This is a genomic window from Pseudomonas sp. ANT_J12, from assembly GCF_008370045.1.
GTDB lineage: Bacteria > Pseudomonadota > Gammaproteobacteria > Pseudomonadales > Pseudomonadaceae > Aquipseudomonas.
In genome coordinates, this window is record NZ_VOBN01000009.1 from 1 (window position 1) to 230686 (window position 230686).

A 230686-nucleotide genomic window follows, 5' to 3' on the forward strand; every position below is an offset into this window, starting at 1 on the left:
CATTCAACAACGATGTCGACTGACACGACGCCTTCGCGGGCAAGCCTCGCTCCTGCAGGTCCGTGTGAAATAGTTGACCAAGCACTTGCTCGGTTGACTACGCTTGCTCCAGACCAAAAACAAAGGAGCAAGTCGCATGCCTGCTGCTTTTCGTTTGCCGCTGGACGTGTTCTACGAACGTGAAGCCCGCCATCCCCGCCAGCGCTTTCTGGTCCAGCCACTGGGCGGCGGCCAGGTCGAGACACTGAGCTGGGCCGATGTCGGCCATCAAGCCCGCTGCGCCGCTCATTGGTTGCGCGCCCGGGAACTGCCCCAAGGCAGCCACATCGCCTTGATCTCGAAAAACTGCGCCCACTGGATCATCGCCGATCTGGCGATCTGGATGGCCGGGCATGTGTCAGTGCCGCTTTACCCCAACCTCACTGCTGAATCCGTGGCCCAAGTGCTGGAACACTCCGAGGCGGCGCTGGCGTTTGTCGGCAAACTGGATGATTGGCCCGGCATGTCTCGCGGCGTCAGCCCGGACCTGCCGACCATCAGCCTGCCGCTGCATCCGCCGGGCGCCTTCAATTTCAGCTGGGACGACCTGCAGAAAAGCTCGCCGATCCAGGACGACCCGAAACCCGCCGCCGAGCAATTGGCGACCATCATCTATACCTCCGGCACCACCGGCCTGCCCAAAGGCGTGATGCACAGCTTCGGCAACCTCGGCTTCGCCACCACCCGTGGCACGCAGTTGTTCGGCCTCAGCGAGTCGGACCGGTTGCTGTCCTATCTGCCGCTGTGCCATGTCGCCGAGCGGATGTTCGTCGAGCTGGCGTCGATCTACACCGGACAAACCGTGTTTTTTGCCGAGAGCCTCGACACCTTCCTCACCGATCTGCAGCGCGCGCGCCCGACCGCGATGTTCGGCGTGCCGCGCATCTGGACCAAATTCCAGATGGGCGTGTACAGCAAGATCCCGGCAAAACGCCTGGATTTCCTGCTCGGCCTGCCCTTTATCGGCAAGCGGGTCGGGCACAAAGTCCTCGCCGGGCTGGGGCTTGATGCGCTGCGCGTGGCCCTGTCCGGCGCCGCGCCAGTGCCGCAGACCTTGCTGCTGTGGTACCGCAAACTCGGGCTGGACGTGCTGGAGGTATACGGCATGACCGAAAGTTGCGGGTACTCGCACATCGGCCGGCCAGGAGACGACAAGCCGGGCTGGATCGGCAAGCCGTGTCCGGAGGTTGAAGTGCGGATCGCCGAGACCGGGGAGGTCTTGGTGCGCAGCGGCGCGACCATGCTCGGCTATTTCAAGGAGCCGGAAAAAACCGCCGATACGATCACCGAGGACGGCTTCCTGCGCACCGGTGACAAGGGCGAGCAGGACGCCGAAGGCCACTTGCGCCTGACCGGGCGCCTGAAGGAAATCTTCAAGACCAGCAAAGGCAAATACGTGGCCCCGGCACCGATCGAAAATCGCCTGGCGGTGCATTCGCGGATCGAGCAGGTGTGCGTGGTGGGCGATGGCTTGAGTGCGCCGATGGGATTGTGCGTGCTGTCGGCGGTGGGTTTGCAGGATGCCGCCAGTTCAGCGCGCAACGCTTTGCATTCGAGCCTGGAAAAACTCCTGGAAGAGGTCAACGGCGCCCTCGATAAACATGAACGCTTGCGCCGCCTGGTGGTGGTCAAGGACAGCTGGGCGGTGGAAAACGGCTTCCTGACCCCGACCCTGAAGATCAAGCGCAACGTGATCGAAGCCGCGTACGGGGCGCGCTTCGAAGAATGGAGCGAGCGCAATGAAGCGGTGCTGTGGCAGGATTGAGCGACGAACACCCTCAATAAAGGAAGTCAGCGATGAGTCTGTGGCGTACCGCTCCCAACATTGAACAATTGAACGCGATCCAGAAAAACACCATCGGCGAAGTGCTGGATATTCGCTTCGAAGCCTTCGACGACGAGTCCCTGAGCGCCAGCATGGTCATCGACCATCGCACTCATCAGCCTTACGGGTTGCTGCACGGCGGCGCCTCGGTGGTGCTGGCCGAAACCGTAGGCTCGATGGCCAGTTACCTGTGCATCGATGCCAGCAAGTTCTATTGCGTGGGCCTGGAAATCAACGCCAACCACTTGCGCGGCTTGCGCAGCGGGCGGGTGACGGCGGTGGCCAAGGCGATCCATATCGGCCGCACCACCCATGTGTGGGATATCCGTTTGACCAGTGATGAGGGCAAGGCCAGTTGTGTGTCGCGGTTGACCATGGCGGTGGTGCCGTTGGGGGAGAATCCTCCTTCCCGTTAAACGACGTTCTATCGGCCGAGCAATACCTGTGGCGAGGGAGCAAGCTCCCTCGCCACAGGGGGGTAATGCCGGATTGCCCATAGCCATGGCCAGACTGTCATCATTCCTGTCAGTTACGGTCATTGCTGTAGTCCACTGTCTTACGGACAATCAACCCCACGTTTCTCGCCCATGGATTGACCGGTATGTCGCAGCAGATCTTTTTCGCCCACGCCAATGGCTTTCCTTCGGGGACCTACGGCAAGTTGTTCGCGGCGTTGGCACCTGAATATCAGGTGACGCATCTGGAGCAGCACGCCCATGACCCGCGTTTCCCGGCCGATGACAACTGGCGCAACCTGGTGGACGAGTTGATCCATCACCTGAAGCGACAGCCGGAACCGGTCTGGGGCGTCGGCCATTCCTTCGGCGGTGTGCTGCACTTGCACGCGGCGCTGCGTTGCCCCGAGTTGTATCGCGGGGTGGTGATGCTCGATTCGCCGGTGCTGACCCGCGCCGATCAATGGGTGATCCTCGCCGCCAAGCGTTTCGGTTTCATTGATCGCCTGACGCCCGCCGGGCGCACCCTGGGCCGGCGTGAAGAGTTCGCCGACCTGGACAGCGCCCGCCGCTATTTCGCCGGCAAAACCCTGTTTCGCGGTTTCGACCCGGAATGCTTCGACGCCTACCTGCAACACGGTTTGCACAAAGTCGGCGACAAGCTGCGCCTGCGCTTCGACCCCGCCACGGAAATCAGCATCTACCGCGGCGTACCCCACACCAGCCCCGGCCGCGCCCGGCAGTTGAAAGTGCCGCTGGCGGTGGTGCGCGGCAATAACAGCCGCGTGGTCATGCGCCATCACGCCAGCTCCGTCGGGCGTATGCCGTTCGGCGAGTCCTTGACCATGCCTGGCGGCCACATGTTTCCCCTCGAACGTCCCCAGGACACCGCCACGTTGCTGAAGAACCTGTTCAGCCGCTGGGAAGGTCGCCGCCAGCAGGATTGCGCATGAGCAGCGTCGTCGAAGAAGTGCGTCTGAGCCTGCCGCACATCGAGTTGGCGGCGCACTTGTCGGGGCCCGAGGATGGCTTGCCGGTGATCGCCTTGCACGGCTGGCTGGACAACGCCAACAGCTTTGCCCGGTTGGCACCCAGGCTCAAAGGCTTGCGGATTATTGCCCTGGACATGGCCGGCCACGGTCACTCCGGGCATCGGCCGATAGGCGCTGGCTACGCGATGTGGGATTACGCCCACGATGTACTGCAAGTCGCCGAACAGCTTGGACTCAAGAAATTTGCGCTGCTGGGCCACTCCATGGGCGCGATCGCTTCGTTGATCGTCGCCGGGTCGATGCCGGAGCGTGTCACCCATCTGGCCCTGATCGATGGCGTCATTCCTCCTACAGACAAAGGCGAAAACGCTGCCGAACGCATGGGCATGGCCCTGCAAGCGCAACTGGATCTGCGGGAGAAGCGCAAACCGGTCTACACCACCCTTGATCGCGCTGTCGAAGCCCGGATGAAAGGCCTGGTGGCGGTCAGTCGCGAAGCCGCCGAACTGCTGGCGCAACGGGGCCTGATGCCGGTGCCGGGCGGCTACACCTGGCGTACCGACAGCCGCCTGACGCTACCGTCGCCGCTGCGCCTGACCCAGGAACAGGCGATGGCCTTCGTGCAGCGCATCACTTGTCCTACGCGGCTGGTGGTGGCGGCCGACGGCATGCTCGCCAAACATCCGGAGTTGCTGGAGCGACTACCCTTTAGCCGAGAACAGCTGCCAGGTGGCCATCATTTGCACCTGAATGACGAGCCTGGCGCCGATCTTGTCGCAGACTGTTTCAATCGGTTCTTCGCCGTTCCTTGACTTGCGACGGGCAACTGCCGAGGCTGGGCGGGTTGAAAAGGGAGACAACCATGATCGATCTCTACACCGCAGCGACCCCGAATGGCCTCGCGGTCGCCCAGGCCATGCTTATCCAATGAGCCTGCCTAAGCGTTCACTCAGCCTGTTGGCATTGTGTTGTTTCAGTCCGATGTTATTTGCAGCCGATGTTCCGGGCAGCCAGGACCTGCCGATCGTGCCGCGCCTGGCCGATGCGCAGATCGTCGACTATCGCCCGCCGATGGAGCTTGAGCGGATCTATCCGCTGGGCTCGATTCGCAAGATCAGCGGTCAGTTGCGCTTCGATGGTCAGGTCAGCGCCCGAGGGCAAACCACTTCGGTAACTTACGAATTGCCGCCGGAGCATGCCTCCACCGAAGCCTTTACCGTCGCCCGCGAAGCCTTGCAGAAGCAGGGCGCGGAACTGCTGTTCTGGTGCCAGGCCCGGGATTGCGGCGAAAGCAGCCTGTGGGCCAATGAAGTCTTTGGCAACTCCAAGCTCTATGGCGCGGACGAGCAACAGGCGTATCTGCTGTTGCGGCTGGCGGCCCCCAAGGACAATTCGCTGGTGGCGCTCTACAGCATCACCCGGGGCAATCGCAAAGCGTACCTGCACGTCGAACAGTTTGAATCGGCGGCGCCGCTGGGGGATTTGTTGCCCACCTCTGCAACGTTGCTGCGCCAGCTCAAAAGCACCGGCGAGCTCGACTTCCCGAAACTGAATGCCGATCCCGATGACACCTGGCTGCGCTTGATTTCCCGTGGCCTGAACCTCGACACCACGTTGCGGGTCAGTGTTTCCGGGGCCAAGGCCGAAGCCTGGCGCCAGGCGCTGATCGCCCAGGGCGTGCGGGCGGCGCGCATGGAAACCGGCAGTGTCGATGGCTCTGGCCTGCACGTCGAACTGTTGCGATAAGCTGCATCAGGCGAACGTGATCCTCACGTTCGCCTACTCTTTGGCTGTCTGACTTTTTTCGAGATTTCGATGATCAATAACGATCGGCTATTGGTGCAGATTCTGCTCCTGGTGCTGTTTGGCGCGAGCTTCTGGGTGATGGCGCCGTTCTGGTCGGCGCTGTTCTGGGGCGCAGTGCTGGCGTTTGCCAGTTGGCCGCTGATGCGCTTGCTGACCCGTTGGCTCAACGGGCGTGAATCCCTGGCGGCGGCCTTGCTGACCCTGGGCTGGATGTTGCTGGTGGCGGTGCCATTGGTGTGGCTGGGTTTCAACCTGGCGGATCACGTGCGCGATGCCACGGTGTTCATCAAGGATGTGCAGGTCGATGGCCTGCCGGAAGCACCGGTCTGGCTGGGCAGCATTCCCTTGGTCGGTGAGCGGCTGGTGGGAATCTGGAACAGCATTGACGAGCAGGGCGCAGCGATGATGCTGGCGATCAAGCCTTATCTCGGGCAGGTCGGCAACTGGTTGCTGGCGCGCAGTGCGCAGATCGGCGGCGGCATTCTCGAACTGACGTTGAGCATTGTCTTTGTGTTCTTTTTCTACCGGGACGGGCCGCGATTGGCGGCGTTTGTCCATAGCTTGCTGTCACGCCTGATCGGTGACCGCGCCGGGTATTACATCGAACTTGTCGCCGGCACTGTGCAACGGGTGGTCAATGGCGTGATCGGCACAGCGGCAGCCCAGGCAGTCCTGGCGTTGATCGGCTTCCTGATTGCCGGGGTGCCCGGGGCGCTGGTGCTGGGGATCGTGACGTTCATGTTGAGCCTGATTCCGATGGGCCCACCACTGATCTGGATCCCGGCCACGGCGTGGCTGGCGTGGAAGGGTGAATACGGGATGGCGGTGTTCCTCGGCATCTGGGGCACGTTCATCATCAGCGGCGTGGACAACGTACTGAAACCGTACCTGATCAGCCGCGGCGGGAACCTGCCGTTGGTGATCGTGCTGCTGGGGGTGTTTGGCGGGTTGATTGCGTTCGGGTTTATCGGGTTGTTCATCGGGCCGACATTGTTGGCGGTGGCGTACAGCCTGTTGACTGACTGGAGCAAAAGCCAGGCGCGCGTCGAAGACCGACGCTGATTTTGTGTCTGTGATGGCCTCTTCGCGGGCAAGTCGGATCGCCGCACCGCTCGCTCCTACAGGTCCGCGTCGTTCGAACATCGCGACCTGACGCAAACCCTGGAGCTGCCGAAGGCTGCGATCTTTTGATCTTCAAAGCCCACTGAACCTGTGAAGTTCAGTGGGTTTTTTTGTGGCTGTGATGGCCTCTTCGCGGGCAAGCCTTGCTCCTACAGGTCCGCGTCGTTCGAACATCGCGACCTGACGCAAACCCTGTGGGAGAGAGCGGTGCTGCGATCCGACTTGCCCGCGAAGCTTTTGGGTCAGGTCGAGAGGTTCAGGTACTGACCGGTGCTCGCCACGTTATCGAGCGAATATTGCTTGGTCAGGTTGGCGATCATTTTGTTGATGGCTTCGCTGACGTTCGAATGGACGGTGGCGCTGTCGCTGTTTTGCTCGCGACTCGCCTGCAGGGCCGCTTTGAGTTCGTCGCTGCTGACGGTGCCGTCCTCGTTTTTGTCCAGGGCCGTGAAGATTTCCTTGCTGTCGGCCGTGCTGCCGGCGGCGCTCAGGCCGTTGCTCAGTTCATCGCTGCTGAGGTTGCCGTCGCCGTCGGCGTCCAGAGCGCCCAGCAACGCGTCGGCCAGGTCGGTATTCGGTGCCTGGCCCTGAGGCGGTGCGGGTGGGGCCATCGCGGCCATTTCCTCGCTGCTCAGGCTGCCGTTGTCATCGCTGTCGAGGTCGGTGAAGTGCTTGCTCAGGTCCGCCAACAGGCTATTGTCGGGTTTATCCGCCTGGGCGGTTTTCAGCTCGTCCTGGCTCACAGAGCCATCGCCATTGCTGTCGAGCTTGGTGAACAGCTCTTTCTGGAATTGCGCACGGCGGGCGGCGTTGGCCGTCGTGCTGCTGGTGCTCGTGCTGGTATAGCTCGTGTAGTTGCTGCTGACGCTACCGATCATTGGGCTCACTCCTTTGGACGGAAAACCGGTGAGTGCACCGGCTTATGCAGCCTCAAGGGGCAAGTTGTCGTGGGTATGTGGCGTTTGTACCGATTGGTACACAGGGGGGGCAGCGACCGACCGATCTTTTCAAACGCGCGGCAGGTTAATGACCGCCGTGAGACCACCACCAGGCGTCTCTTCCAGGCTCAACCGCCCACCCAGGCGCTCCGCAGCCTCCCGGGCAATGGTCATGCCCAGGCCAACCCCGCCGGAGTTACGGTTGCGCGAACCCTCCAGCCGGAAGAACGGTTCGAACACCGCTTCACGCTTGTCCGCCGCAATCCCCGGCCCGTGATCGATCACCCGGATCACCAGATGTCCGCGGCTGTCTTCCAGGGTAATCAGGGCTTCCCCGGCATAACGCAGGGCATTGTCGATCAGGTTGTTGATGCACGAGCGCAAGGCCATCGGCTGCACTTGCAGCGGCGCGCAATGCCCGCTGGCCTGGACGTTGGCGCCCTGGTCCTGGGCGTTTTCACTCAGGGATTCCACCAGCGCCTGCACGTCCATCCATTGCGGGGCTTCACTGGTGCGATGTTCGTGCAGGTAGGTGAGCGTGGCGTCGAGCATGTGAATCATGTCGTCCAGATCCTGACGCATCTGGCCTTGCAGCTTGTGGTCGTCGATCTGCTCCAGGCGCAGCTTGAGCCGCGACAACGGCGTGCGCAGGTCGTGGGACACCGCGCCGAGCATCCGCGAGCGTTGCTGCACTTGTTCGATAATCCGGCGCTGCATCTTATTGAACGTATGGGCCGCTTGCCGCGCTTCCCGTGGCCCGGACTCGTCCAGCGGCGGGCTGTCGAGGTTTTCGCTCAAGCGCTCGGCAGCATCGCTCAGGCGCTGGATCGGCCGGCTCAGCAGTTTGGCGCCGTACCAGGCGGCGATGATCAGCGAGACAAACTGAAAGGTCAGCGGCACCAACGGCCCGCCGAACCATGGTCGCGGCGGGCGATTGGCGAAGCGCGGGTCCATCGGCGGACGCCGCCCGTCAAAGTCCTCGGAGAACCCGGGCGGCGGTGGCGGGGGAGGCGGACCGTAATGGTGAAACCAGAAAAACGCCAACAGGTGCGCCAGGATGATCGCGATCAGCAGCACGCCAAACAGGCGGCCGAACAGCGTATCGAAGCGCGCCCGCATCAGCCGATGTCCCGGGCGTCGAACAGGTAACCCTCACCGCGCACGGTTTTGATCAACTGCGGGTTTTTCGGATCGTCCCCGAGTTTCTGGCGCAGGCGCGATACCAGCAGGTCGATGCTGCGATCAAAGGCTTCGATCGAGCGACCCCGGGCGGCATCCAGCAACTGTTCACGGCTGAGCACCCGGCGCGGACGTTCGATAAACACCCAAAGCAGGCGGAATTCCGCATTGGACAGCGGCACCACCAGCCCATCGGCGGCGATCAACTGGCGCAACACACTGTTCAGGCGCCAGTTGTCGAAGCGAATGTTCGCCCGCTGTTCGGTGCGATCGTCGCGCACCCGCCGCAGAATTGTCTGAATCCGCGCCACCAGTTCCCGTGGCTCGAACGGCTTGGCCATGTAGTCGTCGGCGCCCAATTCCAGGCCGATGATCCGGTCGGTGGGTTCGCAGCGCGCGGTGAGCATCAGGATTGGGATGTCCGACTCGGCGCGCAGCCAGCGGCACAGGGACAAACCGTCTTCGCCGGGCAGCATCAGGTCGAGCACCACCACGTCGAAATGTTCCGCCTGCAGCGCCAGGCGCATCGCGGCGCCATCGGTGACGCCGCTGGCGTGGATATTGAACCGGGCCAGGTAGTCGATCATCAGTTCGCGGATCGGGACGTCATCGTCGACGATCAGGGCGCGAATGCTCCAGCGTTTGTCATCGCCGGGCGCTTTTTGATCGTCGTTCACAGGGGCTTGAGTGCTGTGCATGCGTGGGTTCATCTGCCAGGTAGGCTGCCAACCACAAAGATGGGCTGCGAGGTTGTGGCTTCAGCATAGGCGTCCGGCCCGAAGGCGGGAAGTGCTGTAAGGGCGTGTTGCGGCTGCCGAGGGTAGCGTCGACCTTTGTTGGGGGCGTGTCTTGTGTGTATCGGGCTCGACACAATTGCCGGGCTGGCTAGGCTTGCTGGAGGTTGCGGGACGATTTACCGATCATCGGGTCCCGCAGCGGCGCTGGTTCCGCTACAATGCGCGCCGATTTCGTCCTGCCTGAGAGCCCGCACATGTCCGTCTGCCAGACTCCTATCATCGTCGCCCTGGATTTCCCCACCCGTGACGCCGCACTGAAGCTGGCCGACCAGTTGGACCCGAAACTGTGCCGGGTCAAAGTCGGCAAGGAACTGTTCACCAGTTGCGCCGCGGAAATCGTCGGCACCCTGCGTGACAAGGGTTTCGAAGTGTTCCTGGACCTCAAGTTCCACGACATTCCGAACACCACCGCCATGGCCGTCAAGGCTGCGGCGGAAATGGGCGTGTGGATGGTCAACGTGCACTGTTCCGGCGGCCTGCGCATGATGGCGGCGTGCCGTGAAGTGCTCGACCAGCGCACCGGCCCCAAGCCGTTGTTGATTGGCGTGACCGTGCTGACCAGCATGGAACGTGAAGATCTGGCGGGCATTGGTCTGGACATCGAGCCCCAGGAGCAAGTGCTGCGCCTGGCCGCATTGGCGGAAAAAGCCGGGATGGACGGCCTGGTGTGTTCGGCCCTTGAAGCCCAGGCCTTGAAAACGGCGCACCCGTCGCTGCAACTGGTAACCCCGGGCATTCGTCCGGCGGGCAGCGCCCAGGACGATCAACGCCGCATCCTGACCCCGCGTCAGGCGCTGGACGCCGGTTCCGACTATCTGGTGATCGGCCGTCCGATCAGCCAGGCGGCGGATCCGGCCAAGGCGTTGGCGGCTGTGGTAGCCGAAATCGCCTAATACGAACGCAGGCGCCTACAGGGAAATGCGATCCCCCTGTAGGCGCTGCCGAAGGCTGCGATCTGTTGATCTACCGCGTTAAACCTTCAACACCAACTTCCCGAAATTCTCGCCGCTGAACAATTTCATCAGCGTCTCCGGGAACGTCTCCAGTCCTTCGACGATATCTTCGCGACTCTGCAACTGCCCCTTGGCCATCCAGCCGGCCATTTCCTGCCCGGCAGCGGCGAATTGCGCGGCGTAGTCCATCACCACAAAGCCTTCCATCCGCGCGCGATTGACCAGCAGCGACAGGTAGTTGGCCGGGCCTTTGACCGCTTCCTTGTTGTTGTACTGGCTGATCGCGCCGCAGATCACCACCCGCGCCTTCAGGGCCAGGCGACTCAACACCGCGTCGAGGATATCGCCGCCGACGTTATCGAAATACACGTCCACACCTTTCGGGCATTCGCGCTTGAGCCCGGCCAGCACGTCTTCGTTTTTGTAGTCGATGACGCCATCGAAACCCAGTTCATCGATCAGGAATTTGCACTTGTCCACGCCGCCGGCGATGCCGATCACGCGGCAGCCTTTGATCTTGGCAATCTGCCCGGCAATGCTGCCCACCGCGCCAGCCGCGCCCGACAACACCACGGTGTCACCGGCCTTCGGTGCGCCCACGTCGAGCAGGGCGAAGTAAGCGGTCATCCCGGTCATGCCCAGTGCGGACAAGTAGCGCGGCAGTGGCGCCAGTTTTGGATCGACCTTGTAGAAACCTCGTGGCTCGCCGACGAAATAATCCTGCACCCCCAGGGCACCGTTGACGTAGTCCCCGACCGCGAAGCCCGGATTGTTCGATGCCACGACTTTGCCTACGCCCAAGGCGCGCATGACTTCACCGAGGCCGACCGGCGGGATGTAGGACTTGCCTTCGTTCATCCAGCCACGCATGGCCGGATCCAGGGACAGAAATTCGTTCTTGACCAGGATCTGACCCGCCGCCGGTTCGCCGACCGGTACTTCTTGATAGGTGAACGTTTCGCGGGTCGCCGGACCCACCGGGCGTTTGGCGAGCAGAAATTGGCGATTGGTCTGGGTAGTCATGACAGGCACTCAAGCTGAATGGAAGCTTTGTTGATAGACCCTCAGGGCAGATGCCGCAAGGTTGGCTGATGCGGCGAATGCACGCCGATCCAGTGCAGTGATAGTGAGTCGGGCGCCTCTATCACTGTGACGCATGGGCACTTAACCGGCCTTCTGATAGTGCTGCCGTGCGCATGGTGCCGTGGCTAGACTGCAAACACGCGATCCCCCGCATCCTTCTCTTCGAGGACATAACAATGAGCATGACGTTTTCCGGCCAGGTGGCTGTTGTGACCGGTGCAGCCAATGGCATTGGCCGCGCCACCGCCCAGGCCTTTGCGGCCGAAGGCTTGAAGGTGGTGGTCGCCGATCTGGACACGGCGGGGGGCGAGGGCACCGTGGCGCTGATTCGTACAGCGGGGGGCGAAGCGACTTTCGTGCGTTGCAACGTCACCGTCGAGAGCGAGGTAAAACATCTGATGGACGAGGTGATCAATACCTACGGCCGTCTCGACTATGCCTTCAACAACGCCGGCATCGAAATCGAAAAAGGCAAACTGCCCGACGGCACGATGGATGAGTTCGACGCGATCATGGGCGTCAACGTCAAAGGCGTCTGGCTGTGCATGAAGTATCAATTGCCGTTGCTGCTGGCCCAGGGCGGCGGTGCGATCGTCAACACGGCATCGGTGGCCGGTCTTGGCGCGGCACCGAAGATGAGCATCTACGCCGCCTCCAAGCACGCGGTGATCGGCCTGACCAAATCCGCCGCCATCGAATACGCGAAGAAAAAGATCCGCGTAAATGCGGTGTGCCCGGCAGTGATCGACACCGACATGTTCCGTCGTGCCTATGAGGCCGACCCGAAGAAGGCTGAGTTCGCCAATGCGATGCACCCGGTCGGTCGCATCGGCAAGGTCGAGGAAATCGCCAGCGCGGTGTTGTACCTGTGCAGTGACGGTGCCGCGTTCACTACCGGGCATTCCCTGGCGGTGGATGGCGGGGTCACCGCCTTTTGAAATCCGGAACGTCCTTGTAGGAAAAGACCCGCACGTTTGCGGGTTTTTTTAGGGTTCCGTGACCGCGCCGGGGAATGTGTTTCAAATGGTTAGAACCGCCGGTTTTGTCGGCGTTGTCGCACAGCCTGGCGTGCGCTCCTGTGATTAACTGCGCGCAGCAAAATGGACAGGAGTTTGCTTGCTCATGGAATTGAGAATTGACCGACAGGCAATGGTGCCGGTCGTACAGCAAATCGTCGACGCAATGGTGAGCTGGATCCGTCAAGGCGAAGTGCCGCCCGAGACGCGCTTGCCTTCCGTGCGGCACATCGCGAGGCTCAATCTACTCAGTCAGTCCAGTGTCGTTGAAGCCTGTGAACGCCTGGTGGCCCAGGGGGTTCTGGCATCACGTCCCGGTTCAGGGTTCTTTGTCGCCGCGTCGGCACCGGTGGTGTCCGATGCGCGTGATCTACCCCGGTTCGAAGGCGCGGAGTCGATGCACATGGGGCTCGCCGAGAACCCGTCGGGTGAATTGATGCTGGGGTGTGGCGGTTTGCCCGAAAGCTGGCGCGAGACGGACGACCTCAGCTACGCGATCCGCCAGGTGGCCCGCACCGACATGGCCGGCCTGTTCAACTACAGCACGCCGCTGGGCTTGCTCGCCTTGCGCCAGCAGATCCTCAAACGCCTCAAAGCACTCAATATCGAGGCGCACGAAAGTCGCATCCTGACCACGACCGGCGCCAGTCAGGGGCTGGACCTGATCGTGCGCACGCTGCTAAAGCCAGGCGATTGCGTGGTGGTGGAAAGCCCCGGGTTTTCTCAGCTGTTCGATCTGCTCAGGTTGCACGGGCTGCGCATGCTTGAGGTGCCACGTACCGCGCAAGGTCCCGACACGCAGGTGCTGGAGCATTTGTTGATCCAGCACCGCCCGCGTGCGCTGTTTATCAACAGCTACCACCACAACCCCACGGGAAGCTGCGTGACACCGGAGGTGGCGCAGCAGGTCCTGCACCTGAGCAAGGTTTATGATGTGCTGGTGATCGAAGACGACGTGTATGCCGATATGCACAAGGGGCCCGGCACGCGCCTCGCCGCGCTGGATGACGAGGGCCGGGTGATTTACGTCGGCAGTTTCTCGAAAACCCTCAGCAGCTCATTGCGTGTGGGGTTTGTGGTGGCCAGCGCCGGGCTCATTGCACGGCTGGCCGAGGTCAAGATGATCAGCAGCATGGGCGGATCACGGTTCTGCGAGTCGGTGCTGGCCAGTCTGTTGGCCACCGGCGCCTATCGCAAGCTGGTACAGCGCCAGCGTCAGCGCCTGAGCGTGGACAGGACGGCAGCATTGCAGCTGCTTGAAGACGCCGAATGGGAGGTGTTCGGCAAGCCTTGCGGTGGCTTGTTCATCTGGGCGCGATCGCCAATGTGCGACTACGCTCAGCTGCGGGCACAGGCACGACGTTTTGGCGTGCTGCTGTCTTCCCCGACGGCCTTCAGCCCGACCGGTGCGGCCCATGACTGGCAGCGGATCAATGTGGCATATGCCTGCGATCCACGAGCCCGGCGGTTTTTCCAGGCCACCGCTTCGGATCGACCTAAAGCGTTCTGAAAACGACGTGGGCGTAGCTTTTTGCCATTATTCCGACGCCAGAGACTTGTGCTGGCACAGGCCCGTTGCGAATCTCCATCTACAGACTATGGCAGGGGACTACGAGCAATGATTTCGGCCGTGCAAGGACGTTTTGCCAACCTCGGTATGGCAAAGAAACTGGGCATCGGGTTTGTCCTGGTGCTGTTGTTGACTGCCTTGGTGGCAGCCATTGGCGTATGGTCCCTGCAAACCATCAGTCATCGCTTCGACGGGCTCAAGCAAATGTCGTCGCTCAACAGCGGCTTGCTCAAAGTGCGTTTGCTGGAGCAGGAATACGCCTTGCATGGCAACCCGAAAACCGCCGATGCCCTGCGCCAGGGGGTTGATGGGCTGATTGCCCTGTCAACTCAGTTGAAGGCGCAATCGGCGGCCAACGTGCCGGTCATGAACGATGTCGAGCAGTCGCTTGGCGCCTACCGCAAGGCCTTTGACGAATTTGTCTCGCTGACCCAGGCCAAGGACCTGGCCCTGGAAATGGCCAGTTGGTCGGTGTCCAGCGTGGCCAATAACCTCGACGTGCTGCAAGCCGGCCTCGCCGACGACGGCGCCTATGGCTTGAAAGAGTCCGAGGGCAAGGACGGCGCACAATTCATCGAACAGGCCAATCAGGTCAGCCAGGTCTCGCGGTTGATGTTGCAGGCCATGAACGAGGCCCGCGTGCGCCTCGACCAGAGTCGCAAGGGTGACGACGACAGCGCCGGCAAGGGCAAGATCGAGCAGGCCGATCAGGCACTGACCCAGGCCGAACAGCTGAAAACCACGGTCAAGGATGAGGGCTACCAGACCGTCCTCAATGAAGTGACCGGCCATATCGCCAGTTTCAGCGAGAAGCTCGCCGAATACACCGGGCTGCTGGCCCAGGAAAAAACCGTCTACGAACAACTGCACCAGCGGGCCGGCCAAGTGGTGGAGCGTGTGGACCAGGCCTATGGGGCCGAAGACGGGGCGATGCAGGCCGAACTGAAAAAGAATTCGCTGTTGATCATTGGCTCTTCGGCGCTGGCGTTGTTGGTCGGGTTGATCGCGGCGTGGGTGATTACTCGGTTGATTGTGGCGCCGTTGCGCAGTGTGATCCGTGTGGCCCAGCAGATTGCGGCGGGTGATTTGAGTGCGACGGTGGAAGTGACCCGTCGTGATGAAATCGGCCAGTTGATGCTGGCGATGCAGCAGATGGGTGCAGGTCTGAGCAGTATTGTCAGTGGTTTGCAGGCGGGCATCGAGCAGTTGGCCAGTTCCGCGCAGTCGCTGTCGGCGGTGACTGAGCAGACCAACCTGGAAGTCAGCAGCCAGAAGGAAGAAACCGAGCAAGTCGCCACGGCGATGAATCAGATGACCGCCACGGTGCATGACGTGGCGCGCAATGCCGAAGAGGCCGCTACGGCGGCGCAGACGGCGGACGACAAGGTCGAGAGCGGGCAACAGGTGGTGCGCCAGAGCATGGCGCGGATCGAGCAGTTGGCGGATTCGGCGACTTCGGCCAGTTCCAGCATCGAGAGCTTGAGTGCGGAGATCCAGAACATTGGCACGGTGCTTAGCGTGATCAAAAGCGTGGCTGAGCAGACTAATTTGTTGGCGCTCAACGCAGCTATCGAAGCGGCGCGGGCGGGTGAGCAGGGCAGGGGGTTTGCGGTGGTGGCTGATGAGGTGCGGGCGTTGGCCAAGCGGACTCAGCAATCGACTGAGGAGATTGAGCGGCTGGTCAGTGCCTTGCGCTCGGCGGCGCAGTCGTCGGTGCAGCAGATTCAGAACAGTGGTGAGTTGGTGAAGTTGGCGGTGAGTGATGCGTTGCAGACTGAGAGTGCGCTGGGGAGTATTGCGGCGGCGGTGTCGTTGATTCAGCAGATGAATCAGCAGATTGCGGCGGCGGCTGAGGAGCAGAGTTCGGTGGCTGAGGAGATTAATCGCAGTGTGACGAGTATTCGGGCCAGTGCGGATCAGTCTTCGTTGGCGATGCAGGGGAATGCGGCTTCCAGTATTGAGTTGGCGCAGTTGGGGATCGAGCTCAAGGGGATGGTTGGGCACTTTCGGCTTTGACTTGGCGACCTTTGGGTCGACCAGGTTCTTGGTGGTTGTTGTGTACATATCCATTTCTGCGGTAACGGCCACTTATGGTTTCGCCCTTACGGCGAGTCCCTTTTGGCAAACGCCCGGAATGCCGGCCCAGCCAAAAGGAACCAAAAGGTCTCGCCCCAGCGTCCGGCCCCTCGCTGAGGCTCGGCGTTCCCTCGCTCCGGTCCTGCTCCGTGGGCCCGCCGCCATCGGCCATCCATGGCCGGGGGCGGCTAGCCCGGCATCCATGCCGGGCTGCCCACTACGCAGAACCTCCACTCGGCCTCCCGAAGGGGCGGGTAGAGCAAGATCAAAAGCAGGCGAGCTAACGCTCGGCCTAATGAGTGGTGAAAAGCGGGCGGTGTACGCCGCTCTGCTTCTGCTTTTTGTAGGAGCAAGGCTTGCCCGCGAATGCGGTCTGACAGCCGACCCATTACCATCGGATGCACCAAGCCCTGTAGGAGCAAGGCTTGCCCGCGAAGGCGGCCTGACAGCCACCCCATTACCATCGGATGTACCAAGCCCTGTAGGAGCGAGGCTTGCCCGCGAAGACGGCCTGACAGCCGACCCATTACCATCGGATGTACCAAGCCCTGTAGGAGTAAGGCTTGCCCGCGAAGGCGGCCTGACAGCCGACCCATTACCGTCGGATGTACCAAGCCCTGTAGGAGCGAGGCTTGCCCGCGAAGGCGGCCTGACAGCCACCCCATTACCATCGGATGTACCAAGCCTTGTAGGAGCAAGGCTTGCCCGCGAAGGCGGCCTGACAGCCGACCCATTACCATCGGATGCACCAAGCCCTGTAGGAGCGAGGCTTGCCCGCGAAGGCGGCCTGACAGCCGACCCATTACCGTCGGATGTACCAATCCCTGTAGGAGCAAGGCTTGCCCGCGAAGGCGGCCTGACAGCCGACCCATTACCATCGGATGTACCAAGCCCTGTAGGAGCAAGGCTTGCCCGCGAAGGCGGCCTGACAGCCACCCCATTACCATCGGATGTACCAAGCCTTGTAGGAGCGAGGCTTGCCCGCGAAGGCGGCCTGACAGCCGACCCATTACCATCGGATGCACCAAGCCCTGTAGACGCCGCCGAAGGCTGCGATCTTTTGATCTTCCCCCCACCAAATCCAAAGCAAAAAAAAGCCACCTCTCGGTGGCTTTCTTCCCTGACTGGTTCAATCAGTCGTAAATCGCTTTCTTTTTCCAGTCGGCATCAGCCTCGACGTCTTTCAACCCTTCGGTCAATTGGTTGACTTCGCCTTCAGCCGGGGCGGTCTGGTCCATGACTTGGGCGTTGGCGCGGGCCAGGAGTTTTTCCAGGTATTCGAGTTGTTCGGCGTAGAGCTGCGGTTCCTGTTGCTTGCGCAGGTATTGCACGCCGCGTTCGAATGCCAGGCGAGCCTGGCCAGGCTGGTTTTGTTGCAGGGAGTGCTGGCCGAGGTTGTTGAAGAACTCGATGTGCAGCAGGACCAGGATGTGGCGGACTTCGCGGATCCAGCGCTTGGCTTCGTTGGTCGGCAGGAAGCCGTCCTGTGCGGCGCGGGTGATCTGGCCGTGCAAGGCTTCGAGCAAGAAGCGCACATCCTTGGCCTTGGCTTCGGTCTGGATCGGTGCCAGCGGGTTGTTGACCGGGATCGATTCGCCCTGGGCGACCAGGGTGTTCAGTTCGGCGATGCGGGCCTTGACCGTGGCATTGGTTTTTTCAAGGTGCAGCAGGCGCTGGCAGACGTTCAGCTCCAGGCGAGTCAACAACAGCTTGAGCGCGGGTGTCATCAACTGGCCGGGGAAGGTCTCGGTGATTTCGCCGCAGCGACGCAGGCGGTCGTTGAGTTCGACCTTGGTACGGGCCTTTTCCAGCTTATTGTTTTCCACCACATGGTTCATGTAGCCAATGGCGATCAATAGTGCGATCCCGGCTACGACTAGCAGGGTGATCATGAGTGGTGTCACCGGTAAGACCTCTTTATAGGGTTCGCGTGCGAGTGTAGTGGCTTGGCGTGGGAGCGCATAGGGCCGCTCGACGAGTTGAATCGGCCACGACTCTACTTATATCGGCAGTCATCCTGCTTATATAAGTAATAGCGTGCGCAGTGCACATTGCCATCATTCGTTGAGTGGGTGGACTATAGCGCCTTGGCGGGTGCCAGAATATAGGCGTCAAACGGCGGGCGACGGAAAACCCCGATTCGCCTCCAAAAGCACGGCGAAGTCATTGATTTAAATAAATTTATATCAGGGGGTTGACGACCCATCAATCCATCCATAGAATGCGCGCCACTTACAGCGTAAAGCACACAGCGAAACGCGGTAGGGAGTGAATGTTGTACGTGTGTCCCCTTCGTCTAGTGGCCTAGGACACCGCCCTTTCACGGCGGTAACAGGGGTTCGAGTCCCCTAGGGGACGCCATATGCGGGAATAGCTCAGTTGGTAGAGCACGACCTTGCCAAGGTCGGGGTCGCGAGTTCGAGTCTCGTTTCCCGCTCCAATTTTAAACAGCGTTGCTTTCGGGCAGGGCTGAGTGAAACCAGAACCGACATCTTCGGATGCGGATTTGGGCACTGGGACACACACCATGTGTTTCAGTTAGCGTGTCCCCTTCGTCTAGTGGCCTAGGACACCGCCCTTTCACGGCGGTAACAGGGGTTCGAGTCCCCTAGGGGACGCCATTTGCGGGAATAGCTCAGTTGGTAGAGCACGACCTTGCCAAGGTCGGGGTCGCGAGTTCGAGTCTCGTTTCCCGCTCCATATTCAACAAAAACGCCGCTCAGCAATGAGCGGCGTTTTTGTTTGTGCGTTTTTTGCTGAAAGCTCCAGAAGTCGGACCCGCCACAGCAGCGGGTCCAAAAGTGCATCAGAGCTTCGGCAACTGCCCGACGCGGCCCATCATCTCGGTCACGATCTGCAGGTCCAGCAGGAACTGGTCGACAGTCTTGAACTCGTTGTCGGTGTGGCCGGTGTACTTGACCTCAGGTCGGGCCAGGCCGAATTGCACGCCATTGGGCAGTTCATGGACCGAAGTGGCGCCGGCAGAGGAGCCGAACTTGTGTTCCATGCCCAGGTTTTCCGTGGACACCGCCAACAACGCCTTGACCCATTCACCCTCAGGATTGCGGTACATCGGCTCGGCGATCGAGTAGTCGAATGTCGCCGCTACGTGGGTTTTCTTGCTCCAGGCACCAATCTTTTCAGCAATTTTTGCCTTGAGCGCTTCCGGGGACTCGCCCTTCGGCACGCGCAGGTTGACGGCGAGCTTGAAGGTTTTGTCATCCAGCCCGACAAAGGTCAGGGACGTGGTCAGCGGACCCATGAAGGCATCGGAGAAGCCAACGCCCAATTTGCCACCCAGGTAATCCAGGCCCCAGTTGTCGGCGGCATAGCGGGCGGCGTCGGTGATGTGGTTGTGCTTGAGCGCGACTTTGCCATCCAGGCTATGGATGAAGTCGAGCATCCTGGCCACCGGGTTCACACCGGACTCGGGCTCGGAGGAGTGAGCGGAAACGCCGGTGACCGTCAGCTTGACGTTCTTGCCGTCGACCTTGGCGTTCACTTCGAAGTTGCCGCCGTTGCCGCTGTTGCGCTTGGCATAATCAGCCCCGGCCTTCTGCAGGCTGGCGGCCAGTTCGGCGGGTTTGTCAGTGACCAGGGTCGCAACGGAAGCCGATGGAATCTGGTTAGTGGCCATGCCGCCGGTCATCGAGATGATTTCGGCGCCTTTACCTTCGCCCTTGCGTACGGCGAACTTGGCCATGACGGTGCCGTAGCCTTTCTCGGCAATCACCACCGGGTAGCCGCCATCCAGCGCCAGGTTGTAGTTGGGCGTCGGGTTGTATTCGAAGTAATAAGGAATGGCGTCGCCGGTGGTTTCTTCGGTGGTGTCCACCAGCAGCTTGAAATTCCTGGCCAGCGGCAGCTTCTCTTCCTTGATGACCTTCATCGCGTACATCGCCACCACGATGCCGTTCTTGTCATCCTCGGTACCCCGGCCATACATGCGGTCGCCGATCAGGGTGACTTTGAACGGATCGAGTTTGGTGCCGTCCTTCAGGACCCAGTTCTCCGGCGTCACGGGCACCACGTCGGCATGGGCGTGAATGCCCACGACTTCATCGCCGCTGCCTTCGAGGGAGATTTCATAGACGCGATTGTCGATGTTGCGGAAGTTCAGGTTGAAGGCTTGGGCCAGGCTTTTGATCTTGTCGGCGATCTTGATGAATTCAGGATTGTCGTGCTGGGCGACGCCTTCAACCTGGAAGGTCGGAATTGCCACCAGTTCACGCAGGGTCTCGGTGGCCGCGCTGCCGTATTTCACCCGCGCATAAATCCCCAGCAGGCGAGTGATCTCGTTTTGCTGTTCGGCAGAAAGGGTTTTGTTGTCGAGGAAGGCGCTGATGGCCGGGCCGAGGTTGGCGGTCTTCGCCAGGTCGCTCTTGGCCACGCCACCCAGGAACTGCCTGAAATCCGTGACCGAAGTTTCACTGAAAGACTTGAGAAGGGTCGCGCTCTGTTGCGGAGTGATGTTGGCCTGGGCCAGTGTGGTGAACGACGAAAGGCTCGCCAGAATCAGGGTGGTCGCGGCCAGTTGCTTGAGAGAAAAATCCATTGCTGGGGGCATTCCTTCGCAGGTAGTGAGTGGGAAATATCTGATCGAATAATCAGAAAGGTTTCCAAACTAACACCGCGAGGGAGTGACAGGGGAGCCCCTGAAGTGGGAACTGTCGCACAGAACGGCAAAAGCGACGCAGAAATGCAAAAGGCCCGCCAGTCTGACTGAGCGGGCCTTTTGCAGGGGCGCGGGGTTACATCGACAGGATCAGGCGCCCGGCGAACAGGATCAGAATCACCCCCATGGTGCGTTCGAACCAGTGCCCCATGCGCATGAACAGCAGCCGAATCCGGGCACTGGAAAAGAACAACGCGACGATCACAAACCACAGCGCGTTGATGAAGCACATCCACACGCCATACAGCGCCTGGATCTGTAGCGGTGTCGTGGCGCTGATGATGGTGGTGAAGATCGCCAGGAAAAACAGCGTGGCTTTCGGGTTGGTCGCGTTAGTCAGGAAACCGGTGGTAAACGCCTTCAACAAGGTCTGTTCCACCATCGGCTCGTCCGCGACTTTGTCGCCTTCCAGGGCAGTCTTGGGCTTGCTGCGCAGCAGGCTGACGCCGAGGTACAGAATGTAGGCACCGCCCACGACCTTGGCCACCGTCAGCAGCCATGGCGTGGTGTGCATCAACGCGCCGACGCCGAGCAAGGTGTAAAGCACGTGCACGGAAATGCCCGCGCCGATGCCCAGCGCGGTACAGATGCCCACCAGTCGACCGAAGCGTACGCTCTGGCGGATGGTCACGGCGAAGTCCGGTCCGGGTGCGACAACGGCAAGAAAATGAATGGTCGCCAGCGCCAGAAACTCGCCCAGGTAATTGGAAAGCATTTCAACTCCAGAAAGTCAGGGGTGAAGCATTGCCGCGATAACCGACAAAGAACGAAAGGCTCAAGCGCGGATCGGCCACGCCCGGGGTCACCGAGTGCATGCAGCGCGAATTGAACATGATGAAATCCCCCGGATCAGGGCGAATTTCCAGGGTCGGAGGGCCAAGCAGGGCCGGGTCGATGCCGTAGCTGTCGCCACGCATTTCGTCGAACCGGTCGGGGGAAATGTCGTGGTCCCACATCTGCAACGCGCCGCCCTCGGCGGGCATGTTCAGGTAGACATTGCAGGCGAACTGCGCCTCCAGGCTGCGGGCCTGAAAACTGTCCGGGGCGTCCTTGGCAAAAATGTCGTGATGGGCGAGGAAGCACACGCCGGGTTTCACCACCCGGGACAGGCCCACATACATCTTGCGTCCGTAAAGATTCTCCAGATGTGCACCCGCCGGCCAGGACTCGTCGAGCATGCAGCGCAGGGTGTCGACCGGGGACGAGTAGGGCGCACAGCGATTGCGCAGTTCCTCGATGTTGCTGGTGGCGCGTTCGAAATAGTCTTCGATCAGCAGCGGCTGGTTTTCCGCTTCGTAAAACGCCATGCCGATGCGACCGATGCTCGGCGCGTTGATGTAACCCTCAAAGCCCGGCGCAAGGATCTTGTCGCCAATCTGCACCGCCAGCGGTTGAGGCAAGAAGCCTTTGACGCGAATGGCGAGGACTTCTTCGTTGGCCAGTTTTTTTATGCACGTCTCATCGAGACGCTCGACGTCAAGCATCATGGTTTAGGTCCATCTATCGATTAGTCAACGGAGCCTGCGAATGCACGCTCCCCCGGCGTCAGGCGATGAAGGTGCCGACATCGCCAACAAGCTCAATCCACGTGGTAGTGGACCGAAAGCGTGCCCTTTTTCAGTGAAAGGGAGTCGATCGTGACCGTGCCTAAATCCTTCAGGCTACGTACATGGGTGCCGCCACAGCCGTAGGCCGGCAGTTCGCCGAAGCCGATTTCCCGGGCGCCTTCGCGCAGCGAGGTCAGGCGCGGCAGGTCATCGGCGATCCACTGCGCGATACCGTCCTGAAGGGGCTGGGCCTCGATCTCTTCAGCCGAATCCGCCGGTTTGAACTGCACACGGCCTTCGCCCGGCCAATGGTGGGCCTTGATCGGCATCCAGCCCAGGACCTGAACAAAGTGGCCGATCAGGTGACCGGCCGAATGCATGCGGGTATTGAATTGGCGGCGTTGTTCATCGACCCGGATCTGGGTCATGCCGGGTTGTACCGGGTGGTCGACGTAATGGACGATCCGGTCTGGATCCTGGACGACCCGCAGTACCTGGCTTTCACCGATCCAGCCGGTATCACAAGGCTGTCCACCGCCCTGGGGGTGGAACAGTGTGGCGCGCAAAACGACCGCGAATTCATGCTCGTGGGGCGTGCAATCCAGGACTTCCACATTGGCCTTGAGGTCATCACTATGGAAAAAGAGGCGAAGCGTCATATTCCATGCCCTTATTAAAGTTTCTATTTTTATTATATGAAGCGTGGAATTGCGTGATAATCCGTTCAATCATCAAAGGACTGTTGCGCTGTGAGCATAAATCTACCGCTGCCGCTGTTGGGTGAGATGGCGATTTTCGTCAAGGTTGTCGAGACCGGCAGCTTTTCCGAAGCGGCACGTCAGTTGGGTTCATCGCCCTCGGCGGTCAGCCGCAGCATCTCGCGCCTGGAAAAAGCCCTGGCCACCCGCTTGCTGCAACGCACCACGCGCAAGCTGCGCCTGAGCGATGGTGGCGAAGAGGTGTTCAAGCGTTGCCAGGAGATGGTCAGCGCGGCCAAGTCGGTGATGGAAATCAGCGGCCAGTTCACCCACGAGGCCGAAGGACTGGTGCGGGTCAGCGTGCCCAAGGCCGTGGGCCGATTTGTGATTCACCCGCATATGCCGGAATTTCTGCGGCGTTATCCCAAAGTGGATGTGGAGTTGCTGCTCGAAGACCGGCAGGTGGATTTGATCGATGACAACGTCGACCTGGCGATCCGCATTACCAATTGCCCGCCCGCAGGACTGGTCGGGCGACAGTTGCTGACCATCGACCACTTGCTCTGCGCAACCCCGCAATACCTGGCCGAACACGGTACGCCGGCCCATCCCCACGACTTGCTCAATCACAGTTGCATCTACCTGGGCGAAACCCCGAGCGATGCACGCTGGAAATTCAAGAAAGGCAGCAAAGCCGTGACTGTCGGCGTGCGCGGGCGTTACGCGGCCAATCACACTGGCGTGCGACTGGGCGCGGTGTTGCAGCACATCGGGATTGGCAGCTTGCCGTACTTCACCGCCCGGTATGCGCTGGAGCAGGGGTTGATCGTGCAGGTGTTGCCGGACTGGACGTTTCTGGCGTCCTACCATGGTGGTGCGTGGTTGTTGCACTCGCCGACGCGCTACCTGCCGCCCAAGCTGCGGGTGTTTATCGATTATCTGGTGGAGTGTCTGGAGAAGGAGCCGACCTTGAGCAAGCCGGGTAAACCGAGTGCCTTGAACACGGTCGCGGCGGAGTATGAGTTGCCGGAGAGTGATGGGTTGCTTTGACGGGCCTCTTCGCGGGCAAGCCTCGCTTCTACAGGAGAACGCGGTCCCGTGCAGGAGCGAGGCTTGCCCGCGAAGGCGTCCTCACAAATGCCACAAAAAAAGGCCCGCATGAATCACCATGCGGGCCTTTTGCGTTCCTGATCCGGGATCAGTGCTTGCTGTCGTCCTGCGACATCGCCAGCAGCTGCTTTTCCTGGTTCCAGTCGAACGGTTCGTCGTTCTGTTCCGCTTCGAAACGACGTTCTTCCAGCGCCTGATACAACTCGATTTCATCATCAGGCATGTAGTGCAGGCAGTCGCCGGCGAAGTACCACAGCAGGTCGCGCGGCACCAAGTGGGCGATTTGCGGGTAGCGGGTGATGACCTGGCAAAGAATGTCCTGGCCCAGGTACTGGCTTTCGATCGGATCGACCGGCAGCAACGCACGCAATTCGTCGAAGCGCTCCAGGAACAAGGCATGGCTTTCTTCGGGAACCTGTTCGGCCTCACCTACGGCGACCAGGATGCTGCGCAAGTGGTCCAGCAAGACGAGATGATCGGCAACGACATTGGACACGAGATAAGTCCTCAAGAGCAAAACGGGCGCGGGAGTATAAAGCTCCCACGCCTGTTTTTACAGGATCAGCGGACCTTTCCGTCGGCCAGCGCCAGTTCATCCTTGTCGAAATCATCGACATCGATCACCTTGCGTCGCGCCACTTCGGCGTCACGCAGGGACTGCGCCTCACCCGGTTGCAAAACCCCGGCTTCCAGTGCCGCATCGATGGCGTGCTCCCCGGCAGCCGGTTTGACCTGACCACTCTTGAGCGCCACGTGCAGTTTTTTCTGCAACGGTTGCGCCGCGCTCAACAGGTTGCAGGCGTGTTGCAGGGCACCGACGGCGTCATCGGCGGATTGCGGACGGTAGCAACCGCCGAGCAACTCTTCGAGGGTCGGATCACCCTTGGCCCGGCCGATAACCGCTGCCACTTCGGCGCCAAGTTTGTCCGATGGTCCTTTGTGCCGACGACCGAACGGGAACACGATCACCCGCAGCAGGCAACCCAACACCTTGTTCGGGAAGTTGCTCAGCAGTTCATCCAATGCGCGCTCGGACTGGCCCAGGCTTTCTTCCATGGCCCAGATAAACAGCGGCGCCATATGGTCTGGCGAATCGAGGTCGTGATAACGCTTGAGTGCAGCGGAGGCGAGATACATGTTGCTGAGCACATCCCCCAGGCGTGCCGACAGGCGTTCGCGACGTTTCAGTTCGCCACCGAGCAGCATCATGCTCAAGTCAGCGAGCATGGCGAAGGCGGCGGCCTGACGGTTGAGGGCGCGGAAGTAACCTTGGCTAAGGGAGTTGCCCGGCGCCCGTTCGAAATGACCGAAACCGAGGTTCAGCACCAGGGTGCTGGCGGCGTTGCTCACCGCAAAACTGATGTGTTTGAGCAGCAGGCCATCGAACTCGGTAAGCGCTTGATCCTTGTCTTCACGGCCGGCGAGGGCCATTTCCTTGAGCACGAACGGATGGCAGCGAATCGCGCCCTGGCCGAAGATCATCAGGTTGCGCGAAAGAATGTTCGCGCCTTCCACGGTGATGAAGATCGGCGCGCCATTCCAGCTGCGACCCAGGTAGTTGTTCGGCCCCATGATGATCGCCTTGCCGCCATGCACATCCATGGCGTGGCTGATGCACTCGCGGCCGCGTTCGGTCAGGTGATACTTGAGAATCGCCGACAGCACCGACGGCTTCTCGCCCAGGTCCACCGCGTTGGCGGTGAGCATGCGCGCGGCGTCCATCATCCAGGCGTTACCGCCGATACGGGCCATGGCTTCCTGAATGCCTTCGAAGGCAGACAGCGGCACATTGAATTGCTCACGCACCTGGGCATATTGGCCGGTCACCAGGCTGGTGAACTTCGCCGCGCCCGTGCCCACCGCCGGCAGGGAAATCGAACGCCCCACCGACAGGCAGTTCATCAGCATCATCCAGCCCTTGCCGAGCATTTCCTGGCCACCGATGAGGAAGTCCAGGGGAATAAACACATCCTTGCCCGAGTTCGGGCCGTTCATGAACGCGGCGCCGAGGGGCAGGTGGCGGCGGCCGATTTCAACGCCGGCGGTGTCAGTCGGAATCAGCGCCAGGCTGATGCCCAGGTCTTCCTTGTCACCCAGCAAATGGTCCGGGTCGTAGGCCTTGAACGCGAGGCCGAGCAGGGTGGCCACCGGGCCGAGCGTGATGTAGCGCTTTTCCCAGTTCAGGCGCAGGCCCAGGGTTTCCTGGCCTTCCCATTCGCCTTTGCAGATTATCCCGGTGTCGGGCATCGCTCCGGCGTCGGAGCCGGCCAGCGGACCGGTCAAGGCGAAACACGGAATGTCATCGCCGCGAGCCAGTCGCGGCAGGTAATGGTTGCGCTGTTCGTCGGTGCCGTAATGCAGCAGCAGTTCGGCAGGGCCGAGGGAGTTGGGCACCATCACGGTGGAGGCGAGGTCGCCGCTGCGGGTCGCCAGTTTCATCGCCACCTGGGAGTGGGCGTAGGCGGAGAAGCCTTTGCCACCGAATTCCTTGGGAATGATCAGCGCAAAGAAGCCGTTTTCCTTGATATGGGCCCAGGCTTCCGGCGGCAGGTCCATGTCCTGGCCGATCTGCCAGTCGCTGACCATGGCGCAGAGTTCTTCGGTCGGGCCATCGATAAAGGCCTGTTCCTCTTCGCTCAGTTGCGCTTTGGGATAGGACAGCAATTTGTCCCAGTCCGGACGGCCGCTGAACAGCTCACCGTCCCACCAGACCGTGCCGGCATCGATGGCGTCGCGCTCGGTTTGCGACATCGGCGGCAGGGTTTTCTGGAACCAGCTGAACAGCGGCGCGCTGAAGTATTTGCGGCGCAGGTCAGGCAGCAATAGCGGTGCCGCAACGGCGGCGATCAGCACCCAGAGCACCAGCAGCAGCCAGCCCGGTGCATGGCTGAAGGCGCCCATCGCAACGACATAGACCGCAACGATGCACAAGGCCGGCAGCGGGGAGATGCGGCGGTGGGCCAAATAGGCGATGCCGACGATCAGAACCAGTATCCACAACAACAGCATATTTAATCCTCCGTGAAACCAGGGCAAAACCAACGTTCAGAGCTTAGACGGCATCCGCCATTTCGGGTGGTCAGAGCAATGTGATTGAAATCGTGGGAAACCTTGGATGGGTTTTGTAAGACCTGTTGGCAACCGGCCTCGGAAATCGTTCGCAAGGTGAGCGGCAAAGCGCCCATGTTTGGCCGAATCGTCGTTATCTCTGTGCTGAAGGTGTCGTTAGACTCGAGGCTCCCCCAGGAGATCGACCTCATGCACGAGTATCTGCGTCCCGGCCGCTTCATCGATAGTGACCACCCTGCGGTGGTGGAGTTCGCTGAAAAACATCGCGGTGCCAGTCGCGATCCGCGCGAGCAGGCGATCAATCTCTATTACGCGGTGCGCGAGGCCGTGCGCTACAACCCCTACACCTTCAGCCGCGACCCAGACACCTTGCGCGGCAGTTACGCCTTGGCGACCGGCGAAAGTTATTGCGTGCCCAAGGCCACCTTGCTGGCCGGGTGCGCCCGGCATTGCGGGATCCCGGCGCGCATTGGCCTGGCGGACGTGCGTAATCACCTGTCGACCCCGCGCCTGCTCGAACTGCTCAGGAGCGACGTGTTCGCCATGCACGGTTATACCGAGCTGTACCTGAACGGACGCTGGGTCAAAGCCACGCCAGCGTTCAATCAAGGATTGTGCGAGTTGTTCAATGTGGCGCCGCTGGAATTCGATGGCATCAACGACAGCGTTTTCCATCCCTTCAACCGCGACGGCGCGCCGTTGATGGAATACCTGGTGGACCATGGCCAGTTCCCTGATGTGCCCGAAGCGTTCTTTTTCGCGCACCTGGAAAAGTGCTACCCGCACCTCTTCGGCGAACAACTGCCGGTGCTGTTGGGGGACATGCAGAGTGATTTGAGTCGCGCCTGATCCGGCGTATGCTGCCAGCGCATTCATCCATAAAGAGGCGGTCATGCTGAAGATCTGGGGTCGGAAAAACTCGTCGAATGTCAGGAAGCCACTGTGGGCCGCCGAGGAACTTGGCCTGGCCTATGAAGCCATCGATGCCGGTGGTGCGTTCGGTGTGGTGGACACGCCGCAGTACCGGGCGATGAACCCCAATGGCCGGGTGCCGGTGATCCAGGACGACGGTTTCGTGCTGTGGGAATCCAATGCCATCGTGCGTTACCTGATGGCGCGGCATGCCAACGAAACGCACTGGTATCCGCAAGATCTCCAGGCCCGGGCATCCGCCGATAAATGGATGGACTGGACCACGTCGAGCTTCGCCGGCCCGTTCCGCACTGTGTTCTGGGGCGTGTTGCGCACGCCGAAAGAGCAGCAGGACTGGTCCGCCATCAACGCGGCGATCAAGGAATGCAACGATCTGCTAGCGATGGCCGATCAGGCGCTGGCTGCCAAGCCCTACCTGTCCGGCGATGAAATCGGCATCGGCGACATTCCCCTCGGCAGCTTCATTTATGCCTGGTTCGAGATGCCGATCGAGCGGGCGCCACAGCCGAATCTGGAAGCCTGGTATGCACGATTGAAACAGCGCCCGGCGTATCAGAAAGCCGTCATGACCGCGTTGACTTAATACTCACTATCGACACACTTGACTGTACTTGTGTGGCGGCGACAAGCACCATTGCGCTCGTGCGCCGTGGTTGTATTGATCGCCGCCCGCCCTTATTTATTCCTTTCCTCCCTTCTTGGTGCGTATCCCGATATGAGTTCCGCTCTGTCCATCCGGCAGCTAACCAAAACCTACGGCAACGGTTTCCAGGCCTTGAGTGGTATCGATCTGGACGTCGCCGAAGGTGACTTTTTCGCCTTGCTCGGCCCTAACGGCGCCGGCAAATCCACGACCATCGGCATTCTCTCGACCCTGGTGAACAAGACCACGGGCACGGTGAATATCTTCGGTCACGACCTGGACAAAAATCCTGCGCAACTCAAGCGCTCCATCGGCGTGGTGCCCCAGGAATTCAACTTCAACCAGTTCGAAAAGACTTTCGACATCGTCGTGACCCAGGCCGGTTACTACGGCATCCCGCCGAAAATCGCCAAGGAACGCGCTGAGCAATACCTGACGCAACTGGGCCTGTGGGATAAACGCGATGTGCCGTCGCGTTCGCTGTCTGGCGGCATGAAACGTCGCTTGATGATCGCCCGCGCCCTGGTTCACGAGCCGCGCCTGCTGATCCTCGACGAACCGACGGCGGGGGTGGACATCGAATTGCGTCGCTCGATGTGGACCTTCCTCACCGAGCTTAACCAGAAAGGCATCACCATCATCCTCACCACCCATTACCTGGAAGAGGCTGAGCAGTTGTGTCGCAACATCGGGATCATCGACCACGGCACCATCGTCGAGAACACCAGCATGAAGCAGTTGCTTGGCCAGCTGCATGTGGAAACCTTCCTGCTCGACATCAAGAACACCCTGAATGTGGTCCCGCAGTTGCTCGGCTACCCGACCAAACTGCTCGACGGTCATACCCTGGAAGTCCAGGTCGACAAAGCTATGGGCATCACCGCGCTGTTCACCCAGTTGGCGCAGCAGAACATCGAAGTGCTGAGCCTGCGTAACAAAACCAATCGCCTCGAGGAGTTGTTCGTGTCCCTGGTGGAGAAAAATCTGTCGAAGGTGGCGGTATGAGTTCCGAGCTGCAACCCAACCTCGTTGCCCTCAATACCATCGTTTACCGCGAGGTAAAGCGCTTCACTCGGATCTGGCCGCAGACCTTGCTGCCGCCAGCGATCACTATGGTTCTGTACTTCGTGATCTTCGGTAACCTGATCGGCAAGCAGATTGGCGGCATGGGTGGCTTCACCTACATGGAGTACATCGTGCCGGGGCTGATCATGATGTCGGTGATCACCAACTCCTACGGCAACGTGGTGTCGAGTTTCTTCGGCAGCAAGTTCCAGCGCTCCATCGAGGAATTGATGGTGTCGCCGGTGTCGCCGCACACGATCCTGATCGGCTACACCCTGGGCGGCGTACTGCGCGGGTTGATGGTCGGGATTATCGTGACCATCCTGTCGCTGTTCTTCACCGATTTGCAGGTGCATCACCTGGGCGTGACCATCCTGGTGGTGGTGCTGACCGCAACGATCTTCTCGCTGCTGGGCTTTATCAACGCGGTGTTTGCGCGCAACTTCGATGACATCTCGATCATCCCGACTTTCGTGCTCACGCCACTGACGTACCTGGGCGGGGTGTTCTACTCGATCTCCTTGCTGCCGCCGTTCTGGCAGACCGTGTCCCTGGCCAACCCGGTGCTGCACATGGTCAACGCCTTCCGTTACGGCATCCTCGGTGTTTCGGACATCAAGATCAGCGTGGCGATCACCTTCATGCTGGTCGCGACCGTGGCCTTGTACATCGGTTGTGCGCGGTTGCTGGTGAGTGGGCGCGGGATGCGGACCTGATCCAGGACTGCGTCGCGGCTTTCGCGGGCAAGCCTCGCTCCTACAGGTTTTGTGTCGTTTGCCGATACGCGAACGACGCAACCCTGTAGGAGCGCGGCTTGCCCGCGAAGGCGCCCGTCCAGACACCACAAAAAGAACGGCCTCCCAAGCGGAGGCCGTTTTGCATTCTCACATCCGGTTTTTCCTGCGCCGCGCCCACTGCCGTCCCACCCACCACCGCCAATACATCATCGTCAGGCAATAGGCGAGGGCGCCCAGCACCAACCCCGTCACCACCGACCCGAGCAAAAACGGTTGCCACAATGTCGAGAGCTGGCTGCTGATCCACTCCCAGGTCAACTCATCGGGCAGATGCCGGGCGGGCACATCCATCAGCCACGCACCGGTCTGGTACGTGCAGAAAAACACCGCAGGCATGGTGATCGGGTTGGTCAGCCAGACCAGGCTGACCGCAATCGGCATATTGCCGCGAACCATGATCGCGAGGATCGCGGCCAATAGCATTTGCAGGGGAATCGGCAGGAACGCCGCGAACAGACCGACCGCCATCGCCCGGGCCACCGAATGACGATTGAGGTGCCAGAGGTTGGGGTCATGCAGCAGCGTGCCGAGAAAGCGTAAGGATTTGTGTTCCCTGATGCTGGTCGGGTCTGGCATGTAGCGTTTGAATAAGCGCCGGGGCATAAGGCTTCTCGGTCGGTTAAGGCGGCAAGTATGTCTGGATTCTATGGGTGGCCCATTCAGACTTTGTGACAATTGATAACGACGGCCGTGCGATCAACCGGCTATGCCTTGAAAAGGGACTCTCAAGGACGGGCTTATGCGCACAGGGATGGTGGCGCTGGCGCTCGGGTTGCTGGCGCTGCGTTTTTTACCGGTTTTACCGCCGGTCTGGTTTTGGCTGTTGCTGCCGGTGGTGGCGTTGATGCTGCTGCCGTTTCGCACGTATCCGTTGGCGTTTTTCCTGTTCGGTTTCAGTTGGGCCTGTGGTCAGGCGCAGTTGGCACTGAATGATCGATTGTCGGTGAGACTGGACGGCGAAACCCGCTGGGTTGAAGGTCGGATAACCGGATTGCCGCAAAACAATGAAGCGGTCGTGCGTTTCGAGCTCGCGGACGCGCGCTCGCGACACGGCAAGGTGCCGTCACTGATGCGCCTGGCCTGGTACGACGGGCCGCCGGTCAACAGCGGCGAGCGCTGGCGCCTGGCGGTGAAGTTGAAGCGCCCGACCGGGCTGCTCAATCCCCATGCCTTCGATTACGACGCCTGGCTGCTGGCTCAGGGCATCGGCGCCACTGGCACGGTCAAGGATGGCCAACGCCTTTCACCTGCCCGCTGGGCCTGGCGCGACGGTATCCGCCAGCGTTTGCTCAGTGTCGATGCCCAAGGGCGAGCGGGGGCATTGGCGGCGTTGGTGCTGGGCGATGGCGCCGGGTTGAGCCGCGAGGACTGGCAGGTGTTGCAAGACACCGGCACCGTGCACCTGTTGGTGATTTCCGGGCAACACATCGGTTTGCTCGCTGGCTCCGTATATTTGCTGATCGCCGGGCTGGCCCGTTATGGCCTGTGGCCCGGACGCTGGCCCTGGATGCCGTGGGCCTGTGGGCTGGCGTTTGGGGCAGCCCTCGGTTACGGACTGCTGGCCGGGTTCGAAGTGCCGGTGCGACGGGCCTGCGTGATGATCGGTCTGGTGCTGTTGTGGCGCCTGCGTTTTCGCCATCTAGGTGCCTGGTGGCCGCTGTTGCTGGCGCTCGATGGCGTTCTGTTGCTGGATCCGCTGGCGAGTCTACAGCCGGGTTTCTGGTTGTCCTTTGCCGCCGTGGCGGTGCTGATTTTTACCTTTGGCGGCCGGCTCGGCCCCTGGCGCTGGTGGCAAACCTGGACCCGCGCCCAATGGTTGATCGCGATCGGCCTCTGTCCGGTGCTGCTGGTGCTGGGATTACCGATAAGTGTCAGCGGGCCGCTGGTCAATCTGCTGGCGGTGCCGTGGATCAGTCTGCTGGTGTTGCCGCCAGCGTTGCTCGGGACCTTGCTGTTGCCGGTGCCCTACGTGGGGGAAGGGTTGCTGTGGCTGGCGGGTGGTCTGATCGACTTGCTGTTCAAGGGGCTGGCGTTGATGGCGAATCAGATGCCCGCGTGGGTGCCGGTGGCGGTGCCGTTATGGGTCGGAGCCATCGGCGTATTGGGCGCCTTTCTATTATTGATGCCCCGAGGCGTGCCATTGCGTCCGTTGGGTTGGCCGATGCTGTTGCTGCTGGTCTTCCCGCCGCGCGAGGAAGTGCCCGAAGGCCTGGCCGAGATCTGGCAGCTGGATGTCGGCCAGGGCCTGGCAATCCTTGTGCGCACTCGCCAGCACACGCTGCTGTATGACGCCGGCCCGCGTTTCGGTGATTTCGACCTTGGCGAGCGCGTGGTACTGCCGTCATTACGCAAACTGGGCATACGCGGCCTCGACGTGATGTTGATCAGTCATGCCGACGCCGACCATGCTGGCGGGGCTCGTGCAATCAACGAAGGGCTGCCAGTCACGCGGGTGATCAGTGGCGATCCACTGGCGCTGCCCGTCGAATTACAAGCCGAAGGCTGCGAGAGCGGCCGGCAATGGACCTGGGATGGCGTGACGTTCCAGCTCTGGCAATGGTCCTCGGCCAGCGAAAGCAATCAGAAGTCCTGTGTCCTGCAGATCGAAGCCCATGGCGAACGCTTGCTGCTGACCGGTGATATCGACACCCACGCCGAACGGGCATTGCTCGACAGCCCTTTGGCGCAGCCCACCGATTGGTTGGCGGCGCCGCACCACGGCAGCCGCAGTTCCTCCTCCATGGTGCTGCTCAGCGCACTGCAACCCAACGCCGTGCTGATTTCCCGAGGTCACGGCAATTCCTTCGGCCACCCCCATCCCACGGTGATGGCGCGCTATCGCAAGCGTGGCCTGCGCATCTACGACAGCGTCGAGCATGGAGCCGTCCGTCTGCTGCTGGGAAACTTCGAGCCCCCGCGAACGATGCGTCAACAACGGCGCTTCTGGCGCGATGCGCCGGCGATGAACAAATGACCCGCCAGACGGGATGCGACATCCCGGTCTTCGGTGCGCCGACCCCCTATGTTAGAGTGGCGCACTTTTTCGAGGGGACTGTCACTGTGTGGGAATTGGTTAAATCCGGCGGATGGATGATGATTCCGATCATCCTGAGTTCCATCGTGGCCATGGCGATCGTTGCCGAACGCCTGTGGACCCTGCGCGCCAGCCGTGTGACCCCGGAGCATTTGCTCGGGCAGGTCTGGGTCTGGATCAAAGACAAACAACTCAATAAAGAAAAGCTCAAGGAACTGCGCGCCAACTCGCCGCTGGGCGAAATCCTCGCCGCCGGCCTGGCCAACTCCAAGCATGGTCGCGAGATCATGAAAGAGTGCATTGAAGAAGCTGCCGCCCGGGTCATCCACGAGCTGGAACGCTACATCAATGCGCTGGGCACCATCGCCGCCATGGCACCGCTGCTCGGGTTGCTGGGGACGGTGCTGGGCATGATCGATATCTTCAGTTCGTTCATGGGCACGGGCATGACCACCAACGCCGCCGTGCTGGCCGGCGGTATTTCCAAGGCCTTGATCACCACGGCTTCGGGCCTGATCGTCGGTATCCCGTCGGTCTTTTTCCACCGGTTCCTGCAACGGCGCATCGATGAGCTGGTGGTGGAGATGGAGCAGGAAGCGATCAAGCTGGTTGAAGTGGTGCAGGGCGACCGTGACGTGGACCTGTCCGAGGGCAAAAAAGCGTGAAATTCCGCCGCAAGCAACGGGAAAACATAGACATCAATCTCGTGTCGCTGATCGACGTGGTGTTTGTCCTGCTGCTGTTTTTCGTGGTGACCACCACCTTTACCCGGGAAACCCAGTTGCGTGTCGAATTGCCGGAAGCGGTCAGCGGTTCGCCGGCTGAAGACCAGCAGGTCAAGCAACTGGATGTCGCCATCAGCGCCGAGGGCGTGTTTTCGGTCAACAATCAGTTGTTGCCGAAGAATGACCTGGCCAGCCTGATGGACGCGATGCAGAAAGAATCCAACGGCGACACCAACCTGCCGCTGTCCATCAGTGCCGACGGCAAGACCCAGCATCAATCCGTTATCACTGCCATGGACGCCGCCGGCAAGCTCGGTTTCAGCCACTTGCGCATGACCACGGTCGAGGCGGCGCCCGCGCCCTGATGGCCATGTCCGATCGTTTGCTCGCCGCGTGGTATGCCGGTCATCCGGCCCTGAAGCTGTTGCAGCCGCTGGAATGGCTGTATCGGCGCGTGGTCACGGGCAAGCGCAAGCGTTTTCTGGCGGGCGAGGGTGAGATTTACCAGCCGCCGGTGCCGCTGATCGTCGTGGGTAATATCACCGTCGGCGGTACGGGCAAGACGCCGCTGATTCTGTGGATGATCGAACATTGCCAGCGCCACGGATTGAGGGTCGGCGTGGTCAGCCGTGGGTACGGGGCCAAACCGCCGCAACTGCCATGGCGGGTCGAGGCCGATCAAGGTGCCGACATCGCCGGTGATGAGCCTTTGCTGATCGTCCAGCGCACCGGTGTGCCGTTGATGATCGACCCGGATCGCAGCAGCGCCGTCAAAGCCTTGCTCGCCAGTGAACCGCTGGATCTGATCCTGTCCGACGACGGCATGCAGCATTATCGATTGGCCCGCGACCTCGAGCTGGTGCTGATCGACGCCGCCCGTGGCCTGGGCAATCAGCGCTGCCTGCCCGCCGGGCCGTTGCGTGAGCCGATCGAACGCCTGCAAAGCGTCGACGCGGTGTTGTACAACGGCGCCGCCACTGATCGCGACGACGGTTTTGCCTTCCAGCTAAAACCCACCGCGCTGCTCAATCTGAAAAGCGGCGAACGCAAGCCACTGGATCACTTTGCCCAAGGCCAGGCCCTGCACGCCGTGGCCGGAATCGGCAATCCCCAGCGTTTCTTCACCACCCTCGAAACGCTACACTGGCGGCCAATACCCCATGCATTTGCCGACCACGCCGAGTACAGCGTGCAGGCCTTGAATTTCACACCGTCATTGCCGTTGGTGATGACCGAAAAGGATGCGGTGAAGTGCCGTGCCTTTGCCGCCGCCGATTGGTGGTACCTGGCGGTCGATGCTGTGCCATCGCCGGCCTTCGTGGCCTGGTTCGATACGCAGCTGATGCGCCTGTTGCCGGCTCGTCTTTTGCCTTAAAACCGTTTTATCCAGGGAATGCTCATGGACACCAAATTGCTCGACATCCTCGCTTGCCCGGTCTGCAAAGGCCCGCTCAAGCTCAGCGCCGACAAGACCGAACTGATCAGCAAGGGCGCTGGCCTGGCCTACCCGATTCGCGACGGCATCCCGGTGATGCTCGAAACCGAAGCCCGCACCCTGACCACCGACGAGCGCCTGGATAAATGACCACAGCCTTTACCGTTGTCATTCCATCGCGATACGCCTCCACCCGTTTGCCGGGCAAACCGCTGCTGTTGATCGCTGGCAAGCCGATGATCCAGCACGTCTGGGAACAGGCGAGCAAAAGCAGCGCCCAACGGGTGGTGGTGGCGACGGACGATGCGCGCATCGTCGAGGCCTGCAAGGGGTTTGGCGCCGAAGTGGTGCTGACCCGCGAAGACCACAATTCCGGCACCGACCGTCTGGCCGAAGTCGCGACGAAACTGGGCCTGGCCCCCGATGCGATTGTGGTCAACGTGCAGGGCGACGAACCGCTGATCCCGCCGAGCGTGATCGATCAGGTTGCCGCCAACCTCGCTGCCCACACCGAAGCGCGCATGGCCACGTTGGCCGAGCCGATCGAAGAAGTGGAAAGCCTGTTCAATCCCAACGTGGTCAAAGTGGTCAGCGACCTCAATGGCCTGGCGCTGACCTTCAGTCGCGCCACCTTGCCGTGGGCCCGGGACGCACTGGCCAAAAGCCGCGAGCACCTGCCCGAAGGCGTGCCGTATCGCCGCCACATCGGCATCTATGCCTACCGCGCCGGTTTCCTGCATGACTTTGTCAGCTGGGGCCCGTGCTGGCTGGAAAACACCGAATCCCTGGAACAACTGCGCGCCCTGTGGCACGGCGTGCGGATTCACGTCGCCGACGCGCTGATCGCACCGCCCCACGGCGTTGATACCGTCGAAGACCTTGAGCGCGTTCGTCGCCTGCTGGAGGCCTGATGCGGGTTCTGTTCGTCTGCCTGGGCAACATCTGCCGTTCGCCCACGGCTGAAGGGGTGCTGCGGCACAAGCTGCGCGAGGCCGGGCTGGCCGATCAAGTCGAAGTGGCCTCCGCCGGCACCGGTGACTGGCACGTCGGCAAGGCCCCGGACAAGCGCAGCCAGGCCGCGGCCAAACTGCGCGGCTATGACCTGTCGGCCCAGCGCGCCCAGCAAGTCAGCCGTGCAGATTTCGCCACGTACGACCTGATCCTGGCGATGGACAACAGCAACCTGCGCAACCTCAAGGCCCTGCAGCCGGCCAAGGGCAAGGCCGAACTGGACCTGTTCCTGCGGCGTTATGCCTCTGAGATCGACGAAGTGCCGGACCCGTACTACGACGGCGACCAGGGCTTCGAGCAAGTATTGGATTTGATCGAGCGCGCCAGTGATTTGCTGGTGGTCGAGCTGAAGGGGCGGTTATGAGTTTGCTGGTCCAATCCGGGGTTTCGCTCAAGCTGTTCAACAGTTTTGGCGTGGATGTGCGGGCACAGCGGTTTGCCGAAGCCCACAGCGACGCCGACGTGCGTGAAGCCCTGGACTATGCCGCTTCGAACGCCCTGCCGCTGTTGGTGATCGGCGGTGGCAGCAACTTGCTGCTGACCGCCGATATCCAGGCCTTGGTGTTGCGCATGGCCAGCCGTGGTATTCGCGTACTCAGCGATGACGGTAGCCAGGTGGTAATCGAAGCCGAGGCCGGCGAGCCTTGGCATCCGTTTGTGCAACACACTCTGGCCCAAGGGTTGTCGGGGCTGGAGAACCTCAGCCTGATCCCCGGCACCGTGGGCGCGGCACCGATGCAGAACATCGGCGCCTACGGCGTCGAGATCAAGGACGTGTTCGCCGGCCTCACTGCGCTGGATCGCCAGACCGGCGAGCTGCGGGATTTCACCCTGGAAGAATGCAACTTCGCCTACCGCGACAGCCTGTTCAAACAGCAGCCGGGGCGTTGGTTGATTCTGCGGGTCCGGTTCACCCTGAACCGCACCGCACACCTGCATCTGGAATACGGCCCGGTGCGTCAGCGCCTGACCGAGCAAGGCATCGACCACCCGACACCAACCGATGTCAGCCAGGCGATTTGCAGCATCCGCAGCGAAAAGCTCCCGGACCCGGCGGTGCTCGGCAATGCCGGCAGCTTCTTCAAAAACCCGTTGGTGCCGGCGGCGCTGGTGACCCGGCTCAAGGTGGAATACCCGGATCTGGTGGCCTACGCACAACCGGACGGGCAGATGAAACTGGCGGCGGGCTGGCTGATCGAGAAGGCCGGCTGGAAAGGTTTCCGCGAGGCTGATGCCGGCGTGCATAAATTGCAGGCGCTGGTGCTGGTCAACTACGGCGGCGCGACCGGCCTGCAACTGCTGGCGCTGGCGCAACGGATCCAGGCCGACATTTCGCAACGATTCAGCGTCGAGCTGGAAATGGAGCCGAATCGCTATTAGCGGCAAGCTTCAAGCTTCAAGCCGCAAGCTACAATCCTAATAGCGTGTGCTGCTCTGCTTCGACTTGAAGCTTGCAGCTTAAAACCTGCAGCTAAAAAAGCCCTGTCTCAGCAGGGCTTTTTTGTTAATGCTGGGTTAACTTAGCCCCCTAACGATGCAAGCATTTGCTCCACCAAAGGCCCGATGCAGACACTACCGTCTGCATAAGAGAGCCCATTAGCCTGAGCCGATCTGCGTGAACCCACCGCCAACCCCCGGCGGCAGATTGCTCGACCCCATAACCCTGACACTATGCGGGCGTGCCCATGATTACCCTGAAACTCAATGGCCAAGACCATCCACTCGATGTGACCGAGGATATGCCGCTGCTCTGGGCAATCCGCGACGTGGCCGGTTACAACGGCACCAAATTCGGCTGCGGCATGGGCCTGTGCGGTGCCTGCACCATCCATATCGACGGCTTGCCGGCGCGCAGTTGCATCACACCGATTGGCTCGGTCGTGGGCCAGGACGTGCGCACCATCGACAACCTGCACGCCGACCCGGTCGGGCAAATCGTCCAGCAAGCCTGGCTCGACACCGCCGTGGCCCAGTGCGGTTTCTGCCAGGGCGGGCAGATCATGTCGGCCACGGCATTGCTCAAGACCAACCCCAACCCCAGCGATGAGCAGATCGAAGAAGCGATGGTCGGCAATATTTGCCGCTGCGGCACCTACAACCGCATCAAGACCGCCATTCGTCAGGCCTCCACTCATCTGAAGGAGGCCAAGGCATGAGCCAGCTCCCGAATGATTTCGCCCTGAGCAACCTCAGCCGTCGCGGCTTTCTCAAAGGCGTCGGCGCCACCAGTGCGCTGGTACTCGCCGCCAGTTGGGGCTGGCAGGATGCTTTCGCTGAAGACAAGCCGAAGAAATTCGGCGCCGACGGCATGCCCAACGGCTGGATCGATGATCCGAAGGTCTACGTCAGCATCGTCGCTGATGGCACGGTGACCGTGGTGTGCAACCGGTCGGAAATGGGCCAGGGCGTGCGCACCAGTCTGAGCATGGTGGTGGCCGATGAACTGGACGCCGATTGGGCGCTGGTCAAGGTGCAACAGGCGCCGGGTGATGAAGTGCGCTTCGGCAACCAGGACACCGACGGCTCGCGCAGCATGCGTCACTGGTACGAGCCGATGCGCCGCTGCGGTGCTGCCGCACGGACCATGCTGGAGCAGGCCGCCGCTGAACAGTGGAAAGTCCCGGTTGGCGAATGCCATGCGCAGTTGCACAAGGTCATTCACCAACCCACTAAACGCGAACTTGGTTATGGCGAATTGGCCGCCGCGGCCGGTGCGCTGGCGGTGCCGGCCCGTGACAGCCTGCGACTCAAGCAACCGTCGGAATTTCGCTACATCGGCAAGGAAGGCGTACGCGCCATCGACGGTGCCGACATCGTCAACGGTCGTGCGATCTACGGCGCCGATGTGCATTTCGACGGCATGCTCTACGCCACGATTGCCCGTCCGGCGGTATATGGCGGCAAGGTCAAGTCCGTGGATGACAGCGCGGCGCTGAAGGTCCCTGGTGTGATCAAGGTCTTGCAGATTGAAAGCCGCCCGCTGCCCTCGGAGTTCCAGCCATTGGGCGGTGTGGCCGTGGTCGCCAGCAACACCTGGGCCGCGATCAAGGGCCGCGAAGCCTTGAAAATCGAGTGGGACGATGGCCCCAACGCCAGTTACGACTCGGTCGCCTATCGCAAGGAGCTGGAAGCCGCCTCGCTCAAACCGGGCAAAGTGGTGCGCAATACCGGAGACATCGACAAGGCCCTGGCCGGCGCTGGCAGCACCCTCGAAGCGTCCTACTATCTGCCGCACCTGGCGCAGGCGCCGATGGAGCCGATGGTCGCCATCGCCCGCTTCAAAGACGGCGTGTGCGAAGCCTGGGCGCCAAGCCAGGCACCGCAAGTCACCCGCGAGCGGATTGGCGAACGCCTCGGCCTGCCGTTCGATAACGTCACCTTCAATGTCACCTTGTTGGGCGGTGGTTTCGGGCGTAAATCGAAGCCGGATTTCGTCGTCGAAGCAGCGATCCTCGCCAAGGAATTCCCCGGCAAGGCCGTGCGCGTGCAATGGACCCGTGAAGACGACATCCATTGCTCGTACTTCCACACCGTGTCCGCCGAGTACCTGAAGGCCAGCCTCGACAAGGACGGCATGCCCTCCGGCTGGTTGCACCGCACCGTGGCGCCAAGCATCACCGCGTTGTTCGCCCCGGGCATGAACCACGAGGCCGCGTTCGAGTTGGGCATGGGCTTCACCAACATGGCTTACGCGATTCCCAACGTGCGCCTGGAAAACCCCGAAGCGACGGTGCACACCCGGGTCGGCTGGTATCGCTCGGTGTCGAACATTCCCCACGGCTTCGCGATTCAGACCTTCGTTGATGAATTGGCCCACAAGGCCAAGCAGGATCCGCTGAAGTACCAGATCAAATTGCTCGGCCCGGACCGTCAGATCGATCCGCGCACTTTGAGTGAAGAGTGGAACTACGGCGAATCCCCCGAGCGTTATCCGATCGACACCGCACGGCTGCGCACGGTGCTCGAAACCGCCGCCAAGGCTGCCGGTTGGGGGCGTACGCTGCCCAAGGGTCGAGGCCTGGGATTGGCGGTGCATTACAGCTTCGTCACCTATGTGGCGGCGGTGATTGAGGTCGAAGTCAAAGACGACGGCACCCTGATCGTGCACAAGGCGGACATCGCCGTGGATTGCGGTCCGCAGATCAACCCCGAGCGGATTCGTTCGCAGTTCGAAGGCGCCTGCGTCATGGGCCTGGGCAACGCGGTACTTGGCGAAATCAGCTTCAAGGACGGCAAGGTCCAGCAGGACAACTTCCACATGTACGAAGTGGCGCGCATGTCCCTGGCGCCGAAGGAAGTTGCGGTGCATCTGGTCACGCCACCGGGCGACGTGCCGTTGGGCGGGGTCGGTGAGCCGGGCGTGCCGCCGATTGCGCCGGCGCTGTGCAACGCGATCTTTGCCGCCACCGGTAAACGCATCCGCAGCCTGCCGGTTCGCTATCAACTGCAGGGTTGGCAGAAGGCTGACGCCTGATGGACAGCGTCGATCTGAACGTCTTGCGCAGCGTGCTCGAATGGCGCCGCGCCGGTCAGCGGGTGGTGTTGTACAGCGTGGTCCAGACCTGGGGCACCGCGCCCCGGGCGCCTGGCGCCATGCTCGCGTTGCGTGAAGACGGCGTGGTGATCGGCTCGGTGTCGGGCGGTTGTGTCGAGGATGACCTGATTGCCCGGTTGCACGACGGCCGTATCCCGGCCGACGGGCCGCCCGTGCAGTTGATCACGTACGGCGTCACCCGTGAGGAGGCGGCGCGGTTTGGTTTGCCGTGTGGCGGAACACTGCGCCTGACCGAAGAGCGCGTCGGCGATCCGGCATGGGTCGCCGAGTTACTGGCCCGCTGCGAAGCCCATGAAATCGTCGCTCGTTCGCTGGATCTGGCGAGCGGTGAAGTGGTGTTGCAGCCGGCGAACAAGACCGACGTGCTGAGTTTTGACGGCAGCACCTTGCGCGCGATTTACGGCCCTCGGTGGCGCTTGTTGCTGATCGGCGCCGGGCAACTGTCGCGCTATGTCGCGGAAATGGCGCGGCTGCTGGATTTCGAAGTGCTGATCTGCGATCCGCGCACCGAGTTCGTCTACGGCTGGGAGGAACAGCACGGTCGTTTCGTGCCGGGCATGCCCGACGACGCCGTGTTGGCCATTCAGACCGACGAACGCACCGCCATCGTCGCCCTGACCCACGATCCACGGCTGGACGACATGGCGCTGCTCACCGCCCTGGATTCAAGGGCGTTCTATGTCGGCGCACTGGGTTCGCGGGTCAACAGCCTGAAGCGCCGGGACAACCTGGCTCAGCTAGGCTTGTCAGAACAGGCCATCGAGCGGCTGCACGGCCCGATTGGCCTGCACATCGGCAGCCACACCCCGGCGGAAATCGCCTTGTCGCTGCTGGCCGAAATCGTGGCGATCAAGAACGGCGTCGAACTCAAGCAGAAGAAGCCGTTGCGGGAGGGTGTATGAGCGAGCCCATCGGTGTCATCGTGCTGGCAGCGGGGCAGGGCAGTCGGTTTCGCCAGGTCGCCGGGGCTGAAAAGGACAAGTTGCTGGCTGACTGTGCCGGTCGCGATGGCGCTGTGCGTTCGGTGATCGAGCAGGTGTTGGTGAATCTGCCTGTCAGCCTTGAGAGGCGTGTACTGGTGACCACCGCAGATCGCCCGCAGGTGATTCGCATGGCTCAGGCTTACGGCTTCGAGATTGTGTTGATCGAGTCCACGGGTATGGGCGACAGCATTGCCGCTGGAGTGGCAGCCTGTGCGCAACTGGGTGGCTGGTTGATTGTGCTGGGGGACATGCCGTTTATCCTGCCGTCGAGCATCGAGCAAGTGCTGGCGGGGATTGCCGAGGATTGCATCAGCGTGCCGGTGCATGAGGGCGAGTTTGGGCATCCGGTGGGGTTTGGCCGGCGCTTTGGGCCGGGATTGATGGAGTTGGCCGGTGATCGCGGGGCCAAGCCGTTGTTTGCGCAGGCCAGGGTGGTTGAAGTCGCGGTGGATGATCCCGGTGTGCTGTGGGATGTGGATGTGCCTGAGAAGTTAGTGTTTGGATGATCGTTCCCACGCTCTGCGTGGGAATGCAGCCCGGGACGCTCCGCGTCCCATCCAAAGCCGAACGCGGAGCGTCCGTAGAGGCATTCCCACGCGGAGCGTGGGAATGATCGGCAATCTGGTAAGCAATCAGCATAAAAAAAGCCCCGCCTGGATCACCAGGCGGGGCTTTTTAGTGGCCGATGGAATCAGACGAGGGGTTTAGGCTCGTGCTCTTTTTCCAGGGCTTGTTCGTGTTGCTGTACCGCGTCCTGAACGGAGCGTGGTGCTTCGTCGATCACCGATTCAACCGGCTCGGCAGCGACTTCAGCGACCGGGGCAGGGGCTGCCTCGACCACTTCGGCAACAACCGGTGCTGGCTCGGCAACAGCCGGAGCAGCAGCGGCAGCCAGTTCGGCTTCTTTCTGCAGACGCTCGGCTTCACGCTTGCGGCGACGCACTTCACGCGGGTCGTTCGGCGCGCGGCCATTTTCGGTCAGGGCGCTGACAGGGGCGGCTTCGACCACCGGTGCAACCACTTCGGCGACAACCGGGGCTTCGACGACCGGGGCAGGCTCGGCGGCGACAACCACAGGCTCGGAGACCTTCGCTTCAGCGACCGGAGCTTCAACGACTGGCGCTGGCGCTTCGACGACTGGCTCGGCGGCTACCGGCTCGGCAACCCAGTTGAACGCGGTTTGCTCTTCACGCACTTCGCGGACAGCTTCGGTCACGGTTTCGCTCGACGTGTCGGCAACCGATTCAGCGACAACCACAGGCTCGGCAACGTAAGCAGGCTCGGCGGCAGCTTGAACTTCAGGCTGTGCTTCGCGAACCGGCGCTACTTCAACTTCCGGAGCGGCGGTGGCTTCTACCGGGGTAGTCGCTTCAACAACCGGCGCTTCTACCGGTGCAGTTTCCTGCACGGCAGCGGTAGCGCGTTCGGCTTGCTCATGAGCCTGGGCTTCGGCAGGAGCACTGATCACGGTGCTGGCAACGGCTGCGGTAACAGCCAGGCCGGCGGCCAGATCGGCAGCGCTTGGTGCTTCGCTGGTTTCGCTGGTTTCGCTGGCTTCGCCTTCGGCGGACTCGGATTCTTCCGAACCTTCGATCACGTTGCCGTTGGCATCGCGTTGACGCTCGCGACGGTTGCTGCGACGACGCTGGCCACGGGAGCGGCGGCGTGGGCGATCGCCTTCGGCGCCTTCCTGACCGTCTTCCTGCAGTTGCTCTTCGCCAGTCAGCACTTCTTCTTCGGAGGCAGCGGCTGCAGCCTGCTCGGCACGTGGTTGACGCTCTTCACGCGGTGGGCGTGGCGCGCGTTCTTCGCGTGGCTGACGGGCTGGACGCTCTTCAGCGGTCGCAGCGACGGCAGCGGCAGCGGCTGGCGCAGCAGGCGCGGCATCCAGTGGCTCACGCAGTTCACGTACCGGACGCTCTTCGCGGTCGCCACGTGGCTTGCGGTCTTCACGTGGAGCGCGCGGTGCACGTTCTTCACGTGGAGCGCGTGGTGCGCGTTCTTCGCGAGCGACGACCGGAGCGGTGGTCTCTTCACGGGCTTCGCGTGGCTGACGCTCTTCGCGTGGCTCACGTGGTGCGCGTTCTTCACGCGGTGCACGTTCCTCACGAGGCTTGCGTTCTTCATCGCGGCGACCGTTACGGTTGCGGCTCTGCTGACGACCGTTGCGACGCTCTTCGTTACGGGCCGGACGCTCGGTGGCTGCTGGTTTTTCAACCACAACCGGAGCGGCAGGCTCTTCCTTGGTCGCGAACAGGCTGACCAGCGACTTCACCAGGCCTTTGAACAGGCTTGGCTCTGGCACGGCAACCGGTGCAGCAACAGGCGCGGCAGCGACGACTTCGGTCGGGACCGGAGCGTTGGCGCGGGCCGGTGCAGTCTTGACCGCGGCTTCCTGGCGAACCAGGGTGCGGGTCGCAGCGGCGGGCTGGACTTCTTCCACTTCGGCAGCGGCAGCAGCGATTTCGTAGCTGGACTGGTTGATGTGGGCTTCCGGGCTGTCATCACGCAGACGCTGAACTTCGAAGTGCGGCGTTTCGAGGTGGTCGTTCGGCAGAATGACGATGCGGGCACGGGTGCGCAGTTCGATCTTGGTGATCGAGTTGCGTTTTTCGTTGAGCAGGAACGCAGCCACCGGGATCGGCACTTGGGCGCGAACTTCGGCAGTGCGGTCTTTCAGGGCTTCTTCTTCGATCAGGCGCAGAATCGCCAGGGACAGCGATTCAACGTCACGGATGATGCCGGTGCCGTTGCAACGCGGGCAAACGATGCCGCTGCTTTCGCCCAGGGATGGACGCAGGCGCTGACGGGACATTTCCAGCAGGCCGAAGCGCGAGATGCGACCGACTTGCACGCGAGCGCGGTCGGCTTCCAGGCATTCGCGGACTTTCTCTTCCACGGCGCGCTGGTTCTTGGCAGGGGTCATGTCGATGAAGTCGATGACGATCAGGCCGCCGATGTCGCGCAAGCGCAACTGACGGGCGATTTCTTCGGCGGCTTCAAGGTTGGTCTGCAGGGCGGTTTCTTCGATGTCGCTGCCTTTGGTGGCGCGCGCCGAGTTGATGTCGATGGACACCAGGGCTTCGGTCGGATCGATGACGATGGAGCCGCCGGAAGGCAGTTCGACGACGCGCTGGAAAGCGGTCTCGATCTGGCTTTCGATCTGGAAACGGTTGAACAGCGGAACGCTGTCTTCGTACAGCTTGATCTTGCTGGCGTACTGCGGCATCACCTGGCGGATGAAGGTCAGGGCTTCGTCCTGGGCTTCAACGCTGTCGATCAGCACTTCGCCGATGTCCTGGCGCAGGTAATCGCGGATGGCGCGGATGATCACGTTGCTTTCCTGGTAGATCAGGAATGGCGCGGAGCGATCCAGCGAGGCTTCTTTGATAGCGGTCCACAGTTGCAGCAGGTAATCGAGGTCCCACTGCATTTCTTCGCTGCTGCGGCCCAGGCCGGCAGTGCGCACGATCAGACCCATGTCGGCCGGGGCAACCAGGCCGTTCAGGGCTTCACGCAGTTCGTTGCGCTCTTCACCTTCGATGCGACGGGAGATACCGCCGGCACGCGGGTTGTTCGGCATCAGAACGAGATAGCGACCGGCCAGGCTGATGAAGGTGGTCAGGGCTGCGCCCTTGTTGCCACGTTCTTCTTTTTCGACCTGAACGATGACTTCCTGGCCTTCGGTCAGGACGTCCTTGATGTTGACGCGGCCTTCGGGGGCTTTCTTGAAGTATTCGCGGGAGATTTCTTTGAGGGGCAGGAAGCCGTGGCGCTCGGAGCCGAAATCGACAAAGGCAGCCTCTAGGCTTGGTTCGATGCGAGTAATCCGGCCTTTATAGATGTTGGCCTTCTTCTGCTCGCGTGCACCGGATTCGATGTCCAGGTCGTAGAGGCGTTGGCCATCTACCAGTGCAACACGCAACTCTTCGGGTTGAGTTGCGTTAATCAGCATTCTTTTCATGTAGTACCGTCGGTTTCCGGGCTGCCGGAAACGGCGTTCGGCACACACGACTTCTCACGGTCGGTGTCAGGTGCGTCAGGAGTGGTTGGACACTCCAGTGTCTAGCGATGGCGACCAATGTGGGCCGGCGTCGCGACGTACGCGTCCTGCTTGCTGTGGCTACTAAGCACTCAGTCAGGAGGAGGAATCAACCAGCGGCTGTGGACGAGATGAAGCGTCTTGATAAAGCCTATTGCTACACAGTCCAGCGGTTGTGCATCTCCACCCTACACGTATCCCTGATAATTCGGGTGCTGCCGCGCGCAGAATCCGCAGCGGGTTGGCATTTACCGTGAGCTCCGAAAGGGGAGGTCACGCATCATGGCTAATTTAGGCGTTGTTTCCGAAGCGTTCGCTCGGGGTCATTCGCAGCTGACTGCACTTTGTGAACTGGCCATGAATATTGGCGAGCAAGGCGAGTGAAAACTCTGCTTTGCGGCTTGATTCAGGCCTCATGTCACCTGCGCTCGTAACACCTGCAAACTCCACCGTTACGTAGCGAAAGCCCCGTAGGACGGCCTCGCGTCCTGGTGAATTGCGTTGGTCAGGGCCGGTTTTTGACCGTTAGTCCGCTGTCCAGGCCGCTTTTGGCGGCGTTCGCGACTATAGCAGCAATGATTAAGTGCTTCAATTCCATAAAAAATTGTTATCATCCGCGCCATGACGACTACAGCCCCTTCGACCCCAGCCGTACAACTGCTGGAGGTCTCGCCGGAATATGCCGGCCAACGTATTGATAACTTCCTTCTCGCTCGGCTCAAAGGCGTGCCCAAGACCTTGATTTACCGCATTTTGCGCAAAGGCGAAGTGCGAGTGAACAAAGGCCGGATCAAGCCCGAATACAAGCTGCAGGCGGGCGATATCGTGCGCGTGCCGCCGGTTCGCGTGCCTGAGCGCGACGAGCCGGTACCGCTGGCACAAGGCCTGCTCCAGCGCCTCGAAGCCTCGATTATCTTCGAGGACAAGGCGTTGATCGTGATCAACAAGCCTTGCGGCATCGCGGTTCACGGCGGCAGCGGCTTGACCTACGGGGTTATCGAAGCCTTTCGTCAGTTGCGTCCCGATTGCAAGGAGCTCGAACTGGTTCACCGGCTCGACCGTGACACCTCCGGCCTGCTGATGATCGCCAAGAAGCGCAGCATGTTGCGTCACTTGCACACGGCATTGCGCGGCGATGGCGTTGACAAGCGCTACATGGCGCTGGTCCGCGGCAACTGGGCGGCCTCGATCAAGCAGGTTCGTGCATCGCTGGGCAAGAGCAACCTGCGCTCCGGCGAGCGCATGGTCGAGGTCGACGAGGAGGAGGGCAAGGAGTCTGTGACCGTGTTCAAGGTCCTGCGCCGTTTCGGCGACTTTGCCACCCTGATCGAAGCCAAGCCGATCACCGGCCGGACACACCAGATCCGTGTCCATACGTTGCACGCCGGGCACTGCATCGCTGGCGACACCAAGTACGGCGATGACGATTTCAGCAAGGAAATTCGTGACCTGGGCGGCAAACGCCTGTTCCTCCACGCCTACATGCTGGCCGTGCCGTTGCCAGATGGCGGCGAGCTGAAGTTGCAGGCGCCAGTGGACGAGATGTGGGCCAAGACCGTGGAGCGCCTGAGTGCACCCCTCTGATTACAAGCTGCTGATTTTTGATTGGGATGGCACGCTGGCCGATTCCATTGGTCGGATTGTCGAGGCGATGCATGTCGCGTCCGAGCGCTCCGGTTTTCAATTGTGCGACGACTTTGCCGTCAAAGGCATTATCGGCCTGGGCTTGCCCGAGGCGATTCGCACGTTGTACCCGCAGATCGGCGATGACGAGCTGATAGCGTTCCGTCAGCACTATGCCGATCACTACATCGCGGCCGAAGCCGTGCCTTCGCCGTTGTTCGAAGGTGTTGTCGAGTCGATGGCCGCCTTTCGTGACGAGGGTTATCACCTGGCGGTCGCGACCGGCAAGGCCCGTCGTGGGCTGGATCGAGTGCTCAAGGCGCACGGCTGGGAAGACTATTTCGATATCACCCGTGCCGCCGATGAAACTGCCAGCAAGCCTCATCCTCTGATGCTGGAAGAGATCCTCGCGCATTGCGGCGTTTCGGCGCAGCAGGCGTTGATGGTCGGGGATTCGTCCTTTGACCTGCAAATGGCGCGCAACGCCGGTATGGATTCGGTTGCCGTGAGTTACGGCGCCCAATCCATCGAGGCGCTGAAGCTGTTCGGGCCGCGGCTGTCCATTGATCGTTTTTCCGAATTGCATGCCTGGCTTCGTCAGGCTTAATACGATTTTGCTGGGGTAGATGGCATGACCGACGAATGGAAAGCGCCTGCCAAGGCAAGCGCGGATGGCGGTGACGAGAAGAGCTGGAAGCTGCTGGAAAAGACCTTGCTGGCAAGCGTGCAGGAACAGCGCCGCTCGCGCCGCTGGGGGATTTTCTTCAAGCTGCTGACCTTCGTGTACCTGTTTGCGGCGCTGCTGCTGTTCACGCCGTTAATGGACATGGAAAAAAGCGCGACCCGCGGTTCCAACTACACCGCGTTGATCGACGTCAATGGCGTGATCGCCGACAAGGAGTCTGCCAGCGCCGACAACATCGTCGGCAGTCTGCGTGCAGCCTTTGAAGACACCAAGGTCAAGGGCGTGATCCTGCGCATCAACAGCCCGGGCGGCAGTCCGGTGCAGTCGGGTTACGTGTACGACGAAATCAAGCGTCTGCGCGGTTTGCATCCGGATACCAGGGTGTACGCCGTGATTTCGGACCTGGGCGCTTCCGGCGCTTATTACATCGCCAGCGCGGCCGATCAGATCTACGCCGACAAGGCGAGCCTGGTGGGTTCCATCGGTGTGACGGCGGCCGGCTACGGCTTTGTCGGGACGATGGAGAAGCTCGGCGTCGAACGTCGCACCTACACCTCGGGTGAACACAAGTCGTTCCTCGATCCGTTCCAGCCACAGAAGCCTGAGGAAACTCAGTTCTGGCAGGGCGTGCTCGATACTACGCACCAGCAGTTCATCAACAGCGTGAAGAAAGGGCGTGGCGATCGGCTCAAGGATAAAGAGCATCCGGAGTTGTTCTCCGGGCTGGTCTGGTCCGGTGAGCAAGCGCTGCCGCTGGGCTTGATCGATGGCCTGGGCAATGCCAGCTCGGTCGCCCGGGATGTGATTGGCGAGAAAGAGTTGGTGGACTTCACCATTCAGGAATCGACGTTTGATCGCTTCTCGAAGAAGCTCGGCGCCAGCGTGGCCGAGCAATTGGCGATGTGGATGGGGTTTCATGGTCCGTCGTTGCGCTGAATCTGCTGCGGCATAAAAAAACCGGCCTTCGTGGCCGGTTTTTTGTGCTCAGGGGATTTGCACGCCCTCGGCCAGCAACATATCAATCAAGCGAATCAGCGGCAGGCCGATCAGGCTGGTGGCGTCAGGGCCTTCGGTGCGTTGAAACAGGCTCACCCCCAAACCTTCGGCCTTGAAGCTGCCAGCGCAGTCGTAGGGCTGCTCTGCGTGCAGGTAGCGTTCAATGCGCGCCGGGTCGAGTGTGCGCATGTGCACGGTGAAGGGCACGCAATCGACCTGACAGTGACCGGTCTGGCTATTAAGCACGGCCAGGCCGGTCAGAAAGGTCACGCTGGCGCCGCTGGAAGCGAGCAATTGTTCCCGGGCCTTTTCGAATGTGTGGGGTTTGCCGATAATGCGCTCGCCGAGCACCGCGACCTGATCGGAACCGATGATCAGATGCGCGGGGTGGCTGTCGGCCAGTGCCCGGGCTTTCTCTTCGGCTAGGCGCTTGACCAGATTAATCGCGGACTCGTCCGGGCGATGGCTTTCATCGATATCCGGCGAGCGGCAGGTAAACTCAAGCTGCAATCGGGCCAGCAATTCCCGGCGATAGACCGAGCTTGAAGCGAGTAATAAAGGCAGCATGGGCATCTCCAAAAGGCAGGGGCGAATTCTAGCGAGGCTTCCAAGTGACGGACAGGGCTGAATTTCCTTTGACATGGCTGGGTGCATCCCTATAATGCTGCGCCTATGTTGAATGACCCGATTCCACCTCACGTTGACCCGCGCAAATTGGCTGATCGTGGCACCACCCTTCAAGGTGAACTGCTGCTGGCCGATTTGGAGAGACTCTGCGACCCGCTTTCCGACACTGTCGGTACGGTGCAGGCTAAATTCGTTTTTGAACGAGATGAACGTAAGTCTGTGGTAATCCACAGTTTTATCGACACCGAAGTCAAAATGGTTTGCCAGCGTTGTCTTGAGCTGGTCACCCTGCCGATCCACAGCGAATGCAGTTATGCTGTGGTGAAAGAGGGTGCGAATACCCAGTCGTTGCCGAAAGGTTATGACGTGCTGGAACTGGGCGAAGATCCATTGGATCTGCAGTCACTGATCGAGGAGGAGCTTTTGCTCGCCTTGCCCATTGTGCCTGCTCATCATCCGGAAGAATGCCAGCAGCCGGCGGGTCTCGATGAGCCCGAACCGAGCGAGGACGAGGTAACGCGGTCCAACCCGTTCAGTGTATTGGCGCAGTTAAAGCGTGACCCAAACGTTTAGGAGTTAATCAATTATGGCTGTTCAGCAGAACAAAAAATCCCGCTCTGCCCGTGACATGCGTCGTTCGCACGACGCCCTGACGGCGAGCACTCTGTCTGTAGAAAAAACCACCGGTGAAATTCACCTGCGTCACCACGTATCGCCAGAAGGCGTATACCGTGGCCGTAAAGTGATCGACAAGGGCGCTGACGAGTAATCACTTGTCTGCTCAAGTCATCGCGATTGACGCAATGGGCGGGGACTTCGGTCCCCGCAGCATTGTTCAGGCCAGCCTTGCTTGCCTGTCTGCTACACCCTCGCTGCACCTAACCCTCGTCGGTCAACCTACCCTTTTGGAAGAGCTGCTCTCCGGCCATTCGGCTGTGGATCGCGCGCGCCTGTCGATTACGCCGGCGTCCGAAGTCATCAGCATGGACGAAAAGCCTGCCCAGGCCCTGCGCGGCAAGCCTGATTCGTCAATGCGCGTGGCCCTTGAGTTGTTGCGCGATGGCAAGGTCCAGGCCTGTGTCAGCGCCGGCAACACCGGGGCGCTGATGGCGTTGTCGCGGTTTGTACTCAAGACGTTGCCGGGCATTGATCGTCCGGCGATGATCGCGGCCATTCCGACCCAGAAGGGCTATTGCCAGTTGCTCGACCTCGGAGCCAACGTCGATTGCAGTGCCGAGCACTTGTTGCAGTTCGCGATCATGGGCTCGGTGGCGGCGGAAACCCTCGGCGTGGTTCGCCCGCGAGTAGCGCTGCTGAACATCGGTACCGAAGACATCAAGGGCAACCAGCAGGTCAAGCTGGCGGCGACCTTGTTGCAGAACGCCCGGGGCATCAACTACATCGGTTTTGTCGAAGGTGACGGTTTGTACCGGGGCGAGGCGGATGTGGTGGTGTGTGACGGTTTTGTCGGCAATATCCTGCTCAAGTCCAGTGAAGGCCTGGCGACCATGATCGCCGGGCGCATCGAAGCCTTGTTCAAGAAAAGCGTCGCCTCACGCATGGTGGGGGCCTTGGCGCTGCCGCTGATGAAGCGCTTGCAAGCGGACCTGGCCCCGGCGCGGCACAACGGCGCGAGCTTTCTCGGCTTGCAGGGGATTGTGGTGAAAAGCCACGGTTCGGCCGGTGTGCAGGGTTTCCAGAGTGCGATCCAGCGTGCCCTGATCGAGATCCAGGAAAATCTTCCTGAGCGGCTTCACGGTCGTCTGGAGGATTTGTTGCCTTAGGCGTTTTCGTCGGACAATGCTTAAATGTGACCGCTCAGTTCAATTGGCCATCCAACTGTCAGTTTCTTGTGTCCCTCTAGCGGGACGTCAATTCTCCGACGACAAGATCATTAGGGGCTTGTTACATGTCTGCTTCCCTCGCATTCGTCTTTCCAGGACAGGGTTCGCAGTCCCTCGGCATGCTGGCCGAGTTGGGCGCGCAACATCCAGTGGTCCTCGAAACATTCAAAGAAGCTTCCGATGCTCTGGGTTACGACCTGTGGGCACTGACCCAGCAAGGGCCGGAAGAGCAACTCAATCAAACCGATAAAACCCAGCCGGCCATTCTGACCGCCTCGATCGCCTTGTGGCGTCTGTGGCTGGCGCAAGGCGGCGCGCGTCCGGCTTATGTGGCCGGTCACAGCCTGGGCGAGTACAGCGCCCTGGTGGCGGCGGGCAGCCTGAGCCTGGCCGACGCGGTGAAACTGGTCGAAACCCGTGGCAAGCTGATGCAGGAAGCCGTTCCGGCCGGGCAGGGCGGCATGGCCGCTATCCTCGGTCTGGAAGATGCCGATGTGCTGGCGGCTTGTGCCGAAGCGGCGCAAGGCGAAGTGGTCAGTGCGGTCAACTTCAACTCCCCTGGCCAAGTGGTGATCGCCGGTGCCAAGGCGGCGGTCGAACGTGCCATCGAAGGCTGCAAGGCCCGCGGTGCCAAGCGCGCCATGCCGTTGCCGGTCAGCGTGCCGTCCCACTGCGAACTGATGCGTCCGGCGGCCGAGCGCTTTGCCGAGTCCATCGCTGCCATTGACTGGCAGGCTCCGCAGATCCCAGTGGTGCAGAACGTCAGCGCCAATGTGCCGGCTGATCTGGAGACCCTCAAGCGCGATCTGCTTGAGCAGCTCTACAAGCCTGTGCGCTGGGTCGAATCGGTCCAGGCACTGGCGGCCAAGGGCGCGACCCAACTGGTCGAGTGCGGCCCGGGCAAGGTGCTTGCCGGTCTGAACAAACGCTGCGCCGAAGGCGTGGCGACATCCAACCTCAATACCCCAGACGCTTTCGCTGCCGCTCGCGCGGCGCTGGCCTGAATCAGGAGAAACTTGCATGAGTCTGCAAGGTAAAGTTGCACTGGTCACCGGTGCGAGCCGCGGTATCGGCCAGGCCATCGCCCTGGAACTGGGTCGTCAGGGCGCCATCGTCATTGGCACCGCGACCTCCGCCTCGGGTGCCGAGCGCATCGCGGCAACCCTGAAAGAAAACGCTATTGAAGGCACTGGCCTGGAACTGAACGTCACCAGTGATGAATCGGTTGCTGCGGTGCTGGCAAGCATCACTGCGCAGTTTGGCGCCCCGGCAATTTTGGTCAACAATGCCGGCATCACCCGCGATAATCTGATGATGCGCATGAAAGACGACGAATGGAGCGACGTCATCGATACCAACTTGAACAGTCTGTTCCGCCTGTCCAAGGGTGTTTTGCGCGGCATGACCAAGGCCCGTTGGGGACGAATTATCAGTATTGGCTCTGTTGTGGGTGCCATGGGCAACGCAGGCCAAGTAAACTACGCAGCCGCCAAGGCCGGTCTGGAAGGTTTCAGCCGTGCACTGGCGCGTGAAGTCGGTTCGCGTTCGATTACGGTAAACTCGGTGGCCCCTGGGTTCATCGACACCGATATGACCCGCGAACTGCCCGAGGCGCAGCGTGAAGCCTTGCAGACGCAGATTCCGCTGGGCCGTCTGGGGCAAGCTCAAGAGATCGCGTCTGTGGTCGCTTTTCTTGCATCCGACGGTGCGGCTTACGTTACTGGGGCTACAATCCCGGTGAACGGCGGGATGTACATGAGTTAAATGTGACGGATTGCTTCAAAAAAATGTCATACGAGCTGTCTAAAATCCGTTATAAAGCTGCAATCTATTTATAGGCAGAGGGTCGTCGGGTTTGAGGAGTGAAGCTTTCAGTTGAAAAACTGAAAAGTCTTTCTATACACTTACCCACTGGCCAGCTGCCTGAATTTGTCCATTAGGAGTGAAAACAAGGTATGAGCACCATCGAAGAGCGCGTCAAGAAAATCGTTGCTGAGCAACTGGGCGTTAAAGAAGAAGAAGTGGTCAACACTGCTTCCTTCGTTGAAGACCTGGGTGCCGACTCCCTTGACACCGTTGAGCTGGTGATGGCTCTGGAAGAGGAATTCGAGACCGAAATCCCTGACGAAGAAGCTGAGAAGATCACTACTGTACAAGCTGCAATCGATTACGTTACTAACCATCAGGCTTAATAGCTTGTAATCGCTGCTTGCTGTCATGGAAAAACCGCACTGCCATCACGGCGTGCGGTTTTTTCTTTAGGCCTGATGCAAAGTCGCCATTTGAAAAAGGAGAGTGCTGTGTCGCGTAGACGCGTCGTAGTCACCGGTATGGGTATGTTGTCGCCACTGGGCACGGATGTGCCGAGCAGTTGGCAGGGCATTCTGGCTGGCCGCAGTGGCATTGGTCTGATCGAACACACCGACCTTTCTGCCTATTCCACCCGCTTTGGCGGCTCGGTCAAGGGCTTCAATGTCGAGGAATACCTGTCGGTCAAGGAAGCTCGCAAGCTCGATCTGTTCATCCAGTATGGTCTGGCCGCAGGGTTTCAGGCTGTGCGTAACTCGGGTCTGGAAGTCACCGACGCCAACCGTGAACGCATCGGCGTGGCCATGGGTTCGGGTATTGGCGGACTGACCAATATCGAAGAAACCAGCCGCACGCTGCATGATTCCGGCCCTCGTCGAATTTCACCGTTCTTCGTGCCTGGCTCGATCATCAATATGATTTCCGGTTTCCTGTCCATCCACCTCGGTGCACAGGGACCCAACTACGCCATCGCCACCGCGTGTACCACCGGTACGCACTGCATCGGCATGGCGGCACGCAACATCATGTACGACGAAGCCGACGTGATGATTGCCGGCGGCGCCGAGATGGCCGCTTGTGGTCTGGGCATGGGTGGCTTCGGTGCCTCCCGCGCACTGTCGACCCGCAACGATGAGCCAGCCCGCGCCAGCCGTCCATGGGACAAGGGCCGTGATGGCTTCGTCCTGTCCGACGGCGCCGGTGCACTGGTGCTGGAGGAGCTGGAACACGCCAAGGCCCGTGGCGCGACCATCTACGCCGAGCTGATCGGCTTCGGCACCAGTGGCGATGCCTACCACATGACGTCGCCTCCCGCCGACGGCGCCGGTGCTGCACGTTGCATCACCAATGCCCTGCGCGACGCCAAGATCAATGGCGACCAGGTCCAGTACATCAACGCCCATGGCACCTCGACTTCGGCCGGCGACCTCGCTGAAGCCTGTGCGATCAAGTCGGTGTTCGGCGATCACGCCTACAAACTGGCGGTCAGTTCGACCAAGTCCATGACCGGTCACCTGTTGGGTGCGGCGGGCGCGGTCGAGGCGATCTTCAGTGTACTGGCGATCAACAGCCAGGTGGCACCGCCGACCATCAACCTCGATGAGCCGGATGAAGGCTGCGATCTCGACTTCGTGCCGCACACCGCGCGCAACATGGATATCGATGTGGTGCTGTCCAACTCCTTCGGGTTTGGCGGGACCAACGGCTCGCTGGTGTTCCGCCGGTTCGCTGACTGATGGACAGCTGGGTCGACGGTCAGCCGGCTGACACGTTGTCGCTGAAGGATCGCGGCCTGGCTTACGGTGATGGTCTGTTCGAGACCATCGCTGTGCGAGGCGGGCAACCGTTGTTGCTGGAGCGGCATCTGTCGCGGCTGGCGCAGGGTTGTTCACGCCTGGCGATTACTGCCGATCATGCCTTGATCCGCAGCGAGCTGCTGGCCTACGCCGCCGCAATGGGCGAGGGCGTGCTCAAGCTCATCCTCACCCGTGGCGACGGTTTGCGCGGTTACGCGCCCGATCCTTCGGCCCAGGCCCGACGCATTCTGCAAGGCAATCCTCCCGCAGCTTATCCTGTCGTCCATGGCGAGCAGGGTGTCCGCTTGTTCCCTTGCGCCACGCGCCTGTCCAACCAGCCGTTGCTCGCCGGGCTCAAGCATCTGAATCGCCTGGAGCAGGTGATCGCCCGTTCCGAATGGCAAGACACCGACCACGCTGAAGGCCTGATGCTTGATCGGGTCGGTCGAGTGATTGAAGGCGTCTTCAGCAATCTGTTCCTGGTGCGCGACGGTGTGCTGATCACCGCCGATCTCAAACGCTGCGGCGTAGCCGGTGTGATGCGCGCCGAATTATTGTTTCAGGCTGAGTCATTGGGGATCCCCACGCAAATCACCGACATCAGCCTCGATCAGTTGCAATGGGCCGATGAAGTCTTCGTCTGCAACAGCGTGTATGGCGTTTGGCCGGTGCGCGCCTATGCAGCACTGAGCTGGTCGGTTGGCCCGCTCACCCGTAAACTCCAAACCATTGCCCGCGCGCTACTGGATGCTTGATACGTGAGACGTAAATTTTTGCTGCTGCTGGAAACCGGACTGGTTCTGGCGGGGCTGCTAATGGCCGCTTCGGCCTGGAAAATCCATTCGGCGCTGGAACAGCCGCTGAACATCACCCAGGAAGAACTGCTGGAAGTGCCCAAGGGCACGACTCCCACCCGCACTTTCTATCGACTCGAAGCCGATGGCGTCATCAAGGACGCCTTCTGGTTGCGCGTCTATTGGCGCTTTAACCTCGCCGCCACGCCGATCCACAGTGGCGAATACCGTATGCTGCCCGGGATGACCGTCGACGGTCTGATCGATTTGTGGAAACGCGGCGAAGTGGTGCAGTACAGCGTGACCCTGGTCGAAGGCTGGAATTTCCATCAGGTCCGTGCGGCTCTGGCCAAGGATGACAAACTCAAGCAAACCCTGAACGGCCTGAGCGACACGCAAGTGATGGACAAGATCGGCCATAGCGGGATTTTCCCTGAGGGTCGCTTCTTTCCCGACACTTACAGTTTCGTGCGTGGCATGACCGACGCCGAGCTGCTGAAAAAAGCCTACGAGCGCCTCGACGAAGTGCTCGCCAAGGAATGGGACAAGCGCGCCGCTGATGTGCCGTACACCGAACCCTATCAGGCGCTGATCATGGCCTCGCTGGTGGAGAAGGAAACCGGCGTGCCTCAGGAGCGCGGGCAGATTGCTGGCGTGTTCGTGCGGCGGATGGCGATCGGCATGTTGTTGCAGACTGATCCGACCGTGATCTACGGTCTCGGCGATCGCTACACCGGCAAGCTGACCCGCGCCCACCTCAAGGAAGCGACGCCGTACAACACCTACATGATCTCCGGCCTGCCACCGACCCCGATTGCCATGGTCGGCCGCGAAGCGATTCATGCGGCGCTGAACCCGGTGGCCGGCAACAGTTTGTATTTTGTCGCTCGCGGCGATGGCAGCCATGTGTTCTCCGATGACCTGGATGCCCACAACTCGGCAGTGCGTGAATTTCAGCTCAAGCGTCGTGCCGATTACCGCTCCAGCCCGGCCCCGGCGAATGCGCCCGTGACGCCGGAGGCCGAGACGCCGATTCCCGCCGCTTCCCCGGATACCGCGCCGGAAGCGGTGCCACAGGTCCCGGCCCAAGAGCCGGCCCCGGCACCGGAATCCACGCTCGCGCCAGAATCTGTACCACCGACGCCCGCGCAAGAACCTGCACCCGCGCCCGCACCGGATGCAGCCGCGCCGCAAAGCCCGCAATGACTCTGATTAAGGACTGCCTGTGACTGGCTTGTTTATTACTCTGGAAGGCCCGGAAGGCGCCGGCAAGAGCACCAACCGCGAATATCTGGCCGAGCGCCTGCGCGCCGCCGGTATCGAAGTGCTGCTGACCCGCGAACCGGGCGGCACGCCACTGGCCGAGCGCATTCGCGAAGTGCTGCTGGCCCCGGTGGATGAAGTCATGAACCCCGACACCGAGCTGTTGCTGGTGTTCGCCGCCCGTGCCCAGCACCTGGCCGAGGTGATTCGCCCGGCACTGGCCCGGGGCGCGGTGGTCTTGTGCGACCGCTTTACCGATTCGACCTACGCCTATCAGGGCGGCGGTCGCGGTTTGTCGCTGGAACGCATCGCCACGCTGGAAGCCTTCGTCCAGGGCGACTTGCGTCCGGACCTGACGCTGATTTTCGATCTGCCGGTGGAAGTCGGCCTGGCCCGCGCCAGTGCGCGCGGTCGGCTGGATCGCTTCGAACTCGAAGGCCGTGCCTTTTTCGATGCCGTGCGCAGCGCCTTTCTCAAGCGCGCTGAAGCCGATCCTGCCCGTTACGTGTTGGTGGACGCCGCCCAGCCGCTGCCGCAAGTCCAGCAGTCGCTGGATGGGTTGCTCCCGCGTTTGCTGGAGCTGACCCGTGGCTGAGGCCTATCCGTGGCAGGACGAGCTCTGGCAGCAACTGGCGGGGCGTAAACAGCACGCCCACGCCTATTTGCTGCATGGCCCGGCCGGGATCGGCAAGCGTGCGTTGGCCGAACGGTTGATGGCGCATTTGTTGTGTCAGCGTCCGACTGCCCAGGATGCCTGCGGCGAGTGCAAATCCTGTCTGCTGCTCAAGGCCGGTAGCCACCCCGACAACTACATCCTCGAGCCCGAAGAAGCGGACAAGGCGATCAAGGTCGATCAGGTGCGTGACCTCGTCAGTTTCGTGGTCCAGACCGCGCAGATGGGCGGGCGCAAAGTGGTGCTGATCGAGCCGGTCGAGTCGATGAACGTCAACGCCGCCAACGCCTTGCTCAAAAGCCTCGAAGAACCGTCCGGCGATACCGTATTGCTGCTGGTCAGTCACCAGACCAGCCGTCTGCTGCCGACGATCAAGAGCCGCTGCCAGCAGCAGGCCTGCCCGCTGCCCAGCGAGGCCATGAGCCTGGCGTGGCTGGCGACGGCGTTGCCGGATTGCACGCAGGATGAACGCATCGAATTGCTGACCCTGGCCGCCGGTTCGCCATTGGCCGCGGTCAAGTTGCAGACTCAAGGCGTTCGCGAACAGCGCTTGCTGGTGGTCGAAGGCGTGAAGCAGTTGCTCAAGCAACAGAAATCACCGACCCAGTTGGCCGAAGAATGGAAAAGCATTCCCCAGTTACTGCTGTTTGACTGGTTCTGCGATTGGTCGAGCCTGATCCTGCGCTATCAACTGACCCAGGATGAACAAGGCTTGGGCCTGATGGACATGCGCAAGGTCATTCAATACCTGGCGCAGAAGTCCGGGCAGGGCAAGGTCCTCGCTATTCAGGACTGGATCCTCGCCCAGCGTCAGAAGGTGATGAGCAAGGCCAACCTCAATCCAGCGCTGTTGCTTGAGGCGCTGCTGGTGCAATGGGTGTCTTTGCCGGGCCAGAAGTGACTAGACTCTGAGCATCAGCCGTGGAGGTCAGCATGAATGAACCCGTCAATACCGGACCGCGTAACGGCATTTTGTCCCTGACCATCAAGGACAAGTCCGTGCTGTACGCGGCCTACATGCCGTTTATCAAGAACGGTGGCCTGTTCATCCCGACCAACAAAAGCTACAAGTTGGGCGATGAGGTGTTCATGTTACTGAACCTGATGGACGAAGCGGAGAAGATTCCGGTCGCCGGCAAAGTCAGCTGGATCACCCCCAAAGGCGCTCAGGGCAACCGGGCCGCCGGGGTGGGCGTGCAGTTCAACGACGGTGACAACACCGCCCGCAGTCGAATCGAAACCCATCTGGCCGGAGCCCTGAAATCCGACCGTCCCACTCATACGATGTAAGTTGCAGCCCTTTTTATGCTCGTAGATTCCCATTGTCACCTTGATCGCCTCGACCTCGCCGCCCATGACGGCTCCCTGGATGCCGCACTCGATGCGGCCCGGCAGCGCGGGGTAGGGCACTTTCTGTGCATCGGCGTCAGCGTCGATAACGCCGCCGATGTCAAAGCCCTGGCCGAGCGTTATGACGACGTCGATTGTTCGGTCGGCGTGCATCCGCTGGATGTTCAACCCGGTGCCGCGCCCGCGCTGGATTGGCTGTTGCAGGAGCTGAATCACCCAAGAGTGGTGGCGATTGGTGAAACCGGCCTGGATTACCACTACGAGCCGGAAGCCGCCGAGTTGCAGCAGGCATCCTTTCGCCTGCACCTGCAAGCCGCCCAACAAACCGGCAAACCGGTGATCATCCATACCCGTGGTGCCCGCGCTGATACGCTGGCGCTGTTGCGCGAAGCCGCGTTGCCCCAGGCCGGCGTGCTGCATTGCTTCACCGAAGACTGGGACATGGCGAAGGCTGCGCTGGACATGGGTTATTACATTTCCCTGTCCGGGATTGTCACGTTCCGCAATGCCGATGCGTTACGCGATGTCGCGAGCAAAGTGCCGGCCGACCGTTTGCTGGTGGAAACCGACTCGCCGTACCTGGCACCGATCCCTTATCGCGGCAAACCGAACCTGCCGCAATATGTGCGGGAAGTGGCAGAGTTTCTGGCGATGTTGCGCGGGGAATCCTACGAGCGGTTTGCCGAGCAGACGACCGAGAATTTCAAGCGGTTGTTTCCGTTGGCGCACGTCAGGGCATCGGCGTAACGCCGGTAACGATCGCAGCCTTCGGCAGCTCCTGCGCGGCGATGCCCACTGAATCGCAGGCAAAAAAAACCCGGGTTCTGGGGGGTGAATCCGGGTTAAGACCATTAGGAGTAAAACAAAGGCACGCGGTCCGTTGGTACCTATATCGACGCGGCACTTGGGGGAGATGCCCCGCCGACAGTTCAAGTATTGATCAGTATTGCGCCGAGTCCAGTTTAGCGGCCCCGGTTTTTAAACAATTTTGGAATACGGGCGCTTCGGAAGAGTTCTCATCAACCGGGGACCGTGCATGAAATGATCAAGAAACGCAGATATGGTCGGATGATCCGTGCATTTTGGCGCAAGTTAGGCATAATACGCGGCTTCGAATTTTGACCCCTACAGACCTTTTCTTATGCATAAAGAACCTCGTAAGGTCCGTGAGTTTCGTCGCCGCGAGCAAGAAATTCTCGATACCGCGCTCAAGCTGTTCCTCGAACTGGGTGAAGACAGTGTCACCGTCGAGATGATTGCTGATGCCGTCGGTATCGGCAAAGGCACGATCTACAAGCACTTCAAATCCAAGGCCGAGATCTATCTGCGCCTGATGCTCGATTACGAGCGCGATTTGAATGAGCTGTTGCATTCGGCCGATGTCGACAAGGACAAGGAAGCCCTGTCCCGGGCCTACTTCGAATTCCGCATGCGCGACCCGCAGCGCTATCGCTTGTTCGATCGCCTGGAAGAAAAGGTGGTCAAGGGCAACCAGGTGCCGGAGATGGTCGAGGAGCTGCACAAGATCCGTGCCTCGAACTTCGAACGCCTGACCCTGCTGATCAAGGGTCGGATCAGCGAAGGCAAGCTCGAAGACGTGCCGCCGTACTTCCACTACTGCGCGTCCTGGGCGCTGGTGCATGGCGCTGTGGCGCTGTATCACTCGCCGTTCTGGAGCAATGTGCTGGAAGATCAGGAAGGCTTCTTCCAGTTCCTGATGGACATCGGCGTGCGCATGGGCAACAAACGCAAGCGCGACACCGACACCCCAAGCAGCTGAGCCATTCAGCTGCCTGATGGCGCCATTATTTCGCTACATGGCGCCGTACCGCAGGAATATACTCAGGCTTGGGACTTGCTAAAACTTGATTTGTGAGTCAAGTTTTAGCGGTCCCGAAACTTCTTCCGCCGGAGTGATCCATGATCGTTGACCGTCAAGGCAGGCGTTTTCGCAATTTGCGGATCAGCCTGACCTCCGCCTGCAATTACGCGTGTACCTACTGCGTGCCTAACGGCAAGCGGCTGGTGGCTGCGCAGGATGAATTGTCGGCCGAGGCCATGGCGCGCGGTGTGGCGTATCTGATCGAGGCCGCCGGCATCGAGCGGTTGCGTATTACCGGTGGCGAGCCGCTGGTCAGTCCCAAACTCGAAGCCTTCATGAGCGCCGTCGGCCAGATGGGGCTTGAAGACATCAGCCTGACCACCAATGGTCAGCTGCTGGCGAAAAAACTGCCGCTGCTGGTGGATGCCGGCATCCGGCGCATCAACGTTTCCCTCGATACCCTCGACGCCAGTGCGTTTCGCAGCATTGCCCGTGGTGGCGACCTGGCGACTGTGCTCGATGGTATGGACCAGGCCTCGGCGGCCGGGATGAAGATCAAGGTCAACATGGTGCCGTTACGCGGGCAGAACCTCGACCAGGTGATGCCGCTGCTCGATTACTGTCTGGAGCGTGGCTATGAGCTGCGTTTTATCGAGCTGATGCGCATGGGCCACCTGGCCAGCGACAACAATGCCTTTTTGCAGCAGTTCGTCAGCCTTCAGCAGTTGCTGAGCCTGATCGGCGAGCGTCATGAATACCTGCAAGCCGACGCGCCGGTGGATGCCACGGCGGTGCGCTACGAAATTCCGGGGCAGGGCTACTTTGGCGTGATCGCCAACGAAAGCGTGCCGTTCTGCCGGACGTGTTCGCGGCTGCGGCTGTCGTCGACCGGTTGGCTGCATGGTTGCCTGTCGTCGAGCAATCGCCACTATGTCGGCGACTTGCTGGATAAGCCGCGTCATCAGGCGTTGCCGGCGTTGCAGCGGCTGTTGGTGAAAGCCCTGGGGGACAAGCAGGAAGTGGCGTTCTCCGGTGGTGCGACCATCATGAAGATTATCGGCGGCTGACAGGGCCTTTGTGGCGAGGGGCCTTGCCCCCGTTGGGTCGCGAAGCGGCCCCAAAACATTCCCCTGCGTTGTGCCAGTAAAAACGGCATTCTCCGATTTCACGACGGCTGCGCAGCCGAATGGGGGCAAGCCCCCTCGCCACAGTCTGTGTTTCCAAACTCGAATTATCGATAGACCCAAGGACTGGCGCGGAAGCTGCATCCAACGCCCATTCGCCGGTTTTCCGTCACCGGCTTCTGGAGGGTAGGATGCGTAGCCTGGTTTTGCTGCTGGCCGTTATGGCGCTTGGTGGCTGCATGAATGTCAGCGACATGGGCGAAGGTGTTCGCTACCACATGAGCGACGCGGGGCTGCTGGATCACAGCAATAGTCAGCGCGTGAACAACTTCCGCATTCAGCCGGACTCCTTCATCTACATCGCCCAAGGTGCTTTCGCGCCGCCGGGCAGCGCTTATCCGCGCCCGAACGTGGTGGCTGAAACCGCCTTCGACGGCTTTATCGAATACTTCCCGATGGTCCGCCGCGCCCGTGCGCCGGAAGGGCTCGATGCCGCCATGGGCGAAGCCCGGGCCGCCGGTGCGCATTACCTGCTGTACACGCGGTTTGCCAAGGCTGATGACCGCATCGGCAACTCGGACGAATGGCTCGACCAGGAAGCCGTGGATCGCCTCGGCATCGACAGCGGCGTGATTCAGATCATGTTGATCGAGACCAGCACCCAGTATTTGATCGATACTGCACGGATCAAGAGTCGTGGCGGTTTACTGACGTTCCACGACACCAAGCCAGAAGACCTGCTGGGCCCGCCGCTGGAGCAATACGCGCGTAGCCTGCTGGGGCTCGGCGAACAGTAATTCCAAGGAGAACGCCATGAGTGGCCCGCAAAAAGCCAACGACCTGCTGGGGCAAATCCCGAAGACCAAAGGCTTGCCACCGGTCCACCTGTGGAACCCCGACTTCTGCGGCGACATCGACATGCGCATCGCCCGGGACGGCACCTGGTATTACCTGGGCACGCCGATCGGGCGCAAGCCGATGGTCAAGCTGTTCTCGACCATCATCCGCCGCGACGGCGATGACTACTTCCTGATTACCCCGGTCGAGAAAGTCGGCATCAAAGTCGACGACGCTCCGTTCGTGGCGATTGCCGTGGACGTCGAAGACGAGGGCGAAGCTCAGGTGTTGCGCTTCACCACCAATGTCGATGAGACGGCCGAGGCAGGCGCCGAACACCCGATGCGCGTGGTGATTGATCCCGTGACCCAGGAACCGGCGCCCTACGTGCACGTGCGGACCAACCTTGAAGCGCTGATCCATCGCAACGTGTTCTACCAATTGGTCGAGCTGGCGGTGAGCCGCGAAATCGACGGCCAGCGCTGGTTGGGCGTGTGGAGTGGTGGTGAGTTCTTCCCGATCGGGCTTGAGCCCTAAGCAAATCCAAATGTGGGAGCGGGCTTGCTCGCGAAGGCGTCGTGTCAGTCAGCCTATAAATAACCTGACACACCGCTTTCGCGAGCAAGCCCGCTCCCACATTGTTTTTGTGTGTTTCTCACAAAATTCAAATTGACACCCAATCGTATGATGATTAGCGTGGGCCTCCATCGCGAACGGTTTTTTGCCGTCCCTGCTTCGAGGTTTTCATGTCCAGCAGTTTTCATGCGTCGACGGTCGATTGGCTAGGTGGCTGGATTGCCGCCGGCCAGGTCAAGCCCGGCGAAACCATCAAGGTGGAAGCCGACCTCGGCCAGCAGCTCGGGGTCAGTCGCACGGTGATTCGCGAAGCCATCAAGACCCTGGTCGCCAAGGGCTTGCTCGAAGTCGGGCCGAAGGTCGGGACGCGGGTGTTGCCGATCAAGCGCTGGAACCTGTTTGATCCGCAAGTCGTCGGCTGGTTGTCCCGCAGCGGCCTGCCGGAAAACTTCGTCGACGACTTGCTCGACCTGCGCCGCACCATCGAACCCATGGCCGTGCGCTGGGCCTGTGAGCGCGCCACCGTCGAACAGGTGCAAGCGATCCTCCAGGCCTACAACGCGCTGGAGCGCGCAGTGGACAGCGGCATCGATTACAACCGCGCCGACCAGTTCTTCCACGAGTGCATCCTCGCCGCCAGCCACAATCAATTCATCGAACAAATGGTCCCGGCCCTCGGCGCGTTGCTGGCGGTGTCGTTCGAAGTGTCCGCCGCCGATCCGGATGAACTGCGCCGCACATTGCCGATCCACAAAGACATGGCCGACGCCATCGCCGCCCGGGATGCCGCGCGGGGTGTGTGGGCCTGCATGACCCTGATCGACAACGCGGACCTGGCCATCAAACGTTTCTACCCACAAGTCATGGCCGACAAAAAAGCCAGCTGACAACACCAATCCCCTGTAGGAGCGAGGCTTGCCCGCGAAGGCGTCATCACTTTCAACACTGATGTCACAGACCCATCGCCTTCGCGGGCAAGCCTCGCTCCTACCTAGAAGAACAGAAGAAAGGAGGTTTCATGACGTGGACTGCCGTTACCCAACACCGCGCCCGACTCGGTGAAGGCCCCTTCTGGGACGCCCCCACCCAGGCGCTGTACTGGGTCGACATCGCCGGCAAGCAAGCGCTACGGCTGATCGGCGCCAACGTGCAGATCTGGGAGATGCCCGAGCATGTCTCTGCATTCATCCCCTGCGAGAGCGGTGATGCGCTGGTGACCCTGAGCAGCGGTGTCTATCGCCTGGACCTGGACTCGCCGGGCCTGGAACCGCGCCTGACCCTGCTCTGCGTCGCCGACCCGCAACCGGGCAATCGCCCCAACGAAGCCCGCTGCGATGCCCAAGGCCAGCTCTGGCTCGGCACCATGCAAAACAACATCGGCGAGAACGGCGAAGACCTGCCCATCGAGCGTCGCTCCGGCGGCCTGTTCCGTATCGACCGCGATGCCCGGGTCACGCCGCTGCTCCGGGGCCTGGGCATTCCCAACACCTTGCTGTGGAGCGATGACTCGACTCGGCTGTACTTCGCCGACAGCCTCGACGGCACGCTCTATCAACATTTCATCCGCACCGATGGCGGCCTCGATCCGGCCCGGGTCTGGTTCGGTCCCCATGAGCGGGGTGGCCCGGATGGTTCGGCGATGGATGCACAAGGCTATCTGTGGAACGCCCGATGGGACGGCAACTGCCTGCTCCGCTTGAGTCCCGAAGGCCAGGTTGACCGGGTGATCGAGCTGCCCGTCAGCCGTCCCACCAGTTGCGTATTCGGCGGCGAAGACCTGCAAACCTTGTACATCACCAGCGCTGCGAGCCCGCTCAATCATCCATTAGACGGTGCGGTGCTATCGATTCGGGTCGATGTGCCCGGAAAAATCTGTACGAGGTTTGCTGGCTAAATCCCAAAATATGGGATGTAAAATTATATATTGAGATTATTTGGCGGTCGGGTTTATAGTCAGCTCCATCAGTTACACGCACTCACACTTAAAAAAACAAAACAGGTGAAGTGATGCAGCGATTTTCCAAACAGTTTTTCGACCGGACATCGACGGATGCCCGGTTTTTGTCGTGCCTGGAAAAGGGAGTCCGGCTTCATGGCTGAACCTCTCACCTTGCCGCCGGTGCCCGAGCCGCCGAAGGGCGAACGACTGAAAAACAAGGTCGTGTTGCTGACCGGCGCGGCCCAGGGCATTGGCGAGGCGATTGTCGCGACCTTCGCGTCCCAGCAAGCGAAGCTGATCATCAGTGACATCCAGGGCGAGAAAGTCGAGAACGTCGCGGCGCACTGGCGGGACCAAGGCTTCGACGTCCAGGCGATCAAGGCTGACGTTTCCGCTCAGCAAGACCTGCATGCCATGGCTAAATTGGCCGTCGAACACCACGGCCGCATCGACGTGCTGGTCAACTGCGCCGGGGTCAATGTGTTCCGCGACCCACTGGAAATGACCGAAGAAGACTGGCGCCGCTGCTTCGCCATCGACCTCGACGGCGCGTGGTTTGGCTGCAAAGCGGTGTTGCCGCAGATGATCGAGCAGGGCATCGGCAGCATCATCAACATTGCCTCGACCCATTCCAGCCACATCATTCCCGGCTGCTTCCCGTACCCGGTGGCCAAGCACGGTTTGCTCGGCCTGACTCGCGCCCTCGGCATCGAATACGCGGCGAAGGGCATCCGGGTCAACGCCATCGCGCCGGGCTACATCGAAACCCAGCTGAACGTCGATTACTGGAACGGCTTTGCCGACCCCCAGGCCGAACGTCAGCGCGCCTTTGACTTGCATCCGCCACGGCGCATCGGGCAGCCGATGGAAGTGGCGATGACGGCCGTTTTCCTGGCCAGCGATGAAGCACCGTTCATTAACGCCTCGTGCATCACCATCGATGGTGGTCGCTCGGTCATGTACCACGACTGAGCGCAGAGGGTTTCAGGCGCGGAACTCCGTGCGAAATCCAATCATCATACGATATGACTATTCGCTACACGTTTTGACCGCTGTACCGGCTTTCAAATAACGCTCAAAAAAAATAACAAGGAGTCAGCTTATGAATCGTCGTCCCGGGATCCGTTCCCTGTGCTGTGCCGCTTTGGCGGTCACGGCGGTCAGCCTGAGCAGTTCGCTGCTGGCGGCCGAGCAAGTGAAAATCGGCTTTCTGGTCAAGCAGGCCGAAGAGCCCTGGTTCCAGACCGAATGGGCCTTCGCGGAAAAAGCCGCCAAGGACAAAGGCTTCACCCTGATCAAGATTGCCGTGCCTGACGGCGAGAAAACCCTCTCGGCCATCGACAGCCTGGCGGCCAACGGCGCCAAGGGTTTTGTGATCTGCCCGCCAGACGTCGGTCTCGGCCCGGCCATCGTGGCCAAAGCCAAGCTCAACGACTTGAAAGTGATGGCAGTCGACGACCGTTTCGTCGATGCCAACGGCAAGTTCATGGAAGACGTGCCGTACCTCGGCATGGCCGCGTTTGAAGTCGGCCAGAAACAGGGCAGCGCCATGGCCACCGAAGCGAAGAAGCGCGGTTGGGACTGGAAAGAAACCTACGCCGTGATCAACACCTTCAACGAACTCGACACCGGCAAGAAACGCACCGACGGTTCGGTCAAATCCCTGGAAGATGCTGGCCTGCCGAAGGACCATATCCTCTTCACCGCGCAGAAGACCCTCGACGTCCCGGGCAGCATGGACGCCACCAACTCGGCGCTGGTGAAACTGCCCGGCGGCGCGAAAAACCTGATCATCGGCGGCATGAACGACAACACGGTGCTGGGCGGCGTGCGCGCCACCGAAAGCGCCGGGTTTGCCGCCGCCAACGTGATCGGGATCGGCATCAACGGCACCGACGCCATCGGCGAACTGAAAAAGCCCAACAGCGGTTTCTTCGGCTCGATGCTGCCAAGCCCGCACATCGAGGGCTACAACACGGCGGCGATGATGTACGAGTGGGTCACCACCGGCAAAGAGCCGCCGAAATACACCGCCATGGACGACGTGACGCTGATCACTCGCGAGAACTTCAAGCAGGAACTGGAAAAGATCGGCCTGTGGAACTGAAGGCCGGTTGATTTCATCGGCGGCCCTGGCGACGGGGCGGCCTGATCTGTGTGATGAGGTGGTTATGCAAGCGCAAACACAAACACAAGAACACAGCGGCGGCAGCTTGCGCTTCAACGGGATCGGCAAGACCTTTCCCGGGGTGAAGGCGCTGGACGGCATCAGCTTCGTCGCGCATCCGGGGCAGGTGCATGCCTTGATGGGTGAGAACGGCGCCGGCAAATCGACGCTGCTGAAAATCCTCGGCGGCGCGTATATCCCGAGCAGCGGCGACCTGCAGATCGGCGAGCAGACGATGGCCTTCAAGTCCACCGCCGACAGCATCGCCAGCCGCGTCGCGGTGATTCACCAGGAACTGCACCTGGTCCCGGAAATGACCGTCGCGGAAAACCTGTTCCTCGGCCATCTGCCGGCCAGTTTCGGACTGATCAATCGCGGTGCGTTGCGCCAGCAAGCCTTGGCTTGCCTCAAGGGCCTGGCCGATGAAATCGACCCGCAAGAGAAAGTCGGGCGCCTGTCCCTCGGCCAACGGCAATTGGTGGAAATCGCCAAGGCCTTGTCCCGTGGCGCGCATGTGATCGCTTTTGATGAACCCACCAGCAGCCTTTCCGCGCGGGAGATCGACCGCTTGATGGCGATCATCGGTCGCCTGCGGGATGAAGGCAAAGTGGTGCTCTACGTCTCCCATCGCATGGAAGAAGTGTTCCGCATCTGCAACGCGGTGACGGTGTTCAAGGACGGCCGCTTCGTGCGCACCTTCGAGAACATGAGCGAATTGACCCACGACCAGTTGGTGACGTGCATGGTCGGCCGCGACATCCAGGACATCTACGATTACCGTCCGCGCCAGCGCGGTGCGGTGGCGCTGAAAGTCGACGGTTTGCTCGGGCCGGGCCTGCGCGAGCCGGTGAGTTTCGAGGTGCACAAGGGCGAGATTCTCGGGCTGTTCGGTCTGGTCGGGGCAGGGCGCACGGAACTGTTTCGCATGCTCAGCGGCTTGACGCGCAACACGGCGGGTCGCCTGGAATTGCGTGGCCATGAGCTGAAACTGCGTTCCCCTCGCGATGCCATCGCCGCCGGCGTTTTGCTCTGCCCCGAAGACCGCAAGAAGGAGGGCATCATGCCGCTCTCCAGCGTCGCCGAGAACATCAACATCAGTGCGCGCGGCGCCCATTCCACCTTTGGTTGCCTGTTGCGCGGCCTGTGGGAAAAGGGCAACGCCGAGAAGCAGATCGCGGCGCTGAAAGTGAAGACGCCGAGCGCCTCGCAGAAAATCATGTACCTGTCCGGCGGCAATCAGCAGAAGGCAATTCTTGGTCGCTGGCTGTCGATGCCGATGAAAGTCCTGCTGCTCGACGAACCGACCCGTGGCATCGACATCGGCGCCAAGGCCGAGATCTACCAGATCATCCATAACCTCGCCGCCAGCGGTATCGCGGTAATTGTGGTGTCCAGCGACCTGATGGAAGTCATGGGCATTTCCGACCGCATCCTGGTGCTGTGCGAAGGCGCGATGCGCGGCGAACTGTCCCGCGACGAAGCGAATGAATCCAACCTGCTGCAACTGGCTTTGCCGCGCCAACGCGCTGACGACGTGGCGAACTGAGAGGTAACTATGATGACCATCCAAAACAACGCTCTGCCCACCCCGCGCAAACCTCTGGATCTGCGGCGTTTCCTCGATGACTGGGTGATGCTGCTGGCGGCCATCGCCATCTTCGTCGCCTGCACCTTGCTGATCGACAACTTCCTCTCGCCGCTGAACATGCGCGGGCTGGGCTTGGCGATTTCCACCACCGGGATTGCCGCGTGCACCATGTTGTATTGCCTGGCGTCCGGGCATTTCGACTTGTCGGTGGGTTCGGTGATTGCTTGCGCCGGCGTGGTCGCGGCGGTGGTGATGCGGGACACCGACAGCGTGTTTCTCGGCGTGGCGGCGGCGCTGTTCATGGGGCTGATCGTCGGGTTGATCAACGGGATTGTGATCGCCAAGCTGCGGGTCAATGCTTTGATCACGACGCTGGCGACCATGCAAATCGTGCGGGGCCTGGCCTACATTTTTGCCAATGGCAAAGCGGTGGGCGTGTCCCAGGAACAGTTCTTCGTCTTCGGCAACGGCCAGTTGTTCGGCGTGCCGGTGCCGATCCTGATCACCATCGTCTGCTTCCTGTTTTTCGGCTGGTTGCTGAACTACACCACCTATGGGCGCAACACCATGGCCATCGGCGGCAACCAGGAAGCGGCGCTGCTGGCTGGCGTAAACGTTGATCGGACCAAGATCATCATCTTCGCCGTGCACGGTTTGATCGGCGCGTTGGCCGGGGTGATCCTCGCGTCGCGCATGACCTCGGGCCAGCCGATGATTGGCCAGGGGTTTGAGCTGACGGTGATCTCCGCGTGTGTGTTGGGCGGGGTGTCGCTGAGCGGCGGGATTGGCATGATCCGGCATGTGATTGCCGGGGTGTTGATTCTGGCGATCATCGAGAATGCGATGAACCTGAAGAACATCGATACGTTTTATCAGTATGTGATTCGGGGTTCGATTCTGTTGTTGGCCGTCGTGATTGACCGTCTGAAACAACGCTGAGATTTTTGTTGATCTGACTGACGCCTTCGCGGGCAAGCCTCGCTCCTACGGGTTGTGTGTCGTGCGCAAATTTTGCGACTGACATTTAACCTGTAGGAGCGAGGCTTGCCCGCGAAGGCTTTGTACCTGACACCGCCCATTCCGCGCATCGCCTTAGCCACCTCCCGTCACCTCCCGAAAAATATCCCTTGCCCGCCCGACCCTGTTTCGGTTATCTCTTTGTACATGATTAGACAGGTTCGATTTGACAAGAAACAACGGGTGGTCGACGAACTCATCCGGCGCATTGAAAGCGGCCTCATGGAGGACGGCTTTCTGTTGCCGGGCGAGCATCAGTTGGCTGAAGAATTCAAGGTCAGCCGCGGCACGCTGCGTGAAGCCCTGGCCGAACTGAAGAGGCGCAACTACATCGCGACGCAAAGTGGCGTCGGCTCCATCGTCACCTTCGACGGCGTGGTGCTCGACCAGCGCAGCGGCTGGGCCCAGGCTCTGGCGGACAGCGGGGCGCTGATCAACACCGAAGTGCTGCGCTTGGAGCCGATCAGTCGTCCTGACCTGATGCCGCGTTTCGGCACCGACAAATTCATCACCCTCGACCGTCGCCGCCGCGCCAATGACGGCACGTTGGTGTCCCTTGAACGTTCATTGATTCCCGCCACTGGCACTTTGGAAAGTCTGCCGCGAGTGGGCCTGATCGATGACTCGCTGACCATCACCCTGGCCGCCTACGGCTACATCGGCGAACGCGGCGATCAATGGATCGGCGCCGAACCGCTGAACGCCGAAGACGCCGAACTGCTCGGTCGTCCGACCGGCACCGTATTCCTCAAGGCCCTACGCACCACGTACGACCGTCAGGGCCGCTTCATGGAGCAGGTCGAAAGCTTGCTCGACCCGGTGCATTTCCGTCTGCACCTGCAATTTGGAGAGTCAAAGTGACCGCGCTCAATCGTGCCTTGGGCGCGTTCTATGGTTTGGCCCTGGGCGATGCCCTGGGCATGCCGACCCAATCCCTGAGCCGTACCCAGATCAAGGCGCGCTTCGGCGACATCACCGACCTGCAAGACGCCGGCCCTGACCAACCGATCGCCGCCAACATGCCCAAAGGCTCGATCACCGATGACACCGAACAGGCGATCCTGGTCGGCCAATTGCTGATCGAAGGCGAAGGCCGGATCGAGCCGTCGGTATTGGCCCAACGGTTGATCGAATGGGAAGCCGAGATGCAGGCCAAGGGCTCGCAGGACTTGCTCGGCCCTTCGACCAAACGTGCCATCGAGATGATCCTCGCCGGCCATTCGCCGGAAGAGTCGGGGCGCTACGGCACCACCAACGGCGCGGCGATGCGCATCACCCCGGTCGGGATCGCGGCGGATGTTGCTGATCCAGAGCGTTTCATCCGTGCCGTGGTGCAGGCCTGCCAGGTTACCCACAACACCACGTTGGGCATCTCCAGCGCGGCGGCGGTGGCGGCGGTGGTCTCGGCCGGCATCAATGGCATGGACCTGGGCGAAGCGCTGAACCTGGGCATGCACATCGCCCAGCAAGCGGAAAGTCATGGTCACTGGGTCGCGGGCGGACGCATCGCCTCGCGGATCAGTTGGGCGCGGACCATCAGCATCGACAGCGACAAGGTCTTGCTGGCGGACTTGCTGTACGACGTGATCGGAACTTCGGTGGCGTCGCAGGAATCGGTGGTGGTCTCGTTCGCCCTGGCCCAGCAAGTGGCGATTGGTGAATTGAATGCCTTCGAAGCCGTGTGCATGGCCGCGAGCCTCGGTGGCGACACCGACACCATCGCGGCGATTCTCGGCGCCATGCTTGGCGCTTGCCTGGGCATGGAGAGCTGGCCGGCGGCGATGATCGATAAGATCAAAGCCGTGAATGGCCTGGAGCTGGGACCGTTGGTGCAGGGGCTTTTAGCCTTGCGTTGATCCTCAGGTGAGTCGAGGCTTTTGTGGCGAGGGGGCTTGCCCCCGTAGAGCTGCGAAGCAGCCCCCCACCCTCTGTCAGCCTACCGAGTTGTCTGGATTCACGACTGCTTCGCAGCCGAACGGGGGCAAGCCCCCTCGCCACAGTGACCGAGTCGCTGGGGCACTTGCTTCAATCAGATTTTCACCCGCAACGGAACGCACAAATCTGGCCAGGACTGCCGGGATGTTATGTCGACTTCCGAAACTGCCCACAACCAAAACAATGGCAACAGGAGCATCCATCATGAGTTCATCGAACGCCGGGCCAAGCGCCGGGCAACTGGAAACCCGTGGCATCGAGCCGGTCCCGGAAAGCGAATGCAACGGTCATCCGCTGCAACTGTTCTGGGTCTGGTTCGCCGCCAACATCTCCATCCTCGGCTTGCCGTTGGGCGCCACACTGGTGGCGTTTCGTGGCCTGGCGATCTGGCAGGCGATCATCGTCGCGATCCTCGGCGCCGCCGGCTCCTTCGCCGTGGTCGGGATCATCTCCATCGCCGGCCGTCGCGGGCGCGCACCGAGTCTGACCCTGTCCCGCGCGATCTTCGGCGTGCGCGGCAATATCGGCCCGACCGTGGTGTCGCTGATGTCGCGCCTGGGCTGGGAAACGGTCAATACCACCACCGCCGCCTTCGTGCTGCTGTCGCTGTGCTCGATCCTGTTCGGTTCGCCGGTGGAAGCCAAAAGCGCACCGGTCCTCACGCTGATTTTCATCGCGATTTTCGTCCTGCTGACCTTGTCCGTGTCGGGCCTCGGTCACGCCACGCTGCTGGTGATCCAGAAGTGGGCGACCTACGTGTTTGGCGCGCTGAACATTCTGGTGGGCGGTTTCCTCTGCGCGACCATCGACTGGAGTGCGGTGTTCAACGCCACGCCAGCACCGCTCAGCGCGATGATCATCGGCGTCGGCACCATGGCCGCCGGCACCGGCATCGGCTGGGCCAATGCGGGCGCGGACATGTCGCGTTACCAGCATAAAAGCGTCAAGGCCGTGCGCTTGGTGGCCTCGGCCGCATTCGGTGCGGGGATCCCGCTGGTGCTGCTGATCACCCTCGGCGGCTTGCTGTCGGTGGGCAACAACGACCTGGCCCAAGCCACCGACCCGATCATCGCGATCCGCGACATGCTGCCGACCTGGATGGCCGTGCCGTACCTGATCACCGCGTTCGGCGGCTTGCTGCTGTCGAACAACCTGTCGGTGTACTCCGCCGGTTTGACCACGTTGACCCTCGGCCTCAAGGTCCCGCGCGTCTACGCGGTGGTGGTCGACATCGTGGCGATCTTCGCCGGTTCGATCTACTTCATGCTGATCGCCGACAGCTTCTACGGCCCGTTCATCACCTTCATTTCCCTGCTGGCGGTGCCGATCACTGCGTGGGTCGGGATCTTCGTCGTTGACCTGATCCACCGTCATTACTACAGCCCCAAAGACCTGCTGGACGTCAGCCCAAGCAGCGCCTATTGGTATCGCGGCGGCATCGAGTGGCGTGCCTTCGGGGCGTGGGCGATTGCCATCGTGCTGGGTTTCAGCTTCACCACCATTGGCACCACAGCGGAAAACATCTGGTTCCGTGGCTTCCTTTCCGACTCGTACCTGGGCCATAACGGCCTCGGCTGGATCGTGACCTTCCTGGTGGCTGGCGGGATTTATTTCGTACTCGGCGGGGCCAAGGATCGTCGCGCTGCACTGACTGAGAACGCTCATGCCTAAGTTGTTACACACCGGTCAGGTCATCATCGACCTGGTCATGGCCGTGGATAAACTGCCCCAGGCCGGCGGCGACGTGCTGGCGCAATCCGCCAGTTTCGAAGCCGGTGGCGGCTTCAACGTGATGGCCGCCGCCCAGCGTAATGGTCTGCCGGTGGTTTACCTCGGCCGCCATGGCACCGGGCGTTTCGGCGACCTGGCGCGGGAGGCGATGAAGGTTGAAGGCATTCGGATCGGCATCGCCGACAAAGCCGAACGCGACACCGGGTTGTGCGTGGCGGTAACCGATGCCTCGGCTGAGCGCAGTTTCATTTCCTACATTGGCGCTGAAGGTGAAGTGTCCACCGAAGACCTGGCGAGCGTGCCGGCCGAGGCGGGGGACTATGTCTACGTCAGCGGTTATAGCTTGCTGCACGTGGGCAAAGCGCAGGCGCTGGTGGATTGGGTGTTGGGATTGCCGAAAGGCATCAACGTGATTTTCGATCCGGGTCCGTTGGTCGAATCGCCGGATGAGCCGCTGATGAATGCGTTGCTGCCACGCATCGATGTGTGGACCAGCAACAGTGTCGAGGCGTTGCGGTTTACCGGGGCGTCGGACATTGGCGAGGCGTTGGATCGGTTGGTCGAGCATCTGCCGGCGGATGTGTTGATGGTGGTGCGCGATGGCCCGCAAGGCTGCTGGATTCGCCAGCGCGGTGACTGCCAGCATGTGCCGGGGTTCAAGGTTGACGCGGTCGACAGCAACGGCGCCGGGGATGCTCACGCCGGGGTGTTTGTGGCCGGGTTGGCGCAGGGGTTGTCGGCGGTGGAGGCGGCACGAAGGGCGAATGCGGCGGCAGCATTGGCCGTGACGCGGTGGGGGCCGGCGACTTCGCCGGGGACTGCGCAGGTGGATGCGTTTATCTGTGAGACGTTCGGCGGCTGATCCTGTGGCGAGGGAGCTTGCTCCCGCTGGACTGCGCAGCAGGCCCCTTTTTTAGGTGAAGAGAGGGCCGCTTCGCGCCCCAGCGGGAGCAAGCTCCCTCGCCACAGGTCTTCCAGCACCCATTTGCTATCCCGTCTGAAAATTCGCACAATGCGCGCCCCCAGGAAGGGGAAGCGTCTGACAGCCTGTCAGGCCAGTTTCGTACACTCAAGGACAGAGTCTCTCGTATGCCCTACCTCCTACTGCACACCCCCCGGCAAGCCATGCATGGCCCGCCGCGTTTCTTTATGGAAGAGAACACATGAATTTCCGGATGATGATTGCCGCGACAGCGGTCGCGACCTCGGCACTGCTGGCCGGTTGTGGCGACAAGCCTGACGCGACGGCCGCCGCGCAGCCAAAGCAAAGCGCCGCTGAACAGCAGCAAATCGAAAAGTACAACCTGTATGTCGATGTGGCCAACAGCCTGACCACGTCTTTCCAGGAAGCCCAGGACAACTACCTGAACCAACAGATGCCGCTGTTGAAGGGCAAAGAAGCGCCCACTTCGATGCGCATCGAAAACGACATTCTGGTTGATCGCTCGGCCAAGCAACTGGACACCGCCGCCGCCATCGACGCCCCGATCGTGGAAATCGATGCCGCCGCCAAGGACTTTTCCGCCGCGTTGAAGACCTTGTCACCGTTGAGCCACGAGCTGAACAACTACGCCAACTCCAAAGGTTACCTGGCCGACAATGGCGCCAAGGCGCGCCAATTGAGCAAGGATTACCTGGCGGCACTGACCCTGGTCGCGCAGAAAGAACAGGCGTTCTACAAAGGCCTGAGTGATCGTGATCAGGCGTTGACCAAGGAAGCGTTCGACCAGGCGCCCAAGGACACCGCCGCTTACTACCGCGCCGGGCTGATTTACTACGGCAAGCTGAACAATGCCGACGCCAACGTGTTGTTTGCCGCGCCGAATGACGCAGCCGCACTCGACGCTTTCGAGAAGTCCCTGGCACAAGTGGCAGATGCCGCGGCGGGTTGGGACAAGAAAGTCACCGAGCAATCGACCAAGTCCGGCAAGAGCTGCAATGGCGGCATGCTGGAGATCAACGATTTCCTGGGTCAGTCCCGCTCGCTGGTCAAAGACATCAAGGACGGCGTGTTCAAGCGTGAAGAAACCGGTGTGATGGCGCGGATGAGCAGTTCGAACATCACTAATTCGGCGAATCGCTATAACAGCAAATATTCGAATGTGATTAATCGGTTTAATCATCCGATGTGCTGAGTCTGACCTGACGTCTTCGCGGGCAAGCCTCGCTCCTACAAGGGACCACACAGTCCCCTGTAGGAGCGAGGCTTGCCCGCGAAGAGGCCCTAAAAACCAACACAAATCCCGACGGTCAACCGGCCTTGCGCAACGCCTCAATCAACGCCTGCTTGCGCATCCCCGACCGCCCCGGAATCTTCTTCTCCCGGGCTTCTTTCATCAAACTGTCGACGGTCTGGGTATCGCGCGAAGCCTTGCTGTTGCGCGAATGGCCTTCACGGCTGGCGACCGCTCGGCGCGAGGATTCCTTGCGGTCCTCGGACTTGGCGCTGGCCGGTTTCTTGCGCCCGGCGCCGCCGGCCCGTTCGCCGCCACCCGACTGCTTGTTCACCGTCGCCCAGGCCCGGGCTTCAGCTTCGTCCTTCGAAACACCCTTGTGTTCGTAACTGTCTTCGATGTGTTCGGCCTTGCGCTTTTGCTCGGCGGTGTATTTGTCTTTGCTTCCACGAGGCATGGGATTTCTCCTGGCTTCAAGGGTTGTAAAGATCGCAGCGGTTCACAGTCCCGCAGGAACTGCCGAAGGCTGCGATCCTTTGATCTTGCTGCGCTTAAACGTCCAGCTTGCGCGCCGCCTCAACCCCGGCGGCACTGAGCTTGATCGGCAGGTTCAGCGAGTGCTCGCCCGCCTCGTTGCAACTCACATGGCCATGCTGGATCAATCCGCGATCCTGCAAAGTGGCGAGGGTGCTGGCCACGACTTTCTCCCCCCGGTAATTGTCCAGGACCTCCTTGCCCAACCCCGTTGGGTGGGCGTGCAACAGGCGGGTCAGGACTTCTTTTTCCAGGTTTTTATCGACGTTCATGGTTACCTCTTTCATGGATGTGGATAGGGTGTTGCGTCGCTCGCGTCGGCGAACTATTGACCGGCGCCTTCGGAGCCTGAGCCACCGGTGGTGGTTTTCGAGCCCATGCCGGAGCCGGCGTTATCGGGTGTCTGGGCGTCCGGTATGCCCGTTCCGCCCTGGCGACCGGTGTCGTTGCCCTTGAGGCGCGGATCGGTTCCGGTGGACGGCGGCAGACTGCTGTCGATTCCCGAGCCATCGGTGTTCATGCCAGGGGCACTCTGGATGGCGGGGGCTTTGGGTTTTTCCACCGGGTCGGTCGGGCCGGTGCCGGTGCCGGTGGTGGCGGCGAAGGCCGTAGAGGACAGCAGGGCAGCGAGAGCGAGAGCGGTCAGCCGGGACATGATCATGGTGTCGTCTCCAGATTATTAGAGTCCTTACCTGATGTTGGTCCGCCCTCGGTTGGGTTGGTGCCTGAGGCACGACGAACGGTTCAGGCTGGCTGTGGCGCCCAGGGTATTTGGACACTTCGCAGCCGAACGCAGGCTTCGCCAGCGGCTACAGGGGCGAGGTGGGTGACAGGGGACTTTTTGCTTTCCCATGTGACGAGCGTCGCGCGCCGCCTTAGTATGGCGTTTTCAACTTCTGACAAGGTACGTCCATGACGATCGAGATCCGCCCGGCGACCCCCAGCGATGCACCGCAAATCCTCGCGTTCATCACTGAACTGGCCGACTACGAGCGTGCCCGTCATGAAGTCATCGCCAGTGTCGCCGACATCGAGCGCAGCCTGTTCAGCGAAGGCGCCACCGCCCACGGCCTGATCTGCCTGCGCGACGGTCTGGCGATTGGCTTCGCGGTGTTCTTCTTCAGCTATTCCACTTGGCTGGGCAGCAACTGCCTGTACCTCGAAGACCTCTACATCACCCCCGAACAACGCGGCGGCGGCGCCGGCAAAACCTTGCTGCGTCACTTGGCAAAAATCGCCTGCGCCAATGATTGCGGACGTTTTGAATGGAGCGTGCTGGACTGGAACAAACCCGCCATCGAGTTCTACAAATCCCTCGGCGCGCAGCCCCAGGAAGAGTGGGTGCGTTATCGGATGGATGGGGCGGTGTTGCGGGAGTTTGCCGAGGGGCGTTAAACGCTGATGGCAATCTGCTGCTGAACCGCTTGTCGACATCTTGCCAGTCCGGCACTCTGTGCGCCTTTTTGCGCGCTCACGGACGACATCTGCCATGCAATCAGCCTTGCGCTTAGTTCCCCCTGAAGTTCATGTACATCCCCCACCCGCCGTGTGTGGGTGGTGATGGGGGATAAGTAAGTGTTTTTGTTTGTTTGGTTTAAAGGGATTTATATGGCAAGGCTTTTAGCCGTTTTGATGTTCTGCGTATTGTGTTCATCGTGCATGCACCTGGACGTGCCGGCCGCGCGAATCGAATTTACCTCACTCGAATATGATTCAGGTTCCTATTATTTGCGATTCAGGTCCGACCGGGATCTGGTCAACTTGTACGACGCCCACGGCATCAGCGCGCAAGTCGGTACCTGGGTGAACTGCTCCCTGGATGGAGACACTGATTTTTCCATCCTGCATCACATTCAATTGTCGGCGAATGGCCCGGTGGACGAGGTGCGGATCGTTGAGGGTGACCGTCGTTATGAGTTCAAGGCCTGGTTCAGATTTGAAGAGGATGAAAACGAAGGAAGTAGTTATCGTCCCATTCGCAAAGAAGTGCTGTTGTCGTTATTGAAAAAGCAGGAATACATCCCCTGCATGGCGCGCATCACGGCCTTTTTGTATAAGGCGTATTACTCCAAGGTTATGTACATTCCAACTTCGCGGATTATTGCCGAAGTCGAGAAAGAAATTACAGCGCCAGAATATGTCATCTTGCCGCCAGAGGATCGACAGCTGTCCTGGTTGTTGTTCGAACAGATCTGCATTAATGAAACGCGCTACTACGCGGGCACCATCATTGTTCATGGAGGGGTGTGCAGCGGTCTTCCCTACAGCGGACTGTTGAGTTCATTTGCGCCGCTTACAGGTCAGTTCCAGATTGTCGACAGCAAAACCAAACAGCCGAGAGCCAATGTCAGCTACTTCATAAGACGTGCTGATGGTCGGGAGGAGGAAGGGTTTAGCGACGAGCAAGGCAAGACGCACATCTTCGGGGCCAACCAGCACGAATCCTTCAAGCTTTTTGTGTCCGGTGACGACGTCGAAGGTATTGGAATATAGGATTTGCGTATTCCCATAATATGGGACGATAAATTACATATTGAGATTTTCCCTCTAGGAGGTCTATAGTCCAGCTCACTCACTGCCAAAAACAAAACAGGTGAAGCGATGCTGGCGCAATTGATCGCGCTCGATTGGGGGACAACCTCATTACGTGCTTACAAACTCGCCGCGGGTGGCCAGGTGCTGGAACAGCGTTCGCTGTCGTCCGGGATCATGCAGCTGCCGCGCACGCCGCGAATCATTAACGGTCAGGAATGCACCGACGGTTTTGAACTGGCCTTCGACGACGCTTGCGGTGACTGGCTCGACGCGCAACCCGATTTACCGGTGATTGCCTGCGGCATGGTCGGCAGCGCCCAGGGCTGGCGCGAAGCGTCCTACCAGGACACGCCGGCCAACGTCGCCAATCTCGGAAATTCCCTACAAACCGTACGCAGTCTTCGCGGTGTCGATATGCACATCGTGCCGGGCGTGATTCAGCGTTCGCGCCTACCGAATGTGATGCGCGGCGAGGAAACCCAGGTCCTTGGTGTGTTGCAGAACCTGCCGGGCGGGGCGGGCAACGACCTGTTGATCGGCTTGCCCGGCAGTCATTCGAAATGGGTGGAAGTGGCCGACGGCTGCATCGTGCATTTCGACACCTTCATGACCGGCGAAGTCTTCGCCGTGCTCAGCGAACACAGCATTCTCGGGCGCACCCAGCAGCAGGGCGCCTCGTTCGATGGCCAGGCGTTTGATCGCGGCGTGCAAGTGGCGTTGTCGGCGGACGGCGAGATCGGGCCGTTGTCGACCTTGTTCAGTGCGCGCAGCCTCGGGCTGACCGGCGAACTCAGCGCCACCGCGCAACCGGATTACCTGTCCGGCCTATTGATTGGCCATGAGCTGTCGGCCCTGGCCAACGTTCAGCGCCGACGCCGCAACAGCGTGCATCTGCCCTCGATCATCCTCATTGGTAATACCCAACTCTGCGCCCGCTACAGCCGGGCCCTCGACGCCTGCGGCTTTGCCAATGTGACCTTGGCCGAGCAGGCCACCGAGCGCGGGCTGTGGCAACTGGCGGTTGCCGCCGGCCTGATCAAACACCAACCATCACGTTAAACCTGACTGGAGGTCTGACATGCTCAAGCAAGCCCTGGCGCAAAACGGCCTGATCGCGATCCTGCGCGGCCTGCGTCCTACAGAGGCTGCGGCCATCGGCGAAGTGCTGTACAGCGCCGGATTTCGCGTCATCGAAGTGCCGCTTAATTCCCCGGAGCCGTACGACAGTATCCGCATCCTGCGCAGTACTTTGCCCGCCGATTGCCTGATCGGCGCGGGCACGGTGCTGACGCCGGAACAGGTCGAACAGGTGAAAGCAGCGGGCGGGCAGGTGATCGTCATGCCGCACAGCGATCCGAAGGTCTTGCGTGCGGCGAAGGCCGCGGGGTTGTACCTGTCGCCGGGCGTGGCGACGCCGACCGAAGCGTTCGCCGCGTTGGCCGAAGGCGCCGATGTGCTGAAGATGTTTCCCGCCGAGCAGATGGGGCCCGCGGTGGTGAAAGCCTGGCTCGCGGTGTTGCCCGCCGGAACCATTCTGGCGCCGGTTGGTGGCATCACACCGGACAACATGCAGGTGTTTATCGACGCGGGCGTCAAAGGTTTCGGCCTCGGTTCCGGGTTGTTCAAACCGGGCATGACCCCCGAGCAAGTGGCGGCCAATGCCAAGGCTTACGTCACTGCCTGGAAAGCCCTGAGCTAAGAATTTTTGGCGCTGTGAGCGCTGCATCTAACAAGAGAGACAATGAGATGAAAATCACCAAACTCACCACCTTCATCGTCCCGCCGCGCTGGTGCTTCCTCAAGATTGAAACCGACGAAGGCGTAACCGGCTGGGGCGAACCCGTGGTCGAAGGCCGCGCCCATACGGTCGCCGCTGCCGTTGAAGAATTGTCCGACTACCTGATCGGCAAAGACCCACGCAATATCGAAGACATCTGGACCGTGCTCTATCGCGGCGGCTTCTACCGCGGCGGCGCGATCCACATGAGCGCCCTGGCCGGCATCGACCAGGCGTTGTGGGACATCAAGGGCAAGGCTCTGGGCGTGTCGGTCAGCGATTTGCTCGGTGGCCAGGTGCGGGACAAGATTCGTGTGTATTCGTGGATCGGCGGCGACCGCCCGGCGGACACCGCTCGCGCGGCGAAAGAAGCGGTCGAGCGTGGCTTCACCGCGGTGAAAATGAACGGCACCGAAGAGCTGCAATTCCTCGATTCCTTCGAGAAAGTCGACCTGGCCCTGGCCAACGTCGCGGCCGTGCGTGACGCGGTCGGGCCGAACGTCGGCATCGGCGTCGACTTCCATGGCCGGGTGCACAAGCCCATGGCCAAGGTACTGATGAAGGAACTCGACCCGTACAAACTGATGTTTATCGAAGAGCCGGTGCTCAGCGAAAACTACGAAGCGCTGAAGGAACTGGCACCGTTGACCAGCACGCCGATTGCCCTCGGTGAGCGCCTGTTCTCCCGTTGGGATTTCAAACGGGTGCTCAGCGAAGGTTACGTCGACATCATCCAGCCTGATGCGTCCCACGCTGGCGGCATCACCGAAACCCGCAAGATCGCGAACATGGCCGAAGCCTACGACGTGGCGCTGGCGCTGCATTGCCCGCTGGGCCCGATTGCGCTGGCGGCGTGCCTGCAACTGGACGCGGTTTGCTACAACGCGTTCATCCAGGAACAGAGCCTGGGCATCCACTACAACGAGAGCAACGACCTGCTGGATTACGTCAAGGATCCGCGGGTGTTCGATTACGACAAAGGCTTCGTGAAGATTCCGAATGGTCCGGGGCTGGGGATCGAGATCAACGAGGAATATGTGATTGAACGCGCGGCGGTCGGGCATCGCTGGCGCAACCCGATCTGGCGCCATGCCGATGGCAGTTTTGCGGAGTGGTGATACCCACTCGGTGATCGTTCCCACGCTCGGCGTGGGAATGCCGCCATGGACGCTCCGCGTCCGCTGTTCACGCTGTGACGCAGAGCGTCAGGGGCTGCATTCCCACGCAGAGCGTGGGAACGATCACAACTTACGCCCTCAATAAACATAAGAAGAGGCATCCCTCATGCAACCGCAAACCCTCACCGGGCAGGCGTCGTTGGTGACGCCCAGCCGCAAGCGTTTTTTCATCATGGTGCTGCTGTTTATCACCGTGGTGATCAACTACCTCGACCGCAGCAACCTGTCGATCGCCGCCCCGGCGCTGACCAGTGAACTGGGGATCGACCCGATCCACGTCGGCCTGATTTTCTCCGCGTTCGGCTGGACCTACGCCGCGATGCAGATCCCCGGCGGCTGGCTGGTGGATCGCGTGCCACCACGCATTCTCTACAGCGTGGCATTGCTGTTGTGGTCGATTGCCACGGTGATGCTCGGTTTTGCCGCCAGCTTCATCGCGCTGTTCGTGCTGCGCATGGCCGTCGGCGCATTGGAAGCCCCGGCCTATCCGATCAACAGCCGCGTAGTCACCACCTGGTTCCCCGAGCGCGAACGCGCCACCGCCATCGGCTTCTACACCTCCGGGCAGTTTGTCGGGTTGGCGTTCCTGACGCCGGTTCTGGCCTGGCTGCAGCATGAGTTTGGCTGGCACATGGTGTTCGTCAGCACCGGTGTCGTCGGCATTATTTGGGCGGTGATTTGGTACGCGGTGTATCGCGAGCCACGGGATTTCAAGGGCGCCAACGAAGCGGAAATCGACTTGATCCGCGAGGGCGGCGGGTTGGTGGATATCCAGGCGGACACCGCCAAGGCCAAGGCCAAATTCAGTTGGACCGACCTCGGAATCGTCCTGAGCAAACGCAAGCTCTGGGGCATTTACCTCGGCCAGTTCTGCCTCAACTCGACGCTGTGGTTTTTCCTGACCTGGTTCCCGACCTACCTGGTGAAATATCGCGGCATGGACTTCATCAAGTCTGGTTTGCTCGCATCGTTGCCGTTTCTCGCGGCCTTCGTCGGTGTGCTGTGTTCCGGGTTCTTTTCCGATTTCCTGATCCGTCGTGGCTACACCGTCGGTTTCGCGCGCAAGCTGCCGATCATTGGTGGTCTGCTGATTTCCACCTCGATCATCGGCGCCAACTTCGTCGAATCGACGCCGCTGGTGATCGCCTTCCTCGCGTTGGCGTTCTTCGGTAACGGGCTCGCCTCGATCACCTGGTCGCTGGTGTCAACGTTGGCCCCGGCACGGTTGCTCGGGTTGACCGGCGGGGTGTTCAATTTCATCGGCAACCTGTCGGCGATTACCACACCGATCGTCATCGGTTTCCTCGCTACCGGCGATTCGTTTGCCCCGGCCATTACTTACATCGCGGTGCTGGCGCTGATCGGTGCATTGTCCTACGTGCTGCTGGTGGGCAAGGTCGAGCGTATCGAGTTGTAGTGGCAGCCGTCGGGCGACCATAATGCCGCCCGTTCCCTCGCTCAACGGTAAAGGCTGGATATGCAGGAAGACGCCCCAAAAATCGCCAAGGACGCCGCGCCGACCGGCACCCAGACACTGCTTCGCGGCCTGGGTGTGGTTCAGGCCGTGGCCAGTGGCGCCCGGGATCTCAAGGAAATCGCCCGGCTGATCGGCACCACGCGCAGCACCACCCATCGACTGGCCAGTTGCCTGGTGGACGAGCGTTACCTGCGGGTGGTGCCGCAAGTCGGCTATTTGCTGGGGCCGAAGTTGATCGAGTTGGGGTTCCAGGCGCGGGAAGAGTTGCCACTGGTGACCCTGGCCGGGCCGTATCTGGATGAGTTGTCGGCGCTGACCGGCGACACCATTCACCTGGCGATTCGTGAGGGCGACGAGGTGCTGTACCTGCACAAGAATCCGGGGCGCAATGGCCCGGAAATGCGTTCGCGGGTCGGCCATCGCATGCCGTTGGCGCGCACCGGGATCGGCAAGGCGCTGATGCTCGATGACACCCAGGAAGACTGGAAGCGGCTGTACGAAGTGAGCCTGCCGGCCGGTGGGAAAAGTCAGTTCTGGCCGCAGCACCCGGAGCAGTCCTGGGAGCAGTTTCAGCAGCGCATGCTCGAGTATGTGGCGGGGGGGTACGCGTTTGATCTGGAAGATAACGAACCGTCGATCCGTTGTGTCGCGGCGCCGATTCGAGATGCCAGCAAGCGCATCGTCGCCGGTATCAGCATCGCCAGCACCGTGCCGTACATGCCGCTGGAAAAAATGGCCGAGCTGATCCCCCTGATCAAAGGGGTCACGGCCCGGCTCTCTGCCGAACTCGGCGCTAAGGTCTGATCAGACCTTCAGCGTCGCCATGTCGATCACGAAGCGGTACTTCACGTCACCGGCAATCATGCGGGTGAACGCTTCGTTGATCTGATGGATGTTGAGCATTTCGATGTCGCAGGTGATGTTGTGCTCGGCGCAGAAATCCAGCACTTCCTGGGTTTCGGCAACGCCACCGATCAGCGAACCGGCCAGCACGCGGCGGCTCATCACCAGTTTGCCGGCGTGGACCGGTGGATCAACCGGCTCGATCAAACCCACCAGGATATGCACGCCGTCGAAGCGCAGGGTGTCGAGGTAGGGGTTGAGGTCGTGCTGCACCGGAATGGTGTCCAGCAGGAAGTCGAAATGCCCGGCGGCGGCCTTCATCTGTTCGGCATCGGTGGACACGATCACGTGGTCCGCGCCCTGGCGCCGCGCTTCTTCAGCCTTGCTCGCCGAGCGGGTGAACAACGTCACTTCCGCGCCCATGGCCTTGGCGAATTTGATGCCCATGTGGCCGAGGCCGCCCATGCCGAGGATCCCGACCTTGTCGCCAGCCTTAACACCGTAGTGCTTGAGCGGCGAGTAGGTGGTGATGCCGGCGCAGAGGATCGGCGCGGCGCTGGCCAGGTCGAGTTTTTCCGGGATGCGCACCACGAAGTGCTCGCTGACCACGATGCTGTCGGAGTAACCGCCCATGGTGTTGCTGCCATCGACCCGGTCCGGGGTGGCGTAGGTCATGGTCGGACCTTCGAGGCAGTATTGCTCAAGGTTCGATTGGCAGGCTTCGCAGCTGCGGCAGGAATCGACCATGCAGCCGACGCCGACCAGATCGCCGACTTTGTGCTTGGTCACGTTCGCACCGATGGCAGTAACTTTGCCGACGATCTCATGGCCGGGCATCAGCGGGTAAACGGCAATGCCCCATTCGTTGCGGGCCTGGTGGATGTCGGAATGGCAGACGCCGCAGTACAGAATGTCGATCGCAACGTCGTCGGCGCGCGGGCTGCGGCGTTCGAATTTCACGGGGGCGAGGGGAGTGGTGGCCGACTGGGCGGCGTATCCGATAGCGGTGTACATGAGAAACCTCGCAAAAGCAGTGACAGGTGAGGTGGGCCATTCTGGGGACCGAACCGGGTGTCGGCCATGGCGATTCCTCCGGGTGTCATGCCTAATCCTCCGGCATGTGCCTCGGATCGGTCGCATTGGCCATCAGACCTGCGATGATGCTTTCATCCCGATTTCCATGAAGTTTTCCCCATGTTGTTGACTCGTCATTTAGATGCCAATGCCACGCTGGTTTCACTGCTCCAGCCGCTGACCACCCGCGACGGTTTCGCCCCCACGGCGTTGCCGGGTGTGCAGGTGTTGCGCGCCAGTTGCGACGTGGCCCGTGGGCCGCAGATCTATGAGCCGAGCCTGGTGATCATTGTCCAGGGCAGCAAATTGGCGTACCTGGGGCCGCGAACCCTGGAATATGGCGCCGGGCATTATCTGATCCAGGCGTTGCCGGTGCCGTTCGAGTGCGAAACCTTTGCCGCGCCGGAGGGGCCGATGCTGGGGATTTCCATCGCCATCGATCGGATCCTGCTTGGTGAATTGGTGCTGGCCATGGGGCTGGTGTCGGGGCGCAGTATTGCGGCGCAGACGCTGGAATCCATGACCTCGACGGTGCTCGATGACGGCATGCGCGGTTGTGTGGAGCGGCTGCTGCGCTGCCTGCACGATCCGCTGGAATGCCAGATCATGGGCCAGGCGCGGGTGCGTGAATTATTGTTCGTGGCCTTGCGCGGTCCCCAGGCCGATGTGTTGCGGGCGTTGGTAGAGCAGCAAGGGCAGTTCGCGCGGATTGCCGCGTCGCTCAACCATTTACACGGGCATTTCACCGAGCCGTTGAATGTCGAGACGCTGGCCAGTTGCGCGAACATGAGCGCGTCGACCTTTCATGAGCATTTCAAGCGCAGCACGTTGTTGTCGCCGGTGCAGTATCTGAAGCGTTTGCGCTTGCTCAAGGCGCAGCAGTTGTTGCTGGCTGAAGGGTTGGGCGTGGCGCAGGTGGCGCATCGGGTGGGGTATCAGAGCACGTCGCAGTTCAGTCGTGAGTACAAGCGCTACTTTGAGCGTAATCCGGGGGATGAGCGCGCTGCCTGAAACACCGACAATCTTCTGTAGGAGCAAAGCTTGCTCGCGATAGCGGTCTGTCATTCGGCATTGTCGTTGCCTGGCATACCGCTATCGCGAGCAAGCTTTGCTCCTACATTTGGGTTGTGGTGATTCCTGAATCGTAGGCAACAAAAAGGCCCCCATTCGGGAGCCTCGATGTTCAGGCGTGCGGCTTACATGTTCGGGTAAGTCGGGCCGCCGGAGCCTTCCGGCGCCACCCAGGTGATGTTCTGTGCAGGGTCCTTGATGTCGCAGGTCTTGCAGTGAACGCAGTTCTGGGCGTTGATCTGGAAGCGCTTCTCGCCGTCTTCCTTGGTCACCACTTCGTACACGCCGGCCGGGCAGTAGCGCTGGGCAGGCTCATCGTACAGCGGCAGGTTCTTGCTGATCGGGATGCTCGGGTCGGTCAGCTTCAGGTGGCACGGCTGTTCTTCTTCGTGGTTGGTACCGGAGATGAACACCGAGCTGAGTTTGTCGAAGCTGAGCTTGCCGTCGGGTTTCGGGTAGTCGATCTTCTTGCAGTCCGCCGCGAGCTTCAGGCACGCGTAATCCGGCTTGGTGTCGTGCAGGGTGAACGGCAGTTTGCCGCCGAAGATGTTCTGGTCCAGCCAGTTGAAACCGCCGCCGACGATGGCACCGAATTTGTGGATCGCCGGGCCGAAGTTGCGGCTGGCGAACAGTTCGTCGTAGAGCCAGCTCTTCTTGAACGCATCGACGTAAGTGGTCAGCTCTTCGGTGCCGTCCTTCTCGGCAAACAACGCCTCGGCTACGGATTCAGCGGCGAGCATGCCGGACTTCATCGCGGTGTGGCTGCCTTTGATCTTGGCGAAGTTCAGGGTGCCGAGGTCGCAACCGATCAGCGCGCCGCCCTTGAACACCATTTTCGGCAGCGAGTTCAGGCCACCCTTGCAGATCGCGCGAGCGCCGTAGCTGATGCGCTTGCCGCCTTCCAGGTACTGCTTGAGCACCGGGTGATGCTTGAGGCGCTGGAACTCGTCGAACGGCGACAGGTAAGTGTTGCTGTAGGACAGATCGACGATCAGACCGACTACGACCTGGTTGTTTTCCAGGTGATAGAGGAACGAGCCACCGGTGTTCTCGGTGCCCATGATGTCCAGCGGCCAACCGGCGGTGTGGACCACCAGGCCTGGCTGATGCTTGGCCGGGTCGATTTCCCAGATTTCTTTCAGGCCGATGCCGTAGTGCTGGGCGTCGGCATCGCTGTCGAGGTTGAAGCGCTTGATCAGTTGCTTGCCGATGTGGCCACGGCAACCTTCGGCGAACAGCGTGTACTTGCCACGCAGCTCCATGCCTGGGGTGTACAGGCCTTCTTTCGGATGGCCTTCGCGGTCAACGCCCAGATCGCCGGTGATGATCCCGCGTACCACGCCGTTCTCGTCGAACAGCGCTTCCTGGGCGGCGAAGCCCGGGTAGATTTCCACGCCCAGGTTCTCGGCCTGCTGGGCGAGCCAGCGGCACAGGTTGCCCAGGGAGATGATGTAGTTGCCTTCGTTGTGCATGGTCTTGGGCACAAAGAGGTCGGGGATTTTCTGCGCGCTTTCAGCGTTCTTGAGAACGAAGATGTCATCGCGGGTGACCGGCGTGTTCAGCGGGGCGCCGAGTTCTTTCCAGTCCGGGAACAGTTCGTTCAGGGCGCGTGGTTCAAACACGGCACCAGACAGGATGTGAGCACCGACTTCGGAGCCTTTTTCGACCACGCAGACGCTGATTTCCTTACCGGCTTCGGCGGCCTTCTGCTTCAAGCGGCAGGCGGCGGAAAGACCAGCGGGGCCGGCACCGACGATGACCACGTCGAATTCCATGTATTCGCGTTCCACAGGTTATCTCCTACTCAAGGCTCAACAGTTTTTTTTTCTAATATTGGAGGTTTGGTGTCGCATCCATGAATCCCGGCGCAAGGCCGGAAGAGGACAATCGATGAACCACCTTTCTCTCTGGGTGGCGCATTATATCTACACCACTCCTAGCGTCCAATACAAACGTTTGTTTGAATTGGCTCAAAGCCAGAGAAATCCAAGTCACGCGGCTTATGACTGGCCATTTTGCCGTATTGACCGGAATAGGTGTTCCGGTCAAGATACGGGCGGTTTTGCGCTCGCCGTAGGCTGACTGTTGGTTTCAAGAGCACCTCTAAAGACAGGGCGATGGCAGTACAAGGTGATGCGTGGCGAGGATTCGGCGCGCAGTTTACACGCCGCGGTAATGAATGACTCATCGGTCACCACTGACGAACGGTCATCAGCAACGCGAGCCGTGTCACCCCGTTCAGATGCCAGCGTTTTTAGAGGTGCCCTTGCGCCCACGAGCATCAACCGCCAGGTTCGCCTAGGCGACTTTCTTTTCACCGGAGAGTAACGAGGAATCCATGAAGGTTCTTGTAGCTGTCAAACGCGTTGTGGATTACAACGTCAAGGTTCGCGTCAAGGCGGACAATTCCGGCGTCGACCTCGCTAACGTGAAGATGTCGATGAACCCATTCTGCGAGATCGCAGTGGAAGAAGCCGTACGCCTGAAAGAGAAAGGTGTTGCGACTGAAATCGTCGTCGTCTCGATCGGCCCGTCCACCGCACAAGAGCAACTGCGCACCGCGCTGGCTCTGGGTGCCGACCGCGCCATCCTCGTCGAATCCGCTGAAGATCTGACTTCCCTGGCCGTTGCCAAACTGTTGAAGGCTGTCGTCGACAAGGAACAGCCTCAGCTGGTGATCCTTGGCAAACAAGCCATCGACAGCGACAACAACCAGACTGGCCAGATGCTCGCTGCATTGAGCGGCTACGGTCAGGGCACCTTCGCTTCGAAAGTCGAAGTCACTGGCGACACCGTTGCCGTGACCCGCGAAATCGACGGCGGCGCGCAGACGGTTTCCCTGAAACTGCCGGCCATCGTCACCACCGACCTGCGTTTGAACGAGCCGCGTTACGCGTCCCTGCCAAACATCATGAAAGCCAAGAAGAAGCCTCTCGAAGTGCTGACTCCGGACGCTTTGGGCGTTTCCACCGCCTCCACCAACAAGACCGTGAAAGTCGAAGCGCCGGCTGCACGCAGCGCGGGCATCAAGGTCAAGTCGGTGGCTGAACTGGTCGAGAAACTGAAAAACGAAGCGAAGGTAATCTAAATGACTATCTTGGTTATTGCTGAACACGACAACAAAGTGCTGGCCCCGGCCACGCTGAACACCGTGGCTGCTGCTGTCAAAATCGGCGGCGACATCCACGTGCTGGTTGCAGGTCAGGGCGCTGGCGCCGTGGCTGAAGCCGCTGCGAAAATCGCCGGCGTGGCGAAAGTGCTGGTGGCCGACAACGCCGCCTACGCTCACCAACTGCCGGAAAACGTTGCTCCTCTGGTTGCAGAGTTGGGTAAAAGCTACAGCCACATCCTGGCTGCCGCGACGTCCAACGGCAAAAACATCCTGCCGCGCGTTGCTGCGCAGCTGGACGTTGACCAGATCTCCGAGATCATCTCGGTTGAAAGCGCTGACACCTTCAAGCGTCCGATCTACGCCGGTAACGCCATCGCTACCGTTCAATCGAATGCTGCGGTCAAAGTGATCACCGTGCGCGCCACCGGTTTCGACCCGGTTGCCGCTGAAGGTGGTTCGGCTGCTGTGGAAGCGGTTGCGGCTGCCCACGACGCTGGCACTTCGAGCTTCGTTGGCGAAGAACTGGCCAAGTCCGATCGTCCGGAACTGACCGCTGCCAAGATCGTCGTTTCCGGCGGTCGCGGCATGCAGAACGGCGACAACTTCAAACACCTGTACGCCCTGGCCGACAAGCTGGGCGCTGCCGTCGGTGCTTCCCGTGCCGCGGTCGACGCAGGTTTTGTACCCAACGACATGCAGGTCGGTCAGACCGGCAAGATCGTTGCTCCACAGCTGTACATCGCGGTCGGTATCTCCGGCGCGATCCAGCACCTGGCCGGCATGAAAGACTCCAAAGTGATCGTTGCGATCAACAAGGACGAAGAAGCGCCGATCTTCCAGGTGGCCGATTACGGCCTGGTGGCAGACCTGTTCGAAGCAATCCCTGAGTTCGAGAAGCTGGTCTAATCCAGCGGCCTGACTTATAAAGAGCCCGACCTTTTGGTCGGGCTTTTTTTTGTTCCGGATTTGAATGGGAGAGTGTTGCCATGGATTTGCGCCGCGTAGGTGGCTGGTCATTGCTGCTGGGGCTGACGCTGTTGCCAGGGCTCGCGAGCGCCGCTGGCAAATGCGAGCGCCTGGTGGTCACCGGCAGCCCGGATGCACCGCCGTACCTGTGGCAAGACCCGCAGAACCCCAAGCACCTGATCGGCGCCAGTGCCGATTTGTTGCAGCACGTGGCGGGGGAGCTGGGTATCAAGATCGAGATGCTTTACGCCGGCAAACGTGCCCAGGCCCTGGATGAAGTGCGCAGCGGGCGCATGGACATGCTGGCGGACGCGCCGTTGACGCTCAGCGAGCTGGAAACCCTGGATTACATCCATCCGCCGTTGCTGGAAAACGACTATCTGGTCTGGACCCGTAAAGACTCGACGCTGCCCTACAGCGAAGCCAAAGACCTGCACGGGCACACCGGCGCTGTGTCGGAAAAGTCTCGAATGACCCGGGAATTTGGCACTTTCGCCGAGCAGCAATTGACCCTCAGCCGTACACCAAACCTGACCCAGGCCTTTCAGAAATTGCTGCTGGGCGAGGTGGAATATGTACTCGCCGGGCGCTACTCGGGCATGGCGGCCGCGCAGGCATTGGGCATGGGCAACGACCTGCAAGCCTATCCGCAACCGGTCGACAGACCCGGCCTGTTCCTCGCGGTTTCCCATAACTCCGCCTGCAACGATCCGTGGTTGCGCGGACAGCTGGCCAAAAAGATGACAGAATTGCCCGCGTCCGGACTGACGGAAGCCGTGCTGCAACGCAACATCGAGCGCTGGAAAGCCCAGCAGCAACTGCAGCAACACCCCGCCAGTACCCCAAAACAGTAGGGATTTTTAGTGAGTATTCGACCTCTTTTCGCTGCCCTGGCCGTTCTGGCTCTGGCGGGTTGTGCAGCCGATCCTGCGCCGAATGAACAAATACGCCTGACCGAGCAGGCCCTCGTCCAAGCCAAGGCCGTTGGCGCCACCGCTGACGAAGTGCCTGAGTTGAAGCTGGCAGAAGACAAATTCTCCCGCGCCCAAGGTGACATGACCGACCAGTCCTACAAGCATGCCCGCATGCGCGCCGAACAGGCTGAACTGGATGCGCGTCTGGCCGAAGCCCGGGTCCTGACCCTCAAGAGCCAGGAGCAGTTGAACGTACTCAATACCCGCATCACTCGCCTGCGCAAGCAACTGGGAGATGCCCAATGAGCCTCAAGACCAAAGCACTCGGCGGTTTGCTCCTCGCAGGCTGCGTCAGCCTGTATGGCTGCGCCGGCCAGCACAGTGAGTCGGCGCTGCAAGAAGCCAGCGCCGACTTCCAGAAGGTCAAGGAAGATTCCAACGTGCTGCGCATTGCGCCGAAGGATGTGATCCGCGCCGGTGAGTCCCTGGCCCGCGCCGATCGTTTGTCCAGCTACTGGGGCAGCGGCTCGGATGTGGTGCATTACGCGTACCTGAGCCAGCGCTACAGCGAAATTGCCCGGGAACACACCAATCAGGTGCTCAACGAGGAGCAGGCGGCCAAGCTCGAACTGGAGCGCCAGCGCCTGCAACTGGCCCTGCGCGAGTCCAAGTTGCTCAGCGTGCAACAACAGGGCAAGTGGCTTGAAGAGCAGATCGTTGCACTGGCCACCACCCAGACCGATCGCGGACTGGTGATGACCCTGGGCGACGTACTGTTCGATACCGGTGAGGCGGAGTTGAAGAACTCGGCGAACCGTGTGGTGCTGAAAATTGTGCAGTTCCTGCAACTCAACCCGAAACGCGTGGTGCGGATCGAGGGCTACACCGACAGCACCGGCGGCAAGCAGGACAACCTCAAACTGTCCCGCGACCGCGCGCAATCGGTGGCCGACGTGTTGATGGACCTGGGTATCGAAGACAAACGCATCCAGGTCGAAGGCTATGGCGATGAATACCCGGTGGACGTCAACGCCACTGAGCGTGGTCGCGCACAGAACCGTCGAGTGGAAATTGTGTTCTCCGACGAAAAAGGCCAGCTCGGCGCCGCCCGATAGGGCAGCGTCTCTGGAAAACCCGGCCTGCCCGTCAGCGCCGGGTTTAATGAGATGGTCAGCCTGACCGAGAAGCCCTGCAGGTTTACGCTTGCAGGGCTTTTCTCGTTTTCGGCGGAGGATCTCTCATGAATACGATGACGCTTCTCGGTATCGACATTGGCAAACACAGTTTCCACCTGCATGGCCAGGATGCCAAAGGTCATCAGGTATTGCGCAAGAAAACCAACCGCGGCCAATTGCTCAGCACATTGGCGCAGGTACCGTCCTGTACGGTGGTAATGGAGTCCTGCGGCGGCGCCCATTGGCTGGCTCGACAGATTGGTGCATTGGGCCACGAGGTGAAGCTGATCGCCCCGCAGTACGTCAAACCATTCGTCAAAGGCAACAAAAACGACTTCATTGATGCCGAAGCGATTTGCGAGGCGGCGAGCCGCCCCGCGATGCGCTTCTGCTCGATCAAAACCGCAGAGCAACAAACGCTTTCAGCCCTGCATCGTGTCCGTAAATCTTTGATTGGCCAGCGAACCGTCGCGACCAACCAGATTCATGGCTTTCTGCTGGAGTTCGGGATCAGCCTGCCTATAGGTGCCGCTGCGTTGCACCGCGTGCCGGCGCTGTTGGACGACCCGCAGCACCCGGTTCCGTTGCGCCTAAAGAGCGTAGTGATGCGTCTCCATCATCAAATTCAACAGCTGAATGATGAAATCAAGGACATCGAGTCCGATCTGAAGCAGCAGCTGAAAGAAGACGATGCCGGGAGTCGTTTGCAGAGTATTCCTGGCATCGGCCCGATCACCGCCAGCGCGGTATTGGCGGATGTGGGCGATGCGTCGAACTATCGAAGTGGACGCGATTTTGACGCTTCGCTAGGGCTGGTGCCGAGGCAGTATTCGACGGGCGGAAAAACAGTACTACTGGGGATCAGCAAGCGCGGCGACAAGCACATCCGCCAACTGCTGGTGCAGGGCGCGCGATCCATCATGCAGCATATCGATAAGCGGGAAGACGCCTTGGGGCCCTGGGTTCGAGAGCTGCTGACGCGTCGCCACTCCAATGTTGTCGCGTGCGCGCTGGCGAACAAACTGGCGCGCATCGTGTGGGCGGTACTGGCCAAAGGCGGCCAGTACGACCCACATCCGAACGCTTGAACAGCTTTACCACCGGCTTTTGCGACGTCACTGACTGATGACAGTAAACGGCAAACGGCCCGACTGAGAACCTGGCATAAAAATCAGCTTTAGAGGCTGAGGGTTTTTTCAGGACAGTCGGGAGCGGCTACTCATCGAGGGCCGAGCGTTGTTACAGCAACGCTCACAACGAGCCCGGATACATTAGCGCAAGCCAGCTTTACCGAAAACAGCCCATGAGGTTGCAGGAGATGGGCTGACCATACATTTTTACGCCTGCCAATCGCTTCACAAAGCAGTACAGATTTTGCTGACACTGCACTGTACGGTCGACTATTGTGGCAACTGTCCCCGTACACTTCTAAACTGTTCCGGTATTGTTTCACACAAGAATAAAATGCCCGTGAAATCGAGTGCTGCGTCATGACCAATCTCTTGCTCTACCAACGTATTGCTCAGCAACTGGCCGAGGACATCCGTCGTGGTGTCTATCAACCGGGGGAGCGCGTGCCTTCGGTGCGCAAGATGAGCTCGCAGCTCAACGTCAGCCATGCGACGGTGTTGCAGGCGTACGCCAACCTTGAGGACCAGGGCCTGATTCGCGCCCGGCCGCAGTCCGGTTACTACGTGCACCAGACTCCCGCCCTGACCGCGCCGACCCCGGACATTGCCCGGGTCGAACGGCCCGGCCTGGTCACCCGCAGCAGCATCATCCAGCAAGTGCTGGTCGAATCCCGCCGCGAAGGCGTGTTCCCGCTGGGTGCGGCGGTGCCGAGCGTCGACTATTTGCCGGTGCGGGCGCTGCATCAGCAATTGGCCAAGGTCACTCGCTTCCATAGCCCACGGGCCTTCAGCTACATGTTCAGCCCGGGTTTTGAACCTTTGCGCCGTCAGGTGGCGATTCGCATGCGCGATGCCGGCGTGGTGGTCGATCCGTCCGAAGTGGTGATCACCCACGGTTGCGTCGATGCCTTGCAGATGTCGCTTCGCGTATTGACCCGGCCGGGCGACCTGATCGCCGCCGAGTCGCCGACCTATTATGGGCTGCTGCAACTGGCCGACCTGCTCGGCCTCAAAGTTATCGAGATCCCCAGCGATCCCGCCACCGGCATGAGCCTCGAAGCGCTGCAACTGGCCGCCAACCAATGGTCGATCAAGGCGCTGGTGCTGACCACCCGCCTGAGCAATCCATTGGGCGGCACCATGCCCGAAGAGCGCCAGAAACAACTACTGCGCCTGGCCTCGGATTTCGACATCCAGATCGTCGAAGACGATATCTACGGCGAGCTGATGTTCGAGCAGGGTCGGACCAAAGCGCTCAAGGCCTACGACCGGCTCGACCGGGTGATCTATTGCTCGAGTTTCTCCAAGACCCTGTCGCCGGGCGTGCGGATCGGCTGGATGATCGCCGGTAAATATCAGCAGGAAATCCAGCGTCTGCAAACGTTCAGCACCCATTCGGCGTGTAGCGTCACGCAGATGGGCATCGCGGCGTACCTGGAAAACGGCGGCTACGACCGGCATTTACGTTTCATCCGTCAGGAGTACCGCAAAAACCTCAGCGCCTTCCAGTTGGCGGTGCAACAGTATTTCCCCGAAGGCACGCAGATGAGCCGGCCAACCGGTGGCTTTATTCTGTGGGTCAGTCTGCCGGGGCGGGTCAACACTCAGGAATTGCATGTGCGAGCCTTGCAGCAAGGCATCAGCATCGCCCCGGGCCTGATCTTCAGTAACACCGAGCAGTTCAATCACTGCATTCGACTGAACTGTGGCACGCCCTGGAACCGTGAAGCCGAGCGGGCATTGATGACGCTGGGCATGCTGGCGACCCAGCTCTGCCAGGAGACGGCCAACGGTTTTTGACCCCACGGGCAGGTCATCTGCTGCCCGTGCTTGTCATGTCGCTCCCAACAGGCGAGCATATGGCCCTCTGCCGTTAGTGCCGTTGGGTCCATGAAAACGATTTTTTCTGCTGCCTGGCTGTCGATCTGCCTGTTGGTGACTGCGTTTCCGGTCGGTGTCATGGCCGCTGCCGCCCAGGATAAACCGGCTGCCAGTAGTACCCAGGTAACTCCGAAGAAACCGGTTGTGACCAAAAAAGCGACGCCTGCTAAAAAGAAGGCCGCACCGATCAAAAAACGTCCCCCCATTGCCTCCAAATCCAAATCGGCCAGTGAAGTGGTCAAGACCACTCAACTGCCACCGGCCACGCTCGACTTGAGCTTGCCCAAGCAAATGGTCGAAGAGCTCAAGCCCAAAGGGACTGTGCCATTGCCCAAACACGATGGGGTATTGCCACAAATGTTCGGTGACAAGACCAGTGACTTCCAACTCAACGGCCGTCTGCTGAGCAACGAAATGCAGCTGCAACTGCGCAACGAAGAGCGTCGTGATGTTGAAGGCGCGGCGCTGGAATTCGAGTTCAAGCGTTAAATTATTCCCATCGGTGAGCCGCGGGCCAGACACTTCGTCGGAGACTGGTCGGTCACGTTCGCTTGAGCACAAAAACTGCGGGCCAGGTAATTTTAAACAGTCGTTTTAGCGGGTACTCTGTGCCACGTCCCTTTTACACATTGCCCGTCGCGAGGTGTTTGTCGTCATGAAATGCCGTGAAGGCTGTGGCGCCTGCTGTATTGCCCCTTCCATCAGTTCACCGATTCCCGGCATGCCGCAAGGCAAACCTGCCGGAGAACGTTGCGTGCAACTGTCTGTCGAAAACCTGTGCAATATTTTCGGCCAGGCCGAACGTCCGGCTGTCTGCTCGGCTTTCGAAGCCGATGCCGAGGTCTGCGGAAACAGCAGTGAAGAAGCCATCCGGCTGCTTGGCTGGTGGGAGCAAATGACGGCGGCGTGATGTGTTCAAGAATGGAACTTCAACAATAAGGAATAAGACTATGGGTTCGCTGCATCGTATGGCTGTGCTGTGTGGTTTGACGGTTGTGCTGGCCACCACGGCCGCTCACGCTGAAGACTGGAAAGTCGCCAAAAACGAAGACGGCATCAAGGTGTCCCTGAGTGAAGTGGCGGGTTCCGATTACAAGGCCTACCAGGGCGTCACCCTGATGAAGACGACCATCGCCAAGTTGCGCGCGTTGCAGGAAGACGTGGCGGGCGCCTGCTCGTGGATTCATGAGTGCAAAGCCCAGAAGCTGCTCAAACACGAAGGCGATCAGAGCTGGACCTACACTCAGTTCAACACCCCTTGGCCCGTCACTCCGCGTGATTCGGTACTGCACGTCACCACGGTCGAAGGCTCCGACGGCAGCCTGACCCGCAAACTCGAAGGCGTACCCAAATACATTCCTGAGGAAAAAGGCTTCGTCCGGGTCGCCAAAGTCGACGGCTTCTGGAAGTTCGTACCCAAGGGTGACCAGGTCGAAGTGACCTACCAGGTGCACACTGAGCCGGGTGGCAGCGTGCCGTCGATGGTGGCCAACAAGTTCGTGGTCGACGCACCGTTCAACACCCTGAAAGCCCTGAAAGAACGCGCCGAGAAGTAACCGCGCCGCTCTTTCGATAACGCCCCGACTGGTTCGGGGCGTTTTTCGTTGGGGGGAATGCAGCGGCTTTATTGTGTTTCCGGATATGCGTTGTACGAAATTTTCACAAAGTGTCCAAGACAATTCGCCCGCGCCAACATTGCGGACAGTAATCAATGGCAATGCCGCGAGTGATCGTGCAACATTTGCGCTCCGCGCAAGCCCCGGGGCCAAGTAGTGGCCAACAGAGGGCAGGGCGCAGCTGTATTTTTGCAACTTCAACTTCCAATGGGTCCTAAAACGACATGGCAAACCCGGACGCCCTGAATCAGCAGCGAGCTTCTAGTCGCCTGCTGCAACCGACCGTCAAATCGCATCTGGCCTACACGCTACTGTGTGCCCTGGTCATGATGGTCATGTTCAGCCTGCTGCGCGTTGCGCTGCTGGTTTACAACCGCGCGATGATCCTCGACACACCGGCTTCGACTTTCCTCGAAGCGTTCGCCAACGGCCTGCGTTTCGACCTGCGCCTGGTGGTCTACCTCATTATTCCGTTGCTGCTGGCCTTGTTCAGCGCCCGGGCCATGGCGGCCCGCGGGTTCTTCCGCCTCTGGCTGACCATTGCTTCAAGCATCGCGCTGTTCCTCGGCCTGATGGAGATGGACTTCTACCGTGAATTCCACCAGCGCCTCAACGGCCTGGTCTTCCAGTATGTGAAGGAAGACCCGAAAACCGTGATGAGCATGCTCTGGTACGGTTTCCCGGTGGTTCGCTATCTGCTGGCCTGGGCCGTGGGCACCTTGATCCTGACCCTGGCATTCAAGGGCGCCGACCGCGCCACCCGTCCTCGCGGCCCGTTCAGCGGTGGCAGCATCGGCACGCGCCAGATCGCCCCGTGGTATGCGCGCATCGCGGTGTTCGTGGTGTGCCTGCTGGTGTGCGTGGTCGCCGCCCGTGGCACCCTGCGTCAAGGCCCGCCGCTGCGTTGGGGTGACGTCTACACCACCGACTCCAACTTCGCCAACCAGTTGGGCCTCAACGGCACGCTGTCGCTGATTGCCGCCGGCAAGGCGCGGATGTCCGAAGAGCGCGACAACATCTGGAAAGCCACGCTGCCACAGCCTCTGGCCCAGCAGACCGTGCGCGACATGTTGCTGACGCCGAGTGACAAACTGGTCGATGCCGACATCGCAGCAGTGCGCCGCAACTACACGCCGGACGCCAATAAGACCCTGCCGATCAAGAACGTCGTGGTCATCCTGATGGAAAGCTTCGCCGGTCACTCGGTGGGCGCCCTGGGTCGTCCGGGCAACATCACGCCCGCCTTCGACAAGTTGTCGAAAGAAGGCCTGTTGTTCGATCGCTTTTTCTCCAATGGCACCCATACCCACCAGGGCATGTTCGCCACCATGGCCTGCTTCCCGAACCTGCCGGGTTTCGAATACCTGATGCAGACCCCGGAAGGCAGCCACAAACTGTCCGGCCTGCCGCAACTGCTCAGTACCCGTAACTATGACGATGTGTACGTCTACAACGGCGACTTCGCCTGGGACAACCAGTCGGGCTTCTTCAGCAACCAGGGCATGACCAACTTCATCGGGCGTAATGACTTCGTCAACCCGGTGTTCTCCGACCCGACCTGGGGTGTGTCCGACCAGGACATGTTCAACCGTGGCCTGGAAGAACTGAAGGCACGCGATGGCAAGGACAAAAAACCGTTCTATGCCTTGCTGCAAACCCTGTCCAACCACACGCCGTACGCCTTGCCGACACCCTTGCCGGTCGAACGCGTGACCGATCGCGGCAGCCTGAACGAACACTTGACCGCCATGCGCTACTCCGACTGGGCGCTGGGTCAGTTCTTCGAGAAGGCGCGTAAAGAGCCTTACTTCAATGAAACCCTGTTCGTGGTGGTGGGCGACCATGGTTTCGGCGACGAGCAGCAAATCACTGAAATGGACCTGGGCCGCTTCAACGTGCCGATGCTGATGATTGCGCCGGGCATCCAGGAGAAATTCGGTCAGCGTGACCACACCGTGGGCACTCAGATCGACATCGTGCCGACCATCATGGGCCGCGTCGGTGGCGACGTGATTCACCAATGCTGGGGTCGCGACCTGCTGAACCTGCCGGAAGGCGATAAAGGTTTCGGCGTGATCAAGCCTTCGGGCAGCGATCAGACCGTCGCATTGCTGACCGCCGACCGTGTGCTGGTGCTGCCAAAAGAGATGCCGCCGAAGCTGTATCAGTACGAACTGGGCGCTAACCCGAAAGGGGTGGTGATTCCAGAGTCGGCTGACGAAGCGGCACTCAAGCAGAAACTTGAGTCGTTCCTGCAAACCGCGACCAAGAGCCTGCTGGATAACACCGCCGGCGTGGTGAACGGCAAGCCGGACTAACGTTTGACGCAATAAAAAAGAGGCCCTTTTTCAAGGGCCTCTTTTTTTTGGTCGGGTTAAATCTTTATATCTTGCCGAGCAAGAGCAGAATCAACAGCACTACCAACACGACGCCGAGGATACCCGATGGCCCATAACCCCAACTTCTTGAGTGCGGGAAGACTGGCAAACCACCGACCAGCAGCAGGATCAGGATAACGATAAGAATTGTGCCCATGTCTATTTCCTTGTTGGAAGTGTTCTGAATGACCTAACGTTTTAACTATCAGCCGGAATGCGATAAATCCGAACTGCTTAACAACTCCGACTTGTGCAACTGAAAGAAAATTCAAAGTTTTTTAATGTTTTTTGGAAAGAAGGTTTATTTCTTTTTTGCGTTTTGTTGTTAGTTGGTCAGTTAAACCGTGTCATCGTTTTTCGCGGGCAAGCCTTGCTCCTACGGGGAACGCGGCGCTCTTCTTGTAGGAGCAAGGCTTGCCCGCGAAGGCCGCGACTCGGTTTCACGCCATGCCCCGGTTTGCGCAGACCATTCAGCAATCTGATGGAGCGTGGGTCGGGCAATATCCTTCGCTACACTCGGCGCATCTTCCCCAGAACAACAAGGCTGTTTGCTATGCAAAATCGCATGATGATCACTGGCGCAGGCTCAGGCCTGGGTCGCGAAATCGCGCTGCGTTGGGCCCGCGAAGGCTGGCAACTGGCCTTGTCGGATGTCAGCGAGCCCGGCTTGCAAGAAACGTTGAAACGGGTTCGCGAAGCCGGCGGCGACGGTTTTATCCAGCGTTGCGATGTGCGTGATTACAGCCAGCTGACGGCGTTTGCCCAGGCTTGCGAAGAGCGGCTCGGTGGCATCGATGTCATCGTCAACAATGCCGGGGTCGCCTCAGGTGGATTCTTCAGTGAGCTGTCCCTGGAAGACTGGGACTGGCAGATCGCGATCAACCTGATGGGCGTAGTCAAAGGCTGCAAGGCCTTCCTGCCGTTGTTGGAAAAGAGCAAAGGCAAGATCATCAACATCGCGTCGATGGCCGCGCTGATGCAGGGGCCGGCCATGAGCAACTACAACGTGGCCAAGGCCGGTGTGGTGGCGCTCTCTGAAAGCTTGCTGATCGAATTGGCCCAGCAGGAAGTCGGGGTCCACGTGGTCTGCCCGTCGTTCTTCCAGACCAACTTGCTGGATTCCTTCCGTGGCCCGACCCCGGCCATGAAAGCCCAGGTCGGCAAGTTGCTGGAAAGCTCACCGATCACCGCCACCGACATTGCCGACTACATCTACACGCAAGTGGCCGCCGGCGAATTCATGATCCTGCCCCACGAACAGGGACGCATGGCGTGGGCGCTCAAGCAGAAAAACCCGCAACTGCTCTACAACGAAATGACCGTCATGGCCGACAAAATGCGCGCCAAGGCCAAACAAACCGCCGGCTGATCTTGCCCGCTGGCACCCGCGTCGTTAGGGTGGCCGCCATCGGTCATCCAAACGAGACGCCTGCATGCTCAATTACCTGTGGTTTTTTCTCGCCGCACTGTTCGAAATCGCCGGTTGCTTCGCCTTCTGGATGTGGTTGCGCCAGGGCAAAAGTGCCCTGTGGGTCATCCCGGCGCTGCTGAGCCTGACCCTGTTCGCCTTGCTGCTGACCCGGGTCGAAGCCACGTACGCCGGCCGCGCCTATGCCGCCTACGGTGGCATCTACATCATTGCGTCGATTGGCTGGCTGGCGGTGATCGAGCGGATTCGTCCGCTGGGCTCGGACTGGATCGGCGTGGCGCTGTGCGTGATTGGCGCGTCTGTCATCCTTTTCGGCCCACGTTTCTCCGCGTCCTGAAGGATCGGTCCTTCATTTCACGGTGTTTGTAGGAGTTGTCTGAGGGTTGCGACGTCCTGGGCTGTAGGGCAGGACTGATTTGCCCGCAACGCATTGAAGCCCAAGTACGCGCGGGGCATCTTCAGGGGCCGGTAACTCTGAAGGACGAATGCCATGCTTGTACTCAGTCGCGTTGTTGGCGAGTTGATTTCCATCGGTGACAACATTTCCGTACGCATTCTGGCGGTCAACGGCGGCAGCGTGCGCTTCGGCGTCGAAGCCCCCCAAGACGTCAATGTGCATCGGGCCGAAGTCTACGAACGCATCCAGATCAAACGGGCGAAAAGCAAAGGACGTTAGGCGATCAGTCGAACAGGTGCTTGGGCACGTCGTGCTTGAGCATCAACTGGCATTGCTCGCTGTCCGGGTCGAAAACGATCAGTGCCTGGCCCTTGGTCAGTGCCTGGCGAACGCGCAATACGCGGGTTTCCAGCGGCGTGTCGTCGCCGTTGTCGGTGCCGTCGCGGGTCACGAAATCCTCGATCAGGCGGGTCAGGGTGTCGACTTCAAGTTGGTCGTAAGGGATCAGCATAGGCACCTCGGCTAAAACAATGGCGCGATGCTACGGCGAATGAAGTTTTGCGGCTAGCCTGAGCTCTTCATTGCCTGATCTGACGCCATCGCGGGCACGCCTTGCTCCTACAGGTTTTGTGTCGTGCCCGGATATCGAGGTCAACACAAGACCTGTAGGAGCAAGGCTTGCCCGCGAAGGCGATTGTTCAAACACCGCAGGACTTAGCTGTCGTTGCGCTGCCCAACCAGACTGTCCACCGACGGCACCCGCGTGTCGCTTTCCATCTGCGTGTCATGTTCGATCTGATGACTGAACCGGTCCAGTGAACCCTTGGCCGGCTGTGCATCGCTGGCAAATACCGGCGGGCTCAGGATATACGCGCCGAGCAAGCGACTGAGCGCCGCCAGGCTGTCGATGTGCGTCCGTTCATAGCCGTGGGTCGCGTCGCAACCAAACGCCAGCAGCGCGGTGCGGATGTCGTGCCCGGCGGTGACCGCCGAATGGGCGTCGCTGAAGTAATAGCGGAACAAGTCGCGGCGCACTGGCAATTCATTGTCACTGGCCAGCCGCAGCAGATGCCGCGACAGGTGATAGTCATACGGCCCGCCGGAATCCTGCATCGCCACGCTGACCGCGTGTTCGCTGGAATGCTGGCCCGGGGCAACCGGCGCAATGTCGATGCCGACGAATTCGCTGACATCCCACGGCAACGCGGCCGCCGCGCCACTGCCGGTTTCTTCGGTAATGGTGAACAGCGGATGACAATCGATCATCAGCTCTTCGCCGCTGTCGACAATGGCTTTCATCGCCGCCAACAGTGCAGCCACCCCGGCCTTGTCATCGAGGTGACGAGCGCTGATATGGCCGCTTTCGGTGAACTCCGGCAACGGGTCGAAAGCAACGAAATCGCCGACACTGATCCCCAGGGAATCGCAATCGGCGCGGGTGGCGCAGTAGGCATCCAGGCGCAACTCGACGTGATCCCAACTGATCGGCATCTCATCCACAGCGGTGTTGAACGCGTGCCCGGAGGCCATCAACGGCAACACGCTGCCACGGATCACGCCGTTGTCGGTAAACAGGCTGACCCGGCTGCCCTCGGCAAACCGGCTGGACCAGCAGCCGACCGGGGCCAGGGTCAGGCGCCCGTTGTCCTTTATCGCGCGCACGGCTGCGCCGATGGTGTCCAAGTGCGCGGACACCGCGCGATCGGGGCTGTTCTTCTTGCCCTTGAGGGTGGCGCGAATGGTGCCGCGCCGGGTCATCTCGAACGGAATGCCCAGCTCTTCGAGCCGCTCGGCGACGTAACGCACGATGGTGTCGGTGAACCCGGTCGGGCTGGGAATGGCGAGCATCTCCAGCAGGACTTTTTGCAGGTAGTTGAGGTCCGGTTCGGGGATTTTGCTGGTCATGGAAACTCCTGATGAGGTGACGACTGATCGTTCCTACGCTCTGCGTGGGAATGCAGCCAGGGACGCTCTGCGTCCCAAGAGCGGACGCGGAGCGTCCGAGGAGTCATTCCCACGCAGAGCGTGGGAACGATCATGAAGGGGGTTAAACCGCCGGCTGACTATGGGGAAACAACAAATCCACAAACCGCTCCGCCGTCGGCTGCGGTTCATGATTCGCCAGCCCGGCGCGTTCATTGGCTTCGATAAACACATACTCCGGCTGGTCGGCCGCCGGCACCATCAGGTCGAGCCCGACCATCGGGATATCCAGCGCCCGCGCCGCACGCACGGCGGCGTCCACCAGGGTCGGATGCAGGATCGCGGTGACATCCTCCAGCACGCCACCGGTATGCAGATTCGCCGTGCGCCGTACGAACAGATGCTCACCCGCCGGCAGAATGCTGTTGTAGTCGTAACCCGCCGCTTGCAAGGTGCGCTGGGTTTCGTGGTCCAGCGGAATCTTGCTTTCGCCGCTGGTAGCCGCTTGCCTGCGTCGGCTCTGGGCTTCGATCAGCGCACCGATGGAATGCTGGCCGTCACCGACCACTTCCGCCGGCCGCCGAATCGCGGCGGCGACCACTTCAAAACCGATCACCACAATCCGCAGGTCCAGGCCTTCGTGGAAGCTTTCCAGCAGCACCCGCGAATCAAACTTGCGCGCCGCTTCGATGGCTTGCTGAACCTCTTCAATGGTCTGCAAATCCACCGCCACGCCTTGACCCTGTTCACCGTCCAGCGGCTTGACCACCACCCGTTCGTGCTCGTCGAGAAACGCCAGGTTGTCGTCGCCGTTGCCCGCCAGTTGCTGGGAGGGCAGGTTCAAGCCGGCGGCCTTCAGCACCTTGTGGGTCAGGCTTTTGTCCTGACACAGGCTCATGCTGATAGCGCTGGTCAGGTCGCTCAGGGACTCGCGACAACGCACCCGGCGCCCGCCATGGCTGAGGGTAAACATCCCGGCGTCGGCGTCATCCACCTGCACATCAATGCCGCGCCGATGGGCTTCCTCGACGATGATCCGCGCATAAGGATTGAACTCGGCCTCCGGCCCCGGCCCAAGGAACAACGGCTGATTGATGCCGTTCTTGCGCTTGATCGCGAAGGTCGAGAGGTTACGAAAACCGAGCTTGGCGTACAGGCTTTTCGCCTGGCGGTTGTCGTGCAATACCGACAGGTCAAGGTAGCTCAGACCCCGGCTCATAAAGTGCTCGATCAAATGCCGCACCAGCACTTCACCGACACCGGGCCGCGAACAATGCGGGTCAACCGCCAGGCACCAGAGGCTGCTGCCGTTTTCCGGATCGTTGTAGGCCTTGTGGTGATTGAGGCCCATGACGCTGCCGATGATCGCGCCGCTGTCTTCATCTTCCGCCAGCCAATACACCGGGCCGCCCATATGACGCGGGGTCAGCAACGACGGGTCGATCGGCAACATGCCGCGCGCCTGATACAGCAGGTTGATCGCCTGCCAATCGGCGTCGCTCTGGGCCCGGCGAATGCGAAAGCCGCGAAACACCCGGGTCGACTGGCGGTAATCGCTGAACCACAGGCGCAAGGTGTCGGACGGATCGAGGAACAACTGCGCCGGTTCCAGCCCCAGCACTTGCTGGGGCGCGGCGACGTACAAGGCGATGTCGCGCTCGCCGGGCTGCTCGTTGAGCAACTCCTGGGCGATGCTCGCCGCGTCAGGGAACGTGTGGCCGATCAACAACCGGCCCCACCCGCAATGCACGGCAATCGGCGCGGCGTTCAATTCGCTGCCGTCTTCGGCCAGGCGCGCCTGCAAGCGTTCGTAGGAAGGGGACTGACCGCGCAACAAGCGTTGGCTGTAAGCCGAGGCGTGGGGTTTCATCGATCAGAGTCCTTGTTCACTGAGCCACAGGTTCAGCGCCGCCAATTGCCACAGCTTGGAGCCGCGCAACGGGGTCAACTGGCCTTGGGGATCGGTCAGCAGGCGGTCGAGCATGGCCGGGTTGAACAGGCCGCGATCCTGGCTTGGATCGAGCAGCAGTTCGCGCACCCAGTTCAGCGTGTCGCCCTGCAAATGCTTGAGGCCGGGCACCGGGAAGTAGCCCTTTTTACGGTCGATCACTTCACTTGGGATGACCAGTCGCGCGGCTTCTTTCAACACTTGCTTGCCGCCGTCCGGCAGTTTGAATTTGCCCGGCACCCGGGCCGACAGTTCCACCAGGCGATAATCGAGAAACGGCGTACGCGCTTCCAGGCCCCAGGCCATGGTCATGTTGTCGACGCGTTTGACCGGGTCGTCCACCAGCATGATCGTGCTGTCCAGACGCAGGGCTTTGTCCACCGCTGCATCGGCGCCGGGTTGTGCGAAATGTTCCTTCACGAAGTCGCCAGCGGCGTCATTCGCGGTCAGCCATTTTGGCTGCACGGTGGCGGCGTAGTCCTCGTAGCTGCGGTCGAAGAACGCCTCGCGATACGCCGCGTACGGATCGGCGGCGCCGTCCACTTGCGGGTACCAGTGATAACCGGCGAACAACTCATCCGCGCCCTGGCCGCTCTGCACAACCTTGCAGTGCTTGGCCACTTCCCGGGACAACAGATAGAAGGCGATGCAGTCATGGCTGACCATCGGCTCGCTCATGGCGCGGAACGCCGCGGGCAGTTGCTCGATGATCTCGCTTTCCTGAATGCGCAGTTGATGGTGCTGCGTGTTGTAGTGCTTGGCGATCAGGTCCGAATACTGGAATTCGTCGCCGCGCTCGCCGCCGGCATCCTGGAAACCGATGGAAAAGGTCGAGAGGTTTTCCACCCCGACTTCACGCAACAGACCCACGAGCATGCTCGAATCGACACCGCCCGAAAGCAGCACGCCCACATCGACGGCGGCACGCTGACGGATGGCGACGGCATCGCGGGTGCTGTCGAGCACGCGGTCGCGCCAGTCTTCCAGGGTCAGGTTCAGCTCATCGGCGTGGGGGCCGTAGGGCAGGGTCCACCAGGTTTTCTGCTCGGTGGTGCCATCCGCCTCGATGCGCATCCAGGTCGCGGGCGGCAGTTTCTCGATGCCGGCGATCAAGGTGCGCGGGGCCGGGACCACCGCGTGGAAATTCAGGTAATGATTGAGCGCCACCGGGTCGAGCATCGGGCTGATATCGCCGCCCTTGAGCAGCGCCGGCAGAGCCGAGGCAAAGCGCAAGCGTTGGCCAGTACGCGACAGGTACAACGGCTTCACGCCGAGACGGTCACGGGCGATGAACAGGCGCTGGGCGTCACGTTCCCAAATCGCGAAAGCAAACATGCCGTTGAGCTTGGGCAGCAATGCTTCGCCCCAGGCGTGATAGCCCTTGAGCAGCACTTCGGTGTCGCCGCCGGAATAGAAGGCATAGCCAAGCGCTTCAAGCTCGGTGCGCAGTTCCGGGAAGTTGTAGATCGCGCCGTTGAAGGCCAGGGACAGGCCCAGTTGGTTGTCGATCATCGGCTGCGCCGAGCCGTCCGACAGGTCCATGATTTTCAGGCGACGATGGCCCAGGGCAATCGGCCCTTGGCTGTGAAAACCCCACGCATCCGGGCCACGCGGGGCCAGGTAATGGGTGATTCGTTCAACGGCCGCGAGGTCCGCAGGTTGATGATCAAAGCGTAACTCGCCAGCTAATCCGCACATAAAGTCCTTACCGGTTTTTCCGTTGGGGAGGGTCATTCGAGTCCGCGCCAAAACGGCGGGTACTCTGAAACTGACCCGGTGGGTTGGCGGGAGTTTTAGATCGATCGGTTATAAGTAGCGGGGGCGGGGTGTTGCGGACGGTAGGCACAACAGCCGTGTCGCGGGTGGTTTTCCCCCGCGAGACTCAAGTGCTGGAGCGATTGACCGACGAGGCGATGGAAGGGGTCGATCTGGGTTTACAGGTCTTGTTGCGGTCTGCTCAACTGCTGCGAATCAACCGGCGCAAGGCAAAGCGATTCGGGTGACAGGCCTCGGCCACGCTGCGTGGCAACGGCAACGGTTCGTTGTCCAGCCACGCCGCCAGCAGCTCACCGGACAGCGGCGCGGTGATCAAGCCCCGTGAGCCGTGGCCGCTGTTGACGTACAAGCCGTCGAGCCAGGGGCAGGGTACGTCGGGCACCTGCCGGGCGTCCTTGCTCAGGGCGGCATAGGCCAGGTTAAACGCCTCGCCATCGGCGAGTGGTCCGACGATGGGCAGGTAATCGGGGCTGGTGCAACGGAACGCGGCGCGACCTTGCAGCTGTTCGGCGTCGAGTTGATCGGCGTGCAGGCGGGTGACCAGATCGCTGGAGATTTCTTCCAGCAATTGCAGGTTGCCCAAGTGTTCGGCGGCGGTCGGCGTCAGGTCGTCGCTGGTGAAATCGAAGCTCGCGCCCAGGGTGTGTTCGCCCAGGCGTGCCGGCGCCACGTAACCTTCGGCGCAAACCACCGTGGCCAGACTCTGGCTCTCGGTGGTTTGTGCCAACCGGGTGATTTGCCCGCGAATGCGTTTGAGCGGCAGGTCGGCGCTTTGTGCGAAACGCTTGATCTCGGCGGCGCCGGCCAGCACCACCACCGGAGCACTGGCGAGCAGGGTGTCGCCGTCCCAGGCTTGCCACTGGTCATCGACCTTGCGCAACTCCAGCACATCGCGATGGGCCAGCAATTGCACATTGGGTTGCGAAGCCTGCCACTGGCACAGCGCCGGCGGATGCACCCAGCCACCCTCGGGGTAGAACAAGCCGCCATGGGCCAGCGCAATGCCGGCCCGGGCCTCGGCGTGGGGCTGATCCAGCACGTGCAGCAAGTCGGCAGGAAACGCCGCCGCCAGTTGCGCCTGACGCTCGCCTTCCTTGGCATTGAACGCCAGTTGCAGCACGCCGCAGCCATCCCAGTCGACGCCGCGCTGCAACTGTTCGAGCACCCGCCGGGTATGGCCGAAACCGCTGACAATCAGTTGCGATAACGCCGTGCCGTGGGCCGACAGTTTGAGGTACAGCACGCCTTGGGGATTGCCCGAAGCTTCCTGGGCGATATCGGCGTGACGTTCCAGCAACCGCACCTGCCAACCCCGCGCCGCGAGACTGGCGGCACTGGCGCAACCGGCCAGCCCGGCGCCGATCACCAGGGCGCGGCGTTCGCCGTTATGTGGCGCAGGGCGAGCGAACCAGGGCTTGGCAGGCGTCGGTGCCGGTGTCTCAGAAGGCCAACCGACAAAAGCACCGCGCAGGATTTCCCATTTATGGCCGATGCCCGGCGTGCGCTTCATCTTGAAGCCCGCTGCGTTGAGCAAACGCCGGACCCAACCGGTGCTGGTGAAGGTACTGATTGTGGAATCGGGAGCGGCCAGGCGCGCCAGTTCGGCGAACAGCTCGGCGGTCCACATGTCGGGGTTTTTCGCCGGGGCAAAACCGTCGAGAAACCACGCGTCGATCTGCGCGTCCAGCTGCGGCAACTGTTCCAGCGCATCGCCGATCAGCAAGGTCAGGGTCACCCGGCCGTTATCCAGCACGAGGCGTTGAAAGCCTTGATGAATCGCCACGTACTGGGCCAGCAATTGATCGGCGAACGGCTTGAGTTCCGGCCACAACGCCAGCGCCCGTTGCAGGTCCGGGGCGGTCAACGGGTACTTTTCCACGCTGACAAAATGCAGGCGCGCACCGGCCACCGCTTGTTCTTCGAACAGTTGCCAGGCGCAGAGGAAATTCAACCCGGTGCCGAACCCGGTCTCGCCAATCACCAGGCGCCCGTCGGCGGGTAACGCGGCGAAGCGCTCCTTCAGGCGGTTTTGTTCGATGAACACATAGCGGGTTTCCTCCAGCCCGGACAGGTCGGAAAAATACACATCATCGAACACCCGCGAGTACGGGCGTCCCTGGTCGTCCCAGTCGAGCTGGGCGTTAGGCAATTCAGGGTTCATGGCGGGCTCGGCAACGGCAAGGCGGGCATTCTAGCTGATCAGGGCGTCGGTGCTTGATCCATGGCAGGTTCCAATGACTTTGCATCAGGGAGAATCTGGCGCCGGACTAATGTGGCGAGGGGGCAAGCCCCCTCGCCACAAGAGCCACAAATCACTTCTGCCAAAAAAACGGCCATACGGAATTTCTCTGATACCCATCAGGTCAATCCGCTAGTCTTGCTCAATCTAGGAACGGAGCCGCCCATGTTCGAATCTGCCGAAATCGGTCACGCCATCGACAAAGAAACCTACGACACCGAAGTGCCGATCCTGCGTGAAGCCTTGCTCGAAGCGCAGTTCGAACTTCAGCAGCAGCAACGCTTCCCGGTGATCATTTTGATCAACGGCATCGAAGGCGCCGGCAAGGGCGAGACGGTGAAGTTGCTCAACGAGTGGATGGACCCGCGCCTGATCGAGGTGCGCACCTTCGACCAGCAAACCGACGAAGAACTGGCGCGACCACCGGCCTGGCGCTACTGGCGGATGCTGCCGGCCAAGGGCCGCATGGGAATTTTCTTCGGCAACTGGTACAGCCAGATGTTGCAAGGGCGGGTCCATGGCTTGTTCAAGGACCCGGTGCTGGATCAGGCGATCAACCAGGCCGAGCGCATGGAGAAAATGCTCTGCGACGAAGGCGCGCTGATCTTCAAGTTCTGGTTCCACCTCTCCAAGAAACAGATGAAAGCGCGGCTCAAGGCCCTTGCCGACGATCCGTTGCACAGCTGGCGCATCAGTCCGCTGGACTGGCAGCAATCGAAAACCTACGACAAATTCGTCAAGTACGGCGAGCGCGTGTTGCGCCGAACCAGCCGCGATTACGCGCCGTGGCACGTGATTGAAGGCGCGGACCCGAATTACCGCAGTCTGGTGGTCGGCCAGATCCTGCTCGAAGGTCTGCAAAATGCCCTCAAGCGGCCCAAGATCCACCCCGACAAGGTCAACGCCGCGCCGTTGCCTACCCACATCGATCAAATCAACCTGCTCGACAGCCTCGACCTGACCCAGCGCCTGGACAAGGACGATTACGAAGAACAACTGATTACCGAGCAGGCGCGTTTCTCAGGGCTGATGCGCGACAAACGCATGCGCCAGCACGCCCTGGTGGCGGTGTTCGAAGGCAATGACGCGGCGGGCAAGGGCGGGGCGATCCGTCGGGTCGCGGCGGCCCTCGACCCACGCCAGTACAGCATCGTGCCGATTGCCGCGCCGACCGAAGAAGAGCGGGCGCAACCTTACCTGTGGCGGTTCTGGCGGCACCTCCCGGCCAAGGGCAAATTCACCGTGTTCGACCGCTCCTGGTACGGCCGGGTACTGGTGGAGCGCATCGAAGGGTTCTGCCCGCCGGCGGATTGGCTGCGGGCCTACAGCGAGATCAACGATTTCGAAGAGCAGATCGCCGAGTCGCACGTCATCGTCGTCAAGTTCTGGCTGGCCATCGACAAGCAGACCCAACTGGAGCGCTTCCAGGCCCGGGAAGAGATCCCCTTCAAGCGCTTCAAGATCACCGAGGACGACTGGCGCAATCGCGACAAGTGGGACGCTTACCGCGCGGCGGTCGGCGACATGGTCGATCGCACCAGCACCGAAATTTCGCCCTGGACCCTGGTGGAAGCCAACGACAAGCGCTGGGCGCGGATCAAGGTGTTGCGCACCATCAACCGGGCGCTGGAAGAGGCGTTTGAAAAAGCCGACAAGAAGGCCAGCAAGCACAAGAAGTGAAACGATGGTTGCGCATACGCGGGGTGAATGATTGTCGCGGTCGGTAATGGGGTGGACTTATGCTCGGTCCACTCTCAACCGACCACAACAATGAGGTATGCCATGCGTGAAGTGGTGATCGTCGACAGCGTACGGACCGGCCTGGCCAAGTCCTTTCGCGGCAAGTTCAACCAGACCCGTCCGGACGACATGGCGGCCCATTGCGTCAATGCGCTGCTCTCGCGTAACGACATCGACCCGGCCAGTGTCGAGGATTGCATCGTCGGCGCCGGCTCCAACGAGGGTGCTCAGGGCTACAACATCGGACGCAACGTCGCGGTGCTCTCGCACCTGGGCATCGGCACCGCCGGCATGACCCTCAACCGTTTCTGTTCCTCGGGCCTGCAAGCCATCGCGATTGCCGCCAACCAGATTGCCTCGGGGTGCAGCGACATCATCGTGGCGGGTGGCGTCGAGTCCATCAGCCTGACCATGAAAAGCGTCAACACCGACAACCTGATCAACCCGCTGCTCAAAGAGCAGGTGCCGGGCATCTACTTCCCGATGGGCCAGACCGCCGAAATCGTCGCCCGCCGCTACAACGTCAGCCGCGAAGAACAGGATCTGTATGCGTTGCAGAGCCAGCAGCGCACGGCCCAGGCTCAGGCTGCCGGCCTGTTCGACGATGAAATCATGCCGATGGCGGTCAAGTACCGGGTCGAAGACAAGGCCACCGGCCAGGTGCAGATCCTCGACGGTATGGTTGATCGCGACGACTGCAACCGCCCGGACACCACCCTGCAAAGCCTGGCCGGCTTGAATCCGGTATTTGCCGAGGACGGTTCGGTGACGGCGGGTAACTCGTCGCAACTGTCCGATGGCGCGTCGATGACGCTGGTGATGAGCCTGGAAAAAGCCCTGGAGTTGGGCTTGAAGCCGAAAGCGTTCTTCCGTGGGTTCACTGTGGCCGGTTGCGCCCCGGATGAAATGGGCATCGGCCCGGTGTTCTCGGTGCCGAAGTTGCTCAAGGCCAAGGGCTTGCAGATCGCTGATATCGACCTGTGGGAACTCAACGAAGCGTTCGCTTCCCAGTGCCTGTACAGCCGTAATCGACTGGAAATCGATAACGCGAAATACAACGTCAATGGCGGGTCGATTTCCATCGGCCACCCGTTCGGCATGACCGGGTCGCGGCAGGTCGGGCATCTCGTGCGCGAGTTGCAGCGGCGCCAATTGCGTTATGGCGTGGTGACCATGTGTGTTGGGGGCGGGATGGGGGCGACGGGGTTGTTTGAGGCGGTGCGTTAAACCGCAAGATTTGCATTGCCTGTTGTGGCGAGGGGGCTTACCCCCGTTGGGGTGCGAAGCGCCCCCAAAAAAGGGGACTGCTGCGCAGTCCAACGGGGGTAAGCCCCCTCGCCACAGGGTTATCGGTCCTGACGCTGGATCTGCATCCGCTCGATGTACGCCTGTATCTCCCGCGCCGCCGCCTCGGGGTTATCAAACGGCCCTTCAAGGGTGTTTTCCCGGGTGCTGAAATACAACTCCCCATTCACACGACACATCCGGTCACTGCGAAAGTGCGTGGCGGGGGCGTTGTCCTGGGCGCGCATGCCGTACATGGCGATCTCCTGAGGGTAAGTCCTGTTTGCGGATCCAATGAGCTTAGGTGTGAAGTACTTGCAGTGCCCGGCGACCTGATCGACGGCACTGCGTCAATTTAGCGTTGCGACCTGCACAGTTTCATTCGCGGCCTGTGCGTAACTGTCCCTGTGTGCCGTCGGGTGCTGGGCCTAGAATGACGATTCTTGTCACTGGGCTTTGGGGTCGGCATGCATATTTCATCGGGTCGCTGGGTGTATGGACTGTTCCTGGCGCTGCTGACGGCGCTGCTGTGGGGCATTTTGCCGATCAAACTCAAACAGGTGCTGGAAGTGATGGACCCGGTGACAGTGACCTGGTTTCGCCTGTCGGTATCCGGCGGGTGCCTGTTCCTGTATCTGGCGGCGACCAAGCGCTTGCCGAGCCGCAAGGTGCTCGGACCCAAGGGCGGCTGGCTGGTGCTGATGGCGGTGCTCGGCCTGGTCGGCAACTACGTGTTGTACCTGATGGGCCTGAACCTGCTCAGCCCCGGCACCGCGCAACTGGTGGTGCAGATGGGCCCGATCATGTTGCTGATCGCCAGCCTGTTTGTGTTCAAGGAGCGATTCAGCGTGGGGCAGGGCATTGGCCTGCTGGTGCTGCTGATCGGTTTCGGGCTGTTTTTCAATCAGCGGCTCATGGAACTGCTCACCTCCCTCACCGACTACACCGCTGGCGTCTTGATGGTGTTGGCGGCGTCCACGGTCTGGACGTTTTACGCCCTGGGCCAGAAGCAATTGCTGACGGTGTGGAACTCGTTGCAGGTGATGATGGTGATTTACCTGTTCTGCGCGCTGCTGCTGACGCCGTGGGTGCATCCACTGGAGGCGCTGAGCCTGAGCCCGCGGCAAGGCTGGCTGCTGCTGGCGTGTTGCATGAACACGCTGATCGCTTATGGCGCGTTTGCCGAAGCGCTGGCGCACTGGGAGGCTTCGCGGGTCAGTGCGACGCTGGCGATTACGCCGCTGGTGACGTTTGTGGCGGTGGCCGGGGCGGCGTGGGCGTGGCCGGAATATGTGCATGCCGAGACGATTAATGGTCTGGGGTATGGCGGGGCGGTGTTGGTGGTGGTCGGGTCGGCGCTGGTGGCGTTGGGGCCTTCGTTGATGGCGGGGCTTCGGGCGCGGCGTCAGCGGATGGCCGTCAGTTAATTGATCGTTCCCACGCTCCGCGTGGGAATGCAGCCCGGGACGCTCCGCGTCCCTACTGAAGCGGACGCAGAGCGTCCGGTGAGGCACTCCCACGCGGAGCGTGGGAACGATCAGTTCAGGGGGTCAACCCTTGGCGCCCGCTTCCAACATATTCTCCGGCCGTACCCAGGCATCGAATTGTTCATCGGTCAGATAACCCAATTGCAACGCCGCCTCGCGCAAGGTCAGTCCTTCGCTGTAGGCCTTCTTGGCGATCTCCGCCGACTTGTCATAACCGATGTGCGGGTTCAACGCAGTCACCAGCATCAAGCCCCGTTCCAGGTGTTCGGCCATTTTCTGCGCATCCGGCTCCAGCCCGGCAATGCAATGCTGCTGGAAGTTGCTGCACCCATCGGCCAGCAGCCGGATCGATTGCAGCAGGTTGTGGATGATCACCGGTTTGAACACGTTCAATTGCAGGTGGCCCTGACTCGCCGCAAAGCCGATGGACACGTCGTTGCCCAGCACCTGGCACGCCAGCATCGACAGGGCTTCGCATTGGGTCGGGTTGACCTTGCCGGGCATGATCGAACTGCCCGGCTCGTTGGCCGGCAGCTTCACTTCGGCAAAACCGGCCCGTGGCCCGGAGCCGAGCAGGCGCAGGTCGTTGGCGATTTTCATCAGGGTCACGGCCAGGGTTTTCAGCGCCCCCGACAACGTGGTCAGCGGTTCATGGCCGGCGAGGGCGGCGAATTTGTTCGGCGCGGTGACAAACGGCAGGCCGGACAGCGCGGCCAGTTCGGCGGCAATCGCTTCGCCAAATCCATGGGGTGAGTTCAGCCCGGTGCCGACCGCCGTGCCTCCCTGGGCCAGTTCACAGACCTGGGGCAGGGCGCTGCGGATCGCCCGTTCGGCGTAATCCAGCTGCGCGATAAACGCCGACAACTCCTGGCCGAAGGTGATCGGTGTCGCATCCATCATGTGGGTGCGACCGGTCTTGACCAGCTTCATGTGCCGCGCCGACAACTCGGCCAGGCCGCCCGACAATTCGCTGATCGCCGGCAGCAAGTTGTGCTGCACGGCTTGAACCGTGGCGATGTGCATGGCGGTGGGGAAGCAATCGTTGGAACTCTGGGAGCGGTTGACGTGATCGTTGGGGTGCACCGGCGACTTGCCGCCGCGGGCGTTGCCGGCCAGTTCGTTGGCGCGACCGGCGATCACTTCGTTGACGTTCATGTTGCTTTGGGTGCCGCTGCCGGTCTGCCAGACCACCAGCGGGAATTGGTCGTCATGGCTGCCGTCGAGCACTTCGTCGGCGGCTTGTTCGATCAGCCGGGCAATGTCCGCCGGCAGGTCGCCATTGCGGTCATTGACCCGGGCCGCGGCTTTCTTGATCAGCGCCAGGGCGTGCAGCACCGCCAGGGGCATGCGTTCCTGGCCGATGGCGAAGTTGATCAGCGAACGTTGGGTCTGTGCGCCCCAGTAGGCTTCATCCGGGACGTTCACTTCACCAAGGCTGTCGGTTTCGATACGGCTCATCGCTCACACTCCTGTAGGTCTGATTGCGCAGTTTAGGCCGTGATCGTCGGCCGTGGTTCCATCAGTCTGTTTTTTGACCATTCAACCCCTCTAATTCAGGCCCGACAAGGCTTGGGGTTGAGTGACACACTTTTTTAGGTGCAGAATGGTCGCCCTTGGGGTAACGACCTCGCCTGCTAGAAAGGAAACTCGATGACTCGTCTTCGTGCCATCTGTACCGCGGTTGCACTGGTTTGCGCCAGCGGCCCTGTTTTTGCCGATACCGCCAGCCACAATGCCAGTGCCGAAGCTTTCCTGACCCTGGCGCACGCTGACAAATTGGGCACTCCGGTGTACATGCAAGTGCAGCAAATGTTTGCCCAGCGCTTTGAACAGACCAAAGCCCCCGAATCGAAAAAAGCCCTGCTGGAAACCTACCAGGCCAAGGCTAACGCCGCTCTGGACCAGGCCATTGGCTGGAACAAGCTGAAACCTGACATGGTCAAGCTCTACACCACCAACTTCAGCGAATCCGAGCTCAAGGACCTGGTCGCGTTCTACCAGTCGCCACTGGGTAAAAAAGTCCTGGAAAAAATGCCGCAGCTGACTCAGCAATCGGCCCAGATGACCCAGGCCAAACTCGAAAGCGCGGTACCAGTGGTCAACAAACTGCTGGCTGACATGACTGCCGAGCTGGAGCCTAAAGGCGCCGCTGCTCCTGCCGTCAAGAAAAAGCCTTAAGCGGAGTCGGGTATGACCATGCAACAACGCATCGAATCAACGCTGGGGCTGTTGCAGCCCGAGCACCTGCAAGTGCTGGATGAAAGCCACATGCACAGCCGTGGGTTGCAAACCCACTTCAAGGCGGTGGTCGTCAGCCAGCAGTTTGAGGGCCTCAATCGCGTCAAGCGTCACCAGAAGGTCTACGGCACTCTGGGCGAGCTGATGGGTGAGTTTCATGCGTTGGCGCTGCATACCTACACGCCAGAAGAATGGGCACAGATCGACGCGGCCCCGGCCTCACCGACCTGTGCGGGAGGAAAGCAGTAAAAAGCAGCTGCAAGCTTCGAGCTGCAAGATCAGGCGCGCGGCTTTAACTTGCCGCTTATAGCTTGCCGCTCGAAGCCTACACGCCAGAAGAATGGGCACAGATCGACGCGGCTCCAGCAGGATTGATGGGCTGTTGTGGCGAGGGAGCTTGCTCCCGCTGGACTGCGAAGCAGTCCCAAAGCCTGCAACAGTGCTCTGTCTGAAAGAGTGCAGTTGCTTGCATTACGACTGCTTCGCAGCCGAGCGGGAGCAAGCTCCCTCGCCACAAAGGCAACTCGCAGTCCTAAAACCACACAGTTTTTGCTAGAATCCGCAACGCGCCGCTCACCCGGCGCGTTTTTTTTCGCATCCGGTTCACCCCTTACGAGGGTAGCCACCTGGAGAATCACCCATGACACAACAGATTGTTGTGGCGGCACTGTATAAGTTCGTCACCCTGGAAAACTACGTCGAGATGCGCGAGCCATTGCTGCAAGCGATGGTCGACAACGGCATCAAGGGCACCCTGCTGATCGCCGAAGAAGGCATCAACGGCACCGTCTCCGGCAGCCGCGAAGGCATTGACGGGCTGATGGCCTGGCTCAAGAACGATCCGCGCATGGACGACATCGACCACAAAGAGTCGTACTGCGACGACCAGCCGTTCTACCGCACCAAGGTCAAGCTCAAGAAAGAAATCGTCACCCTCGGCGTCGAAGGCGTGGACCCGAACAAAACCGTCGGTACCTACGTCGAGCCACAGAACTGGAACGCGCTGATCAGCGATCCGGAAGTGCTGCTGATCGACACCCGCAACGACTACGAAGTCGCGATCGGCACCTTCGAAGGCGCCATCGATCCGAAAACCACCAGTTTTCGCGAATTCCCCGACTACATCAAAGAGCACTTCGACCCGGCCGTGCACAAGAAAGTCGCGATGTTCTGCACCGGCGGCATTCGTTGCGAAAAGGCGTCGAGCTTCATGCTCAGCCAGGGCTTCGACGAGGTGTATCACCTCAAGGGCGGCATCCTGAAGTACCTCGAAGAGGTGCCGCAGGAAGAGACCAAGTGGCAGGGCGACTGCTTCGTCTTCGACAACCGCGTGACCGTGCGTCACGACTTGAGCGAAGGCGACTACGATCAATGTCATGCCTGTCGTACACCGATCAGCGTCGAAGACCGCACGTCTGAGCACTATGTGGCGGGCATCAGTTGCCCGCATTGCTGGGATACGCTGAGTGAGAAAACCCGTCGCAGCGCCATTGATCGGCAGAAGCAGATCGAATTGGCCAAGGCGCGCAACCTGCCGCACCCGATCGGTTACAACTACAAGCAAACCCCTGCCGAGGCTTGAATCATGTCTGCTCGCCTGCTCTATGTGATGGACCCGATGTGTTCCTGGTGCTGGGGCTTTGCGCCGGTGGCTGAGGCGCTGGTCGAGCAGGCACAGGCAGCGGGCGTGGAGTTGCATCTGGTGGTGGGCGGCTTGCGCACCGGCAGCGGCGCGGCCTTGGAGCCGACCACCCGGCGCTACATTCTTGAGCACTGGCAGGCGGTCACCGAGGCCACCGGCCAGCCGTTCAAACGCGAAGGCGCCTTGCCCGACGGCTTTGTCTACGACACCGAACCCGCTTGCCGGGCGCTGGTGACGGCGCGCAGCCTGGCGCCGGATTGCGCGTGGAAACTGCTAGGGCTGATCCAGCATGCGTTTTATGCCGAAGGTCGCGACGTCACCCACGCCAGCGTCCTGGTGGAACTGGCGGAGCAGGCCGGGGTACCACGCATCGAATTCGCCGCCGCGTTCGACCGCGCCGATCAACACGCCGCCACCGCCGCCGATTTCACCTGGGTCCAGGACCTGGGCATCGCCGGGTTCCCGACCTTGCTGGCCGAGCGCGACGGGCAACTGGCGCTGCTGACCAATGGCTATCAACCCTTGAGTGTCCTGTCACCGCTGCTCGGCCGCTGGCTGGAGCGCGCTGCCTGTGCATGACCTGCCCGATGATGCACCCGCAGCCCCGCGTGTCGATCGACTGAGCTGGGCGGAAATCCGCCGACTGGCCCTGCATCACAAAAAATCCCTGTGGATTGCCAACGGCGTGGCTGTGCTGGCGACCTTGTGCAGCGTGCCGATTCCGTTGCTGCTGCCGTTGCTGGTCGACGAAGTGCTGCTGGGGCACGGCGATTCCGCGCTGAAAATCATGAATCACGCCTTGCCCGACGCTTGGCAGAAAGCCGCCGGCTACATCGGCCTGATGTTGCTGGTGACCTTCGTCCTGCGCTGTGGCGCGTTGCTGTTCAACGTGGTCCAGGCCAAGTTGTTCGCGGCGCTGGCCAAGGACATCGTCTATCGCATTCGCGTGCGCCTGATCGAACGGCTCAAGCGCATCTCCCTCGGCGAATACGAAAGCCTGGGCAGCGGCACGGTGACCACGCACCTGGTCACCGACCTCGACACCCTGGACAAATTCGTCGGTGAAACCCTCAGCCGTTTCCTCGTGGCGATGCTGACCCTGGTCGGCACCGCGAGCATTCTGGTGTGGATGCACTGGAAACTGGCGCTGCTGATCATGCTGTTCAATCCGTTGGTGATCTACGCCACGGTGCAGTTGGGCAAACGGGTCAAGCACCTGAAGAAACTGGAGAACGACAGCACGTCGCGCTTCACCCAGGCCCTGACCGAAACCCTGGATTCGATCCAGGAAGTACGCGCCGGCAACCGCCAGGGCTTCTTCCTCGGACGCCTCGGCCAACGGGCCCGGGAAGTGCGGGATTACGCGGTGAACTCGCAGTGGAAAACCGATGCCTCGAACCGCGCCAGTGGCTTGTTGTTCCAGTTCGGTATCGATATTTTCCGCGCGGCGGCGATGCTTACAGTGTTGTTCTCCGACCTGTCCATCGGCCAGATGCTCGCGGTGTTCAGCTACCTGTGGTTCATGATCGGTCCGGTGGAACAGCTGCTGAACCTGCAATACGCCTACTACGCCGCCGGTGGCGCGCTGTCGCGGATCAACGAGTTGCTGGCCCGGGCCGATGAGCCGCAATACCCCGGTGGCGTTGATCCGTTCCAGGGCCGCAACACCGTGGGTATCGAGGTGCAGGGCCTGAGTTTCAGCTACGGCGACGAGCTGGTGCTGGACCAGATGAACCTGTCCATCGCCCCCGGTGAAAAAGTCGCGATTGTCGGCGCCAGCGGTGGCGGCAAAAGTACCTTGGTGCAATTGCTGCTGGGCCTGTACACGCCGCTGGCCGGGACCATTCGTTTCGGCGGTGCGACGCAGCAAGAGATCGGCCTGGAAACGGTCCGGGAGAATGTCGCGGTGGTGCTGCAACATCCGGCGCTGTTCAACGACACCATCCGCGCCAACCTGACCATGGGTCGCGAGCGCAGCGACGAAGCGTGCTGGCAGGCCCTGGAAATCGCCCAACTCGATGGCACCGTGCGCGGCTTGCCCCAAGGCCTGGACAGCGTGGTCGGGCGTTCCGGCGTGCGCCTGTCCGGCGGCCAGCGCCAACGCCTGGCCATTGCGCGGATGGTGCTGGCCCAGCCAAAAGTGGTAATCCTCGACGAAGCCACCTCGGCGCTGGACGCCGCCACCGAATACAGCCTGCATGAAGCCCTGGCGCGCTTCCTCAGTGAACGCACCACGCTGATCATTGCCCACCGACTGTCAGCGGTGAAACAGGCCGACCGGGTGCTGGTGTTCGATGGCGGGCGCATCGCCGAGGATGGCGACCATCAGCAACTGATTGCCGATGGTGGGTTGTACGCCAAGCTTTATGGGCATTTGCAGCAGTTGTAGGTCATTTCCACAGGACCTCCAGTGCATTTTCCCCGCCGTCGTAGGCGAACTGCTTCATCACCACCGAGCAGGAATCGCATGGCGCCATGGTTGTGGCGACATTGACCGACTGGATCGATTCACTGTCCGGGTACTTGGCACGGATCACGCTGATCAACTTGCTTTCGCTGTCCAGTGAGGTCGGTCGGCTGGTCAGCTCCGGACGGTAAGTGCCAATGTCATCGATAGTGCGCGGCACGGCGAGCAGCTTGCCCTCGGCGGTTACGTCCAGAGAGGTGCTGGAAAACGACTGGTTCATGTCGATATTGAAGTAAGTGGTTTCCCCCACGGTGACCTGATCTGCGCCGAAGTTTTGCTTGAATAGCGGAAGCTGTCCGGTGATCCCTTGAGCCCCCGAAACACTGACGTATACCTCGCGAGTGCCTGACGCGGTCGTGACTTCCGCATAGGCGATGTTCCTGGGATTCCTGGATCGCTTGCCACGAGGGAGCATGCTATGAAGCGTTCTCATCGTCTTATCGATCTTCAAAGCGCTGTTGGGCGTTTGTGTGATCACCTTTTCCATAAACAGTGCATCGAAGATCTCCGCGGTTCTCTGACGAAAGGCCTCCGAGGCATTCGTACTGCGTGACCAGGACGTTGCACCTTTTGGTTGGGTGGCGACGATCATGCGCGTCGAATGGTCGAACAATACCGCCTCACCGGGGCTGGTATCGACTGTCAACCATTTGAGCGTATCGGGCGGATAGGTGTGACCGCCGATGGGAATGGCGATGTTCTCCATGGTTTTCATGGCGCGCTCGACGGCTTCGATGCCGTAGAAGCGCGCCATGTTGTTGGCTTGGAGAGAGCCGGTGTAGACCACCCGCAATTCTTCCAGAAGCCCTTCTGCGAGGGTTGTGGCTTTTCTGAAGGTCAACAATTGCTGCACGCTTTGGCCTTTCAGGCGTTCGGCAACGTAAAAGTCCCCCGCATCCAACCGTGTGAATACGTAATGCCTTGAGCCGTCCTTCGCTTCGACGATCGTGGCGCCGGAGTTGAAGGTATGGAAAAAATCTCCCTCGGGGACCGGGACGCTGATTTTGACTCGCCCATAAATACCCGTCTGAAACTCCATCGTCCCTTTCAGCGTTGAATGTGCAGCGAGTGCGGAGATACTCAATGGTGCTCTGTTTGGGGCCGGCGTGTAGTGGCTGTCCCCGAACCAGGGGGCCCAACTGTTGGTTTCATCGAATACTCCCAGTTTGGGGGTGGGGGCCGGGGTGAGGCTGTTGACGTACTGTGTCTGGCAGGTAACGGGATCTCCGGCGCGTCGTACGCGGCAAGGCAACTTTTTGTAGGTCTGTTCGATCGTGAAGCTGTCGGCGCGACGCAGCGTATCGTTCTCCAACCGATACGCCACATCGTCAATAAACACGGTGGTGCGCCCATCGACCTCGAACACCTCCCTGACCTGGCTTTTTTTCGAGAGCTCAACGATCAGATGGCTGTCGGTTTTTTCCAGGAGGCGGTAGTGAGAGCGTCCCGGAGAAAGTTCTCCGGCCTTGGTCGCCAAAGTCGGGCCGAACAGCCTGGACGATAGCGGATCGATCAGGCGGTAGTCCGACTTGCCAGCGTTTGCCAGATTGCGCACCGGCACGTCGTCAATGCCTTTTACCCGGGCTAATTCATCACCGTTCACCAACGGATTCCAATGTCCTGCGTCACGGATCTGGGGGCGACTGTTCACGAAATCGTAGCGTCCCGCTCTGCCCATCAGCTCCAAGACTTTGAATCGACCGGCCCGGGCCAGTTTCACCGTGGCAGTGCCCAATCCGGTCAGCAGGGCGAGCGGGCCATCCAGCGGGTTCAGCGCCCCCAGAATCGACACCACCAACTCCATCGTCAGCTGTTTGAATGATGGCAGGGCGGCCCGCAGTGTTGATCGGCCCGTCTGGGTCATCAGTCGCAACGAACCCGAAGCAAACTTGCCGACCGGTATGAAAAATGAAATGGCGTCGGTAAACAGACCAAACGAACCGTTGATCAAGCGCATCCTGTCGCCTGAAATCAGGTCTTCGATGCTGCTCCAAAACGGAACGAACGCCTTGGTCAGCGCGACGACTTTTTTGTACCACTCAGTGTCTAGATCAAATTGGGTGATGCCATTGGCGGCGTCGCGTAGCGTCTTTGGGTCTATGAACAGCAGTTGAGTTGCGATAACACGGCTGATGCTCACTGTGCGCTCGGAGGAAAGTGTTTGCGCTGCAGGTGCTGAGGGATCTTTCGCGTAAACGACGGCGTCGAGCGTATCACCCAGTTGTTCGAGAATGGCTTGGCAACGTGCTGCGTCGTTCGGCGCGCTTCCGGTTGAATGGGCCTCCCAATCGAACGGTAAATCCTTGTGGCGCATAACATCGACGCGAACGCTTGAGGCGTTCCGCAAGCTCCAGCGTTCAGTCTCGAGTTGGCCACCAAAAAGCGCCGGGTCCAGTTTTTCGATGCGGCGCATGACGCCCGCCCTGGGCAGCAGTTCGTAATGGGTGACGTGTCCGTCGAGGGTTGCCTGCAAAATCAGGCCATTGCGAGCCCGGAGTGGCAATATCATTTCCGCCGTTTCATGTTGGGCCTCGATGCCCTTCGTTTCCTTTCTCAGGGAGTAAATCTTGACTTCACCGAACTCCAGGGCCAGGCGGTCGTTGTAGGGAAGGGATGCCAGCAGGCTTTTGATCAGCGTGGCATAGGCGTCTGTCGTGTCCGTCAAATAGCGCATGAACTCTACGTCGAACAGCGCCTTGACGTCTGGCAACACCAGCTTGGCCTTCGGCGGCCAGACCCGGCGCGTTCCTGCAAACGAGCCGCCGGGGGCCGGCAACGGACCGTTGGTTTCTATCGTTCGATGTTCGTCAATTTGAATCCATTGCTGGCTGACAGTACTGCCGTCGATGTCCGTAACAAACCATTCTTCCTGCTGATCAAACTTGCCAGCCGCCAATACGTCGAGAAACGAGTAGATGTCATAACCCTTGCCTTCGAGGTAGGGGATGTCACGAGAAACGAAAAGCGGCGGATGCAGCTTCTTAGCCAGTTGCCTGCCATCGGTGTTAAAGCCGTTTTTGCCGAAAAGCGTTTCCATTTCTCTTTTACTGATAGCCAGGCGCTCGGGCACCTTCTTGTCGATCTGGACAGAGGCTTTTGTCAGATCGTCGCTGTATTGCTCGAAGGCCGTCAGCGCTTGCTCAATGTCTGTTGCCGCATACGGCTCATGGGGTAAATGCGCAATGACGCCGTAGGTTTGCGCCCAGTCCAATGTCGGCTGCAGCCTCGCCAGGCTGATGAACGTCAGGACTTCTTTCGTCGCCTCTTCGCAGAGTATGCTCGGCAGGTTGACCAGTTGCTGGAAGGTCATTCTGTCCAGTGATCGGGCATCGCTCGCCTTGATCAAATTGACGCCAGTGAGGAAGTTGACCCATACCAACGAACTTCTGTAGGCCAGATCAGCAGGAATGCCAGTGACCCGAAACTCCGAGGGAAACCTGGAGAGGAACAGGCGCGCGATCACGATCGCTTCTTTGGCCGACGAGGCACGTTGTGATGTAAGCAGGTGGCTTTCAAACTCGGCCCGGATCACTTGATAACTTTTGCCCCAGTGTTCGCGTGCTTGCCAGTCATAACCGGCGATTCGTTGCGGATCGTCGGCAGGTCCCGCCAGCCAGATTTGCAGCGCCTGGGCGATCAGCCAGGTACGAATGCCTGGTGAAGTTTCTTCACCGATTTCCCCGCCGTACCAATCCAGTGCCGACAGCAGGAGCGTTCCGAGGTTCTCGGCTTCAGCGCTGTGCAGGATGTTTTGCAGGTAAACGGCAGGGCACCCCCGAACCTGTTCGAGGGTCGCTTCAGCGAGAATCGCATCGGTCAGGAAGGACAGCGACGATGCGCCTCGATCGGCCAGGAATTGGTCGACGGTGTCGATGATTTCAGCGCGGATGATTTGCGCATGGACCTTTTCAGTGTCCACTTGCAGGGGATCGGCTGAGCTGCGCCGACGGGCCCGGAACGTGGCACGGTCGGCATCGGTGGGGCGGCGCCTCAGCGCCAGGACTTCGAAGTCGTCCTCCAGCCTTAGCTGGTGACTGGCGATCTTTTCTTGCAGGGCCCGTATGGCGCCGGGATGTTCCTGCGGATGTCGTGGCTGCCAGGGCAGGAGGCCGTAAAACCAGCACATCCTGCCCAGCGTGATCCTGCGATTGGCGTTGATCTGCCCGCCCAATAAAGCAGCCGCCCGTTCGATACGCGGGGTCAGCGCATGCCATCTTGCGTTTTGCGTCAGATCCAGCGTGATTCGCTCTCCCGAGTCTTTATAGCCTTGGTACACATAGGTCTGTCCTTCGAGGGTCACACTCAGTGCGCCATGCCTGATGTGCAGTCTTGAGCACATATCGATGTAGTCTCGATCGCGCAACACATGCCATAACGCATTCAATCCGTCCTCGCTCACCCGGTGTAAGGGTGAAAAGGGCCCGATCAGGATCAAATTGTTCAGATTTACAGTTGCCTGCGGCTCGCGCATGGCGGACAGCATGAGTTCGTAGTCTTGCAACTGCCCTGTGTGCAGTTCGGCTGGGGAAGGATTAGTAGGAGGGTACAGGCCACTCGGCGTCATCATTTGCATGAACGTATTGATCTCTTGATAGTCGATTGAGTTGCGCGTTGCAGCGGGCAACGGCATTCGGGCTCGATTACAAGCGATCTATTTCAGCGCCGGGCTGTACATAGTTATTGCGCAGAAGCTTCTCTTGGAATTTCTCTGTTTTTGCCCGAATTGCGTCGAAAACCGGTTATTGGTGCAAACTTGCCCGCGCCGGAACGAACGCGTCCTTGCGGGGATGGGGATCGCCTCCTAGTCTTGCGGGAGCGGTTTGATCTGGATGATGATCAGGCAGTACCTATGCAAGGGACCTCATGAAGCCAAAACGGACTCTCGGAACGCCACGATTGTTGGGCATCGTCTGGCCGTTTATCGCCGTGGTGCTGTTTCAAGCGTTGCTCGGTGGCGTCAGCCTGTACGTGCTGTCGGCGGTGCGCGGCTATGTGGCCGGGGAAAGCCTCTGGTCCAAGGGCCAGAAAGACGCCATCTATTACCTCAACCTCTACGCCGACAGTCGCGACGAGGCGATTTTCCGCAAATACCAGAACGCCATTGCCGTGCCCCAAGGCGGGCATGAGTTGCGCGTGGCGCTGGACAAACAGCCTCCGGATCTTGAAGCGGCACGGGTGGGGATTCTCAAGGGGGGTAATCATCCGGACGACGTTTCCAGCGTTATCTGGCTGTACTTGAACTTCCGGCATTTCAGTTATCTGGAAAAAGCCATTGATCTCTGGACAGTGGGCGACTCTTATCTGGTACGACTGGATGACGTCGCCCGGGAGATGCACCAGCAAGTCGTCGACAATCAGGCTACCGCTACCGACATCAAGCGCTGGAAAGACCAGATTTTTGCGATCAACGACGGCGTGACCCCGGCCGCCAAGGCGTTTAGCGATGCGTTGGGCGAGGGCTCGCGGGTGATTCTGCGGCTGTTGCTGGTGACCAACCTGGCCACGGCGCTGGGGCTGATCGTGCTGGCATTGCTGCGCACCCACAAACTGCTCAAGCAACGGCATGCCTTCGCCGAGGCCCTGCAACTGGAGAAGGACCGGGCGCAGATCACCTTGCAGTCGATTGGCGATGGCGTGATCACCACGGATGTCGAAGGGGCGATTGCCTACATGAACCCGGCCGCCGAGGCCATGACCCACTGGAAAGCCGAACAGGCCACCGGCCTGCCCCTGGCGGCGCTGTTCAATCTGCTGGACGAGAATGCCCAGGCCGACGGCTTTACCCTGATCGAACACATCCTCAGTGGTCAGCTCAGCGGCGGCAGCGAACATTCCAAACTGATCCAGCGCCTGGATGGCAGCACCGTGTCGGTGACTCTGGTCGGCGCGCCGATCCGCAATGCCGGCAAGGTCAGCGGCACGGTGCTGGTGCTGCATGACATGACCCAGGAACGGCAATACATCGCCAACCTGTCCTGGCAAGCGACCCACGACGCCTTGACCGGGTTGGCGAACCGTCGCGAATTCGAATATCGCCTGGAGCAGGCGCTGCATAACCTGACGCGCCAGTCGGGGCGGCATGCCTTGATGTTCCTCGACCTGGACCAATTCAAACTGGTCAACGACACCTGCGGCCATGCGGCGGGGGATGAACTGCTGCGGCATATCTGTGCGTTGCTGCAATCCGGCCTGCGTGAAGGCGACACCCTGGCCCGGCTGGGCGGTGACGAGTTCGGCATCCTGCTGGAGAACTGCGCACCGGAGCACGCGGAAAAAATCGCCGAAGTGCTGCGCCAGACCGTGCAAAACCTGCACTTTGTGTGGAAGGGGCGGCCGTTCCTGACCACCGTGAGCATCGGCCTGGTCCATATCGCCCAGACGCCGACCACCCTTGAAACCTCGCTGCGCGCCGCCGATATGGCCTGTTACATGGCCAAGGAAAAGGGCCGCAACCGGGTTCAGGTCTACCACGCCGACGATTCGGAACTGTCCCTGCGCTTTGGCGAGATGGCTTGGGTCCAGCGTCTGCACATGGCCCTGGAAGAGAACCGTTTCTGCCTGTACGCCCAGGAAATTGCGCCGCTCGGCCATGTCGAACAGGGCGGACACATCGAAATACTGCTGCGCCTGCATGACGAGGCCGGGCGGATGATTTTGCCTGACAGTTTCATTCCGGCGGCCGAGCGCTATGGCTTGATGACGTCGCTGGATCGCTGGGTGGTAGAGAACGTTTTCAAGATCATTGCCCAATGTATTGCCGAACAACGTAAAGGCCCGTTGGCCATGTGTGCGATTAATCTTTCAGGCATTACTATCGGAGATGAGGCGTTCCTGGACTTCTTGCGTGAACAGTTTGTTACTTACGCTATTCCTCCGGAAATGATTTGTTTTGAAATTACAGAAACCAGCGCTATTTCGAATTTAGGAAGTGCAATCAGATTTATTAATGAACTCAAAGGTTTAGGTTGCCACTTCTCACTTGATGACTTCTGCGCCGGAATGTCCTCGTTCGCTTACTTGAAACATTTACCTGTAGACTTCTTGAAGATCGACGGGAGTTTCGTAAAGGACATGCTGGACGACCCGATTAACCGCGCTATGGTCGAGGTGATAAACCACATCGGCCATGTCATGGGTAAGCGCACCATTGCCGAGTTTGTCGAGACACCTCAGATCGAGCAGGCCTTGCTCGAGATCGGTGTCGATTACGCTCAAGGGTATGTCATCGAACGCCCGCAATTGTTTACCTGCGACAGTTTGCAAAGTCGTCCCGCCAGACCGCAACCGCTGTTATTCAAGGCGCCTGGCACGTTCCGTTGAAATCTCTTGCTGATCATTACAATCACAAATCAAAAGGAGCCGAACAGTGATCGACACATTCAACCGAACCGGACCACTCATGGAAGCTGCAAGTTATCCCGCCTGGGCCCAACAGTTGATCCAGGATTGCAGCGAGAGCAAACGCCGGGTTGTCGAACACGAACTGTATCAGCGCATGCGAGATAACAAACTCAGCGCAAAAACCATGCGCCAGTACCTGATAGGTGGCTGGCCCGTCGTTGAGCAGTTCGCTTTATATATGGCACAGAATCTCACCAAGACCCGCTTTGCTCGCCACCCCGGCGAAGACATGGCGCGGCGCTGGCTGATGCGTAACATTCGTGTCGAACTCAATCACGCCGATTACTGGGTGCACTGGAGCCGGGCTCACGGTGTCAGCCTGGAAGATCTGCAAGCCCAGCAAGTTGCGCCGGAGCTGCACGCCTTGAGTCACTGGTGCTGGCACACCAGTTCGGCGGATTCGCTGATCGTGGCCATCGCTGCGACCAACTACGCCATTGAAGGCGCGACCGGGGAGTGGTCGGCGCTGGTGTGTTCCACGGGTGTGTACGCGGCAGCGTTCCCCGAGGAAGATCGCAAGCGGGCGATGAAGTGGCTGAAGATGCACGCCCAGTACGACGATGCCCACCCGTGGGAAGCGCTGGAAATCATCTGTACCCTGGCCGGCACCAACCCGAGCAAAGCCCTGCAAGTGGAACTGCGCCAGGCCGTGTGCAAGAGCTACGACTACATGTTCCTGTTCCTGGAGCGCTGCATGCAGCAGGAACACGCGGAACGAGTGCCGGTCGCTCGCGAGCGGATGGCATTGGCGGAAAGCTAAACGTCGTCAACCCGTGTAGGCGCAGCCTTCGGCAGCGCCTACACGGGCCTGTTCAGGTATTACCCCGCCATCGCCAACCGATTACGCCCCTCGCGCTTGGCCACATACAGCGCGCTGTCAGCGCGACGCAGCAAACTCTCGGCCGACTCGCCCGGCAGCAATGTCGAGCAACCAAGGCTGACCGTCAGCTCAATCACCCGGCCATCAGCGTGATAATCCTGGGCCTGAGCTGCAAACCGCAGGCGTTCGCCCACCATCGCCGCCGCTTCCCGGCTGGTGTTGGACAGCAGGATCAAAAACTCCTCGCCACCAAAACGGAACACCATGTCCACGTTGCGCAACTGGCCCTTGATCGAGGCGGCAACCGCCTTGAGCACTTCATCGCCAGCACTGTGGCCGTGGCTGTCATTGACCCGTTTAAAGTGGTCGATATCCAGCATCAGCAACGACAACGGCTGGCGATGCCGGTGCGCCATGTCGATTTCCCGTTGCAGGGTCTGATCCATGGCGACGCGGTTGCCGGTGCCGGTGAGTGGGTCGCGCAGGGCGCTTTGGGTTGCGACGCGGTAGAGCAGGGCATTGCGCATCGGATAGAGCAGCGCCGACAACAGCGACTCCAGGTTGCCCTGTTCCTGCTCGTTAAACCGCTGATTGCGGCGGAACACCAACTCACCCAGATGTTCACCTTCATGGCTCAGGCTATAGCTGACCGAATGATGACCGCGCTGGCCGAATTCCAGGCGCAAGTCACTCGTCTTGTGCTGGTAGCTCAAGGCATCCAGAGGCACAAGGCGCTGAATTTCGCGGAAAAAGAGCCCGAGAATGCGTTGCGGCTCAAGACTGGTTTGCAGTTGCATGCCCAGTTGCTGGCGCAATTGCGCGAGGCTGACCGGCCGCTCCAGGAGAGGAGGCTGCTGACCAAAGCCCAGGCGTTGCAATTTGGCACTGTCGAAGTCAATTGCGTTGGTCTGGGAAGGTGATTTCATATGGCGTGAGCCCCTAAAGCAGTAAGGCTGTCTTACAGGCTGGGTGAGAGCGGCTTTGGGCTGCGCGTCATACTGGTCCATCAGTCCCGTAGGACATTTGGTACGAGTTTAGTCCGCTTTGTCGAAGATAAGGAACCTATCGACTCAGGCGCCACCGCCAGCTGCTGTCACACTGCGTGTCTGAACAAAATTAGAGCGAAAGTCGTGCCATTCGGTTCATTCGGATAAAAACTGTTTCAAATCATTGGATTAGAGCGGTTTTGAGAAAATGCCGCTGGAGGCAGCGGCATTTGTTTGACTGTAAAGGGCGGGAGTTGACGCGGATCCGGCATGCCGCGGCAATTAAATGCCGCGGCACAAAAGCGACATGCGGCGTTACTGAGCGTTGAACGCCTGGCCATTGATGCCCGTGCTGTCCGGCCCCATCAGGTACAGATAGACCGGCATGATCTCCTCAGGTGTCGGGTTGTTCAGCGGGTTTTCCCCCGGATAAGCCTGGGCGCGCATGCTGGTGCGGGTGGCGCCGGGGTTGATGCTGTTGGAGCGCACCGGTGCCACGGTGTCGACTTCGTCGGCCAGGGTTTGCATCAGCCCTTCGGTGGCAAACTTGGAGACGCCGTAAGCGCCCCAGTACGCCCGGCCCTTGCGTCCGACGCTGCTGGAGGTGAACACCACCGAAGCATCCTGCGACAGCTTCAGCAGCGGCAGCAGGGTGCTGGTGAGCATGAACATGGCGTTGACGTTGACGTGCATGACGCGCATGAAGTTTTCACCGGACAACTGCTCGATCGGCGTGCGCGGGCCGATGATCGAGGCGTTGTGCAGCAAACCGTCGAGATGCCCGAATTCAGTCTCGATCATCGCGGCCAACTCATCGTATTGATGGGGCAGGGCGGTTTCCAGATTGAACGGGATCACCGCCGGTTGCGGGTGACCGGCCGCTTCGATTTCGTCGTAGACCTGAGTCAGGTTGGCTTCGGTCTTGCCCAGCAGCAGCACGGTGGCACCGTGGGCGGCGTAGGTTTTTGCGGCGGCGGCGCCAATGCCACGGCCGGCGCCGGTGACCAGGATGACCCGGTCCTTGAGCAATTCAGGGCGGGCGGAATAATCAAACATAAAAACCTCAACACAATTAAGACGAACACCGAACCTGTGGCGAAGGAGCTTGCTGTGGCGAGGGGGCTTGCCCCCGTTGGAGTGCGAAGCGCTCCCTGCCTTCTCCCCGCTAAGTGTGTTCATCAGCTTATACGACTGCTTCGCAGCCGAACGGGGGCAAGCCCCCTCGCCACAGGTACTCATCAAGCAGTGCGGATCAGCAGCTACACAACGCGCTATCGAGCACTTTGCGCAACTCCAGCGGGTGGTCCACCACCACATCCGCGCCCCAATGCCGCGGGTTATCGTCCGGGTGGATATAGCCGTAGGTCACGGCGGCGGTCTTGGTGCCGGCATCACGCCCCGACTCGATATCCCGCAGATCATCACCGACGAACAACACACTGGCCGGGTCCAGGTCGAGCATCTTGCACGCGAGAATCAACGGCTCCGGGTCCGGTTTGCTGTTCTTCACATGGTCCGGGCAGATCAGCAGCGCCGAGCGCTCGGCCAGCCCCAGCTGTTGCATGATCGGTTCGGCAAACCGCAGCGGCTTGTTGGTGACCACGCCCCAGATCAGGTTGGCCTTCTCGATGTCGGCCAGCAGCTCGCCCATGCCGTCGAAGAGTTTACTGTGCACCGCGCAACCCACGAGGTAGCGCTCCAGGAACTCCAGGCGCAGCGCCTCGAACCCCGGGGATTCCGGGTCCATGGAGAACGTCACCGCGACCATCGCCTTGGCGCCGCCGGAGATCTCGTCGCGAATGTGCTGGTCGTTCATCGGCGGCAAGCCGCGCTCGGCACGCATCGCCTGGCAGATGGCGATGAAGTCCGGCGCGGTGTCGAGCAGGGTGCCGTCCATGTCAAAAAGGACTGCTCTGATTCGCATCGGCTTACTCCTCGCGCAGGGTCTGGATCATGTAGTTGACGTCAACGTCGGCCGCCAGTTTGTAGTGCTTGGTCAGCGGGTTGTACGTCAGGCCGATGATGTCCTTGACGGTCAGGCCGGCCATGCGGCTCCAGGCCCCGAGCTCGGACGGGCGGATGAATTTCTTGAAGTCGTGGGTGCCGCGCGGCAGCAGCTTCATGATGTACTCGGCGCCGATGATCGCGAACAGGTAGGCCTTCGGGTTGCGGTTGATGGTGGAGAAGAACACCTGACCACCGGGCTTGACCATCTTGAAGCAGGCGCGGATGACCGAGGATGGGTCCGGTACGTGCTCAAGCATTTCAAGGCAAGTGACCACGTCGAACTGCTCGGGCATCTCTTCGGCCAGGGCTTCGGCGGTGATCTGGCGATATTCGACGGTCACGCCGGATTCCAGTTGATGCAGTTGCGCGACCGCCAGCGGCGCTTCGCCCATGTCGATGCCCATGACGGTAGCGCCGCGCTGGGCCATGGCTTCGCTGAGGATGCCGCCGCCACAACCGACGTCGAGCACCTTTTTGCCGGCCAGGTTGACCCGCTCGTCAATCCAGTTGACCCGCAGCGGGTTGATGTCATGCAGCGGTTTGAACTCGCTTTCGCGGTCCCACCAGCGATGGGCCAGGGCTTCGAATTTGGCGATTTCGGCGTAGTCGACGTTGCTCATGGTTTAAGTCCTCTAAAACTTGAAAAATCCTGTTGCCCCGGGTTTGCGCCCGGGGGGCTTACGATTCGGTGTGGCCGCTGATGCGCTGGCCCCAGGCCTTGGCCGTGGCGCACAGTTGTGCTTCATCCAGGCGCGTCAGGCGCTTGTCGTCGAGCAGTTGTTTGCCAGCGACCCATAGGTGTTTCACGCAGTCGCGGCCAGTGGCGTAGATCAGTTGCGAAACCGGGTCGTAGATCGGTTGCTGGGCCAGGCCGGACAGGTCGAAAGCGACGATGTCCGCAGCCTTGCCGATTTCCAGCGAGCCGACTTCGGCTTCGATCCCGAGGGCGCGGGCACCGTTGAGCGTCGCCATGCGCAACGCGCGGTGGGCATCCAGCGCCGTGGCCGAGCCGGCGACAGCCTTGGCCAGCAACGCCGCGGTGCGGGTTTCGCCGAGCAGGTCGAGGTCATTATTGCTGGCCGCGCCATCGGTGCCGACGGCGACGTTCACCCCGGCCTGCCACAGGCGTTCCACCGGGCAGAAACCGCTGGCCAGCTTCAGGTTCGATTCCGGGCAATGAATCACATTGGTATTGCTTTCTACCAGCAAGGCCAGGTCTTCATCGCTGATCTGGGTCATGTGAACCGCCTGGAAGCGCGGCCCGAGCAAGCCCAGGCGCCCGAGGCGGGCCAGCGGGCGCTCGCCGCGCTGCTCCACCGATTGCTGCACTTCGAAGGCGGTTTCGTGGACGTGCATGTGGATCGCTGCGTCCAGCTCTTCGGCGATGACCCGGATTTTTTCCAGGTTTTCGTCGCCCACGGTGTAGGGGGCGTGGGGGCCGAAGGTGATTTTGATCCGTTCGTGGTGCTTCAAGTCGCCGAACAGTTCGACGCCCTGACGAATGGCTTCGTCCGCCGTGGCAGCGCCCGGAATCGGGAAATCGAGGATCGGAATCGCGATTTGCGCGCGAATGCCGCTGTTATGCACGCGTTCGCTGGCAACCTTCGGGAAGAAATACATGTCAGAGAAGCAGGTGATGCCGCCTTTGAGCTGTTCGGCAATCGCCAGGTCGGTGCCATCGCGCACAAACGCTTCATCGACCCACTTGGCCTCGGCCGGCCAGATGTGATTTTCCAGCCAGGTCATCAATGGCAGGTCATCGGCCAGACCCCGGAACAGCGTCATCGCCGCGTGGCCATGGGCGTTGATCAGGCCGGGGGCGAGCAGAACATCCGGCAGCTCGCGAGTTTCAGTCGCGTTACACTTCAGCGCTTCGGCACGCGGACCGATAAATACGATACGACCGTCGCGGATGCCCAGGCCGTGCTCTTTGAGGACCACGCCAGCGGGTTCGACGGGTACCAGCCAGGTCGGCAGCAATAATAAGTCGAGCGCAACGGCAGGTTTCGGCATCGAGGGTCGGTTCCAGTGCTTTTGTAAAGGATGGCGAAGTATACCCGAGCGTCTTCGCGGGGGGCTCGCTATAATCGGCGGCTTTTGTTCATGAGTGCGGGGTGTGGGATGCGCGATCGACTGTTGGCTGCGGAGAAGGTAAAGGCCATCGATTGGCGTGATGGCGCCCTGTACCTGCTGGATCAGCGGATTCTGCCGTTCGAGGAAACCTGGATCGCCTACACCAGCGCCGCCGGCGTGGCCGAGGCCATTCGCTCGATGGTGGTGCGCGGCGCGCCGGCGATTGGCATCAGCGCTGCTTATGCCATGGTGCTGTCGGCTCGTGCTCGCATTGCCGAGGGCGGCGACTGGCAGGCCGCGTGGGAAGAGGATTACGCGCTGCTGGCCGATTCCCGTCCGACGGCGGTGAATCTGTTCTGGGCCTTGGGTCGCATGCGTGATCGCCTGGACCGTCTCAAGGGCGATGCCGACCCGCTGGCGGCGCTGGAAGCGGAGGCCATCGCCATCCACGAAAGCGATCGCGAAGCCAACCTGACCATGGCGCAACTGGGTGTGGACTTGATTCGCAAGCACCAGGGCAACGCCCAGGCGATCCTCACCCATTGCAACACCGGTGCCCTGGCCACGGGTGGCTTCGGCACGGCGCTGGGGGTGATTCGCGGTGCGTTCATCGAAGGCATGGTCGAGCGCGTTTACGCCGACGAAACCCGCCCGTGGCTGCAAGGTTCGCGCTTGACGGCGTGGGAACTGGCCAACGAAGGCATTCCGGTGACGCTCAACGCCGACTCCGCCGCCGCGCACATCATGAAGACCAAGGGCATCACCTGGGTCATCGTCGGTGCCGACCGGATCACCGCCAATGGCGACGTGGCCAACAAGATCGGCACCTATCAACTGGCGGTCAGCGCGATGCACCACGGCGTGCGGTTCATGGTGGTGGCGCCGAGTTCGACCATCGACATGAACCTGGCCAGTGGCGACGACATTCCTATCGAAGAGCGTGCCGGCAGTGAACTGCTGGACGTTGGCGGCAAGCGCGTCGGGGCAGATGTTGATGCTTTCAATCCAGTGTTTGACGTGACCCCGGCCGACCTGATCGATGCCATCGTCACCGAGAAGGGCATCGTCGAGCGGCCGGATACGGCGAAAATGGCGCAGTTGATGTGCCGCAAGCGTCTGCATTGACGGTATTTGGTGTCAGTTAAAAGGCCTTCGCGGGCAAGCCTCGCTCCTACAGGAATGTGGAATCTGTAGGAGCGAGGCTTGCCCGCGAAGAACGATGACTCGATCTCTCCTCCCTACTGCCTCATATTCTGCTAGCGAATCGAGGGTTGTGCCGGCTCTAAGCCTCTCTCGTCGCCGTTAAGCCTGTCACCGGTCAACTAACTATGCTCCATGCGCATCAGGGGGATAGGTGCGTGGCGGCTCTTGTGATAACATCCGGCGTTTTCCGAGGCACTCCCACGGGGTTGTCTTTACTGCGCAGATCCATGGCATAACTCGTTGATTTGTCGTAAGTCGGTGCATGGCACTCAGCCGTCATCGGCGAGCTTCGTTCGTCCCGAATGGATGTGACGAAGTTTCACCAGAAAAAGGAATCAGGCTTCTCATGGGCGAACTGGCCAAAGAAATCCTCCCGGTCAATATCGAAGACGAGCTGAAGCAGTCCTACCTCGACTACGCGATGAGCGTAATTGTCGGGCGGGCACTGCCGGATGCGCGCGATGGCTTGAAGCCCGTGCACCGGCGTGTGCTGTTCGCGATGAGCGAGCTGGGCAACGACTTCAACAAGCCGTACAAGAAATCTGCCCGTGTTGTCGGTGACGTGATCGGTAAGTATCACCCTCACGGTGATACCGCGGTGTACGACACCATCGTTCGGATGGCGCAGCCATTCTCCTTGCGCTACCTGCTGGTAGACGGTCAGGGCAACTTCGGTTCGGTGGACGGCGACAACGCCGCCGCCATGCGATACACCGAAGTGCGCATGACCAAGCTGGCGCACGAGCTGCTGGCTGACCTGCATAAAGAAACCGTGGACTGGGTGCCGAACTACGACGGCACCGAAATGATCCCGGCGGTCATGCCGACCCGTATTCCCAACCTGCTGGTCAACGGCTCCAGCGGTATCGCCGTGGGCATGGCGACCAACATCCCGCCGCACAACCTCGGTGAAGTCATCGATGGTTGCCTGGCACTCATCGACAACCCTGAGTTGACCATCGATGAGCTGATGCAATACATCCCGGGTCCGGACTTCCCGACCGCCGCGATCATCAACGGTCGCGCCGGCATCATCGAAGCCTACCGCACCGGTCGCGGCCGCATTTACATGCGCGCCCGCTCGATGATCGAAGACATTGACAAGGTCGGTGGTCGCCAGCAGATCGTCATCACCGAACTCCCTTACCAGCTGAACAAGGCCCGTCTGATCGAGAAGATCGCCGAGCTGGTCAAAGAGAAGAAGTTGGAAGGCATCACCGAACTGCGCGACGAGTCCGACAAGGACGGTATGCGCGTCGTGATCGAGCTGCGTCGTGGCGAAGTGCCTGAGGTGATCCTCAACAACCTCTACGCCCAGACCCAGCTGCAAGCGGTGTTCGGCATCAACATCGTTGCGCTGATCGATGGCCGTCCGCGGATTCTGAACCTCAAGGACCTGCTGGAAGCCTTCGTTCGTCACCGTCGCGAAGTCGTGACCCGCCGTACCGTGTTCGAGCTGCGTAAAGCCCGCGAACGTGGCCACATCCTGGAAGGTCAAGCGGTTGCCCTGTCGAACATCGACCCGGTCATCGCCCTGATCAAGGCCTCGCCGACGCCGTCGGAAGCCAAGGAAGCGCTGATCAAGACCGCGTGGGAATCTTCCGCCGTGGTCGCGATGGTTGAGCGCGCCGGTGCCGATTCCTGCCGTCCGGAAACCCTGGACCCGCAATACGGTCTGCGCGAAGGCAAGTACTTCCTGTCGCCAGAACAGGCGCAAGCCATTCTGGAACTGCGTCTGCACCGCCTGACCGGTCTGGAGCACGAGAAGCTGCTGGCCGAGTACCAGGAGATCCTCAACCAGATCGGCGAACTGATCCGCATCCTCAGCAGCGCCACGCGCCTGATGGAAGTGATCCGCGAAGAACTGGAAGTGATCCGCGCCGAATACGGCGATGTGCGCCGCACCGAAATCCTCGATGCCCGTCTCGACCTGACCCTGGGTGACATGATCCCGGAAGAAGAGCGCGTCGTGACCATCTCTCACGGTGGCTACGCCAAGACCCAGCCATTGGCTGCGTACCAGGCCCAGCGTCGTGGCGGTAAAGGCAAATCGGCTACCGGCGTCAAGGATGAGGACTACATCGCTCACCTGCTGGTCGCCAACAGCCACACCACGCTGCTGCTGTTCTCCAGCAAAGGCAAAGTGTACTGGTTGAAAACCTACGAAATCCCGGAAGCCTCCCGCGCTGCCCGTGGTCGTCCGCTGGTCAACCTGCTGCCACTGGACAGTGATGAATACATCACCACCATGCTGCCGGTCGACGAATACACCGAAGGTCACTTCATCTTCATGGCGACCGCCAAAGGCACCGTGAAGAAGACCCCGCTGGAATCCTTCAGCCGTCAACGCAGCGTCGGCCTGATCGCGCTGGAGCTGGACGAAGGCGACGTGCTGATTTCTGCTTCCATTACTGATGGCAGCCGCGAAGTCATGCTGTTCTCCGACGGCGGCAAGGTGACGCGCTTCAAGGAAACCGACGTTCGCGCCATGGGCCGTACCGCTCGTGGTGTTCGCGGTATGCGTCTGCCGGAAGGCCAGAAGCTGATTTCCATGCTGATCCCGGAAGAAGGCAGCCAGATCCTGACCGCTTCGGCCCGTGGTTACGGCAAGCGCACGGCGATCACCGAGTTCCCTGAGTACAAGCGTGGCGGTCAGGGCGTTATTGCCATGGTCAGCAACGACCGTAACGGCCGTCTGGTCGGTGCCGTCCAGGTGCTCGACGGCGAGGAAATCATGCTGATTTCCGACCAGGGCACCCTGGTTCGTACTCGAGTCGACGAAGTTTCCAGCCTGGGGCGTAACACCCAGGGCGTGACCTTGATCAAACTGGCCAGCGATGAAAAGCTGGTAGGTCTGGAGCGGGTTCAGGAGCCGTCGGAAGTCGAAGGCGCAGAGCTCGAAGGTGAAGAGGGCGAAGAAGGTGCAGTGTTCGACGGTGAGGTCGTGATCGACGACGTTGCCGAAGACCAGCAACTCGACGCCGCCGCCGACGAAGAACCGCAGGAATAAGCGGACAAACAGGGGGCGGATGAGAATTCGCCCCCTTCTTGTTTCTCCGCAATGAAATATCGACACCCATGGAGATCCGTGTGGGTGCCGGGCTTTTGTGGCGAGGGGGCTTGCCCCCGTTGGGGTGCGAAGCGCCCCTGAAACCAGTCGCCGTTATCTTGCATGAGAACGTGGTGACCGGTTTGCGATTGCTTCGCAATCGAACGGGGGCAAGCCCCCTCGCCACAGGCAAGCCCGCTCCCGCATTGGGTCTGTGTCGACTGATATGTTTGTACGATCCACCAAATCAGAGCGAGATTGGATGTGAGCAAGAGAGCCTATAACTTCTGTGCCGGTCCTGCGGCGCTGCCTGAAGCTGTCCTGAAGCGCGCTCAGGGGGAACTCCTCGATTGGCACGGCAAGGGCCTGTCGGTCATGGAAATGAGCCATCGCAGCGATGAGTTCGTGTCCATCGCGACCAAGGCCGAGCAGGATCTGCGTGATCTGCTGAATATCCCCTCGAACTATAAAGTGCTGTTCCTGCAAGGCGGCGCCAGTCAGCAATTTGCCCAGATTCCGCTGAACCTGTTGCCTGAGGGCGGCTCGGCTGACTATATCGACACCGGTATCTGGTCGCAGAAAGCCATCGAAGAAGCTTCGCGCTACGGCCACGTCAACGTTGCCGCTACCGCCAAGCCTTACGACTATTTCGCCATTCCCGGCCAGAACGAATGGAAGCTGTCGAAAGACGCGGCCTACGTTCATTACGCGCCGAACGAAACCATCGGCGGCCTGGAATTCAACTGGATCCCGGAAACCGGCGACGTTCCGCTGGTGGCCGACATGTCTTCGGACATCCTCTCGCGTCCGGTGGACATCTCGCGTTTCGGCATGATCTACGCCGGCGCCCAGAAGAACATCGGCCCAAGCGGCATCCTGGTCAACATCGTGCGCGAAGACCTGCTCGGTCACGCCCGTTCGCTGTGCCCGACCATGCTCAATTACAAGGTCGCGGCCGATAACGGCTCGATGTACAACACCCCTCCGACCCTGGCCTGGTACTTGTCGGGCCTGGTATTCGAGTGGCTGAAAGAGCAGGGTGGTGTTGAAGCCATTGGCAAGCTCAATGAAGTCAAACAGCGCACGTTGTACGATTTCATCGACGCCAGCGGCCTGTACAGCAACCCGATCAACAAGTCGGACCGCTCGTGGATGAACGTGCCGTTCCGTTTGGCCGACGATCGCCTGGACAAGCCATTCCTGGCCGGCGCCGACGAACGTGGCCTGCTGAACCTCAAGGGTCACCGTTCCGTGGGCGGCATGCGCGCCTCCATCTATAACGCCGTCGATATCGTTGCGGTCAACGCACTGATTTCGTACATGGCAGAGTTCGAGAAGGAACATGGCTAATGTCTGAGCAAGAACTCAAGGCACTGCGCGTTCGCATTGATGCCCTGGACACCAAAGTCCTGGAGCTGATCAGCGAGCGTGCACGCTGCGCCCAGGAAGTTGCGCGAGTAAAGATGGCCTTGCTGGCCGAAGGCGAAGTGCCGGTGTTCTATCGTCCTGAGCGCGAAGCTCAGGTGCTCAAGCGCGTGATGGAGCGTAACCAGGGCCCGTTGGGCAACGAAGAGATGGCGCGGTTGTTCCGCGAAATCATGTCCTCGTGCCTGGCCCTCGAGCAGCCGCTGAAAGTGGCTTACCTCGGCCCAGAAGGTACGTTTACCCAGGCCGCGGCCATGAAGCATTTTGGCCACGCCGTGATCAGCAAGCCGATGGCGGCGATCGACGAAGTGTTCCGTGAAGTGGCGGCCGGTGCGGTGAACTTTGGCGTGGTTCCGGTGGAAAACTCCACCGAAGGCGCGGTCAACCACACCCTCGACAGCTTCCTGGAACACGACATGGTGATCTGCGGTGAAGTCGAGCTGCGAATTCACCATCACCTGTTGGTCGGTGAAAACACCAAGACCGACAGCATCAGTCGCATTTATTCCCACGCCCAGTCCCTGGCCCAGTGCCGCAAGTGGCTGGACGCCCATTACCCGAATGTCGAGCGCGTGGCGGTGTCCAGCAACGCCGAAGCGGCCAAGCGGGTCAAGGGTGAGTGGAACTCGGCGGCGATTGCCGGCGACATGGCTGCAGGCTTGTACGGGCTGACCCGTCTGGCCGAGAAAATCGAGGATCGCCCGGACAACTCCACGCGATTCCTGATGATCGGCAGTCAGGAAGTGCCGCCGACCGGCGACGACAAAACCTCGATCATCGTCTCCATGAGCAACAAACCCGGCGCACTGCACGAGTTGCTGGTGCCGTTCCACGACAACGGCATCGATCTGACACGAATCGAGACCCGTCCGTCGCGCAGCGGTAAATGGACCTACGTGTTCTTCATCGACTTCGTCGGCCACCACCGTGATCCATTGATCAAAGGCGTGCTGGAAAAGATCAGTCAGGAAGCAGTAGCACTCAAAGTGCTGGGTTCCTACCCGAAAGCAGTTCTCTAAGGGGTAGCAAATGAGTGGTGACTTCCTCGCTCTGGCACAGCCGGGCGTGCAACAACTTTCGCCGTACGTTCCGGGCAAGCCTGTGGACGAACTGGCGCGCGAACTAAATATCGATCCGGCGAAAATCGTCAAACTGGCCAGCAACGAAAACCCGCTGGGCGCCAGTCCCAAGGCGCTGGCTGCGATTCGTGAAGAATTGGCCGAGCTGACCCGCTATCCCGATGGCAATGGTTTTGCACTCAAGACCCTGCTGGCCGAGCAGTGCCGCGTCGAGCTGAATCAAGTGACGCTGGGCAACGGTTCCAACGACATTCTGGAGCTGGTCGCGCGTGCTTATCTGGCGCCGGGCCTGAATGCGGTGTTCAGCGAGCACGCGTTCGCGGTCTACCCGATCGTGACCCAGGCCGTGGGTGCTGACGCACGCGTGATCCCTGCCAAAGACTGGGGTCATGATCTGCCGGCCATGCTGGCCGCGATTGATGCCGACACTCGCGTGGTGTTCATCGCCAACCCGAACAACCCGACCGGGACCTGGTTCGGCGCCGAAGCGCTGGACGAATTCCTCCAGGACGTCCCGGCCCACGTGCTGGTGGTGCTGGACGAGGCCTACATCGAATACGCCGAAGGCAGCGACTTGCCGGATGGCCTGGACTTCCTCGCGGCGTATCCGAACCTGCTGGTCTCGCGCACGTTTTCCAAGGCCTATGGCCTGGCGGCGCTGCGGGTCGGTTATGGCTTGTCCACCGCCGTTGTCGCTGATGTGCTGAACCGCGTACGTCAGCCATTCAACGTCAACAGCCTGGCCTTGGCCGCTGCGTGCGCGGCATTGCAGGACGCCGAATACCTGGCTGAAAGCCGTCGCCTTAACGAAGCCGGCATGCTGCAGCTGCAAGCGGGTTTCCGTGAGCTGGGGCTGAGCTGGATTCCGTCCAAGGGCAACTTCATCTGCGTTGACCTGGGGCAGGTCGCTGCACCGGTCTTCCAGGGCTTGCTGCGCGAAGGCGTGATCGTGCGCCCGGTGGCCAATTACGGCATGCCGAACCACTTGCGCATCACCATCGGTCTGCCGGCTGAAAACAGTCGCTTCCTTGAGGCACTGACCAAGGTTCTGGCTCGTGGTTGATGTCACTGCACTGCAATCTGCTGAACCTATGATCGGGCGCCTGGTGGTGGTCGGTCTGGGGTTGATCGGTGGTTCGTTTGCCAAGGGGTTGCGCGAAAGTGGCCTGTGCCGCGAAGTGGTCGGGGTCGATCTCGATCCGCAGTCGCGCAAGTTGGCAGTTGAGTTGGGTGTTGTGGATCGCTGCGAAGAAGACCTGGCTGTTGCTTGCCAGGGGGCTGACGTGATCCAGCTCGCCGTGCCAATTCTTGCCATGGAAAAAATGCTTGGCCGTTTGGCGGGCATGGACCTGGGGCAAGCGATCCTGACCGACGTCGGCAGCGCCAAAGGCAATGTGGTGCGTGCGGCCACCGCAGCGTTCGGCGGCATGCCGGCGCGTTTCGTGCCGGGGCATCCGATTGCCGGCTCCGAGCAGAGCGGGGTGGAAGCCTCCAATGCCGAGCTGTTCCGTCGCCATAAAGTGATTTTGACGCCGCTGGATCAAACCGATCCGGCAGCCCTGGCCGTGGTCGACCGTTTGTGGCGCGAATTGGGTGCCGATGTCGAGCACATGCAGGTCGAGCGCCACGACGAAGTGTTGGCGGCGACCAGCCATTTGCCGCACCTGTTGGCGTTCGGTTTGGTCGATTCACTGGCCAAGCGCAATGAAAATCTTGAGATCTTCCGTTACGCTGCGGGCGGTTTTCGCGATTTCACAAGAATCGCCGGAAGCGACCCGGTCATGTGGCACGACATCTTCCTCGCCAACCGCGAAGCTGTCCTGCGCACACTCGATACATTTCGCAGCGACCTCGACGCCTTGCGCGACGCGGTCGATGCAGGGGATGGGCATCAATTGCTGGGCGTGTTCACGCGCGCCCGGGTTGCCCGCGAACATTTCAGTAAAATCCTGGCCCGCCGGGCTTATGTGGACGCTATGAACTCCAACGACCTGATTTTCCTGGGACAACCTGGTGGCCGCCTGACTGGGCGGATTCGTGTACCGGGCGACAAGTCCATTTCCCACCGTTCGATCATGCTCGGCTCCCTGGCCGAAGGCACCACCGAAGTGGAAGGTTTCCTTGAGGGCGAAGATGCCCTGGCGACCTTGCAAGCCGTCCGCGACATGGGCGTCGTGATCGAAGGTCCGCACCACGGTCGTGTGACCATTCACGGTGTCGGCCTGCATGGCCTGAAGCCTGCGCCAGGTCCGATCTATCTGGGCAACTCCGGTACTTCGATGCGTCTGCTGTCCGGCCTGTTGGCTGCGCAGAGTTTCGACAGCACGCTGACCGGTGATGCCTCGCTGTCCAAGCGCCCGATGAATCGCGTGGCCAACCCGCTGCGTGAGATGGGCGCCGTGATCGAAACCGCAGCAGAAGGTCGTCCGCCGATGACCATTCGCGGCGGCAACAAGCTTAAAGGCCTGACCTACACCATGCCGATGGCCAGTGCCCAGGTTAAGTCCTGCCTGCTGCTGGCTGGCCTGTACGCTGAAGGCAAGACCACCGTCACCGAGCCAGCGCCGACCCGCGATCACACCGAGCGCATGCTGCGTGGCTTCGGCTACCCGGTGACGGTCAATGGCGCCACGGCGTCGGTCGAGTCCGGCCACAAGCTGACTGCGACCCACATCGAAGTGCCGGGCGACATCTCGTCGTCGGCGTTCTTCCTGGTCGCCGCATCCATCGCCGAGGGTTCGGAGCTGGTGCTCGAACACGTTGGCATCAACCCGACCCGGACTGGCGTGATCGACATCCTGCGTCTGATGGGCGCCGACATCACCCTGGAAAACCAGCGTGAAGTCGGTGGCGAGCCTGTAGCCGACCTGCGCGTGCGAGCAGCTAAACTCAAGGGTATCGAGATTCCCGAGGCGCTGGTTCCACTGGCCATCGACGAGTTCCCGGTGTTGTTCGTGGCGGCGGCCTGTGCCGAAGGGCGCACCATCTTGCGCGGTGCCGAAGAGCTGCGAGTCAAGGAGTCGGACCGGATCCAGGTCATGGCCGACGGCTTGCTGGCGTTGGGCGTGAAGTGCGAGCCGACCCCGGACGGCATCATCATCGACGGCGGCCTGATCGGCGGCGGCGAAGTGCACGGTCACGGCGATCACCGGATTGCGATGGCCTTCAGCGTGGCTTCGTTGCGCGCCACGGCACCGATCCGCATCCATGATTGCGCCAACGTCGCGACTTCGTTTCCGAATTTCCTCGCGCTGTGCGCGCAGGTCGGTATCCGTGTTGCACAAGAGGCTCAGTCGTGATTATCAAGCCACCGGTCATCACCATCGACGGCCCTAGCGGTTCGGGCAAGGGCACTATTGCCGGGATTCTGGCAAAGCGCCTGGGCTGGTGCCTGCTGGATTCCGGTGCGTTGTATCGCCTCCTGGCATTCGCGGCGCGCAATCATGGTGTCGATCTGACCAATGAAGAGTCGTTGAAGCTGTTGGCCGCTCATCTGGACGTGCAGTTCGTCGGCGCGACGGAAGGGCATCCGCAGCGGATCATTCTCGAAGGTGACGATGTTACCGATGATCTGCGCAATGAGCAGGTCGGCGCCTGGGCTTCCCAGGTCGCTGCGCTGCCGGCGGTGCGCGACGCATTGCTGCAGCGCCAGCGGGCGTTTCAGGAGCCACCGGGCCTGGTGGCCGATGGTCGCGACATGGGCACGGTGGTATTTCCCGATGCGCCGCTGAAGATATTCCTCACTGCCAGTGCCGAGGAGCGTGCGCGCCGTCGATACTTGCAGTTGAAGGGCAAAGTCGATGGTGTTAGTCTGTCGAGTCTGCTAGATGAGATACGTGTCCGCGATGAGCGTGACACCCAGCGAGCGGTAGCCCCGCTCAAACCGGCGGCTGACGCCATACAGCTGGATTCCACGGAATTATCCATCGATCAGGTGCTGGAACGCATCATGAGTGAAATCGCCATTCGCGATATCACCGGGTGACCAAGAAGCTTTGCAGGGGACCAGTCATAGTCTTGCGATGCTTCTTCTAATGAACGTAACCCACGTCGTCTGGGATGTGGAGATGGGCGTATCCTTCGCCCTTATTCAACAGGAATTAAAATGAGCGAAAGCTTTGCGGAACTCTTTGAAGAAAGCCTAAAAACCCTGAACCTTCAGGCAGGCTCCATCATCACCGGTGTTATCGTTGATATCGATTACCAAGCTCGCTGGGTAACCGTTCACGCTGGCCTGAAGTCTGAAGCACTCATCCCGCTTGAGCAGTTCTACAACGATGCTGGCGAACTGACTATCAACGTCGGTGACGAAGTTCACGTTGCTCTGGACTCGGTTGAAGACGGCTTTGGTGAAACCAAGCTGTCCCGTGAAAAAGCCAAGCGCGCTGAATGCTGGATTGTTCTGGAAGCAGCCTTCGCAGCCGAAGAAGTGGTCAAGGGCGTTATCAACGGTAAGGTTAAAGGCGGCTTCACTGTCGACGTTAACGGCATCCGTGCGTTCCTGCCAGGTTCTCTGGTTGACGTTCGTCCAGTGCGCGACACCACGCACCTGGAAGGCAAAGAGCTGGAATTCAAGGTCATCAAGCTCGACCAGAAACGCAACAACGTTGTCGTTTCCCGTCGTAGCGTCCTCGAAGCCGAGAACTCCGCCGAGCGTGAAGCTCTGCTGGAATCCCTGCAGGAAGGCCAACAAGTCAAAGGTATCGTCAAGAACCTCACCGATTACGGCGCATTCGTCGATCTGGGTGGCGTCGATGGCCTGCTGCACATTACCGACATGGCTTGGAAGCGTATCAAGCATCCTTCCGAAATCGTCAACGTTGGCGACGAGATCGATGTCAAGGTTCTGAAATACGATCGCGAACGCAATCGTGTTTCCCTGGGCCTGAAGCAGCTGGGCGAAGATCCATGGGTTGCTATCAAAGCCCGTTACCCAGAAAGCACTCGCGTTACCGCTCGTGTAACCAACCTGACCGACTACGGCTGCTTCGCTGAGCTGGAAGAAGGCGTTGAAGGCCTGGTACACGTTTCCGAAATGGACTGGACCAACAAAAACATCCACCCTTCGAAAGTCGTACAAGTCGGCGACGAAGTGGAAGTTATGGTTCTGGACATCGACGAAGAGCGTCGTCGTATCTCCCTCGGCATCAAGCAGTGCAAATCTAACCCATGGGAAGATTTCTCTGGCCAGTTCAACAAGGGCGATAAAATCTCCGGCACCATCAAGTCGATCACCGATTTCGGTATCTTCATTGGTCTGGACGGCGGCATCGACGGTCTGGTTCACCTGTCCGACATCTCCTGGAACGAAGTGGGCGAAGAAGCCGTTCGCCGCTTCAAGAAAGGCGACGAGCTGGACACCGTTATCCTGTCGGTTGACCCAGAGCGCGAGCGCATCTCCCTGGGTATCAAGCAACTGGAAAGCGATCCGTTCTCCGAGTACGTTCAAGAGAACGACAAAGGCGCAATCGTTAAAGGCATCGTGAAAGAAGTTGACGCTAAAGGCGCCATCATCACTCTGGCCGACGATATCGAAGCGACTCTGAAAGCCTCCGAAATCAGCCGTGACCGCGTTGAAGACGCGCGCAACGTTCTGAAAGAAGGCCAGGAAGTAGAAGCCAAGATCATCAGCGTTGACCGCAAGAGCCGCGTAATCCAGCTCTCCATCAAGTCGAAAGACGATGCTGAAGAGAAAGAAGCAATCCAGAGCCTGCGCGACAAGCCAGCGACTTCGGAACCTGCTGCTGGTCCTACCACTCTGGGCGACCTGTTGCGTGCACAAATGGAAAAACAGAACTAAGTTCTGTCAGACCATAGAAAAAGGGCGACTTCGGTCGCCCTTTTTTGTGCCTGCGATTTAGTGAAGCTCCCCAAGCGCTGTTCTAAATCCTGTGCCAGTGAAACCAATGCCTTTAACCTGCTGTCTCTTTCTTTAACAGGATCAATCGTTTAATTGCAGCTAGGCTTACGCTTGATGCGAACGACAGTCGGGCCAAGCGTCCGATATAAGGAAGTGAATGAACAAGCTCATTGTCGCAGTAGTGTTACTGACACTGGCAGGCTGTACCACTAACGCCAAGACTCATGTCGTGCGTGGCGTCAGTGGTATCGAGGTCGATTGTTCTGGTTTGGGTTCCGGTTGGGAGAAGTGCCGCAAGCGAGCCGACAGGGAGTGCAAGGGGAGTGGTTACAAGGTGGTCGCCCGATCTGACGATGCCAAGGATGAGGACGAATTTCCGTTCGGCTTCAATCCGGCAGGGTTTGTGACGCGCACCATGTTGGTCATTTGTCGGTGAGTGCGTAACGCCTTTGTCGTGTTGTGGTGCTCCGTAAATGTGCATCACAGGCTTGGTAAATATATGTCAAGCCCTGGGCTGTTCAAATTCCTCCGGGCATGCTAAAACCTTTGAAGCGCTGATCTAGCTGCTTGAAAAAGAAGGGAAAAATATGACGAAGTCGGAGTTGATCGAACGAATTGTCACCCATCAAGGGCTGCTCTCATCCAAGGATGTGGAGCTGGCCATCAAGACCATGCTCGAACAAATGTCCCAATGTCTGGCCACCGGTGATCGCATCGAGATCCGAGGTTTTGGCAGCTTCTCCCTGCACTACCGCGCACCGCGCGTAGGTCGCAATCCAAAAACCGGTCAGTCCGTCAGCCTCGATGGCAAGTTCGTTCCGCATTTCAAGCCGGGCAAGGAACTGCGTGATCGGGTGAACGAGGAAGAGGAGGAAGGTTTTGACCTCCACAACTAAAGGGTCGACGCATGCGTAACCTCAAGCGTGTACTCCTTGGCTTGGTTCTCCTGTTGCTGGTCCTGGCGATTCTTGCGTTTGTCCTGGAAAATCAGCAATCAGTGTCGCTGCTGTTTCTTGGCTGGGCGGGGCCGCAATTGCCGGTATCGCTGGTCATGGTGCTGGCGCTGCTGATCGGCATGCTGATCGGGCCGATTCTGGGTTGGTTTCTGGGGCGTTCGTCCAGAGCATCCCGCAAGCGCCTCGTTTGATCGCGGCTGATGTAATGGACGTGTTGAATTTGCGTCACAGCTTGTCTATATCCATTAGTAAAAGCGTCATTAAGCTGTAAAATGCTGCGCTTGTCCGGTAATGGCATATTCCCATTTCGGTCAGACTGACTCTGTCAGAAGCCTTTAGCTTAGATGAAGGCTTTTGCATTCATGGATTAGACAGCGCTCGATCGACGGCCCTGTCAGCAACTCAAAGGGTGTAGTTTCGCGTGAAAATTCTAGTAACCGGTGGCGCCGGGTTTATCGGCTCCGCAGTCATTCGTCATATCATCTCAAACACTACCGACGCTGTCGTTAACGTCGATAAACTGACGTATGCCGGTAACTTGGAGTCGCTGGCCGAAGTCAGCCAGAACCCGCGTTATGCGTTTGAGCGCGTTGACATCTGCGACCGCGATCAAATCGACCGTGTCCTGCGTGAACACCAACCAGATGCCATCATGCACCTGGCCGCAGAGTCCCACGTTGATCGTTCGATCTCCGGTCCGTCCGAGTTCATCCAGACCAACATCATTGGCACCTACACCCTGCTGGAAGCCGCACGCCACTACTGGGCTGCACTGGATGATGCGCGTAAAGCCAACTTCCGCTTTCACCATATTTCGACAGACGAAGTCTACGGAGACCTCGAAGGTCCGGAAGACCTCTTCACCGAAACCACACCCTATCAGCCAAGCTCGCCGTATTCGGCGAGCAAAGCCAGTTCCGACCACTTGGTTCGCGCCTGGACCCGTACCTACGGTCTGCCGACCCTGGTCACCAATTGCTCGAACAACTACGGCCCGTGCCACTTCCCGGAGAAGTTGATCCCGCTGATCATCCTCAATGCGTTGGAAGGCAAGCCGCTGCCGGTCTATGGCAAGGGCAACCAGGTTCGTGACTGGCTCTACGTCGAAGACCACGCTCGCGCACTGTACAAAGTCGTGACCGAAGGTGTTATCGGTGAGACGTACAACATTGGTGGCCATAACGAAAAGCAAAACATCGAAGTCGTGAACACCTTGTGTGCACTGCTCGACGAGTTGCGCCCGGATTCTGCTCATCGCCCTCACGCCAGTCTGATCACCTATGTTCAGGATCGCCCGGGCCACGATCAGCGTTACGCGATCGATGCCAGCAAAATCCAGCGCGAGCTGGGTTGGACGCCTGAAGAAACATTCGAAACCGGCATTCGCAAAACTGTCGAGTGGTACCTCAATAACACTGAGTGGGTTGCTCACGTGAAGAGCGGCAGCTACCAGCAATGGATTGACCAGAACTACGCGGATCGTTCGAGTAAGGCATGAAAATCCTCCTACTGGGAAAAAATGGCCAGGTAGGGTGGGAGTTGCAACGCTCCTTGGCGCCGCTGGGTGAGCTGATTGCCCTGGATCGCAGCACCGGCGGTGACTTGTCCGATCTGGACGCCTTGCGCACGACGATCCGTCAGCTCAAGCCGGACGTCATCGTCAATGCCGCCGCCTACACCGCTGTAGATAAGGCCGAGTCCGAAACTGAGCTGGCCGACCGCGTTAATGGTCAGGCAAGCCAGGTTATGGCTGAAGAGGCCGTATTACTTGGGGCCTGGCTGATTCACTACTCGACCGATTACGTGTTCAGTGGGCAGGGTTCAAAGGCGTGGCAAGAAACCGATCCAGTCGCCCCGGTGAATCACTACGGCGCCAGTAAGCTGGCCGGTGAGCAGGCGATTATCGCTTCGAGCTGCAAATACCTGATCTTCCGCACCAGCTGGGTGTATGGCGCTCGCGGTAACAATTTCGCCAAGACCATGCTGCGTCTGGCCAAGGATCGCGAGACCCTGAGCGTCATCGCCGACCAGATCGGAGCCCCGACGGGTGCAGATCTGATTGCCGACGTGACCGCGTTGGCCATTCAGCAGGTCATGCAACGGCCCGAGCTGGCAGGTCTTTATCATCTGGCCGCCACGGGTGAAGTGTCGTGGCATGGCTATGCCAGGCATGTGATCGAGTTTGCCCAGGTCAATGGCGAGCTACTCGCCGTAACGGCGGTAAATCCGATCGAAACGACCGCTTATCCAACGCTTGCGCGTCGCCCTCTGAATTCACGTTTGAACACTCAGAAGCTACGTGACAATTTTTCTCTACACTTGCCGGATTGGCAAAGTGGTGTAACTCGAATGCTTAGGGAAGTTCTGAACAAATGACCACGACAAATCGTAAAGGGATCATCCTCGCCGGCGGCTCGGGCACACGACTGCATCCGTTGACTCTCGGTGTGTCCAAGCAGATGCTGCCGATCTACGACAAGCCGATGATCTTTTATCCTCTGTCGGTGCTGATGCTCGCAGGTATGCGGGAAATCCTGATCATCTCCACTCCGGAAGACTTGCCTTGCTTTCGCAAGCTGCTGGGTGATGGCAGTCTTTACGGTATTAAACTGACTTATGCCGAACAACCAAGCCCAGACGGCCTGGCACAAGCGTTTATTATCGGTGAAGAGTTCATCGGCAAGGACCCTTGCTGTCTGATCCTGGGAGATAACATTTTTTACGGCCAGCATTTCTCGGACAACCTTCGTTCGGCGACTACTCAAAAGGCAGGAGCAACGGTATTCGGTTATCACGTGTCTGATCCTGAGCGTTTTGGCGTGGTTGAGTTTGATCAGTCGGGCCGTGCATTGAGCATCGAAGAAAAACCCGAAAAACCGAAGTCCAACTACGCGGTTACAGGTCTTTATTTCTACGACAATGATGTTGTTGAAATAGCGAAAAATATCAAGCCTTCCGAGCGCGGCGAGTTGGAAATTACCGATGTGAACCGGGTCTATCTTGAGCGCAAGACTCTCAGTGTAGAGATGTTGGGGCGTGGTTTCGCCTGGCTTGACACAGGGACTCATGACTCACTTCTGGAGGCCAGCCATTTCGTTCACACAATTGAGCAGCGTCAAGGGCTTAAAGTGGCTTGTCTCGAAGAAATTGCCTTTACCAACGGCTGGATCGACAGGGCGCAGTTGGCGCAGCAGGCTGAGCGCCTTAAAAAGACGGGTTATGGTCAGTATTTGCTCAAACTGCTGAATTAATACCGCCTGATGTTTGGTGACAGGGCGTAATCCCTGTCACTGATAGGAACTGTTAGCGCGCAACCGGGGTCGATTGGTATTCGAAACTACTGTCCAATAAACTGGGAAAAACGTCAAGCTGTGATCTTCACAGATCGAGACCAGATTAAAACAAGGCTCAAAACACTATGCGAAGCGATGCTGCTAATAACCAAAACCCCGATGAAATTGAAGTTTTTTTGATCGCGCGAGCATTGTGTAAACGCGTGTGGCTAATTATAGGTATCGCCGCGATTGTGGTTGGCTTGGGCGTCATGTACGCGTTCTTTAGCGAGCGTGTTTACGAAGCTAGAGCCTATTTAGTTCCTCCTACTCAGAGTGATATTGCCGATCTGAATACCGGGCGCACTCGGGAGTTTGAGCTCACTCCGTATTCGATTGAAGATGTCTATCGTTTATTTGTTCGGAATCTACGCTCCGAGTCGCTTCGGCAGGAGTTTTTTGTGGACGAGTATCTGCCCTCGTTGAGTGACGATCAAAAGACACGGTCGCAAGACGCGCTGTACTCGGAGTATTCAAAAAAAATTCAGGTCAACCCTGTTACAGCGGATGAAGAAGGCCGTTACTCGGTTGTTGTACAGACCATGAGTAGTGAAAAAGCAGTTGACTGGGTTAAGAAATACGTAAAACGCGCCGAGTCCCGGGCGACTAAGGAGATAATGAAAAACGTGTCTTACGAGGCAAAAATCCGCGCCAAGAACACTAGCCAGGAAATTGATACCAAGCGTGAAACGGGCGAAACCTCGCGTGGCGATACCATTACCAAGCTGCGTGCAGCGCTTAGCGTCGCAGAGGCAGCTGGCGTGCAGAAACCAACCGTGGTATTCGGCGGAGCACCGGCTGGGGTGGCAGGAAACATGGAAGGAGAGATGAGTTTCTTGAGAGGGGTTGAAGCGATAAAGGCTGAGATAAAAAATCTTGAAAGCAGGTCATCCAACGACGCGTTTATTAAGGAACTGCGAGGCCTCCAAGCCAAGAAAAGTTTTTACGAAAAGTTGGCCGTCGCCCCGAGAGAAATCGATATGTATCGCTATGACGGCGTTGTAGAAACACCAGAAAATGCGATTAAGCCGAAAAAGACACTCGTCATAGCGCTGGCACTGGTGCTGGGGCTAATGCTTGGTGTTCTGTCAGCTTTTACGCAGTATCGCTGGGAGGAAACGCGGAAAAAAGCGTATACCTGATTCTGTGTCATCGAAGCGATGTTTCAGAGTGAGAAAGGCAATGGAAATGGTGCCTTTAAGTTGTTTATAGTCATTATAGGCAGAATATTCATAGCCGTTTAAGGTGTTACTACATGAAATTGCTAAAAACCGATTTACAGGAAGTAGTTATAATAGAGCCAACGGTTTTTAGGGATGATCGCGGCTGGTTTACTGAAAGTTTTAACGAGCCGCGTTTTCATGAGGCACTTTCGGAGTTGGGTTTACCTATTCCCAGAAGCTTCATCCAGGATAATCACTCGTGCTCCCAAAAAGGTGTGCTTCGAGGCCTGCACTACCAACTGTCGCCTCATGCCCAGGGGAAGTTGGTCAGAGTTGTTTCAGGTGCCGCATATGATGTTGCCGTCGATATTCGAAAGGGATCACCTACTTACGGGAACTGGGTTGGCGTCGAGTTGAGTGCAGCTAATAATCGGATGTTATGGATACCTGAAGGGTTTGCCCACGGCTTTATAGCTCTGGAAGACGATACTCATTTTCTATATAAAACCACAGATGTTTACTGTAAGGATCTTGAGCGTAGTATCAAGTGGAACGATGCCGATATTGGTATAAAGTGGCCTGAAGACATTGATCTTATTGTCAGTGAAAAAGACAGGCAAGCCAAGGCATTCAATGAAGCGGATTTGCCTACTGTTTACTTGCCAGGTACTACACAACTTATCGATTTGGAAGTGATTGGTGACAACCGTGGCAGTTTAGTATCCCTGGAGAAAGGTCGGCAAGTCCCATTCGAAATTAAACGCGTCTATTATATTTTCGGTACTCTGCCTGATGTAAGCCGAGGGTTTCACGCGCACAAACAGTTGCGGCAACTAGCAGTTTGCGTTTCAGGAAAGTGTCGCATGCTGATGGATAATGGCCTCACCAAAGAAGAAGTCTGGCTGGACTCACCCAAAAAAGGGGTTTTGATCAATAACCTTATTTGGCGAGAGATGCATGACTTCAGCGATGATTGCGTATTAGTGGTTTTTGCCAGTCACGAATATGATGAGGCCGACTATATACGAAGCTATGAAGAATTTATAAAAGTTGTTGCCATCAATACGGCGTCGAGCGGTGCGTGCTGATCGGTAGTTCAGCTGTAGCGTGATTGACATAAGTTTTGGTAATACGGACATAACAGGTGTTTTAATGATTGAGTTTTTAAGTTTGAAAGATGTGAACGCAGCCCATGCTGTCGAACTCAAGGCTGCCTGTGCGCGGGTAATTGACTCTGGTTGGTATATCCAGGGGAAAGAACTGGAGCAGTTCGAGACAGATTTCGCTGCTGCCTGTGGCTCGAAGTACTGCTTTGGCGTGGCGAATGGGTTGGACGCGCTTACTTTGACCTTGAGAGCTTGGAAAATTCTCGGGAAATTGAGCGTTGGCGATGAAGTGATCGTGCCTGCGAACACTTACATCGCCAGTGTCCTGGCGATTACCGAAAATGGTTTGACGCCAATCCTCGTTGAACCAGATGAGTCTCTGAATATTTCTCCTGCCCTTATCAAGGCTGCCATCGGGCCGAAAACAAAAGCGATCATCCCCGTTCACTTGTACGGGCAACTGGCTGATATGCCAGCGATCATGAATATCGCGAAAGACCACGGTCTTTTGGTTCTTGAAGATTCGGCTCAGTCGCATGGCGCCAGTTTTGATGGAAAGAAGGCGGGCAGCTGGGGCGATGCCGCGGGATTCAGTTTCTATCCAGGGAAGAACCTCGGTGCGCTTGGGGATGCTGGCGCCATTACCACTAACGATGACGAGTTAGCTCAAGTCGTAAAGGTGTTGAGAAATTATGGGTCGCACGAAAAGTACAAAAATATCTATCAAGGTGTAAATAGTCGGCTTGATGAAATTCAGGCGGCTATGTTAACTGTGAAACTAAAATACCTGTCGGAAGATATTAAAAGTCGCAGAAAAATTGCAGAATTGTATATGCGCGGAATAAAAAATGACCTGATTCGCTTACCGCTTGATATGGGTGTGTCTCCGCTGACTCTCGAGAGTCATGTCTGGCATCTCTTTGTTGTCCGCTCAGATAAGCGTGACGCGTTGCAAAAGCATCTGGCTGCATCCGGTGTGCAGACACTGATTCACTACCCGATCCCACCTCATAAGCAACAGGCTTATAAAGACTGGAATAGCTTGTCTTTCCCTATTACCGAAAAAATACACGACCAGGTACTGAGCCTGCCCATTGGGCCTACGATGTCTGTGGAAGACGCAGCGACAGTGATAAGCGCGTGCAATAGTTTCAACGGTAACGGTTGAAGGATAATGACGCTGATAAAAACGAGTTTGCTAAACGGGATTGCTGTCCTCGTTAAGATGCTCACACTGCTTGGAATAAATAAAGTACTGGCGATTTATGTTGGTCCTGTAGGTTATGCGGCTCTCGGGCAGTTTCAAAATGCCATTCAAATGATCACTACTTTTGCGAGCGGTGCGATTAATACAGGCGTCACCAAGTACACGGCAGAGTATCATTATGATGAGAAAAAGCAGCAAGCCGTTTGGCGGAGTGCAGGAACGATAGCTATTTCTGGCTCGTTATTATGCAGCGCCATTATATTGATCTTCAGTGATGACCTGGCAGGTTGGATACTGAAAAACAATGAGTTTGGAGGGGTTTTCAGGTGGTTTGCAGCCACGCTGGTATTCTTTACGTTAAATACACTTTTGCTCGCGATACTCAACGGTAAAAAAGACCTGTTGCGGTATGTGGCTGCGAATATTGCCGGAAGCCTGTTTGCGTTCGTAGTGACCACGGCTTTATCAATATTCTCAGGGCTCTATGGCGCGTTGATAGCGCTGGCAATATATCAGTCAATAAGTTTTTTTGTGACGTTGGTTATTTGTTTAAAAGCTTCTTGGTTTCGTCTGAGTTACCTGTATGGGCGTGTTGATAAAGAGGTAGCCAGGAATTTTTTAAAATACACAGCGATGGCGCTGACTTCGGCAATTTGCGTTCCGGTCAGCCACATCCTCGTGCGTAATCACCTTGGTGCTTCACTTGGCTGGGAAGCCGCGGGTTATTGGGAGGCTATGTGGCGTCTCAGCGCAGCATATCTGATGCTGGTGACTACAACGTTGAGTGTCTATTACTTGCCCAAGCTGTCGGAATTAACGAATGAAGCTGACGTAAGAGAAGAAATAATACAGGGTTATCGGTTTATATTGCCGTGCACTGCGATCTGCGGACTGCTCATCTACGTATTGCGTGATTTTATAATTCACGTGTTGTTTACCGCTGATTTCCTTCCCATGAGAAACCTTTTTGCGTGGCAAATTGTTGGTGACACGCTGAAAATCGGAAGCTGGATACTGGCCTACGTGATGCTTGGCAAGGCAATGTTCAAGCTCTTTATCATCTCGGAAATAGTCTCCGCTGCATGTTTTTATCTGCTGACTGTCGTTTTGACGAAGTATATGGGGCTGGAAGGTGTATCGCTGGCTCATGCAATAAACTACGCGATTTACTGGATCTTGATGATGTTGTTTGTTGCGAGGGCGCTCAAAAGGATGAAACCTGAGGTTTTAGCTGGCTGACGGTTGTTGGGTACTTGAATTTTTTTTTGCTGAGGCGGTTACGTTGAATATTTATAATCCAAAAGTTTCTGTAATGATCATCACTTACAATCAATCTCATTTGATTGCAGAAACTATTGAAAGCGTTCTTTTGCAAGATTACAAAAATCTCGAAATAGTCGTGGCGGATGATGCTTCGACGGATGGAACGCGAGAAGTGATTTTAGATTTTCAGCGTCGATACCCTGATGTGGTAATCCCAATCCTTAATGAAAAAAACATGGGCATCACTGGGAATTCGAATGCGGCTTTCTTCGCTTGCACTGGTGAGTTAGTTGCGATTCTGGGGGGGGATGATCTATTCCTGCCAGGTAAGATAAAAGCGCAGGTCGAACAGTTTGAAGATTCGAAAGTTGTTCTTTCCTACCACCCGGTTGATATTTTTAATCATGCCGACGGGAAGGTGCTTTTTCGAACCAATACCACTGAAAAAGAAAAAATCAATAACGTCTACGATCTGATATCGAAGGGAGGCATTCCAGGAGCCTCTTCCGTAATGGTGAGACGTTCAGCGTGCCCTTCGCACGGATTTGACCCGCTCTTTCCTGTAGTGTCAGATTGGATTTTTTATATAGAAGTCGCATTGCGTGGAGAAATTCGAGAACTCTCTGGAGTATTTGGTAAGTATCGTAAACATGGTTTGGGTGCAAGTGACAGAACATTCGAATTGCTGCAAGAGTCTCTATTGACTGTTGATCTTATTTCGCAGCGTTATGCAAGTGATCCTGCTATTCAAAAGGCTTGTGAGCAAGGGGGATATCGTTACCTTCTTGGTGAACTATTCAGGCAAATCGTTAAAAAGAACAAAGCAAACGTGGAGGCGCTTCATCCTTTGTTTTTGAAGTATTCTTCCGGAAGCAAGAAGTGCTTGACCAATATTGTGTTTAAAGTTCTCAATAACTCGATTATTTTTAACTTGGTTTCAGGGTTACTTCCAAAGTTAAAAAATGCGATAAAGCGGAATGTATAAATCATGCTTAATCCAGCATTCGTTTATATTTCTATGTGGTCATTGGTTTTGCTGTTGTATTTTTTTGGATTGACGACCAATTTGGTTCCGCCAACAGTGGTGGGGCTGATGGTGATATTGATGAACATGGTCAGCATATTTTTGCTGTATGTGCTTTTGAAGGGGCGTAAAAAAAACGAACCATTAAGTTCGGAAAGAACAGAGTATTATGTAGCTGTTGTTAGTAGGTTTTTTCGATTGCTGCTTGTTGTCTGGTTGTTGGGTACGGTTTTCGAGATTTATTACTCTGCTGGCGTACCTCTTTATTGGCGTCTCGCGGGTATCAATAAGTTGTATACGGAGTTTGGAGTTCCTTCGCTTCATGGTGTAATGAATGCCTGTTATCTGCAAATACTATCCATGGCAACTTACCTGTCGAGTAAGACTAGATCGAAAAAACTGATTTTCGTCATAGCTGTGTTGTTGCTTTGGCCGGTATTGATGTTGGGGCGGGGGATTTTACTCAGCGGATTGATACAAATAGTTTGTGTTTCCCTCGTTTTGACGAAAATATCTTATAAGAAGATAGCCACCTTGGTTGTTGTCTTGCTATCAGTAGTGGTGGTGTTTGGCTATCTTGGTGATATGCGGCAAACTTCAAATCCGTTTTCGTATTTAGTGTCTGGAACATCGGCTGAAGTCTTTGACGCTTTGCCGAGCGGATTTCTTTGGTTTTATGTTTATTTGACGGCGGGACTAAGTAATTTCTTCCATAACATTGATACGGTAAGTCCTGCCTGGTCGGTATCTTATTCCATGTCCAATATGTTGCCTTCTGTCGTAAAGGCGTCTTTTGGGTTAGATGCTCGGAACGACCTATTCACCTTTGTAGACAGAAATCTGAATACGTCCACTATTTATGCCGGCTTTGTATCGGATGTGGGGGCATTTGGTGGGTTCTTGTTTGTCGCCCTGATTCAGTTGGTGTGTTGCTGCATATATAATGCGTCTTTAAAGGGGAAACCTTGGGGGATATTTGCTTACTCCGTAGCCTTTCAGATTCTGGTTTTTTCGATTTTTTATGACATGTTTTTCTTGCTTCCAACGCTGTTTCAGTTCTTTATCTGCTTTTCGCTTTATGTTTTTGCAAATCTGCGCCTCGATAGTCAAAAAAAGGAGGCGCTGCAAGATACATAATTTATAGATTACTCGGGACACCAAGCCTGGAAAAATTGTTTTACTGTCGATTTCTAGAGGTACGATCATGAAGAAAATTCTAATCACCGGCGGCGCAGGATTCATAGGTTCACACCTTGTTCCCAAATTGCTGAGGACCAACCATACAGTCCGGATTCTGGATCCTTTGACTGTCCAGGTACATGGAAGTCTGCCGGCTGATCTCGATTGGCTGGGTGGAGAGGGGGTTGAATTCATTCGCGGTAGTGTTACTTCCCGAGAAGACTGGGTGAAAGCGCTGGAGGGTATCGACGGCATTGTCCACTTGGCGGCCGAGACCGGGACTGGTCAGTCGATGTATGAAATTGCCCGTTACAACGAGGTCAACTCCCAAGGCACTGCGTTGATGTTTGATGTGTTGGGTAAATTGCCGTCGCACAGCGTCAAGCGGATTATTCTCTCCTCCAGCCGTTCGGTTTACGGCGAGGGTGCCTACATCAATCCCGAGACCAATCAGCGTGTATGTCCTGCCGCGCGTTCGGCGGAGGCTTTGGGTAAGCAAATGTGGGAACCGTTGTGTCCCTCTACCGGCACTGTCCTGAAACTCGTGCCAACGACTGAAACGGATCTGATCGCCCCATCTTCGTTTTATGCTGCGACCAAGTATGCCCAAGAGGATCTTGTTCGGATTGGCGGTCAATCAATGGGTATTGATTACACGATATTCCGTTTGCAAAACGTCTACGGCGAACGTCAGTCGTTGAACAATCCTTACACCGGAATTCTGTCGATATTCTCCACCAAAATCCGCCGTGATAGCGTTCTTCCTCTTTTCGAAGACGGTCTGGAAAGCCGTGATTTTGTTCACGTTGATGATGTTACTGATGCATTGCTTGCAGGGTTACTTGTCGAGAAGTCGCCAAACACGATTGTTAACGTCGGCAGCGGTGTCGCTACCTCGGTTAAAGAAGTGGCGGAGGAACTGACGCGAGCATTTGGGAAGGAACCGAACGTAACAGTAACGGGGCAGTTCCGGGTTGGGGATATTCGCCACAATTATGCAGATATCAAACGCTTGGATGAGCTGCTGGGTGTTCATCCTAAAGTCACTTTGAAGGAGGGTCTCAAGCGCTTCGCTGAATGGGTCCTTCAGCAACCTCTGCCGGAAGATCAGTTGGAAAAGGCGAATCAAGAATTGCGCGCCCGAAAGTTGATGAATTAAGGAGATAGTCTATGGAGCAGGACAACCCGAGTTTGCGCAGTTTGTTGCGCGCAGATATTGACAGGCAGAGAGCGCTGTTCAATGCGCCCCCTATCAAGTCGAAAGTTAAATTAATCTTGGGTATGTTTGCTCCAAGATTTGCTCCTGTGCTGCTCTATAGACTGGCGTATTCAATGAACCATAAGGGTTTTAGAATACTGGCGCGTTTTTTCTCATTGCTGAATTACACTTTTTTCGGTATCGAAATAGCTGTTGTCTGCAAAATTGGCCCGGGGCTGTTCTTCCCTCATACCCAAGGTACCGTGATCGGAGCCGTGAGCATAGGTGCGAACGCAGTTATCTACCAGGGTGTTACCCTCGGCGCTAAAGACCTCGATTTCACCTATGACGAGCATCACCGCCCAGTCGTGGGCAATAATGTCGTTGTCGGCGCGGGGGCGAAAGTCCTTGGGGGGCTGACGCTGGGTGATAATGTCACAGTCGCCGCAAACTCAGTGTTGCTCATGAGTGTGCCGGCTGATGTTATTGTAGCCGGTATGCCTGCAAAAATTGTTAAAAAACGGACGATGTAGTCGTGAATTATTTGCTAGAAAACAAAAGCGTCTTATATATTGCTCCGGCTTTTTTTGGCTACGAAAGTGAGATAAAAAAGGAACTGGAGCAGCAGGGCGCTAACGTTACCTTTTTGCTGGATCGTCCCTTTAATTCTCCGCTTCTCAAGGCGCTCACCCGGGTTCGTCGCGAGTGGGTGATAGGGGCGGCTGATCGTTATTACGAAAGCCAGTTGACTTCTATCGATACCGAGTTCGATTACATATTTGTTGTTAATGGACAGACATTATCTACCCATACCCTCAGCGCCTGGCGTGAACGCTACCCGGCGGCTAAGTTTGTACTGTATATGTGGGATTCTTTTTCGAATCGGCAGCAAACGCTAAGGAATCTCAAGTATTTCGATAGTGTTTTCACATTTGACAAAAATGATGCTGAAAAATATCAGGCGAATTTTCGGCCTTTGTTTTTTTCAGCTGGATTTGAATCGGTAGACCTGACACCTATTCAATATGACATCAGCTTCATAGGTACGGCACATACCGATAGATTCTCTATCGTTGATAAAGTTGACCGACAGTTAGGTTCGTCATTCAGAAAGTACTGGTATCTTTTCTTACAGGCAAAATGGGTCTATTGGGTTTACCGTTTCACCAATAGTGCCTATCGCACGGCGCAATCTAATAACTTTAAGTACCAGTCTATTGCCAAGACGGAAGTGCAGCGAGTATTTAACGCTTCGAAAGCCATACTTGATATAGAACATCCTCAGCAAACGGGATTGACCATGCGTACCCTGGAAACACTCGGTGCGCGGAAGAAGTTAGTCACCACTAATGCCAGTGTAAAGTTGTACGATTTTTATTCTGAAGATAATATTTTTGTCATTGATCGGCAAGATCCTGTTATTCCTAAAGCGTTTCTCGATAAACCATACAAGGCGGTTGAACCTCATATTTACCGTCGCTATAGCCTGGCCGGGTGGCTCGAAGAAATTATCAGCTTGGTAAACGAAAAATGAAAATTTTAGTTACAGGGGCAAGCGGATTTATTGGTCGTGCGCTATGTCTGGATCTGCAATCCAGAGGATTGGCTGTGCGAGCGCTCATGAGAAAGCAGTCCTCGGTTGTCGCTGATTATGAATGTTTGTCTGGTGAGCTGGATGATGAGGCGTTTCTCTCGACAGCGTTGTCAGGCATAGATGTCGTTATTCATCTTGCCGGCAGAGCGCATCAGTTCGGAAAAGCTTCCACGAATCTGGAAGCAATGCTCGCGGTGAATAAGGATCTCACGCTTAAGTTAGCGTCATACGCAGAAAAACTCGGGGTTAAGCGCTTTATATTTGTCAGTTCCATTGGCGTCAATGGGGTGGAAACTGGCTCGGTAGCTATCGATGAAACGTCTTCCGCCAATCCAGTGAAGGACTACGCCTTGTCCAAGTATGAGGCGGAAATTGGCTTGACCGAGCGATACATAAATCATGCTAGTGAAATGGAGTTGGTTATCATCCGGCCTCCTCTCGTGTATGCAGCCAACGCACCTGGAAACTTTCAAAAGTTGCTTAAACTCGTTAAAGCTGGTGCGCCGTTGCCATTTTCCGGGGTTGCCAACAAGAGAAGTATGGTTTCACTCAATAATCTCACCGACTTTTTAAGCACCTGTGCAATTCATCCTCGGGCCGGTGGGCAGTTATTTCTAGTTTCTGATGGAGACGATCTTTCTTTGCCAGAGATACTTGAAGCGCTTTCAGAGGGGATGGGACGAAAATCCAGACTCTTTTACTTTCCTGTGTCGATCATGTCAGCGGTAAGTCGACTGCTCGGCAAGGGCGCACTGATGACACAACTGTGTGGCTCTTTCGTACTGAACTCCAATAAAGCTACGGCTTTGTTAAACTGGACGCCGCCTTTTTCTTCACGCGATGAGTTGATCAAATCGGCGCGAAATTTTGAGTTGTCCGGTGATGCACCTCGTTCAAAAACGGTGCGGTCTCAATAAGGAGTTTTTAATGCTGTGGTTATTTTTGCCGGTCATCGCCATTTTTTCCTTCTCTCTGACGTGGGTTCTTCGTCGGTACGCGCTGGCCCGCAGTCTTATCGATGTGCCCAATGCGCGTAGTTCTCATACCATTCCTACGCCCCGAGGTGGTGGTGTCGCAATCGTCGTGTGCTTCCTCGCCGCTGCCGTGGCGATGTTCTTTCTGGAAATGCTTCCATTGAATCAGGTCGCGGCGTTGCTGGGAGCCGGTGCATTGGTGGCCGTTCTGGGATTTTTGGATGATCACGGTCATATCGCTGCCAGATGGCGACTTTTAGGTCATTTCCTGGCGGCGTTTTGGGCCTTGTATTGGATTGGCGGTCTCGCACCTATTTCTGTGTTCGGGGTAAATATCGACCTCGGTATTTTCGGTTACGTTGTGGCCGCAATGTTTCTGGTCTGGATGCTTAATCTTTATAACTTCATGGATGGCATTGACGGGATAGCCAGTGTCGAGGCGGTGTCGGCTTGCGTCGGGGCTGCATTACTGTATTGGTGGCAGGGAGGTGCCGCAGTGGGCGGGCCGCTATTACTCGCTAGCGCGGTCTTGGGATTTCTATGCTGGAATTTTCCGCCAGCCAAGATCTTCATGGGGGATGCCGGGAGTGGATTTCTGGGCATGATTCTGGGGATTTTTGCGCTTCAGGCCGCGTGGATATCATCCAACTTGTTTTTTGCGTGGCTGATCCTGCTCGGCGTGTTCATAGTGGACGCCACCGTGACACTGCTTCGCCGATTGTTGCGTGGAGAAAAGGTTTACGAGGCGCACCGCAGTCATGCCTATCAATTTGCCTCTCGCCAGTACAAGCGACATTTGCCGGTGACGCTGGCGACGGGAATACTGAACACTGTGTGGCTGTTGCCGATTGCCTTCCTGGTGGTTGCTGGCAAGCTGGAAGGCATATTCGGATTGATTACAGCGTATGTACCTTTGCTGTTGCTGGCACTAAAATTCCGAGCCGGGGATGTAGAAGTTAGCTAGCCCCGATTGGTTTTGGCGTGTGAGTCCTCTCTGACGAGTTTGATAGAAAAGAGGATACTGACAGTCCAGGCGTTTTATGTAAGGTGCTCAAAGGATTTATGGATAAATTACGTGCTTTTTTGGTAGGACTACCGCGTCGACAGAAGCGTTTGATTCAGGTATCTGCCGATATCGTCCTCGTTTGGCTGGCATTATGGCTTTCCTTTGTGGTCCGGTTGGGGGTGGATGTTCTTATCAACCCTTTCACCATGCACGAAGTGCTGTTTCTGAGTGCACCGGCCATTGCTATTCCCTTATTTATCCGATTTGGCATGTACCGTGCGGTCATGCGGTATTTTGGCAACGACGCGCTGATTGCCATCGTCAAGGCGGTCACCCTTTCCTCGTTGATCTTGGGTGTGGTTGTTTATTGGTACAGCAATCACCAGAACATCGTTCCGAGATCGATCATTTTCAACTATTGGTGGCTCAGCCTGATCATGATTGGCGGGTTGCGCCTGGCAATGCGCCAGTATTTCCTCGGCGACTGGTTCACGGCCGCACAACACGTACCATTTACCAATCGTGATGACGGCCTGCCCAAGGTCGCCATTTACGGCGCCGGTGCTGCGGGTAATCAGTTGGTGGCCGCATTACGCATGGGGCGCGTCATGCGCCCGATCGCATTTATCGATGACGACAGCAGCATTGCCGATCGCGTCATTGCAGGGTTGCAGGTTTACAAGCCTAAACATATTCAGCGCATGATCGATGCAACGGGAGCGCAGGAAATACTATTGGCTATTCCTTCGGCAAACCGTGTAAGGCGTCGTGAAATACTCGGATTTTTAGAAGGCTTTCCGCTTCATGTGCGAAGCGTCCCCGGTTTTATGGATCTGGCAAGCGGGCGGGTCAAGGTTGATGACATTCAAGAAGTAGATATCGCGGACTTGCTGGGACGTGATGCGGTACCTGCCCAGGAGAATCTCCTTGAGCATTGTATTAAAGAGCAGTCTGTCATGGTCACCGGGGCAGGCGGTTCGATTGGCTCGGAATTATGCCGTCAAATACTTGAGCTGCGTCCAACGACGTTAATATTATTCGAGCACAGCGAGTTTAATCTCTACAGTATTCTTTCTGAGTTAGAACAACAGGTTACGCGGAAATCGCTGTCTGTCAGGCTGTTGCCAATACTTGGCTCGGTGAGTAACCCGCGTAAGCTGCTTGATGTCATGAACACCTGGCAAGTAGACACGGTATATCACGCCGCAGCGTATAAGCATGTGCCTATTGTCGAGCATAATATTGCTGAAGGCGTTATTAATAACGTCATTGGTACCTTGAATACTGCCCAAGCTGCTTTGCAGGCGGGTGTAGCGAACTTTGTTTTGATTTCGACAGATAAGGCCGTGCGTCCTACCAATGTAATGGGTAGCACTAAACGTCTGGCGGAACTGACGTTACAGGCGCTTAGTCGAGAATTAGCCCCGGTAATGTTTCGTGATAACTCGAATGTTTCACGTGTCAATAAAACCCGATTTACAATGGTGCGTTTCGGCAATGTTCTTGGATCATCCGGCTCCGTCATCCCTCTGTTTCATAAACAAATCAAATCCGGTGGCCCTCTAACTGTCACTCACCCGAAGATAACCCGTTACTTCATGACCATTCCTGAAGCTGCTCAGTTGGTTATTCAGGCAGGGTCCATGGGTTTGGGTGGAGATGTTTTTGTACTGGATATGGGGGAGCCGGTCAAGATCGTCGAACTGGCCGAAAAGATGATCCATCTTTCTGGCTTCAGTGTGCGTTCAGAGAAAAATCCGCACGGTGACATCGCTATTGAATTTACGGGGCTCCGTCCAGGAGAGAAGTTGTATGAGGAGCTATTGATAGGCGATAACGTCGTCAAGACCCCTCATCCAATGATTATGAGTGCAAACGAGGATTTCATATCTTGGGATGTACTAAAAGGCAAACTGGCGGAGCTAATCTCGGCCGTTGAATCAGACGACTACACACGTGTGCGTCAGCTGCTCCGTGATACGGTCAGCGGCTATGCGCCAGATGGCGAAATCGTAGACTGGATACATCAGCAACGACGGTTGGATCCTTGACAGCGAAGAGACGTCGTTATGGTAAAAGCGGGCCGCGTTCAGCTACTTCCAGTCGTTGAATAGCTTTTCGGTACCGCTGAATATTTCGGTAATTGTTTCGAGTCCTGCTTGCAGGATTTTTATAATTTTTCAGGGGCCTCCATTTTGCTGACCTTAGTCATTCCTGTTTATCGCAATGAAGGTTCATTATCTGATCTGATCAGTGTGATTGACCAATTGAACGACCAATTACAACAAAATCTTGAGGTGGTTTTTGTTGTGGATGGTAGTCCGGATAATTGCTATGAGATTCTTAGAAAAGACTTGCCTACGCGAAAATTTCGTTCTCAATTGATTTTACTGTCTCGAAATTTTGGTTCATTCATGGCTATTCGAACAGGCTTTCAGTTTGGTAACGGCGACCGATTCGCTGTGATGGCAGCGGACCTTCAGGAACCCCCTGAACTAATCAATGAAATGAATACTATTTTGATGTCCCAGGAAGTCGACGTCGTTGTAGGGGTTAGAGAGGGTAGGGATGATCCACTGCTTTCCCGACTGGCCTCAAAAGCTTTTTGGGGACTGTATCGACGTTACGTTGTCCCTGAGATTCCGCTCGGGGGAGTGGACATGTTTGCTTGTAACAAACCTTTCCGCGACACGCTCCTGACACTTGAGGAGCGACATAGCTCTTTGATAGCCCAGATTTTCTGGCTCGGATTTCGTCGCACTACAGTGCAATACAAACGACAGAAAAGACAGCATGGCAAGTCCGCTTGGACATTGCGCAAAAAAATTAACTACATGATGGACAGTGTATTTGCTTTCACCGATTTGCCGATTCGCCTGTTGATACGCGTTGGAGCAGCCGGATCCATTTTGGCATTTTTATTTGGCTTGATTGTTGTTTGGGCAAAGCTGCATGGGGAAATCACTGTTCCCGGATATGCTGTAACGATATTAATGATTACTCTGCTTGGAAGTTTGAATTTAATGGGGCTTGGTATTGTCGGCTCTTACGCATGGCGAACTTACGAAAATACAAAAAACAGGCCATTAGCGATCCCTATGCGGGTGGAGCAGTATGGAGGCCTGGCGTGACTAATCGTGCTGATCGATTTATACATGAGCAGGCCGAGTGTCTACCTGGCCAAATTGGCATGGGAACCTCTGTGCTGGCATTTGTGCGCCTGGACCCGACGGCATGCATTGGTGAAAATTGCTGTATTTTTAGCGATGTTTTCATTGATAAATACGTCACCATAGGGAGCGACGTGGTTATTAAATACGGTGCGAAAGTTTTGGACGGAGTCATTGTCGGGGATAACTCGGTCATTGGTGCTCATGTAAAAATATACGGAGCGACCTCAGAACCCGGGAATGATCGGAAGACGATTATAGGCAAAGGGGTTTCTCTGGGGGATGGCGTAGAGGTTCTGGCGGGTGTCCGGGTTGGTGATGGTGCTGTGGTTGGAGCGGATGTTGTACTAACAGCTTCAGTTCCACCTGGCGCTATCATGACTGGTAATCCGGCGAAAGTTGTTGGTTACACACGCGACACCGCGCCTGTCGCGGAAAGCGACTCGGATGCTGATGTATTACGAGAAGTGCAAACTACTTCTGTGGCGGGTGTCACGTTACATAATTTGCATAACGTTCAGGATAAACGCGGCAATTTATCAATGGGCGAGTTTGGTCGAAATATTCCTTTTATGGTGTCTCGATATTTCCTTGTTTACAATGTTCCCGCAGGGGAGGTTCGCGGTGACCACGCGCATTTTCGATGCCATCAATTCTTGGTCGCCGTTAAAGGTACGGTTCACGTCATCGCTGACGATGGGGTAAACCGGGAAGAATTTGTTCTGGATCGCGCCGATAAAGGGCTTCACCTTCCCCCAATGACCTGGGGTATCCAGCATAAATACTCTGCGGATGCGGTGCTGTTGGTGCTGGCTTCAGATTATTATGATAATGAAGACTATGTAAGAAGTTATGAGGAATTCATCTCTCATGTTTCGCTAAACCTGGGCGCGCCGGGTGTATAAATTTAGATCAACATACACTGTGTTCGCACGATTTTTATTGTCGGGTGGTTTTAATACGCTGTCGACGTATCTTGTGTATCTGCTGTTGCTTGCTTTTTTTTCATATCAGATAAGCTACACGATTTCGTACTTGCTAGGTGTTGTCCTATCTTATTTTTTGAATAGGGTAGTGGTTTTCAAAGCACATCAAGGCTTGCGTTCCGTGTTGTTGTTCCCTTTTATATATGTGCTCCAGTATCTATCGACAAGTTTTGCGTTGTGGTTGCTGGTGGATAATCTTGATGTTGATAGTCGGTTTGCTCTGCTCATCGCTATTGTGGCTTTCGTGCCGCTAAATTATTTTCTATCTAGTAAAATATTTTCTCGTAAAAATCAGAATAATGGAGATTTAAGTTGAGCAGAATTTCCGTTTACTGCGGCCTCGCTGTTGCATTTGCTTTTTTGATAGTCCACTACATAGTAGGGTTTATACCGGTCGGTGAGGGAGCCGGTTGGGACGGTGGTGTGTACGTCCAATACGTCGAACGCTTGGGGCAGGGGCTACCTATCTTCGGTGACCCATACCGCTCCATTCGCATGTCAGGTTTTCTTCCGCTTGTCGTTGCATCTTACCTGGGAGCTTCCAAAGCGGTACTCATTGGGTTGCAAGCCTGTCTCAACGCTGTGATGTTGTCTATTGGCGCGGCATTGCTTCACGACGTGATGGTGAGATTGAACGTCAGGCAGGCAGTAGCAACACTGTCTGTTGCGATCCTTTCTTGCAGTTGGCTGTTTTTGTGTATGCCGATGTTTTACCCTGTTTTAAGTGATCACGTTGCGTTGGCGATGGTTTGTTTTAGTTTGTGGAGTTGGGTGCGTTCCTACAAATTTACTGTGTACTTTCTGTGTGCGTATTGTGCATGGCTGATGCCGGGTCTTTTTATCATCCCGCTTGTTTTGGCAGCGTTTCCATACCGAGTCGATTCCTTGGAAACTATATCAGTCAATTACAAGTACACCTTCTCGTTGTTCGCGTTACTAGCGATACCGCTGACTGTGTTACTGCTGCTGACGATTTACCATGTTCCTTTGGCCGCTGTGGCTGCGCATTCAGTCAGCATTAATGGCAAGACAGCCAGTACTGACATGATCTTGTTGTCGGCGTTTTCAATGTTGGTTTCTATGTACCTGATTGTATGGGTCGGTGCCAGAGCGGCGCTGGATCCAGCCACATGGAAGTCGCTTAGTGTCCCAGGTTTACTTGTAGGGGCACTTTTCTTCGTTGCTTCGGCAACGTTAATGAAAGTCAGCTTTGACTGGAAGACAGGTTTCGCGGGACCGCCACTGCTCGACTATCTGCTTTACCAGTCGCTGGCTGCGCCGTTCAAACCATTGGTTGCTCACTTCATAAGCTTTGGTCCCGTCATATTACTCGCGATCTCCGCATGCCTGGTGGGACGCAGAATTCCCACCGCGCTTCAATTGGTGTTCCTGGCCTTCTTGCCGTTGCTGGCTTTCGGCTCCGAGAGCCGGCAGTGGATAGGCGTGTTGCCCATAGCCTTGGTCATTTTTGCTGTTGCGGATTATGCCTGGAGGACGCGTGTCTGGTGCCTGATTTTCTCAGCTCTGGTGTTACTTCCAGCCTTTTGGTTAAAACCAACCATCTCCGTAGCTGCGAGTACGGGGATGGGATTCCAGACTTTTCAGTGGCAATTCTATTTCGGCAGGCAGGGGCCGTGGATGTCACTTACAACTTATCAAGTTGGCGTGATTGCATCGTTGGTGTTTATTTCGATCGCGCTATTTATGCACATGTATTTCCGACGAGCGCCGGATGCACTGGTGATCGATAAGAACTGAATGGCAGGTAGCCATCGACGATACGCAAATCATTTGCGTATCGTCAGACGGTTCTTGTAGAAAACCTGCACGTCGCAACAAGTAAGCCAAGCGCTTTCCAGATCAATAGATTGGCGCTGACCCTGTTATTTCTTTGATTGCAGAATTCTCGCAGGGTTACCCACAACGGTCACGTTGGCGGGTACTGATCGAGTGACGACGGCACCAGCACCAATCATCGCATTCTCGCCAATGGTTATTCCCGGAAGGATTGTGCAGTTAGCACCCAGCGAAGCCCCTTTGCAGATCACGGTCTTATCAAAGCTTTCCGGGTAGACCTTGCTTCTCGGGAAGCGGTCATTGGTGAACGTTGCGTTCGGACCGATGAAAACGTCATCAGCAATAGAAATGCCATCCCAAATCTGGACGCCGCATTTGATAGTGACCCGATCGCCGATAACTACATTGTTTTCGATGAAGACGTGGTCACATACGTTGCAGTCTTCGCCGATTTTCGCTTTTGGCAGCACATGCGCAAAAGCCCAGATTCGAGAGCCTTTGCCTATTTGAGTCGTTTCGCACAAAGCGTGGGAATGCACGAAGTAGTCTTTGGGTTCGCTCATTTTGTCCGTTCCGTTTTGATATTTGGCGTTAGTGTCCTGGAAAGCGGGCGTTTCCAGAGAGTGGGCCGGGTATGCGATTGTCGTCCTGATAGTCACCTGCTCCCGTGTGAGGGGGAGGAGCTTACTTTAGTATTTGTCGCCCAAGACGGCAGCAAGGACGGCTTCCGCGATAACTCGATGCCCAAAGTCGTTGGGATGGTTCAGACCGTTTCCGGTTAAGTCGAGGTAGCGTTTATTCTTCAAAATCATCAGCCACGTCTCTGTGACATCGGCTAAAGCGACATTTTTGTTCTCGACAGTGAGCCCACGCATCATCTTTGGATAGCTCAATAGGAGTTTTCGATTCTGGACTGAACTGTCGGGGTTTGCAGAAATGCTACTGATAAGAAGTATCGGGACGTTAGGTTGTTTGCTGCGGATCGCGGATATTACGTTTTGTAAGTTGTGTTTGTAGTCGATGGCGGAAATAGAATTGCTGTCGTTCATTCCGAAACCGAGAACAACCAAGTCACTTTTTTTGTCCATCACCCTGTAACTGACGGCTGACATGGCATTCTTGGTACTCCAGCCGCCCACGGAGTTGTTGCGATACTCCCACAAACCGGGATATTGCGTGTTCAAGTAGGCCATGACCAACCCTACGTAACCGGGTTGGTTAGGCGCAGCGTAAATGTCAGTGGCATTCGCACCCAGGGTGATGGAATCGCCGAAAAACGTCACCTTCAGCGGCACTTTTCCCGCAATGGCCGGGATGTTTCCTAACTTGCCAAAAATACTGGGACGAAAATATCTGTTTTTGTCGTACGTGACAGCGTATTGATATTTCTGGAACTCAGGGGTCATGCGAACTTTATAGTTTTTTCTTTCATCGTCTGTGATAGTAGAAACAAAATTCGCTGGTGCCTTTTCAATTCCAGTGGTCGGAGTAAGCTTGATCCCCTCAGTAGTGGCAACATAATCTACACCCTGCTTATATATTTTCCCATTTGCCGGGTTAAATACTAAACGGATTCGTGTTGGTGGAAAGACTGTTTTATAGAAATTCGAATCTCCTTCAGCGACGAAAAAAGTTTCTCCGTTTACGGTTGCACCTGAAAGGGTCTTGTCCGTCAGATGAAATTTCATCATAGGATAAACACCGCAATCAAGGTTGTCGCAGTTGTGAAAGTCTTCATCCATCGGCGCACCATCCGGTGCGATACCGGCAAACACGGCACTACTTAAAAGTAAGGTTGTTAAAGCGAAGCAGGCGCGCATTTCTTTTCTCGTTGGGTAAGTTTTTTCAGAAAATTGTTCAGAGGTTTTTCTATTTTTAAATGCGCGGCAATACCCACTATGTGGCATACCGCTGCGTAGGAGATGATGTAGATCCATACGCTGACAAATTGCTCCAGACCCATTCGGGTCCAGAAGAAAACAAAGAGTGGTGCAACGACACCGTGTACTAAATACAAGCTGTAAGACGCATCCCCCAGTAATTCAAACAACTTTATTTCCTTGGTCTGGTTTTCCAGGCTAAGGGCTGCCCACACCAGCATGAATGCCGCAGGGCCATAGATAAATAACCTATGAAATGGTGATTCGAGTCGGAATGAAAAATTCAATTCGAGGTAAAAAAATGCAGGGATAGTTACTATCGCAATCACAATGGCAGCGAACTTGTTGAGCAACACTTCCGATGAAACAACCCGATACAGCAGCATTCCCATGATGAATTCAAAAATCACCGGGTTGGCCATTGTTGTCGTAAAGCCGAATGACGGAAGTGTCGAGAAACTGGCCATCAGGAACAGGAAGAAAAATCCGAAAGTACCCAATTCAAGTGCTTCGAACTTTTTGATTCGAAGAAAAAGCATCAGCGCGATGGCGGTATAGAAAATAAACTCGAACTGCAAGGTCCAGCCTATATTTAGAAGGGGCGGACGGTTCCAGTGGGTAAATGTTACGGTTTCAAGGAACCACTGAAATTCCAGCTTTGAACCATTGAATATATAGAAGAGATCAGCCGATGGGTTGGCGATTATTCCACGGGTTGTTAAAAGTGAAACGAACATAACGGTCAGAATTATGAACAGGTACATCGGCCAAATCCGAATGACCCTGCGCAGTAAAAAAGTACCTGCGTCCAGTTTTAACCGACTACCAGGCTTATACATACCACCATATAAAATGAAGGGCATGATAAAGCCACTGATAACGAAGAAGATATCTACACCGAAGCCACCCAGATTAGTGAGCGTTGCGGGTACACCATAGATTTGCAGGTTGGCGTGCGCAAGGATGACCAGGAAGGCCGCCAAAAAACGCAGATATTGGATATTTTTTATCATATTGTTGCTCTGAAAGGGGGGCAGCTGCGAGCGCGCAAGTTTAAACCGCCAAGTGCCCGTGCGCTATCGTTCGCTTCGCCCGAGGTGAAGGGGAGATGAGTGTGCCTGTGTTCCCCGTGTGGGAAATTCTCCAGGGTGGCGGAATCTGTTCCTATTACACTTTTTGCAACGCTCTCGTTTTTGACATGCGCTGCCCATCGCCTAAGTTTCAGGAGCAGCTTCGGAAAAGCTGCTTTCCCAATCGATGTCATGGAGCTTCATTTATGCGTACAGGTTATTTCTCCTCCCTGGTTTTTGCCCTGCTCACCAGCGCCTCTATCGCAGCCATTGCTGCACCTGCAACCAAGCCTGAAGCGGTTAATGCACCGTTGGTGCTGGACGTCGCCGCCAAGGCACAGGGCGAAAAAATCGATCTGAACGGCGCCGATGCCCCGACGTTGCAGCGGGAACTGGCGGGTGTCGGTGAGGCCAAGGCCAGGGCGATTGTTGCGTATCGTGAGACTAATGGGCCGTTCGCATCGGTGGATGAGTTGCTGGAGGTGAAGGGGATCGGCAAGGCGATTCTGGACAGGAATCGCGATAAGCTCGAAGTGAACTAAGCTTGTAGATCAACGCCAAGGGGCCGGTCATTGACCGGCCTTTTTTCGTTCTGGCGCCAGCGTGGGTGAGCGGCCTTTCGTCGGCGCATGAAAAATTACGGCTATCATATTGCGTTTGGATTATGCCTATAATAAAAGGGCGGAAGCGCTCTGGCGCTCGCTTTCCCTCAAGCATACTCAGGAGCACAGTCATGACTTCCACCCAGTCCCAAGGTACGGCCCTCGTCACCGGTGCTTCGTCCGGTATCGGGGCGGTTTACGCCGAGCGGTTGGCGGCCCGTGGTTTTGATTTGTTGTTGGTCGCTCGCGACGAGCAGCGGCTGGAGGCGGCGGCGAGCAAGTTGCGCGCTGAGCATGGCGTTCGGGTCGAAGTGCTCAAGGCGGACCTGACGCAAAAAGAAGAAGTGCTGAAGCTTGAGCAGCGTCTGCGCAGTGATTCGAGTATCAGCCTGTTGCTCAACAACGCCGGTGTTGCCGCCGATGGCTTGTTGGCCAACGCTGATCTGGACCAGTTGGAGCGTTTGATTCAGCTCAACGTCACCACCGTCACGCGTCTGGCTTCGGCGGCAGCGGCCAGTTTTGCCAAGGCCGGGCGGGGGACAATCATTAATATTGCGTCGGTCGTGGCGTTGTTCCCCGAGCGGTTCAACGCGACGTACAGCGCCAGCAAGGCGTATGTTCTGAGTCTGACCCAATCGTTGAATACTGAATTGAATGGCACCGGGGTCCAGGTGCAAGCGGTGTTGCCTGGAGTGACACGCACCGAGATTTGGGAGCGTTCCGGCATCGACACCAGTGGCATTCCGGCGGAAATGGTCATGGAAACAGGGGACATGGTCGACGCGGCGTTGTCCGGTCTGGACCAGGGTGAACTGATCACCATTCCTTCGTTGCCGGAAGCGTCCGAGTGGGAAGCGTTTGTTGCGGCCCGTCATGTGATGGCGCCGAACTTGTCTCGAGACAAAGCCGCCGCACGCTATAAGTGAGGCGCCATGAATCGGTTTGAGGTGAATGCGGTATGAGTGATCGTCGAGTCGTTGTAACGGGTATGGGCCTGGTGTCGCCGCTGGGCAGTGGCGTCGAAGCTGTCTGGGCGCGCCTGCTGGCCGGGCGCTCCGGGTTGCGCGTGTTGCCGGACGAAGTGGTCGCCGATTTGCCGGCCAAGGTCGGTGGTGTCGTGCCGAGCCTGGCTGAAGACGCTGAAGCCGGGTTCGACCCGGACCGGGCTACCCCGCCCAAAGAACAGAAGAAGATGGACCGCTTCATCATGTTTGCCATGGAGGCCGCACGCCAGGCGCTGGAGCAGGCCGGTTGGCAAGCGCAGGATGCCAATGCCCAGGAGCGGACCGCGACGATTATCGGTTCCGGTGTCGGCGGGTTTGGCGCGATCGCCGATGCGGTGCGCACCACGGACACTCGCGGGCCGCGACGGTTGTCGCCGTTCACCATTCCGTCGTTTCTGGTCAATCTCGCGGCTGGGCATGTGTCGATACAGCATGGCTTCAAAGGCCCGTTGGGTGCGCCGGTCACTGCCTGCGCCGCCGGCGTCCAGGCGATTGGTGATGCGGCGCGACTGATTCGTTGTGGCGAGGCTGATATTGCCGTGTGCGGCGGGGCGGAGGCGGCGATTGATCGCGTCAGCCTGGCCGGGTTTGCGGCTGCTCGTGCCTTGTCCAGCGGTTTCAATGAAACGCCGGAGCGCGCCTCGCGGCCATTCGACAGTGATCGCGACGGATTCGTAATGGGTGAGGGGTCGGGTCTGCTGGTGATCGAATCCCTGGAGCATGCGCTGGCCCGTGGGGCTAAGCCCATTGCCGAGCTGGTCGGTTACGGCACCAGTGCCGACGCCTATCACCTGACCGCCGGGCCTGAAGATGGCAGCGGTGCACGTCGGGCGATGTCGCTGGCGTTGGCGCAGGCGGGGATTTCGCCGGCGCAGGTCCAGCACCTCAACGCTCATGCGACCTCGACACCGGTTGGGGATCTCGGGGAGTTGGCGGCGATCAAGTCGTTGTTTGGCACGGATAACAAGATTGCCGTGACTTCGACCAAGTCCGCCACCGGGCATCTGCTCGGCGCCGCTGGCGGGATCGAGGCGATCTTCACGCTGTTGGCAATTCGTGATCAGATCGTGCCCGCAACCCTCAATTTCGAAAACCCTGACCCGGCGGCGCAAGGGGTGGATATCGTCCACGGCCAGGCGCGGCCGATGCCGATCGAATACGCCTTGTCCAACGGCTTCGGCTTTGGTGGGGTCAATGCCAGTGTGCTGTTCAAGCGTTGGCAGGATTAGTCTTTGGCTTGTTTGAGATGATCGCGAGTCACGTCGAGAATCCGCTGCGCCAGCTCAGGGTTCTCGACACTGCGTGATAACAGCAGCGCCCCGACCAGCGTCGACATGATGACGATGCTGCGCTCGGCGGCGTTTTCGCCTTCCAGGGTGCCTTGCACCTGTTCCAGACGCGCGTTTAGCACCGCATCGCTGGTGGGGCTCGCTTGCCCGCGCAGCCCGAGTTCCGACGACATGGTCGGCAGTGGGCATCCTTGATGGGGTGACGTCTGGTGCCATTCGGACAAGTAGGTATCGATGAAGGCGTCCAGCGGACGCTCGGACGCGAACAGCTCGGCGCACAACCCTTCAACTTCTTCGCCTGCGGCCACCAGAGCCTTTTCCACCAGTTCATCCTTGGACTTGAAGTGAGAATAGAAACCGCCGTGGGTCAGGCCCAGGGCTTTCATCAGTGGTTGCAAGCCGGTAGCACCGATTCCGTCGCGGCGGAAACGTGCTGACGCTTCCTTGATGATGCGTTGGTGGGTCTGGGCTTTATGGTCTTGCGAGTAACGCATCTCTAATCTCCGCGACAATGCGCCATATTAACCAATGAATGTTGAATGGTGACTGTACTTCTACTTCTAAAAAGCATGCAGATGCGTCCAACTCGGCTGGGAAATTCCAGGTCATTGGCATGAATAGTGATTACTCATTCGCTAACGATTGTTGAACAATCACGAGGCGACCCACATGAGCAGCGGACTGTCCCTGGCCGACCACATCACCCTGGAGTTGCGCGCCGACATCATTGACGGTCGTTTGCTGCCGGGCATGGCGTTGGTGGAAAACGATCTGGTGTCGGCCTACAACGCCTCGCGCAATACCATTCGCGAAGCGCTGCATCGGCTGGGACAGGAAGGTCTGACCCGCTATGTGCGCAACAAAGGCGTGATGGTGCGCAGGGTCGGCGCCGATGACGTGCGCGACCTGTTCAAGGTTCGCCGCACCCTGGAATTGCAAGCCATCAGCGGCAGCCAGCCCTTACGCGAGTACCAGTCCGACCGCATGCTCGAAGCCCTGGAGGCCACGGAACTGGCCCGGGACCGGGAAGACTGGCGCGCAGTCGGCACCCACGGTCTGGCGTTTCATCAACATATCGTCGGGTTGCTGCGCAGCCCGTTGTTCGATGAATTCTTCACCAACGTCGTCGCGCAATTGCGCCTGGTGTTTTGCAATGCACCCGATGAGTCGCGCTTCCAGGCGCCGTGGCTGGCCCGCGACCGGCTGATCCACGACCTGCTCGCCGAGGGTGACAAGGCTGGAGCGCTGGATGCGCTGAGCCTGTATCTCGACGATTCCGAGCAACTGCTGTTGCAGCTACTGACCCCTGTTCCCCATCACTGATCGAGGATTCGTGCCATGTACAAAGACTATCCGGCGGCCTATCAAGTCAGCAAAGGCTCGGCGTTGCAGGTGGACAAGGCGTTCTATGAACGGGTCCGCGACAGCAAGGACGGGCGCACGTTGATCGAGCAATTCGAAGTGCCGATCCGCACCGGCCGCGCCTGGCACGTGCCGGCCGGGCATGTCTTTCGAGTCACCACCCCTGTTGGCCCGCAGGTTGGGGATTTCAACGTCTGGAATGCCCATGATCCGCGGGAACGTCTGTGGGCGGCGCGCACCCGGCAGTTGCAGGGCGCCCATGTCAGCACCCACGACCGGCTCTGGTCGAACCTGCCGTTTCTGCGCCCGCTGGTGACCATCACTGACGACAGCCTGGCCGGTTATGGCATCGATGAGCACGGCGGTCGTTTGCACGATCTGCTGGGCACGCGTTGCGATCCGTATGTAAACAAAATGCTCACCGGCGAGGACTTTCATCATCACTGTCACTCCAACCTGACCCGCGCCGTGCTGCCCCATGGCCTGACCGAGTTCGACGTGCATGACGTACTGAATATCTTCCAGTGCACCGGCCTCAATCATGACGACATGTACTTCATGAAGGCATGCCCGGCGCAGAAGGGCGATTACCTGGAGTTCTTTGCCGAAATCGATTTGCTGTGTGCGCTATCGACCTGCCCCGGCGGCGATCTGTCGTTGGCCATGTGGGGGCCGGATGCGCAGGATCCATTGAGCGTGTGCCGCCCGCTGGGGGTGGAGATTTATCGGTTGGAGGATTCGTTGCTCGAAGGCTGGAGCCAGCCTGAGCGAGCGGCATACAAGGGGCTGCATGGCTTGCACATAGCCAAGGCTGATTGGGAGAAGTAGAAACGCATTTGTGGCGAGGGAGCTTGCTCCCGCTGGGTCGCGCAGCGGCCCCCTTATGGGACTGCTGCGCAGTCCAGCGGGAGCAAGCTCCCTCGCCACAGTTTTTGTTTTAGCGGTCCTGCGCTTCCTTGGCATCCATTTCCGCATTGCGTTCGGCGACGCGTTTACGTTGCTCTTCGGTCAGATCGACCTTGGTGGCGGTGTCGCGCAACATCATCAAACCACCAACGATCGAGCCGATTGCAACGACCAGAATCAACCAGGCATACCAGGGCATAGGGCTCTCCTTGAGGGCAGGCCGGTTGGCGGATTTTGCCAACCGATCGTGCATACCACTTTGAGCGATTCATTTTCGCAGTGGTTCCATTCTATGCCTGATATGGCAGCAACACCTGCGCTGTTTAAAGCCCGGTCAACATCGCATCCGCCGGCGCATCCGCACGCAATTGCGCGGTGAGCATGAAGTACACGAAACCCACCGCCATAAAGCCGAGGAAGATCACCCCGATCAACGCGTTGAACCAGGCCATCGCCACCAGGCACACCACCGCCAGCACCAGCGCGATCATCGGTACCAGCGGGTAGCACGGCGCGCGGAAGGTGCGTTCCAGGTTCGGCTCGGTTTTACGCAGTTTGAACAGGCTGAGCATGCTCATGATGTACATCACAATCGCGCCGAACACGGCCATGGTGATCATCGCCGCCGTCAGGGTCATGCCGCCGAGGTTGATCAAGCCGTCACTATAAATAGCTGCGATGCCGATCAGGCCACCGGCGATGATCGCCCGGTGCGGGGTCTGGAAGCGCGAGAGCTTGGCCAGGGATTTGGGCAAGTAACCGGCCCGGGCGAGGGCGAAGAACTGCCGCGAGTAGCCCAGAATGATCCCGTGGAAGCTCGCCACCAGACCAAACAAGCCGATCCACACCAGCATGTGCAACCAGCCGGAGCTTTCGCCGACCACGGTTTTCATCGCTTGCGGCAGCGGATCGTTGATGTTCGACAGCGTGCGCCAATCGCCGACGCCGCCGGCAAAGAACATCACGCCCATGGCCAGCAGCACCAGGGTGAGGATGCCGCTGATATAGGCTTTCGGAATCGTGCGCTTCGGATCCTTGGCTTCTTCGGCGGCCATGGCCGCGCCTTCGATGGCGAGGAAAAACCAGATCGCAAACGGGATCGCCGCAAACATCCCAGCAATCGCTGGTGCGCCGAACACATCGGAACCGGCCCAGCCATTGAGGGCGAAGTGGCTGAAGCTGAACGCCGGGGCAACCACGCCCATGAACACCAGCAGTTCGGCCACGGCCAATACGCAGACGATCAGCTCGAAGGTTGCCGCGAGTTTCACCCCAAGGATGTTCAGGCCCATGAACACGATGTAGGCGCCAACCGCCGCGTGTTTTGGATCGAGAGCGGGAAACTGCACGTTCAGGTACGCCCCAATCGCCAGGGCGATGGCGGGCGGGGCGAAGACGAATTCGATCAGCGTCGCCAGCCCGGCGATCAATCCGCCTTTCTCGCCAAAGGCGCGGCGGCTGTAGGCAAAGGGACCGCCGGCATGGGGAATCGCGGTGGTCAGCTCGGTGAAACTGAAGATAAAGCAGGTGTACATGGTCGCGACCATAAAGGACGTGACCAGAAAGCCCAGTGTCCCGGCCACGCCCCAGCCATAACTCCAGCCGAAGTACTCACCGGAAATCACCAGCCCCACCGCAATGCCCCACAGGTGCAACGTGCCCAGCGTGGGTTTGAGTTGTGTGTTCATGCGTTGCTCCCTGAACGGTTTGGAAAGCTCGGGGGAGGGCATTGCAGTGGGCGTGCCATTTTGTATTTGTGCGTCGTAAAGGGCTGAAAGCTGTCGTATCGGGGATGATCGCTGCCGGATGCGGGTTTTTTGTGCGCCAGTTGGGGGCGGTGGTGGCTGTTCTGCCGTCTTCGCGGGCAAGCCTCGCTCCTACAGGTTCACCGCGAACCTGCTTTTGTAGGAGCGAGGCTTGCCCGCGAAGAGGCCCGCCCAGACGCCACGAATATCGGCCTGTAACGCCCGCATAAACCCACTCTTTACGCTTTCTTTATGCCCAGCCAACCCCCTCGCTCTCGTTCCTTTACAGCCTCCCTGCCGACAATGACTGCACAAGCGGCAATACGCCGTAACACGGAGAACTTCCATGAGCGTTCTGGACGGGGTGTCACTGCTACTGGCAGTGGGGCTGTTCATTTATCTGTTGGTTGCGCTGTTGCGCGCGGATCGGAACTAGGAGCGGCTATGCACAGTTATGACTATTGGCTGATCCTGGCCTTCTTCGCCCTGGTGCTGATTCCGGCACCGTTCCTGGGGCGTTTTTACTACAAGGTGATGGAAGGCCAGCGCACTTGGCTGTCACCGATCCTCGGCCCCGTCGAGCGCGGCTGTTATCGAATTTCTGGCGTGGACCCGCAGGAAGAACAGACCTGGCAGAAATACACCCTGGCCTTGCTCGCCTTCAACCTCGCGGGCTTTTTGCTGTTGTTCGCGATCCTGTTGTTCCAGGACCACTTGCCGCTCAACCCGCAAAACCTGCCGGGTCAGGAGTGGACGCAAGCGTTCAATACTGCCGTCAGCTTCATGACCAATACCAACTGGCAGTCCTACAGCGGCGAAGCGACCCTGAGCTACCTGAGTCAGATGGCCGGCCTCACCGTGCAGAACTTCGTCAGCGCTGCCACCGGCCTCGCCGTGTTGGTAGCCCTGTGTCGCGGTATCGGTCGCAAGTCGAGCAAGACCCTGGGCAACTTCTGGGTCGACATGACCCGCGCCACCCTCTACGGCCTGTTGCCACTGTGCCTGCTGCTGGCGCTGTACCTGGTCTGGCAGGGCGTGCCGCAAACTTTTGCTCAGTACGTGAATGCCGTGACGATGCAAGGCGTCGATCAGGTGATCCCGCTCGGCCCGGCCGCCAGTCAGATTGCGATCAAGCAACTGGGCACCAACGGTGGCGGCTTCTTCGGCGTCAACTCGGCGCATCCGTTCGAGAACCCGACGGCGTGGAGCAACCTGTTTGAAGTCGGTTCGATCATCCTGATCCCGGTCGCCCTGGTGTTCACCTTCGGCCACTACGTGAAAGACCTGCGTCAGAGCCGCGCGATCATCGCCTGCATGCTGGCGCTGTTCCTGATTGGCGGCGCGACCTCGTTGTGGGCCGAGTACCAACCGAACCCAAGCCTGGCCAACGCTGCCGTCGAGCAGACCGCGCCGCTGGAAGGCAAGGAAGCGCGTTTCGGCACCACGGCCACCGTGCTCTGGTCCGTGACCACTACGGCGGCGTCCAACGGTTCGGTCAACGGCATGCACGACAGCCTCAACCCGCTGAGCGGCATGGTCGCGCTGGTCAACATGATGGTCGGCGAAGTGATCTTCGGCGGCGTCGGTGCCGGGCTCTACGGCATGTTGCTGAACGTGTTGATCGCGGTGTTCCTCGCCGGCCTGATGATCGGCCGCACCCCGGAATACCTCGGTAAAAAGTTGCAAGCCAAGGAAGTGCAATTGCTGGTGGTGACCTTGCTGGTGATGCCGGTCGGCGTGCTGGTACTCGGCGCGATTGCTGCCAGCCTGCCCGGTCCGGTGGCGGCGGTGAGTAACCCCGGTGCCCATGGTTTCAGTCAGTTGCTTTATGCGTACACCTCGGCCAGTGCCAACAACGGTTCGGCGTTCGGCGGTTTCGGTGCCAACACCCCGTTCCACAACCTGATGCTGGGCCTGGGCATGTTGATCGGTCGCTTCGGTTACATCCTCCCGGTTCTGGCCCTGGCCGGCAGCCTGGCGATGAAGAAAACCGCACCGATCGGCCAGAACAGCTTCCCGACCCACGGCCCGCTGTTCGTGACCTTGCTGACCGTGACCATTTTGCTGGTGGGTGGCCTGACCTTCTTGCCGACCCTGGCTTTGGGCCCAATCGCTGAACATCTGAGCATGGGCTTCTAAGGAGCTGATGATGAATATGCCTGTCAATAAACCGGTGGTCGTCAAAGCCCCGGAACAACCGAAAACCGCGATCTCGGCCCTGTGGCGCCCGGCGCTGGTGCAAGCCTTCGTCAAGCTCGACCCTCGGCAACTGCAGCGTGCGCCGGTGATGCTGGTGGTCGAACTGACTGCCGTGCTGACCACCGTGCTGTGCTTCATTCCCGACGGCAGCGTGCCGACCTTTGTCGCGGCGCAAATTGCGTTGTGGCTGTGGTTCACCGTGCTGTTCGCCAACTTCGCCGAAGCCTTGGCCGAAGGTCGTGGCAAGGCCCGCGCCGACAGCCTCAAGGCCGGCAGCGAAGGTTTGAGCGCTCGCCGCCGCACCTCCAATGGCACCTTCCAGGTGGTGCCCGCCACCAGCCTGCGCAAGGACGATGTGGTGCGCGTCGAAGCCGGGGAAATGATCCCCGGTGATGGCGAGGTGATTGAGGGTATCGCAGCGGTCAACGAAGCGGCGATTACCGGTGAATCCGCGCCGGTGATTCGCGAGTCCGGCGGCGACCGTTCGGCCGTCACCGGCAACACCCGCCTGGTGTCCGACTGGCTGCTGGTGCGCATCACCGCCAACCCGGGCGAGTCGACCCTGGACCGTATGATCGCCCTGGTCGAAGGCGCCAAACGCCAGAAAACCCCGAACGAAGTGGCGCTCGACATCCTGCTGATCGGCCTGACCCTGATCTTCCTGCTGGTGGTCGTGACCCTGCAACCGTTCGCCCACTTCGCCAATGGCAGCCTGCCGCTGGTGTTCCTGGTGGCGCTGTTGGTGACGCTGATTCCGACCACCATTGGCGGCTTGTTGTCGGCCATCGGTATCGCCGGGATGGATCGTCTGGTGCGCTTGAACGTGATTGCCAAATCCGGTCGCGCCGTGGAAGCGGCGGGGGACGTGCACGTCCTGCTGCTGGACAAGACCGGCACCATCACCTTCGGCAACCGTCGTTGCACCGCCGTGTATGCGGCACCGGGTGTCAGCGCTAAAGAGCTGTCGGAAGGTGCGTTGTTCGCTTCGTTGGCCGATGACACGGCTGAAGGCAAGTCCATCGTCGAGTACCTGCGTGGCCTGCATCCGCAGCCAGAGCCAAGTCCCGAGCTGCTGACCGCTGTGCCGTTCAGCGCCGAGACGCGCCTGTCCGGTGTCGACTATCAGGGCCGCGTGTACCGCAAAGGCGCGGTGGATTCACTGTTGGCCTTCGTTGGCCTGAAACGCGCCGACCTGGCGCCGTCTCTGTCCCGGGAAATCGACAAGATTGCCCAGAGCGGCGGCACCCCGTTGCTGGTCTGTGCCGACGGTAAATTGCTCGGTGCGATCCACCTCAAGGACGTGGTCAAGCCTGGCATTCGCGAACGTTTCGCCGAGCTGCGCAAGTTGGGCATTCGCACCGTTATGGTGACCGGCGACAACCCGCTGACCGCCGCCGCGATTGCTGCCGAAGCGGGCGTCGATGACGTGCTGGCCGAAGCCACCCCGGAGAAGAAACTGGCGCGCATTCGCCACGAGCAGAACGACGGTCGTTTGGTCGCGATGTGCGGCGACGGCGCCAACGACGCCCCGGCCCTGGCCCAGGCAGACGTCGGCATGGCGATGAACGACGGCACCCAGGCGGCGCGCGAGGCGGCGAACATGGTCGATCTCGACAGCGACCCGACCAAGCTGCTGGACGTGGTGCAGATCGGTAAAGAGTTGCTGGTGACCCGTGGCGCGTTGACGACCTTTTCCATCGCCAACGACGTGGCCAAGTACTTCGCAATCCTGCCGGCGCTGTTCGCCTCGATCTACCCGCAACTCGGCGTGCTGAACGTCATGCACCTGAGCAGCCCGCAGAGCGCGATCCTCTCGGCGATTGTGTTCAACGCCTTGATCATCGTCGTGCTGATCCCCCTGGCCCTGCGCGGTGTGCGGGTGCAGGCGGCGAGTGCGGCGGCATTGCTGCGCCGCAACCTGCTGATCTACGGCTTGGGCGGGATTGTGGTGCCGTTCGTGGGCATCAAGGCGATCGACATGCTGTTGACGGCGTTGCATCTGGTTTGACGCTCTGTGGCGGTGTGTCAGATGCGCCGTCTTCGCGGGCAAGCCTCGCTCCTACAGGAAAATGTATTCCCCTGTAGGAGCAAAGCTTGCTCGCGAAGAATGCACCACGGTTCACCTGACTGAACGCGGTATTTGTTCCCTGAATTCGAGGATTTTGAAATGTCCACAATGATACGTCCGGCCCTGAGCCTGCTGGTGCTGATGACCCTGATCACCGGCGTCGCCTACCCACTGGTGGTGACCGGTGTCGCGCAAGTCGCGTTCCCGGACCAGGCCAATGGCAGCCTGGTGCGTGATGCCGACGGCAAGGTCCGTGGTTCGTCGCTGATTGCCCAGGATTTCGTCGGTGACGCCTGGTTCCACCCACGGCCGTCGGCCGGTGCGTTTGCCACGGTATCGAGCAGTGCCAGCAACCTGTCGCCGAGCAACCCGGCGCTGGCCACGCGGGTGATCGACGATGCCAATAAACTGCAAGTGCCGGGGCAAGGTCCGGTGCCGTTGGCGATGCTGACCACCTCCGGCAGCGGCCTCGATCCCCACTTGCCTCCGGCGGCGATTGCCTATCAACTGGCGCGTGTTGCGGCGGCGCGTAATGTGCCGGTGTCTACGCTTGAGCAACTGCTGAACGCGAACATCGAGCAGCCGCTGGTGGGGCCGCCAGTGGTGAATGTGTTGGCATTGAACATCGCGCTGGAAAAACTGTAAGAGAGGATCGTTCCCACGCTCTGCGTGGGAATGCATCAAATGGACGCTCTGCGTCCGCTATTGGGACGCAGAGCGTCCCGGGCTGCATTCCCATGCGGAGCGTGGGAACGATCAAGAGAACTTCAAGCATGAGTGATTCCGGCCGCGCCGACGCGCTGTTAGCAGACCTGCCCCGCGACGGCCGTGGCCGGCTCAAGGTGTTCCTCGGTGCCGCCCCCGGTGTCGGCAAGACCTACGCCATGTTGCAAGCGGCCCACACCCAACTGCGCCAAGGCGTGAAAGTCATCGCCGGCGTGGTGGAAACCCACGGCCGCGCCGAAACCGAAGCCCTGCTCGGCGGCCTGCCGCAACAGCCGCTGGTGCGCTCGGAATACCGTGGTGTGATGCTTGAAGAAATGGACCTCGACGGCCTGATCAAAGCCAAGCCGAAACTGGTGCTGGTCGACGAACTGGCCCACAGCAACGCCCCGGGCAGTCGTCACGCCAAACGCTGGCAAGACATCCAGGAACTGCTCGCCGCCGGCATCGACGTCTACACCACGGTCAACGTCCAGCACCTGGAAAGTCTCAACGATAAAGTGCGCGGCATCACCGGCGTCCAGGTTCGCGAAACCCTGCCGGACTGGGTCCTGCAAGAAGCCTACGAACTGCTGCTGATCGACCTGCCGCCCCGGGAACTGCTGGAGCGTCTGCGCGACGGCAAGGTCTACGTACCGGAACAGGCGCGGGCGGCCATCGATGCGTTTTTCACCCAGACCAACCTCACCGCCCTGCGGGAAATGGCCATGCAAACCGCAGCGGCCCAGGTCGATGATGACCTGGCCCAGGGTTATCGCCAGCTCGGTCAGGCGGCGCCAGCGGTGCGCGGTCGTTTATTGGTCGGGGTCGATGGCGATGCCCAGGCCGAGCGCCTGGTGCGTCACGCCAGCCGCGTCGCCCAGCGTCGGCATCTGCCGTGGAGCCTGGTGCATGTGGACAACGGCCGCGTGCGCGATGAGCAATCGCGCCTGCGCCTGCAAAGCGCCCAGCAACTGGCCGAGCGCCTCGGTGGCGAAGTGGTGCTGCTGCGGGCCGGCGAGGTGGCGAAAACCCTGATCCAGCACGCCACCGAACGCCGCGCCAGTCTGGTGTTGGTTGGTCAGTCGCGGCAGCGTTTGCGTCGACGCTTGTTCGGCGGTGGTCTGGCGTCCCGTTTGTTGCGCGATGCCCGTGGTCTGGAAATCAACGTCCTCGACAGCGATCAGGAAACTCATGCACCGCGTCAGCGTTCAGCCCATTCACTGGTCTGGTTCGATTACGCACTCGCCTTGGTGGCAACGATTTTGGCCAGTGCTTTGGCCTGGGCAGTGGCGAGTGTTCTGCCGCTGCCGAATATCTCCCTGGTGTTCCTCGCCGCCGTGTTGCTGGTGGCGGTACGCAGCAGCCTCGGCCCGGCGCTGGCGTGTGCGGCGCTGTCGTTTCTGACCTACGACTTTCTGTTCATCCCGCCGAATTTCTCCTTCAGCATCCAGCGCGAAGAAGACGTCCTGACCTTGCTGTTCTTCCTGCTGATGGCGGCGCTCACCGGTAACCTCGCGGCCCGTCAGCGTCGGCAATTGCAGGCGTTGCGCGACACCCAGGAAGAAACCAGCGAACTGCTCGACCTGTCACGCAAACTCACCGCCGCCACCGACCGCCAAGCCGTGGTCAGCGCCGCCGCCCAGCATTTGAACGGCTGGAGCGACCTGCAATTGTGCCTGCTCAACCGCGACGGGCAGGGCGGCTGGAAAGTCGAGACCGGTGGCCCGCTGGAGTTCTCCGAAGCCGAACGCGCTGCCGCCGATTGGGCCTGGCAACACGATCAACCGGCGGGGGCGGGCACCGGCACCTTGCCGTTCGGGCGTTGGTGGTGGTGGCCGTTGTCGGTCGAGGATGGGCCGTTGGGCTTACTCGGTGTTTGTGCCAACGAAGGCCAGACCTTGAGCGGCCAGCGTCGGCGTTTGTTGACCGCCCTGAGCCAGCCGCTGGCCCAGGCGTTGGCCCGTGCGCAACTGGCTGAAGACCTGGAAGCCGCGCGGTTGCACGGCGAAACCGAGCAGTTGCGCAGCGCCTTGCTCGCCTCGGTGTCCCACGATTTGCGCACGCCGCTGACCTCCATGCGCGGCAGCATCGACAGCCTGCTGGCCCTCGGCGAGGCGATCCCGCTGGAGGATCGCCGTGAATTGCTCGAAGGCACCCGCGACGAAGCCGAACGCCTGGACCGCTACATTCAAAACCTGCTGGACATGACTCGCCTGGGTCACGGCGCCCTGAAACTGGCCCGGGACTGGGTGTCGCCAGCGGATATCGTCGGCAGTTCGCTTAATCGCCTGCGCGCGGTGCTGGCGCCGTTGCAGGTCAGCACCGAAGTGCCGGCCGAGTTGCCGTTGCTGTACGTGCATGCGGCGTTGATCGAACAGGCGCTGGTCAACGTGATCGAAAACGCCGCGCGGTTTTCACCGGTGCACGGACGCCTGCAAGTGCGCGCCGGGGCGGATGACAACGAGTTGTTTTTCGCGGTGAGCGATGAAGGTCCAGGGATTCCGGAGGATGAACGAGCGAAGATTTTCGACATGTTCTACACCGCCGCTCGCGGTGATCGCGGCGGGCAGGGCACGGGGTTGGGGCTGGCGATTTGTCAGGGCATGGTCGGCGCACATGGCGGGCGGATCAGCGTCGGCGATGGCATTGAAGGACGGGGCACCTGCATCACGCTTCATCTGCCATTGCAGGAACAGCCGGATTTTGAAAATTAAGAGCCGAATGTGAAGCCTGAACACGCTTGCGCTACTCTCTTGCCACTTCTTTGTGTTGATGGGAATTCATGAGCCAGACCGCGACCATTTTGGTCATCGACGACGAACCGCAGATCCGCAAGTTCCTGCGCATCAGCCTCGCTTCCCAGGGCTACAAAGTGCTGGAGGCCGGCACCGGCAACGAAGGCCTGGCGCAAGCCGCGCTGAACAAGCCCGATTTGCTGGTGCTCGACCTCGGCCTGCCGGACATGGACGGCCAGCAAGTGCTGCGCGAGTTTCGTGAGTGGTCAACAGTGCCGGTGCTGGTGCTGTCGGTGCGCGCCAGCGAGGGGCAGAAGGTTGAAGCGCTGGATGGCGGCGCCAACGATTACGTGACCAAGCCGTTCGGCATTCAGGAATTTTTGGCCCGGGTTCGCGCCTTGTTGCGCCAGGCTCCGGCCGGTGAAGCCCAGCAAGCGGCCCTGACGTTCGGCCCGTTGACCGTGGACCTGGCCTATCGCCGAGTGCTGCTCGACGGCGCCGAAGTCGCGCTGACCCGCAAGGAGTATGCGGTGCTGGCGCAACTGGCGCGGCATCCGGGGCGGGTCATCACCCAGCAGCAATTGCTCAAGGACATCTGGGGGCCGACCCATACCGAGGACAGTCATTACCTGCGGATTGTGGTCGGGCATCTGCGCCAGAAACTGGTGGATGATCCGACCCAGCCACGGTTTATCGTGACCGAGGCGGGGGTGGGGTATCGGTTGATCGAGCCCTGATCGTCCCCACGCTCCGCGTGGGAATGCATCCTGTGACGCTCCGCGTCACGACTTCAAGAGCGGACGCGGAGCGTCCATGGCGGCATTCCCACGCGGAGCGTGGGAACGATCAGGTAACGTTCAAATGCTCAATTCTGCTCATTCTCATACCGATCCATCGTATCCCGCGCAATCTCCCGTCCCAGCGCGATCAACTCCGGCGCCTTGTAGAACTCGAAAAACCGGCACACACGCTTCGGCACGTTGATCAGGATGTCCGGCGGATACCCGGCAATCTTGTACTGCGCCAACGAAGTCTGCATCACCTCGAAACTCTGGTTGATCAAGTCCAGCAAAGACGCCGGCCCGACGTTGTCGATGATGAACGATCCGGTAGCGGACTTCGGCGCGCCATCGCCTTGCGGAGCGGCGGCGGGTTGCTGGGCTTCGGGTTCGGCAGACTCGATCCACGGATTGATCTCCGCCGCTTCGGCCTTCAACGCTTCCTGTTCCAGCAGCAGCAATTGCTCAGCCTGTTTGCGTCGGAACGGCATCTTCGAACCCAGCGAATTGACCAGGCTGTTGAAGCGTGACTTGAACGCCGGAGGACGCGGGATCACCGGCAGTTGATAGTGGCGCTGGTTGGTCGAGTTGAGGTTGACCGCGATGATCAAATCGCAATGGCTCGACACCACCGGCACGATTGGCAACGGGTTCAACAAACCACCATCCACCAGCATGCGGTTGCCCTGCATCACTGGCGTGAACAGACTGGGAATCGCCGCCGAGGCGCGGATGGCCTGATGCAGACAGCCGGCCTGGAACCAGATTTCCTGCTGGTTGGTCAGGTCGGTGGCCACCGCTGTGTAGGGGATGCGCAGGTCTTCGATGTTGATCTCGCCGACGATTTTGCGGATCTGGCCGAAGACTTTTTCGCCACGAATCGCGCCGAGCCGGAAGCTGACATCCACCAGACGCAACACGTCGAGGTAATCCAGGCTTTCGATCCAGTTGCGATATTCGTTGAGTTTGCCGGCGGCATAGATCCCGCCGACCACGGCGCCCATCGAGCAACCGGCGATGCAGGCGATGTCGTAGCCACGCCGTTCGATCTCTTCAATGACACCGATATGGGCATAGCCCCGCGCTCCACCTGAGCCCAGCACCAGTGCGACACGCTTTTTCATGAATCCCCCTCGTCTGACAAGGTTCAACAATGCACCCATCGAGGGTGGCGCTTCAATCACCAAGGTCGTTTGCCGGGGCAGGGGCGTCGTTTTTTCGACACTGCATGGCGACAGATGGGTATGCTCGCGAGCGCTATAGTTTGTACGGGCGAGGCAAGGCACTTTTTGCGTGCCGCACCGTCTTACCTGCACGACTGTTTATCTAACTTTGAGGTGTTATCGATGAAAGCCTGGATCTGTGTGCCTTTGATTGCCCTGGCATTGGCCGGTTGTGCCGGGAAAACTGCGTACCGTGATAGCTGCGGCACCCAGATTGATGCGGCGTGGCACGAACTGGACCTGGCCAAGGCCGAAGGTTTTGCCGGCACAGTGAGCTACTCTAAAGCTCTGTCGCTGTTGACCGGTGCCAAGACCCAGCAGCAATTCGAAGCCTACGAAGGCTGCACCAGCAAAGCCGAGAAGGCGCGTTTCTATATTCGTGAATCCCGCGCCGGTCGTTAAGCCCATGATCTAGGGCAAGGACGCCGGGTTTCGATGCGGGCACGATACGTCGAGCGGGAAAATCCACATTCGATTCAGGGAGCAAGTGATGTCTGCCTTGGTTGACCGGTTGGTGGCTCAAGTCTTGAGCATTGAAGTCCGTTTGCTGGCCTGCCAGGCTCGCTTGACTGCCCGCACCGACCCGGAGGCGCTGCACGACCTGCGCACCACGGTTCGCCGCTTGCGCAGCCTGTTGCGACCGTTGCGGGGTTTGCCCGGGGTCGAGCAACTGGAAGTGGCGGCGTCCGGTGTCGGTCAATTGACCACGCCGCTGCGTGATCGCGAAGTGTTGGCGGCGTATTTGCTCGAGCACCATCAACCCGAAGCGGCGCAGCGACGCATGGCGCAAATGGACGTGGCCTATCCCACCGTGGCGACCAGCCCGCAAGTCATTCAATTGCTGATGATCCTCGACGCGTTTCCGCGTTTCCTGCGCGCTTCCCAGCGTCAGGGGTTGCTCAAGGGCTTGCGCAAACGCATCGAAAAACGCCTGGCCAAGCAATGGGAAAAACTCGACGAAGCCCTGCACGATCCGGCCCATGATCGCCATCGCTTGCGCTTGTTGATCAAGCGGGTGCGCTACGGCATCGAGGCCTATCCCGAACTGGACCGTTTGCCCAAGCAAGCCTTGCCACGACTCAAGTCCGCCCAGGCCGCGTTGGGTGATTGGCACGATTGCTGGCAGTGGCTGCTGCGGGCCGAACAGGAAGCGGACTTGAAACCCTGCGTCGCCGTGTGGAAAACCACCATGGCCGAGGCTGAAGGGCGTGCCGACCGAGTCCTCGACAAACTCGGCGCAGCCTGCTTCAAATCCTGAGAACACCACGGCTTCTGTTGATCGTTCCTACGCTCCGCGTGGGAATGCATTCCGGGACGCTCCGCGTCCCATCCAGAGCCGAACGCGGAGCGTCCGTTGAGGCATTCCCACGCAGAGCGTGGGAACGATCAAGAACACTGCGTAACCCCTGTGGGAACGAGCCTGTGTGGCGAGGGGGCTTGCCCCCGTTCGGCTGCGAAGCAGTCGTAAATCCATAGCATGCGGTTGGCCCGATGCACCACGGTCGTATGTTTTAGGGGCGCTTCGCACCCCAACGGGGGCAAGCCCCCTCGCCACACAGAATCGCTCCCACAGTTGGTTTTGTGTCAGACATAAGACCTGCGCGGCTCTTCTGTCAGTCAATTTGTCCGGAATAAGCGCTGTATCGTCCTCTTAGGCTGGTTACCATCCCTTCATCCTTTTCCTGCATCTTTGAGGTTTCCATGCGCTTTTCCGATCTGCTCGACGCTGTACGCAGCCAGCCGCAGGATCTGTCCATTCCTGCCGAATGGGGCCAGGGCCGCGCCAGTTTCGGTGGCCTGGTCGCCGCGTTGCAGTACGAAGCCATGCGCGCGCAAGTCCCGGCGGATCGTCCGGTGCGCTCGCTGGCGATCACCTTTGTCGGCCCGGTCGAGCCCGATGTGCCGGTGAGTTTTGAAGTGGATGTGTTGCGCGAAGGCAAGGCCGTCAGCCAGGTGCTGGGCCGGGCGATGCAGAAAGGCCAGGTGGTGACCCTGGTCCAGGGCAGTTTTGGCGCCTCGCGTCCTTCCGAAGTGGCCGTGGCGGCCGAGCCTGCTCCCGAGTTCAAACACTGGGACGACTGCCAGGAACTGCCTTACATCAAAGGCGTGACCCCGGAATTCATGAAGCATCTGGCGATGCGCTGGAGCGTTGGCGGGCTGCCGTTCACCGGCAACAAATCCCGAGACATGGGCGGTTGGGTGCGTTTGCGGGGGGATGTGAAGGAAGAAGCGCTGGGCGAGGCGCATATCCTGGCGCTGGTCGACGCCTGGCCACCGGCGCTGTTGCCGCACCTGAACAAACCGGCGATGGGCAGCACGCTGACCTGGACCATCGAATTCGTCCAGCCGTTGCTGGCGCTAAGCACCCTGGACTGGTGCAAGTACCTGGTGGAGATCGAACACGCCGCGGACGGCTACGGTCACGCAGCGGCGAAGCTGTGGAGCGCGGACGGTCAATTGATCGCCATGAGCCGCCAGACCGTGACGATCTTCGCCTGACTCAGCGCCGGTGGCGCTTGCGCCAGGCACGCCACCAGCCGCCGCTGAGGAAAAATCGAGGGAAGGTCAGGAACTGCTCGACCAGCAAGCGCGACATTGCATCTTTGCGATCACTGAACGGCTCGGCGGCTTGCGCCTCCAGGCTGTGACCGTGGCGCTGCAGGCCCAGGCCGGCAATCACGCCGATGACGCCAATCACGACATTCACCAGGTTCAGGCTGAACACCCCGGACACAATCAACAGAAAGCCGATGATGAACAGCGGCACGGCGATCAGGTGCAAGGCCAGATTGGTCGGGTGCTGATGATTGTTGGGGTAGGACTTCCATTGCCAGGCCGGAAGGTTGGGGTGACGTTTGCCCATGATGAAACTCCTCAAATCCATGTTGAATACATGCTTGAAGAATAGGCGTGGCGCGGGTGGGCGGCGAATCGAGGTTGGCTATCGCCGCGATAGCGGCAATGGCGCAAATTGATGTTGACCGGGCGGACGCCTTCGCGGGCAAGCCTCGCTCCTACAGGATTGAGTCGTTCGCAATATTTTTGAACGAACGCGGTCCCGTGTAGGAGCGAGGCTTGCCCGCGAAGGGGCCCTCAAAGCTTGAGCTGCCCGATCGCCTTGCTCAATTCCCCAGCCAACGTCGCCAACTCATTACTGGTGTTCGCCGAATCCACGGTCTGTTGCACGGTGTTCTCGGTCACGTCGCGAATGCTCACCACGGATCGGTTCATTTCCTCGGCCACATGGCTCTGCTGCTCGGCGGCCACGGCGATCTGCGTATTGCTTTCGCGCATCTGCGCCACCGCACTGGTGATTTGCGCCAACGCTGCGCCGGCTTCCTGCGCCTGTTGCACGCAATCGTCAGCCTTGAACGTGCTCTCCTGCATGAAATCCACCGCGTCCCGGGTCCCGGCCTGCAACGCGGAAACCATCAGGGTGATTTCATCGGTCGAGGCCTGCACACGCTTGGCCAGGTTGCGCACTTCATCGGCGACCACCGCAAAACCACGCCCCATTTCACCGGCCCGCGCCGCTTCAATCGCCGCATTGAGCGCCAGCAGATTGGTTTGCTCGGCGATGCTGTGAATCACACTGACCACGCCGTTGATCTTCTGGCTGTCTTCGGCCAGGCGCTGGATCATCTCGGCGGTCTGCTGCACGCCGCTGGACAACCCGGCAATCGACTTCTGCACCCGACTGACCACTTCCTGGCCACTGCCCGCGAGGGTGTCAGCGCTTTGCGACAGGTCGCGGGTGGCGCCTGCATGCTGGGCGATGTGGTAGACCGTGGCGGTCATTTCATTGATCGCCGTGGCCGCCTGGTCGGTTTCGCTTTGCTGGCCAAGCATGCGGTGGCGCACCTCGTTCATGCTCGACGCCAGCCGGGCTGCGCCGACATCCAGTTGCCGGGCGGTGTTGGCGACGGTGTTGACCACCCGCTGATAACCGGCCTGCATGGCGTTGAAGGCATTGGCCATTTGCCCGACTTCATCCTTGCCGGCCAGCGGTACACGGGCCGACAGGTCGCCGGTTTTCTCGACGTGCAGCATCACGTCCTTCAACGTGTTGAGTTGGCTGAGCAAGAAGCGGATCAATAACTGCGAAGCACCGAGCATCGCCAGCATCAGGATCGCCACCGCCATCGCATAGTTGAAGAAACGTTCGCTGAACACTTGGCTCAGGCTCGGGCCGTACGCGATTACCGCGACCTGTTGGCCGTCGGCGCGGCTGAAAACTTCGGCGCCCATCAACGGGTTGTCACCGAACAGCGGCATGCGGTTGATCTCGGTCCAACCGTTTTGGGTATCGGTCAGCTCCAGCACCGGTTGATCATTCAAGCGTGGCGCCTGGCCGTGGCTGAAGATCAGCACGTTGTCAGCCTTGGGCAACGGCTGCCCGGCAGGCCAGGCATCGAGCAACCGCGCCTGGGCCTGGGCCGATGCCTGGGACGCGTGGCTGCGGGCCTGTTGTTCGAGTTGCACGGCGTACAACACCAACAGCAGGGTAGTGACGAAGGCGACCGCGTTGACCGCCCAGAATTTGTATTTCAGCGAGATGTTGCTAAGCCAGGCACCCATAGGAAGGTCTTCTCTGATAGCGGAAACAGCATTGGCAAGGTGCCAGCATTGTGCCGCTATGCAGGTCGGGAGATTTTGATATGGGTCAAGTTTGAGTGGGGCGCTGGCGCAAGGACGCATCGCGGGCGGACAACATTAATCCGTAGGAGCAAGGCTTGCCCGCGATAGCGTCAACACGGTTTCAATCGATTGAAGGCAGCCCAAAGAATGCTCGCGCACAGGCCGTGGTATGCGCCGCCAGGTCGTCCTCGCTCTCGCCCCGATGCAACGCCACTTCGCGCAGCACTTCGGTCAGGTACGCCGGCTCGTTGCGCCCATTCTTCGGTTTCGGCCGCAGGCTGCGCGGCAGCAGATAAGGCGCATCGCTTTCCAGCATCAAGCGGCCGCGTTTGATTTCTTTGACCAGCGGATGCAAATGCGTGCCCCGACGCTCGTCGCAGATCCACCCGGTGATGCCGATGTGCAAATCCAGATCGAGGTAACTGAACAGCGCTTTCTTTTCCCCGGTGAAGCAATGCACCACGGCGGCGGGCAACTGATCGCGGTAGTCACGCAGGATTTCCAGCAAGCGCTGACTGGCATCGCGCTCATGCAGGAACACCGGCAATTGCAGCTCGACCGCCATGGCCAGGTGTTGTTCGAGGACTTTTTCCTGCTGCGGGCGCGGCGAGAAGTCGCGATTGAAATCCAGCCCGCATTCGCCCACGGCCACCATGTTCGGCTCCTTGAGCAAACTGCGCAGGCTGCGCTCGCTGTCGGCGTTCCAGTCGCTGGCGCTGTGGGGGTGAATGCCGGCCGTGGCGAACAGCCGTTGCGCACTTTCATCCAGTCGCCGGCACAGTTCCAGGGCCTGTTCGCTGCCCTCGACACTGGTGCCGGTGAGCACCAATTGGCAGACCCCGGCGGCATAGGCGCGATCGAGTACAGCCTGGTGTTTATCGTCGAAACTGGGGTTGGTCAGGTTGACGCCGATATCGATGAGTTGCATGGTGCTACCTCGGACCAAAGGCCGGAAAGCATATCAGAGCTGTAGATTTATAAGAAAAGCCAAGAACTACAACGAGTTAAAGCTGTCTGTTGATGCCGCTAGACAGGTCGGGTTGGTGAAACTGCCATCACTGTGCCAGTCTTTCGCACTTTGCCAGCGCTCACGGCGCTCTGTTTCTGTCGTTCGATGCCATGATTTTTCATGACGTCGACCAGTATTCTTTCCGGAGAGTGGATGACACGTCCCTCGGTTCTGCTACTGCTGTGTTGTTCGTTGCTGCTGCCGATGCCGGCGGTCGCGCGTCTGGCCGGACCGCTGCAAGCCGTGCCGTCGACCAAAGTGCGCGACCTGGCGGACATCCGCAGCAGCCGTGTGCTGAAGGTGCTGGTCAACCAGAGCCGCAACAGCTCCGGCGAAGTCCAGGGCCAGGCCATTGGCGTCGAATACCATCGCCTGCGCGCCTTCGAGCAATACCTCAACGGCCATGCGCGCGACGGCCAGGAAATCACCCTCAAGATCATCCCCAAAGCCAAGGATCAACTGCTCGGCGCCTTGCAGCGCGGCGAGGGTGATCTGGTGGCGCCAGGGGAGTTGCTCGATCCGCAATCGGGGCACGCCGTCAGCACCAGTGAACCGATTGCCAGCAACGTGCCGCTGATGCTGGTCGGCATCAAGGGCGAACGCCGCTACACCAAACTCGAACAACTCTCCGGCAAAACCCTGGCGCTGCCGACGGGGAGCGCCGCCGGGGATGCGGTCAGCCAGATCAATCAAAAACTCGCGCTGCACAAATTGGCACCGGTGAAGGTCGAGTGGGTCGACCCCAGCCTGGCGGTCGAAGATGTGCTGGAGATGGTCCAGGGTGGCATTTTCCACCTGACCATCGTCGAGCAACCGATTGCCGAGCGTTGGGGCAAGATCCTGCCCAAGCTGCGTTTCGATCGACAAGTGCTGATCAGCGAGCCCGGCGAGGAATACTGGTTCGTGCGCCGCGATGCTTCAATGCTGCGGGCGAGCATTGATCGGTTCCTGACCACCTACAAAAAGCCGTCGGATGAAGACGTGGCGTTTCTGCGGATCTACCGACGTTTGTACCAAGTGCACTATCCATTGGCCAAGGCTGATCGACAGCGTCTGGAAAAACTGCGTCCGGTGCTGCAGAAGCACGCGGATGCCCAAGGCATGGACTGGTTGAACTTGGCGGCGCTGGCGTTCAAGGAGTCGGCGTTGCAACCCGGGGCCCGCGGTGGCAGTGGCCCCACGGGTTTGATGCAAATCACCCCGTCTGCTGCCCAGCGGGTCGGGGTCAACAATATCCAGGACCTCGATGCCAATGTGCAGGCCGGGGCCAAGTACCTGGCGATGATCCGTCGCAAATTCTTCTCCAGCCCCAAACTCAATGAGCGCGAGCGCATGGCCTTTGTGCTGGCGGCCTACAACATGGGGCCGGAACGGGTCCAGGGCATGCGCGCCGAGGCTCGGCGTCGGGGGCTGAACCCGAACCAGTGGTTCTTCCAGGTCGAGCGCATTGCCATGGAGCAGGTGGGGATGGGCGCCGTCAGCTATGTTAATAGCGTAAACAAGTATTACTTGGCGTTCGATCGGGAGCGGGAGTCGTTGGAGCCCCAGGGGCAAAAAGTGGCCTCACGGAAGTGATCGAATAAACTGATTGTTATGGCGGAATATTTGCGCTTTTAACATTTGATTTACTGATTAATATAGCGGCCAACCAACACACACTCAATGGATGACACAGCATGAGCACTCTGATCAACAAGGTTCTGTTTACCCGCGCTGGCTACGGCCTGACTGTTCTGCGGATCTTTGTCGGCATCATCTTCGCGGCCCACGGCTCGCAGAAACTCTTCGGGCTGTTCGGTGGTTACGGCATCGCCGGCACCGCGCAGTACATGGAAAGCATCGGCCTGGCGCCGGGTCACCTGATGGCGATCCTGGCCGGTGGTACCGAGTTCTTCGCTGGCCTGGCGTTGATCATTGGCTTGTTGGTGCGTCCGGCGGCACTGGGGCTGGCGTTCCTTTCCCTGGTGGCGATCTTCACCGTGCACCTGCCTAACGGTTTGTTCATGGCCAACAACGGTTATGAGTTCGCCCTTGCCTTGCTCGGTGGCAGCATCGCGGTACTGATTGAAGGCGCCGGCAAGCTTTCGGCGGACCGCGCCATCGCCGGCTGACCGCTCTGGCTCAACGAAAAGGCCCGCATTGTGCGGGCCTTTTTTGTTGCGCGTCATTCTTGACACTGTCCGGTTAGGTTCTCTAGGATGCTGCCCATGCGCCGATTTAAACAGCTACTTGCGGGGCGCCAGGTGACTCATTCAGTTGCCGATAGAAGCCTGGAACAGGCTTCGAAATACCGCTAAAGCGCTGGTTCGGTGTTGCCTCTCACCTGCCATGCAGACTTTTGAGGCAGAGACACGACCCAATGAATGCACTAAGCCCCGTTGTACGCCCCGCGCCGATTACGGCACACCTCACCCAGCGCAATCCAAAAATCCTGCTTGGCGGCAAACATCAGCCGACGCTCCTGCGTTATCTCGATGGCTGGCCACGTCGCACCGGCGGTCCCGCCGCGTTCCTGATCCAGTTTGTCGAAGATGGCGAGTCCCTGGCGCGATTTGCCAACGACAGCTTTGATCTGGCGGTGATTCAGTCGCCGAACCTCGAAGACGCGCCTGAAGTGATCAAGCAGCTGACCCGTGTCGCCCGGCAAGGGCTGATTACTCGACGCTGAGGTCGTATCAGCCCTTGGCGCTCGCCCGGTACTGGTTGGCGTGGACACAGTTCTGCACGATGCGACTGCGGGTTGACCAGTCGGTATTGATGATGTGGAAGCGCTGGATGTAGCTGTTGCTGTCCTTGGAATGGAACCACTCATCGATCTTGTCGCTGAAATCATCCGGGACAAACAAGCCGGTGTATTTGGCGCACTGGATCGAGCGCAGTCCATACGCTCTTTTCGGCTCGAGGGAAACTTCATCCATGAACTTTTTAAGTTTGTCGGTAGAGACGTAGTTCTCGCCCATCCATTGTTGTTGCACGCCATCCCAGTAATCAGGGTAGCTAGTGTATTTGTTATAAGAAATGACTACGGTCTGGCCGGGAATTTTTTTCCAGATGTCGGCAATGGTCGAATACCTGTAACTCGGTGGAATGAGGCGTTTGCCAATTTTTTCGTTAATCAGCAAATGGAGTTCGTCATGGGCCGCATCGGTGAAGTTGTCGAATTGGTGAAAGTTCAGGATGATCAGTTCTTTCGCTCTGCTCGAAGAATCGTCGTAGAAGTCGTTCAACATATCGAGAATATCAGTGCTGATAAAGCGGTTCAGGTCATGCCAGTGATATAGCTGGAAGCGCTTGGGATCGTTAGCCGCCTTGCCGGGCAGGAATCTCACGCGCAGATCCAGGACCCTGAAGCCCGCCTTGATTTGCTCGGAAGCCGGAACGTCCTGAGTAATTTCCTGAGGGTAGTTCAGGATCGATGCCTTTTTGTCGGCGCCGGAATCGTGAGTCCCCGGCAGAATAAGTTCATCAATGCGTAGTTTGTAAAGGCCGGGGGTGTTATCCATCCATCTGTCCAGGCCTTGGATGTTCTGAGTCATGTTTATTCATCCTTGAATAAGTGCGATTAAAGTAAGTGCGCTCATAGGGCGCGCTATTAATCTCGCTCAGGCTTTGCCTATTGTCAAAGCGCCTGCGAGTTATAACTTTCGCGAAATATTGCGGAGTGAATAAGTTGGGTGCTTTTTATAGTTGGGATTTAGGGGTAACTAATGTCCATAATATAAACGCATTGTTCGCCCGTCGGTGTCTGCACCCGAACTTCGGCATCCAGTGCCTTGCCGATCAATGCCCGCGCCAGTGGCGAATCAATGCTGATCAGACCCAGTTTCAGGTCCAGCTCATCCGGGCCGACGATGCGATAACGCGACTCCTTGCCTTCCTCATCTTCAATCGTGACCCAGGCGCCGAAGTACACCTTGTTCGGATCGCTGGGTTTTTCGCTGACGACTTTCAGGGCTTCCAGGCGTTTGGTGAGAAAACGCACACGACTGTCGATTTCACGCAGCATTTTCTTGCCGTAGGTGTACTCGGCGTTTTCCGAGCGATCACCCTGGGCCGCCGCCTCACTGACCGATTGCGTGACCTGTGGTCGGCGCACGTGCCACAACTCGTGGAACTCGGCGCGCATCCGCGCTTCACCTTCGGGGGTGATCAGCGCGGTGCCAGCGGTGCGGGGAGGGCGATAACGGCTCATGGCGACTTCTTGTGGAAATGAGTCACGAGTCTATCAACCCTCGCGCAAGACTGTCAGGGGGCTGGCGTTCAAGGCGCGACGGGTGCCGAACACACCGGCACCACCGATCAGCACCGCACCAATCAGCGGCAGCACCAGCAACCACGGATGCGGATGCCAAGGCAGGTCGAAGGCGTAGCGGTACAGCACCAGGCTGACCAACTCCGAACCCAGCGCCGCCAGCAAGCCGCTGACCGCGCCGAGCAAGCCGAACTCGATGCGCCGGGCCTTGACCAGCAATTGCCGCTCAGCCCCCAATGCGCGCAACAACGCCCCTTGGCGAATGCGTTCATCCAGCGTTGCTTGCAGGCCGGAGAACAGCACCGCCATCCCCGCCGCCAACACGAACAGCAACACGTACTCCACCGCCAAGGTGACCTGGGCGAGGATGCTGCGCAGTTGTTCCAGCAAGGCTTCGACTTGCAGGATGGTCACTGCCGGGAACGCCCGGGACAGGTCGACAATCTGCTGATCGTGACCCGCCGCCAGATAGAAGCTGGTGAGGTAGGTCGCCGGCAGGTCCTTCAAGGTCCCGGGCTGGAAGATCATGAAGAAGTTCGGCTGAAAGTTGTCCCAGTTGATCTCCCGCAGGCTGGTGACTTTCGCTTCGCGATTGACCCCGCCGACGGTGAACACCAAATGATCGCCCAGCTTGAGCTTCAGGCTCTCGGCGACCTTTCCTTCGACCGATACCCCGGGGATCTCATCCGGGGTTTGTTCGGTCCACCAGTTACCCGAGGTGAGCTTGTTACCCGCCGGCAAATCCGCCGCCCAGGTCAGGCTCAGGTCACGCTGGATCGCCCGGTCGCCGGCCGAATCCTTGCTGACGATGTCCTGCACCGGTTCGCCATTGATGCTGATCAGCCGACCGGGCACCACCGGGTACAACGGTGCCGATTGCGCCGACAGTTCGATCAGGCGATCGGTGAACGCTTGCTTGTCCGCCGGCAGAATGTTCAGGGCGAAATAATTCGGCGCGTTTTTCGGCAGCTGGTTTTGCCAGGTATCGAGCAATTCGCCACGCAGCAATGCGATCAATGCCATCGACAGCAGAATCAAACCGAAGGCCAGGGATTGGCCAGCCGCCGCCAATGGGTGACGTAGCAATTGACCCAGGCCCAGGCGCCACGGCAACGAGGCTCGGGCCAACATCCGGCGCAGGCTTTTGAGCAGTAACAGTAGCAAGCCGCCCAGCACCACGGCCGCAATCACGCCACCGCCCAATAAGGCAAACGTCAGGACTAGGTCCAGGCTCAGGCGCCACATGATTAACCCGAGTGCGCCCAGCGCCGCGCCATAGACCATCCAGGTGCTGGACGGGATCGGCAGCATGTCCCGACGCAATACGCGCAAGGGCGGCACCCGACCGAGGGCTGCCAGCGGGGGCAGGGCAAAACCGGCCAGTGCGACCAGTCCAGTACCGATGCCAGCAACAGCCGGCAGCAAGCCCCCCGGCGGAACGTCGGTGGGCAACAAATCATGCAGCAACGCAAACAGCCCGAGCTGCGCCAGCCAACCGAGGAGGGCGCCACTGAGGCTGGCAAGCAGGCCGAGTACTGTCAGCTGCAAACTGAACAGCACCATGGTTTCCCGGCGCGACAGACCCAGACATCGCAGCAGGGCGCTGGCATCGAAGCGGCGCGTGGCGAAGCGCGTCGCCGACAGCGCCACCGCCACACCCGAGAGTAAAACGGCGACCAGACTGGCCATGTTCAAGTAGCGCTCGGCCTTGCCCAGCGCACCACCAATCTGTCGGTTGCCGTCCCGGGCATCCTGGATGCGCTGGTTGGCGGCCAGCCCCGGTTTGATCAACTGACGATAGGTTTCCAGCGCTTCAGCCTTGCCGCGCCAGAGTTCGCGGTAGCTGACCCGGCTGCCGGGTTGCACCACACCGGTTGCCGTGAGGTCGCTGAGGTTGATCAATACACGCGGGGTCAGGCTGTAGAAATTACCGGCACGATCCGGCTCATAGGTCAGCACCCGCGACAGCTTCAGGGTTTTCATGCCGACGTCGATGCTGTCGCCGATCTTCAGGTCCAGCGCCGTCAGCAGGCGCGCTTCGACCCAGGCTTCGCCGGATTTCGGTCCGCCGCCGGATTCTTCCGCAGCGAAGGGCGCCGGGGCGCTTTTCAGTTCGCCGCGCAAGGGATAAACATCGTCGGCAGCTTTGATGCTCGACAGTTGAATGCCGTTATCCGTGGCGATAACACTGGAAAATTCCACCACCTGGGCATGTTCCAGGCCCAGCTCGGTGCCACTCCTGATCTGTTCGGGCCGCGCCGGCGAACTGCCTTCGAGCAACAGGTCGGCGCCGAGAAACTCGGTGGCGCGCAGCATCATGGCGCCGTTGAGGCGGGCGCCGAAATAGCCGATGGCGGTACTCGCCGCCACGGCCACCAGCAAGGCGAAGAACAACACCCGCAGCTCACCGGCGCGGGCGTCGCGCAGCAATTGGCGGATGGCGAGGCTGAACAGGCGCAATAGCGGCAAGCGTGCCATCAAGGCTCCAGAGGGGCGACCAGCAGGCCGGCTTCAAGGCGGATCTGGCGCCGGCAACGATGTGCCAGGCGTTCGTCGTGAGTCACCAGCACCAGGGTCGTGCCGCGTTCCTGGTTCAATTCGAACAGCAAATCGCTGATGCGCTCGCCGGTGTGGCTGTCGAGGTTACCCGTGGGTTCATCGGCGAACAGCACGTCGGGCTCGGCGGCGAACGCCCGGGCAATCGCCACGCGCTGCTGCTCGCCACCGGAGAGCTGGCGTGGCGAATGGGTCAGGCGCTGGCCCAGGCCCACCCGTTGCAGCAACTCGGTGGCGCGCTCCCGGGCGTCTTTGCGGCCGTCGAGTTCCAGCGGCAGCATGACGTTTTCCAGGGCGTTGAGGCTGTCGAGCAATTGGAACGACTGGAAGACAAAGCCCACGTGCTCGGCGCGGATGCGCGCCCGTTGGTCTTCGTCGAGATTGCTCAGGGCCTGCCCGGCGAGGGTGACTTCGCCACTGCTCGGCAGGTCGAGGCCGGCCAGCAAACCGAGGAGGGTGGATTTGCCCGAACCGGAGGCGCCGACGATGGCCAGACTGTCGCCCTTGTTCAGTTCCAGGCTGAGTTCGTGCAGGATAGTCAGTTCACCTTCCGCGCTGGGAACCACTTTGCTGAGGTTCGTCGCGGTGAGAATGCTTGCGCCCATGGAGAATCCGATGCGTGTTTGGTTTTTGAGTGCTGGCCTGGCCTTGATGTGCATGGCCCAGAACGCAGCGGCGGGTACAGTCCTGATCGTTGGCGATAGTATCAGCGCCGGTTTCGGACTGGATACCCGCTTGGGGTGGGTGTCGCTGCTTGAGCAACGGCTCAAGCGCGAAGGTTTCGACGATAAAGTGATCAATGCCTCCATCAGCGGCGACACCAGTGCTGGAGGCCAGGCACGCCTGCCAGCGCTGCTTGCAGAGCATAAACCGGAGCTGGTGATCCTCGAATTGGGAGGCAACGACGGCTTGCGCGGAATGCTGCCAACGCAATTGCAACAAAACCTTGCGGCGATGATCGACAGCTCCCGGGCCAGTGGTGCGAAGGTCTTGTTGCTGGGCATGCAACTGCCGCCCAACTACGGCGCCCGCTACACCGAGGCATTTGCGAAGGTCTATGGCACGCTGGCCGAGGAGAAAAAAGTCCCGCTGGTACCGTTTTTCCTCGACGGGATCGGCGGTCATCCAGACCTGATGCAAGCCGACGGCCTGCACCCGGCAGCGGCGGCTCAGGACAAGTTGCTGGAAAATGTCTGGCCGACGCTGAAACCGCTGCTTTGAAATGTTTTATCGAAGGGGTCAGAAGGGGGAAAGCTGTTTGCTATACCCAAACTTGATGCCTGATGCGAAAAAGCCCCCGCACTCACGCTGCTTCTTGCAGTTTTGGCATTCGGGGGCGAACTCGTTCTTCCAGTCACTGATCGATTTTCGGTAGTAGGGAAGAATATCCGGGTTCACCAGGCACAGCTGATGGTTGTAGACAGAGACGTTCATGCCGTACTTGGCGAGAATGCCAACCGACTTGCTGAGCGTGTCTTTGTACTCGATGGGGTCGATCCATAGCTCGTCGAGATTGGCTCTGGTAAAGCCCATCATTTCAAGGCCCATCAGCGCTACTTGATCGACAAAAAGAAGATTGCGGGCGATGAACTCGCACAACTCAGGAAGTCGCTGCACCGAGAGCTTGTGTATGACCACTCGGATCTCAACCCTCTGGCCCAAACGCTTCAGGTTAAGAATGCCCTGAATGGTTTCATCGAACGCACCTTGAGCCTGGACGATGTAATCATGCAGCGTCGGATCGTCTGAGTAGACGGGAATTCCAATCATCGCATCGGGCAATTCGATCGCCGCATATTTTTCTGCGAACGTTGGATCTTTGAAGCTTCTACCGTTCGAAAGGATGTGGATCGCAGTTCTTGGCAGATAGCTTTTGGTGAGGCTGATGATCTTGAGGAAACGATCTTTGTTGGTCGTTGGCTCGCCCCCAGTAAAACCTAGCTCTCTGGTCTCTTTTGGGATTAACGGAATCAAGCTCTCGATCTCATCGAGTATCCATGAGTCATCTGCTGTTTTAGGCGGTTGAGAGCACATCAGGCAGTAATTGTTGCATTGCTCGGTTAGCAGGATGCTGTTGTTCGGTGATGAAGCACGAAACAACACTCGTATGCTCTGACGATCAGCGGATAGCCGGATTACGTCATTGTCACCGATGTAGCTGAAGTCATTCGCAAGGATGGAATAGTCACAGCCGGCAGGCAGTTCCTCAGCCAGCTTCTGATGTTGCTCAGTCAGTAAATAGTGGGCGAAACCTATGGGGATCTGGTGATCGGAAACCAGATAAGCCAATTCCTGTCGCAGGATTTCAGGCAGGTTCCGATTAGTGGAAACCTTGATCAGGGTGAGGTCCTTGTAAATGTTAACCGCGTGGATACGGATTACCTTCCCGCTGAGCTTCAGCATCGATTGGCCCACCCCATAAAAATCCGTTTCGTATTTTCGTCTTTACCCATCAGCTCAATGAGATGCTTGAAAATCGCCATGTTGCGTTTGCAGAACGAGGATTCGGGTTTTCTCGCCACGAGGTCCTTGTGCATGGCGTGGTGGTAGACGGGTTCGGCGCCACAATAGGGTTCAAACGCGCAGTCGGAGCACATTGGTGCGCTTAACGTGAAGGAGTTTTCCAGAGCATCCAGAAGCTGGTCGGACAGAATAATTTCCTCATAAGAATGTTCAAGAATGTTGCCTAGCCTGAACGTGTGATCGCCCATCTCGGCAAGCATCCGGCTTTCGTCTGAGGCATAGACGGCGCCGTCGTAATTGAACACGATGGCAGCGATGCCAGCGCCAGCAGGGTTCATTAAGTCAACAAATCCAGGGTCACTTGATGTCAGCATTTTTGTCAGGACGAGCGAGGAATATTGCTCGACAAAACGTACTCCCGACTTGTTCAGCTCGATGATGTACTCGAGACCTTCCTTGTAAAATTCCAGCCAGCGCTCAGTGTCATACGACATGAATTTCTTGGTCTTGATTGCAAAACAGTATGGGGAAAGAGTGCGCAGAAAGATTCCATCAAAGCCTAGGCGCAAGTACTCATCGATGATGTCCCTTGCCCGCGGCAGGCTCTTGTCCGTTGTTGTCATCAGAGCTGACACCTGATCGTAACCAAGCGCTGCACGTGCCTTTTTCAGCCCTTCTTCGAAGCGCTGATGGCTGTCTCGCCCGGGTCTTGGGCGGTTTGCGTTATGGAGATCCATTGGCCCGTCTAGAGAAGACGAAAGCACGATATGGTGCTGCTTGCAGAAATCGAGCACGTCATCGGTCAGTAGCGACAGTGTGGTTGCAATGACGAACTGCAGGTCACGACGCTCCATGATGTTGCGCTTTTTTGCCTCCAGAACGATGTACTTCACCATCTCGAAGTTCAGCAGCGGCTCGCCCCCCTGAAATTCTATTTTGATGGCGGGATTGGGTGATCTGAAAACGAAGTCCAACGATTTTTCAGCCATCTCCATCGTCATGTCGAATTCGCCTTTGCTTTCCGATTGCCTGGATACCTGGCAGTACGGGCAGCTATGGTCGCAGCGAAGGGTTACGACAAAGATATGCAGATTGGTGAACTGCGCCAGTCTGGACAAGCGTGTACGAATCTTGAGTGCCAGAAGCTGAAGTGGCGCCTGCTCATCGGTGAATCGGATGAACTGTTTCGACCGGAGTGTAGGGATCAGTTCGGATGAGATCGGAAGCGTCTTGCTGATCAGTGGTTCGAGTATCTGTATCGGTATGACGTGATACTCGCCTGCCATGTTGGTGATGACGTACTCGTCGTCATTCAGTCGATCAAATTTGAACGGAAGCAACTCGTAGGGACGTTGCTCTACATAAAATTCCAGCTTTTGGAATTTACTCACTGGTCAGTCCGGTTTTTGAGAAGGCCAGTCCAAGGATCAGATTCCTGATCGGTAGAGTCTCAGCGTTCAGCCGGTGCCGCAGCTGGTAGTCGAGTACATCCTTCTTGAATTCTTGAATAGCTGAAAGAAACGAAGATTCATCGATGCCGATATTCGAAGACAAGGCGCAGATTAATTTTCCATCGGCGCATGTGATATCGGCTGTCAGTGAGTTCATCGAGCGATAAGCGGCTTTTTGCAGAACCTGTCCGTCATAAAGCCGCTCATCAAAGACGAGCGTCGCCGCGTGTTCCATTTCAGGATCCCGAGTGGTGGGAGCTATGTGAGCTGTGTGAGGCGTGGGAGCTATGAGAGGTGTGGTAAGCCATGAATTGGCCTTGATCTCCACGTTTCAGGACAAACGCAAAGAGATCATTGCCGCCGCGAACCGAAAGGTTTTCGCTTTGAGGAGCCGATTTGAATGTGATGGTGGTGTCGGTGCTGGGCTCGACAACCTCGTGGGTAATTATGGCCGAAGCCTGTTCGGTAGCTACAGCAGCGGCCAGAGTTGCCATTGGTACCAGAAAGGAGCGCTTTTTCATTGTTTGATTTCCTTATCGTCGGTGTGGGTATTCGCCGAGTCTCACTGGCGGATAGCCATGATGTCAATGTGGAATTAGTGACGGAGCTCTTTCCATCCCTTAAATCCGACAGACGTACCTTGGGCAGCCTAAATTCGGGGCATTCGGTAACGTCGTCACCGAGAAAAAAATCCCGCTGGTACCGTTTTTCCTCGACGGGATCGGCGGTCATCCAGACCTGATGCAAGCCGACGGCCTGCACCCGGCAGCGGCGGCTCAGGACAAGTTGCTGGAAAATGTCTGGCCGACGCTGAAACCGCTGCTTTGACGCTTTTCTAGTGGCGGTGTTTCGGCTAAGGTGGCGCCCCCGATTTGGAGCCCCCGATGCCGCGTCCCGCCTGGTCCCTTTTTGCCTACCAACTGATCGAGCCTGACGAGCAGCTGGATCTGTTCGCCTGCCAGGAAGTGCGGGTGCATCTGGTGACCCGTCAGCTGGAGCTCGGCGGCTCTGCGGACCGGACCTTGTGCGGCAGCCTGCTGCCGGCGCAGCCGCGTTGGTCGAGTGTGGATCGCCGGGTGTTCCAGGACCAGCGCTTGTGCTCGTTGTGCCGGGCGATCCTGGAATCGCAAAAACGCGGCACCTCGCCGATCTGGCCTGAGTTGCGTTTCGAGCTTTAGGCCAGTGCGACAGCCCTTGTGGCGAGGGGGCTTGCCCCCGTTGCGCTGCGAAGCAGTGCCAAATCCTGCGGCCGGGCTTCAACTGACACACCGCGTGTGATGAATTTACGACTGCTTCGCAGCCGAACGGGGGCGAGCCCCCTCGCCACAAAAGCTTTCCAACCACCCCCCCCCTGTACATGAAAAAAACGTCATGTATCGCCTGCCACGTTCTCGACCTCCCCGAATTTGCGGGTGTCGGTGTACAATCGCGTTCTTATACCCTTGTCGACCCTGCGAAGGATTTTCCGGATGTTGCCGCGCTTTCCTGCCGTCACCCGCTGCCTGACCCTTGCTGCCCTCTGTGCAGCCGGTCCGGTTTCAGCACTAGAGCTGCCTCTACCGCCACCTGGTGAAGACATCATCGGTCAGGTGCAAGTGATCAAGGCCAAGTACGAAGACACCTTCGCCGACCTTGGTACAACCTACGATCTGGGCTATACGGAAATGGTTGCGGCCAACCCGGGCGTCGACGCCTGGCTGCCGGGCGCCGGGACTGAAATCGTGTTGCCGACCCGCTTCATCCTGCCACCGGGTCCGCGCGAAGGGATCGTCATCAACCTGGCTGAATACCGCCTCTACTACTACCCCAAAGGCCGGAACGTGGTGTACACCTTCCCGCTGGGGATTGGTCGTGAGGGTTGGGGATCGCCAATCGCCCACACCACCATCACGGCGAAAACGCCGAACCCGACCTGGACCCCTCCAGCGTCGATCAAGGCCGAGCATGCTGCTGACGGTGATCCGTTGCCGAATGTGGTGCCGGCCGGCCCGGACAACCCGCTGGGGCCGTTCAAGTTCAGCATGGGCACCCCGGGCTACCTGATCCACGGTTCGAACAAAAAATTCGGTATCGGCATGCGCACCAGCCATGGCTGCTTCCGCATGTTCAACAACAACGTGCTGGAAATGGCGGGCATGGTGCCGGTCGGTACGTCGGTGCGCATCATCAACGACCCGTACAAATTCGGCATGAGTGGCGGCAAGGTCTACCTCGAAGCGCACACGCCGCTCGACGACAACGGCAACCCGTCGGTGGTCGACAAGCACACCGCGGTGATCAACGCGATGCTCAAGCGTGAAGACATCACCAACAACCTGCGCATGAACTGGGATGTGGTGCGTGACGTGGTGGCGGCCGAAGATGGCCTGCCAGTAGAGATCGCCGTACCGAACACCTCCGCACCGATGGTGTCGAGCGTGCCGGTCGATCTGCAGCAGTAAGCACTCCAAAAGAACCCGCCGACGTTGGCCGTCGGCGGGTTTTTTATGGCCGGGACTAAACGCCGGACATAAAAAAAGCCGACCCATAAATGGATCGGCTTGATAACAATCCCGAAGGACTATTACTTGCGGCTAGCTTTGTCCAGCATGCGCAGAGCACGCTCGTTAGCTTCGTCAGCAGTCTGTTGTGCTTTTTGAGCAGCAGCCAGAGCTTCATCAGCTTTACGGTAAGCTTCGTCTGCACGAGCCTGGGAGCGAGCAGCTGCGTCTTCAGTAGCGGTCAGACGTGCTTCGGTTTCTTTCGATACGCTGCTGCAACCGGTAGCCAGAACTGCGGCCAGAGCCAGAGCAGAGAATTTCAGAACGTTGTTCATCGTGTTCCCCTTCAAGGACTTTCTATTAAGTGGCTGTCTCCTCAGAGTGAGGAAATAGCCGGCGTACATACTACCCATTACTTGTCGTAAGTAAACTGACGTAAAGCAAGAAGCAAAAAAAATTGTAGGCGTTGATTCTTTTTCGAGCAACTTTTAACTGCGCTGTTTAAAAAATACCCAGCTGCGAGGCCCGAGCTGAGCGAGCCCCATGGGAAAAGTTCCCTATTGCGAAGGCTGTATTTCCGGTATTTGTTAAAGTCTGTCTAGATGGTTTCGTCTACACTTTTGTTCGGATTTTGAGCAGCGGCTCTCATATCTTTCTGCATGTAGAGGTGACTTTAACCAAGGGCGCTCGTCTTAAGTCTCAACATCCGGCAATGTTCAGGCTTTCGACCCGGGAAGATCTTCGGTCGGGCCGTCCCTGCGTCACCCATGAGCAACACCCGTCGCCGCCTAAGCATGATGACGAGCGCACCTTGAGCATTTTCGCCAATGGTGCCTACTATTTGATACGTGCCAGGCTGCGCGAGATCGGTGTCGCTCTTCTCGGTGTCCATTCAGGCACAGGGTGGCGTAGATGTTCCTTCGCCGGAAAAACATCGGTAAGGTAGGGGTCAGAATCCAAGACCCGCGAGGAGTAGTGATGAGCGAGGCGTTGTCCATCCACCATGACCAGGCTGGTCATCAGTTCGAGACCAATGTGGACGGTCATCGTGCCTACCTGACCTATATGGATCTGGGGAAACAGACCCTGGATATCTATCGCACGTTCGTGCCCAACGCATTGCGTGGACGCGGCATTGCGGCAGCATTGACCGAGCAGGCGCTGCAGTACGCCGAAGAAATGGGCTACACGGTGATCCCGTCGTGCTCCTACGTGGAGCGCTACATGGAGCGTCATCAGCGGCACGCCGCGAAGCTGAGCCAGTAAACGCAACGCATAAAAAAACGCCGGGTTAAGCCCGGCGTTTTTTGTGCCCGAAAAACGTAGATCAGCTGCGATCGCGTTTCGGCAGCACGTCCTTGAGCTTGGCATGCATGCTGCGCAAGGTGTTTTCGGTGGCGGACCAGTCGATGCAGGCATCGGTGATCGACACGCCGTATTGCAGGTCGGCGAGGTCTTTCGGGATCGCCTGGCAGCCCCAGTTCAAGTGACTCTCGACCATCAGGCCGATGATCGACTGGTTGCCTTCGAGGATCTGGTTGGCGACGTTCTCCATCACCAGGGGTTGCAGGGCCGGGTCCTTGTTGGAGTTGGCGTGGCTGCAATCGACCATGATGTTCGGCTTGATCTTGGCCTTGTTCAGCGCTTGCTCGCAGAGCGCGACGCTGACCGAATCGTAGTTCGGCTTGCCGTTGCCACCACGCAATACCACGTGACCGTAGGCATTGCCCTTGGTGGTGACGATCGACACGCCACCTTCCTGGTTGATGCCGAGGAAACGGTGCGGGCTGGACACCGACTGCAAGGCGTTGATCGCCACAGTCAGGCCGCCGTCGGTGCCGTTCTTGAAGCCGACGGCCGAGGACAGGCCGGAAGCCATTTCACGGTGCGTCTGGGATTCGGTGGTGCGCGCGCCGATAGCCGACCAGCTGATCAGGTCCTGCAAGTACTGCGGGGAGATCGGGTCGAGGGCTTCGGTAGCGGTCGGCAGGCCCATCTCGGCCAGGTCCAGCAGCAACTTGCGACCGATGTGCAAACCATCCTGGATCTTGAACGAGTCATCCAGGTACGGATCGTTGATCAGACCTTTCCAGCCAACGGTGGTCCGCGGCTTCTCGAAATACACGCGCATCACCAGATACAGGGTATCGGACACTTCGGCGGCCAGGGTCTTCAGGCGCTCGGCGTATTCGTGGGCAGCCTTGATGTCGTGGATCGAGCACGGCCCGATCACCACGAACAGGCGGTGGTCGGTGCCATCAAGAATGTTGCGAATGACTTCGCGGCCCTTGGTCACGGTGCGCAGGGCAGCGTCGCTCAAAGGGATATCACGCTTGAGCTGATCGGGAGTGATCAGGGTTTCGTTGGAAGCGACGTTTAGGTCGTTGATCGGTAAATCAGCCATCGTTTACTCGTCAGGTCACGGGTGCCATCCGCCAGCGAACCCGCGCGGCGGAGCACAGCAAATTAAGCGCGTCGGGGAGCGGAACCTTAGCGCGTTACACCGTGATTCGACAATGGGCAGACACCGCTTTAATCCAGCACAGGCTGAGCAAAAGCCTTGCGGACTGTGTCGTGGGAGAACTCGTCGGCATGCTCCTGGACCCATTCGAGGGCCAGGGCCTGAATATCCTGCAAGTCATCATGTGCCTCATGCAGCCGGCGATAGTGTTCAATCTGGCACACCTGCTCACCCATCCGCGCACTGAATAGCATCTGCTCGTCCACAAACGCGATGCCCACCAGATAGCCGCGCTTTCGTCGCAGGCACCAGGCCACATAGCCCAGATAACGCAAGTCGGGGTTCAAGGTCGGCATGCGCACTTCCAGCGCCGTACCGTGACGCCAGGCGCGGTGGTAATTGCAAGCCATGCCCCCGAGGCTGATAGTGTGCAGCCGTTGCCGTGAAATGCACTCATGTTTGAGTAGCGTCAGCTCCACGGGTACATCGTAAGGATGAGGAAGAAAACGTCCCATGAACACGGACTCCCTGTGTCGCCCATTTGACATTGTTTCCCCCAGTATAGTGGTCGAATCGGAACTGACCGATTTCGACGCCGACCAGCGGCTGCTGGCGATGAGCGGCACTTCCCTGGTGATTTTCACCAGCGTCGGCTGCGCCAGTTGTCGTTTTGCCCGAGAGCAATTGCCCAGGCTCGATCTGAGGGTGGATCAGCTGTGCTGGATCGACGCCGGGGACAATGGCGGGTTGGTGGCGCGTTATGAGGTCTTTCATTTACCGGCGCTGTTTGTGGTGCGCGACGGTGAGTTTTTTGGGGCGGTACAGTCACGCCTGACCAGCACCGAACTCAATGCAGCGGTGGGGCAGGCGCTGAATCGAATTGCGGAGGAGTTGCCATGATGGGAGCAGTTGCCAAGCCGACAATCGGCATTGTCGGGACCGGGGCGATCGGTGGTTTCTACGGGCTGATGCTGGCGCGGGCCGGTTTCGATGTGCACTTTCTGTTGCGCAGTGAGTTTTCCGCAGTCGCCGAGCACGGCTTGCAAGTCAACAGTGCGGTGCATGGCGCGCTGAGCCTCAATCCGGTCCAGGCCTATTCAGCGGCCGAAGACATGCCACCCTGCGACTGGTTGCTGGTGGCGGCCAAGAGCACCAGCTCGGGCCTGGCCCCGATCATTACCCAGGCTGCTGCCCCCGGCGCCAAAGTCCTGTTGTTGCAAAACGGCCTGGATGTCGAAGACAGCCTGCGTGAGGTGCTGCCCGATTCGTTGCACCTGCTCGGTGGCCTGTGCCTGATTTGCGTCCACCGCGAAAGCCCGGGCGTGATCACCCATCAAGCGCTAGGCGCGGTCAATGTGGGCTACCACAGCGGCCCGGCCAGCGATGAAGCAGCGCGCATGGCGCTGGTCGAGGAGGGCGCCGGCCTATTCCGTGCCGCCGGCATCGACTCGCAAGCCATGCCCAACCTGCATCAGGCGCGCTGGCAGAAACTGGTCTGGAATATTCCTTACAACGGTCTGTCGGTGTTGCTGGGGGCGAGTACCACGCCATTGATGGCCGATGCCGATAGCCGCGCGCTGATCCAGGCGTTGATGGCCGAGGTGGTGCAGGGCGCCCAGGCTTGTGGTCACGCCATACCGCCCGGTTATGCCGACTACCTGTTCATGATGACCGAGAAAATGCCCGACTATTGGCCGAGCATGCACCACGATTTGCTGCACAAACGCCCGCTGGAGCTGGAGGCGATTTACGCCCGGCCCCTGGCGGCGGCGAAAGCGGCGGGCTGTGAATTGCCGCGCATCGAGGCCCTGTATCGGGCGCTCGGTTTTATTGATCGACGTAACGTTTAAGTCGATCCACCAGAGGGGAAGGGCATGGCAAAAGACATAGATGACAAGCTGGTGCTGGCGATTTCGTCGCGAGCGTTGTTCGACTTGAGCGAGAGCCACAAGGTGTATTTGTCGAGCGGCGTCGAAGCCTATCGGCAGTACCAGATCGACCACGAAGACGAAATCCTCGAGCCCGGCGATGCCTTCCCGCTGGTGGAAAAACTGCTGAAGCTCAACGCCAGTCTTGGCCGCGCGCGGGTCGAAGTCGTGCTGGTGTCGCGCAACAGTGCCGACACCGGCCTGCGGGTCTTCAACTCGATTCACCATTACGGCCTGGCGATTTCCCGGGCGGCGTTTGTCGGCGGACGCAGCCCTTATCCGTACCTCAAGGCCTTCGGCTGCGACCTGTTTCTCTCGACCCATGCCGAGGATGTGCGCAGCGCACTGGACGCCGGTTTTGCCGCGGCAACCATTCTCTCGGGGGGCGCGAGCCGCGCCGCCAGTGACGAATTGCGCATCGCCTTCGACGGTGACGCGGTGCTGTTTTCCGATGAGTCGGAGCGGGTCTATCAGGCCGGTGGGCTGGAAGCGTTCCAGGCCAGCGAGCGCGAAGCCGCCCGCGAGCCATTGCGCGGTGGGCCGTTCAAAGGCTTCCTGGCGGCGCTCAATCTGTTGCAGCGCGAGTTCCCCGACGATGCTTGTCCGATCCGCACCGCCCTGGTGACCGCGCGCTCGGCACCGGCCCACGAACGGGTGATCCGCACGTTGCGCGAGTGGGACATCCGCCTGGACGAATCGCTGTTTTTGGGGGGGCTGACCAAAGCGGCGTTTCTGGAAGCCTTTGCCGCCGACGTGTTTTTCGACGATCAGGCCGGCCATTGCGAACTGGCGCGCGAAGTGGTCGCCACCGGTCACGTGCCTCATGGCATAAGCAATGAGCAGAAAGTTTAAGCTCCTGCGTCAAGGTGTTACGCGGCCCGTCGTACTCGGCAAGGCACTGCTAAGCTGAATCAATCTCCGCCATGTCGGCACGCAAGGAGGTCATATGATTCGTTCCATGCTGTATGCCACCGACCTCGGCCTGTACGCACCTTTGGTGATGCAGCACGCCTTGGCGCTGGCGCGAACCTTCGATGCCGACTTGTATGTGGTGCACGCCGTGGAACCGATGGGGCTGTTCGCCGAGTCGGTGCTGCAAAGCTATCTCGATGAGCAGGCGTTGAACGAGTTTCACAGCCAGGGCCTGAACACGGTGATCGCCAATATCGAGCAACGGGTACTCGAAAGCTTTCGTGAAGAGCTGGGGGATGAGGGGGAGCAGGATCTGGAACGGATCAAAGCGGTGCGGGTGCTGCAGGGCGATCCGTCGCAGGTGATTCTCGACCAGGTGCAGAAACTCTCGGTGGATTTGCTGATCGTAGGTAGTCATAGCCATCGCGCCGGTGCGGAAACGCCTTTGGGGCGCACGGCGGCGCGGGTGTTGCAGTTGGCCAGGGTCCCGGTCTATCTGGTGCCGCTGGTGGAGCGTCGGCGTCAGGGCGATCGGTAGTGCGCGTTGCCGCTCCTCGCCATAGCGGGCTATGACTCGTCGCGGCGCCTTGCCTGGCAGCAACAGCCCCTCGTCAAAAGAGGAACGTATTCACGAAGCAGGGCACAAGAACACGAATAATGGCGTTCTGATAAAAAAGTTCTAGATTTATTCTTCAAACCATTAATATAGTTATATACCGTCGCTGATGCCCGTGGCGTCTACCTGCTTTGAGGGATTCATATGAAGCTTCAACAATTGCGCTACATCTGGGAAGTGGCGCACCACGACCTCAACGTTTCCGCTACCGCCCAAAGTCTCTACACCTCGCAGCCGGGCATCAGTAAACAGATCCGTTTGCTGGAAGACGAATTGGGCGTCGAGGTCTTCGCCCGCAGCGGCAAGCACCTGACCCGCGTCACCCCGGCCGGCGAGCGCATCATCACCACCGCCGGCGAAATCCTGCGCAAGGTTGAAAGCATCAAGCAGATTGCCCAGGAATTCTCCAACGAGAAGAAAGGCACTCTGTCGATCGCCACCACTCACACCCAGGCACGTTATGCGTTGCCCCCGGTGATCAGCAACTTCATCAAGCAGTACCCGGACGTGGCGTTGCACATGCACCAGGGGTCGCCGATGCAGATCGCCGAAATGGCCGCTGACGGCACCGTGGATTTCGCCATCGCCACCGAAGCCCTGGAGCTGTTCGGTGACTTGGTGATGATGCCGTGCTACCGCTGGAATCGCTGCGTGGTCGTGCCTCAGGGCCACCCGCTGACCAAGCTGCCGAAGCTGACCCTCGAAGCCCTGGCCGAATACCCGATCGTGACCTACGTGTTCGGTTTCACCGGCCGTTCGAAACTCGACGAAGCCTTCAGTCATCGTGGCCTGACACCGAAAGTGGTGTTCACCGCCGCCGACGCCGACGTGATCAAGACTTACGTGCGCCTGGGCCTGGGCGTGGGCATCGTCGCGAAAATGGCGGTCGACGCCAAGCTCGACAGCGATCTGGTGATGCTCGATGCCAGCGATCTGTTCGAGTCCAGCATCACCAAGATCGGCTTCCGTCGCGGCACTTTCCTGCGTGGCTTCATGTGCGACTTCATCGAGAAGTTTGCCCCGCACCTGACCCGCGAAGTCATGGCCAAAGCCATTCAGTGCCACAACAAGCAGGAACTGGAAGAGCTGTTCGACGGCGTCGAACTGCCGGTCCACTAAGCTTCGTTAGACAACCTCGGTAACAGCAAACTGTTGCCGAGCGCCCGCCACCAGAATCTCCACCTCGTCCCCTTCGAACTTGCCCAGCAGGCTTTTGCCCAGCGGCGAGCGGGGGGTGATGACGGTAATCATCTGCCCCACCAGATCGACCTTCAGGCCCGCCGCGTCGGGGGCCAGGAACAGCCATTGTTCCCGACCCTTCTCGTCTTCGAGACCGAGCAGGGCGCCGACTTCGATGCCACGCTGATCGTCATACGGGCGCAACGCCAGGTTCTGGCAAAGCGTCAGTGAATGGCGGATTTCCTCGACTCGCTTCGCCTGCCCGGCCGCCAGGTAAGACGCCTCCAGTCCGAGCGTGTCGTATTTGTTTTCGGCGATGTTCTCTTCGTGGGTCGCGGTTTCGTAAGCGGTTTGCGCAGCGCGTTCGGCGATGTCGAGGTCGATGCGCAGCTTGTCGAGAATCAGTTGGTGGACAATGTGCTTATTCATGATCAATCGCAGAATTGCTGGACGTTAGCGCGGCTTTTTTCGTTCGGCGCGGTCTGGTCCTGTTGCAACCAGAACTGGCATTTGGGGTTCGACAGATTACGGTTATTGGTACGGGCCTGATCGAGGAATTGCTGTTGCTCGTTCTTGCGCAGGTTTTCTTTGTATTGCTCGAACAACGGGCTCTGCGGTGGAATATCCGGCACCGGCTGTTGGACTACCGGCGGTTGCGCCAGTTGCTGCACGGCCTGGGCCACCGGCGCCAATTGCTCCGGGAAGATAAAACGCGAAGCGAGCCAGCACGTCAGCGCAATGGCCAGGAACCCGAGCCACAGACCCAGGGCAATGCTGCCGGTCAGTTGCAGGACGTTGAGGCGGATCGGCAACGGGCGGCGTGGGTTGGGACGGTAGGGCATGGCTGCCTCCTGGCGGGTGGTCGCGGGCGGATGGCGATTGTCGCACGAAGATTAATCGTCGTTGGCTCTTCTGCACGGGGTAATTTATGCGGACAATCGCCGCCTTTGCCAACGGATTCCTGGAATGCCTGAACTGAAAGCCCGCTGGGATATTTTTTGCATCGTCGTCGACAATTTTGGCGACATCGGCGTGACCTGGCGGCTGGCCCGGCAATTGGTGGCCGATCATGCGCTAGATGTGCGTTTGTGGGTCGATGATCTGCGGGCATTTGAACGCCTGTGCCCTGAGATCGACATCCATGCACCCCGGCAATGGCAGCAAGGTGTCGAGGTGTGCCAATGGCCGACTGAGTGGCAGCCTGCCGATGCTGCCGACGTGGTGATCGCCGCGTTCGCCTGCCAACTGCCCAGCGCCTACATGGACGCCATGGCCGAGCGCGAAAAACCGCCGCTGTGGATGAACCTCGACTACCTGAGCGCTGAAGACTGGGTCATCGGGTGCCACGGTTTGCCGTCGGTGAAGTACAAGAATGTGCAGAAATATTTCTTCTTCCCGGGGTTCCAGAAAGGCACCGGGGGCTTGCTACGGGAAAGCGGATTGCTGGAGCGGCGCCGGCAGTTTCAGCAAAGCCCCGCGGCCCAGCGCGAATTCCTGCAAGGGATAGGGGTCGATCATGCGCAAGGTGCGCAGTTGATCTCGCTGTTTGCCTACGAAAATGCCGGGCTGGCCAGTTGGCTCGATACATTGGCGAGCGATTCGGTGCCCACGCATCTATTGGTGCCGGAAGGGCGGATTCTCGGCGACGTTGAGCGCTGGCTCGGGGTCACTGATCTCGCCGCGGGTGCCTTGTATGTGCGCGATGCCCTGACCCTTCAGGTGCTGCCGTTCGTCCGGCAGGATCAATACGATCACCTGCTCTGGTGCTGCGACTTCAACGCCGTACGCGGCGAAGACTCTTTTGTCCGGGCGCAATGGGCGGGGCGACCGCTGCTGTGGCACATCTACCAGCAGGACGAAGACATTCACCTCGACAAGCTCGAAGCCTTCCTCACGCTCTATACAAAAGGCCTGTCGGCGCCCGCCACAGAGGCGATCAGCGGTCTTTGGCGAGCCTGGGATGCTGGCGACGACATGGCCGACCAGTGGCTCGCGACCCGCAAACACTGGCCAGAGCTGCAAAAACACGCCGAAGCGTGGTGTCTGGAACAAGCCTTGCAAGCTGATCTTGCCGCGGCGCTGGTACAGTTTTATGTAAATTGGATATGATACGCGGCCTAGATTTTTGTAAATCCCATCCAAATTCGGATATTCGCAATGAAAACTGGTAAAGAACTGAAACCCGGTACCGTGATCCGTCTCGAAAACGATCCTTGGCTGGTTCAGAAAGCTGAATTCACCAAGTCCGGTCGTAACAGCGCGATCATGAAGACCAAGCTGAAGAACCTGCTGACCGGTTACAAGACCGAGATCGTTTACAGCGCTGACGACAAACTGGACGACGTAATCCTCGACCGCAAAGAAGCGACCCTGTCCTTCATCAGCGGCGACACCTACACGTTCATGGACACCACCGACTACACCATGTACGAACTGAACGCTGAAGACATCGAAGCTGTTCTGCCTTTCGTTGAAGAAGGCATGACCGATGTTTGCGAAGCCATCTTCTTCGAAGAGCGTCTGGTTTCCGTAGAACTGCCGACCACTATCGTGCGCGTCGTTGACTACACCGAAGGTTCCGCTCGCGGTGACACTTCCGGCAAAGTCATGAAGCCTGCCAAGCTGAGCAACGGTACTGAGTTGCAAGTGGCTGACTTCATCGAAATCGGTGACCGCATCGAAATCGACACCCGCGAAGGCGGTTCCTACAAAGGCCGTGCTAAATAAGCACAGCCCCAGGAATGAAAAAGCCCGACCATTGAGTCGGGCTTTTTTTCGCCTTGGATTTGAAGATCAACTGATCGCAGCCCGGACGTTAAACGGTCACATGCAAACGCACTTCGACATTGCCACGGGTGGCGTTGGAGTACGGGCAGACCTGGTGGGCAGCTTCAACCAGGGATTGCGCATCGGCTTGTTCCAGACCTGGCAGGCTGATGTGCAGGTCGATGTCCAGGCCGAAACCGCCAGGAATCTGGCCGATGCCGACATGGGCAGTGATCGAGGCGTCGTTAGGGATGGTGCGTTTGGTCTGGCTGGCGACGAACTTCAGTGCGCCGATAAAGCAAGCGGAGTAGCCGGCTGCAAACAGTTGCTCAGGGTTGGTCGCCGCGCCGCCGGCACCGCCGAGTTCTTTCGGGGTGGCGAGTTTGACGTCCAGGACGTTGTCGCTGGAAACCGCACGACCGTCACGGCCACCGGTGGAAGTTGCGATTGCGGTGTAGAGAGTTTGCATGGTGTGAGCCTCATTCGGGTTTGGGTATTTTGCGCTAAATGTTTGCGCGCTAAGTAAGCGCGAGATGAATGTATCGCGCGAATATTTAGCGCGCAAGATAAATTTTTGAAAAAGTTTGGCTTGTGAGAGATGTCTTAGATGCGAATCGCCGCAGAGGCTTGGAATAGAGGGGTTTGTGCGGGTTGTGCAGGCGGGAAATTATTTGCGGCTTTTGAGGGCGCCTTCGCGGGCAAGCCTCGCTCCTACAAGGGGGAACGCATTCCAAATGTAGGAGCGAGCGGTGCGACGATTCGACTTGCCCGCGAAGAACGAAAACGCGGTCTAGCAAATGCCCCTAAAGACTGTCCTGCAAGTGGCTACGCAGCGCTTGAAGATCATTTTGCAGCTTCTTCAATTGCTCGATCGTCTGCCCGCTAGCCCCCAATATGCACTGCGGAATATCCCGAGCCTTGTCCCGCAACGCGCGACCCTGTTCGGTCAGTTCGACGATCACCACCCGTTCATCTTCACGGCTGCGAGTACGACTGAGCAGTCCTTCAACTTCAAGTCGCTTGAGCAAAGGGGTCAACGAGCCAGGATCGGTCAGCAGCCTTGTGCTGATTTCGCCTACGGTTAAACCATCCCGTTCCCACAACACCATCATCGCCAGGTACTGCGGATAGGTCAGGCCGAGCGCTTGCAGCAAGGGTTTGTAGACCTTGGTCATCAGCAGCGACGTGGAATGCAGGGCGAAGCAGACCTGATTGTCCAGCAGCAGGTGGTCGCAAGTGTCCGGGGTGTTGCTGTCGGTGGTCATTTCAAAGCCTTGATCTGTAATCGTCATGAATCTAGCGGGCGAATCTTTAATGCGCCAGATAATTATGGCTCAGTAGCCGGTCAGGTTGCCTTGCAGGGCCAGATCCCAAGGCGCAATCGGGCTGAAGCGCGTCTTCAGGTATTCGAGTAACAGGCGACTGCGGGAACTGGCCTGCTGCTCCAGACGCAAGGCGTAGATCCCGGCGGTTTCCGGGTTCGGCAGGCCGTTTTCACAGAACAATGGCAGCAGTTCGCCACGCAACAGGTATTCGCTGGCCAGCCAGGTCGGCAAATGCGCGATACCCAGCCCGGCCAGCGCACCGCAGACCAGCGCCTCGGCATTGTTGGCGCTCATGCGAATGCGCGCGGGCCGGTGCAACTGCATGCGCCCCTCTTGCTCGAAACGCCAGGCAAAGGGCGGGGCGAGGCCGTCCCAGTCGAGGCCGTCGTGTTCGCTCAGTTGGGATGGATTGGTCGGCACGCCCCGGCGCTTCAGATAGGCGGGGCTGGCGCAGGCGATGCGCACCATGTTCGCCAGCGGCGTGGCCACCAGCCGGGTGTCGGCCATCTGCCCGGCGCGTAGCACCAGATCGACCTTGCCCAGGTTCAAGCCCTGCATGTCGACGAAGCTGTCGATCAGGTGCAGTTGTACATCGAGGCCGGGGTACAGCATCAGAAAATCGGCAATGACCGGCGCCAGATGCCGGCGACCAAACGCGGCGGGCGCGTCCACTCGAATCAAGCCTTCGGGGGCGCTACTGAGAGAAACCGCTTCCGCCCGGGCCAGGCGCAGTTCGGCAACGATTCGCCGCGCGCGCTCGGCAAACGCCAGACCGGCCGGTGTCGCCCGGACGGCATGGGTGCTGCGCAGGAACAACTGACTGCCCACGGCGCTTTCCAGGCTATCGATGCGCCGAGCCACGGCCGAAGGCGTCAGCGGATGGCGCCGGGAGGCGGCGGAAAAACTCCCGGTTTCGAGCACATCGAGGAACAGCCCGAGTTGGTCGGTCAATTGATTGGGATTCATGGTTTACCAGCGCTTGTGCGAAATCGGCACAGCCATTGTGCGTTGCTATGCGTTTCCCCGCCAGGGCCGACTGCGTAGGATGAAACGCCTGACAAGAGGGAATAGACCTGTGCTTGAGTTTCTGCTGTACCTGATCTTCGGCGCTGCCTTGGGCACCCTGGGTGGTTTGTTCGGCATCGGTGGTGGCCTGATTGCCATTCCGCTGCTCGGGGTGTTGTGCGGTCTCGATCAACAGATCGCCCAAGGCACCGCACTGGTGATGGTGGTACCGAACGTGATGCTGGCGCTGTGGCGCTATCACCAGCGCAATCGCATCGAAATGCGCCACGCATTGCCGCTGGCGTCGATGGGGTTTTGTTTTGCCTGGATCGGTTCGATCTGGGCCGTGGGCATCGATGCGCAAACCATGCGCGTGGGATTTGTCGCGCTTCTGGTGGCGCTCTCGACCTACAACCTGGTGCGAATGTTTACCGCCAACGCACCGGCGACTTCGCAAATGCATTACTCCTGGCCATGGCTGGGCGTGCTCGGCGCGGCGTCCGGGACCATGGGCGGGTTGTTTGGTGTGGGCGGGGCGGTGGTGGCGACGCCGGTGCTGACCAGCCTGTTCGGCACCTCGCAGGTGGTGGCTCAAGGCTTGTCGCTGGCCCTGGCGTTGCCAAGCACCGGCGTCACCCTGGTGACGTACGCGGTGCATCATCAGGTGAACTGGATGATCGGTTTACCCTTGGCAATTGGCGGATTGATGAGCATCAGTTGGGGCGTGAAAATCGCCCACGCCATGCCGGAGCGGCTGCTGCGCGGGCTGTTCTGCGGTTTCCTGGTGTTCTGCGCGGTGATGCTCGCTCTTAAAGTTTGAAGCCTTCGACGATGTGCTCGGCCAGGCATTCGGTGATCGGCGACGGGTTGTGCAGGTTGCGCACCAGCATGATGCTGGCCTCGGGCAACATGGGCAGGTCTTCGGCGGCGCCGAGGATGCGCATGTCCGGGGTGATCAGGCTTTCCAGTTGCGCGGTCACCGCGAGGCCGGCACTGACCACGGCCATCAACGCCGAGAGGCTCGAGCTGTTGTAGGCAATGCGGTAATCCCGGCCCATGGCGTCGAGGGCATTGCACGCCCATAACCGGCAGAAACAATCACTGTTGAACATCGCCAGGGGCAACGGCGTCTGCTCGTGGGCGCTGAAACATTGCGCTTCGGCCCAGACAAAACGCTCCTTGCGCAGCAACTGGCCGATCTCGGTCCCCGGTTCGCGGGTGACGATCGACAAATCCAGGTCCTGACGCTGCAACAACTGCCTGGTCGACTCGCAATGCACTTCGATCTGGATCAGCGGATAGAATTTGGCGAACCGCGACAGAATCCCCGGCAGAAACCGCATCACATAATCATCCGGCGTGCCGATGCGCACCGTGCCGACCATGTGCGGTTCGCGCAGGGTATTGAAGACTTCGCTGTGCAGTTTGAGGATGCGCCGCGCATAGCCGAGCAGCACCTGGCCCTCGGCGGTCAACTTGACCTGACGCCCGTCGCGCTCGAACAGCTGGCGCTGCAACACGTCTTCTTCCAGGCGCTTCATCTGCATGCTCACCGCCGATTGCGTGCGGTTGACCAGTTCCCCGGCGCGGGTGAAACCGCCCAGGTCGGCGATGGCGACAAACGTGCGCAGTACATCGGTATCGATACTGGGGAACGCAGACATTCATCAATCTCCGAGATGTATGGCATCAGAAACATTCGTTGGATTGATCTTAGCTCCAGCGCGAGACTACAGCCATCCCTAAAGGAGGGCGACATGATGAAAGGTCAACACGAGCAGGTAACGGCAGAAAAATTCTCGATCCACGCGGTTTCCGATTTGCTGCACAAGTTTAGTCGCTGGTACGAACTTCACCGCGAACGTGAGCTGCTGGCGAGCTTGAGCGATGAAGCACTGAAGGACATCGGCGTCAGCCGTGCGGATGTCGAGCACGAATCGGTCCGGCCGTTCTGGGACGATCCGATGCATAAATGATGAGGCCATTGCTACACAAACCCCTCTCTGGTGAGGTAGGTTGCGAGCAGACAAGGAGATGCTCATGCCCGCAACGCTGTCCTTTTCCGTCAAACAGGCTCGACGTCTGGCACTGGCTGCACAAGGGTTCAACGGGCGCCAGCCGCCAGCGGCGATCAAACCGGTCCAGCTCAATCGCCTGATTGAACGGCTGGGCATTTTGCAGATCGATTCGGTCAATGCGTTGGTGCGTTCGCACTACCTTCCCTTGTTTTCCCGTCTTGGCAATTACTCATCCGACCTGCTTGACCAGGCAGCCTGGAGTCAGGGGCGGCGTCGTACGTTGTTTGAATATTGGGGCCACGAGGCTTCGTTATTGCCGCTGTCCATGTACCCGCTGATGCGCTGGCGCATGCAGCGCGCTACCCGCGGCGAAGACATCTACCAGCAACTGGCGAAGTTTGGTCGTGAACAGCAGGACACGATTCGCCGGGTACTGGGCTCGGTTGAAGAGCTCGGCGCATTGGGCGCCGGTAGCTTGTCGACCCGTCAGGAGCGCGCCGGTCCCTGGTGGGATTGGAGCGCCGAAAAGCATGCGCTGGAATGGTTGTTTGCCGCCGGTGAAGTGACCGTCGCCGGCCGACGCGGGTTTGAACGGCTTTACGATTTGCCGGAACGGGTGATTCCTTCGGCCGTTCTCCAACAGCCGTTGCTCACTGAAGCCGAAGCCCAGCGCGGTCTGTTGCTGCATGCCGCGAATGCCCTGGGTGTGGCGACAGAAAAAGACCTGCGGGACTATTTTCGGCTCAACCCCGGTGACGCCCGGCCGCGTTTGGCGGAACTGGTCGAGGCCGGTGAGTTGTTGAGCTGCGAAGTTCAGGGTTGGCGCCAACCGGCGTATTGCCTGCCCCAGCCCAAGGTCCCGCGCAAGGTCGAGGCCAGCGCCTTGCTGTCGCCCTTTGATTCGCTGGTCTGGGAGCGCAGCCGCACCGAGCGGTTGTTCGATTTCCGTTATCGGCTGGAGATTTATACGCCGCAGGACAAGCGGGTCTACGGCTATTACGTGCTGCCGTTTTTGCACAATGAGCGGATTGCCGCGCGGGTGGATCTGCGGGCGGAACGGGCGCTGGGCCGGTTGGCGGTGCATGCGGTGCACGAAGAAGAGCCGGGGCTGGATGACGCGGGGATGCTGGCGTTGGCGGTGAATTTGCGGCAGATGGCGGATTGGTTGGGGCTGGAGCGGGTGCAGTTGAATTGTCAGCGGGTGAGTGCTGGGCGGTTGCGGATGGCATTGGCGCAGATTGAGTAATTAGGCCTTAACCTGATCGTTCCCATGCTCTGCGTGGGAATGCTTCTAGGGACGCTCCGCGTCCAGTGACGCGGAGCGTCACGGGCTGCATTCCCACGCAGAGCTTGGGAACGATCACTGACTCAGCGGCGGACTTGTTTCAACGTCTCGGCAATCAAAAACGCCAATTCCAGCGACTGATCCGCGTTCATCCGCGGATCGCAATGGGTGTGATACCGGTCCGACAACCCATCCTCGGTAATCGGCCGCGCCCCGCCAATGCACTCGGTCACGTTCTGCCCGGTCATTTCGATGTGGATACCGCCGGCATAAGTGCCTTCCGCTTCGTGGACCTGGAAGAACTGCTTCACTTCGCCGAGGATCTGCGCAAAGTCGCGGGTTTTGTAGCCACTGCTGGCCTTGATCGTGTTGCCGTGCATAGGGTCGGAGCTCCACAGCACTTTCTTGCCTTCGCGCTCAACGGCGCGAATCAGCTGCGGCAGGTGATCGCCGACCTTGTTCGCGCCCATCCGCGCGATCAGGTTCAAGCGGCCCGGATCGTTGTCCGGGTTGAGCACGTCGATCAGGCGAATCAGGTCTTCCGGATTCATGCTCGGGCCGACCTTCACGCCGATCGGGTTGTTCACCCCGCGCAGGAACTCGACGTGGGCGCCGTCAAGCTGACGGGTGCGGTCGCCGATCCACAGCATGTGGGCCGAGCAGTCGTAGTAATCGTTGGTCAGGCTGTCGCGACGCACGAACGCTTCTTCGTAGTTCAGCAGCAGCGCTTCGTGGGCGGTGAAGAAACTGGTTTCGCGCAATTGCGGCGAGCTGTCCATGCCGCAGGCGCGCATGAAGGCCAGGGTTTCATCGATGCGATTAGCGAGGTGGCTGTACTTCTCGGCCAAGGCCGAGTTGGCGATGAAGTCCAGGTTCCACTTGTGCACTTGGTGCAGGTCGGCAAAACCGCCCTGGGCGAAGGCGCGCAGCAGGTTCAGGGTGGCGGTGGACTGGTGATAGGACTGCAGCAGGCGTTCCGGGTCCGGCACGCGGCTTTTTTCGTCGAAACCGATGCCGTTGACGATGTCGCCACGGTAGGCGGGCAGGGTCACGCCGTCGATGGTTTCGTCGTTGGCTGAGCGGGGCTTGGCGAACTGGCCGGCCATGCGCCCGACTTTAACCACCGGGCAGCCAGCGGCGAAGGTCATCACGATGGCCATTTGCAGCAGCACTTTAAAGGTGTCGCGGATTTTCGCGGCGGAGAACTCGGCGAAGCTTTCGGCGCAGTCGCCGCCTTGCAACAGAAACGCGCGGCCCTGGGTCACTTCGGCGAACTGACGGCGCAATTCCCGGGCTTCACCGGCAAACACCAGCGGCGGATAACTGGCCAGGGTTTGCTCGACCTGCGCCAAATGCGCGGCGTCGGGGTAGCGGGGTTGTTGCTGGATCGGCAAGGCACGCCAGCTGTCAGGGCTCCAGGGTTGGCTCATCACGGTCTCTAGTGTTTACGCACGGGCGCTTATGTTATCAGCAATTAGTGCGTGACCTGTTCCCGTCGCTTCGCGGACAATCGCGCCTTTGCCGCTTCATGTGGCGGCTTGTCGCGTTGCCGGCATCGGTGACGATCAGGAGACGAAATGACTGAGGAGCGCGTCGAGCATCTGCTCGCCGAGGTACAGGATGAGTTCGGCGTGATTCGCGTGCTGGAAGTGGCCGATTACCGTTTTCTCGAATTCGGCGATGCCATCGAGCAAAGCTGCGTGTTCACTGCTGACCCGAGCTGGCTGGAATACGACTACACCCGCGCCATGCTGATTGGTGCGCTGTGCCATGAACAGCCGGAAAGCGCGCTGTTCCTCGGCCTCGGCGCCGGCACGCTGACCCAGGCTTGCCTCAAGTTCCTGCCGCTGGAAGACGTCGAAGCGATTGAGCTGCGCCCCGACGTGCCGCGCCTGGCCATCGAATACCTGGGGCTGGATGATGATCCCCGGCTGTATATCCGCGTCGGCGATGCGCTGGACTTGCTGGAGACGGCTGAGCCGGCGGACCTGATTTTCGTCGACCTCTATACCGATGTCGGGCCGGGTGTCGGGCATCTGGCCTGGAGTTTTCTCGAAAACTGTCAGAAACGCTTGAATCCGGGGGGCTGGCTGGTGATCAACCAATGGGCCACCGATGACGGCAAACCCCTGGGCGCGGCGTTGTTTCGCGGGCTCTATCACCGGCATTACTGGGAACTGCCGGTGAAGGAGGGCAACGTGATCCTGATCGTGCCGTCGGAGCTGGATCAGGAACTGGACATGGACGGCTTGATCGCCCGGGCCGAAGGGCTGGCGCCGCGGTTGGGGTATTCGTTGTTGTCGTTGATCAAGGCGATTCGGCCGGCGACGTGAAGGCCGGCGGGGTCACTGTGGCGAGGGGGCTTGCCCCCGTTGGGCTGCGAAGCGGCCCTAAATGCTGCAACGGGGTCCGTCAGGTACACCGCGTTTGCCGCAACTGCGACTGCTGCGCAGCCGAATGGGGGCAAGCCCCCTCGCCACAGGTTGAGTGTCAGCAGCCTTTGAATACGCCGGGCCGCTTCTCGACCATCGACCGCACCCCCTCCTTGGCATCCTCACTGTTCAACAACTTCTTCACCATCGCCGGTAACGCCTGCGCCGCCGCGGTTTCTCCCTCATAACGCGCCTGTCTGGCCGACATCAATGTTGCCTGGACCCCCAGCGGTGCCTGTCGGGCAATGCGTTCTGCCAGTTCAATTGCCCTCGGCAGCAGATCCTCGCTGGCCATCACTTCTTGCACCAACCCCAGGTGCAACGCGTCATGGGCATCAAACTCATCACCGGTCAGCAGCCAGCGCATGGCGTTGCCCCAGCCGGCCACCTGATGCAAACGCAGGGTGGCGCCGCCAAACGGAAAGATCCCGCGCTGCACTTCCATCTGGGCAAATCGGGTATTGCTGGCGCACAGGTTGATGTCGGCGGCCAGCATCAGCTCGATGCCGATGGTCAGGCAATAACCTTGCGCGGCGACGATCACCGGTTTGCTCACCCTCGGTCCGGCGAACACGCCCCACGGATCGCAGCCGCCGGGCGGTGCCTGCCAGCCTTCGGCGAGTGCGGAACTGGCATTGATCAGGTCGAGCCCGGCGGTGAAATGCTCGCCGTGGCCGAACACCACCGCGACCCGCGCCTCGTTGTCGGCTTCGAACTCGCCGTAGGCCAGGCTCAGGTCGTTGAGCAGATCGAGGTCGAAGGCGTTGCGTTTGGCGACCCGGTCCAAGCCCAGCAACAACACATGACCACGTCGTTCGCGGCTGACACGACTGGAAACAGGCTGATTCATGAGGTATTTCCTCGGGCGGGAAGAAGGTGCCAGACCGAAGGTCCGGGTCATCAGGGTGAACCGTTTTAGCGCCATCGCCAGCAGGGCCGGGCCTTTGAAAAATAGACCGTTGCACGATTATCCGCAAAGCGTGTGACACAACGGCGTATGCGTCAGTTTTCCGACAAATAATGCTCCCTTTTTGGGCGAATTCCGGTATAGTGCGCGCCGGCCTTTAACCGGGCCGCGTTTAGGTAGCGCAATTCCCCGAAGTCAGCTTCGGCTGCACGTCCGCACAGCGGACTCTTCCTTGACGAATCTTTTTCATTCATTCGTTTTCGCAAATCCCCGCCGACAAAGCAGCCAGGGCGACTCTTGAGTCTTACACGGCATGCGCAGCTTTGGAGCATGGGTCTTTGCGGATGCACTTAGAGGCAGACCCATGACCCAGGAAACCGGCGGCTTCGCCGCTTTTAATCTTAATCCGAATATTCTTGCAGCCGTCATCGCGACTGGCTACGAAGAACCTTCGGCTATTCAGCAGCAATCGATCCCGATCATCATGGCCGGCCACGACATGATTGGCCAGGCGCAAACCGGTACTGGTAAAACCGCCGCGTTCGCTCTGCCAATCCTGCATCGCATCGATCCTGCCAAGCGCGAGCCGCAAGCCCTGATCCTGGCGCCAACCCGTGAGTTGGCGCTGCAAGTAGCAACCGCTTTCGAAACCTACGCCAAGCAAATGCCGGGCGTTACCGTTGTGGCCGTTTACGGCGGCGCCCCGATGGGCCCACAACTGAAAGCAATCCGTAATGGCGCACAGATCGTTGTCGCCACTCCGGGTCGTCTGTGCGACCACCTGCGTCGTGACGAAAAAGTCCTGTCGACCGTGAACCACCTGGTTCTGGACGAAGCGGACGAAATGCTCAAACTGGGTTTCATGGACGACCTCGAAGTTATCTTCAAGGCTCTGCCACCGACCCGTCAGACCGTATTGTTCTCGGCGACCCTGCCGCAGTCGATCCGTGCGATCGCCGAGCGTCACCTGCGTGATCCGCAGCACGTGAAGATCCAGACCAAGACTCAGACCGTTACCGCGATCGAACAGGCTCACCTGTTGGTTCACGCTGACCAGAAGACCTCGGCTGTATTGAGCCTGCTGGAAGTCGAAGACTTCGACGCCCTGATCATGTTCGTGCGCACCAAGCAAGCGACCCTGGACCTGGCCAGTGCCCTGGAAGCCAAAGGCTACAAAGCCGCTGCGCTGAACGGTGACATTGCTCAGAACCAACGTGAGCGCGTGATCGAATCCCTCAAGGATGGCCGTCTGGACATCGTTGTGGCGACCGACGTTGCCGCCCGTGGCCTGGACGTTCCGCGCATCACTCACGTGTTCAACGTTGACATGCCGTACGACCCGGAATCCTACGTTCACCGTATCGGCCGTACTGGCCGTGCCGGTCGCGAAGGTCGTGCACTGCTGCTGGTGACTCCACGTGAGCGCCGCATGCTGCAAGTGATCGAGCGTGTAACCGGTCAAAAGGTTGCCGAAGTTCGCCTGCCGGACGCACAAGCTGTTCTTGATGCCCGCATCAAGAAACTGACCAACAGCCTGTCGCCACTGGTGGCTGATGCCGAATCGACTCACGGTGATCTGCTCGATCGCCTGACCGCCGACATCGGTTGCACCCCGCGTGCCCTGGCCGCTGCACTGCTGCGCAAAGCCACCAACGCTCAGGCGCTGACCCTGGCTGCGATCGAGAAGGAACGTCCACTGGTGCCGAACAACGCACCGCGTGGCGATCGTCCAGAGCGCACCGGTGATCGTCCGGACCGTGGTGATCGTGAGCGTCGCGCTCCGGTTCCATTGGCCGAAGGCCGTGCTCGTTGCCGTACCGCGCTGGGCGCGCGTGATGGCATCGCTGCCAAGAACCTGCTGGGCGCTATCCTGAATGAAGGCGGTTTGGCTCGTGAAGCCATCGGTCGCATCCAGGTGCGTGACAGCTTCAGCCTCGTCGAGCTGCCGGAAGATGGTCTGGAAAAACTCCTGACCAAACTGAAGGACACTCGCGTTGCTGGCAAGCAGTTGAAGCTGCGTCGCTATCGCGAAGATTAATCCGCTCTTGAGCTGATTGATCGCACATAAAAAATCCCCGACTGGTTCGGGGATTTTTTTTGCCTGATCGTTCCCACGCAGAGTGTAGGAACGATCAGTTAACCAAAGCGATAAATATCCATGCCCAAGGCACCCATGGTGAACCCCTGGTGCGCAATCCCGAATTCGCCCCCGGCCCCGCGGGCAAAGTACAACGGCAGCAAGTGCTCATCACTCGGATGATTGCGCACCGCGCTTGGCGCTTGCTGACGATAATCGTGCAATGCGGCTTCATCGTTGGCGGCAAGCTTTTCAATCATCCAGTCGCGAAAGGCCTTGGCCCACGGCTCGACACTTTCCGGGCCGGCATGCCAGTCCAGTTCACGCAGGTTGTGGGTGATGCTCCCAGAGCCGATCAACAGCACGCCGTGCTCGCGCAGGCTGGCCAGCGCATGGCCGACACGGGTTTGCAGGGCCGGGCCGCCACGGGTTGGCAGTGAGACTTGCACCACCGGGATGTCGGCCTGGGGGTACATCAATGACAGCGGCACCCACACCCCGTGATCGAACGGGCGCTTGGCATCGATGCGCGCCGGCAGGTCATTCGCCTTGAGCAGCTCGACCACCTCGGCCGCCAGCTGCGGGTCGCCCGGCGCCGGGTATTGCACCTCAAACAGCGCCTTCGGAAAACCGCCGAAGTCATGCCAGGTTTCTGGCTGGGGGTTGCCGCTGATTAATAGCTCATTACTTTCCCAATGCGCAGACACAATCACGATGGCTTTTGGCCTGGGCATTTCTGCCGCCAGGCGCGCCAGGGCGGGACCGCTGGCGCCCGGTTCCAGTGCCAACATCGGCGAACCATGGGATATGTAGAGGCTGGGGAACATGAAAGAGCTCCTGAGGGGTAAGATGGCGTCATCTTCAGTCAGATCATTGATCTAAATCTAATATAAGTTTTAGGGTCTTTTGATCGAATTTTCGGGATTAATTATGCAGCCGGAGTTTTGGCACAAGCGGTGGACGTCGAATCAGATCGGCTTTCACCTGCCGGAAGTGAATCCATATCTGCAACGGTACTGGCCGCAACTGGGCCTGGAAGAGGGCGCGCGCGTACTGGTGCCGTTATGTGGCAAAAGCCTGGACCTGCTGTGGCTGGCAAAATGCGGTCACGAGGTATTGGGCATCGAATTGTCGGAAAAGGCCGTGGAGGACTTTTTCCACGAGCATCAATTTGACCCGGACGTGAGCGACCAGGGCCCGTTCACGGTCTATCGCGCCGGCTCGATCGAAATCTGGTGTGGTGATTTCTTCGCCCTGACCGCCGGTGATGTTGCCGATTGCAGCGCGCTGTATGACCGCGCGGCGTTGATCGCCTTGCCACCGAAGATGCGTGAGCAATACGCCGAGCATCTGAAGCGGATTGTGCCGAAGGACTCCCTGGGGCTGTTGATTACCCTGGATTACGAGCAGGCACAAAAGGACGGACCGCCGTTTGCCGTACTGGACGATGAAGTGCAGCGGTTGTTCGGGGCAGCCTGGAAATTGAAGATTCTGGAAGATCAGGATGTGCTGGGCGAGAGCTGGAAGTTTATCGAAAGCGGTGTGACGCGGCTTGAAGAGCGGGTGTATCGCTTGGTGAGTTGATTCAAAAAGCAGTAGACACAAAAAAGGGGCGATCAATCGATCGCCCCTTCGTGTTTCTGCGCAGGACTATCAGCCCCGGCGACGCAACGCGTCAATACGCTCTTCCAGCGGCGGGTGGCTCATGAACATGCGGGCGAAGCCCTGTTTGATGCCACCGTTGATGCCGAATGCGGTCAGGGTGTCCGGCATGTGCACCGGCATCCCTTGTTCGGCCCGCAGGCGCTGCAGGGCGCCGATCATTGCGCTGGTACCGGCCAGGCGTGCGCCGGCTTCGTCGGCACGGAACTCGCGTTTGCGCGAGAACCACATGACGATCGAGCTGGCGAGGATACCCAGCACCAGTTCGGCGATGATGGTCGCCACGTAGTAGGCGATGCCCTGGCCTTCTTCGTTCTTGAAGATCACCTTGTCGACAAAATTGCCGATGATCCGCGCGAAGAACATTACGAAGGTGTTCACCACGCCCTGGATCAGCGCCAGGGTGACCATGTCGCCATTGGCCACGTGACCGATCTCGTGGGCCAGCACGGCTTTGACTTCATCCGGCGAGAACCGCTCGAGCAGGCCCTGGCTGACCGCGACCAGCGCGTCGTTCTTGTTCCAGCCGGTGGCGAAGGCGTTGGCCTCGTAGGCAGGGAAAATCCCGACTTCGGGCATCTTGATCCCGGCTTCGCGCGACAGTTGTTCGACCGTTTGCAGCAGCCATTGCTCGTGACGGGTGCGCGGCTGGGTGATGATTTGGGTACTGGTGCTCATCTTCGCCATCCACTTGGAGATGAACAGCGAGAACAGCGAGCCGGCGAAACCAAAGACCGCACAGAAAATCAGCAGCTGATTGAGGTTCAGATCAACCCCGTTGGCCGCCATGAACCCGTTGAAGCCGAAAAGGCTCAGGGTGATGCTGGCAATCAGCACGACCGCCAGGTTAGTGGCCAAAAACAGCAGAATGCGCATCATGGTTGTAGAAATCTCCTCATGCTTAAGATGTAGCGTACTGCGGGGTATATAAGGTGCTGCACCGTGCTATTCAACCGAGTGACTATTTCAAACTGTGTCCTACAGCAACAGTTTAGCCGCGTGCAGGCAATTTCCGACGCTGATGCAGGACGTGGTTGTCAGTCGATGGACGACGCGGCCCCCGTC

The 230686-nt window shown here is 59.2% G+C and carries 218 protein-coding genes, 4 tRNA genes and 3 pseudogenes; 161 read left to right on the plus strand and 64 right to left on the minus strand.

Annotated features, from left to right (window positions below; all coding sequences use genetic code 11):
• The first annotated feature begins 136 nt into the window (after positions 1–136).
• From FQ192_RS19085 to FQ192_RS19110, 6 genes are all read left to right on the plus strand, one after another.
• Positions 137–1804 carry an AMP-binding protein gene (locus FQ192_RS19085; protein ID WP_149659954.1) on the plus strand — a complete coding sequence of 556 codons (1668 nt, stop codon included), beginning with the start codon at positions 137–139 and terminating at the stop codon, positions 1802–1804.
• A gap of 32 nt (positions 1805–1836) precedes the next feature.
• The gene (locus FQ192_RS19090) at positions 1837–2280 is read left to right on the plus strand and encodes a hotdog fold thioesterase (RefSeq protein WP_149659955.1); all 444 of its coding nucleotides are present in this window, start codon (positions 1837–1839) and stop codon (positions 2278–2280) included.
• Between the two features lie 185 nt (positions 2281–2465).
• Positions 2466–3272 (plus strand): alpha/beta fold hydrolase, encoded by an 807-nt coding sequence (locus FQ192_RS19095; RefSeq protein ID WP_149659956.1) that lies wholly within the window; start codon positions 2466–2468, stop codon positions 3270–3272.
• The gene (locus tag FQ192_RS19100; protein WP_149659957.1) at positions 3269–4123 is read left to right on the plus strand and encodes an alpha/beta hydrolase; all 855 of its coding nucleotides are present in this window, start codon (positions 3269–3271) and stop codon (positions 4121–4123) included. The genes FQ192_RS19095 and FQ192_RS19100 overlap by 4 nt, the downstream gene beginning before the upstream one ends.
• A gap of 115 nt (positions 4124–4238) precedes the next feature.
• Positions 4239–5057, plus strand: coding sequence for a DUF4892 domain-containing protein (locus FQ192_RS19105; RefSeq protein WP_149659958.1), 819 nt, complete (start codon positions 4239–4241; stop codon positions 5055–5057).
• Between the two features lie 69 nt (positions 5058–5126).
• Positions 5127–6179, plus strand: a complete 1053-nt coding sequence (locus FQ192_RS19110) for an AI-2E family transporter (RefSeq protein WP_149659959.1) — start codon at positions 5127–5129, stop codon at positions 6177–6179.
• 302 nt (positions 6180–6481) lie between these two features.
• On the opposite strand, the gene xopAW is transcribed toward FQ192_RS19110, so the two are convergent.
• The 3 genes from xopAW to FQ192_RS19125 all read right to left on the minus strand — a co-directional run bounded on the left by xopAW (position 6482) and on the right by FQ192_RS19125 (position 9054).
• Positions 6482–7117 carry a XopAW family type III secretion system calcium-binding effector gene (gene xopAW, locus FQ192_RS19115; protein WP_149659960.1) on the minus strand — a complete coding sequence of 212 codons (636 nt, stop codon included), beginning with the start codon at positions 7115–7117 and terminating at the stop codon, positions 6482–6484.
• Positions 7118–7246: 129 nt separating this feature from the next.
• The gene (locus FQ192_RS19120; RefSeq protein WP_149659961.1) at positions 7247–8296 is read right to left on the minus strand and encodes a HAMP domain-containing sensor histidine kinase; all 1050 of its coding nucleotides are present in this window, start codon (positions 8294–8296) and stop codon (positions 7247–7249) included.
• Positions 8296–9054, minus strand: coding sequence for a response regulator (locus FQ192_RS19125; protein WP_133840472.1), 759 nt, complete (start codon positions 9052–9054; stop codon positions 8296–8298). The genes FQ192_RS19120 and FQ192_RS19125 overlap by 1 nt, the downstream gene beginning before the upstream one ends.
• A gap of 293 nt (positions 9055–9347) precedes the next feature.
• On the opposite strand from FQ192_RS19125, the gene pyrF reads away from it, so the two are divergent.
• Complete coding sequence (gene pyrF / locus FQ192_RS19130; RefSeq protein WP_166656078.1) at positions 9348–10046, plus strand: orotidine-5'-phosphate decarboxylase; 699 nt, start codon at positions 9348–9350, stop codon at positions 10044–10046.
• 78 nt (positions 10047–10124) lie between these two features.
• Here the strand turns inward: pyrF and FQ192_RS19135 are convergent, their stop codons facing one another.
• Complete coding sequence (locus FQ192_RS19135; RefSeq protein WP_149659962.1) at positions 10125–11129, minus strand: NADP-dependent oxidoreductase; 1005 nt, start codon at positions 11127–11129, stop codon at positions 10125–10127.
• A gap of 236 nt (positions 11130–11365) precedes the next feature.
• On the opposite strand from FQ192_RS19135, the gene FQ192_RS19140 reads away from it, so the two are divergent.
• The 4 genes and pseudogenes from FQ192_RS19140 to FQ192_RS35065 all read left to right on the plus strand — a co-directional run bounded on the left by FQ192_RS19140 (position 11366) and on the right by FQ192_RS35065 (position 15791).
• Positions 11366–12127, plus strand: coding sequence for an SDR family oxidoreductase (locus FQ192_RS19140; RefSeq protein ID WP_123407028.1), 762 nt, complete (start codon positions 11366–11368; stop codon positions 12125–12127).
• Positions 12128–12311: 184 nt separating this feature from the next.
• A complete protein-coding gene (locus FQ192_RS19145) occupies positions 12312–13715 on the plus strand; it encodes a PLP-dependent aminotransferase family protein (protein WP_149659963.1) in 1404 nt (467 codons plus the stop codon).
• 990 nt (positions 13716–14705) lie between these two features.
• Positions 14706–14882 (plus strand): annotated as a pseudogene (locus FQ192_RS35060) (HAMP domain-containing protein); the annotation flags it as partial.
• A gap of 204 nt (positions 14883–15086) precedes the next feature.
• Complete coding sequence (locus FQ192_RS35065) at positions 15087–15791, plus strand: methyl-accepting chemotaxis protein (RefSeq protein ID WP_372242353.1); 705 nt, start codon at positions 15087–15089, stop codon at positions 15789–15791.
• A gap of 1193 nt (positions 15792–16984) precedes the next feature.
• On the opposite strand, the gene FQ192_RS19155 is transcribed toward FQ192_RS35065, so the two are convergent.
• Positions 16985–17743, minus strand: coding sequence for a hypothetical protein (locus FQ192_RS19155; protein WP_178129167.1), 759 nt, complete (start codon positions 17741–17743; stop codon positions 16985–16987).
• Between the two features lie 393 nt (positions 17744–18136).
• Here FQ192_RS19155 and FQ192_RS19160 point away from each other — a divergent pair.
• The 4 genes from FQ192_RS19160 (at position 18137) to FQ192_RS19175 (ending at position 18551) form a co-directional block, all read left to right on the plus strand.
• Positions 18137–18212, plus strand: a tRNA-Glu gene (locus tag FQ192_RS19160).
• A 3-nt stretch (positions 18213–18215) separates the two neighbouring features.
• A tRNA-Gly gene (locus FQ192_RS19165) sits at positions 18216–18291 on the plus strand.
• A gap of 105 nt (positions 18292–18396) precedes the next feature.
• A tRNA-Glu gene (locus FQ192_RS19170) sits at positions 18397–18472 on the plus strand.
• 3 nt (positions 18473–18475) lie between these two features.
• A tRNA-Gly gene (locus tag FQ192_RS19175) sits at positions 18476–18551 on the plus strand.
• Positions 18552–18657: 106 nt separating this feature from the next.
• On the opposite strand, the gene FQ192_RS19180 is transcribed toward FQ192_RS19175, so the two are convergent.
• The 4 genes from FQ192_RS19180 to FQ192_RS19195 form a co-directional block, all read right to left on the minus strand.
• Positions 18658–20406: a dipeptidase gene (locus tag FQ192_RS19180; protein WP_149659966.1), complete on the minus strand. Its 1749-nt coding sequence runs from the start codon at positions 20404–20406 to the stop codon at positions 18658–18660.
• Positions 20407–20602: 196 nt separating this feature from the next.
• Complete coding sequence (locus FQ192_RS19185) at positions 20603–21241, minus strand: LysE family translocator (RefSeq protein WP_149659967.1); 639 nt, start codon at positions 21239–21241, stop codon at positions 20603–20605.
• A 1-nt stretch (position 21242) separates the two neighbouring features.
• Positions 21243–22013 (minus strand): 2OG-Fe(II) oxygenase, encoded by a 771-nt coding sequence (locus tag FQ192_RS19190; RefSeq protein WP_149659968.1) that lies wholly within the window; start codon positions 22011–22013, stop codon positions 21243–21245.
• Between the two features lie 92 nt (positions 22014–22105).
• Positions 22106–22732: an alanyl-tRNA editing protein gene (locus FQ192_RS19195; protein WP_149659969.1), complete on the minus strand. Its 627-nt coding sequence runs from the start codon at positions 22730–22732 to the stop codon at positions 22106–22108.
• A gap of 90 nt (positions 22733–22822) precedes the next feature.
• Between FQ192_RS19195 and FQ192_RS19200 the strand changes: the two genes are divergently transcribed.
• Positions 22823–23821, plus strand: coding sequence for a LysR family transcriptional regulator (locus FQ192_RS19200; RefSeq protein ID WP_149659970.1), 999 nt, complete (start codon positions 22823–22825; stop codon positions 23819–23821).
• Between the two features lie 148 nt (positions 23822–23969).
• Here the strand turns inward: FQ192_RS19200 and FQ192_RS19210 are convergent, their stop codons facing one another.
• Both FQ192_RS19210 and FQ192_RS19215 read right to left on the minus strand, forming a co-directional pair.
• The gene (locus FQ192_RS19210) at positions 23970–24377 is read right to left on the minus strand and encodes a PA2817 family protein (protein ID WP_149659972.1); all 408 of its coding nucleotides are present in this window, start codon (positions 24375–24377) and stop codon (positions 23970–23972) included.
• Between the two features lie 65 nt (positions 24378–24442).
• Positions 24443–26890: an acyl-CoA dehydrogenase gene (locus FQ192_RS19215; protein WP_149659973.1), complete on the minus strand. Its 2448-nt coding sequence runs from the start codon at positions 26888–26890 to the stop codon at positions 24443–24445.
• Positions 26891–27139: 249 nt separating this feature from the next.
• Here FQ192_RS19215 and FQ192_RS19220 point away from each other — a divergent pair, with 249 nt between their 5' ends.
• The 4 genes from FQ192_RS19220 (at position 27140) to FQ192_RS19235 (ending at position 30307) form a co-directional block, all read left to right on the plus strand.
• The gene (locus FQ192_RS19220) at positions 27140–27799 is read left to right on the plus strand and encodes a transglutaminase family protein (protein WP_149659974.1); all 660 of its coding nucleotides are present in this window, start codon (positions 27140–27142) and stop codon (positions 27797–27799) included.
• Between the two features lie 43 nt (positions 27800–27842).
• Positions 27843–28466, plus strand: a complete 624-nt coding sequence (locus tag FQ192_RS19225; RefSeq protein WP_149659975.1) for a glutathione S-transferase family protein — start codon at positions 27843–27845, stop codon at positions 28464–28466.
• 132 nt (positions 28467–28598) lie between these two features.
• A complete protein-coding gene (locus FQ192_RS19230; RefSeq protein ID WP_149659976.1) occupies positions 28599–29531 on the plus strand; it encodes an ABC transporter ATP-binding protein in 933 nt (310 codons plus the stop codon).
• Positions 29528–30307: an ABC transporter permease gene (locus FQ192_RS19235; RefSeq protein WP_123407003.1), complete on the plus strand. Its 780-nt coding sequence runs from the start codon at positions 29528–29530 to the stop codon at positions 30305–30307. The genes FQ192_RS19230 and FQ192_RS19235 overlap by 4 nt, the downstream gene beginning before the upstream one ends.
• 168 nt (positions 30308–30475) lie before the next feature.
• Here FQ192_RS19235 and FQ192_RS19240 read toward each other — a convergent pair whose 3' ends face one another.
• Positions 30476–30991: a DUF2062 domain-containing protein gene (locus FQ192_RS19240; RefSeq protein WP_149659977.1), complete on the minus strand. Its 516-nt coding sequence runs from the start codon at positions 30989–30991 to the stop codon at positions 30476–30478.
• 136 nt (positions 30992–31127) lie between these two features.
• On the opposite strand from FQ192_RS19240, the gene FQ192_RS19245 reads away from it, so the two are divergent.
• The 12 genes from FQ192_RS19245 (at position 31128) to FQ192_RS19300 (ending at position 42637) form a co-directional block, all read left to right on the plus strand.
• Positions 31128–33362 (plus strand): DNA internalization-related competence protein ComEC/Rec2, encoded by a 2235-nt coding sequence (locus tag FQ192_RS19245; RefSeq protein ID WP_149659978.1) that lies wholly within the window; start codon positions 31128–31130, stop codon positions 33360–33362.
• Positions 33363–33448: 86 nt separating this feature from the next.
• Complete coding sequence (locus tag FQ192_RS19250; RefSeq protein ID WP_178129169.1) at positions 33449–34087, plus strand: MotA/TolQ/ExbB proton channel family protein; 639 nt, start codon at positions 33449–33451, stop codon at positions 34085–34087.
• A complete protein-coding gene (locus tag FQ192_RS19255) occupies positions 34084–34512 on the plus strand; it encodes a biopolymer transporter ExbD (RefSeq protein ID WP_133838401.1) in 429 nt (142 codons plus the stop codon). The genes FQ192_RS19250 and FQ192_RS19255 overlap by 4 nt, the downstream gene beginning before the upstream one ends.
• Positions 34512–35522 carry a tetraacyldisaccharide 4'-kinase gene (gene lpxK / locus FQ192_RS19260; RefSeq protein ID WP_149659979.1) on the plus strand — a complete coding sequence of 337 codons (1011 nt, stop codon included), beginning with the start codon at positions 34512–34514 and terminating at the stop codon, positions 35520–35522. Before FQ192_RS19255 ends, lpxK begins: the two co-directional genes overlap by 1 nt.
• Before the next feature lie 24 nt (positions 35523–35546).
• A complete protein-coding gene (locus tag FQ192_RS19265; RefSeq protein ID WP_007945752.1) occupies positions 35547–35732 on the plus strand; it encodes a Trm112 family protein in 186 nt (61 codons plus the stop codon).
• The gene (kdsB, locus tag FQ192_RS19270; protein WP_149659980.1) at positions 35729–36493 is read left to right on the plus strand and encodes a 3-deoxy-manno-octulosonate cytidylyltransferase; all 765 of its coding nucleotides are present in this window, start codon (positions 35729–35731) and stop codon (positions 36491–36493) included. Before FQ192_RS19265 ends, kdsB begins: the two co-directional genes overlap by 4 nt.
• On the plus strand, positions 36493–36957 hold the full coding sequence (locus tag FQ192_RS19275; protein ID WP_149659981.1) for a low molecular weight protein-tyrosine-phosphatase: 465 nt from the start codon (positions 36493–36495) through the stop codon (positions 36955–36957). Before kdsB ends, FQ192_RS19275 begins: the two co-directional genes overlap by 1 nt.
• Positions 36954–37973, plus strand: coding sequence for a UDP-N-acetylmuramate dehydrogenase (murB, locus tag FQ192_RS19280; protein ID WP_149659982.1), 1020 nt, complete (start codon positions 36954–36956; stop codon positions 37971–37973). The genes FQ192_RS19275 and murB overlap by 4 nt, the downstream gene beginning before the upstream one ends.
• A gap of 305 nt (positions 37974–38278) precedes the next feature.
• A complete protein-coding gene (locus FQ192_RS19285) occupies positions 38279–38749 on the plus strand; it encodes a (2Fe-2S)-binding protein (protein WP_149659983.1) in 471 nt (156 codons plus the stop codon).
• The gene (locus FQ192_RS19290; protein WP_149659984.1) at positions 38746–41067 is read left to right on the plus strand and encodes a xanthine dehydrogenase family protein molybdopterin-binding subunit; all 2322 of its coding nucleotides are present in this window, start codon (positions 38746–38748) and stop codon (positions 41065–41067) included. The genes FQ192_RS19285 and FQ192_RS19290 overlap by 4 nt, the downstream gene beginning before the upstream one ends.
• Complete coding sequence (locus FQ192_RS19295) at positions 41067–42050, plus strand: XdhC family protein (protein ID WP_149659985.1); 984 nt, start codon at positions 41067–41069, stop codon at positions 42048–42050. Before FQ192_RS19290 ends, FQ192_RS19295 begins: the two co-directional genes overlap by 1 nt.
• Positions 42047–42637, plus strand: coding sequence for an NTP transferase domain-containing protein (locus FQ192_RS19300; protein WP_149659986.1), 591 nt, complete (start codon positions 42047–42049; stop codon positions 42635–42637). Before FQ192_RS19295 ends, FQ192_RS19300 begins: the two co-directional genes overlap by 4 nt.
• A gap of 185 nt (positions 42638–42822) precedes the next feature.
• Here FQ192_RS19300 and rne read toward each other — a convergent pair whose 3' ends face one another.
• Entirely contained in the window at positions 42823–46095 is a 3273-nt protein-coding gene (gene rne / locus FQ192_RS19305) for a ribonuclease E (RefSeq protein WP_149659987.1), read from the minus strand.
• A 699-nt stretch (positions 46096–46794) separates the two neighbouring features.
• Here rne and rluC point away from each other — a divergent pair.
• Genes rluC through sppA form a run of 3 tightly spaced genes read left to right on the plus strand, consistent with a single transcriptional unit; the run spans position 46795 to position 49417 of the window.
• Positions 46795–47757: a 23S rRNA pseudouridine(955/2504/2580) synthase RluC gene (gene rluC, locus FQ192_RS19310; RefSeq protein ID WP_149659988.1), complete on the plus strand. Its 963-nt coding sequence runs from the start codon at positions 46795–46797 to the stop codon at positions 47755–47757.
• Complete coding sequence (locus FQ192_RS19315; RefSeq protein ID WP_149659989.1) at positions 47744–48403, plus strand: HAD-IA family hydrolase; 660 nt, start codon at positions 47744–47746, stop codon at positions 48401–48403. The genes rluC and FQ192_RS19315 overlap by 14 nt, the downstream gene beginning before the upstream one ends.
• A 24-nt stretch (positions 48404–48427) precedes the next feature.
• Entirely contained in the window at positions 48428–49417 is a 990-nt protein-coding gene (gene sppA / locus FQ192_RS19320) for a signal peptide peptidase SppA (protein WP_149659990.1), read from the plus strand.
• Positions 49418–49465: 48 nt separating this feature from the next.
• On the opposite strand, the gene FQ192_RS19325 is transcribed toward sppA, so the two are convergent.
• Positions 49466–50044 (minus strand): nucleoside triphosphate pyrophosphatase, encoded by a 579-nt coding sequence (locus FQ192_RS19325; RefSeq protein WP_149659991.1) that lies wholly within the window; start codon positions 50042–50044, stop codon positions 49466–49468.
• 105 nt (positions 50045–50149) lie between these two features.
• Here FQ192_RS19325 and FQ192_RS19330 point away from each other — a divergent pair, with 105 nt between their 5' ends.
• From FQ192_RS19330 to FQ192_RS19470, 28 genes are all read left to right on the plus strand, one after another.
• On the plus strand, positions 50150–50677 hold the full coding sequence (locus FQ192_RS19330; RefSeq protein WP_004371317.1) for a YceD family protein: 528 nt from the start codon (positions 50150–50152) through the stop codon (positions 50675–50677).
• A 13-nt stretch (positions 50678–50690) separates the two neighbouring features.
• Positions 50691–50873 (plus strand): 50S ribosomal protein L32, encoded by a 183-nt coding sequence (gene rpmF, locus FQ192_RS19335; protein WP_008152339.1) that lies wholly within the window; start codon positions 50691–50693, stop codon positions 50871–50873.
• Positions 50874–50877: 4 nt separating this feature from the next.
• Positions 50878–51888: a phosphate acyltransferase PlsX gene (plsX, locus tag FQ192_RS19340; RefSeq protein ID WP_149659992.1), complete on the plus strand. Its 1011-nt coding sequence runs from the start codon at positions 50878–50880 to the stop codon at positions 51886–51888.
• 125 nt (positions 51889–52013) lie between these two features.
• Positions 52014–52952, plus strand: coding sequence for an ACP S-malonyltransferase (gene fabD / locus FQ192_RS19345; protein ID WP_149659993.1), 939 nt, complete (start codon positions 52014–52016; stop codon positions 52950–52952).
• Between the two features lie 16 nt (positions 52953–52968).
• Positions 52969–53712, plus strand: a complete 744-nt coding sequence (gene fabG, locus FQ192_RS19350; RefSeq protein ID WP_149659994.1) for a 3-oxoacyl-ACP reductase FabG — start codon at positions 52969–52971, stop codon at positions 53710–53712.
• A 191-nt stretch (positions 53713–53903) separates the two neighbouring features.
• Entirely contained in the window at positions 53904–54140 is a 237-nt protein-coding gene (gene acpP / locus FQ192_RS19355) for an acyl carrier protein (protein WP_003442511.1), read from the plus strand.
• A gap of 108 nt (positions 54141–54248) precedes the next feature.
• Positions 54249–55493: a beta-ketoacyl-ACP synthase II gene (gene fabF, locus FQ192_RS19360; protein WP_149659995.1), complete on the plus strand. Its 1245-nt coding sequence runs from the start codon at positions 54249–54251 to the stop codon at positions 55491–55493.
• Positions 55493–56308 (plus strand): aminodeoxychorismate lyase, encoded by an 816-nt coding sequence (pabC, locus tag FQ192_RS19365; RefSeq protein WP_149659996.1) that lies wholly within the window; start codon positions 55493–55495, stop codon positions 56306–56308. Before fabF (FQ192_RS19360) ends, pabC begins: the two co-directional genes overlap by 1 nt.
• Positions 56309–56311: 3 nt before the next feature.
• Complete coding sequence (gene mltG, locus FQ192_RS19370) at positions 56312–57553, plus strand: endolytic transglycosylase MltG (protein ID WP_149659997.1); 1242 nt, start codon at positions 56312–56314, stop codon at positions 57551–57553.
• 19 nt (positions 57554–57572) lie between these two features.
• Positions 57573–58205: a dTMP kinase gene (tmk, locus tag FQ192_RS19375; RefSeq protein ID WP_149659998.1), complete on the plus strand. Its 633-nt coding sequence runs from the start codon at positions 57573–57575 to the stop codon at positions 58203–58205.
• Positions 58198–59184, plus strand: a complete 987-nt coding sequence (locus FQ192_RS19380; protein WP_149659999.1) for a DNA polymerase III subunit delta' — start codon at positions 58198–58200, stop codon at positions 59182–59184. Before tmk ends, FQ192_RS19380 begins: the two co-directional genes overlap by 8 nt.
• A gap of 32 nt (positions 59185–59216) precedes the next feature.
• The gene (locus FQ192_RS19385; protein ID WP_133838380.1) at positions 59217–59573 is read left to right on the plus strand and encodes a PilZ domain-containing protein; all 357 of its coding nucleotides are present in this window, start codon (positions 59217–59219) and stop codon (positions 59571–59573) included.
• Positions 59574–59588: 15 nt separating this feature from the next.
• Positions 59589–60380, plus strand: coding sequence for a TatD family hydrolase (locus tag FQ192_RS19390; protein WP_149660000.1), 792 nt, complete (start codon positions 59589–59591; stop codon positions 60378–60380).
• Positions 60381–60774: 394 nt separating this feature from the next.
• Positions 60775–61413: a TetR/AcrR family transcriptional regulator gene (locus tag FQ192_RS19395; protein WP_133838378.1), complete on the plus strand. Its 639-nt coding sequence runs from the start codon at positions 60775–60777 to the stop codon at positions 61411–61413.
• A gap of 140 nt (positions 61414–61553) precedes the next feature.
• A complete protein-coding gene (locus FQ192_RS19400; RefSeq protein WP_149660001.1) occupies positions 61554–62522 on the plus strand; it encodes a GTP 3',8-cyclase MoaA in 969 nt (322 codons plus the stop codon).
• A gap of 248 nt (positions 62523–62770) precedes the next feature.
• Positions 62771–63376: a DUF4823 domain-containing protein gene (locus FQ192_RS19410; protein ID WP_149660002.1), complete on the plus strand. Its 606-nt coding sequence runs from the start codon at positions 62771–62773 to the stop codon at positions 63374–63376.
• 16 nt (positions 63377–63392) lie between these two features.
• Positions 63393–63953, plus strand: a complete 561-nt coding sequence (locus tag FQ192_RS19415) for a DUF1285 domain-containing protein (protein WP_149660003.1) — start codon at positions 63393–63395, stop codon at positions 63951–63953.
• A 209-nt stretch (positions 63954–64162) separates the two neighbouring features.
• Positions 64163–64879, plus strand: coding sequence for a FadR/GntR family transcriptional regulator (locus FQ192_RS19420; protein ID WP_149660004.1), 717 nt, complete (start codon positions 64163–64165; stop codon positions 64877–64879).
• 131 nt (positions 64880–65010) lie between these two features.
• Positions 65011–65886, plus strand: a complete 876-nt coding sequence (locus FQ192_RS19425; protein ID WP_149660005.1) for an SMP-30/gluconolactonase/LRE family protein — start codon at positions 65011–65013, stop codon at positions 65884–65886.
• Positions 65887–66084: 198 nt separating this feature from the next.
• Entirely contained in the window at positions 66085–66903 is an 819-nt protein-coding gene (locus FQ192_RS19430) for an SDR family oxidoreductase (protein ID WP_149660006.1), read from the plus strand.
• A 130-nt stretch (positions 66904–67033) separates the two neighbouring features.
• Positions 67034–68038, plus strand: a complete 1005-nt coding sequence (locus FQ192_RS19435; protein WP_149660007.1) for a substrate-binding domain-containing protein — start codon at positions 67034–67036, stop codon at positions 68036–68038.
• 64 nt (positions 68039–68102) lie between these two features.
• Positions 68103–69644 (plus strand): L-arabinose ABC transporter ATP-binding protein AraG, encoded by a 1542-nt coding sequence (gene araG / locus FQ192_RS19440; protein WP_149660008.1) that lies wholly within the window; start codon positions 68103–68105, stop codon positions 69642–69644.
• 12 nt (positions 69645–69656) lie between these two features.
• Positions 69657–70625, plus strand: a complete 969-nt coding sequence (gene araH, locus FQ192_RS19445) for an L-arabinose ABC transporter permease AraH (RefSeq protein ID WP_149660009.1) — start codon at positions 69657–69659, stop codon at positions 70623–70625.
• Positions 70626–70850: 225 nt separating this feature from the next.
• A complete protein-coding gene (locus FQ192_RS19450; protein WP_149660010.1) occupies positions 70851–71564 on the plus strand; it encodes a GntR family transcriptional regulator in 714 nt (237 codons plus the stop codon).
• A complete protein-coding gene (locus FQ192_RS19455) occupies positions 71561–72559 on the plus strand; it encodes an ADP-ribosylglycohydrolase family protein (RefSeq protein WP_149660011.1) in 999 nt (332 codons plus the stop codon). The genes FQ192_RS19450 and FQ192_RS19455 overlap by 4 nt, the downstream gene beginning before the upstream one ends.
• Positions 72560–72842: 283 nt before the next feature.
• On the plus strand, positions 72843–74309 hold the full coding sequence (locus FQ192_RS19460; protein WP_149660012.1) for a cytosine permease: 1467 nt from the start codon (positions 72843–72845) through the stop codon (positions 74307–74309).
• Complete coding sequence (locus FQ192_RS19465; RefSeq protein ID WP_149660013.1) at positions 74302–75231, plus strand: PfkB family carbohydrate kinase; 930 nt, start codon at positions 74302–74304, stop codon at positions 75229–75231. Before FQ192_RS19460 ends, FQ192_RS19465 begins: the two co-directional genes overlap by 8 nt.
• A 301-nt stretch (positions 75232–75532) precedes the next feature.
• The gene (locus FQ192_RS19470; RefSeq protein WP_149660014.1) at positions 75533–76504 is read left to right on the plus strand and encodes a DUF3829 domain-containing protein; all 972 of its coding nucleotides are present in this window, start codon (positions 75533–75535) and stop codon (positions 76502–76504) included.
• 115 nt (positions 76505–76619) lie between these two features.
• On the opposite strand, the gene FQ192_RS19475 is transcribed toward FQ192_RS19470, so the two are convergent.
• The 3 genes from FQ192_RS19475 to FQ192_RS19485 form a co-directional block, all read right to left on the minus strand.
• Positions 76620–77000, minus strand: coding sequence for a Rho termination factor N-terminal domain-containing protein (locus FQ192_RS19475; protein WP_149660015.1), 381 nt, complete (start codon positions 76998–77000; stop codon positions 76620–76622).
• 94 nt (positions 77001–77094) lie between these two features.
• Positions 77095–77349 (minus strand): hypothetical protein, encoded by a 255-nt coding sequence (locus tag FQ192_RS19480; protein ID WP_133838363.1) that lies wholly within the window; start codon positions 77347–77349, stop codon positions 77095–77097.
• 53 nt (positions 77350–77402) lie between these two features.
• Entirely contained in the window at positions 77403–77738 is a 336-nt protein-coding gene (locus FQ192_RS19485) for a hypothetical protein (protein ID WP_149660016.1), read from the minus strand.
• Between the two features lie 251 nt (positions 77739–77989).
• Here FQ192_RS19485 and FQ192_RS19490 point away from each other — a divergent pair, with 251 nt between their 5' ends.
• From FQ192_RS19490 to FQ192_RS19520, 7 genes are all read left to right on the plus strand, one after another.
• The gene (locus tag FQ192_RS19490) at positions 77990–78472 is read left to right on the plus strand and encodes a GNAT family N-acetyltransferase (protein WP_133838361.1); all 483 of its coding nucleotides are present in this window, start codon (positions 77990–77992) and stop codon (positions 78470–78472) included.
• Between the two features lie 180 nt (positions 78473–78652).
• The gene (locus FQ192_RS19495) at positions 78653–79570 is read left to right on the plus strand and encodes a hypothetical protein (RefSeq protein WP_149660017.1); all 918 of its coding nucleotides are present in this window, start codon (positions 78653–78655) and stop codon (positions 79568–79570) included.
• Between the two features lie 108 nt (positions 79571–79678).
• Positions 79679–80671, plus strand: a complete 993-nt coding sequence (locus FQ192_RS19500) for a 2-dehydro-3-deoxygalactonokinase (RefSeq protein WP_149660018.1) — start codon at positions 79679–79681, stop codon at positions 80669–80671.
• A 19-nt stretch (positions 80672–80690) separates the two neighbouring features.
• Positions 80691–81311, plus strand: a complete 621-nt coding sequence (locus tag FQ192_RS19505) for a 2-dehydro-3-deoxy-6-phosphogalactonate aldolase (RefSeq protein WP_149660019.1) — start codon at positions 80691–80693, stop codon at positions 81309–81311.
• Positions 81312–81358: 47 nt separating this feature from the next.
• Positions 81359–82507 carry a galactonate dehydratase gene (gene dgoD / locus FQ192_RS19510; RefSeq protein WP_090186690.1) on the plus strand — a complete coding sequence of 383 codons (1149 nt, stop codon included), beginning with the start codon at positions 81359–81361 and terminating at the stop codon, positions 82505–82507.
• A gap of 166 nt (positions 82508–82673) precedes the next feature.
• Positions 82674–83984 carry an MFS transporter gene (locus FQ192_RS19515; protein WP_149660020.1) on the plus strand — a complete coding sequence of 437 codons (1311 nt, stop codon included), beginning with the start codon at positions 82674–82676 and terminating at the stop codon, positions 83982–83984.
• 60 nt (positions 83985–84044) lie between these two features.
• Positions 84045–84848 carry an IclR family transcriptional regulator gene (locus FQ192_RS19520; protein ID WP_149660021.1) on the plus strand — a complete coding sequence of 268 codons (804 nt, stop codon included), beginning with the start codon at positions 84045–84047 and terminating at the stop codon, positions 84846–84848.
• On the opposite strand, the gene FQ192_RS19525 is transcribed toward FQ192_RS19520, so the two are convergent.
• On the minus strand, positions 84849–85901 hold the full coding sequence (locus FQ192_RS19525; RefSeq protein ID WP_149660022.1) for an NAD(P)-dependent alcohol dehydrogenase: 1053 nt from the start codon (positions 85899–85901) through the stop codon (positions 84849–84851).
• Positions 85902–86081: 180 nt separating this feature from the next.
• Here FQ192_RS19525 and FQ192_RS19530 point away from each other — a divergent pair, with 180 nt between their 5' ends.
• A complete protein-coding gene (locus FQ192_RS19530) occupies positions 86082–86972 on the plus strand; it encodes an AraC family transcriptional regulator (RefSeq protein ID WP_149660023.1) in 891 nt (296 codons plus the stop codon).
• Between the two features lie 185 nt (positions 86973–87157).
• On the opposite strand, the gene FQ192_RS19535 is transcribed toward FQ192_RS19530, so the two are convergent.
• A complete protein-coding gene (locus FQ192_RS19535; protein WP_149660024.1) occupies positions 87158–88822 on the minus strand; it encodes an electron transfer flavoprotein-ubiquinone oxidoreductase in 1665 nt (554 codons plus the stop codon).
• Positions 88823–89370: 548 nt separating this feature from the next.
• Between FQ192_RS19535 and FQ192_RS19540 the strand changes: the two genes are divergently transcribed.
• The 11 genes from FQ192_RS19540 (at position 89371) to FQ192_RS19590 (ending at position 100144) form a co-directional block, all read left to right on the plus strand.
• The gene (locus FQ192_RS19540; RefSeq protein ID WP_123406900.1) at positions 89371–90120 is read left to right on the plus strand and encodes an electron transfer flavoprotein subunit beta/FixA family protein; all 750 of its coding nucleotides are present in this window, start codon (positions 89371–89373) and stop codon (positions 90118–90120) included.
• Entirely contained in the window at positions 90121–91050 is a 930-nt protein-coding gene (locus FQ192_RS19545) for an electron transfer flavoprotein subunit alpha/FixB family protein (protein ID WP_149660025.1), read from the plus strand.
• An 80-nt stretch (positions 91051–91130) separates the two neighbouring features.
• Positions 91131–91964 (plus strand): ABC transporter substrate-binding protein, encoded by an 834-nt coding sequence (locus FQ192_RS19550; RefSeq protein ID WP_149660026.1) that lies wholly within the window; start codon positions 91131–91133, stop codon positions 91962–91964.
• Positions 91965–91973: 9 nt separating this feature from the next.
• The gene (locus FQ192_RS19555; RefSeq protein ID WP_149660027.1) at positions 91974–92330 is read left to right on the plus strand and encodes a DUF4398 domain-containing protein; all 357 of its coding nucleotides are present in this window, start codon (positions 91974–91976) and stop codon (positions 92328–92330) included.
• Positions 92327–93139: an OmpA family protein gene (locus FQ192_RS19560; protein ID WP_149660028.1), complete on the plus strand. Its 813-nt coding sequence runs from the start codon at positions 92327–92329 to the stop codon at positions 93137–93139. The genes FQ192_RS19555 and FQ192_RS19560 overlap by 4 nt, the downstream gene beginning before the upstream one ends.
• A gap of 125 nt (positions 93140–93264) precedes the next feature.
• Positions 93265–94287, plus strand: a complete 1023-nt coding sequence (locus tag FQ192_RS19565; RefSeq protein ID WP_149660029.1) for an IS110 family transposase — start codon at positions 93265–93267, stop codon at positions 94285–94287.
• 402 nt (positions 94288–94689) lie between these two features.
• Positions 94690–96129 (plus strand): PLP-dependent aminotransferase family protein, encoded by a 1440-nt coding sequence (locus FQ192_RS19570; RefSeq protein ID WP_149660030.1) that lies wholly within the window; start codon positions 94690–94692, stop codon positions 96127–96129.
• A gap of 90 nt (positions 96130–96219) precedes the next feature.
• On the plus strand, positions 96220–96699 hold the full coding sequence (locus FQ192_RS19575) for a translation initiation factor 2 (RefSeq protein ID WP_149660031.1): 480 nt from the start codon (positions 96220–96222) through the stop codon (positions 96697–96699).
• Between the two features lie 166 nt (positions 96700–96865).
• A complete protein-coding gene (locus tag FQ192_RS19580; protein ID WP_149660032.1) occupies positions 96866–97120 on the plus strand; it encodes a YkgJ family cysteine cluster protein in 255 nt (84 codons plus the stop codon).
• Positions 97121–97160: 40 nt separating this feature from the next.
• Complete coding sequence (locus FQ192_RS19585; protein ID WP_149660033.1) at positions 97161–97766, plus strand: START domain-containing protein; 606 nt, start codon at positions 97161–97163, stop codon at positions 97764–97766.
• Positions 97767–98050: 284 nt separating this feature from the next.
• On the plus strand, positions 98051–100144 hold the full coding sequence (locus tag FQ192_RS19590; protein WP_149660034.1) for an LTA synthase family protein: 2094 nt from the start codon (positions 98051–98053) through the stop codon (positions 100142–100144).
• A 64-nt stretch (positions 100145–100208) separates the two neighbouring features.
• Here the strand turns inward: FQ192_RS19590 and FQ192_RS19595 are convergent, their stop codons facing one another.
• Positions 100209–100367, minus strand: a complete 159-nt coding sequence (locus tag FQ192_RS19595; RefSeq protein ID WP_178129173.1) for a DUF3309 family protein — start codon at positions 100365–100367, stop codon at positions 100209–100211.
• Positions 100368–100757: 390 nt separating this feature from the next.
• On the opposite strand from FQ192_RS19595, the gene FQ192_RS19600 reads away from it, so the two are divergent.
• From FQ192_RS19600 to csrA, 3 genes are all read left to right on the plus strand, one after another.
• Positions 100758–101573, plus strand: a complete 816-nt coding sequence (locus FQ192_RS19600) for an SDR family oxidoreductase (RefSeq protein ID WP_149660036.1) — start codon at positions 100758–100760, stop codon at positions 101571–101573.
• A 64-nt stretch (positions 101574–101637) separates the two neighbouring features.
• Positions 101638–101970 (plus strand): YnfA family protein, encoded by a 333-nt coding sequence (locus FQ192_RS19605; RefSeq protein WP_149660037.1) that lies wholly within the window; start codon positions 101638–101640, stop codon positions 101968–101970.
• A gap of 153 nt (positions 101971–102123) precedes the next feature.
• Entirely contained in the window at positions 102124–102309 is a 186-nt protein-coding gene (gene csrA / locus FQ192_RS19610; RefSeq protein WP_133838340.1) for a carbon storage regulator CsrA, read from the plus strand.
• 4 nt (positions 102310–102313) lie between these two features.
• Here the strand turns inward: csrA and FQ192_RS19615 are convergent, their stop codons facing one another.
• From FQ192_RS19615 to mnmC, 5 genes are all read right to left on the minus strand, one after another.
• Entirely contained in the window at positions 102314–102541 is a 228-nt protein-coding gene (locus tag FQ192_RS19615; RefSeq protein WP_010461751.1) for a YheU family protein, read from the minus strand.
• Between the two features lie 203 nt (positions 102542–102744).
• Entirely contained in the window at positions 102745–103935 is a 1191-nt protein-coding gene (locus tag FQ192_RS19620) for an osmoprotectant NAGGN system M42 family peptidase (protein WP_149660038.1), read from the minus strand.
• A 142-nt stretch (positions 103936–104077) separates the two neighbouring features.
• Positions 104078–105823, minus strand: a complete 1746-nt coding sequence (gene ngg / locus FQ192_RS19625; RefSeq protein WP_149660039.1) for an N-acetylglutaminylglutamine synthetase — start codon at positions 105821–105823, stop codon at positions 104078–104080.
• Between the two features lie 3 nt (positions 105824–105826).
• Positions 105827–107599, minus strand: a complete 1773-nt coding sequence (locus tag FQ192_RS19630) for an N-acetylglutaminylglutamine amidotransferase (RefSeq protein ID WP_149660156.1) — start codon at positions 107597–107599, stop codon at positions 105827–105829.
• A 259-nt stretch (positions 107600–107858) separates the two neighbouring features.
• Positions 107859–109838 (minus strand): bifunctional tRNA (5-methylaminomethyl-2-thiouridine)(34)-methyltransferase MnmD/FAD-dependent 5-carboxymethylaminomethyl-2-thiouridine(34) oxidoreductase MnmC, encoded by a 1980-nt coding sequence (gene mnmC / locus FQ192_RS19635; protein WP_149660040.1) that lies wholly within the window; start codon positions 109836–109838, stop codon positions 107859–107861.
• A gap of 243 nt (positions 109839–110081) precedes the next feature.
• Here mnmC and pap point away from each other — a divergent pair, with 243 nt between their 5' ends.
• Entirely contained in the window at positions 110082–111596 is a 1515-nt protein-coding gene (gene pap / locus FQ192_RS19640; RefSeq protein ID WP_149660041.1) for a polyphosphate:AMP phosphotransferase, read from the plus strand.
• Positions 111597–111698: 102 nt separating this feature from the next.
• Complete coding sequence (locus tag FQ192_RS19645; RefSeq protein WP_149660042.1) at positions 111699–112883, plus strand: thiolase family protein; 1185 nt, start codon at positions 111699–111701, stop codon at positions 112881–112883.
• A 119-nt stretch (positions 112884–113002) separates the two neighbouring features.
• Here FQ192_RS19645 and FQ192_RS19650 read toward each other — a convergent pair whose 3' ends face one another.
• Positions 113003–113197, minus strand: coding sequence for a DUF6316 family protein (locus tag FQ192_RS19650; RefSeq protein WP_149660043.1), 195 nt, complete (start codon positions 113195–113197; stop codon positions 113003–113005).
• Positions 113198–113407: 210 nt separating this feature from the next.
• Between FQ192_RS19650 and FQ192_RS19655 the strand changes: the two genes are divergently transcribed.
• On the plus strand, positions 113408–114367 hold the full coding sequence (locus tag FQ192_RS19655) for a DMT family transporter (RefSeq protein ID WP_149660044.1): 960 nt from the start codon (positions 113408–113410) through the stop codon (positions 114365–114367).
• A 123-nt stretch (positions 114368–114490) separates the two neighbouring features.
• Here FQ192_RS19655 and FQ192_RS19660 read toward each other — a convergent pair whose 3' ends face one another.
• Entirely contained in the window at positions 114491–115885 is a 1395-nt protein-coding gene (locus FQ192_RS19660) for a class II fumarate hydratase (RefSeq protein ID WP_149660045.1), read from the minus strand.
• A 192-nt stretch (positions 115886–116077) separates the two neighbouring features.
• Here FQ192_RS19660 and FQ192_RS19665 point away from each other — a divergent pair, with 192 nt between their 5' ends.
• The 5 genes from FQ192_RS19665 to FQ192_RS19685 all read left to right on the plus strand — a co-directional run bounded on the left by FQ192_RS19665 (position 116078) and on the right by FQ192_RS19685 (position 120696).
• Positions 116078–116605 (plus strand): DUF2059 domain-containing protein, encoded by a 528-nt coding sequence (locus FQ192_RS19665; protein ID WP_149660046.1) that lies wholly within the window; start codon positions 116078–116080, stop codon positions 116603–116605.
• Positions 116606–116617: 12 nt separating this feature from the next.
• Positions 116618–116914: a BolA family transcriptional regulator gene (locus tag FQ192_RS19670; RefSeq protein ID WP_090186621.1), complete on the plus strand. Its 297-nt coding sequence runs from the start codon at positions 116618–116620 to the stop codon at positions 116912–116914.
• 391 nt (positions 116915–117305) lie between these two features.
• Positions 117306–118247 carry a rhodanese-related sulfurtransferase gene (locus FQ192_RS19675; RefSeq protein WP_149660047.1) on the plus strand — a complete coding sequence of 314 codons (942 nt, stop codon included), beginning with the start codon at positions 117306–117308 and terminating at the stop codon, positions 118245–118247.
• A gap of 36 nt (positions 118248–118283) precedes the next feature.
• Positions 118284–118886 (plus strand): DsbA family protein, encoded by a 603-nt coding sequence (locus tag FQ192_RS19680; RefSeq protein WP_178129175.1) that lies wholly within the window; start codon positions 118284–118286, stop codon positions 118884–118886.
• A complete protein-coding gene (locus FQ192_RS19685) occupies positions 118879–120696 on the plus strand; it encodes an ABC transporter ATP-binding protein (protein ID WP_149660049.1) in 1818 nt (605 codons plus the stop codon). The genes FQ192_RS19680 and FQ192_RS19685 overlap by 8 nt, the downstream gene beginning before the upstream one ends.
• A 1-nt stretch (position 120697) precedes the next feature.
• On the opposite strand, the gene FQ192_RS19690 is transcribed toward FQ192_RS19685, so the two are convergent.
• A complete protein-coding gene (locus tag FQ192_RS19690) occupies positions 120698–125404 on the minus strand; it encodes a deaminase domain-containing protein (protein ID WP_256672318.1) in 4707 nt (1568 codons plus the stop codon).
• Positions 125405–125637: 233 nt separating this feature from the next.
• On the opposite strand from FQ192_RS19690, the gene FQ192_RS19695 reads away from it, so the two are divergent.
• Both FQ192_RS19695 and FQ192_RS19700 read left to right on the plus strand, forming a co-directional pair.
• Positions 125638–128094: an EAL domain-containing protein gene (locus FQ192_RS19695; protein ID WP_149660050.1), complete on the plus strand. Its 2457-nt coding sequence runs from the start codon at positions 125638–125640 to the stop codon at positions 128092–128094.
• 79 nt (positions 128095–128173) lie between these two features.
• Positions 128174–128935: a TenA family transcriptional regulator gene (locus tag FQ192_RS19700; RefSeq protein ID WP_372242352.1), complete on the plus strand. Its 762-nt coding sequence runs from the start codon at positions 128174–128176 to the stop codon at positions 128933–128935.
• A gap of 59 nt (positions 128936–128994) precedes the next feature.
• Here the strand turns inward: FQ192_RS19700 and FQ192_RS19705 are convergent, their stop codons facing one another.
• From FQ192_RS19705 to FQ192_RS19725, 5 genes are all read right to left on the minus strand, one after another.
• The gene (locus FQ192_RS19705; protein WP_149660052.1) at positions 128995–129921 is read right to left on the minus strand and encodes a GGDEF domain-containing protein; all 927 of its coding nucleotides are present in this window, start codon (positions 129919–129921) and stop codon (positions 128995–128997) included.
• A gap of 375 nt (positions 129922–130296) precedes the next feature.
• Positions 130297–131037 (minus strand): YciK family oxidoreductase, encoded by a 741-nt coding sequence (locus FQ192_RS19710; protein WP_007899713.1) that lies wholly within the window; start codon positions 131035–131037, stop codon positions 130297–130299.
• 196 nt (positions 131038–131233) lie between these two features.
• Positions 131234–131905, minus strand: coding sequence for an N-acetylmuramic acid 6-phosphate phosphatase MupP (gene mupP / locus FQ192_RS19715; RefSeq protein WP_149660053.1), 672 nt, complete (start codon positions 131903–131905; stop codon positions 131234–131236).
• A 4-nt stretch (positions 131906–131909) separates the two neighbouring features.
• Entirely contained in the window at positions 131910–132608 is a 699-nt protein-coding gene (gene ubiG / locus FQ192_RS19720) for a bifunctional 2-polyprenyl-6-hydroxyphenol methylase/3-demethylubiquinol 3-O-methyltransferase UbiG (protein ID WP_149660054.1), read from the minus strand.
• Between the two features lie 58 nt (positions 132609–132666).
• Complete coding sequence (locus FQ192_RS19725) at positions 132667–134001, minus strand: TRZ/ATZ family hydrolase (RefSeq protein ID WP_149660055.1); 1335 nt, start codon at positions 133999–134001, stop codon at positions 132667–132669.
• Between the two features lie 108 nt (positions 134002–134109).
• Between FQ192_RS19725 and mtnA the strand changes: the two genes are divergently transcribed.
• From mtnA to FQ192_RS19875, 31 genes and pseudogenes are all read left to right on the plus strand, one after another.
• Positions 134110–135186: an S-methyl-5-thioribose-1-phosphate isomerase gene (mtnA, locus tag FQ192_RS19730; RefSeq protein WP_149660056.1), complete on the plus strand. Its 1077-nt coding sequence runs from the start codon at positions 134110–134112 to the stop codon at positions 135184–135186.
• A 424-nt stretch (positions 135187–135610) separates the two neighbouring features.
• On the plus strand, positions 135611–138274 hold the full coding sequence (gene gyrA, locus FQ192_RS19735; protein WP_149660057.1) for a DNA gyrase subunit A: 2664 nt from the start codon (positions 135611–135613) through the stop codon (positions 138272–138274).
• 303 nt (positions 138275–138577) lie between these two features.
• Entirely contained in the window at positions 138578–139663 is a 1086-nt protein-coding gene (gene serC, locus FQ192_RS19740; protein WP_149660058.1) for a 3-phosphoserine/phosphohydroxythreonine transaminase, read from the plus strand.
• Positions 139663–140757, plus strand: coding sequence for a prephenate dehydratase (gene pheA, locus FQ192_RS19745; RefSeq protein ID WP_149660059.1), 1095 nt, complete (start codon positions 139663–139665; stop codon positions 140755–140757). Before serC ends, pheA begins: the two co-directional genes overlap by 1 nt.
• A 10-nt stretch (positions 140758–140767) precedes the next feature.
• A complete protein-coding gene (gene hisC, locus FQ192_RS19750; protein WP_149660060.1) occupies positions 140768–141880 on the plus strand; it encodes a histidinol-phosphate transaminase in 1113 nt (370 codons plus the stop codon).
• Positions 141881–141908: 28 nt separating this feature from the next.
• Positions 141909–144116, plus strand: coding sequence for a bifunctional prephenate dehydrogenase/3-phosphoshikimate 1-carboxyvinyltransferase (locus FQ192_RS19755; RefSeq protein WP_256672321.1), 2208 nt, complete (start codon positions 141909–141911; stop codon positions 144114–144116).
• Positions 144113–144802, plus strand: a complete 690-nt coding sequence (cmk, locus tag FQ192_RS19760; RefSeq protein WP_149660062.1) for a (d)CMP kinase — start codon at positions 144113–144115, stop codon at positions 144800–144802. The genes FQ192_RS19755 and cmk overlap by 4 nt, the downstream gene beginning before the upstream one ends.
• A gap of 120 nt (positions 144803–144922) precedes the next feature.
• Positions 144923–146617, plus strand: a complete 1695-nt coding sequence (gene rpsA, locus FQ192_RS19765) for a 30S ribosomal protein S1 (protein ID WP_123406822.1) — start codon at positions 144923–144925, stop codon at positions 146615–146617.
• Between the two features lie 217 nt (positions 146618–146834).
• On the plus strand, positions 146835–147113 hold the full coding sequence (locus FQ192_RS19770) for a hypothetical protein (protein ID WP_149660063.1): 279 nt from the start codon (positions 146835–146837) through the stop codon (positions 147111–147113).
• 151 nt (positions 147114–147264) lie between these two features.
• Complete coding sequence (gene ihfB, locus FQ192_RS19775) at positions 147265–147573, plus strand: integration host factor subunit beta (protein ID WP_054051920.1); 309 nt, start codon at positions 147265–147267, stop codon at positions 147571–147573.
• 11 nt (positions 147574–147584) lie between these two features.
• Positions 147585–147824: a LapA family protein gene (locus tag FQ192_RS19780; protein WP_149660064.1), complete on the plus strand. Its 240-nt coding sequence runs from the start codon at positions 147585–147587 to the stop codon at positions 147822–147824.
• Positions 147825–148054: 230 nt separating this feature from the next.
• Positions 148055–149131: a dTDP-glucose 4,6-dehydratase gene (gene rfbB / locus FQ192_RS19785; protein ID WP_149660065.1), complete on the plus strand. Its 1077-nt coding sequence runs from the start codon at positions 148055–148057 to the stop codon at positions 149129–149131.
• The gene (gene rfbD / locus FQ192_RS19790; protein WP_149660066.1) at positions 149128–150009 is read left to right on the plus strand and encodes a dTDP-4-dehydrorhamnose reductase; all 882 of its coding nucleotides are present in this window, start codon (positions 149128–149130) and stop codon (positions 150007–150009) included. The genes rfbB and rfbD overlap by 4 nt, the downstream gene beginning before the upstream one ends.
• On the plus strand, positions 150006–150884 hold the full coding sequence (gene rfbA / locus FQ192_RS19795) for a glucose-1-phosphate thymidylyltransferase RfbA (protein ID WP_149660067.1): 879 nt from the start codon (positions 150006–150008) through the stop codon (positions 150882–150884). The genes rfbD and rfbA overlap by 4 nt, the downstream gene beginning before the upstream one ends.
• 167 nt (positions 150885–151051) lie before the next feature.
• Positions 151052–152107: a Wzz/FepE/Etk N-terminal domain-containing protein gene (locus tag FQ192_RS19800; RefSeq protein ID WP_149660068.1), complete on the plus strand. Its 1056-nt coding sequence runs from the start codon at positions 151052–151054 to the stop codon at positions 152105–152107.
• Positions 152108–152220: 113 nt separating this feature from the next.
• A pseudogene (gene rfbC, locus FQ192_RS34495) lies at positions 152221–152775 on the plus strand (dTDP-4-dehydrorhamnose 3,5-epimerase); the annotation flags it as partial.
• A 12-nt stretch (positions 152776–152787) separates the two neighbouring features.
• Positions 152788–153216 carry an FdtA/QdtA family cupin domain-containing protein gene (locus tag FQ192_RS34500; protein WP_256672322.1) on the plus strand — a complete coding sequence of 143 codons (429 nt, stop codon included), beginning with the start codon at positions 152788–152790 and terminating at the stop codon, positions 153214–153216.
• Between the two features lie 64 nt (positions 153217–153280).
• Positions 153281–154402 (plus strand): DegT/DnrJ/EryC1/StrS aminotransferase family protein, encoded by a 1122-nt coding sequence (locus FQ192_RS19810; protein WP_149660070.1) that lies wholly within the window; start codon positions 153281–153283, stop codon positions 154400–154402.
• 6 nt (positions 154403–154408) lie between these two features.
• Positions 154409–155680: an O-antigen translocase gene (locus FQ192_RS19815; protein WP_149660071.1), complete on the plus strand. Its 1272-nt coding sequence runs from the start codon at positions 154409–154411 to the stop codon at positions 155678–155680.
• A gap of 43 nt (positions 155681–155723) precedes the next feature.
• Positions 155724–156689, plus strand: a complete 966-nt coding sequence (locus FQ192_RS19820; protein WP_149660072.1) for a glycosyltransferase — start codon at positions 155724–155726, stop codon at positions 156687–156689.
• Between the two features lie 3 nt (positions 156690–156692).
• A complete protein-coding gene (locus FQ192_RS19825; RefSeq protein ID WP_149660073.1) occupies positions 156693–157865 on the plus strand; it encodes an O-antigen polymerase in 1173 nt (390 codons plus the stop codon).
• Between the two features lie 67 nt (positions 157866–157932).
• A complete protein-coding gene (locus tag FQ192_RS19830) occupies positions 157933–159066 on the plus strand; it encodes an NAD(P)-dependent oxidoreductase (RefSeq protein ID WP_149660074.1) in 1134 nt (377 codons plus the stop codon).
• Between the two features lie 11 nt (positions 159067–159077).
• Positions 159078–159638 carry a serine O-acetyltransferase gene (locus FQ192_RS19835; RefSeq protein ID WP_149660075.1) on the plus strand — a complete coding sequence of 187 codons (561 nt, stop codon included), beginning with the start codon at positions 159078–159080 and terminating at the stop codon, positions 159636–159638.
• A 2-nt stretch (positions 159639–159640) separates the two neighbouring features.
• Positions 159641–160639, plus strand: a complete 999-nt coding sequence (locus FQ192_RS19840; protein ID WP_149660076.1) for a hypothetical protein — start codon at positions 159641–159643, stop codon at positions 160637–160639.
• The gene (locus FQ192_RS19845; protein ID WP_149660077.1) at positions 160636–161616 is read left to right on the plus strand and encodes an NAD-dependent epimerase/dehydratase family protein; all 981 of its coding nucleotides are present in this window, start codon (positions 160636–160638) and stop codon (positions 161614–161616) included. Before FQ192_RS19840 ends, FQ192_RS19845 begins: the two co-directional genes overlap by 4 nt.
• A 10-nt stretch (positions 161617–161626) precedes the next feature.
• Positions 161627–162637 (plus strand): glycosyltransferase family 4 protein, encoded by a 1011-nt coding sequence (locus FQ192_RS19850; protein ID WP_256672319.1) that lies wholly within the window; start codon positions 161627–161629, stop codon positions 162635–162637.
• 98 nt (positions 162638–162735) lie between these two features.
• Entirely contained in the window at positions 162736–164730 is a 1995-nt protein-coding gene (locus FQ192_RS19855; RefSeq protein ID WP_149660079.1) for a nucleoside-diphosphate sugar epimerase/dehydratase, read from the plus strand.
• Between the two features lie 144 nt (positions 164731–164874).
• On the plus strand, positions 164875–165810 hold the full coding sequence (locus FQ192_RS19860) for a glycosyltransferase family 2 protein (RefSeq protein ID WP_149660158.1): 936 nt from the start codon (positions 164875–164877) through the stop codon (positions 165808–165810).
• Positions 165807–166754, plus strand: coding sequence for a WxcM-like domain-containing protein (locus tag FQ192_RS19865; protein ID WP_256672320.1), 948 nt, complete (start codon positions 165807–165809; stop codon positions 166752–166754). Before FQ192_RS19860 ends, FQ192_RS19865 begins: the two co-directional genes overlap by 4 nt.
• 19 nt (positions 166755–166773) lie before the next feature.
• On the plus strand, positions 166774–167151 hold the full coding sequence (locus tag FQ192_RS19870) for a GtrA family protein (protein ID WP_306108896.1): 378 nt from the start codon (positions 166774–166776) through the stop codon (positions 167149–167151).
• On the plus strand, positions 167148–168593 hold the full coding sequence (locus FQ192_RS19875) for a hypothetical protein (RefSeq protein ID WP_149660082.1): 1446 nt from the start codon (positions 167148–167150) through the stop codon (positions 168591–168593). The genes FQ192_RS19870 and FQ192_RS19875 overlap by 4 nt, the downstream gene beginning before the upstream one ends.
• Positions 168594–168718: 125 nt before the next feature.
• Here the strand turns inward: FQ192_RS19875 and FQ192_RS19880 are convergent, their stop codons facing one another.
• From FQ192_RS19880 to FQ192_RS19890, 3 genes are all read right to left on the minus strand, one after another.
• Positions 168719–169195, minus strand: a complete 477-nt coding sequence (locus FQ192_RS19880; RefSeq protein ID WP_149660083.1) for an acyltransferase — start codon at positions 169193–169195, stop codon at positions 168719–168721.
• Positions 169196–169321: 126 nt separating this feature from the next.
• The gene (locus FQ192_RS19885; RefSeq protein WP_178129171.1) at positions 169322–170452 is read right to left on the minus strand and encodes an SGNH/GDSL hydrolase family protein; all 1131 of its coding nucleotides are present in this window, start codon (positions 170450–170452) and stop codon (positions 169322–169324) included.
• Positions 170431–171525 (minus strand): acyltransferase, encoded by a 1095-nt coding sequence (locus tag FQ192_RS19890; RefSeq protein ID WP_149660085.1) that lies wholly within the window; start codon positions 171523–171525, stop codon positions 170431–170433. Before FQ192_RS19890 ends, FQ192_RS19885 begins: the two co-directional genes overlap by 22 nt.
• Before the next feature lie 263 nt (positions 171526–171788).
• Here FQ192_RS19890 and FQ192_RS19895 point away from each other — a divergent pair, with 263 nt between their 5' ends.
• From FQ192_RS19895 to fabF (FQ192_RS19905), 3 genes are all read left to right on the plus strand, one after another.
• Positions 171789–172124, plus strand: coding sequence for a helix-hairpin-helix domain-containing protein (locus FQ192_RS19895; RefSeq protein ID WP_149660086.1), 336 nt, complete (start codon positions 171789–171791; stop codon positions 172122–172124).
• Positions 172125–172315: 191 nt separating this feature from the next.
• Positions 172316–173110, plus strand: coding sequence for an SDR family oxidoreductase (locus tag FQ192_RS19900; RefSeq protein ID WP_149660087.1), 795 nt, complete (start codon positions 172316–172318; stop codon positions 173108–173110).
• A gap of 32 nt (positions 173111–173142) precedes the next feature.
• On the plus strand, positions 173143–174417 hold the full coding sequence (gene fabF / locus FQ192_RS19905) for a beta-ketoacyl-ACP synthase II (protein ID WP_149660088.1): 1275 nt from the start codon (positions 173143–173145) through the stop codon (positions 174415–174417).
• Here fabF (FQ192_RS19905) and FQ192_RS19910 read toward each other — a convergent pair.
• Positions 174414–174971, minus strand: a complete 558-nt coding sequence (locus FQ192_RS19910; protein ID WP_149660089.1) for a TetR/AcrR family transcriptional regulator — start codon at positions 174969–174971, stop codon at positions 174414–174416. The genes fabF (FQ192_RS19905) and FQ192_RS19910 overlap by 4 nt on opposite strands.
• Positions 174972–175146: 175 nt before the next feature.
• On the opposite strand from FQ192_RS19910, the gene FQ192_RS19915 reads away from it, so the two are divergent.
• Positions 175147–175800: a GntR family transcriptional regulator gene (locus FQ192_RS19915; protein ID WP_149660090.1), complete on the plus strand. Its 654-nt coding sequence runs from the start codon at positions 175147–175149 to the stop codon at positions 175798–175800.
• Between the two features lie 15 nt (positions 175801–175815).
• The gene (locus FQ192_RS19920) at positions 175816–176667 is read left to right on the plus strand and encodes a DUF1989 domain-containing protein (protein ID WP_149660091.1); all 852 of its coding nucleotides are present in this window, start codon (positions 175816–175818) and stop codon (positions 176665–176667) included.
• 109 nt (positions 176668–176776) lie between these two features.
• Here FQ192_RS19920 and FQ192_RS19925 read toward each other — a convergent pair whose 3' ends face one another.
• Together FQ192_RS19925 and eat are read right to left on the minus strand one after the other, a co-directional pair.
• On the minus strand, positions 176777–176944 hold the full coding sequence (locus FQ192_RS19925; protein WP_081744012.1) for a DUF2897 family protein: 168 nt from the start codon (positions 176942–176944) through the stop codon (positions 176777–176779).
• Positions 176945–177068: 124 nt separating this feature from the next.
• Positions 177069–178433 (minus strand): ethanolamine permease, encoded by a 1365-nt coding sequence (gene eat / locus FQ192_RS19930; protein ID WP_149660092.1) that lies wholly within the window; start codon positions 178431–178433, stop codon positions 177069–177071.
• Positions 178434–178836: 403 nt separating this feature from the next.
• Between eat and kdpF the strand changes: the two genes are divergently transcribed.
• The 6 genes from kdpF to FQ192_RS19960 all read left to right on the plus strand — a co-directional run bounded on the left by kdpF (position 178837) and on the right by FQ192_RS19960 (position 186934).
• Positions 178837–178926, plus strand: coding sequence for a K(+)-transporting ATPase subunit F (gene kdpF / locus FQ192_RS19935; protein ID WP_007899818.1), 90 nt, complete (start codon positions 178837–178839; stop codon positions 178924–178926).
• An 8-nt stretch (positions 178927–178934) separates the two neighbouring features.
• Positions 178935–180629, plus strand: a complete 1695-nt coding sequence (gene kdpA / locus FQ192_RS19940; protein ID WP_149660093.1) for a potassium-transporting ATPase subunit KdpA — start codon at positions 178935–178937, stop codon at positions 180627–180629.
• A 10-nt stretch (positions 180630–180639) separates the two neighbouring features.
• Positions 180640–182697 (plus strand): potassium-transporting ATPase subunit KdpB, encoded by a 2058-nt coding sequence (gene kdpB, locus FQ192_RS19945; RefSeq protein WP_149660094.1) that lies wholly within the window; start codon positions 180640–180642, stop codon positions 182695–182697.
• Positions 182698–182856: 159 nt separating this feature from the next.
• Positions 182857–183402 carry a potassium-transporting ATPase subunit KdpC gene (gene kdpC, locus FQ192_RS19950; protein WP_149660095.1) on the plus strand — a complete coding sequence of 182 codons (546 nt, stop codon included), beginning with the start codon at positions 182857–182859 and terminating at the stop codon, positions 183400–183402.
• A gap of 128 nt (positions 183403–183530) precedes the next feature.
• The gene (locus FQ192_RS19955; RefSeq protein WP_149660096.1) at positions 183531–186176 is read left to right on the plus strand and encodes a sensor histidine kinase KdpD; all 2646 of its coding nucleotides are present in this window, start codon (positions 183531–183533) and stop codon (positions 186174–186176) included.
• 68 nt (positions 186177–186244) lie between these two features.
• Positions 186245–186934, plus strand: a complete 690-nt coding sequence (locus FQ192_RS19960; RefSeq protein ID WP_149660097.1) for a response regulator — start codon at positions 186245–186247, stop codon at positions 186932–186934.
• A 128-nt stretch (positions 186935–187062) separates the two neighbouring features.
• Here FQ192_RS19960 and FQ192_RS19970 read toward each other — a convergent pair whose 3' ends face one another.
• A complete protein-coding gene (locus FQ192_RS19970; RefSeq protein ID WP_149660098.1) occupies positions 187063–188100 on the minus strand; it encodes a patatin-like phospholipase family protein in 1038 nt (345 codons plus the stop codon).
• Positions 188101–188322: 222 nt separating this feature from the next.
• Between FQ192_RS19970 and FQ192_RS19975 the strand changes: the two genes are divergently transcribed.
• From FQ192_RS19975 to FQ192_RS19995, 3 genes are all read left to right on the plus strand, one after another.
• Entirely contained in the window at positions 188323–188601 is a 279-nt protein-coding gene (locus FQ192_RS19975; RefSeq protein WP_054051974.1) for a hypothetical protein, read from the plus strand.
• 88 nt (positions 188602–188689) lie between these two features.
• Positions 188690–189457 carry a CHAD domain-containing protein gene (locus tag FQ192_RS19980; protein WP_149660099.1) on the plus strand — a complete coding sequence of 256 codons (768 nt, stop codon included), beginning with the start codon at positions 188690–188692 and terminating at the stop codon, positions 189455–189457.
• Positions 189458–189900: 443 nt separating this feature from the next.
• Positions 189901–190698, plus strand: coding sequence for an acyl-CoA thioesterase II (locus FQ192_RS19995; protein ID WP_149660101.1), 798 nt, complete (start codon positions 189901–189903; stop codon positions 190696–190698).
• Position 190699: 1 nt separating this feature from the next.
• On the opposite strand, the gene FQ192_RS20000 is transcribed toward FQ192_RS19995, so the two are convergent.
• From FQ192_RS20000 to FQ192_RS20010, 3 genes are all read right to left on the minus strand, one after another.
• Positions 190700–191062 (minus strand): Mpo1-like protein, encoded by a 363-nt coding sequence (locus FQ192_RS20000; RefSeq protein WP_149660102.1) that lies wholly within the window; start codon positions 191060–191062, stop codon positions 190700–190702.
• Between the two features lie 230 nt (positions 191063–191292).
• Complete coding sequence (locus FQ192_RS20005; protein WP_149660103.1) at positions 191293–192777, minus strand: methyl-accepting chemotaxis protein; 1485 nt, start codon at positions 192775–192777, stop codon at positions 191293–191295.
• A gap of 181 nt (positions 192778–192958) precedes the next feature.
• Entirely contained in the window at positions 192959–193765 is an 807-nt protein-coding gene (locus tag FQ192_RS20010; RefSeq protein WP_149660104.1) for a TatD family hydrolase, read from the minus strand.
• Between the two features lie 234 nt (positions 193766–193999).
• Here FQ192_RS20010 and FQ192_RS20015 point away from each other — a divergent pair, with 234 nt between their 5' ends.
• From FQ192_RS20015 to FQ192_RS20025, 3 genes are all read left to right on the plus strand, one after another.
• A complete protein-coding gene (locus FQ192_RS20015; protein ID WP_149660105.1) occupies positions 194000–195421 on the plus strand; it encodes a transglycosylase SLT domain-containing protein in 1422 nt (473 codons plus the stop codon).
• Positions 195422–195522: 101 nt separating this feature from the next.
• Positions 195523–195957 (plus strand): DoxX family protein, encoded by a 435-nt coding sequence (locus FQ192_RS20020; protein ID WP_149660106.1) that lies wholly within the window; start codon positions 195523–195525, stop codon positions 195955–195957.
• Positions 195958–196205: 248 nt separating this feature from the next.
• The gene (locus FQ192_RS20025) at positions 196206–196514 is read left to right on the plus strand and encodes a class I SAM-dependent methyltransferase (protein ID WP_149660107.1); all 309 of its coding nucleotides are present in this window, start codon (positions 196206–196208) and stop codon (positions 196512–196514) included.
• A gap of 7 nt (positions 196515–196521) precedes the next feature.
• Here FQ192_RS20025 and FQ192_RS20030 read toward each other — a convergent pair whose 3' ends face one another.
• The 4 genes from FQ192_RS20030 to FQ192_RS20045 form a co-directional block, all read right to left on the minus strand.
• On the minus strand, positions 196522–197382 hold the full coding sequence (locus FQ192_RS20030) for a hypothetical protein (RefSeq protein ID WP_149660108.1): 861 nt from the start codon (positions 197380–197382) through the stop codon (positions 196522–196524).
• A gap of 158 nt (positions 197383–197540) precedes the next feature.
• Positions 197541–198038, minus strand: a complete 498-nt coding sequence (gene greB / locus FQ192_RS20035; RefSeq protein ID WP_149660109.1) for a transcription elongation factor GreB — start codon at positions 198036–198038, stop codon at positions 197541–197543.
• 33 nt (positions 198039–198071) lie between these two features.
• Positions 198072–200576: an ABC transporter permease gene (locus FQ192_RS20040; RefSeq protein WP_149660110.1), complete on the minus strand. Its 2505-nt coding sequence runs from the start codon at positions 200574–200576 to the stop codon at positions 198072–198074.
• Entirely contained in the window at positions 200576–201259 is a 684-nt protein-coding gene (locus tag FQ192_RS20045; RefSeq protein ID WP_149660111.1) for an ABC transporter ATP-binding protein, read from the minus strand. The genes FQ192_RS20040 and FQ192_RS20045 overlap by 1 nt, the downstream gene beginning before the upstream one ends.
• 10 nt (positions 201260–201269) lie before the next feature.
• Here FQ192_RS20045 and FQ192_RS20050 point away from each other — a divergent pair, with 10 nt between their 5' ends.
• Positions 201270–201875 (plus strand): arylesterase, encoded by a 606-nt coding sequence (locus FQ192_RS20050; protein WP_149660112.1) that lies wholly within the window; start codon positions 201270–201272, stop codon positions 201873–201875.
• Between the two features lie 18 nt (positions 201876–201893).
• On the opposite strand, the gene hxsC is transcribed toward FQ192_RS20050, so the two are convergent.
• The 4 genes from hxsC to hxsA2 are packed head-to-tail and all read right to left on the minus strand — an operon-like array spanning position 201894 to position 205089.
• The gene (hxsC, locus tag FQ192_RS20055) at positions 201894–203057 is read right to left on the minus strand and encodes a His-Xaa-Ser system radical SAM maturase HxsC (RefSeq protein ID WP_149660113.1); all 1164 of its coding nucleotides are present in this window, start codon (positions 203055–203057) and stop codon (positions 201894–201896) included.
• Entirely contained in the window at positions 203051–204508 is a 1458-nt protein-coding gene (gene hxsB / locus FQ192_RS20060; protein ID WP_149660114.1) for a His-Xaa-Ser system radical SAM maturase HxsB, read from the minus strand. The genes hxsC and hxsB overlap by 7 nt, the downstream gene beginning before the upstream one ends.
• On the minus strand, positions 204501–204803 hold the full coding sequence (hxsD, locus tag FQ192_RS20065; protein WP_149660115.1) for a His-Xaa-Ser system protein HxsD: 303 nt from the start codon (positions 204801–204803) through the stop codon (positions 204501–204503). The genes hxsB and hxsD overlap by 8 nt, the downstream gene beginning before the upstream one ends.
• 1 nt (position 204804) lies before the next feature.
• The gene (hxsA2, locus tag FQ192_RS20070; RefSeq protein ID WP_149660116.1) at positions 204805–205089 is read right to left on the minus strand and encodes a His-Xaa-Ser repeat protein HxsA2; all 285 of its coding nucleotides are present in this window, start codon (positions 205087–205089) and stop codon (positions 204805–204807) included.
• Between the two features lie 160 nt (positions 205090–205249).
• Between hxsA2 and FQ192_RS20075 the strand changes: the two are divergent.
• The 3 genes and pseudogenes from FQ192_RS20075 to FQ192_RS20085 all read left to right on the plus strand — a co-directional run.
• Positions 205250–205396: pseudogene (locus FQ192_RS20075) on the plus strand (arylesterase); the annotation flags it as partial.
• 56 nt (positions 205397–205452) lie between these two features.
• Positions 205453–205746 (plus strand): hypothetical protein, encoded by a 294-nt coding sequence (locus FQ192_RS20080; protein ID WP_003226812.1) that lies wholly within the window; start codon positions 205453–205455, stop codon positions 205744–205746.
• A 291-nt stretch (positions 205747–206037) separates the two neighbouring features.
• On the plus strand, positions 206038–207009 hold the full coding sequence (locus FQ192_RS20085; protein ID WP_149660117.1) for a L,D-transpeptidase family protein: 972 nt from the start codon (positions 206038–206040) through the stop codon (positions 207007–207009).
• Between the two features lie 122 nt (positions 207010–207131).
• Here the strand turns inward: FQ192_RS20085 and oprI are convergent, their stop codons facing one another.
• Positions 207132–207383, minus strand: coding sequence for an outer membrane lipoprotei OprI (gene oprI, locus FQ192_RS20090; protein WP_002553018.1), 252 nt, complete (start codon positions 207381–207383; stop codon positions 207132–207134).
• Between the two features lie 643 nt (positions 207384–208026).
• On the opposite strand from oprI, the gene FQ192_RS20095 reads away from it, so the two are divergent.
• On the plus strand, positions 208027–208314 hold the full coding sequence (locus FQ192_RS20095) for a GNAT family N-acetyltransferase (protein WP_020800382.1): 288 nt from the start codon (positions 208027–208029) through the stop codon (positions 208312–208314).
• A 61-nt stretch (positions 208315–208375) separates the two neighbouring features.
• Here the strand turns inward: FQ192_RS20095 and FQ192_RS20100 are convergent, their stop codons facing one another.
• Together FQ192_RS20100 and FQ192_RS20105 are read right to left on the minus strand one after the other, a co-directional pair.
• Positions 208376–209452, minus strand: a complete 1077-nt coding sequence (locus tag FQ192_RS20100; protein ID WP_149660118.1) for a 3-deoxy-7-phosphoheptulonate synthase — start codon at positions 209450–209452, stop codon at positions 208376–208378.
• 128 nt (positions 209453–209580) lie between these two features.
• Positions 209581–210024: a PilZ domain-containing protein gene (locus FQ192_RS20105; protein WP_149660119.1), complete on the minus strand. Its 444-nt coding sequence runs from the start codon at positions 210022–210024 to the stop codon at positions 209581–209583.
• Between FQ192_RS20105 and FQ192_RS20110 the strand changes: the two genes are divergently transcribed.
• The 5 genes from FQ192_RS20110 (at position 210023) to cysB (ending at position 214084) form a co-directional block, all read left to right on the plus strand.
• Positions 210023–210409, plus strand: a complete 387-nt coding sequence (locus FQ192_RS20110) for a co-chaperone YbbN (RefSeq protein WP_149660120.1) — start codon at positions 210023–210025, stop codon at positions 210407–210409. The genes FQ192_RS20105 and FQ192_RS20110 overlap by 2 nt on opposite strands.
• Positions 210406–211359: a putative 2-dehydropantoate 2-reductase gene (locus FQ192_RS20115; protein ID WP_149660121.1), complete on the plus strand. Its 954-nt coding sequence runs from the start codon at positions 210406–210408 to the stop codon at positions 211357–211359. The genes FQ192_RS20110 and FQ192_RS20115 overlap by 4 nt, the downstream gene beginning before the upstream one ends.
• 24 nt (positions 211360–211383) lie before the next feature.
• Positions 211384–212289, plus strand: a complete 906-nt coding sequence (locus FQ192_RS20120) for a 5'-nucleotidase (protein ID WP_149660122.1) — start codon at positions 211384–211386, stop codon at positions 212287–212289.
• 94 nt (positions 212290–212383) lie between these two features.
• Positions 212384–212887 (plus strand): universal stress protein, encoded by a 504-nt coding sequence (locus FQ192_RS20125; protein WP_149660123.1) that lies wholly within the window; start codon positions 212384–212386, stop codon positions 212885–212887.
• A 222-nt stretch (positions 212888–213109) separates the two neighbouring features.
• Positions 213110–214084, plus strand: coding sequence for an HTH-type transcriptional regulator CysB (cysB, locus tag FQ192_RS20130; RefSeq protein WP_054052018.1), 975 nt, complete (start codon positions 213110–213112; stop codon positions 214082–214084).
• Positions 214085–214090: 6 nt separating this feature from the next.
• On the opposite strand, the gene FQ192_RS20135 is transcribed toward cysB, so the two are convergent.
• A complete protein-coding gene (locus FQ192_RS20135; protein WP_149660124.1) occupies positions 214091–214573 on the minus strand; it encodes a GreA/GreB family elongation factor in 483 nt (160 codons plus the stop codon).
• Between the two features lie 2 nt (positions 214574–214575).
• Positions 214576–214986 (minus strand): hypothetical protein, encoded by a 411-nt coding sequence (locus FQ192_RS20140; protein WP_149660125.1) that lies wholly within the window; start codon positions 214984–214986, stop codon positions 214576–214578.
• 124 nt (positions 214987–215110) lie between these two features.
• On the opposite strand from FQ192_RS20140, the gene earP reads away from it, so the two are divergent.
• Complete coding sequence (gene earP, locus FQ192_RS20145; RefSeq protein WP_149660126.1) at positions 215111–216253, plus strand: elongation factor P maturation arginine rhamnosyltransferase EarP; 1143 nt, start codon at positions 215111–215113, stop codon at positions 216251–216253.
• A gap of 48 nt (positions 216254–216301) precedes the next feature.
• A complete protein-coding gene (locus FQ192_RS20150; RefSeq protein WP_032626910.1) occupies positions 216302–216871 on the plus strand; it encodes an elongation factor P in 570 nt (189 codons plus the stop codon).
• Between the two features lie 88 nt (positions 216872–216959).
• Here FQ192_RS20150 and FQ192_RS20155 read toward each other — a convergent pair whose 3' ends face one another.
• The 3 genes from FQ192_RS20155 to FQ192_RS20165 form a co-directional block, all read right to left on the minus strand.
• On the minus strand, positions 216960–217379 hold the full coding sequence (locus FQ192_RS20155) for an organic hydroperoxide resistance protein (RefSeq protein ID WP_149660127.1): 420 nt from the start codon (positions 217377–217379) through the stop codon (positions 216960–216962).
• Positions 217380–217713: 334 nt separating this feature from the next.
• Complete coding sequence (locus FQ192_RS20160; protein ID WP_149660159.1) at positions 217714–218175, minus strand: MarR family winged helix-turn-helix transcriptional regulator; 462 nt, start codon at positions 218173–218175, stop codon at positions 217714–217716.
• A gap of 69 nt (positions 218176–218244) precedes the next feature.
• Positions 218245–219201 carry a LysR family transcriptional regulator gene (locus tag FQ192_RS20165; RefSeq protein WP_149660128.1) on the minus strand — a complete coding sequence of 319 codons (957 nt, stop codon included), beginning with the start codon at positions 219199–219201 and terminating at the stop codon, positions 218245–218247.
• Between the two features lie 109 nt (positions 219202–219310).
• Between FQ192_RS20165 and FQ192_RS20170 the strand changes: the two genes are divergently transcribed.
• The gene (locus FQ192_RS20170) at positions 219311–220060 is read left to right on the plus strand and encodes a sulfite exporter TauE/SafE family protein (protein WP_149660129.1); all 750 of its coding nucleotides are present in this window, start codon (positions 219311–219313) and stop codon (positions 220058–220060) included.
• On the opposite strand, the gene FQ192_RS20175 is transcribed toward FQ192_RS20170, so the two are convergent.
• Complete coding sequence (locus FQ192_RS20175; RefSeq protein WP_149660130.1) at positions 220050–220904, minus strand: LysR substrate-binding domain-containing protein; 855 nt, start codon at positions 220902–220904, stop codon at positions 220050–220052. The genes FQ192_RS20170 and FQ192_RS20175 overlap by 11 nt on opposite strands.
• A 96-nt stretch (positions 220905–221000) precedes the next feature.
• On the opposite strand from FQ192_RS20175, the gene FQ192_RS20180 reads away from it, so the two are divergent.
• Positions 221001–221216, plus strand: a complete 216-nt coding sequence (locus FQ192_RS20180) for a DUF1127 domain-containing protein (protein WP_149660160.1) — start codon at positions 221001–221003, stop codon at positions 221214–221216.
• A 64-nt stretch (positions 221217–221280) separates the two neighbouring features.
• Positions 221281–222504, plus strand: a complete 1224-nt coding sequence (locus FQ192_RS20185; RefSeq protein ID WP_149660131.1) for a winged helix-turn-helix domain-containing protein — start codon at positions 221281–221283, stop codon at positions 222502–222504.
• Between the two features lie 122 nt (positions 222505–222626).
• On the opposite strand, the gene FQ192_RS20190 is transcribed toward FQ192_RS20185, so the two are convergent.
• Positions 222627–223973: a class II 3-deoxy-7-phosphoheptulonate synthase gene (locus tag FQ192_RS20190; RefSeq protein ID WP_149660132.1), complete on the minus strand. Its 1347-nt coding sequence runs from the start codon at positions 223971–223973 to the stop codon at positions 222627–222629.
• Positions 223974–224120: 147 nt separating this feature from the next.
• Here FQ192_RS20190 and FQ192_RS20195 point away from each other — a divergent pair, with 147 nt between their 5' ends.
• A complete protein-coding gene (locus FQ192_RS20195) occupies positions 224121–224876 on the plus strand; it encodes a spermidine synthase (RefSeq protein ID WP_149660133.1) in 756 nt (251 codons plus the stop codon).
• A gap of 157 nt (positions 224877–225033) precedes the next feature.
• Here FQ192_RS20195 and FQ192_RS20205 read toward each other — a convergent pair whose 3' ends face one another.
• Positions 225034–225825 carry a crotonase/enoyl-CoA hydratase family protein gene (locus FQ192_RS20205; RefSeq protein ID WP_149660134.1) on the minus strand — a complete coding sequence of 264 codons (792 nt, stop codon included), beginning with the start codon at positions 225823–225825 and terminating at the stop codon, positions 225034–225036.
• Between the two features lie 421 nt (positions 225826–226246).
• Here FQ192_RS20205 and FQ192_RS20215 point away from each other — a divergent pair, with 421 nt between their 5' ends.
• Positions 226247–227920 (plus strand): DEAD/DEAH box helicase, encoded by a 1674-nt coding sequence (locus FQ192_RS20215; protein ID WP_054052043.1) that lies wholly within the window; start codon positions 226247–226249, stop codon positions 227918–227920.
• 98 nt (positions 227921–228018) lie between these two features.
• On the opposite strand, the gene FQ192_RS20220 is transcribed toward FQ192_RS20215, so the two are convergent.
• Positions 228019–228786, minus strand: a complete 768-nt coding sequence (locus tag FQ192_RS20220) for a class III extradiol ring-cleavage dioxygenase (RefSeq protein WP_149660135.1) — start codon at positions 228784–228786, stop codon at positions 228019–228021.
• A gap of 103 nt (positions 228787–228889) precedes the next feature.
• Here FQ192_RS20220 and FQ192_RS20225 point away from each other — a divergent pair, with 103 nt between their 5' ends.
• Positions 228890–229543 (plus strand): thiopurine S-methyltransferase, encoded by a 654-nt coding sequence (locus FQ192_RS20225; protein ID WP_149660136.1) that lies wholly within the window; start codon positions 228890–228892, stop codon positions 229541–229543.
• Positions 229544–229612: 69 nt separating this feature from the next.
• Here the strand turns inward: FQ192_RS20225 and htpX are convergent, their stop codons facing one another.
• Entirely contained in the window at positions 229613–230500 is an 888-nt protein-coding gene (htpX, locus tag FQ192_RS20230) for a protease HtpX (protein ID WP_149660137.1), read from the minus strand.
• Positions 230501–230686: the final 186 nt, after the last annotated feature.

Coding starts and splice junctions, on each gene's coding strand:
- FQ192_RS19145 (WP_149659963.1), top strand. CDS start 12,312: ATGGAATTGAGAATTGACCGACAGGCAATGGTGCCGGTCGTACAGCAA.
- FQ192_RS20220 (WP_149660135.1), bottom strand. CDS start 228,786: ATGTTCCCCAGCCTCTACATATCCCATGGTTCGCCGATGTTGGCACTG.
- FQ192_RS19995 (WP_149660101.1), top strand. CDS start 189,901: ATGCGCTTTTCCGATCTGCTCGACGCTGTACGCAGCCAGCCGCAGGAT.
- kdsB (WP_149659980.1), top strand. CDS start 35,729: ATGACCACAGCCTTTACCGTTGTCATTCCATCGCGATACGCCTCCACC.
- greB (WP_149660109.1), bottom strand. CDS start 198,038: ATGAGCCGTTATCGCCCTCCCCGCACCGCTGGCACCGCGCTGATCACC.
- araH (WP_149660009.1), top strand. CDS start 69,657: ATGACCATCCAAAACAACGCTCTGCCCACCCCGCGCAAACCTCTGGAT.
- FQ192_RS19450 (WP_149660010.1), top strand. CDS start 70,851: ATGATTAGACAGGTTCGATTTGACAAGAAACAACGGGTGGTCGACGAA.
- FQ192_RS19215 (WP_149659973.1), bottom strand. CDS start 26,890: ATGCTGTTGTTGTGGATACTGGTTCTGATCGTCGGCATCGCCTATTTG.
- gyrA (WP_149660057.1), top strand. CDS start 135,611: ATGGGCGAACTGGCCAAAGAAATCCTCCCGGTCAATATCGAAGACGAG.
- FQ192_RS19925 (WP_081744012.1), bottom strand. CDS start 176,944: ATGCCCTGGTATGCCTGGTTGATTCTGGTCGTTGCAATCGGCTCGATC.
- FQ192_RS20180 (WP_149660160.1), top strand. CDS start 221,001: ATGAAAGGTCAACACGAGCAGGTAACGGCAGAAAAATTCTCGATCCAC.
- rluC (WP_149659988.1), top strand. CDS start 46,795: ATGACGACTACAGCCCCTTCGACCCCAGCCGTACAACTGCTGGAGGTC.
- csrA (WP_133838340.1), top strand. CDS start 102,124: ATGCTTGTACTCAGTCGCGTTGTTGGCGAGTTGATTTCCATCGGTGAC.
- hisC (WP_149660060.1), top strand. CDS start 140,768: ATGAGTGGTGACTTCCTCGCTCTGGCACAGCCGGGCGTGCAACAACTT.
- FQ192_RS19180 (WP_149659966.1), bottom strand. CDS start 20,406: ATGGATTTTTCTCTCAAGCAACTGGCCGCGACCACCCTGATTCTGGCG.
- FQ192_RS19545 (WP_149660025.1), top strand. CDS start 90,121: ATGACTATCTTGGTTATTGCTGAACACGACAACAAAGTGCTGGCCCCG.
- FQ192_RS20140 (WP_149660125.1), bottom strand. CDS start 214,986: ATGCCCTACCGTCCCAACCCACGCCGCCCGTTGCCGATCCGCCTCAAC.
- FQ192_RS19125 (WP_133840472.1), bottom strand. CDS start 9,054: ATGCACAGCACTCAAGCCCCTGTGAACGACGATCAAAAAGCGCCCGGC.
- FQ192_RS19110 (WP_149659959.1), top strand. CDS start 5,127: ATGATCAATAACGATCGGCTATTGGTGCAGATTCTGCTCCTGGTGCTG.
- FQ192_RS20020 (WP_149660106.1), top strand. CDS start 195,523: ATGAGCACTCTGATCAACAAGGTTCTGTTTACCCGCGCTGGCTACGGC.
- rfbD (WP_149660066.1), top strand. CDS start 149,128: ATGAAAATCCTCCTACTGGGAAAAAATGGCCAGGTAGGGTGGGAGTTG.
- rne (WP_149659987.1), bottom strand. CDS start 46,095: ATGAAAAGAATGCTGATTAACGCAACTCAACCCGAAGAGTTGCGTGTT.
- FQ192_RS19245 (WP_149659978.1), top strand. CDS start 31,128: ATGCGCACAGGGATGGTGGCGCTGGCGCTCGGGTTGCTGGCGCTGCGT.
- FQ192_RS19100 (WP_149659957.1), top strand. CDS start 3,269: ATGAGCAGCGTCGTCGAAGAAGTGCGTCTGAGCCTGCCGCACATCGAG.
- fabG (WP_149659994.1), top strand. CDS start 52,969: ATGAGTCTGCAAGGTAAAGTTGCACTGGTCACCGGTGCGAGCCGCGGT.
- FQ192_RS19900 (WP_149660087.1), top strand. CDS start 172,316: ATGACTTCCACCCAGTCCCAAGGTACGGCCCTCGTCACCGGTGCTTCG.
- FQ192_RS20160 (WP_149660159.1), bottom strand. CDS start 218,175: ATGACCACCGACAGCAACACCCCGGACACTTGCGACCACCTGCTGCTG.
- FQ192_RS20005 (WP_149660103.1), bottom strand. CDS start 192,777: ATGGGTGCCTGGCTTAGCAACATCTCGCTGAAATACAAATTCTGGGCG.
- FQ192_RS20010 (WP_149660104.1), bottom strand. CDS start 193,765: ATGCAACTCATCGATATCGGCGTCAACCTGACCAACCCCAGTTTCGAC.
- FQ192_RS19390 (WP_149660000.1), top strand. CDS start 59,589: ATGCTCGTAGATTCCCATTGTCACCTTGATCGCCTCGACCTCGCCGCC.
- FQ192_RS19235 (WP_123407003.1), top strand. CDS start 29,528: ATGAGTTCCGAGCTGCAACCCAACCTCGTTGCCCTCAATACCATCGTT.
- FQ192_RS19620 (WP_149660038.1), bottom strand. CDS start 103,935: ATGACCAGCAAAATCCCCGAACCGGACCTCAACTACCTGCAAAAAGTC.
- FQ192_RS19980 (WP_149660099.1), top strand. CDS start 188,690: ATGTCTGCCTTGGTTGACCGGTTGGTGGCTCAAGTCTTGAGCATTGAA.
- FQ192_RS20110 (WP_149660120.1), top strand. CDS start 210,023: ATGAACACGGACTCCCTGTGTCGCCCATTTGACATTGTTTCCCCCAGT.
- FQ192_RS19890 (WP_149660085.1), bottom strand. CDS start 171,525: ATGATAAAAAATATCCAATATCTGCGTTTTTTGGCGGCCTTCCTGGTC.
- FQ192_RS19090 (WP_149659955.1), top strand. CDS start 1,837: ATGAGTCTGTGGCGTACCGCTCCCAACATTGAACAATTGAACGCGATC.
- FQ192_RS19435 (WP_149660007.1), top strand. CDS start 67,034: ATGAATCGTCGTCCCGGGATCCGTTCCCTGTGCTGTGCCGCTTTGGCG.
- FQ192_RS20190 (WP_149660132.1), bottom strand. CDS start 223,973: ATGAGCCAACCCTGGAGCCCTGACAGCTGGCGTGCCTTGCCGATCCAG.
- FQ192_RS20155 (WP_149660127.1), bottom strand. CDS start 217,379: ATGCAAACTCTCTACACCGCAATCGCAACTTCCACCGGTGGCCGTGAC.
- FQ192_RS19770 (WP_149660063.1), top strand. CDS start 146,835: ATGAACAAGCTCATTGTCGCAGTAGTGTTACTGACACTGGCAGGCTGT.
- FQ192_RS20095 (WP_020800382.1), top strand. CDS start 208,027: ATGAGCGAGGCGTTGTCCATCCACCATGACCAGGCTGGTCATCAGTTC.
- lpxK (WP_149659979.1), top strand. CDS start 34,512: ATGGCCATGTCCGATCGTTTGCTCGCCGCGTGGTATGCCGGTCATCCG.
- FQ192_RS20030 (WP_149660108.1), bottom strand. CDS start 197,382: ATGACTCAGAACATCCAAGGCCTGGACAGATGGATGGATAACACCCCC.
- FQ192_RS20215 (WP_054052043.1), top strand. CDS start 226,247: ATGACCCAGGAAACCGGCGGCTTCGCCGCTTTTAATCTTAATCCGAAT.
- mtnA (WP_149660056.1), top strand. CDS start 134,110: ATGCGCGATCGACTGTTGGCTGCGGAGAAGGTAAAGGCCATCGATTGG.
- FQ192_RS19660 (WP_149660045.1), bottom strand. CDS start 115,885: ATGAGCCGTATCGAAACCGACAGCCTTGGTGAAGTGAACGTCCCGGAT.
- FQ192_RS19755 (WP_256672321.1), top strand. CDS start 141,909: ATGATCGGGCGCCTGGTGGTGGTCGGTCTGGGGTTGATCGGTGGTTCG.
- FQ192_RS19725 (WP_149660055.1), bottom strand. CDS start 134,001: ATGCCGAAACCTGCCGTTGCGCTCGACTTATTATTGCTGCCGACCTGG.
- FQ192_RS19680 (WP_178129175.1), top strand. CDS start 118,284: ATGTGTTCCTGGTGCTGGGGCTTTGCGCCGGTGGCTGAGGCGCTGGTC.
- FQ192_RS20195 (WP_149660133.1), top strand. CDS start 224,121: ATGACTGAGGAGCGCGTCGAGCATCTGCTCGCCGAGGTACAGGATGAG.
- FQ192_RS19605 (WP_149660037.1), top strand. CDS start 101,638: ATGCTCAATTACCTGTGGTTTTTTCTCGCCGCACTGTTCGAAATCGCC.
- FQ192_RS20050 (WP_149660112.1), top strand. CDS start 201,270: ATGCGTGTTTGGTTTTTGAGTGCTGGCCTGGCCTTGATGTGCATGGCC.
- FQ192_RS19460 (WP_149660012.1), top strand. CDS start 72,843: ATGAGTTCATCGAACGCCGGGCCAAGCGCCGGGCAACTGGAAACCCGT.
- FQ192_RS19590 (WP_149660034.1), top strand. CDS start 98,051: ATGGCAAACCCGGACGCCCTGAATCAGCAGCGAGCTTCTAGTCGCCTG.
- FQ192_RS19895 (WP_149660086.1), top strand. CDS start 171,789: ATGCGTACAGGTTATTTCTCCTCCCTGGTTTTTGCCCTGCTCACCAGC.
- FQ192_RS19845 (WP_149660077.1), top strand. CDS start 160,636: ATGAAAATTTTAGTTACAGGGGCAAGCGGATTTATTGGTCGTGCGCTA.
- FQ192_RS19490 (WP_133838361.1), top strand. CDS start 77,990: ATGACGATCGAGATCCGCCCGGCGACCCCCAGCGATGCACCGCAAATC.
- htpX (WP_149660137.1), bottom strand. CDS start 230,500: ATGATGCGCATTCTGCTGTTTTTGGCCACTAACCTGGCGGTCGTGCTG.
- FQ192_RS19575 (WP_149660031.1), top strand. CDS start 96,220: ATGAAAACGATTTTTTCTGCTGCCTGGCTGTCGATCTGCCTGTTGGTG.
- FQ192_RS19475 (WP_149660015.1), bottom strand. CDS start 77,000: ATGCCTCGTGGAAGCAAAGACAAATACACCGCCGAGCAAAAGCGCAAG.
- FQ192_RS19650 (WP_149660043.1), bottom strand. CDS start 113,197: ATGTACGGCATGCGCGCCCAGGACAACGCCCCCGCCACGCACTTTCGC.
- sppA (WP_149659990.1), top strand. CDS start 48,428: ATGACCGACGAATGGAAAGCGCCTGCCAAGGCAAGCGCGGATGGCGGT.
- hxsC (WP_149660113.1), bottom strand. CDS start 203,057: ATGCTGAAGCTCAGCGGGAAGGTAATCCGTATCCACGCGGTTAACATT.
- FQ192_RS19395 (WP_133838378.1), top strand. CDS start 60,775: ATGCATAAAGAACCTCGTAAGGTCCGTGAGTTTCGTCGCCGCGAGCAA.
- dgoD (WP_090186690.1), top strand. CDS start 81,359: ATGAAAATCACCAAACTCACCACCTTCATCGTCCCGCCGCGCTGGTGC.
- FQ192_RS19630 (WP_149660156.1), bottom strand. CDS start 107,599: ATGTGCGGATTAGCTGGCGAGTTACGCTTTGATCATCAACCTGCGGAC.
- FQ192_RS19615 (WP_010461751.1), bottom strand. CDS start 102,541: ATGCTGATCCCTTACGACCAACTTGAAGTCGACACCCTGACCCGCCTG.
- FQ192_RS20115 (WP_149660121.1), top strand. CDS start 210,406: ATGATGGGAGCAGTTGCCAAGCCGACAATCGGCATTGTCGGGACCGGG.
- FQ192_RS19385 (WP_133838380.1), top strand. CDS start 59,217: ATGAATGAACCCGTCAATACCGGACCGCGTAACGGCATTTTGTCCCTG.
- araG (WP_149660008.1), top strand. CDS start 68,103: ATGCAAGCGCAAACACAAACACAAGAACACAGCGGCGGCAGCTTGCGC.
- mupP (WP_149660053.1), bottom strand. CDS start 131,905: ATGCGAATCAGAGCAGTCCTTTTTGACATGGACGGCACCCTGCTCGAC.
- FQ192_RS19810 (WP_149660070.1), top strand. CDS start 153,281: ATGATTGAGTTTTTAAGTTTGAAAGATGTGAACGCAGCCCATGCTGTC.
- FQ192_RS19155 (WP_178129167.1), bottom strand. CDS start 17,743: ATGATCACCCTGCTAGTCGTAGCCGGGATCGCACTATTGATCGCCATT.
- FQ192_RS20105 (WP_149660119.1), bottom strand. CDS start 210,024: ATGGGACGTTTTCTTCCTCATCCTTACGATGTACCCGTGGAGCTGACG.
- FQ192_RS19825 (WP_149660073.1), top strand. CDS start 156,693: ATGCTTAATCCAGCATTCGTTTATATTTCTATGTGGTCATTGGTTTTG.
- FQ192_RS19550 (WP_149660026.1), top strand. CDS start 91,131: ATGGATTTGCGCCGCGTAGGTGGCTGGTCATTGCTGCTGGGGCTGACG.
- FQ192_RS19515 (WP_149660020.1), top strand. CDS start 82,674: ATGCAACCGCAAACCCTCACCGGGCAGGCGTCGTTGGTGACGCCCAGC.
- oprI (WP_002553018.1), bottom strand. CDS start 207,383: ATGAACAACGTTCTGAAATTCTCTGCTCTGGCTCTGGCCGCAGTTCTG.
- FQ192_RS19705 (WP_149660052.1), bottom strand. CDS start 129,921: ATGAAATCACCTTCCCAGACCAACGCAATTGACTTCGACAGTGCCAAA.
- ngg (WP_149660039.1), bottom strand. CDS start 105,823: ATGAAACCCCACGCCTCGGCTTACAGCCAACGCTTGTTGCGCGGTCAG.
- FQ192_RS19570 (WP_149660030.1), top strand. CDS start 94,690: ATGACCAATCTCTTGCTCTACCAACGTATTGCTCAGCAACTGGCCGAG.
- FQ192_RS19410 (WP_149660002.1), top strand. CDS start 62,771: ATGCGTAGCCTGGTTTTGCTGCTGGCCGTTATGGCGCTTGGTGGCTGC.
- mnmC (WP_149660040.1), bottom strand. CDS start 109,838: ATGAACCCTGAATTGCCTAACGCCCAGCTCGACTGGGACGACCAGGGA.
- FQ192_RS20125 (WP_149660123.1), top strand. CDS start 212,384: ATGATTCGTTCCATGCTGTATGCCACCGACCTCGGCCTGTACGCACCT.
- FQ192_RS19415 (WP_149660003.1), top strand. CDS start 63,393: ATGAGTGGCCCGCAAAAAGCCAACGACCTGCTGGGGCAAATCCCGAAG.
- FQ192_RS20150 (WP_032626910.1), top strand. CDS start 216,302: ATGAAAACTGGTAAAGAACTGAAACCCGGTACCGTGATCCGTCTCGAA.
- FQ192_RS19655 (WP_149660044.1), top strand. CDS start 113,408: ATGCATATTTCATCGGGTCGCTGGGTGTATGGACTGTTCCTGGCGCTG.
- FQ192_RS19485 (WP_149660016.1), bottom strand. CDS start 77,738: ATGATCATGTCCCGGCTGACCGCTCTCGCTCTCGCTGCCCTGCTGTCC.
- FQ192_RS19290 (WP_149659984.1), top strand. CDS start 38,746: ATGAGCCAGCTCCCGAATGATTTCGCCCTGAGCAACCTCAGCCGTCGC.
- FQ192_RS19230 (WP_149659976.1), top strand. CDS start 28,599: ATGAGTTCCGCTCTGTCCATCCGGCAGCTAACCAAAACCTACGGCAAC.
- kdpF (WP_007899818.1), top strand. CDS start 178,837: ATGAGCGTTCTGGACGGGGTGTCACTGCTACTGGCAGTGGGGCTGTTC.
- FQ192_RS19300 (WP_149659986.1), top strand. CDS start 42,047: ATGAGCGAGCCCATCGGTGTCATCGTGCTGGCAGCGGGGCAGGGCAGT.
- FQ192_RS20100 (WP_149660118.1), bottom strand. CDS start 209,452: ATGGCTGATTTACCGATCAACGACCTAAACGTCGCTTCCAACGAAACC.
- FQ192_RS19295 (WP_149659985.1), top strand. CDS start 41,067: ATGGACAGCGTCGATCTGAACGTCTTGCGCAGCGTGCTCGAATGGCGC.
- FQ192_RS19525 (WP_149660022.1), bottom strand. CDS start 85,901: ATGTACACCGCTATCGGATACGCCGCCCAGTCGGCCACCACTCCCCTC.
- FQ192_RS19815 (WP_149660071.1), top strand. CDS start 154,409: ATGACGCTGATAAAAACGAGTTTGCTAAACGGGATTGCTGTCCTCGTT.
- FQ192_RS19275 (WP_149659981.1), top strand. CDS start 36,493: ATGCGGGTTCTGTTCGTCTGCCTGGGCAACATCTGCCGTTCGCCCACG.
- murB (WP_149659982.1), top strand. CDS start 36,954: ATGAGTTTGCTGGTCCAATCCGGGGTTTCGCTCAAGCTGTTCAACAGT.
- FQ192_RS20205 (WP_149660134.1), bottom strand. CDS start 225,825: ATGAATCAGCCTGTTTCCAGTCGTGTCAGCCGCGAACGACGTGGTCAT.
- FQ192_RS19670 (WP_090186621.1), top strand. CDS start 116,618: ATGACCATGCAACAACGCATCGAATCAACGCTGGGGCTGTTGCAGCCC.
- cysB (WP_054052018.1), top strand. CDS start 213,110: ATGAAGCTTCAACAATTGCGCTACATCTGGGAAGTGGCGCACCACGAC.
- FQ192_RS19955 (WP_149660096.1), top strand. CDS start 183,531: ATGAGTGATTCCGGCCGCGCCGACGCGCTGTTAGCAGACCTGCCCCGC.
- FQ192_RS19185 (WP_149659967.1), bottom strand. CDS start 21,241: ATGCTTTCCAATTACCTGGGCGAGTTTCTGGCGCTGGCGACCATTCAT.
- FQ192_RS19330 (WP_004371317.1), top strand. CDS start 50,150: ATGTTGAATGACCCGATTCCACCTCACGTTGACCCGCGCAAATTGGCT.
- FQ192_RS20165 (WP_149660128.1), bottom strand. CDS start 219,201: ATGAATCCCAATCAATTGACCGACCAACTCGGGCTGTTCCTCGATGTG.
- eat (WP_149660092.1), bottom strand. CDS start 178,433: ATGAACACACAACTCAAACCCACGCTGGGCACGTTGCACCTGTGGGGC.
- FQ192_RS19880 (WP_149660083.1), bottom strand. CDS start 169,195: ATGAGCGAACCCAAAGACTACTTCGTGCATTCCCACGCTTTGTGCGAA.
- FQ192_RS19645 (WP_149660042.1), top strand. CDS start 111,699: ATGCGTGAAGTGGTGATCGTCGACAGCGTACGGACCGGCCTGGCCAAG.
- FQ192_RS19265 (WP_007945752.1), top strand. CDS start 35,547: ATGGACACCAAATTGCTCGACATCCTCGCTTGCCCGGTCTGCAAAGGC.
- pheA (WP_149660059.1), top strand. CDS start 139,663: ATGTCTGAGCAAGAACTCAAGGCACTGCGCGTTCGCATTGATGCCCTG.
- FQ192_RS19975 (WP_054051974.1), top strand. CDS start 188,323: ATGAAAGCCTGGATCTGTGTGCCTTTGATTGCCCTGGCATTGGCCGGT.
- rpmF (WP_008152339.1), top strand. CDS start 50,691: ATGGCTGTTCAGCAGAACAAAAAATCCCGCTCTGCCCGTGACATGCGT.
- FQ192_RS19140 (WP_123407028.1), top strand. CDS start 11,366: ATGAGCATGACGTTTTCCGGCCAGGTGGCTGTTGTGACCGGTGCAGCC.
- acpP (WP_003442511.1), top strand. CDS start 53,904: ATGAGCACCATCGAAGAGCGCGTCAAGAAAATCGTTGCTGAGCAACTG.
- rpsA (WP_123406822.1), top strand. CDS start 144,923: ATGAGCGAAAGCTTTGCGGAACTCTTTGAAGAAAGCCTAAAAACCCTG.
- FQ192_RS19710 (WP_007899713.1), bottom strand. CDS start 131,037: ATGTTTGATTATTCCGCCCGCCCTGAATTGCTCAAGGACCGGGTCATC.
- FQ192_RS19220 (WP_149659974.1), top strand. CDS start 27,140: ATGCACGAGTATCTGCGTCCCGGCCGCTTCATCGATAGTGACCACCCT.
- FQ192_RS19120 (WP_149659961.1), bottom strand. CDS start 8,296: ATGCGGGCGCGCTTCGATACGCTGTTCGGCCGCCTGTTTGGCGTGCTG.
- FQ192_RS20175 (WP_149660130.1), bottom strand. CDS start 220,904: ATGTCTGCGTTCCCCAGTATCGATACCGATGTACTGCGCACGTTTGTC.
- FQ192_RS19430 (WP_149660006.1), top strand. CDS start 66,085: ATGGCTGAACCTCTCACCTTGCCGCCGGTGCCCGAGCCGCCGAAGGGC.
- FQ192_RS19465 (WP_149660013.1), top strand. CDS start 74,302: ATGCCTAAGTTGTTACACACCGGTCAGGTCATCATCGACCTGGTCATG.
- FQ192_RS19915 (WP_149660090.1), top strand. CDS start 175,147: ATGAGCAGCGGACTGTCCCTGGCCGACCACATCACCCTGGAGTTGCGC.
- FQ192_RS20185 (WP_149660131.1), top strand. CDS start 221,281: ATGCCCGCAACGCTGTCCTTTTCCGTCAAACAGGCTCGACGTCTGGCA.
- FQ192_RS19665 (WP_149660046.1), top strand. CDS start 116,078: ATGACTCGTCTTCGTGCCATCTGTACCGCGGTTGCACTGGTTTGCGCC.
- pap (WP_149660041.1), top strand. CDS start 110,082: ATGTTCGAATCTGCCGAAATCGGTCACGCCATCGACAAAGAAACCTAC.
- kdpB (WP_149660094.1), top strand. CDS start 180,640: ATGAATATGCCTGTCAATAAACCGGTGGTCGTCAAAGCCCCGGAACAA.
- hxsD (WP_149660115.1), bottom strand. CDS start 204,803: ATGGAACACGCGGCGACGCTCGTCTTTGATGAGCGGCTTTATGACGGA.
- FQ192_RS19560 (WP_149660028.1), top strand. CDS start 92,327: ATGAGCCTCAAGACCAAAGCACTCGGCGGTTTGCTCCTCGCAGGCTGC.
- FQ192_RS19540 (WP_123406900.1), top strand. CDS start 89,371: ATGAAGGTTCTTGTAGCTGTCAAACGCGTTGTGGATTACAACGTCAAG.
- rfbA (WP_149660067.1), top strand. CDS start 150,006: ATGACCACGACAAATCGTAAAGGGATCATCCTCGCCGGCGGCTCGGGC.
- earP (WP_149660126.1), top strand. CDS start 215,111: ATGCCTGAACTGAAAGCCCGCTGGGATATTTTTTGCATCGTCGTCGAC.
- FQ192_RS20025 (WP_149660107.1), top strand. CDS start 196,206: ATGAATGCACTAAGCCCCGTTGTACGCCCCGCGCCGATTACGGCACAC.
- FQ192_RS19565 (WP_149660029.1), top strand. CDS start 93,265: ATGAATACGATGACGCTTCTCGGTATCGACATTGGCAAACACAGTTTC.
- FQ192_RS19530 (WP_149660023.1), top strand. CDS start 86,082: ATGTTGTTGACTCGTCATTTAGATGCCAATGCCACGCTGGTTTCACTG.
- FQ192_RS19225 (WP_149659975.1), top strand. CDS start 27,843: ATGCTGAAGATCTGGGGTCGGAAAAACTCGTCGAATGTCAGGAAGCCA.
- pabC (WP_149659996.1), top strand. CDS start 55,493: ATGGACAGCTGGGTCGACGGTCAGCCGGCTGACACGTTGTCGCTGAAG.
- FQ192_RS19835 (WP_149660075.1), top strand. CDS start 159,078: ATGGAGCAGGACAACCCGAGTTTGCGCAGTTTGTTGCGCGCAGATATT.
- FQ192_RS19470 (WP_149660014.1), top strand. CDS start 75,533: ATGAATTTCCGGATGATGATTGCCGCGACAGCGGTCGCGACCTCGGCA.
- FQ192_RS20225 (WP_149660136.1), top strand. CDS start 228,890: ATGCAGCCGGAGTTTTGGCACAAGCGGTGGACGTCGAATCAGATCGGC.
- FQ192_RS20000 (WP_149660102.1), bottom strand. CDS start 191,062: ATGGGCAAACGTCACCCCAACCTTCCGGCCTGGCAATGGAAGTCCTAC.
- FQ192_RS35065 (WP_372242353.1), top strand. CDS start 15,087: ATGACCGCCACGGTGCATGACGTGGCGCGCAATGCCGAAGAGGCCGCT.
- kdpC (WP_149660095.1), top strand. CDS start 182,857: ATGTCCACAATGATACGTCCGGCCCTGAGCCTGCTGGTGCTGATGACC.
- FQ192_RS19085 (WP_149659954.1), top strand. CDS start 137: ATGCCTGCTGCTTTTCGTTTGCCGCTGGACGTGTTCTACGAACGTGAA.
- FQ192_RS19910 (WP_149660089.1), bottom strand. CDS start 174,971: ATGCGTTACTCGCAAGACCATAAAGCCCAGACCCACCAACGCATCATC.
- FQ192_RS19420 (WP_149660004.1), top strand. CDS start 64,163: ATGTCCAGCAGTTTTCATGCGTCGACGGTCGATTGGCTAGGTGGCTGG.
- FQ192_RS20120 (WP_149660122.1), top strand. CDS start 211,384: ATGGCAAAAGACATAGATGACAAGCTGGTGCTGGCGATTTCGTCGCGA.
- FQ192_RS19500 (WP_149660018.1), top strand. CDS start 79,679: ATGCTGGCGCAATTGATCGCGCTCGATTGGGGGACAACCTCATTACGT.
- FQ192_RS20045 (WP_149660111.1), bottom strand. CDS start 201,259: ATGGGCGCAAGCATTCTCACCGCGACGAACCTCAGCAAAGTGGTTCCC.
- FQ192_RS19885 (WP_178129171.1), bottom strand. CDS start 170,452: ATGCGCGCCTGCTTCGCTTTAACAACCTTACTTTTAAGTAGTGCCGTG.
- FQ192_RS19425 (WP_149660005.1), top strand. CDS start 65,011: ATGACGTGGACTGCCGTTACCCAACACCGCGCCCGACTCGGTGAAGGC.
- FQ192_RS19960 (WP_149660097.1), top strand. CDS start 186,245: ATGAGCCAGACCGCGACCATTTTGGTCATCGACGACGAACCGCAGATC.
- FQ192_RS19240 (WP_149659977.1), bottom strand. CDS start 30,991: ATGCCCCGGCGCTTATTCAAACGCTACATGCCAGACCCGACCAGCATC.
- FQ192_RS19400 (WP_149660001.1), top strand. CDS start 61,554: ATGATCGTTGACCGTCAAGGCAGGCGTTTTCGCAATTTGCGGATCAGC.
- FQ192_RS19780 (WP_149660064.1), top strand. CDS start 147,585: ATGCGTAACCTCAAGCGTGTACTCCTTGGCTTGGTTCTCCTGTTGCTG.
- FQ192_RS20080 (WP_003226812.1), top strand. CDS start 205,453: ATGCCGCGTCCCGCCTGGTCCCTTTTTGCCTACCAACTGATCGAGCCT.
- FQ192_RS19800 (WP_149660068.1), top strand. CDS start 151,052: ATGCGAAGCGATGCTGCTAATAACCAAAACCCCGATGAAATTGAAGTT.
- fabD (WP_149659993.1), top strand. CDS start 52,014: ATGTCTGCTTCCCTCGCATTCGTCTTTCCAGGACAGGGTTCGCAGTCC.
- kdpA (WP_149660093.1), top strand. CDS start 178,935: ATGCACAGTTATGACTATTGGCTGATCCTGGCCTTCTTCGCCCTGGTG.
- FQ192_RS19480 (WP_133838363.1), bottom strand. CDS start 77,349: ATGAACGTCGATAAAAACCTGGAAAAAGAAGTCCTGACCCGCCTGTTG.
- FQ192_RS19585 (WP_149660033.1), top strand. CDS start 97,161: ATGGGTTCGCTGCATCGTATGGCTGTGCTGTGTGGTTTGACGGTTGTG.
- FQ192_RS19700 (WP_372242352.1), top strand. CDS start 128,174: ATGGAAGCTGCAAGTTATCCCGCCTGGGCCCAACAGTTGATCCAGGAT.
- FQ192_RS20085 (WP_149660117.1), top strand. CDS start 206,038: ATGTTGCCGCGCTTTCCTGCCGTCACCCGCTGCCTGACCCTTGCTGCC.
- FQ192_RS19830 (WP_149660074.1), top strand. CDS start 157,933: ATGAAGAAAATTCTAATCACCGGCGGCGCAGGATTCATAGGTTCACAC.
- FQ192_RS20135 (WP_149660124.1), bottom strand. CDS start 214,573: ATGAATAAGCACATTGTCCACCAACTGATTCTCGACAAGCTGCGCATC.
- ihfB (WP_054051920.1), top strand. CDS start 147,265: ATGACGAAGTCGGAGTTGATCGAACGAATTGTCACCCATCAAGGGCTG.
- FQ192_RS19675 (WP_149660047.1), top strand. CDS start 117,306: ATGACACAACAGATTGTTGTGGCGGCACTGTATAAGTTCGTCACCCTG.
- FQ192_RS19195 (WP_149659969.1), bottom strand. CDS start 22,732: ATGACGCTTCGCCTCTTTTTCCATAGTGATGACCTCAAGGCCAATGTG.
- FQ192_RS20040 (WP_149660110.1), bottom strand. CDS start 200,576: ATGGCACGCTTGCCGCTATTGCGCCTGTTCAGCCTCGCCATCCGCCAA.
- xopAW (WP_149659960.1), bottom strand. CDS start 7,117: ATGATCGGTAGCGTCAGCAGCAACTACACGAGCTATACCAGCACGAGC.
- FQ192_RS19850 (WP_256672319.1), top strand. CDS start 161,627: ATGCTGTGGTTATTTTTGCCGGTCATCGCCATTTTTTCCTTCTCTCTG.
- FQ192_RS19505 (WP_149660019.1), top strand. CDS start 80,691: ATGCTCAAGCAAGCCCTGGCGCAAAACGGCCTGATCGCGATCCTGCGC.
- FQ192_RS19520 (WP_149660021.1), top strand. CDS start 84,045: ATGCAGGAAGACGCCCCAAAAATCGCCAAGGACGCCGCGCCGACCGGC.
- FQ192_RS19105 (WP_149659958.1), top strand. CDS start 4,239: ATGAGCCTGCCTAAGCGTTCACTCAGCCTGTTGGCATTGTGTTGTTTC.
- FQ192_RS19325 (WP_149659991.1), bottom strand. CDS start 50,044: ATGCTGCCTTTATTACTCGCTTCAAGCTCGGTCTATCGCCGGGAATTG.
- FQ192_RS19135 (WP_149659962.1), bottom strand. CDS start 11,129: ATGACTACCCAGACCAATCGCCAATTTCTGCTCGCCAAACGCCCGGTG.
- FQ192_RS19190 (WP_149659968.1), bottom strand. CDS start 22,013: ATGATGCTTGACGTCGAGCGTCTCGATGAGACGTGCATAAAAAAACTG.
- FQ192_RS19285 (WP_149659983.1), top strand. CDS start 38,279: ATGATTACCCTGAAACTCAATGGCCAAGACCATCCACTCGATGTGACC.
- ubiG (WP_149660054.1), bottom strand. CDS start 132,608: ATGAGCAACGTCGACTACGCCGAAATCGCCAAATTCGAAGCCCTGGCC.
- FQ192_RS19855 (WP_149660079.1), top strand. CDS start 162,736: ATGGATAAATTACGTGCTTTTTTGGTAGGACTACCGCGTCGACAGAAG.
- FQ192_RS19690 (WP_256672318.1), bottom strand. CDS start 125,404: ATGCCGTTGCCCGCTGCAACGCGCAACTCAATCGACTATCAAGAGATC.
- FQ192_RS19600 (WP_149660036.1), top strand. CDS start 100,758: ATGCAAAATCGCATGATGATCACTGGCGCAGGCTCAGGCCTGGGTCGC.
- FQ192_RS19970 (WP_149660098.1), bottom strand. CDS start 188,100: ATGAAAAAGCGTGTCGCACTGGTGCTGGGCTCAGGTGGAGCGCGGGGC.
- FQ192_RS19920 (WP_149660091.1), top strand. CDS start 175,816: ATGTACAAAGACTATCCGGCGGCCTATCAAGTCAGCAAAGGCTCGGCG.
- FQ192_RS20015 (WP_149660105.1), top strand. CDS start 194,000: ATGACACGTCCCTCGGTTCTGCTACTGCTGTGTTGTTCGTTGCTGCTG.
- fabF (WP_149660088.1), top strand. CDS start 173,143: ATGAGTGATCGTCGAGTCGTTGTAACGGGTATGGGCCTGGTGTCGCCG.
- hxsA2 (WP_149660116.1), bottom strand. CDS start 205,089: ATGAAAAAGCGCTCCTTTCTGGTACCAATGGCAACTCTGGCCGCTGCT.
- pyrF (WP_166656078.1), top strand. CDS start 9,348: ATGTCCGTCTGCCAGACTCCTATCATCGTCGCCCTGGATTTCCCCACC.
- FQ192_RS19580 (WP_149660032.1), top strand. CDS start 96,866: ATGAAATGCCGTGAAGGCTGTGGCGCCTGCTGTATTGCCCCTTCCATC.
- FQ192_RS19695 (WP_149660050.1), top strand. CDS start 125,638: ATGAAGCCAAAACGGACTCTCGGAACGCCACGATTGTTGGGCATCGTC.
- FQ192_RS19095 (WP_149659956.1), top strand. CDS start 2,466: ATGTCGCAGCAGATCTTTTTCGCCCACGCCAATGGCTTTCCTTCGGGG.